Raw genomic sequence first — 167471 nt, forward strand, 5'->3', positions numbered from 1 at the left:
ATTTATCTCAGTGCTTTGTAATTTTGATTATATAATATGCCACCTGATCGGTTAACATTGTAAAACTAATTTACACAGGATTTGGGACTTGACTGCGACAAATGCCTAAATCGAGCGATGAGCGTCTGAATTCGAGCGACAAATGCCTGAATCGAGCGGCGAGCTTCTTAATTCGAGCGACAAACGCCTGAATCGAGCGGCGAGCTTCTGAATTCGAGCGACAAATGCCTGAATCGAGCGGCGAGCGTCTGAATTCGAGCGACAAACGCCCGAATCGAGCGACAAACGCCTGAATTCGAGCAGCAATACATTCTGCTTCGCACGCAGATAAAGTGCTTTTCTTTTCCAAGGAACGGAAAAGCATAATATCAGAATTTCGATGGGTTATTTTTACTGGGCTTTTTGAACAGTCTCTACAAATAAAAAACATAGAAAGAAGGAATGTAACATGTCAAATACAAACATATTAACCAAAGCACCATTCAGAGCGGATCACGTGGGGAGTCTTCTACGTCCTGACAACCTGCACCAGGCAAGAAAGGAATTCAAAGAAGGAACCATCACTGCAGCACAATTGCGTGAAGTAGAAACAAAAGAAATTAAACGAATTGTCAATAAACAAGTCGAAGTCGGGCTTGAACTGGTTACAGATGGAGAGTTTAGACGCACATGGTGGCATTTAGATTTTCTTGAGCATCTTAACGGATTTGAAGGATATGTCCCTGAACACGGTTATAAATTTGATGGGATAGAAACGGAAAAATATGAAGTTCGAAACACTGGGAAGATTTCCTTTAATCCCGATCATCCTTTCATTAAGGACTTTATCGAATTCAATGACATCGTCAACGGTCGCGCAGTTGCCAAACAAACCATTCCGAGTCCAAACCAGTTATTCAATGCCGGTATTCAAAATACGGATATTTACCCGGATATTGAGGACTACGCAGCAGACATTATTACAACCTATCAGGATGCACTACAAGCATTTTATAATGCTGGCGTCCGCTATCTGCAATTTGATGATGTGTACATTGCAGGACTTTCCGCAACTGACATTCGATTCGACGAAACCAAATATTCAAGACAGGAATACATTGATTTAGCATTACGGGTTGTTAACGGCGTTTTAGAAGGAAAGCCAGAAGATCTCGTTGTAACGACACACCTATGCCGTGGGAATTACCAATCGACTTGGGCATTTGAAGGAAGCTATGCACTGATTGCACCAACCTTATTTGCTAAAGAAAAAGTCGATGGATTCTTCCTGGAATATGATGATGACCGTTCAGGCAGCTTTAAACCATTAGAACATATTCCTGATGGTGGAGCTCGTGTGGTGCTTGGTGTCTTCACATCCAAAAACGGCGAATTAGAAGACAAAGCTGCAATCAAAGCACGCATTAAAGAAGCAACCCAATACGTACCACTTGAACAAATTTGCTTGAGTACACAATGCGGCTTCGCTTCCACCCATCATGGAAATAAGCTGACTGAACAACAACAGTGGGATAAATTGAAATTTATCGTTGAAACAGCGAAAGAAATTTGGAATGAAAAATAAGAAAAATCTTAGTACGAAAAAGACTGCACCTATTTCTATCAGGAGCAGTCTTTTTATTTACGATATTTGGAATCCAGTAAACTATTTATTTAATGCGTCTGAAATTGAGTCTGCACCAGAAACCACATTGAACGATCGGTTATAAGTATGTTCATTCGTTAAGGAGTCAAAAATGATTTTAGCAACATCCTCCCGTGGTATGGAACCACTGCTTATGTTATCAGCAAGAGAGATTTTTCCAGTCCCAGGTTCGTTTAAAAGACCTCCAGGACGAACAATCGTATAAGTAAGGTCACTTTGTTTCAGGATCCTGTCCGCATGGTGTTTAGCAACCATGTAGTAGCTTGGCGTTCCTTCTCCCCATTTCTCTCTGCTATCCGCATGAATCGCACTTACCATAATATAGCGTTTGATCCCATTTTCTTCAGCAGCTTCTATCGTTTTTGCGGCCCCATCCAGATCGATAAGCATTGTTTTATCTGCGCCTGTATGTCCACCAGATCCAGCAGTGAAAACAATTGCATCACACCCTTTTGCTGCTTTCGCAATATCTGAGACACTACCTTCGAGATCTACTAATTTGGCTTCTACCCCTGCTTTTTCAAATGCCTCCACCTGCTCTTGCTTACGAACCATCACGCTAACGGTATGTTCATCGCTTGCTTTTAACATATCAACAAGATGTTTCCCAATTTGTCCGTTCGCTCCAACAACAAAAACCTTCATCGTAATCCAGCTCCTTTTTTCATCATTCCTCTATTAAACATATCATTGCACATAAATATATCAAGTATCCTGTTTCCAAATCCTGCTCCTATGGAAGCGGGTGCATAACTCTTTCACGAAGATCAAACCGAGCATTCTAAAAGTCTAGGTCATACGCCTTATTTACATTTAATGTCATTTTCGTTATAGTTTAAAAAATGATAGTGTTCACTATCATTACATTCGATGAAGGGAGATCTACTTATGTACACACATTCATTTTCAGAAACGAAAGCGCATGTCGAAACACTTGGTGCCAAAGGCTATCACTTAGTAAAAATGTATCAGCAAAATCTACCTGTTCCCGATGGATTTATCATTTCAACAAAAGCGCTCACTGCACTTTTACAGGAAAACCAGATGAATATGGATAATAAGCGACTTTTCAATGAGGTCGTACAGGCTGACTTCCCCACAGACTTAGAGGAAGAAATACTTACTTCTTTTCACAAGTTGCTTGCAGCCTATCCATCTGTAGCTGTTCGATCTTCTTCTATCGTGGAGGATCTTGACCAAGCTTCTTTTGCTGGACAATACGAAACCTTTCTCCATATTCAATCTGATCAGGAATTTTTACAAAAGGTAAAGGAATGTTGGTGCTCTGCTTTTGCTGATCGCGTACAAACCTATCAGGGGAACATGGAAGAGGATATGAGTGACGGACACATGGCCATTGTTGTGCAAGGATTAATTAACGCCGAGATGTCCGGTGTCGCGTTTAGTGAAGATCCAATTACACATGAAAAGGATAAAGTCATTTTATCCGCAAGTTATGGATTAGGGGAAGCTATTGTCTCCGGTTCAGTGACGCCCGATACGTATGTAATCAATCATGAGAATGAGCTTATTTCAAAGCAAGTCGGTGCAAAGGAAACCATGCTTCTCCCCGACCAAGACGGGATTGTCGAAAGAAATACTACGAAGGAACAACAGCAAAACTGCTGTCTATCCGACGAACAAGCTAAATCCGTAGCCCGCTTAACAAAAGAAATTGAAGGCCATTATGGTTATCCTGTTGATGTTGAATTTGCTTTTGCAGAATCCGCATTGTTTCTCCTGCAGGCACGTCCCATTACAACAAGCAAAGAAGCGGCTGCAACACTTACAGATAAGCGCGATGAAAAAATGCATCCACATCTTATATTATCCGAAGACGATAAATCAGAATTTTGGATCAAAATGGATGCAGTAATCACGGGTCCTGTTACGCCTTTATTTGCCTCTTTCATCATTCCTGGGATTAGAGATGGGATGAAACAACTTGAAGAAGACTTTGCCACTGGGCTGTCTTTTCAAGAGATTAAAATTCATGAGGGGTATTTATTTGGTAAAGCACAAACAGCCATGGACCTAACCGCAATACAAATACCAGAAGAACAATTTCCTAGGCTTTTCGAGCGAATGATGGAAATATTAGAAAGAGACTTTTTCCCTTTTTATGAAAAGGTCGTAAGTTGGAGCGAGCAAACACTTACCTTTCAAGGAGCGATTGAGTCTGTTCAAGCTTTAAAAGACTTTTACGTGCTAGGGTACTATCAACATTTCAATATTGTGTTCCCTCAAGTACTTCTTCAGGAAAAATTGGAGCGATTGTTTGTCGAGATATATGGAGAAGAAGATCCACTCTTGTTCCACCAGTTGTTGACCGGAAAAATGAATAAGTCCTTGGAGACAGACGAAAAATTATGGAATTTTGCCAACAAGGTGAAAGATTCACCAATCCTCTATGCTGCTTTCACTGAGCAGAAAAGGGATGAATTGATAAACCATTTACAATCGTTCACAGAAGGCAAGGCACTTTTAAACGAGCTGGATGACTTTTTGGAGAACTTTGGATGGCGCTCGATCAAAAGTCATGATTTTGTAGAAGAAACCTGGGTAGAAAATCCACTCTATGCCATTAGCATCATTCAAAACTTTGTCCGAAATGACTTTGATTTTAATCAGCATTTTGAGGAGAAAAGGATAAATCGACAAGAAGCCTACGCAAAAATAAGCAAAGCAGCAGATAAAAGAAATGTCAGCCCTGAGCAGAAGGCAACATTCGATAAGTTATACCAATGGGCGTTTGATGCAAGCAGTATTCGGGACGATCATCATTTTTACATTGATGCAATGCTTGATGCAAAGGCCCGCGTGTTACTTTTGAATGTAGCAGATTTACTCGTTTCCGAAGGATTGCTTGAAACAAAGGAAATGATCTGGTTTGTTTATGATAGTGAATTGTTGGAAGCACTTCAGAGGAAGACATCACTCATTGAAATTAGCGCAAGACGTAAACAAGAGCATCTAGATCATGAACATTATCGAGCCCCTACCTACTTTGGTAAGCCAACAAAGGATGGCGAGCAATTTATTGAGATGATGGCTGGTTCAATTAATGAAGATAGCCGTAACGCTGAGAATCAGATATATGGCGTAGGAGCCTCTGGTGGTGTCTCAACCGGCCCAGCGAAAGTAGTCAATAACCCGCATGATTTTGATAAATTGGAACCAGGTGATGTGCTTGTATGTAAAATGACAACACCAGTCTGGACATCTCTATTCCAAGAGGCAGTCGCTGTTGTAACGGATACAGGCGGGATGCTCTCCCATTCAGCAATCATTGCACGGGAATATAAGCTTCCAGCGGTACTCGGAACACAAACAGCAACCGAATCTATTGCAGATGGTGAATGGCTGCGTGTCAATGGTACAACAGGATTAGTGGAAAAAATCTGAACCCTATTTCGGTCGTATGTACAGTCTACTTCTATAGTATAATAGGATGATAGTATACCATCAGTACATACTGTCGAAAGGGTGATAACAGATGAGAAAAACCGACGAACGGATATTAGAGGCCTCACTGGCATTATTTGCTGAAAAAGGATTTCGGGCAACCACGAAGGAAATTGCTAAGAAAGCAATGGTAAGTGAGGCAACTATTTTTCGTAACTTTGGCAGTAAAGAAGGTTTAATGCAAAGCGTCCTTATGCAACCTGAAGCAGACTTTACGATCGCTTTTCGTGAAACAACTGGAGATTTAAAACGTGATTTACAACATATTGGCAACAGTCTATTGCGTGATTTAGATAAACATCGTGACATACTTCAGGCTGTACTTAAGGATCCAACAGCTTTTGAGGATATGAAATCTCACGTCGTGAACAGACCGTTGGCCTTTATTAACTCTCTCGCGTCATATCTTGAGACAATGGCGCAAGACGGAAAAATCAAAGCCGGTAATCATCAAGCACAAGCACAGATTTTTATTAGCTTGATTTTCGGTTACTTCACGCATCGCATCCAGCTTGGTGAGCAATTTACATTATTGACAGATGAATGCATGATTGAAGAGAGCATCAAATTATTCTTAGACGGTGTCAGGTAGCAACCGTTATGACGAAAGAAAGGAAATAATTATGAAGCAAAAAAAGGAAAATATTATTGTTGCTTCCTTGCTTATTGGGGGTATACTCGTCCCACTCAATTCAACAATGATTGCCGTTGCATTATCATCGATGGCAAATGCACTCGATGAATCGCTTTGGATGATCACTTGGGTCGTTACGATCTACTTAATTGGCATGGCAGTTCTTCAGCCAATTGCTGGCAAGATAGGCGACCTATTTGGCTATCGGCGCTTGTATCTGATAGGCGTAGGTTTATTTATTATCGGTTCCCTTGGCTGTGGGATAGCTCCTAATTTAGAGTTACTACTCCTATTCCGTGCACTTCAAGCGATCGGCGGAGCTTTAATGACACCAAACAGCATTGCGCTTTTGCGTCTCACACTTTCAGAAGAGAAACTCTCAAAAACACTTGGGTTATTCGGATTGACAGCAGGACTTGGCGCTGCGTTAGGTCCGTTGGTAGGAGGGGCGCTGATTGGGATTTTTGACTGGCATGCCATTTTCCTAGTCAATCTCCCCTTGATGGTTCTATCATTGATATTGTCCATCGTCTTTATTCCAAAAGTCGATCAGGAAAAACAAAATATATCGCTTGATTATCTTGGGAGTATTTTACTAGCGATTTCAATTGGTAGCCTCGTCCTTTTATCAAAATCAGATACAGTGGGATCAATGATTGGATATGCAATCTTCTTAGTTATCGCAATTCCATTGTTTTTTCTAAGGGAGAAAAAGGCGAAAGACCCCATTATTAAACTGAGTTTATTTAAAAACCGTGTATTTACAGCTGCGAATTTATCTGTGACCTTTAGTAATTTTGTTATGTATGCGATTCTACTTGTAACACCATTGCTGATGGCCGCACAATTTCATGTAAGCGAAGCTGTAAGTGGATTATTTCTTTCGCTTTTCTCCATTTCGATGTCGGTCAGCAGTTTTATGGGTGGCAGGCTTCATCAGAACTTCGGGGCAAGAAAGCTTGTTTTATTTTCGTTTATTGGATTATTTATAGTCAATATTGGGTTTTCAATTGCGATCATTATATCATCGTTGCCACTCGTTCTGATCTTTCTTGTATTCGGTGGACTAGCAAGCGGCATTGCTATGCCTAGTATGCAGATGACATCTTTATCTGCCGTAGAACCCAAGATGTCTGGAAGTGCATCAGGAATCTTCTCGACATTCCGTTACTTCGGCAGTATCGCATCTTCGGTATTGATCGCAATGATCGCCGGATATCAGTACCTGTTCCTTATATTTGCCCTTGTTTCTCTGTTTGGCGTGGCGATTAGTCGTCTATATAAACCAGCTACTGCAATCGAGGGACATTAGACATATAAACAAGATCCGCTCGTCTAAATAAGACGAGCGGATCTTTCTGTATGGTGCGATTAGCTGAACATTGGTGTTGTAGCAACAATGATAAAAAGGAAAAATATCGTCAAGTAGCTTAATGAATAAACGAAAATCACCCGCGACCATTTCACATCATTTTTCACAAAGAATCCTCTAATTGCTAACGCCAACCAGCCAACATTCATCAAGGTTATTAGCACAACAAATGGCGTGCCAATTTCTGTTAAATAAAACGGCAGCGGCAGTAAACAAGCTATATACACAAAAATCTGGCGCTTCGTTGATGCGAATCCATAAACAACTGGATGCATTGGAACGCCCGCAGCCTTATATTCATCATATCTTTTCATTGCGATCGAAAAGGTATGTGGTACTTGCCAAATAAACATCAGCAGGAATAATACGATCGGTACCACATGAAAGGCGGAATCAATTGCCGCCCAGCCAATAAGCGGTGTAACAGCACCTGAAACACTGCCGATGATCGTATTCATTGCATATTTACGTTTGGTCCAAAAAGTATATAGAACAACGTATGTAAACCAACCAATGAATGCATAAACGATTGATTCTAACGTTGTAAATGACAATACAATAAAACCAAGTACTGAAAGAGAAATACCAATTGCTAAAACAGTGTTTAATGAAAAACTGCCTGTTACTGTTGGCCGGTTCTCCGTTCGTTTCATAGCTGTATCAAGATCAACCTCATACCAATTATTCAGGACAAGTGCCCCAGCCATCACAAACATACTACCAATCAATGTTACGAGCATCAAACCCCAATAATCCGCGATCGATGCGTTGGTAAAATAAAGCGCCAACCAAAAACCTGCAAAAACAGGCAACACATTGGACACGAGCACAATACCTTTAAAAAGTTCTTTCAAATCAAAAAATAAACTGGCAATCGTATGTTTATTTGCCTGGTTACTATTTACAAACTGGTGTGAAGGGGCTGTCTCCACTTTGTCCATACTTAAATCCTCCCTTTAAAAAGCGGATCATTTAAGATTATAATGATCACTCTTACATTTCAATTATAAAATAACGAATAACAATACGATAACATTATACAGTTAAGCAGGATTTTTTGCACCCCATAAAGCCCAAAATGCGACTTTTTACACCATACCGTCAATAATTCGACACAGATACATTTTATGTAAAAAAGAGGGATACGCTCCCCCCCTCTTTATTTATTCCTTTTCGCGATCATCTCGATCTCTACTTCCGCACCAAGCGGCAATCCGAGAACCGCCACACATGTTCTTGCAGGAAATGGTGCGTTAAACTGTGTCTCATACACTTCATTCATCGCTGTAAAATCGTTCATATCTGTCAAGTATACATTTACTTTTACGACATCATCTGACGTAAGATCTGCTTCTTTCATCACCTCAAACAAATTGATAAAACATTGTTTCGTTTGCGCCGCAATATCCCCTGTCATATCTTCTGCAGTTGGTGTATTCTTTGCTGTTTGTCCTGAAAAATAAATATATTCGCCTGCATCCACCGCATGAGAATATGGTCCTGATACTTCGGCAGTTTTTGCATTATAAATCTTTCTAGTCATTATTATTCTCCTCTCGTTGATCAATATACTATGATAGCTTAATTAGGTTATTTTTCAAGTTGAAGCTTGTGGTTAAATAGGTTTCCTATATTCCATTAACCAGCAATCACGGTATTCTCCTTCATGTAATTCATGATGGGGTAGCATTCGTACCTTTTTAAAGCCACACTTTTCATAACATTTAATTGCCCGTTCATTTTGTACTTGTGGATCCATAATTACTTTATCAGCATGCTTTTGTTCAAACAAAAAAGCTACCATAGATTTGATAAGCAATGTACCAATCCCCTTATTCCAGTACGCAGTTTCCCCGATAAATTGATCTATTCCATAAACATTTTCTGTTCCATCATCGCTATCTATTTTACTGGTTTTCTTATTCACATGATAATATTGTATGTATCCTATATCCAGCCCTTTATATGTAACAATACAACCAACAAGATCCTTATTACGATTATAAAGTTTTTGATGAACCTTTTGTACATCAAAAGGTTTGTCTCTTCCCTCATAAAATTCCAATACAAATGGATCAGAAAGCCATCTAGCTAATAAAATGTCATCTTTTTTCCGTAAATGCCGTACTTTTAAACTATCCTTTTCATATAGCAAACTGATTCCCTTCTCTCCAAGTTTTGATTTAGCCATTTAAAAAATATTGCTGACGTTTATCTATATCTTAACGTATTCTATAGAGTATAGATAGATACCCTCCTTCCATAAAACATTTACTAATGGCATAGATTCCTTTTTTGCTTGAAATTAAATGACGCATCATCTATTACAAAACTAATAGATGAGGTGTCATTTAATTAATAGGGGGTACCAATTTGAAAGTACATATTATGCATACAGGAAAGGTATATATAGACGGAGCATTATCCTTTAAAGAAAAAGGGCTTCATCCTGCCCCGTATAATTAATAAAGATGCCAAAGGGGTGGTTGCTATTAGCTAGTGATGTTGGCTATGCTGAAAAGTCGTGGCAAGAAATGATATTGCCTGGTTTAACAACAGACGAAAAAGCTGCTAGCTTATCACTGAAGTGGGTGAAGGACTTTGCAAACAGAGAAAATTGTCTTCGTGTTATTGCAAATCATGACCCGAACATCGTACCTGAAATCATTACATCATAACTGGGAGGAATTAATTTGGAAAATAAATTTCAAGAAGCTGAAAGGTTTAGATACCTCATCTTGGCCGCACAAAGACAAGGAAATAGAATCTTAAAGGTTTTACTAAAAGATATTGGTGTCACCCCTTCCCAGGCCGAAGTCATTAGTGTCTTAAAACATAACCAGCCAGTTACCTTAAAAGCATTGGGCAGTTTATTAATTTGTGAAGAAGGAAGTCCTTCGAGATTAGTTGAAAGAATGGTTAAAGAAAAATTTGTGGAAAGGATTCGGGAGAAAATAGATTCTCGTTATGTCCGCCTTGCCCTGACAGATTTAGGAAATGAGAAATATTTGCAGATCGTAGCTGTGGAAACAAATTTATATGAAATGCTTGCGAAATTATATACGCGGGGTGAATTGCAACAAACAAATCAAATGTTAAGTAAATTACTTGTAGATTCCCCCTTATCCTATGCGCTCAATGAAAGGGAAATCATCGACAAACCAGAAGCATAAACTTTCAATCGGTGTACCGTCAACATTCAAAACCCGCTATTCCGACTAGTTATAGGTTTCAGTAAGTAAAAAAAGAACAAGTCGCTAAAACTTGTTCTTTACATACCTTATTGCCATTCAAACAACCCATCTATTCATCCGTTTTGATTTCATAATTCGGTAAAATAAGCACCTCTACACGCCTGTTCTTCGCCCTGTTTTTTTCACTCGTATTCGGCACGATTGGCTGATATTCCCCAAAGCCTTTCGCGCTGAATTTTGTTGGATTAAGATCCCCATTTTCCAGAATGAATCCCATAAAGTTAAGTGCACGCGTAATACTTAATTCCCAGTTGGAAGCAAATTCAAAGTTATGCATTGGCCGATCATCTGCATGTCCACTGACCACAATTTGATGTGGGGGATTTGTATCTAGAAAGTTAGATACCTCTTTAGCAATTTGCTGTCCTTCATTTTTAACCACTGCACTTCCTGAGTCAAAAGAAATGTCATTTAGGATCGTTATTAATAATCCTTCATCCGTTAATTCCGTTTCAATTACTTCACCCAGATTACTTTCATCAATATAATCATCAATCATTTTTTGAATGGCTTGTAATTTGATCAGTTCTTGTTTATTATTACTTTCTTCTTCTGCCTCTTCTTCCCCATGCTCGTCTTCCTCTGATTCTATTGGAAATTCTACCAATGATTCATTATGCTCGAAGATATTCTTTCCTCCAGAGAATTCATTCTGAAACACTTCCGAAAGCTCCTTATATTTTTGCGTATCCATATCACTCATCGCAAATAAAACAATAAACAATGCCACCAACAACGTTAATAAATCGGCATAAGGGAGCAACCACGACTCATCCACACGATGTTCTTCTTTATTCCGCTTCTTTCTGCGCATCAGCTTCCTCCTGATTTATCTTCAGTAAATCCTTTGATGACATATAGGAACTCATTTTTTCCTTTACCACATTCGCTGAGTCCCCGGTAGTAATAGAAAGAATTCCTTCAATAATTATCTCTTTATGCTGTATTTCCTTTTTCGATTTTTCCTTTAACTTATTTGCAAAAGGATGCCACAATACATAGCCAGAAAAAATCCCAAGTAATGTCGCAACAAATGCAGCAGATATTGCTTGCCCTAAAACGTCCATATCCTGCATATCACCTAGCGCAGCAATTAATCCTATAACAGCCCCAAGCACGCCTAATGTTGGCGCATAAGTTCCTGCCTGGGAAAATACAGCTGCCCCTTCCTGATGTCGGCTTTCCATGGCATCCAGCTTCTCAAGCATCACATCTCGAATAAATTCTGGTGTTTGTCCATCAATCGCCAATTGCAAACCAGAAGAAAGAAATGGATCTTCTACTTCATCCACTTGCTTCTCTAATGATAAAATTCCCTCCCGGCGAGTTTGATTAGCCCAATCCGTAAACATTACAATCAATTCTTTTATATCTGATTGCTCACTTTTTTTAAATATAATCTTAAACAGCGATGGTATCTTCTTTAATGTACTTCCTGGAAAAGCAATACAAACTGATGCAGCGGTCCCCACAAAGATAATTAGTAATGCAGCAGGATTTATTATTGCTACGATACTAACCCCTTTTAATACCATACCGACTCCAACAGCAATGATGCCTAACAAAATACCTATAATTGATGTTTTATCCATTTATTAACCTCCAAAACTTTACAGCGCAATTCCCCTTCGCGTTAATCACGTATTAACATGTCTAAGTATAATGTCGGTTAGTTCGCTTAAGTTTTGAAGGGTTTTGGCGAAATCAAGAAATAATTGATTATAGTAATCATAGGTAATCTTACATTTATTGGTTTTCAACCATGATATCGGTCAAAAGTCCTATTTAATCTACATAAAATAGCAATCATTCCGATAATAGATGCATAACTATTTCTAAATAATCGAAAGAGGAAGGTGAATTTTATGGAATATAGTAATAACAATGACAATCGGACAAAGAAGCGTATATGGAATTTCTTTAATCATTCAGTGCAAAATCAAATTCTTATACCTTTTTTAGCTTTAATTATTTTGGCAGGTGTCATCATTGCCTTTACAACCTATACGCTTAGCAAAGACATCATGATCGATGAAAAGGCCAAAAGCGTTGAATCCCAAATGGAAAATTTAAATGACACTTTTGATACCTTTTTTACGAATAAAGAAAATGTATTAAACCGTTTTTCAAAGAGCGATCTCATACTTAATTACGATGGAAAGAAAGATCGTCTTGAACTGATGGATTACTTTGGTGCCACTGTAGATACGGATAACGATATTATTAATGTATACACCGTCGCAGATACCGATGGGAAGACAAACATTTATCCTGATGCCGATCTAGCCGACGACTTTGATGGTACGGAAAGAGATTGGTACCATGATGCTATAGAAGCTGACGGTGATATTATTTGGACGGAGCCTTACATAGATGAAGCTACCGGAAATATGGTTATTACCGCAGCGCAAGCTATATACAAAAACAATAAAATCATTGGTGCGAATGGGGCAGACATTCTTGTTGACACATTAATAGATATTACAAATAAGATTAAATCAAGTGAGTCTGGATATACGATGATACTCAGCAAGAACGGAGACTTTGTCACACACCCTGATGAAACACTATTAGGTCAAAGTGCAGCAGAACATGCTTTTTATGAAAAAATGCAATCAGGTAAAAATAACGGATTAGTAGCGTATACGGAAGATGGTAATAAAAAAGTTCTAGGTTATGCAGTAAACGACATCACAGGATGGACTTTAGCTGAAACTGTTTATGAAAAAGATTTTAGAAATATCGCAAATAAGACGCTTTTACCAATCGGAATTACCTTGGGGCTGATTATCTTACTAGCCATTGCCGTTTCATTTTTTATAACCAGACGGATCACTAAACCAATCAAGTCCCTACAGCAAACAATGAAGGAAGTTGAAGATGGCAATCTGTTAGCAAAAACAAATATTCAATCGAAAAATGAAATTGGAGAGCTTTCACATAGCTTCGAAAACATGTTGCGAAAAATGCAATTGATGATGCTAAAAGTAAAGGAAGTTTCCGTCAATGTATCCGAGGCTTCGCAAACATTAGTAGCTAGCGCTGAAGAAAATACAGCATCATCCAATGAAGTTGCGACAACAATGCAACAAATAGCAACAGGTGCGAGCGAACAAGCAGAACTAATGGAACAGAGTGCAGTTGCAACCGAAAATCTTTCCACATCGATCCAACAAATTGAGGCACATAATAATAGGCTCTTTGAAGAAGAAAAAGTGATGAGCGAAGCTTCAAAAAGAGGTACAAAAACGGTGGACGGTCTGAGGAAACAATCAGAGGAAACAGGTATCATGACAAATGAAGCGGTACACGCTATCCAATCTTTGGACGATAAATCAAACAACATCAATACAATCGTCACAAAAATGGCCGATATTGCCAGCCAAACAAATCTATTGGCATTAAACGCTGCAATCGAAGCGGCCCGAGCTGGCGAAAATGGACGAGGATTTGCAGTAGTAGCGGACGAGGTTAAGAAACTTGCCGAGCAAACCGAAAACGCTCTAGGTGATGTTTCTGGCTTAATTGAAGAAATGCAGGCAGAAATGAAATCTACCGTAACATTAATCGGTAAGACAAGTGAAGTTATCCAAACGCAATCACACTCGGTAAACGAGACAGAACAAGCATTTATAAGCATTCAAGAAACAATAGAAACAAATAGTAAATTAATCAATGAAGTAATGGAAGTAATGAAAACCGTGGTGGACCAGGAACAATCAATCTCCAGCAATACGCAAAACATTGCGTCCATCAGCGAGGAAACAGCAGCGGGAACGGAAGAAGTCTCCGCATCTATCGAGCAGCAAACAGCGTCGATGGAACAGTTGAATCATTTGGCAGAGGAATTGGATTCGTATTCTGCGGAAATGCAGGAGGAGTTGGGGAGATTTAGGATTGAGGAGTAGAGGGAGTGGGGGGTTTTACCCCCACTCTCCTCTTAATTATAAATTGTTATAATATTATCTTGAAAAATCAGTTTATTACTTTTATTTATGCTATAATAAGAACAGATGTTTCAAGGGGGGGGATTTATTATGGTAAATAGCCTAAGCGCGATTCAATTTAATATCCTTATTGCAAGTATAATAGGTGATGGAGAAATTACTAAGTTATACCCAAAAAGCAGAAGAAAGAATAATAGTTACCGGGAACATTATGGCATACAACAAATAGAATATAGGAAATGGAAAGAACAAATAATGGATGGTCTATTTTATCTCACACCTAAAAGTAATACACTCAGATCTAAGTCATCTCAGCTTTTTACTGAATTGTATCCATTATTTTATAATGCCAAGGGGCAAAAACAAATACCCGTATCTTTATTACCTCGTTGTATTTTGCCACATTTCTTGGCTGCACTATATATGGATGACGGTTCTTTATGCATCACATCTAGAATCAACCACAGGAAAAAAATCATCTATCTTACACCTCAAGTTTATCTTTACCTACAAAATTATTCCTTTCAAGACTTAACACAATTGAACAATCACATCAAAGTAAGTTACAACATAGAATTAAAATTTGGTCATCGTAATGATGGCCATGGTCATATTTTAAGAACTATATCTGTGGATCAAGCCCTTAAATATTTACATACAATCCAGCCTGTAGCAAAATCATGTCCATCTATGTTTTATAAAACAAGCTGGGATTTTAGATTACGAAAGGATACGAAAAAATATAACAGTTTATATCCTGACTATCAAGTGTTAAGTAGTAATTCATCAAGAAGCAAAGCATACGATGAAATAGAACTTGATAAAATGATTTCACTTAAAAAGCAGGGCATAACGGACAATGAAATTGCTGATACAATCGGTCGGACGTATTGGTCAGTAGTATACAAACTTTCGGAACTTAGAAAGCAAAAGGGAAAATTTAATTCACTGGCTTTTTCATGTTTATTATTCAGTGATTTTAATGATAACGCCGTCTGGACGATTTATCAGATGTACATTTTTTATCTTTGAGTGAAACAAAGCGATCATACCCCATAATGGTATGATCTAACAGATCAATTCGAATCATCTCTCCCGCTTCCTTCAGTCTTTTAGTTAATGAATATCCTCTTGACTGGTTTTGGCACTCCGATGGGTGATTATGTCCAATTAAAATGGAAGCAGCATTTGATAGAATAGCTGGCTTCATTACTTCCCTGAGGTGAAAAGGCTTGCATTTAAACTACCATTATGACAAATATTAATAGCTGTTTGCTGATTCTTTGTATAAACAGGCAACTATGAAATACTCCTGATCAACATCATCTAGAAATTGCTTCAACAAATCATACCCATCTTCTGGGCTAAGAACACAACGATCTTGATACAGTAAGCTAGATTCCTTCACTAACTTTAGACTAACAATATTTACACGCTTTGCAGGTGTTCATTTTTCTTTCACTTCTTTCACTTCTTTCACATGCAACAATTCCAATTGCTCTACATTTGATTCATACGTTTTCATATATATTTTCTCCCCAAATTAAAATAAGCCCCAATTCCACAATGGGAATTAGGACTTTAAATTGATTCGGGATTATAATATATATTTACTTACTCATTTGATTCAGTCAAAAAGGTGTAAACTAGTTAGATTATTACCTACTACCTATCCATTTAATTCAGTAGTTCTTGCTCTATACTTTTTTGTTTTTAATGTACCATTACAAAGGATTTTTGTTCTGCTTTCAGATATATACAGAATCCAGGCTTCAAGAGGGACTGTAAAAATCTGGAATAGACAGGCACTTTCAAATTTATTCAATTTTAATGTTTTTAATCTGTCTCCAATTTCCATGTTCTAATATAAATACAGTACCTAATTGTGGTTTTACCCTAATTCTAGTTTTAACATTTTTGCTATCAGGAGTAACATAATATAAATCATCTGTATCCTCTTTTTGAAAATCAATCCTACAAAATCCTAAATTATTTTGAAGTAATTTTTTAATACTCTCTATTTGCTTTTGTTCATACATATTATCCATCCTCCTCTATTTGATCTTAGTAATCTAGACTAGGTTCTGTGTATGTAAAAAGGCACTAGCAATGCTAGTGCCTTTTCCAAAACATTCAATATTAACGTAATAACTGTAATACACCTTGTGGTTGTTGGTTGGCTTGCTTTGCCGCTATGTCTTTCGATCATAGAATAGACTATATCTTCACCCTATAATTTCTATAGGGGCTGGGCGCTTCGAGTATTGTTTATTACCCTACGAATCTCATTGCCATGGCTTTCTGTTAAGCTGTAGACAGTTCATTCTAGTCGTTGAACCTTCGCCAGGTTTTCACCTTAGGCGCTTGGCTGCTGATTATCCATTGTAGTATTGTTTTGTTTTTCAGACCATCACGCCTACCGTTTCCAGCTGCGTTGTGGTACAAAACACTTTAGGATGTTCCAGCAATTCACCCAGTCATGCTCTAACCCGTTACCAGATTAGACGCCCGTTCACAACATTACTGAAGAAGTTGTAAAACACCTTGAGGACTCTGTTGTGCTTGAGCTAACATTGCTTGTGATGCTTGTGATAGGATGTTGTTCTTCGTGAACTCCATCATTTCTTTCGCCATCGTGCGACAATTACTTTCATAATTGACCAGACTATATCTTCACCCTCAGCTTCATCTGTTAGGGGTCGGGCGCTTCGGATTCAGAAGAATTCACATTCCCTCTTTCACCTACGAATTTCATCACCATAGCTATTGCGGTAGGTGGTCTATTCTAGTCGTTGGACCTTCACCAGATTTTCATCTTAGGCGCTTGGCTGCTGATCGCCCAATCTCTCTACTTTTTAATCCGTCACGCTTGCCGTTTCCAGCTACGTTGTGGAGCAGAAAGCTATTAGGGGTTTCCAGCAATTCACCCGATTGTACTCGCTAACCGTTACCAGTTAGGACGACTGTACTTCATGCTGCGTTAAGCAGCTTCAGTATAATCAACGTCTCTAATACGTGATTCCGCAGCTGTTAGGTTTTCAGAAGAAGCACCTAAGTTATTGATTGTGTGTTCTAGACGGTTTTGAACTGCTCCAAGTTTAGAACGTTCAGATGAAACTGAATCAATTGCAGTTTGGAATTTAGTGATTGCAGCGTCAGCAGCTTCTTGTGATGAAATGTCGATACTACCGAATGCACCGCCTTCTTCAAGTTCTTTCGCGCCATCTTTTGTTTTGAAGGTTGCTGCTGTTGTAACTTCTCCATCCTCACCAATTTCTGCTGATTCGTCAACTACGACATCAGAAACTGCATAGAATTTTGCATCTTCGCCTGTTCCAACTTGCACTGCTACAACATTATCTCCGCTTTTAAGTACCTTTCCAGTAAATTCTTCTCCATCAATTTTGAAGTCTTTTGGAGCATCACCTTCCGTTAATTTACCTTCAACACCTAAAGCTTCCGCTCCCATAGCATTGATATCAATCTTAAGGTTTTGTTCTGAGTTTGCACCAATGTGGAATGTCGCATTAAAATCACCATCAAGCAATTTTTGTGTGTTGAATTCCGTGTTATTAGAAATACGCGTTAATTCTTCTGCTAGTTGGTCTGCTTCTTTTTGAAGCTCAGCACGATCTGTCTCAGTATTCGTATCGTTTGAGCTCTGTACTGCTAGTTCTCTCATTCTTTGAAGAATTTCTTGTGTTTCATTCAATGCACCTTCAGCAGTTTGGATTAGAGAAACCAAATATGTTATCGCAGTGGCTTTTTATCCACTGCTTCTTTATGTTTCCATAAAGTTCAGATCATATCTTCATCCCATAAGGATGCTCCGCGCTCGTGGGTGGGTTATTGGTATGGTTCCTCACCACCTGATCGTTACACCTTCCTAACTACATCTAACCAATTCATTAGGCTTGGCTCGGTATTGCCCACCATCGACACTGCTAGTCTGGTTTGGGGTTTCACCGAATTCACGGAGTTATCATCTAAATATTACTACTTAGAGCGGCATTTCCAGTCTACCGTCTTGGGCGTTCTTGCTCGCCATATCTAATCCACGAATTTGTCCACGCATTTTTTCAGAGATTGCTAGACCTGCAGCGTCGTCTCCTGCTTTGTTGATCTGAAGACCTGATGATAGCTTCTCCAATGAACCTTGTACTGCGTTGTTGTTTGCACCTAATTGACGATGTGTATTAAGTGCTGAAATATTGTGATTAATAATCATTATTAATCTACCTCCATGTTTTTTATTTTTTAGCAAGCCACATCCTTGTGTCTTGCCATATATAATGACTCTATAAAATAGAGTTATTACCCTGATGTATTCCCTCAAGCATGCTGGTACTGCCATGGTGTTAACCCACAGCCGCATAAGGTTTCCTCTACGGTTACTACTTCAATCTTAATTACGCTAGCTTGCTCATCGATAACAAAAAATTTCACCTGTTCTTCCCAGATGTTCCTGCCATGGCAAATCTTTTCTTGCTGACGTCACTACTTATATCGGCTATATATCTTTTTGTTTAAGCTTTTTTTATAAAAGTTTTAGCTAGGACGATAATATTTTCAACAATATATAAATCTGACTGCCATTTTTGTGTATTTCCTCGGAAAAATGTCACTTAAATCAGGTGGAGTCCGATTTAAAACTGTATTATTATCAAAAATAGGTAATTAGTACTAATTGAAATTAAAAATGGATTAAAAAGAACTACTTCTTCTCGTATTTTATACAAAAATACTCGTTAATAGCAGTCTTTCTTATTTTAAAGATTAGGAAGGAGTTACCTATGTTGGAAACATTAAGTATAGCTAGTGATTCAGCCGTTCTGAAACAATTAGGAGCTCGTTTGAAAGTTTATCGTTTAAGCAAAGGCATTACACAAGAAGAACTTGCAGAAATAGCAGGGTTCACAAGGTCCTATTACACAGAAATTGAAACAGGGAAGCGCAACACTTCCATTTTAAATTTATATAGATTATCGCTGGCATTAGATGTTTCATTAAAGGATATCGTCAATATTGCGTTCTAAAAGAAGGGATAGGTTCAAACCTATGATAAGTAAAAATATTAAAGATGTCCTGCCAAATGAGATTTTAGGAGAGGACGTGTATCATGACCAGTTGTTACTAGTTAATAAAGGCACAAAGTTATCCAAACGAACCATTGCCCAATTAAAAAAGCGCAATATTGAAGAAGTGAAAATTACAGTGGATATATCACAAGAACAAATAGATCCTATGCAGCAAACACCTAATGAAATCAGTGAGTTACTGGAAGGAGAAGTTTCCGTAGCTGATACATGTAAAGCAGACCCAACAAGAGATACCTTTTTTCAGGCATTATCTTTTGTAGGCTATGAATACCGCTACGGCAAAATACTCAATAATGATGAAGATATACAGTTTTTACTTCAATTGTTCAAGGACATGCATCAAGATTACGAACTGATGGATACTTTATATGCCCTTAAAGACTGGAACCATGATAATTTTATACATTCATTCGATGTCTTTATCTTAGGGACATTAGTAGCAAAAAAACTTAATTTGCCACATTTAGAGCGTACTGCACTTGGTTTTCTTTTCCATGACATTGGTAAATTGAACATTCCACAAGAAATATTGCACAAAGATGGCAAACTAACTTATGACGAATTTGAGTTGTTCAAAAGACATACAATGGAAGGAGAAACGATATTAAATACCTTAGGTCAACATCATATCGCACATTTTGCTAGATCTCATCATGAAAGATTGGACGGTTCCGGATATCCAGATCAATTAACCAGAAAAGAATTATCTAAGGAATTAAACATCTTACAAATCATTGATACATATGCTTCCCTAACATTAAAACGTGCCTATAAGCATGCACTACCAGCCCAAGAAGCACTTCAAATGCTTATGCAAGACGAAAAACGGTATGATGAAAGCATTCTATATAGCTTTATCGAAGCATTATCGATTTATCCATCTCATGCATTGGTCTTGTTATCTGATCATACTGCAGCAACGATCAAACAAGTCAACAAACATGTGCCTACACTACCAGATATCAAGCGACTAGATGAGGATAAGGTTGCTTCACTTCCATTGGATTTCTCTGTTACCGTTTCTAAAATGATTCATTTTCAGGCAACAACTTTCCAAGCTCGGTATTTAGCGTTTTTCAATGCATTAATGAAAGGTGATAATGTAGCCTGCAGTGAAGCATTTTCTTACCTAATTGATGATTTAAAATTAGAAGAAATTTATACGAGAATTTTTTTACCCGCGTATTGGAAGTCCGTTAAATTATTTGAACATCGTGAAGTAACTGAAATCGAATATAACAACAGTCATGATGGATTAATCAATTTGTTAGCACAACTTGAACAAGAAATCAGTGCTTTAAATCACTACAAATTAAATGCACTTATCATTATGGAAGATCATCCAACCTATCAGGTACCATTGAAAATAGTACGCGGATTATTGCATTGCGAATATATTTCTCCTACCGTAATCCAATCTACTATTTCTAAAAGTGATTTAAAACGCTGTGTGGTAAAAAATAATATACAAGACATATGTGTCATTTATGCTGATGATACAGCCAAACAAGCATATAAACATTTACGATCTAATGAAATGAATAAAAGTTATAAATCCTATCATGAATTAAACCAACTTTTCGAGGATATTACAGCCATCGAAAATCAAAGTTTAAAATTCTATGAACGTTTATTCGATTTATCATGTACGCATGTAACATAATCAAGTAGACAACCATCAAAAAACCATACTATACGATATAGTATGGTTCCACTTCATTCACTTCTATTTAATAATTCAATTCCTCTTTTAATATTGCCTCAGCAAGCTCATAACAGTCATTTAAATAAGATTTACCAGCAAGATAGGTGATCGTATAACCACCCGCTGCAGATATGGCAATACCGATTAATGGGATATATCTCGATGCCTTCTGGGCAATTTGCTTCCCTGCCTGTTTTTGCAGCAGATTAACAATGCCATCATAGGACAACGATCGGATGATATTGTTGCCGATATTCGCTAAATTGGGATATAAATTTAGTTTTGTTACCTTCTTGATTCTTTCATCCGTTAAGTCGAAGTTTTTTCTTACTTCTTTGAACAGTTTTTGTAAAACGTTTAAATCAATCGCTAAGTTTAGCCCCGGTACCGGATTTAATCCATTCGCAGCTGCTAGTAATGATTTACTGATGACAATTTTTTCACACGCCTCCCTTTTTCTTTTGAGAAAATCCAATGAATATGCCTTCGCATTTCTTTCCCATTTTTCTTTTTTCGTATCATCTAATCGCGCGTAGATTTCATTCACTAGCTCGTCTAGGCCTTCCCTTGTCACACAGCTCGTAAATACGGTTTTTACTTCACCATATCGTTTTTTGATATCATTTTTCACTGCTTCTTTTAATTCCTGTTTACTTTTCTCACCAGTCGTGTCCACAAGACTATCCGATTTATTGCTTACAAAGAAACACGGCTTCTTCTTTTCAATGATCTTATGAAAAAGTTGATCATCTGCCTGATGAAACTTGCCTGAAAAAACACAAATAAACAGGTCATATTCATCTAAATTAAATCTATCCCAGTATTCACCTGCCGGAAATTTGCTTGTCCCATATCCTGGTAAATCGGTTAGGATATTCGAATTATCCTCGCCCCAAGGGACTTCTCCCTCACTTTTCGTTGTATCCGTTTCTGTTGAAACATCGACAACATTTTTTCCAACCAATGCATTAATCAAGGAAGATTTCCCCGCACCCGGCTGGCCAAAAAGGGCAATTTTTATTTCTATTTTACTTTCTTTTTCCAGTTCATTTATGATGTCATCTATTGAATTTGTATTCGTGTTCGTGTTACGCATAGAATACCTCCATGATTCGTTTTTACACTGATAGGGATGTATGTTTTCCCCTTTCAGGTTCGCCAATCGACGCGTTTCCTTTAAATTATCTCATTGGAACGACCTTTTTACAATAATGAGGGGAGCCGCTTACTCAATATTATAAAAGGAATAGAGGATATTCGCTCATTATATACCACGGTTATCATATTAGCTCCCTTCAAAACAAGGGTAAGTTATCTAAGTTATTCTCTTTTATCCCATCCGGTTCGCTTCGAATAATATCCCTGCCATATTTATGAAACACATCAATATGTGCTATCATCCCCGCTTTCGCTTCATCTAGTGCCGTTATATAATCCAATTCCCGTCCTGTCTCTGTTTTAAAAGCGATGATATCGCCATCTTCATTTTTTCTGACTGCTGCGATCTTTTCTTTTCCATCTAATGGTTCTAACTCCGCTTCCATACCATCTTTCTGTGCACTTTGTTCGCGATATTCATTATATATTTTTTCAAAATCCTGCTGTGTCATATTTATCAACCTGCCTTTCATTTATATTTATTATTTCCTAAAGATAACGGTTTATTAAAAAGTAAAAAGTTCCCTTCCGTTTATACGGAGTGAACCAGTGAATTTAGGAAAACCTATTGAAAAAGGAGGAGAATAAGATGGCAAGAAATAAAATATTGATTCCTGAAGCGCGTAAAGGATTAGATCAATTAAAAGGTCGTGTTATGAAGGAAAAAGGATACGATGTAAATGATGATCCCAACGACGTGAAATATGAAATCGCTGACGAACAGGATATTCCACTTCATAAAGGATATAATGGACAACTTACCTCTGAAGATGCCGGGAAAATCGGTGGACCGATTGGCGGCAATATGGTAAAAGAAATGGTGAAGATGGCGCAGGAACAAATGAAAAAATGAAAGTATCCGCTGGCTTCAGATAGCCAGCGGATACAAAGCATACTTATTTTTCCCGAGACTGCTGATTCTTCTCGCTAACAGCCTCCGTATTCGTGTCGCTATATATTTCAGTACCATGTCCTCCAGTTGTTTTAGCTAAAAATTCCTTGACTTCATTATAGGACATACCGGAGTTTTGGTTTGCCTCTTTGACAGCATTGATGTTTGTCCCTGCAACTGTAAATTTATCATCGTTATTTTCCTTCATCAATATCCCCCCTACTTTGTTTCCTTTTATTTTGTCCATGAAGGGGGTTTTAAGTCAGGGATAGAATGACAATTAACCTTTTCGAGAAGCATATGCTTCTGCTGCTATGCAAAGATAATAAGATAGACCAATCTGTTGCTCCTCCAGCATATTCCGATGAAAATCATCATTCAGGAAAAAACGATTCTGCCCAGCAAAATCATGTTCAGTTATGTTATGTCCATGATTATTCAAAAACGCAAGGTGTTGCTGAATAAGATGCTGTACTTTACCGTCATCAAACTTCAAACCACCTTTTAAAGATTGAATCATTTCATCCATAAAGCGTTTCGCTTCTAACGCCGATTCATTCATCGATTCCACATTAATCGGATCCTCTCCGATTATATCGTAGTCGTATTTTTCCTTAATATATGCCTTTTGTTTTGCGAGTGCCGCTTCCCACTCTTTTTCGCTTTCAAATCCGGTGAACAGTTTTGATTCGCTCATAACTTCTCCCTTCCTGGCGTGTCCGATGGATTCATCCAATGTCTTTATCAACTTTTCCAGTCTTTTCTTACGTGTATGGATCAACTGTCGCTGCTCAGACAAGACGGATAATCTTTCTGGCTCGCCATCCAACATCCCTTGAATTTTTTTGAGTGGGAAATCCAGTTCACGATAGAATAATATGTGCTGTAAACGTTGAAGCTCTTTCATACCGTAAAGACGGTAGCCAGCTTCACTCACCTCACATGGTAATAAAAGTCCAATTTTATGATAATGATGGAGCGTCTTCACTGTAACTTTCGCTAAAGCTGCAGTTTCTTTTACCGTGTACAACATTTCAACCACCTCAATGATTACTTTAAAGGCTCCTCCAAGGGGAGAGTCAACAACAAATTACAATTCATTTTTATTGTTAGCATGTTAAAAAATGATCCAAAGACAGCTATTCATCTTTGAATCATTTCATGCTATAAGCTTTTCTTCAGTTCCTCTATTTCCACTTTTTCCAAATTCGTTACCTCCACGATATAATCGATCGAAGAACCTTTTTTCAACATCTCTAATGCTACTTTCTTTATTCCTATTTCTTTTCCTTTCTCAATTCCCTTCTCTTCATATGAAATGGGGATTTCCATAATCTGATCCGCTTCGTCCAAGTGTTTGATTTCATCCATCAATGCTTCCTCCTCTGCTTCATTTAATTTTAAATAACTCTCAAAAAAACCATAAACCAGCCTTTGTTTCGCCGGATCTAATTCCATTTTCACTAACATGCTCAAGAATTCTTTTTTAACTTGAATCTTCTCCTCTTCGGTGTAACCCATTTTGCTTAAAAGCGCCGCAGCGGCAGGATTATTTGAATTAATATAATCTCGCCAATTCTTTTTATGCAAATGCAAGGTCAAATAATTGAATGTTAATACATGAATGAATGGAAATTCCATTGTGTATTGGTTCTTTTCCCAATTTCCTTCATAACTAAAAACTGCAATTGGAATAATTGGCTTGCGATACTTGTGATATAAGAGACTAAAATAATGGTACATCCGCTTATGAAAATAAGTTTGCTTTGTGCTTTGTGGTTCCACATGAATAATAATAATCGAGTCCGTTTCCTTTAACTTTGTTTCAGTGACAATATCAAGCAGGCGGGTTTCACCCTCAATTAGATCTGTAAATACTTCTTCAGATAATGGTTTGATCGCTTGAAAATCAACTATTTGATAAACTTCCGGAAAGAACACTTCCAGAAATTCCCCGAAGAATGTTTGAATCAGTTCCTTGAATAGTTGGTCGTGCCGGATGTAGTCTGAGGGACTTACCTTGACCACTGGTGCTAGGGGCATTTTAGCACTTCCTTTGCAGATTTGTATGGGGACTTACAGAAGGTGTTTTTCTACTTATAGTATACCAAAAAATTCGACAATGAAAAAGCGTTTACACATCGCTTTCTGTGCGCACGCTTTTAAGTAATCCTTCGTTAATTTTTTATGCTGCCATTTAGCTCAGCTAATTGACGTTTAATTTTTTCTACTTCCATCTCCAGTTGGTTCACGCGAACGGATTCTTCTGATCTAACAGGTTGCGAGAATGGACTGTTATTTCTCTTCAATAAACCAAATAACTTTTCTTGCTCCGTCAGACTGAGTTCATTGATATCGTCTAAAATCTTTGCTACTTTATCATCTGCATAAGTAAGTTCCGCGCTTATTTCCCTAACAGTAAACACAAGCTCAGACATTTCATTTGTCGTCTCATAAATAGCTTCTTTAACTAAAGACAAATGATGTATCTCCAACCAATCTCTTGCAAAATGATTTGGCGCAATAATGAACCACTTTTCTCCCTCTTTTTTCGCCTTACATCCCTTGAACCAGGTATCAAAAGTTGGCCTGCTTACCCGCTCCCTTATGTAATCCAACACATCATTCCATAAACTTTTTTCAGTTTCCAACCCAATACCTTCTTTCCGTCTCTTGTCATGAAAACCTATCTTTATTATAACAGCTTTATCGATCTATATCTGCGTTACCCATGTGAGTCTCTCTTTTTTCCGCTGCAATAATCAAAAACATTGGGCGCCGATCCTCGTCTAGCATCGCTGGGTCACTTTCCAACATGGCTTTCGTAGGACCCGGTTCTTTCACAGCCTTGATTACAAAACCAGCCTGTATCAAGTTATTCAGATAGGTCGCTACGGTACGATGATATTTGATAACATGCTCTGTTAAGAATGTGGTTTCCCGCATCCCTTCTGACTGATAATGATCCACTGGCCAGTGCAGGCGGTGTCCATGATCATCGACATACCACGTCTGTTCTTTTCGTGAAGTAAATATGGGATGTTCCACAGAAAAAATAAAATTACCCGCTGGCTTTAGACAGTCATATACTTTTGTACAAATCGCTTCAAATGAATCAACATAGTGGAAAGCCAATGAGCTAATCACAACATCAAATTGGGAATTGGAAAATTGTATGTCTTCAATTGGCATGCGTACATAGGTAATTTTAGGATCGTCTGTTTGTTCACGCGCTTCTCGCAGCATGTTTTCCGATATATCGACACCAACAACAGCATTTGCCTGCTGCTCACCGGCATACCTGCAATGCCAACCAAAACCACATCCCAAATCCAGCACACTTTTGTTTTGCAGTGCTGGCAACAATGCTTTTAATACAGGCCATTCTCCTGCGCCTTCAAGTCCTTTTACTGAACGTGGCATTTGTTTATATTGAGTGAAAAATTTCGCGTCATCATATTTGTTTTGTTTCATCAGGCATGTACCTCCAATGCTTAAAAAGACTTCGTTACCTGCAGTAAATTTCTAAGATTTGTTAACAACAGATTTAACATAATTCCTTTTCTCATATCTGTTTCCCAAATAACGAAGCAATAGGAACTGAACAACTATTCCTATAGTTAACAGAACAATACTACTTCCAATAAAAGAATAAGATAAATATAACACTGCCGCAATTCCTGCTGGTACAAGTGCATAAGGTATTTGCGTATTTACATGGGCAATATGATCCGATTCAGCAAAAATGGAGGCCATGACAGTCGTATCAGAAATAGGTGACACATGATCGCCGAAAATGGATCCCGCAAAAACGGCTCCAATCGCAATATGAACAAGGTCTGCTCCACCAATTGCATAAGCAAGTGGGATAGCTATTGGCGTCATGATTGACATTGTCCCCCAGGAAGTACCAGTTGCAAAAGAAACAAACATACAAATAATAAATATCAAAAACGGTAAAAGCGCTGGTGTCATCCAACTCTCTGTTGTTCCGACTACAAACGATGCTGTTCCAAGATCTGAAGTAACCTCGCCAATGGACCATGCAAGTACGATGATAACGAGCGCTGGAAGCATTGTTCGAACACCTCCCAGTAATGTATCTTCACACATTTTCAAACTCATGCCTTGTATCAGAGCGAGTATGAAGCCTGTCACTGTCATTGCAAATGCTCCCCAGGTTAGTGCAATAGATACATCCGTATCCGCAATGGCCTCCATGACTGATTTGCCTGTCGCGCCTCCTCCGGTATACCACAATCCCCACACGCCAACCGAAATAAGAGCTACGAGTGGAAGAATGAAGTTCCACACACTACCATCTTTTTTAAAAGGATCTCCTAAATCCTGTTCCACCGAGGACAATGGTGTTGAACCTTCAGGTATTAATTGTCCAGTGGTTTCTGCACGGTGTTCCGCCTTAGCCATTGGTCCAAAATCTTTTCCCAGAAGTATCATCGGAACCGCCAACAAACAGAGTATGGCATAGAAGTTCCATGGGATGGATTGCAAAAAGGCAAAATAGGGTTCCATGCCAACAATACTTGCGCTTGCTATGGCAGCAGCAATTAATGAAACCTGAAAGCCAATCCAATCGGAAACCGGGCCTAGCGTTGCCATTGGTGCGGCAGTAGCATCAAGAATATAGGCTAATTTTTCACGCGACATTTTATATTTTGCCGCTATATCTTTCGTTGCATTCCCTACAATAACGGAATTTACATAGTCATTGAAAAAGATAAGAATTCCTAAAAAATAAGCCAAGATCCCTACCCTCTTTTTCGATGTTAACTTTTTTGCCAGTAGTCTGATCAATCCATCAGATCCGCCCGTTTTAAACATAAATGCTGCTCCGGCTCCAAGTAAAGCGGTTAAGACGAGAAAGCGGGCATTCCACGGATCAATCATCACATCTTTCATCCATGTAAAAGTCATGCCCACAGCTGAAAATGGATTACCTCCTGCTGCAATCAAACCACCTACCCAAATACTAATAAATAGAGAAAGCAGCACACGTTTTGTAATGATCGCCAATGCAACAGCAACAATCGGTGGAATAATAGATAAAAAGTCCATCAATGAATACCTCCCATTTAATTGTATTCTTTGAATATGACGTACCTCAACCTAGTAAATAAAACGAATACATTCATTTCTGCCATACTTCACCCAGCCCAGGAGTGAAGCCACATGTCTGATAAAAATTAACGTTATGTGATTCATATGTTACTGTAACGATTCCTAGTCCAAATTGTTCAGCTTCCCGTAATAGTCCTTTTACCAAATCAACACCGATTCTTCTTTTTTGATAATCAGGATGAACCATGATGTCTTCCATATAACCATGTTCTAAACCCATTCCAGTAACATAACCGAATGCGATTAATTGACCATCCAAAATTACATCGCTCAAATAATGCCGAATAGTCTTTGTCTCGTCTTCCCCAACCAACAAGTTCTCTTAATGCTGGTACTTCATGATTTTCTATCGGCATGTTTATGATAACTTTAAACTTCATTAAGGATTCTCCTCGCCACCAAATTGCGCAATTATCTAAATACTATCACCTTTATTGTACCGGGAAACAATGCACGATTACAACATTAAATAATCTATAAAAATTTAACATTGACAATAAAGTAAAATCAGTAGAAAATAATTGAATGCGTATTTGTTTATACATCCATAAATAGATGCCACAAAAATCCAGGGGGCCTGATTGATGAAGAAAGAAGATATTTTACAAAAAATTGAAGAAGAACATGTACGATTTATCCGACTGCAGTTTACGGACATACTTGGCACAATAAAAAATGTGGAGATTCCATTAAGCCAATTGGATAAAGCATTGGATAATAAAATGATGTTTGATGGTTCTTCCATCGAAGGATTTGTTCGGATTGAAGAATCTGATATGTATTTACATCCTGATTTGAATACGTTTATTGTATTCCCTTGGACATCTGATAAAGGTAAGGTGGCACGATTTATCTGTGATATTTATAACCCAGACGGAACACCCTTTACTGGATGTCCACGGTACAATTTGAAACGAAACCTTGAAAAAATGGAAGCATTAGGTTTTTCTACTTTCAACATTGGAACGGAACCTGAGTTTTTCTTGTTTAAGCTAGACGCGAACGGCGACCCATCATTAGAATTAAATGACCGCGGTGGATATTTTGATCTTGCCCCTACCGATTTAGGTGAGAATTGTAGACGAGATATCGTTCTTGAGTTAGAAGAAATAGGATTTGAAATTGAAGCATCCCATCACGAAGGTGCCCCTGGGCAGCATGAAATTGATTTCAAGTATTCTGATGCGCTCAAGCATGCAGATGACATTCAAACATTTAAACTGGTTGTAAAAACCATAGCACGTAAGCACAACTTGCACGCAACTTTTATGCCGAAACCTTTATTTGGTGTAAATGGTTCAGGAATGCATGTGAACATGTCCCTTTTTAAAGATAACGAAAATATGTTTTTTGATAAAAAGGGTGACATGGAACTCAGTGAAATTGCCTATCAATTTACTGCTGGAATCATTAAACATGCGAAGAGTTTTACCGCAGTAACGAATCCAATTGTGAACTCCTATAAGCGCCTTGTTCCCGGCTATGAAGCACCATGTTATGTCGCGTGGTCCGGATTGAACCGCAGTCCCCTCGTTCGCATACCTTCTTCGAGAGGATTAAGTACAAGAATCGAAGTACGTAGCGTCGATCCGGCAGCGAATCCATATCTGGCTTTAGCTGTACTGCTTGCTTCAGGACTTGATGGTATCAAGCATAAGCTCATCCCGCCTGTTCCTGTCGATCTGAATATTTATGAGATGGATAAAAAAGAACGGGAAGAACATGGTATTGAGGACTTACCAGCAACACTGATGGAAGCTTTAGTTGAACTACAGAATAATGATCTGATCATCGAATCACTTGGCGATCATCTGTATGAACATTTTATCGAAGCGAAAACAATCGAATGGGACATGTTCCGTACAACAGTGCATCCATGGGAAAGAGAACAATACTTAACGTCTTACTAACTAATATGAAAGGTAATAAATAAGCGTCAACGAACACCCACCATTTTAATTTGGGGTTGGTTGACGCTTTTCATATGAATCGTCCGAGGAAGAAACATTAGCATCCCTCCTACCTATTTGTCGCAAATCGGATGGCCCTACTCATAACGGTTGGTACGACAGATGCATGATTTTCACCTGGAGCAATATAGTATTCACATGCCACTTTTGTTTGTTGATTTTCCTTTAGTCGATCAACCACTTCTTTTGCATCATCAACCATAAACCCTTCACGCTCACCTACTGTTATGAGAAGACGTCTCTGCTCCTCCACTACTGATTGATTCAGAAATTGCTCCAAATAGGTGCGTATTTCATGATCATTCCACCAAATGGATGGGCTTATAGCAAGATATGTCTGAAACAGATGTGGCTTCGTAAAGAGCGCCCATAATGTGAATAAACCACTAAGGGAATGTCCAAATAAGGTTTGCTTCTCTTTATCAATGGCGTAACGTCTTTCTATTTCAGGCTTAAGTTCTGATTCAATAAAGTTCAAAAACTGCTGTGCTCCCCCGTGTTCCTTTTCTTCCATCTTGAATTTCTTTACACGATCCGGATAAACATATGTTTCCGAAGGCGCGGTAAAATCATAAAAACGACGTTTACTAACTTCTTCTTGTTCGCCTGGGTGGCCAATGCCAACAATAATGGCATCGTTCACAAAAGTCCTCGGGGCATTCCTGGACTGCAAACGTACAACGTCGCGCACAAATTGAAAGTAGGAATTTCCATCCAATACATAAATAACTGGATAACCAGCTTCAGGCGCAGGTGATTGAGGTAAAGAAATCCTTATATCATAGGCATCAGCAATTTCATCAGTATGTAATTTCCACGCTTCTGTGTTGTCTAAAGTAACTTTACCCGTTATCTCCATATGGACCTCCCTGTTCTTGCGCTAGTAGCGTATCATAGCCAAAACACACAGGCGAACCATTTTCAGGGTCGATCATAATACGTGCATTGATATGAAACACTTCTTTTAACACATCTTTTTCCAAAATTTCATTTGGTGAACCGACCGTCACAATCTCCCCCGCTTTCATAGCGATTAATTCATGGGAAAATCGGGCAGCATGATTGATATCATGTAAAACCATAATAATGGTGCACTGATGCTCTTTATTAAGACGCTCTACAATTTGCAAAACTTCCAGTTGATGCGCAAGGTCTAAATAGGTCGTCGGTTCATCCAACAGTAAAATATTCGTTTCTTGTGCAAGTGCCATCGCAAGCCATACTTTTTGGCGTTGTCCGCCTGACAACTGCGCGATTTCACGGTCGCGAAATGCGGTTGTTCTCGTAATATCCATTGCCCATTCAATCACTTGCTTATCTTTACTTGATAATTTACCTACATTTTTTCGGTGTGGGAAACGCCCATAAGAGATGAGTTCTTCCACTTTTAATTGTAAAGGTGCTTCCGGGTTTTGCGACAGTAGCGCAAGCTGTTTAGCAATCGCCTTTGTTGAAATCGACTTCATATCTTTTTCCTGTAAAAAGACGTCGCCATTTTTCTGCTTTAAAATGCGTCCAATGGTCTTCAATAGGGTCGATTTACCACAGCCATTTGGGCCGATAATGGTTGTAATGTGTCCTTTTTTGATTGCTACATCTAAATCTGAAAAAACAGTGAGTTTTTCATAACCAGATGTTAATTGTTCTGCTCTAATCATACTTTCCACCATTTATTCGTTCTCCTTTTACGCTTTTGACTTCACCAATAAATATAGAAAATAGGGTACTCCTAGAATGGCTACAACGATACCTACAGGGATTTCTGCAGGAGCAAACACTGTTTTGGCAATATAGTCAGAAATAACGACCAAGAGCATGCCAACTGCCCCACTCGTAGGGATCACATAACGATGATGTATACCAACAAGCTGTCTCGCGATATGTGGCGCCATTAATCCAATAAAGGATATGCTACCTGATACGGAAACACAGGCACTAATTACACCAATACTACTCAAGAGCAATATCGACTTTTCCTTTTCAACTCGAATCCCGAGACTTTTAATGGATGCTTCTTCAAGCTGTAAGTAATCTAGTAAATAAGCTTTTCTATAAATCACCGGCACTAGAATCAATAGCCAAGGGAGCATCGCAACGATAAATAACCAGTTTGCATTGTAAATACTGCCAGACATCCAAACCGTCGCCATCTCAAAGTCACCCTCACGCATTTTCAACGAAATATACATGGAGAGTGCCCCAAATCCTGAGCTAATCGCAATACCCGTTAAAATCAAACGCTCTGTATCCAATTTTCCATTCCGCCAAGCAATACTGTAAATAATAATGGCGGCAACCAATCCACCTACAAAGCCAAAGACTGGCATGATTAAAATCGATAGCCAGTTCGAGGTACCTGATACAGTGACCTGCATTTGAAAAAGAAACATCAATATGACAATTGCTGCACCAGCGCCAGCATTAATTCCGAGTATCCCTGGATCAGCTAAACCATTTCGTGTAACACCTTGCACGACAGTGCCCGCTACACCTAATCCAAGTCCTACCAGCGCCGCAATGACAATTCGTGGCAGACGGAATTCAAAAATAACCAAATCAAAATCATGATTCGGGTTCATGCGCAGCAAGGTTGTAACAACATCTTTAACCGACATATCAAATGTACCATTCGTAATATGAATATAGCCAGCAAAACAAATCAGCGCGAATAATCCACTAATCGTCATAAAAAAGCGATTACGGTCCTGTTTATGCACGACGTTCTCCCCCTCTCGTATGAATTAAATAGAGGAAGAAAGGTACACCAATTAAAGATGTAACGACACCAATTGGCGTTTCGAATGGATAGTTAATAAAACGACTGCCCACATCACAAAGCGCTAAAAAAATCCCGCCGATAATCGCGGAACAAGGAATAATGAACCGATAATCAACACCTACGATAAATCTTGTAATGTGTGGGATAATTAATCCAACAAAGCCGATTTTCCCTACAAGTGCCACTGCCGTTCCTGTTAAACAGACAACGGTCAATATACTAATCACCTTAATCCACTTTGTACGCTGTCCAAGTGTAATCGAAATAGATTCTCCAAGTGATAAAATAGTGATCGATTTGGCAATAACCAAAGCAAGTATCAGTCCAACTAACCCAAACGGCAGCGCGAGAATTAGAATGTCCGGGTCTACCTTGTGAATCTTTGCGTTATACCAAAAGCTCATGTCTTGTGAAATTTGAAAGTATGTAGCAAGTGCGGCAGATATACTGCTTAAAAATGTTCCAATCACTGTCCCGATAATTGCCAACCGAACAGGGGAAAGTCCATTTCGCATGATGGAGCCAAAACCAAAGACAATTCCAGCCCCGAGTGCAGAACCAATCATTGAGAAAATAATCATACTAACATTCGACATACCTGGATAAAAAATCATACAAATTGTAATAACAAATGCTGAACCATCTGTTACACCCATAATAGAAGGGGAAGCAAGATAGTTTCTTGTCATCCCCTGCATAATAGCACCTGATATGGCTAGAAATGCCCCTACAAGTAGGGCGGCTACCACACGAGGTAAGCGGGACTGTATAATGATCGTATGATCGACATTCCCTGAATCAAATTGTGTAATAGCCTGCCAAATTGTAGCTACATCAATATCCTTTGAGCCATAGGTGATTGATAAGGCAATCGTAAAAACGATTAAAAAAGGTGCCGTGCTCATAATGAGGATTGGCTTCAATTTGGTTTTTTTCTCTATATTCACCATAGGCTAATCTGTTTACTCCGATAATTTTTCAACTGCTGCATCAAGGAATCTTTCTTTACTCCAAGCCGTACCACCTTGTGCCAATGGATCTACTTCATTCACGAATACTTTATCGTTTTTAGAAGCATCGATACTCTTGAAGATAGGGTCCTCTAATATTTTATCTAAAGCAGCAGTTTTATTATCATTTTCACTATTCTCGTATTGCAGGAAAATAACATCTGGATTGATTTCTGCCAATGTTTCAAGCGAAATTTCCTCTTGGGCCTTTGCTCCAGTAACAACTTCTGGAACCTCAAAACCTAAATCTTCATATATGACCGGATTTAAATATACGTCTGCTGGATAAACAAACAAACTACCATTGCGAACACGTATGACAAACACATCTTTATCTTGTAAATCATCGGAGATGTTCTCTTTCGCATCTTCCGCATCTTTTTCATAGTCAGTAATCAATTGTTCTGCTTCAGCATCTTTTCCTGACAATTCACCCATTAATCGCAAATTATCTTTCCAATCTGTCGCAATATGTGAATAAGGAATCATTGGCGCAATCTTGTTTAGTTGTTCAACGACGTCATCTTGATGTTTAGACGAACCTAAAATAACGTCTGGCTTTAATGAAAGCACAGATTCATAGTTTGGTTCCATTTTTTCACCGATAGATTCTGCACCCTCCAAATCATCAGCAAGATAATCTGGTAATTCACCCGCAATTGTGACAGCTCCGACTGGTTTTACGCCAAGTGCTGCCGCGTCCTCCATCGATTCTAGACTTGCAGTAATAATATTATTTACGTCCTTTGGTGTCGTATAGGATTCATCTAAGTATGTAATTGTCTGTTCTGTTGAATCACCTTCGTCCGTTCCTTTCGCCTCGCCCGCTTCCGTATTTGTCGATCCTTCATTTTCCCCACAAGCTACAAGCATTAATACGATCCCGATTATCCAAAAAAATTTCATTTTCATTAGACATGCTCCTCTTATTTACATTTCTATTTCATATAAGTAGGCCAACTTATACCTCAACTGATAATGATTATCAATTTCAATTATGCTTTCAATATAACTTTTAATTGGACAATTGTCAATAACATTAAAAAATATAAACATAAATAATGGTTGATAAAACAAAGGGACGCCAAATACCCCCAATTAATTTCTAATTGGAGGTATTTTACGCTTCAATCTTAAACGAAATCTTATTTTAAACTACCCAGAATAACCATTCACAAAAAATCCGACGGTTTCTATTTCTAGTTCGTTTAATTCTCTTTGCAATTGCTTGGACAATTCTTCAGCAATCGCTTCGTCGTTCCCTTTGTGCTTTTCCGTAAGTTCAGCGGTATTTTTTAATAGTTGAATAAAAGACTCGAATTCCGTTTTATTTAATGGTGCTTCATGATGGGAAAGAAAAACGGTTTCCGCATCATATTTTTCAATTTTTTCAACGAGTTGGCGTGCCGTTTCAATGGTATAATTCCACTTTTCCGCATAAAGATTTGCGTACAGGCAGTCCCCAAGGAAAAGTACTTTTTCCTCAGGAATATAGATGATAATCGAATCGCTTGAATGATCGCCGCCAACATGCTCCATCACACAAGTCAGTCCACCTAAATGTAGTTTCATTCCACCTTCAAATGCGATATCCGGGTCTGGCAGTAAAATAGTGCGATCATTACCCAGCTCCGCCTTGATTGCATCCGCACAGAATGGGATTTCTATGCCAGCCTCCACGCGTTGATCCAGTGCATTATCTTCCCATGATAATTGCTGTAATTGTTTAATTTCTTGATAGGTCATCGCATGGGAGATGATTGGCATTTGCATCTCACGCATACCAAATACATGATCCCAGTGCCAGTGTGTCAAGACAAGCCAATCCGCTTTAATATGACGTTCCTCCAATTGACTAAGAAACAGCTTCGCATGACTGGAAGAATTTCCGGAATCAATGAGTACTGTTTTTTTATCCCCTACAATCGCACCTAGAACGGGCCGATCTGTTTCCTGATAGGGTGGTAAATAAAAAATGCGATTTGAGATTTGTTGTAATTGCTGCATGTTTATGCTCCTTACTTGATTTAATGTATTTCATCGATATCATTTAATTCCTCATGATCAATACGTAATCGGACTGCTTCATCATTCCGTTGAAATACCCTTTCCTCCTAACGGCACCAGCTATGCTAATAATATATCATTATCTTCCTTCATGGTAACTGAGATATTGTTTTCGCTGTTTTGCTTTCTTTCGATTCATCGATTTAAAAATCAATTTCAATAAAGGTGGTACCGCGAAATAAATAAAGAAGGTCCGAAATAGCTGGTAGCCTGATACAATCGATAGATTCGCATGGATCTCATGGGCGATAATCCCCATTTGATCCATCCCTCCTGGGGCCAAACTTAACAAACCTGTTGCTCTGGATATGGGTTGGAGCTTTGTCAATAAAATGCTCAGTAAAATGCCACCAATCACAAGCATAATCCCGCTTCCGATCGCTAGACCAATCGTCCTCATTTTCCTGGATATTTGATCGGTTTTTAGCATTAATCCTACATGCGTACCAATCATTAATTGTGCCATATTGATCAGTAATGATGGTAGCTGTGGCCCTTCCATACCGAATAATTGTAGGATAACTGTTCCAATAGCTGGTCCCAATAAAAATGCTGTTGGAAAGTTTACTTTGGCTCCAACAAGCGCTAATACGATACCGATCACAGCAAAAATAATCAAATTAGGAAACAAACCAACAGATGCTGAAGCTGGGATCGTAGTTGCAGTTGAATTTTCTGCTGTGCTTGGTCCAAATATCGGCATCATTACAATCAATGGGGTAATGATAATAATGATCATAAGACGGGTAACCTGTGTAACAGTTACCACAGCAAGGTTAATTCCTTTCGTTTCCTCCGCCAACGTAATCACTTGCGTCAGCCCACCAGGAATACTCGCTAATAATGACGTACTGTAATCACTATCTGAAAGCTTCGAAACAATATAAGCAACACCAGCGCAAAAGAGTAGAAGCAGTAAAGTCATTAATAACATCGAAGGTAATTGCAGTGCCATTTCATGCAATGCGGACGAGGTCATTGATAAGCCGATCGTATAACCGATAATCATCATGCCCGAATTGCGAATAGCTCTGGGCCAAACAAAATCACGCTTCATGATATTCGTCCCAATCGCCATGCAAACCATCGGTCCGAGCAGCCAAGGAACGGGAATATGAAGTAACATGAAAAGTGCGCCGCCGATTACCGCAGAAATCAGTCTGATGATAATTTGTTTAGTCTTGCTGAAAGCACCTTGTTCCATTTGTAAAAGCCCCTTTTTAGAAAGCTGGTGTTCACCAAGCCGCCTTATACCTTAGAAAGTTTCACTCTCTCCTAATTGCTCCCCATAAGAAGAACGTTTAGTAACCCTATTTTAAGGCAATTGTAAACATATATGCAAAAAGGAGCACTTAAAGGAGGATTCGCCTTCAGTAAATCCCACATTAAACATTTGACAAATTTGTGAACAAAGTGAATAATATATATAGTGAAACTTCATTTAGTGGGAGTTTTCTTTTCTCCCACTAAATGTTAGTTAAACCAATCGGGCTTGTGCGGGCAGTTACCCCCACCTGAAATTTACGATGTCCCTACTTTTTGAGGTGGGGGGTTTACTGCCCGCCAAACTGCGATAAAGGAGATGGAAACAATGGAATCTAAAACGAAGATACTAAATGCTGTGAAGTATATTGGTAGTACCATACTTGCACTTGGGGTTGCTATTTTCTTATACGGTTTCTTTGTAAGCAATTACGGCTCAGTGACAGGTATTGGAATCGGTACGGTTATGGGAGCAGTTTTTATCTTTCTAATGGGCGTTTTCTTCGTTGCGACTGAAGAAATGCAAGAAAAAGCGAATCAAAGGGTTAGACTTGACCCATAAAAGAAAACTTAAATTAATATTGAACATGAAAAAATGAGCGCCTAAATTGGCGCTCATTTTAAATTACATATCCCAAATCATGATAAGTAGTGTACCCAAGACGGTAACTATGGCAATAGCAAATGCATAATAGATGTTGAGATAAATCGAACCTTTATCCTTCGTTTCACCCGCGTGCATAAATACAGCGAGTTGAACGGAAGCTTGCACGAATGCTGTTATCAAGAGAATTGTCATACCTATTGCAAATGACATATCCAAGAAATAAACAGTAAGCGCAACGCCCGTAAGAATCAATGAAAATACAAAACTCATTACCTGTTTACGTGGGAATAATTCACTCATTTTACATCATTCCTTTCAAATAGACAAAGCTGAAAATAAAGATCCAAACAATATCTAAGAAATGCCAGTAAAGTGAAAAGATAAATGCTTTATTCGCTGTTCCTGGAGTTAAACCGCGTTTTTTCACTTGCAGGATGATAAATAATCCCCAGAATAAACCAAGTGTAACGTGCGCTCCGTGTGTTCCTAATGTTGTTAATAGAACCGCTGTGAATGCACTTGTTTGCAGTCCTGCCCCAATATGAACATAATGCGTAAACTCATATATTTCCACACCTAGGAATCCAAGCCCAAGCAGTAACGTAATCACAAAGAATGTCAACATGGCATTCTTTTTACCAATCCGCATCGCGTGGACAGCTAAACCGATGGTAAAGCTACTTGTTAACAGTAAGAATGTTTCAATGAGCACAGGAGTGATTTCAAAAATCTCTGATCCAGCTGGCCCAGTTCCCGTACGATTCGCTAGCGTAAAATAAGTTGCGAAAAGTGTTGCGAACAACATAATTTCTGCCCCGATGAAAATCCAAAAGCCTAAAATATTAAGCTGATTTTGTTCTGTACTATATTCTAATGGAAGCGAGTGATCTGTTTTCATTTGTTACCACCTCGCAATTTATTTTCTGTTTCCTCAATTTCTTTAACGGAAATATGGTGACCGTCGTCTTTCTCAAATGAACGGTAAGCCATAAGAACAAATATAGCAATGGTTGTAATGATTGCTGGAATCCACATACTGAATACAAATGAGAATCCCCATACAAAGAAAATACAACTCATGATAAATGGTATACCACTGTTATTTGGCATATGAATTTCTTCAACTTCACCTTTAAATAACGGATAATCATTTTTCTTATGGTCCCAGAATGCTTCAATGGAATCGACCTTTGGTGATGTCGCAAAGTTATATGACGGCACAGGGCTGTGTGTAGCCCATTCCAGTGTACGTGCGTCCCACGGATCTGAACCGATGTTTCTGGAAGCATAACGCGTGCTGTAATAGACATTATATACAATTAAAGCAAACCCAGCTGCAAGTACCAGTGCTCCCCCAAAGGAAAGCAAATTAAGCGGGCCAAACCCAGATGCTTCAGAGTATGTGTACATACGGCGTGCTTGCCCGTTTAAACCAGTAAAGAACATCGGGAAGAACGTTACGTTAAAGCCTATAGCGATAAACCAGAATGCCCATTTCCCAATTCTTTCACTGAGCTTAAAGCCAAACATTTTCGGCCACCAGTAAGTAAGACCGGCGAGCATCGCAAATACCACACCAGGAATAATTGTATAGTGGAAGTGGGCAACCAAGAACATCGTATTATGATATTGATAGTCGGCACTTGCCATACCAAGCATTACCCCGGTAACACCACCGATTGTAAAGATCGGGATGAATCCTACTGCATATAGCATCGGAACCGTAAATTTAATTTTCCCTTTCCACATCGTAAACAGCCAGTTAAAGATCTTAATTCCAGTCGGAACTGCAATCGCCATCGTTGTAATAGCAAAGATACTATTTGTCAGTGGCCCTTGCCCCATTGTAAAGAAATGGTGTGTCCAAACCAGGAATGACAAAAATGAAATGATTACGATGGAAGCAACCATTGATTTATAACCATATAGGTTACGACGGGAGAATGTAGAGATTATCTCACTATAAATACCAAATGCCGGCAAAATTAGAATATATACTTCCGGATGGCCCCAAATCCAGAATAGGTTGGCCCAGAGCATATCCATACCGCCATTTGTTGTTGTAAAGAAGTTTGCGCCGAAAAGCCGGTCCATGGTACCCATTAACAGGGTAACTGTGAGTACTGGAAATGCGAATACAACAATCGCATTCGTGATAAAAGCAGTCCATGTGAACATTGGCATTTTCATTAATTTCATACCAGGCGCTCTCATTTTTAATATGGTCGTGATAAAGTTAATGCCAGATATTAAGGTACCAATACCTGCAATCTGTATCGATAGCATATAATAGTTCGTTCCTACAGATTGGCTAAAGTCATTCCCTGCGAGCGGGAAATAAGAAGTCCAACCTGCATCAGGAGAACCCCCGACTACGAAAGAAATGTTTAGTAACATTGCCCCCATAAAGAATAACCAGAAACTGAGTGCATTCAGACGTGGAAAAGCAACGTCACGAGCGCCAATTTGTAATGGAACAACAAAGTTCATTAAGGCGTAAATAAACGGCATCGCCATAAAAATGATCATAACCACCCCATGGGTAGTAAAAACTTCATTGTAATGCTGCGCATCTAGCAGCGCGTTATCAGGTATGGCGGTTTGTGCCCGCATCATAAGTGCGTCCACTCCCCCACGGAATAGCATGAGCAAAGCGGAGACCAAATACATAATACCGATTCGTTTATGGTCAACGGTGGTCAACCATTCACGCCATATATATCCCCATTTTTTAAAATATGTTAAACCAACGACAATTGCAATAACCGTTAGACCAATGGCAACCATCGCTGCGTAAATCGCAGGACTTGGATTCGGAATGGCAAATCGATCAAAGTAATTCATACTTTTTAACTCCTTTCAGGAAGAACATCTATAAGGTGAAACTTCATTCAGTGGGAGTTTTCTTTTCTCCCACTGAATCTTAGTTGAGGCCCACACGACGTGGGTTTCAAAGACGTTGCCACTGGAAGTGGTGATTTTAGTCTTTGTTCCCTGCTTGCAGGGCTTGTGCGGGCAGTTATCCCCCACCTAAAATTTTCAATTTCCCTATATTTTTGAGGTGGGGGTTTTACTGCCCGCCAAACTGCGATAAAAACTAGTTAGTAATAAATCTATTAATGATGGTCGCTATGTGTTGAATCTATTTCGTTTGACTTTTCATGAGAATCATCCATATCGTGATGGTGTTCATCATCCATATGCTTAGAATCCTCGTCGGTATCGTCAGATCCATGATCGTGTCCACCATGTTCTCCCTCTGGAGCAGGTCGGAATGATAAATGCGTACCACTAAATGTTAAATGTCCAAGATGCCCGGGTTCTAATAATTCATCAAACTTTTCTTCCGTAAGTGGCTTAGCAGTTTGCTTCACATCTGTAACCCACTCATCAAATTCTTCTTGAGGCATTGCTTTTACATCAAATATATTCTCTGCGAATCCTTTCCCACTAAAGTTTGCATTTCGTCCCATATACTCACCCGGAACATCAGCCGCGAGGTGTAATGTTGTTACCATGTCTGACATCGCGTATTTTTGTCCTCCAAGTTGCGGAATCCAGAAACTCGTAATTGGTCCGTATGAATACAGTTTGAACTCTATCGGCCGATCTGTAGGGATATACAAATAGTTAACCGTCTCAATATCTTCTTCCGGATAACTAAAGTGCCACTTCCAGTCGGATGAGGAGGCATAAATAATCATTGGTTCTTGATCCTCTAATCCTTTCGGTGTCGCCTCTACATCATAAGTAGATTTAACCGTAACAATAGAAAGGAAAACAATAATTAGTACCGGTACTGCAACAATAATTGTTTCTACCAGTGGATTCCCTTCAATATGCGGTGGTTCATAATCTTCCTTTTGTTTCGATGCACGATATTTTACTAACATAAATACCAAAAGGCCGAAAACCACAATTACAATGAACGCCATCGTAGCAATCGATATCCAAATGACATTCGCTGTTGTTTCAGCTTGAGGACCTTTAGGATTCAAAACCATTAATGACTCACAACCAGTAAGCATTGTCGTAATAGTAATAATCAAAGTTAAAAAAGTCCATTTCATCTTCATTAAGGTACCCCCTTCTATTTATCCAAAAGCTTCTTAGCAGAATATAATAGGTATTATTCTTTGTTCATATCAAAATCCAATCATTATATTAATACCATCCAAACTTAAAAACAATCGATTGTGATTTTCGTCACAAAGTGTTCAATAAACATTGTCATAAAATCTACAATAAATCGTGGTTGGTATTTATTGAATTTGTTTTAAAAATAAGTGAAAGCGGAACGACCAAAAGATTATTCCCAAATAAAAAACACCTTGAATCATTCAAAAGTGTTCAAGAGTGATTACGAGGACATCCTCAAACATTGCCCAGCATCACATATCCTTTTTAGATTCATTATCGTAGCCTTGTTAAAGTGATGAATAGTTGTCAAAAGGGCGCAGGTAAAATAGAATATATATAACAACGCAAGTTTCAAAGGCAAACGCGTTGCTTCATTTAAAAAATACAGCATATGAAACGAATTTTAAAATAGAGAATACCTTAATTTGGTTTTAGTAGTTGTGGTGTTTTTAGGAGGGTTAACCATTTTTGAAAGAAGAATTCGTCATCTTAAACGTTATCGAGAAATAGCAGTTGCTTTTACCAGAAATGGTTTTGGCTACATCGTAAAGGAATTAGGTCTTCACGAACTCATTCCGCTACCTAAACGATTGGTTGCCAAGCGTCGTCGTGACAAAACGACTGGAGAACGGATTCGGTTTTTCTTGGAAGAATTGGGTCCGACATTCGTTAAAATGGGACAATTTGCAAGTACACGGTCTGATGTCATTCCTGAAGATATCATTCAGGAGCTAGAGAAGCTTCAAGATCAGGTGCCCCCTAATCCTTATCCAGATGTGAAAGCAATTATCGAACAAGAACTTGGAACCCCAACAGAGGAACTCTTTAAGGAGTTTCATGAGGTCCCACTTGGTTCGGCCTCCATTGGACAAGTCCATTATGCCGTTTTAAAATCAGGTGAAAAAGTTGCGGTTAAGGTGCAACGTCCAAATATCGAACAAGTCATAAAAACCGATTTGGAAGTGCTGCAACAGCTAGCGGTATTAGCAGAGTTTCGTTTAAAATGGGCTGCCCGATACCAGATCAAGGGGATTGTTGAGGAATTTTCCAAAGCACTCCTTGCTGAACTGGATTATACTTTGGAAGCACGAAATGCAGATAAAATCGCGAGACAGTTTACAGATGATCCAAATATTCGTATCCCTGATGTTTATTCAGATTACTCAACGAAAAAGGTTTTAACAATGGAATATGTAGATGGGATAAAACTGAATAAAATAGAGGAGCTTCATCAAAAAGGGTACGATACGAAAGTTGTTGCTGAACGATTTACGCGCGCTGTCTTTCACCAGGTTTTTATTGAAGGATTTTTTCATGGGGACCCCCACCCCAGTAATATCTCGGCATTACCAGGAAATAAAATTCTCTTTATGGATTTCGGCATGGTTGGCCGGTTAACACCGGAAATGAAAGGCCATTTTGGTACGTTGGTTATCGCACTGATGCGTCAAAGTTCTGATGGCATTATAAAAGCGATTACTCGAATGGGCTTAGTACCTGACGATGTTGATATTCAATTGCTGAGAGAAGATGTGGATCAACTGAGGGAAAAGTATTATGACATTCCTTTAAGCAAGGTGAGTATTGGTGAACCAGTTAATGATCTGTTTTCCATCGCACATCAATATCACATTCAGCTCCCATCAGAACTGACATTATTGGGAAAAACGCTTCTTACAATGGAAGGCATCGTTGAAAAGCTAGATCCAGACCTAAGTATAGTTAAAATGGCTGAACCATTTGGCCGTCAGTTGCTCAAAGAACGTTACCAACCTAAAAAATTGGCAGAAACCTTTTTTAATCAGTGGAGTGAATTCGGCGAAATTCTGACAGATATACCACAGAATATTAAAGATGTAACGTCTATCTTGAAAAAAGGAAAGCTACCAGTGGAGATATCGATTGATAAAGCAGAAGTATTTTTAAATAAGCTGAATCGCATTAGTAATCGGTTATCTTTTAGTATCGTCTTACTCTCATTTAGTATCATTATGGTCGGCCTTATCATCGGCTCCGCTTTGAGTGGCCAATCATCTCTCCTTTGGGATATACCTGCTATTGAAATTGGCTTTGGAGTAGCTATTTTAATGTTTATTTGGCTGTTATATTCTATATTTAAGTCAGGGAGATTCTGACCGCTCAGCCTAAAACCGTATGCTTGAATGGTCAATCTACCGGTTGATTAGAGGAAACTTCAGGATATTGAGATAATTTTTGATCATACCTGTATCTCCATATCGTTATGAAGGTGGTAATTAAAAATGAAAAGCAATTACAGGGCATTTAGTCGATGGCATTTGCCGTTTATAGCAGGTGTTGTTGTTTTTATTGTTAACTTTTTGATTACAAAAGATATTGAAAGAGCCCTTCCTGTGGCAATTGGTTGTTTTGTTGGATTTTTTATAATTTACTTAGGTACTCGATATTATGAAAAGAGAAATGCTAACAAATAGTGAATATGTTTTTCCTTATTACTGCAAACTGTATTTTGGAATCGAAACTATATGATTGTAACTACAGGGGAGTTTGACTGAAGGTTATTAAAAAATATATTGAAAATCAAGGTCAAGACTGCAAAGGCTAATCCCTACTAAATCCTACGCATTTTGAAGGGGGTAGCCTTTGGCTTTTAATCTTCAATAATTACGCCCGATAATTTAATAATCTAATTGGCGCAAGTACAAGAGAATCTCGTTTTCATTCAACTTTTTTAAGCTGTATTTACGGATCTTGCTGTCAATTTTCTTTTGTTGTTTACTTCCTTTACTAGATGCATTAATTATTTGAAAATATATTTCGCTCCAAATGCCTGCCGTACCTCCGAATCCCAATTGAAATCCCATTTCTTCTGTTTCCGTTAGCGGCAGTTGTGTATTTTTCTCAAATTCTTTTTTAAAGTCATCCTGAATGATAATATAAGATTCTTTATTCTTTAAGGCGAAAAGCAATTCTTCAGCGTTATTCGCTTTATAGCAATCCTCTCTCTTTTTCGATTCCATGAAATTAACCTCCTTAAGAAATAATCATATCCTGATTCAATTTTAACACAATTCATTCAACAAAATGATCTTATTACGTAATAAGGGCGCAGGGTATTGTTTCATTATCGCGCCCGATTGCGGAACATCTTAAGATGCTGCGTCTTCTTAAACGAACGCACCATTTAGTTTAAATAAGGTTTAACAATCCGATATTTTTCATATTCAAAACGTCGAGTATTTTTAAAGCTGCTTTGCTATTATGTAGTTATGAAAAGGAGGGATGTAATGTTAAAAGAATTAAACCAAGTGATTGACTATATTGAAGATCGTTTAACTGATGACCTGTCTCTTGAAGGAATTTCTGAATATGCTGGGGTTTCCGACTATCACTTTAGAAAGATATTTTTTTATATTTCAGGATTGACGCTAAGTGAATATATAAAAAACAGGAAATTGTCGGAAGCAAATAAGGATTTATTGAATGGAAAAAAAGTAACAGATGTAGCTTTTAAATACGGTTATCAGTCAATGGACGGCTTTACTAGAGCATTTAAAAAATGGAGTGGTTTTTTACCCTCAGATGTAATAAAAACAGGGGTGAACAAATCGTCTCCTAAACTTTCATTCGTAATAACTGTAAAAGGAGGAACTGCTATGGAATTTAGAATTGAAGAAAAACCAGCATTTCATTTAGTTGGTGTGAGTAAACGTGTGTCTATGCAATTTGAGGGTGTTAATAACGAAATTGTAAAACTTGCAGAAAGCATAACGCGCGAACAAAAAGAAGAAATGCATTCTCTTCAAAATATAGAGCCTTATGAGATTGTTAATGCTTCTTATAATGCTGACTCTAATTTCTTAAAAGAAGAAGGGGATTTAACTCATTTGATAGGTGTATTAACGACTAAAAATGAAATAAGTGATCTATTAGAAAAAGTGCGAGTCGAATCCTATACTTGGGCAATATTTCCAAATAAAGGACCATTTCCATCTACGTTACAAGAAACAATGGCGAAAACATATTCAGAATGGCTACCTTCTTCCGATTATGAAGTAATTAACGCCCCTGCTTTTTCTTTTACTAAAATGGATGATCATAAAAAAGATTACGCTTATAGTGAAGTTTGGATTCCTGTTCGGAAAAAATAAAAAACAAAAATTATTGTATTCGACGCAACTTTATATTTTACTATTTCTTTTTTAGAATGACGAAGAATAGCTTGTGATAATGCCATAAAGACACAGAATCGTTAATCTATGAAGAGCAACGATGATAAATCCGAGCTGCTCTTCATGGATTATTTCCCTCGTTACATTAAGTATATTTCTTCACAAACTCTTCTAAATTTTTACCTATAAACTCAATTATTTTAAAGTTATTGCTCCATAATCTGACCCTATTTTGGCATATATTTATTAAACAATCGCGCCCGTTTGTTGAAGATCGTCATACGGAATTTATGCCTTTTTATTTTTTGACAGCTTCCCATTCGCGGCGTAATATACCAAAAAGGAGCATATCATCAGTTTGCCCATCACGTTGAAGATATTCACGATGTCCACCTTCGTGTTTAAAACCACATTTTTTATAAGCAGCAATAGCACACTTATTGCTATCAAACACAGTTAACTGAACCCGACTTAAATTCAATTCTTCAAATGCAAAACCTAATCCCAACTCAAGAATCTCCTGTCCATATCCTTTATTCCAATTTGTTTGGTCGCCGATTCCCAAGGAGATCCAGGCATTTCTATTAGCCCAATCAATAGACTCTAATTTAAAAAAACCAAATAATAACCTGATTCAAATGTCCTGACAGCAAATAAATAATCTTTATTGGGATAACGTCAGGAAAATGCGGATTTACAGCGTTAAGGAAATCCAAATATAAAAAGCCTAATTTCTCGGGGTTATAAGTGAGAAATTAGGCTTTAGTTACTTCATTAAAGCGCCCTATGGAGTAACTTAATTTGTTCTGCCAAAGAACACATCCCATTAATACTTTGATAAAATATGAGTCAATACTTCTCCATCAATATTACCACCGGATAAAACAAGAGCAACGTTTTTCCCTCCAATTCGCTCTCTGTAGTTCATAACAGCAGCTACTGTTGTGCAGCTGCCAGCTTCCACAATATACTTCTCCTTTTTTGCCATGAAACTTACTGCTTTTGCAATAGACTCTTCCGATACAGCAATAAAGTCATCGACGTAGTCTTTTGCTAATTCATAGCTGAGCTTCCCAATCCCTCCAACAAGAGCATCACATATTGATTCCTCACCTGGATATTCTTCATAAAAGGTATTGTCCTCATACGATTTTATCATGGCAGGACATGCTTCTGTTTGCACTCCTATGACTTTAATTTCTGGTTTTATAGATTTAGCTGCTACAGCTATTCCTGTAATTAACCCTCCTCCTCCAATAGGCACTACAATGGTATCAATGTCTTTATTTTGTTCGAGAATTTCAATTGCAACTGTACCCTGACCACCATAAATAAGGGGATCGTTATAGTAAGCATCAATATATATTAAATTATGTTCTTCAATATAATTCATCCCTAGCGAATGAGCTTCATCATAATTATCACCTAAAAGTATTACCTCACCACCAAAATATCGAATTTTATCTATTTTGCTTTGGGGGGTAGTTTTAGGAACAATAATATTTACATTTGTTATTCCAAGAATTGAAGCTGCATAGCTTACTGAACTCCCATGATTTCCGGAAGAAATTGCAGCAACACCATGCTTCATTTCCTCTTTAGTTAAAGTCATCATCTTGTTTAATGCTCCACGTATTTTAAAGCTTTTTGCTCTTTGAAAAGATTCAAGTTTAAAGAAGTATTTCGTACTTTCATCTCCCAGGTAAAAGGATTCTTCAAGTGGTGTTTTTCTAACGTGTTTTTCAATACGTTCATAAGCATCTTTAACATGATTATAATTAAACTTCATCGTCTACATCCACCTTTTAAATTTCTGATTTTGTACCAAGATCTTTTTCAACTGCAGCCTTTAATGCAATATTTGCTGTATAGATATCTAAGAGCGCCATTCCCGTTGAATCAAATACAGTTATTTGTTCATCGGAGGACCTTCCCTTAACCTTTCCAAGGAGTACGTCCCCTATCTCACCAGCAATATTACTTTCGGTAATTACGCCTTGCTTCAGAGGTAACTCAATTTCTCCCACTTGTATACAATGTTCCTTATCATCCACAAAAACGATCGCTTTCGACATGACTTCTGATTCTATTTCCTGTTTCCCTACCATATCAGCACCTATGCAAGATATGTGCGTTCCTCTTTGCACCCATTCATGTTTTAGTAATGGAACTTTGGAAGACGTCGCGGTGATAATGATGTCACTGTTTTTGACTGCATCCTCCAAATGTTCAACTTCTTCAAATACAATTGCTTTTGTATCTATTCCAAATTCAGCCAGCAGTCTTTGAGATATACTACCGAAAAAGCTTTTTAGTTTATTTTCATTTCGTGCCCATATCCTAACTCTTTTTAAATCGGGCAATGCAGTTAATGTAGCCGCGATTTGAAAAATTGCCTGGTTTCCTATTCCAATAACGAGGAGATGCCTAGAGTTTTTTCTAGCTAAGTATTTTGCTCCTATCGCACCTGATGCTCCGGTTCGTATCCCTGTTATGAATGAAGCATCCGTTACCCCTAGAGGTTTCCCTGTTTCAGCATTAAATACGGAAATCGTTCCCATTAAAGTTGGAATGCCCTTTTCTTCATTTTCCGAAAACCATGTTACGGTCTTATGTCCGAACAACTTTTCGCTCTTTAAGTATCCTGATTTAATGTCCATATCTGCCTTACCCGGTTCAAAGTCATAAAAAATGGTTGGCCAGGTTTCCGTTTTACACTCACTTTTAGATTTGTAAACTGTTTCAACTAAATCAATCACTTGATTCATTTTTAATACCTGTTTCACAACTTCATTACTTAGGACTCTGAATTCAAACAATGATTTTACCTCCTTTTGTTTATCTAAATAACAATGATCTTTAAAAAAACAAAAAACATTGAATCTCACCCCTCCTAAAAATAGGCCCTAACGGGAATGAGACTCAATGCTTTTTTATTGTTTTTACCCGGGGGTAAAAACAGCACCATGTTATTTTATTAGCATTAATAATATCAAATAAATGATTATCAATCAAGAGTCATAAAAAAATAAACGTTAAAAACGTTAATTTTAATTAGTATTTACAATTTAATTTAAAGCGATTGTTCAACAATCTGGCCCGTTTCTGGAAGATAGCTATTTACTAATAACTTTCTCCTTTTTTGCTATAAATTTCATAAGCAAAATATCCAAATAATAATCCTATCCCAGGTCCCCAAGCAATTGTAGATAGTAGGGGGATTGGGGATAATATGCTTAGGAGTACAGCAACAGCACAACCAATCATCATTCCAAATGGTATTAAACTATCTAATAAATTTTGAGCACCTTTTGATTTCTTCTTTCCAAGGGTACCTTTCTGATATTTATTTTTCATTCTTAAAACTACAAATACTGCAATCCCACCCACTATTACAACAGGCAGTGAAATACGCGCAATTTCCAAAGCTAAGCTCATATTATCCCCCCTTCCTTAGCTTTTAAAATTGATTCAACTTCTTTAACATAGCTTATTCCGTTAAATCCCCATTTGTATTGCTTAATACTCTCAAATCTTCTTGTTTTGCTTACCTTTTAAATACCTTCTATACTTCCTCAAAATGTCATAACTAAAAGCCAATATCCATAAAGCGATACCAATACTAATTGATACTATGTGATACGAATCTGATGGATAATGCCCTGATAGATTGAAAGTAGCATAGAATAGACGAGAATTAATAAATAGTATTCCCAAAACCACAGGCAAATTTAATTGCCACCATACGGCTTTTTCTCTTTGTTTTTCAGCGATTCTAATATCTACAAGTAATCCAATAATGCCAATAACTGCAAATAACATCCCCGTGACAGCAAGAAATACACCATCAATAAACTGAATAGGATAAAAAACTTTTAAGATAATCAAAAGAGATATACCCACGATTATTAATATACTATCGTTAACAATCTCCCATTTCTTGTTCATCTATTCGTTCCCCCCTATCCGAGTTCCATTATTTTATTCCTATGTTTTCTTGTTACTTTTTCTATCAATATAGGTCCACGAATAATAAACAATCCAAAATACAATCATTGTTATAAAAGCATAGATAAATCCATTTTCAGGGAAAAATACTATAAAAGATATTCCAATAATTATTGGAAAAGGCAATAGTATCCAATATATTTTATTCTTAAGATGTCCTATCTTGATCACTTCTCCTTCTTATCTGGATACAACCAATCTTCCTCAATATGACGCGATAATTAAATAACGTTTGTTATTCCGCAAAAGCGCCCGTTACTTAAAGACATTTATTCATTATCCGGGTTGCTTTTTTTATCACTATAAAAATTCCAAATATGGTATGCAGTCCAAAACGTGGCGACTAATATGAGTCCTAAGATTAGAACATACTTATTCGGAACAAAATTATATAATAAAAACATAGCAATCACAAAAGGAGGCAAAAGAATCCAATAGCGCTTATTTTTAAAGGTTTTAAAACTAAACATATAGTATGCCCTCCAAACAATCATACTTTTATAAATTATGCGGCAAACTGGTCCGATTGTTGCAATATTAGATAAAAGTTTACCAGTAAGTTCTTGTTCATTAGATAACCTTAAGATAAATGGATATAAGCCAAATATTAAAACACAAAACGATGCAAGAACAAAAGCTTCACCTAATGTGAATTCAAACCAAGCATTAATAGGCATTTTGGACACATGCAGGCATCTTGTTCGATTTGATGCCCAATTACTAAACTAATTAAAATTTTGCATAGAAAGGTTAAATCGTTAAGTGTAGCCATAATAAAAATGGAATGTATAATAGGTTTTCGCTTATTTCACCTCGCTATACCCTTCTGTTTCAAACTTTTTAATGGTCGATTTCAGAGAATATTTCGGTTCATAGTGACCGAAAAGTTCATCCATATTTGATAGGTCTGCCTTATTGTTATCATCGAGTCTAATATCTGAATAGCCTTTTATAGCTATAAAGTTAGTAACCTCGTCTGTAATTTCACCTTCACCATCAGCTACTTTTTCGGTTTTAGTAACGGAGTAAATGCCAACCAAATTTCCGTCACGATCACTGGCATCATTTGTACCTATACTATCACTATTGTCATCATCATCCTCGTCACTTGCTGGATCCTTGCCAAATTGACGATATACCAACTTTTCTTGTTTGATTTTATAACGTGCGAACACTCCTTCGTCGTACTGCTTTTTTGCGTCTTTTTCTATCATTTTCTTGATTTCTTTTAAATTAGCAATATCGGTTGCTTTTTCAGCAATATTATATAAACCCTCCACCTTGACTGTTGGTTGAAAATCATCAGCCAGCACATAGCCATACCTAAGCAAGTGATCCTTAACATCGTCATTTTCTAAAATAATCTTGGCATCTTCACCGTTTTTCAACTTCCCGTTATTTTCAACTTTAAAATTAATCGCACTAAGCCCAGAATCAAAACGATTGTTGATGGTGATGGCTTCCCCTCTGCCGTTTGCACCAGCAAATTCAACATCCAGTTTGTCTTCAACATCCTGTGACGTTAATTTCTTGGGTTCTTCTAAATCTTTCACGGTGAATACTTTTTCTCCGCCATTTAATTTATCCGTTGTATCTTCATCAACGGATACCGTTACCTTCACTCTATCCCCATTGGATAGATTCTTCTCTTTATCCATTTTGGTTTTATAGGCATCCGATATTTGCATCATTTCTTTCAGCGTATCCTTATCGAAAGAATCTGAATCCATATCGAATATGTCCTCAAACATTTTGTCCTCAGCCACGCTGAACTCAGCCCTACCAGCGCCATCCATTCCAGAAAAAGATACCTTTACATAATCTGTTACATCGGCCTGATGACCACAGGCTGCCAAGAATAGCATCCCTACCAACGAAATCAAAACAAACAATACTTTTTTCAATAAAAACTCCCCCTGAATGACTTATTTATTCTTATCTGTAATTGGCAAATCAAATGTAATTTGGTTTGCTTCATCTTTCTAATCTCGACATTCAAATCCAGATTGTAAGTTAATCACTTCTTCTCCATCTTCCTTTCTGTATCACACCTAAATCTACATTACCCTTGTTCCGCAAAATGGCCCGTTTCTGGAAGACACATATTTATTCGATTAACGCGCCCGATTATTGCATATCATTTCTTTTTCTCCTTGAAAATTCTAAGCAATTGATAAACTGTATATATAATTGTCATTACTGCTACTAAACTTAATAAATTCAGATTACACTAATAATACTACTCTATTTGCTATTTCTGATTTAAACATATTCCCTTCTTCTTTAGCCCATTTACGGACAAATTTTTATTTCTAATTTATTTTTTATCTTTATTCCATTCGTATGGTTTGTTTGCCCATTCAATAAAAATATAAACTATAAAGACTGCAAAAGAAGTAGCTATACTATCTAACCAGTTAATTTCTGAACTGAATAACCATCTCCAAATTATCAGTAATACAAAAAATATCAAGCCGAATTTTACGCTTTTTTTTACCATAATAACCCCCACAAGAAATCTATAAATCACATATTCAACAATTTGTCCCGATGAAGTGAAAATTCATTCAGTGGGAGTTTTCTTTTCCCTACCGAGTGTCAGTTGAACCAATCGGGCTTGCCAAGCAGTTATCCCACCTAAAATTTTCGATTTACCTATATTTTAAGGCGGGGTTTTACTGCCCGCCAAACTGCGATAAATTAATATTTCACTCGACTAAAACACCCTATTCTTGAATAATCACAAAGATTAACCGATTTACTGTTGACTTATGTGAAATAAAACATGCCTTTTTAATGGACTAACTTGCTCAACTTTCGGATGGTCGAAGGTTTTAATAAAGTTCATACCAATTTTTCTCATTACGTTTTTTGAAGGGTTATTAGTATAGACTGTAAAACTATAAACATCATTAAAATTTAATTCTGTAAATCCATATTGTAAACAGGCTGTCGCCCCCTCAGTTGCATAACCTTTTCCCCATGCCTCTTTTTTTAATCGCCATCCAATTTCTATACACGGAGTAAAATCCGCCTCAAATGCTGCCCTATGAAATCCTATAAACCCTATAAACTCCTTATTTTTCTTTTCTTCTACAGCATATAACCCAAATCCACATTCTTTAATTTCTGATATTATTGTTTTATAGAAGGCATTTGTTTCTCCAGAAGATAAGGTTTTAGGGAAATACAACATAACCTTTTCGTCCGCATTTAATTGACTAAATGGATATAAGTCTGTTTCTTTCCAGTCGCGTAAACGCAATCTCGATGTTTCCAGATATATCATTTTCCACCTCAAAAAAATATTATTGTTGGCTTATTAGACTATCTTGTCCGTTAAAATTAAGAAAATGGGCTTCCATTATAAAAGCTTTGACATGTCGTATTCATCAACAAATTCACCATCAATAAATAAAGAATGTCTTTTTGTTCCCTCAATTTCAAAACCCATTTTTTTATACAGCGATAAACCTGCTTTATTTCTAGTGACTACCGTTAATTCTAAACGATGTATATTATGGTTAAATGCCCATTGTTCTAAACCTTCAAATAAATTTGTGCCTATTCCTTTTCCCCTATAATCCTTTAAAATTCCAATAACAATATAAGCTGAATGTTTATTTCTCTTCGCATTTCCCCCAACAGCCATCAAGAACCCCACCAATTTGTTGTTATCTTTTTCAGCAACAAGTATAGTGGAATTTTCTTTTTGTTCAATACGCTTTATCATCTTTAGTTGTTGTTCGACTTGAACGTTTCTTTCCCCTGCTTCCCATAGCATATATTCAGAACTTGCCTCAACTTGTGGGGTAAGTTTGGCGAATTTCTCTGCATCTGATGCCATTATTTCTCTAATTATCACTATATCCCTCCCTTGAAACTCACTATTCAGATTAATTATACGATAATTGTTTGTACAACTAACCTCGTTACATTCGTTTTAGTACATTCCTTCACAAACTACATCTATTTAAAATGAATATCAAACTATCTTTGAAAAGGTTATTTAATAAAATGACCCGATTCTAAAAAGAGCGCACTCTCATTCCATTAGTGCGCCCGATTATTTAATCATCACTTAAAAATAAAGCTATATAAATGGAATCAGTGTTTCACCGATTTAACTATTATTTCCGTAAAATCTTCTCCATCGCTTTTCCCTTTGCTAACTCATCGATTAGCTTATCCAAATAGCGAATTTCCTGCATCGTTGGTTCTTCGATATCTTCCACTCGGACGCCGCAGACTACACCTTTGATCAAATTTCGTGAAGAATTCAATTGGGGAGCTTCCGCAAAGAAGGTCTCAAAGTCTGTCTGTTTTTCCAGTTGTACTTCTAACGCTTCCTGGCTATAGCCTGTTAACCAACGGATGATTTCATCGACTTCTGATTTTGTACGCCCTTTTTTTTCCGCTTTCGTAATATAATGGGGATAGACACTTGCGAAACTCATTGTGTAAATCTTATGTTTAGGCATGATGGATCCTCCTTTAATTGAATAAAACTTCTGTAATTATTCCTTATTCTTTAAAAAAGGCTTATCGAATTTCAATAAGCCAATTCCATCATACTGTATTATTTTGATAATGCAATTTTCATATGGGCTAAGTGGTGCTCTTCATGCCAAGCTAATTTTGCAACTTTTGTTGCTACTGTTATTTTATCGTTTTCCTGCAGCGTAAAAGCTCGATCTAATTGCTCTTCAGTTAAACTATATCCTAAAGATACGATGCGCTCATTTATACCTTCTAGTATTTTAATAGAACTTTCTATAAGAAGCTTTGTATCCGGTTGAATAGCCCACTTTTCTTGATCAAAAGCTGGTACTGTTGGATTCTCATCTGTTAAAGCCAGCTTCAAACGTTGATACATGTTCAACTGAGAATCTGCAATGTGATGAACAAGTTGATGAACTGTCCAGCTACCGTCACGATATGTTCTGCTTAATTCCTCATCATTTAATGAGTCAACAGTTTCTCTTAATCGAATCGTGTAAGTTTCGATTTCCTTTATCCATTCTTGAATATTTTCTAAGCTTACTTTTTTAGGAACTTGTAATTTACCAATTGGGTATCTTACATCCACTTTCAATCTCCCCCTATCCTTTATTTTTTTACTTATTTATTATTACATAAATAATTTGATAATCCTCTTTATATCCTAACACAAATACCTAATTCCTTTATTAAGTGTTATTCGAGAAAATGTCCCGTTCTTATTAATGGAAATAGGAACAATCTTATTCCATGATTGTGCCCTTATGGAATAAAAAAACTATATGTTATCTCACAACAGTTTTTTAAAACCCTAATGGATAAACTAAAATTTCGGGAAACTTTTACGTTGAATGGCGAAGAGATTAATCAATACTTAGGCTATCCGCATACAGTTCTCAACTATATAGAAGCTGTCACAAGGCAATTAGTGGCCTTTTTAAACAGCAAGGATGTAACGGAATAACTGTTCCACGATTTAAAAAGAAGGTATCGAATGCAGAATGCACCCGATACCTTCCCCAAATAAACTCCCATTCATTTAAACTACTTATTTAATGACTTCATTAAAGATTTGTCCATCATCATCAAAATGAATGATTTTTAAACGGTCTTTCTTTTTAACGAAAATACTTTTGTATTGCTTCTCACCACTATCATCCGCATATAAAATCACACGTTTGTTTTGATTATCTGTTTCAATTTTTGCTTCCAATGTATCGACATCAATCTCATTGACTAATGTTTCATATTCGGGAAAATCAGCTAATTCATTGGTAGAAGCTTTTTCGCCATCTTCCGAATCATCTTTTGCCTTATCCCCTGAATTATTATCTGCTTGATCTTCTGTTTCATCCTCATTGTCTATCGCATTTTCATCATCAGATGTTTCATCTTGGTTTTCCTCTGTACTGGTATTGTTATCATTATCGTCGTTGCTTGAACAAGCTCCTAAAACAAACAACATACTTGCGAATAAAACTAATGCTATTTTCTTCATGTTGAATCTCCATTTCATACTTTTATTTTATCTAACTTTTATTTTTAATAGTTTTCGTTAGTATTGTCAACAATTAAGACTTATTTTGGAATCTGTAATTCATTAAAAGCTAACTTTAATTCTTTTGGTAGTTGTTTTTTCGAGTCATTATTCGCTATCATAGTAGATGCACCTCTTTTAATTGGTAGTTTATTCTAAAAAAATAAACTATACCAAAAGTTAGGGTGTTTTTCTTTTATAAATACTTTTCTGATTGCTTATTTTTCTTTTTGCGCCATGCTTTTATCATGGCAAAAAGGGAGACGAAATAAAAGCCGATAAAGAACGTATATAAATTAAGGAAAGCAGGCCAAATTTCATTTGTATCTTTCGTTAAAACAAAGGTATCATAAACATCATTATTACGATAAAGAAGAGGGATAGCCTCTTCGATTGCATATTTGTTATATGTAGTTCCGGTTACTGCTTTTTTCGTTATGTAATCTTTTCCTTCTTCATCCTCATATAGTAGGAATAATTCATATGTCGTGTAAGAAGCGCCTCTTTGTGTACGAGTCTCATTGTAGTCTCCACCTAATACCGTAGCTTTTACCTCCGTTAGACTCCATTGATTCAATTTATGAAAAATATTTGTAGCTGTCAATGCAGTGAAAACCATTCCTGTTAGGATATAAATGGTTAAAGTTCCGTAAATACTTACTTTTAAAATTGTATGTAAGACATTCTTAAGTTTCCTGCTCTTTTTAATAAAACGGGTATTTTTCAATATGGCCGTCCCCATGAAAAAAACAGCGAAGTATAAGACAACAAAAATCGGTATTCCTAAGGCTTTTTCAAATTGAATATCTTTTTCTGTTACAAAAGTATCAGCGTTTTTCATATATCCTGAAATTTTATCACCAACAGCAATGGACTCAAATTCTTCTTTTGAAACGGTACTTGGTCTTTCGGAATTGGAGACATGGATTTCAAAACGTGGGTATAAATACAACCCTTTTTTACTGTATTTCGCTTCAATAGTCTCTTCTACAGGTTCGTCTTTAATAGTTGTACTAAAATTGATATAAAGCCATGTAAATCCAAAGGTCATTAATAGTAGCATAATGAAAACAAATACGTTTTTAAATGTTATAGGAACTTCTTTCATTCGCAAACTCCTCCTGTTTCTTAATTTCCGCACGTGCAATTGAAATTATAAACGTAACTATTTACTGATTATCCAAGATACCTCTTAATACATCTGTATCTTGGGCAGATAAATCAAAACCAGTGTTTTCGTGACCGACATACATCACTCTGCTCTTTTCTCCTGTATCCCCTAGTACAAGATTTAGTAAATGAGTCTCGCTATTCTTATAACGAACTAATATATCATAATCTGGTTTTTCTTTAACAACATCAACTTTTTGCTTTCTGCCTTCTGCCTTTTTAAAAACTTCTTCAAACTTTGATAGAATTGCATCTTCGTCAATTGTCATAAAGTAGTTTTCCTTTACTCCACCATAACCATCAGATTCAGAAATGGAAATAGATGAAATATTATCCAATAGAGTTATTTCTTCCTCTTGAGATTGACAAGCAAACAAAAGCAAAGCACAAAAAGACAAAGAAAGTGATAAAAACATTTTTCTCAAAAGTATCTCCCCTAACCAAATTTATCAACTAATTATCTTCCACAAATTGGCCCGATAAACGAATAGCTGCTAACTCAACTACTGCCCCCTTTTATAGATTATGGAGCAAAGTCCATTTGATCCGTAAGCAATAAGAAAATCACGATTATCCAAAATATAAAGAAAGACGTGGAAAGAATTAAAGATATAATAGGAATTATATTCTTCTCTGCTTTCTTCACTAGTCCCATAATAGATAATATGATACCAGCACCTGTAAGGGTAAAAGTTATATAATCTCCAACTAAATTTCCAACGTTAGCTATTCTTGTAGGTGTTACGAAAACAATAAAAAAACAAACAACACCTATGATAAGAGAAATATAGCTAATCAGACCGTGTTTTTTCGACGCACTTAGTTCTTTTTTCAAATAAACACCTCCTCTTTCAAAATAACATATTCAGCTATCTGGCCCGTGGGACACTAATCCCGTCCGCAGCACTGTCCCTCCCTACTTGTAGATACATGATTGAGGCTGGTTTATGGCACATACTTATCCAACTATCTCGCCCGTTTGTTCTTTTACTTTACTAATTATTTACTTGATATTTGTTTTTTTATTATTTCTATTTCCTCCTTGAGTTTCGCATTTTCTTTTTTAATTTTTGTTATATCAGCTATAGTAAATAATAAACTTGCCAATGTTAGATATACTACAATTGTAGTTACAGTTAGAGACATAAATAATTCCTCCTGTCCTTTTGAACTTCTTAAACAAAATGGCCCGTTTGTTCAGCATCGGAAATAATTCTTGTTCCAGAATCGCGCCCGATAAAGGAATAAATAATTCATCTGTAATCTTTAATTCCATTTTCAAACGCCTTAGGTCGTTGTTCTCAATCCCGTGCAATGCTTCTTGTAAAGCGAATATACTTTTATAAAATTTCACACGCTCGGAAATCTCATTTCCATTCTTATAATTGATTATACTGCTCTATATCCATTAATATCTTTTGTATTGATTGCTCCCAAAAATCTGGTTGTGAAAGGTCTTTGTTGAAATGTTTTTTTATTAGTTGTTCCACTGGCAACGTTCCAGTCTCACTCAGAAACCTTTGAAATTTCAGGTGAAACAGTTTATCTTTTTTTGCTAACTCTATAAGTCCAATGCTTAATAAAAAACCAAAAGAATAGGGATAGTTATAAAAAGGAATATCAGCTTGATAGAACTGTCCATATTTAATCCATACAAAAGACTCATATTCACTTAAACTACTTCCATAAGCCAGTTCCTGACATTGTTGCGAAAGTTCTTCTATTTGATTTACATCCAATTGTCCTTTTTTCCTACACTCATAAAATTTATTTTCAAATAAATATGCTCCTCTAATAGACATCAAGTAATTTAGACTACGTTCAATCTTAGAACCAAGCATTGCTTTTTTATTTGAAATATCTTTTGTATTTTCGATTAAATAATCAGTAAACACAGTTTCAAAAAATATAGAAGAGGTTTCTGCCATTGTCATTTCAAACGTGTCTTCGGAAAAACGAAGGGATGGAATATCTTCCATTTGATGAAAATGCCAAGCATGACCTAATTCATGTGCAAGTCTTCTTGCACTATCTACACTATTGTCATAGCTTAATGAGATTCTTGATTCACCCTCAGGAATAAATGGTGCGCAAAAACCACCAGGTGGTTTCGTACTGCGTTGTTCTGCATCCACCCAACCTTTTGAAATTGCATTTTTTACAAATTCAGGCATATTCCTATCAATGTTTTCAAGAGACTTAGCTATTACATCAATGGCTCGTGAGAATTTAATATGATGGGATACTTCCTGAGATGAAGTCATCAATTCGTGCCAAGAAAGACCTTTTTTCCCTGCTTCTCTTGCTTTAATTTTTAAATATCTCGAAAGCACATCTAAATTTGAATCTAATCTATCCCACATTGCATTCAATGTTTCCTTGGATATGCCATTCCGTTTTAAAGATTCATCAAGGTAATCTACCTTTTTTATCTTGTTTTCATTTAGTCTTATTCCAACCATTTGATTGTAAATGGAAGCAAAGACATTCGCTTGAGATTCTAAAGTGTCGTTTAATTCTTTAAATACAAGAAGTCTTTTATGAAGCTTTGGGTGAAACATTGCTAAATTATTTGCTTCAGCAAAAGATATTACGTTCTCCCCATTGCCAAGATCAACCCTTACTTTGAAATTTTTTCGAACTTGTGCATAGATGTCTTCAAGACCGCTTGATGTTTCACTGGCAAAGCTTGAAATAATTTTTCCTTCTCTTGACCTTTCCTCATTTTTCATTATTTCCGATATAAAACTTTTTCGACTAATATTTTTTAACCAATCATCAAACTGTTCTTCGGTCATATTACTCCATGTTTCTTGCGAATTAGATATAATTAAACGAACTTCGGTTTTTAATGTTGAGATGTTCGCATTTAATAATGTTAAAAACGAAGGATCTATATTTTCTGTAGTTAAGCAGTAATAGAAGGATTCTGCCGACTCAATTTGCTTAATTAATTTTGATAGAGTTAACAGTTCATCTTCACTCAGATTATTTGATGTTGAGCCTAATTCGATTTTAAATAACTTTTCTTGAATACTATCTAGATGTTTTTTTATTTTTTTCGAGTCAAGGCCATTCCGAAGGTTATTTAAATTCCAACGTGTTGGTGTATTAATTGTTTCCAATCCTTTACTCCCCCTTTGATTATTGGATAACTTCAACGAATATGTTGTATTTAGAAATCACCAATCCTCATTCAACTGTTTTAAGCTCCTTCCTTCACAATCCTCGTATATTTAAATTTAATCATTAGATTATATTAGAGAGAAACTTCAGCAATATGGCTCTTTTGTTGCACATATTTATTCAGCTATCGCGACCGATTGTTTAACTAATCATCCTTATTTTTTTTACTTGATTTACTTGTCCATTCCCAAAGATTATAAAATAAAAATGTAGCAACAGAAATACCAACGTTATCAGCCCATTCGACTGTGTTATTGAATATTAGTTGCTTTATCGTTAAAAATGCAAAAAGAATTAATGGTAATGGAATATTATACTTAAACAAACTAACCCCCCCTGTAAATTCGAATTCAGCTCCACTTTATTTGAGTTTAATAAAATAGCTACTTGCACCGTACACGCCTTATAAGGTGCGGTGGCTCTCGTGATTCCCAAAACCACCTACAATGAGGGCTCCTATTGATTGCCCGATTCTGGAACAATACAAGACCATACTGTTTAAACATCTAGTTCAGAAAAATATTCTCGCAGCGGCTTCTCAAATTTTTTAAAATCGGGGTTCCCTGACTCTTTCAATAAGGCAATTCCCAATTCTTTAACTGCTTTTTCGGCTTGATTAAGTTCACAAAGCGTTAAGGCAAGAAACGAGGAAACAACGGGATCATTGGGAAACTTAGCCTTGGCTTTTTCTATAGCTTTTAGAGAATTCTCATGGTCGCCTTCAATTAGATAGGAAGATGCTAAACTAACCAGACAATCCCTTAATTCTTTCTTGTCATTGAGCCCTAAATCTATAGCTTTTTCATATAATGGTATTGCTTTTTTCTCCTGACCCAAATTGTCATTAGTCATCCCTGCGAAAAGATTTATTTCAGCGGAATCAGGGTGCTTATTGACTAAGTTTTTAAAAAATCTAGTCGAACCTTCTCCATCACCGTTTTGAATCATCTTACGACCTTTTTTGATTTCATCACGGATTGTTTTAGACATTCTTCATGCCCCCTTTTAACTTGGCCAAATAACGATAATCTTTTTCTTGATCTCCAACAATATAGTCTGATTGAGGAGCGAGAAAAGACTATTCCTTATTGAAAAGTAATACAAAAATGTATTAAAAATAGTTTTAGTGATTAAATAGATGAAAGTAACAACCATCGAAATAGGTACTACTATTAAGATGATTTCGCCTAATGATAATGAGTTAAAAGCATTTTCTGCCTGCTGAAACAGAGTAGTTAAGTCTTTCATAGTAATTCCTCCCCTTAACACTAGATGCCAATCTTATTCGATAATCGCACCCATTTTGTGGAAGACTAACTTCATTGATTTTTTAGTGTCAAATCCATTGCTTTTCTTAATTCTTCTGGATTTTCAGTGCCGATTACTACTGTGTCATATTTCGACTTTAACTCTATCCCTTTCTTTCCATTTAAACTATAGACTGTTTCACCTTTTAGGTTAAAACGGATTCCCCATCCCCCAAATCGCTTTAGTGAGTTGTAAGTAATATTTTCATAATAACGTATATCTTTGAAAAGGAATTGTTTATATTTAAAATGAAAAGGTACAAAACGAATATAAAGGCCATCACTACGAACTTCTATTACCAACTTTATTACCCCAAGTATAAATACTGGAAGAACAATTCCAAAAATCATCCAAAATACAATTGTAACCGCATCTGATGCAGGATTATTTCCTACAGTCACACCAAAAATTACTTGCTTAATGAACCAATACCACATATAAACAACATTTAATAAAATCAGCGCCCACACCCAAATTTGCCGTATCCGTTGTGTTTCTCGATACAAAACTTTATTGTGTGCACCCATTTAATCCCCCCTTTTTAAAAAAATTGTATTATCCACAATCTGGTTCTTATACGTAAAAGGACACAGATTATTGTTCCATTATCGCACCCATTTGTTGAATAACTTTAAGCTATAAATTGCGTGAACCAAGCAATATACTTTGCCCCAGGGATAAAGAACAATTGTGCCAACAATGTGCCTAAAAGTCTTGATGTAACCATCATCAAGGAAATGTTTTTAAGTGATTGATAACTTCCTCTCTGATTAACAACATCATCTGCAATTACAGAGACTTTTGGATCAACAAAAATAACCAACAGTATTGTTGCCATACCATTTATTAAACCTGATGCCATAATAGCTGTTGACGAACGTTCAGGTGTTAGTAATGCTGCATATAATGCAGACAACACACCAATTGTATATATTGCAGTTATTATCATATTCACCAAAAATAATCTTATTGGAATATCTTTGATTCTAGTATCTTTTAGGTATGAAAACTTTGGTAAATTAAAATGTGTTATGCTGCGTTTTATGTACTGTAATGAAAATAATCTTTTAAATAAAGATGGAACAGAACCTTTCTCTTCGGATAAATGAATGATTGCTCTTGAAAAAAGGGCTATAAAAGTGGGAAGTAAAAGTATCCCAAGAATTGTTCCAACTGTGGATGCCCCTATGAGAAAGCGAAACTGCGCTGCCACAAACTCTTGTGCATTATTACTTGGCGCAGTATCGATTAAGCTCCCTGTAAAAGGTTGCTGCATCATATTTGCCAATCTTGAAACCATCACCATTATATTAAAAAGAGATAAAGCCGAAGCAATCATCTTTACCCTTGCACCCGATAACCTTACAGCATAAGCGAGCGTTTCAATAGAATGAATAATAAAAATAAATAAAGCTATGTATATTAATTTCTCAGTAACAATATCCAATATAGTACCTTCTTTTTAATCAATTTTATTATTATGTGAAAATATTCCCCAACAATAGGCCCGTTCGTATTATAGTGTTAACCAGTCATTTCTGGTTGACCTATTTAAAATAGATTTTATGCTTAAGGTAGCCGGGATAGGTCCTTTATTGTTTGGCCACCATTTACTAGCTATAAAAGCAGTTACATAATCATTTTGGAATATCACATCATCTTGTTTTGTTCCTTTATCGGGTACATCCAAACCCGAAGTGACTTGGCAAAATGGGCATACATATCCTTTTGGCATATGTGACATTGTTTTTATCATCTTTTCTCCATCTCCTATATATCTTTTTTAGCTGTATCAAAAAGAAATAGTCCCGCCATTTATAGAATAACTATTAAGCTATAACGCCCGATTACTTATCTGTTACTGCTCTAATTCTTAAATTAACAATTAGCCATACAACTTGAATAATTATAGGAAGTATAAACGCAATTAATAAAACTATAAATGCAACTAATTTTAGTTCGGGTGTTTGAGTAACACCAGCGCCATCAACCTCTCTTGTCCAAATAACAACTGTACCTACTGCAAAAATAATAATCCAAATAATGTTAGCGATCCACCAAGATACCCATCTTTTTTTCACATTATCATTCCTTCCATTCCCCAAACTAAAATGAATTTTATGCAACAAAATGGCCTGATTATTTACTAATTTTTATCTAAAATCAGAAGTTAACACACCCGTTTGCGGTACATTCTTTCCAAAGGTTGGTTAGTTCATATGCAACGATAAGTTACTTATCACGTTGTAAAACCTTCAGTGCGTTATAACCATCTGAAGTATAACCTGCATAGGGACCCCACCACTTTGGATAAACCATTGGAATGATTGTTACGATAAATTGAATGAGATTCATCCAAAACATACCAGTTATAAAGAAATTAATATAATCGTTAAAAGGCTGATAATAAAAAGGTAAAAATAAAATGATAGTAAAAGAAGCCGATAATAACGGCCCGCCCAGCGAAGTCATCACTCTTTGAAATGCTGTCATACCGCTGGGCTTCTCGTAATAACAAATACCAGCCATTCCCCACTTCATATGATAGTGGATTCTTCCAACTCGAAAGTTCTCTTTATTGGCGTCACTAAAATCACCTAGATGGATCTTTGCCACGCCTTCTTTAGTTAAACATACGAGTGCTAGTGCATGACCTATTTCGTGAATCAGCGTTGTCAGAGGAAGTGCAATAACATATAACAGCACAAATATTAGTGTATAAATAACATCACCCCTTAAATTTGTTCACCCTTTATTCAGTTAAATGGCCTGATTGAGGAGCGAGAAAAGACTATTCCTTATTTGAAAGGTAATACAAAAATGTATTAAAAATACTTTTAGTGATTAAATAGATAAAAGTAACACCCATCGAAACAGGTACTACTATTAAGATAATTTCGCCTAATGATAATGAGTTAAAAGTATTCTCTGCCTGCTGAAGCAGAGTAGTTAAGTCTTTCATAGTAATTCCTCCCCTTAACACTAGAAGCCAATCTTATTCGATAATCGCACCCGTTTGCGGTAATTATTATTGCATTGAATTTAAGTATTCGTAAACTTCCTCCGGCACCTTAAAATCGAGTGAAAAGTTTTTCAGGCTAAATTCAATATAAGGAACATCCTTGTATGATGTCATAGTAGCAACCCTATTTAAATCCTTGTTATTCGCTGATTCACCCTGTTTAATGGTATCCACTTGATACATTTTAAATCTTTCTCCTTTAGTTGCTTCTGAAGGGATATCAGCTGAATCCCAATCTTCAATTTTTAATGCATCAACGAAATTCCCAATATCATCGTCATCTGAAATTGTTATAATAACATCGGAACTGTCCGCTGCGATCACTTCAATCTTTTGTATTTCCCCTAAGCTATCTACAATACTGCTATCATCCTTTTCTTTCCCTAAACCACAACCCATCAGTAAAATTGCTAAGCTAACGGTCAACAAAAACATAAACGGATTCTTTTTCATAATAAATATACCCCTTTATAAAAAATAACATCTTTTCAACGTTCTTTAATCGTCTATAAGGAATTTTCCACTTAAATATTTTCACCTTTTCCCAGGAAACGATATGCTTGAAGCATTCCTAGTAAATAAACAAAAAGATAACCAGATGATCCAGCTAGAATCATACTTATGGCTAATATCATATCTTCTAAATCATTAAAAGCTTCAAAGCTAATCAACAAAGGTAGCATAAAAAAACTGACACCAAAAAGAATGATACTGACCAAAATAAAAGGATTGTACGTTTTTCTTTTTTCTATATAATTGGTTGCAAGTTCTTTTTTAACCATTTTATCAAACAATAAAGGCTCTTTCTTTAGTTGTGAATATGGATTTCCAGATAAAAGAATTGAAACAAACAGAGCAATTGAAGCAATCATAATCATCACATATAAAAGAACATCTATTTCTTGGAATAAAAATACAAAGGATGTTCCTGCTAATAACAATGCAATCGCCCAAGCCATCTTTCTGTATTTCAATGTTTGGTGTAACAGATAACCACTTGCCATCTCTTGATTAACATAAAAAGCTTCTTTATTATGATTGATTTGTTCATTAGAGGCTGTGGACTCATTTAGTAGATAATCAAGTGTCACATTGAAAATTTTACTCATTTTAATAATTTTTTCAGTTTCAGGATAACCCTTATCGTTTTCCCATTTGCTTATCGCCTGACGAGATACTTGGAGTTGGAACGCTAACTCCTCTTGGGAAATATTTGAATCCTTCCTGCTTTTACGCAACTTTATGTTGCAACGAACAATTAAGCGACTAGGATATAGGTTTTAAACCATTTTCATTTGATACAAATCGTAAAAATGCTTTTATTTATACCTTAATTGCGCCCGTTAATGTAACAAACTGGCCCGATCGTTGCACATATTGGCGCTTATTCTTATTCAAGAATAGCGCCCATTTGCATAGGATTAAAGCGAATACAGTTCTATTATTTTGTCTATGGGTAATTCACTCGGATCACTCATATCAACAAAATAAGGCAACTGCCATTTTTGAGTTTTCATTGCTTGCTTACTAGTCGGTTTATCCCAGCTAGAATAAACTCTTATTGCCATTTTCCCCTTTGTTGAAGTGGAACTAAGAATATTCTGTTTGAAAAGAATTTCTTTTGGAAAAATAAATTGTCCAAACTCACTATCATTTTTAAAAGTAGTTATAACTAATAAATCAGGTGCTTCCTCATATGTAAAGGCTTGGTTTTTATTATTTTCATCTTTTTCCCAAAATGCAACAAACCGCCCTACTTTGGTGGGGGTTATATTTGCAACTCTAAAACGAACTGTTCTCGAAGATAATCGAAATATACCAGCACCATACTTAGAATTTTGCTTTTCTTCTTTAACCGACTTTACAGTTAAGTCATTTGGCTCGTAAATCATTTTATTTACATAATTTAATGCTGCATAAAAATCATTCATTATTCCACCTCTCAAATTTTCAACAATCTTGCCCAATTGTTTAAGATCTATTTCTATTGAATCTCTTTACATGCCAAGCGTCAACCTAACCTTAAAGGAAGGTTAATTAACAATATTATCGACTCTTAAGTAGCATCCATTTTATTTTACTTCTGCACTAAATTCATCGTTGTTATCATCTTCACGATAAAATAACTTTTTATCTTCCCTTAACACTGAAATAGCAAAAATAATCGCTGATAGTAACATGAAAATTGATAATGCAACAATTGTGATCCGTAGAGAAATAAGGTCTGCCGTTACACCAATCGCTAGAATAAACACAACTTGAACAGCACTTTGAATAAGTTGGAAAATACTCGTCACTCTTCCCATGATTTCTATAGGAATACTATTTTGATAAAAAGTCATGATCCCTGCGTTCAGTGGGACATTAAAAAAACCTAAAATAATAAACCCAGCAATAATAGATGCAAACGACCAAGAAAATGCGTATATCACATATCCAATCGTCCACATAATCAGACCAATTACAATCATATAACGCAGCGATAGTTTATTGGAAAAGATCGACAAAAGAATTGCTCCTGTAACAGCTCCAATGCCCGTAATACTCATCACTAAACTGTATTCAAACTCCGAAAGACCAATCACTTGTTGCATAAAAACGACTTCCTGGGCGTCCATCGCAAAAGAAAAAATCATAATCATAATAAAACCTAGGTAAATAAAAGTCACATACTTATTGTTCTTCATGAACTTTTGAACGACCGTAAAGTCATTTATGACCTGTGAAACGGTTAATGTCGGGATAGTCTCTTTATCAATGTTATCTTTTTCGGGAAGGAATAATAACAATATGGCTGCCAGGACGAAGGATATGGCATTCATCCATAAGGTAGCTTCAACTGAGGTTGATAAGATCAGCATTCCTCCAATGGCCGGTCCGATAATAAAAGCCCCGGAATCAACAAATGATCGAATAGAGTTGAAGCGTTTTCTTTTTTCCCTCGGTATTAGAATGGCAACATAAGTCATAGATGCCGGGTTATAAAAGGCTTTACCAACACTTAAAATTACGAGAATCCCATAGATTAACAACATATTATGTGCAAATGGAATAAAACAGATGAACAATGCCCGCAGGATAAAAGTTGCTCCCATTACGCTTCTTTTACTTCGATAATCAATGAAACTTCCGGTCCAAAACTTTGTAACAATATTAGTTAATGGTCCGATGATCCAAAGCCCCGCAACTGCTGCGGCAGAACCAGTAAGTTGGTAAACCAAGATATTTATAGCTACTAAGTGGATAAAATCTCCGATATTTGATATTCCAATCGTTGTCAGCAATATTGCAGGATGTTGCCCGCCCTTTAGGTTTTTCATCATAAACATAACTCCCCTGTATATTATGTTTGATCCTATTGATATTCCTTACTCAGCTATAGTCTGTGCGACAAGAGTTATTACCAAATATTCTTGGATTTTTCTAGATTCTGCAAATTTATTAACTATCTTTGCATAGATGTAGTGCACATACATTATACTTTTTAATTAACTGACTTTATATCGTGTTTAGTTTCTGCAGCATGTATTAACAGGACTATTTCCTTTTGTAACTTCAACCAATAATAGCCATATTATGGCATATATTTATTCGGTTATCGCGCCCGATTTCTTAATTTAGTTTCGTATCCTTTTCTTTAAGTCCAATAATTACAGTTTTGATTAAAACATAAAGTATATGAAGTATCGCAATTGCTGTGATAAGTTTAAAAATTAGATTATCATATAAGACAAACCATTTCTCAAAAAACATATTTTCTGCTATGCCAGCTGCAAAATTACCCATTCTGTTTAAGTTCGGTTCCAAAAATGTCCCGTCAATAACAATAAAGATTAGCTGCATAATTAAAAACAACCCAATGGTTATCATCAATCTTCTCAATTCATTAGCAAAGCCCTTTTTCTTTTTGGAGTACTGGCTAAGATTTAACAGAAAACCTTTCAACTCACCCACATTGCCTTTTTCATTCGTCATATTATTTTATCCCTCCTACTGGTGTACTGATCTTAAACCTGTTGATATCCATACTTATCTGATTAAAATTTAACACACTATTAAACAAGCTGCCCCGATTCCGGCCTTTGATTGTTCGATTAAAGCACCCATTTGCGTAAGGAAAAAACATTCACTTTAATATAAAATCCTTATCAATAAATATGTTTTATATCATTTATCTTTCAGAGTTGCTTTAGCAAATAAGTAGTCTACCACGAAAAATAATATTAACGTTATAAGTATTAAAAATGTGCTTACACTATGAGATATCGAACTAAAATATGGCATCGTTAAAAACAAGAGTATGAGAAGCGTAGTCACTATTCTAAGAAATAAAAATTTTCCTTGAAAATATCTTCTACCCAAATTTTTCAGCCCCCTAATAAGTTATTCCGTTAATTGATCGTAAAGAATAATATTGCATTTCATTACAATATGTACACTTCATATCTCCACCTAATGTAAAAAACCTTTAAAAGTTTGTTTCCAACTCCATTTTTTATAGCAGTTCTTACAAGGAGGCATTTTAATCACTCCTTGTTCTGTAATATGGAAAAATAACGCTTATGCAATCTGATCCGATTAATGAATAACACGGGCCTTATTCTCTACAATTCTATTATCCTTATCTCGACTGGTTAAAAAAACATAGCTGGTTAAAATGATACAAATTAGCAGCACCAAATGAAACATAGTGTGGAGTGTATTCGGTACTATTCCGTTCATGATCGGTAGAAAAGAATGTGTATTCCCAAACATAATATTGAATCTTTCTACTTTTTCCTCTGTACCAGTCCCTAAAAGATATGGGATCCACCATGACATGATTGCTCCTAATAAAATGCACGTAGGATGAACAAGTAGCCAAATTCTTACCAAAAGAGGATATCTTTTACCTATAAATAAGAGCACTCCACCTAATATAAGTAATATTTGAACTGCACCAATAAGCATTGTAACTATTATTTCGTTAAACGACTCTACTGAAGCAATAGCCTCAATATCATTTAATGCACCCAAAGGAACCAAATCTTGTACAATCATAAATAGAAGTATAAAGATATATCCCAAAACTAAGAATTTTTCGGATAGACGTATATCTCTTTTCATACACTACACTCCAATCCGCTGATTTGAACTATCTTAGAGCAATTTTGTTCTTCTGCAAATGCCCCCATTTGTAGCATTATGGAGCAAAGTCCATTTGATGCGTAAGCAATAAGAAAATCACGATTATCCAAAATATTCCTTTGTAGGAGACTTCGCTAATACTGCCATAAATTCACCTGGTTTAATCTCTCTACCACAGGAATTACAATTTAACTTTTTCATACAATCACTCCTGACTTTTTTTCATAATGTACTCGATTTTATTCCGTTAAATATCCCTATTGTGGTATAGAATGACTTCACTTTATAGGATCCAACATATCCATTAGGTTCTCTCCATCATAATATCGATCAATTTTTGATCCATCTTCTGTATCTACAATAGTCATCTGCCCCTTTATTTCCACCTCGTCTACCTTTTTTCCGTCTTGATCTGTAAATATCAAAGTGGAAGAATGGTCAAAATAAAGTGATTTTCCTTTTGCTTGATCACGGTCTTCTTTTAGCGCAATATTCTGTACAAAAATCGTGTTATTAAGTCCAAATGCCACTTCCGTTGGTATTAAAAAAAGCCTTTTGCTTGATAGTTCATTAAATCCCTTTTCCGTGAAATACGTTGAAAATTCACTTTGAACCTCAATGAGCTGTTCAGTGCTCATCTCGTTTGCATTCACATTTGGATCGTCAACATTGTATAATTCCTTAATAAATTCCTCTCCAAGTTTCACCGCGTTGTCTTTTTTGCTTTCGCAAGCACTAACCAAGAATAGAAGAGCAATAGAACAACACATTAAAACAAACTCCTTTCGCATATAAACACTCCCCCCTAATTTTATTATGGCTGCACAACAATCTGAACCGATTGAACCATAACCTTTATTCCGTTAAAGCGCCCGTTAGCTTAACACTCATAATCATATAAGTTTTAAGTGATGCGTAGTATTTGGATAAAGCTTTTCTTCGATAATGCCTAGAAACGTAAAACCTGCGTAACCGCCCGAATTTTTATGTAGTAAATACTTAGTCCATAATTACGATTTACTGTTGCAAGATCTGTTACTTAATTATTTACCTTCCAATAAACAACACGCCTTTATCACCTACCCCTAAGTCAGACTATTTCCTACCTCTGGATTCAAGAAACCACGTTTAAAAGGTCGGTCTAGCATGCAGCTATTACCGAATTTCTCAACATTTTTTTGCACTCCGGGTTTATTTACAATACTCACTGCTAAATTCAACACAATAACGATGGCTCTATTATCGCTCCTGTTACTGTAATATTCCTCTTACACATAAAAATCCATATGGGGTTTTTCTTGCTTATAATAATTTAATCTATCCTGCAAAGTACCAGTATGAAATTCGAGTTTATGGCCATCAAGATCAGTGAAATAAATAGATTTTTTATCCTTTTCATCTCTAGGACGACCAGTTAAGATATTTACACCCAATTTCTCTAATTTGTTATATATACTATCAAATTCAGCTTCTTCAACTGAAAAAGCAACATGAGTGTATGATTGCCTGATTTCATTACGAGGAATGTCTCTCTCCAAATTAAGAGCTAGCCACATGCCGTTCAAATCAAAATAAGCAGTGCTTTTTCCTTTAACTAGTAATTTAGCATCAAATACATCTTGATAAAACTTTATGGATTTTTCCAAATTAGAAACAGAAAACAAAAAATGGTTTAGGCCCTTTACAAACAACTACATCACCTCAAAATAATTATTAAACAATATGTCCAGATTCCTTTAAATGGTCCCGATTGTTTCAACATCGGAAATTATTTTTATTCCGGAATCACACTCGTTTGTTTTAAGACTCCTTCTATTTTTCAAAAAGCTATTATTTTTAGTAAATCTATTTAAAGTTCGTCAAAACCGTTCTCATCTGCGCTCTGTACAAAAAGCTCACCCTTTATGGCGCCTAGGCCTATCATTATATACGGGTTATCCTCTTCATTTTTCTTTTCCATCTCATCTATAATAATTTTAGTATCTCCTGAATCTACTACCACATCATCTAGTTCCAATGATTTATCCGCATTTCCAGTTGATACAACAACCATTTTTTTACCTTCTGATATTGTAAATACTTTAAATCCTCTTGTATCAGGGTTATTCTGGAGACCCGCTACATAATCTTCAACTTCTGGTAAATCCCCGACCCTGCTCTTTTCTAAAACCCAGTTGTTTTCAGGTGAATCCCCTCCGCAAGCAGTTAGAACTAAACTGACAGAAATAACTAGAAAAAATAAAGAAAACCTTTTCAATTGTCCTTCCCCCTTTATAAATTGAGTAAATCTCGATCACTAAATAAGAAAATATTATCACATTAATAACTAAGCCAAAGTTGAGACTACTTGGCTTTAAGTTACCTATTGTATAAAAAGCACCTCCTAATTTAATCTATACAACAATCGCGCCGATCGTATTATATGGTCAACCAGTTATTTCTCGTTATGTTTTTTTCCTATTTTTTAAAATAAATACGCGCGTTAGCGAATGTAAACGGCATATATTATTCTTTTTTAGTTTTATTTGAGTCAATTGCTGTTCCAATTGTTATTTCGAAAACCAAACCTATACCAGCTCCAACCGCTAGATAAGTATCCTTTGTTGTTTTTTCATTTTTGCTCTTCATTTACAATCCCCTCTAATATTTTAATTAGCTTTTATTCTTAAACAATCTGCTCCGATTGCTGAACAATTTCTATCTAAAAAATACTCCAATCAATAAACTGATTGCAAAAAGAACATATGCAAGCTGTACAACTATGTACATTGTCAATTCAAATGGTGTAAGTTTCCTTTGTCTTTTAGTTTTATGTAAATGCCGAAAATAGAAAACTGAACTAAAAATGAGCAATACGCTTGCTATTGCATTTAAAATATCCGAAAGAATCAGCATATATACATCTTCCTTCCCCTTACTGTTACGCAATCTGGCCCTATTCTGGCACAATGCTTCTTCAACAACTGCGCCCGATTCTTGAACAAAACAAATAGATGGAAACAAATTAATTGCTAGTTCTTACTAATTGTTTTTTTATTTACTATAACAAGAGACACTACTGCAAGAACAATCAAATAGAAAGCCAAAATCCCATAGGCGGAACCTTCAAATCCCCTAATATTTACTAAACCAATATAGAACAGAATAATTGAAGCGATAACTGTAAATATTCCTGGCATTATTCGTACAAATAAAGAAAAGTTCATTTTCTTGAACCACCACGTAACCAATAATATAACAATCCCCGGTATAAGTGACATTAGCAAAGGTCCTAAAAGCATCAATAATAACTACCCCTTTTTTTGTAATACCTTGTTCTGCAAAATGACCCGATTCTTGAAGCCATATTGTGGCAAATACTTATTCAGTTCATACCCTTTTCTGGAAGATAGCTATTTACTAATAACTTTCTCCTTTTTGCTATAAATTTCATAAGCAAAATATCCAAATAATAATCCTATCCCAGGTCCCCATACAATTGTAGATAGTAGGGGAATCGGGAAAATTATGCTTAGGAGTACAGCAACAGCACAACCAATCATCATTCCGAATGGTATTAAACTATCTAATAAATTTTGAGCACCTTTTGATTTTTTCTTACCAAGGGTACCTTTCTTATATTTATTTTTCATTCTTAAAACTACAAATACCGCAATCGCACCCACTATTACAACAGGTAGTACAGTACGCACAATTTCCAAAGTTATGCTCATATTATAACCCTCTTTTTTCGCTTTTAAGTTGATTCAATTTTAACATAACTCATTCCATAAAATGGACCTATATGTAATTTGTGCATTTTTCCTTATTAAGAAAAAGCACCCACTTAAGGAATGAATTGTAAAAATTCATTACAATTCTTCTAAAAACTTTTGAATTTGTTTAGGCGTTCTTAAAATAATGATTTGTTTTTCTTTAGATAATCGCTCTAGCTTCTTCAAAGTTTCCGGTCTTTTTGTCTTCGGATAATTCCATATCCATTTTAGAAAGCCGAAGTCAAACCTTTCCTCGCAACCAGCTCCCATATCTGGTCTGGTTTTATTTCTGTATTGCAACATTCTTTTAAAAGCACGATAAACACAGATTGTTTTATTGACATCAAGGAATATTATTGTATCTGCTGCATTAAGCCTTATATCAATCGTTCCACCATAATTTCCATCAATAATCCACTTTTCTTTTTTTACTAATTCATATTGAACTTTTCTCTGTTCATCCTTTGTGACTCCAACCCAATTTGGCTTCCAAAATAATGCATCAAGGTGATATACATTTAATTTAAGCTTATTCCCTAATTGCCTGGCTAATGTCGATTTCCCTGAGCCACCTGAACCAATGAGGATAATTTTTCTCATAAGAACCTCCTTTTAAAACAACCTGGCCCTTATACGTAAAACGAGCGCAGAACTTTATTCCATTAATGCGCCCATTTTCGGATGATTTATTTATTCGCAACAGCTTCAAATGTTATTGTCTGGGTTGAATTTGTAGGATACTTTCCGTGCTTGTAGTCTGATGAGATAATTATATCTTCGAAACCAATCTGTTCGAGGATCATTTTAAACTCTTCAATTCCATACCAACGAAGTGGAAATCGTTCTAGTTCTGTCTGTGTTAATTCGCCATTATTCCATTTTTCGTACCGGTTATGAGATATTGTATATTGACTGACATAATCGACTTCAACTATCTTACTTTCCAGTGTGATCATCCTATCATTCTGGACTTCCCAAGTTCTAGTCGATACATCACCAACCGTCAAGTCAGTTTGCATAAAGATGTCTATGATGAGCTTGCCACCGTCAGAAAGATGATTATAGAAATTTCTTAAAGCATTAAGAGAATCTTCCCTTTTATGTAGCAACAAAAATGTTCCAGTTGGTACGATGATAGCTTCATATTTCGTTTCCAATGAAACTGATTCCATTTTTCCTTCAAATAGCTTTGGATTCAACCCTCTTTTTTCACAATTATTTCGGCATATTTTTAACATTTCATCGGAAACATCGAAGCCATCAACTTTCAGACCTTTTTCCAATAGCGGAATAAGAATGCGCCCCGTACCTACTCCGGGTTCGAGAATATTACCTGTACAAGATGCTAATCTGGCGCTATAAAATTCGACATCTCCAAATGATAGACCAACATACTTGTCTATATCATATACCTCCGAAGAGAGCTTACTATAATAACCCAACATATAATTATCTCCTTCTTTCGTTAAACCTGTTTTTAATCTGCTTTAACGTTATTCTGCAAAAACGCCCATTTGCGGGTTGTTTTTTATTGTTCAATTAAATGGCCCGAGTTATAAAGAGCACTCTCTAATTCCATTAGCGCGTCCGATTGCTTAACTCTGAACATTTATTTTTTCAATTAACTTTATAATTTCTTCATCATCACCCGGATCAATGTAAACCTCCTCTGTGTTTTCAATGATATCCCCTGTATATTCTTCCATAGATTCATCTATCTGTTTGTAACTAGGCCAATGTGAAGGAACATTATATAAATTAATCGTACCATCCTCGTTACCGCTATAAGTTACTACGCCAACTGCCATACTTTTACCATCTAATGCAATAACGTCTTCTGGATAATTGACGCTGTCATCATCATAGGGATTGACTTGTTCACTGACCGAAATATGTCTGACATTTAGTTCTCCTATATCTTTATTCCCTACAATTTGTAACCAAACACGAGCGTATTCGATTTCTTCAGTCGAATACTCAGATAGCCCTTCACTCTCTTCGCTTTCGGATTGGCCATTTGTATTTTCGCTATCTTCTTGTGAAGGAGATTTGCCAGAATCATCCGTATCAGATTCCTCCGACTCTGAATCGTCTTCTTTTTTATCTGTTTGCTTATTTTCTTTTATATCATTATCTTTTTCTGATTGAGCAGCAGAGAGGTTCCCAGGTGAACTGTCTGTTTTATTACTGTTTTCACCTTGATTATCATCACTACACCCCATAAGCAATAATGCTGTGGTAAATAAAACCGCGATTGATACTAGTGTTTTTTTCATAAAAAATCCCCTGTCGCATTTGAATACTGTACATACTCTTAGGCATTTCATATCGTTAACTCAAGAAGGAAATTCACTCACCATACTCTTCCAATATTTTTCATTAGATTATATATTTAAGAAAACTGGGTTATCATCGCTACAGGAGTGCACTTTCTTGTTAAAGAAAAGCGCCAATTAGTTGAACTAAAGCTATTGATTACAACCACATTCATATTTTTTAAATTTATATTCTTTGTACAATATGAACTCTCCAGGGTCACTTGCATCTGATTCATAGACCTTTACGATGGGAGCAACATCCATTTTTGCAAATTCCCTTATTTGCTTATCCATATCAATAGATAAGTCTAAATGATATTCATTCATGTATTCATATAGATTATTATGTTCGCAAACATCATATGTTACTGCAATATAATATTGTCCCATCACATCACCCCAAATTCACATAATAGCTCTATTAAGCCTTCTCCACCTTTTGCATCCGTTAATTTAAAAAGAAATATTGGCTTCATGAGAAAAGTTCGCACTTGCCCACTCACCCTCGCTCTTGAAGTCGTGTCGACCAAATCTAAGAATGCACCATCACCATTGGAGCGAATGGCTATTTCCCATGTAAGTTTATATGGTTAATAAGAACTGAGTTAAGTATCCGTTAGATTCCATTCTTCTTTTAATAAACCATAAATAACTCTATCCTGATATTCACCATTTAAGTATTCATAATTACGAATAATGCCTTCCTGTTTAAAGCCAAGTCTTTCCGGTATTGCCCTACTCTTTAAGTTTTTGCTTGCAATGTTAATTTCAACTTTTCTCAAATCTAAATCATTAAATGCGTGGTTAATAAATTGTTTTACTGCCTTTGTTGCCAGACCTTTACCTGTGAATCTATCTCCCAGCCAGTAACCAATTTCAGTTTTTTTGGCACTCCAATCAATATATAAGAATCCTATGGAACCAGTAATACTGCCATTATGCCAAATACCTGCCCAATATCCATTATTATCGGATAGTCTTTTTAAAGATTTTTCTATGAATGTTACTGAATCATCAACTTTTATTGTTTTCTTAGGAAAAGAAAGCCATTTCCCTATACTTTCACGACTGTTATCTATTACTTGATACAATTCCTTTGCGTGCCTCGGTTCTAATATAGAAAGATGATTCTCTGAATCAATATTTACTTTAAACATTTCTTCCCCCCTATAGTCAAAAATCCAGTTATCCCCACTTCGGCTTACGATTGTTCGACTAAAGCACCCGCTAATTGAGGCCTGCAATATGTAATAAGTATCTTTAACACAAGATTGTCGTGTTATTTTACGCTAGTCACCATGGAAGAATGATGATGACGATCACCTTTCTATATTGCTGTTATTACGCACTTTCAATGCCGCCCCTTTTTCTTTCAAAAACCCATCAATTTGCTGCTTATGATGATTATCATGCCATATAAACGTCGCTATATAATTAAAAATGGAATGTGGGTAGCCTGAATACTGATCCACTTCTTCCCCATTCAATGAAAATGTAGCAAAAAATTCTTCCTCATTCTTTTTCCTTAATTCAGATACAAGCAGCGTTCTTTCTTCTAGCTGTTTATGAAGTAAATGCTGCTGAGATACTCCAGATAATGCGTAATTTGCTGCTTGATTGTTCAGTGTGTCAAAATCAATACTTTCGATGACAGCATTTATTTTCATTTGCGGCAACGTTTCTTCACGTATGTATTTATCCCAAAATGATATATGACTGATAATCTCAGCAGTAGACCATTTCCCTTCAGCAATTGGCTTAAAGAAAAGAGTTTCCTCCATTATCTTTAACGAAGTTACATAGCAATTAAAGTTTTCAAAGTCATGAATTAGATCTTCTTTTTTGTACATTGATATCTCCCATTCGTTTATTATTGTTCATTACAACAGAACTAAGGTTACGCTTTCATCTCAAATTAATTTCAAATATTCAATATTTTAAAAGTTGTTACAGTCAGTTCTGATTGAATTTCACTTAAATAAGTACAACAAGTATAACATTTGTAATTTAAAATACGTATCGCTATTTAAATTAATCACCTAGATATGTAAGGGGTAAGGTGGTAATCTACCTATCATTTACTGGGTGATTCCTATCACTCAGCCGTAAAAAGCATGTCAACGTTGGCACAATTATGATGAATTTTTCTCTGCTCTTTTATGTCCCTTCTTCTAGTTGATATACTTTCACCCTACGTTTCGTACGATCAATCTCTTGGTTAACACCTTCTTCCATATCATCAGGATTCATTTCGTTTCCCCCCCCCTTTTTTCAAGTTTATCATGTTTTCATGATTCACTTAACTCCAATTTCTGAAATTAACTTTAGAGTTCATATGGAAAATGCTTGTCTTTTCTTCCGTTGATGATCATATACATGGGTCTAGGGGGAATGATGGATGAAACAGTGGACATCGATATTGCTTGTTGCAGCAACATATATAGGGACGGTTGTTGGGGCGGGTTTTGCTACTGGAAAGGAAATTGTAACATTCTTTAGCCAATTTGGAGCGGTCGGAACAATTGGCGTTGTTATTAGCTGTTATTTGTTAATCCTGTTTGGAACGAAAATAATGATTATTTCAGCACGTATTGAAGCCTATTCCTATAAAGAATTTAATGCATATTTATTTGGTCATAAGTGGGGGAAATTGGTTAATGTTATTATTTTTATCATTGTTATTTCAGTAACTTCTGTTATGCTATCCGGAGCCGGGGCAGTTTTTCAAGAGCAATTAGGGGTTCCACACCAAATAGGGATCATCTCCACACTTGTGCTTTGCTATCTTGTTGTGTTGAATGGACTAAAGGGGCTATTTGCGATTAATGCTTACATTGTTCCTTTAATCATTCTCTTCGGTTTATTTGTTTTTATTTCGGTATTTGATGATCAACCATTTCAATTGCTAGGATCTATTTTATTTGATACATTGCCCGATCATCTGTTTTGGATCACCTCGCCATTTACATATGCATCTTTTAATATTGTCACTGCAATGGTTGTCCTTGTGCCTTTAGGTAAGGAAATAAAAGATGAACATGTACTAAAATGGGGCGGGTTTCTCGGGGGACTTGGTTTATTTCTTATTTTGTTACTCAGTCATTTATCATTATCTGTACACCCAGAAAGTTTCTTATTCGAAATTCCCATGGCAGAGATTGTGAAGCAATTCGGGAGTATGATTCACATTTTATTTTTACTTGTCATTTATGGGGAGATTTTTAACACGGTTGTGGCCAATGTGTATGGGGTAACACGACAATTAAGTGGCAGTTTCCAGCTGAAATATAAACATGCAGTACTGATTATATTACTGATCGTCTTTTTCATTAGTCAGATTGGCTATGGACAATTACTCTCTGTACTATATCCACTATTTGGTTATCTTGGATTGTTCTTTTTAGGCGTATTGTTCATGAAGAGAATGCCTGATCATTCAGGGAAAAAATAAAGTAATATAGCACAGTAGTTAAAATAGGAGGCATCTGGGGCGTTGCTAGCCCCAACATTGCTACCTCTCTGCCCAGCTCTATTGATAATTGATAATAGCGGGGGCAGGATCAAGTTTTAAAACTTCTTCTGGTGAGAGAAGGGGTTCATCGTTCTTGTAAAATAGTTTGAAGCCGCCATACTGAATTGGCTGATCGCGTACTAATTTTCCATATGCGCTCATTTTGTCTGCCGAATCACCAAACCCATCATAGTTTAATGGCACTTCAACATGTTTCGTAGGTTTTATTTGATCCTTGTTTTTCACAATGCCATTTCCAAATTGATGGACAAGTACCATTTTATCAGGCAAATTATTTTCTACTACCATCTTGTCTACATATTCGACAGCTTCCTGCACGTCTGCTCCATCAACTTCTCCTAGGTCTTCACCAGGGATTTCGCCTTCTTCAACACTATATTCCGTGTCAATCGCCAAATGGACAAATGGCAATTTCAAGTAAGGCTCAATTTCTTTCAGTTCATCCATGACGTTCGCCTGTCCCAATTGAATGTCCAATAGCAATAATGCATCATTTTCTTTTGCCAGCTCCGCATATTCTTCTATTACTTCCTTCGAGGGTTTACTGACGTATAAGTTATCAGGCCCCGGCGTGCGCTGTGCAATGGTCGCTATTAATTCAATCATTGGTACAGCTGGTCGATCAGGGTCAGCTTTTGAATAGGCTGCGGTCTGCGCTTTCAACTTTTTCATCATTTCTTCAGGAGGGTCCTCTCCTAGAATACCCATATCCTCGGACTTCGGCGTGCCATAGAAAGCAACCAGTCTGTTATTTTTCAACGGACCATTTGTGTGATCCGCTTTACCTTGTTCTAAAGTTTGACCAAGTGGAACTGACCTTTTGACTTCCTCTCCAAGGGCTTCTTTCTTTGGCATCCGTTCATTTTCTTCGTCTGAATCATTCTCTCCTAAAGCTTTCGCATTTCCCGGTGGCTCAATCGCTTTAAAAGGTTTCATTGGTAATTGCTTATGCCTGCTTGTTTCTTCCTCCGTTTTATCACGATCAATAGACTTACTTGCTATTGTAGAATGCTTGCGCGCAACATGGTCACCCTGGGTTGTTGTACTACATGCTGCCACTGTCATTATCCCCATCATAAGAAAGAGGATGGCCATACGTTTAAGCATATTTTTTCACTCCCGTACAGTTTATTTAGGACTGCTTGTCTAGTAACATCAATATGTATGTATTTCATATCTCTGCTAAAAGGTATATTTCCCATGTGGCCTGTTTTTAAACTTTACGACGGGACGTAATAATAATGCTTCAGTGTATGTCCGTATTCTCTTTAGTAGCTTCTTTATCCTAAATAATAGCAACTCACGAGATTTTTGTACCATTTTCCACCGGGGCATCCGGCCCTAAAAGCACAACATCATCATCTTCTTGAACGCCGCCGATGACCAATACTTCAGATTTAAAACCTGCAATACGCATCGGCGGAAAATTTACGACTGCCACGACTTGCCGTCCGATTAGCTGTTCCGGTTCGTATCTTTTCGTGATCTGGGCTGATGAGCACTTCACCCCCATCTCTCCAAGGTCAATTTCTAATTTAATAGCAGGCTTGCGCGCCTCAGGAAAAGGTTCTGCTTTCGTTACAGTTCCGATACGTATATCCAACTTATTAAAATCATCAATCGTTATCATGATAACGCCTCCATTTCAATTGAATTAACCTTATAACATTTTTATACCGAATTCAATGAATCATGCGCATAGCAAAGCGTTATCTTAAGTAGTAAGTAGTTCACACAGGCTTCATTTGTTTAACATGTGTCCGAAATTCCACATGAAATCATTGCGTTGTGATCAGTCTATACGCATTGCTTGCTTCTTATATTCAAGTTAGCTTATGATAGAAGTGGAGGATCTGCCAAGCTTTCCCTTTTATTAGGAAAGTGTACCGATGGCAGTATAAGTGAAAGTCACTGACTTCCTCCGCCGGAAGATTGATATTAAAAAATGGAGGTATGACAAATGACAGTAACCCATTTTCAAGAAAAAGGAAAAAAGACTGCTTCATTCGTAGTAAATCAGTTAGTCGCAAATCAGGGAGTCCTTTTTATCAAACTGCATCAATACCATTGGTATGTCCAAGGACCACATTTTTTCACGCTCCATGGAAAGTTTGAGGAGCTGTACAATGAGACCAACGAATACTTTGACGCCTTCGCAGAACGATTGATTGCAAAAGGGAAGAAGCCTTTTTCCACTTTGGTTGAATATCTAGATCATGCATCGATTTCCGAAAAGAAGTATGATGAAAAAATCTCGGCGGAAGAAATGGTGCGTAATCTAATAAATGACTATCATACAATCGAAGAGCTTACCGTTAAAGGAATAAGCTTGGCCGGTGAAGAAAATGATACAGTAACAGAAGATATGCTGATAGCATACAAGGAAGACATTGATAAAACGATTTGGATGCTACAGGCCTATCTTGGTAACGATGCACGTCAGGGAGAAAACAAGTAACATTCACTCCCACTTTCCTCACCTGAAGAAAAACGGGAACGCGGACGTGGATTCCTGAGTATATCTTGCTATGATTTGAATCCCCTGCCTTAGAAAATTCCCGTGTTTCTTCAATATACAGTGAGGGAGGTTTCTCCTTAAAAATCTTAATATTATGTTTTTTGTGATTTAAAACTCACTAAATACAAATAATACCTAGAGGGGAGGAATTAGATATGACCAATCACGGCAGAGAAAAAATTCAAATTGACAAGAAAAAAGAAATGCGAACAAAGGAAATATCAAAAATGATTGGCGAAGGTGGATTAGGGGCTGATAAGTATTATGATATCAAAAAAAGCACTTCGTCCCCCCGAAAAAGAAACAGAATTCCCAAAAAACAGCGAAAATGATGAAGAAGTCCAATAGGGAACCCACTCACATTATAATTTTCATGACAGAAGAATAGCAAAAAAACAAATAACTATAAACCCTCAGCTTACTACAATAAAATTAATGCGTATACCACAAAATGGCTCTTTAAAATAGTAGCGGGCGCAGTCTCATTTCAGGTTTGCGCCCGATTGCTTAACATTTAAGATTTCATTCCTTCTGTGAAATGATCTGAAAGTGTATCGTCTAAATAATCTTGAAGCATGTTCTTTATTTGTAAATATCATCCTCTTCAAAAGCACTGATCACAGTAAATTATATGATTCTTCTTATTGCTGATACAAATTCATATACGAAATACCCTGCAAACCCGATTAAAATAATTCCCGCGATGATAGATATCCATCTTATCATCGTGTGGCTCATTACTTTTCTTGTGAATGAAATAATGGTTAGTAGGCCAATATCATGCATTAAGATACCTACCAAAATACCCGCCCCGACGATAAAAAAGTTGGATGAGTGATCCGCGTCATAAGAATCAGAAAGCACAGCGCCAAAAACAGAAATCCAAAATACAAGATTCCCTGGTGATATCGCCACAAGCAAACCATTGCGATAGGAAGTGAAACATGATTGATTGGATTTTTCACCAGCTAATGCAATGTCCTGATCCGCATTTTTGATAGAATCATAACCTAAAAATGCTAAAAATCCCGCACCAATAAGCCACATCGGTATTTGAATGTATGGTATCGCAAGTACGGAAGCCAGCCCCATATATAATGCAATAATTAATAGGAAATCAACTGTCATTCCACCTAGGCCAACAGACCACCCGTGCATAAAACCCTTTTTCAAACCTTGTTTCGTCATTTCCACTGTGATTGCTCCCACAGGCATCGCAATTGCAAGACCTGCTAAAACATATGTAAAAAACAAGCCCAATAATATACACTTCTTTCCTATTTGATCCCTTCCTACGTCCGTGTTCTATATAGTAACATAAAATTACACGAATTAGGCATAGACATACAATTATATTGATAATTATGCAAAAAATCCACCACTGAGGTCTAATTGCTATAGATCCGGATCAATGCATTTAGTGAAAAGGTAGGAAAGGTTCTCCATTAACTTCGAGAACGTTTCCCACCTTTTCTATTTACTTTTTTCCAGAGCTTTTTCTTGATGTTCAGGTAATTTTCCATTTCAAAAATTAAATAGAATAGATTCGCCCTAATTTCGAATTCTTCCCTTGTCTTTGGCAACTCTGTCTCGCGGACTGTCGCCTTCAATTCCTCTAACCTATTTAGCGAAATACTTGTTGTATTTCCAGAATGAACATTTTGGCTTAAATATGCCAGGAACGCAGCAAACATTTCTTTCTGTTTTACATCTTGTTCCGATAAAGAGACAATGGCAACGATTTTCACCATATGTTTTATCAGTTCCAGTTGATCCTTTCGCATTTCCAAATAATAATAATCATTATTTAGGTTTCTTAATAGATGATTTTCTACATCTTGTATGGCAATACCTTTGGATTGATTAATGATTTCTTCCACTTCAATAATTTCTTTCCCATCCCAGTCTCGCTTACTATCCCTTAAATATGCAGAGAACTCATAAAGAATCACACCAAATTTATGTTCAATTTTCTTCTTATGCGTTTCTATATCTCTTTGGAGATTTGGCATGAAACTATTGACGAGCAAAGCGATTCCCATGCCTATGATAATAATATAGAGCTCGTTCAAGAAGATATCCAAGCTGGCATCCTTTACGATATAAATATGTAAAACAACCACCATACTTGTGACAAAACCGGCCTGTATACGAATCAACATAAGGATTGGTATAAACAGTAAAATAAAGAAAGAAAAGACGATGGGATAATAACCAAATACTTCAAAAAACACGGCCCCAAGGATTAAGGATAAAAGGGATGCGAAGAACTTTTCTTTCATTGTAATTAATGTCTTTTTCTTCGTTTGCTCGATACACATAATGACGATAATGGCTGCAAATGTTGCAAATTCCAAGTTGAATAAGTCCGCAATCCATATTGCTAGCCCTGCTCCTACAGCTGTCTTTATCGTCCGATAGCCCATGCCAATCATTTCTAAGCACCATCCTATTGTTTACTACTAACGGGTTCCTCCCCGTTACTTTCCTTCAAGTACTACTAAAAATCAAGTATGACTCCTACATCACCAATCCGCACGCTATTTGCTTTTAAATCTTCAGAAGCATCATTTCCCAAACATATTTATCAAACAATACTTTTCAAGCATATTTTATTATACCATCACACTAACTTCCCGCAATCATCCCCTTCCCATTTCTTTCAACGTCCAATAAGAATTCAAACATTTTTTTCATTCTCTTTGAATATCTCATTCAGTTGTTTTTATTTATGTTGTAAATGCAACTAAAATAAGTTATATTTAATGTGTGTAATTTCATTGCATTTGCAACAATATATATTGAGGAGTTAATTGACATGGAGATTCTTCGTGAAATTGGAATGATAGCTAGAGCATTAGATTCTATAAGTAATATAGAATTTAGAGCGTATGATCTTACAAAAGGGCAGTATTTATACATTGTTCGAATATGTGAAAACCCAGGGATCATTCAAGAAAAATTAGCTGAGATGATAAAAGTAGATCGAACAACTGCTGCACGTGCTATAAAAAAACTTGAAACGAATGGCTTTATTGAAAAAAAAGAAGATAAACATAACAAAAAAATAAAAAAACTCTTTCCAACAGAAAAAGGGGAAAATGTTTATCCTTTTATAAAAAGAGAAAATGATTATTCCAATCTCGTTGCATTAGAGGGACTTTCCGAAAGAGAAGCAGAAATCCTTTTTAATCTTCTTCAAAGCGTAAGAACAAATATAGATAAAGACTGGGAATTTGTAAAAAAGGGAAACAAGAGAAATTATTGATGATATAAAGGAGTGACATATCTAAATGACTATAAATTTAAAAAAGTGTACCATTGAAGACTTACGCAAACTTCGAGAAATTAGTTATCAAACATTTGATGAGACATTTAAGGACCAGAATTCACCCGAAAATATGAAAACCTATCTAGAACAGGCATTTAACTTAAAACAATTAGAAAAAGAATTATCTAACGTTTCTTCCCAATTCTTTTTTGTTTACTACAACGATGAAGTTGCTGGATATTTAAAGGTCAATATCAATGATGCTCAGTCCGAAGAAATGGGTGATGAATCACTCGAAATGGAGAGGATTTATATAAAGAACAAATTTCAAAGACACGGTCTTGGTAAATATCTGCTTGATAAAGCTATGAAAATGGTAATGGACCATGATAAAAAGAAAATCTGGCTAGGCGTATGGGAAAAAAATGAAAATGCGATTGCTTTCTATAAGAAAATGGGGTTTGTTCATACTGGAAGCCATGCTTTTTATATGGGTGATGAAGAACAAATAGACCTCATCATGATAAAAACACTTAAATAATCTTTTGAAAGGTGGATTTTTATGTATACCCCTAAACATTATAAAGTCACAGACTTTGAAGAAATTAGAGAGTTTATTCAGAATAACGCTTTTGGCACAATTGTAACAACAAAACAAGGAAAGCCTATTGCCACTCATTTACCTCTAGAGTTACATAAACAAGAAGATGATTACTATATAACAGGACATTTTGCTTATGCGAATCCTCAATGGAAAACATTCGAGGATGATAATGAAAACGTCCTTGTAATGTATCAAGGTCCGCACGCCTATATTTCATCTTCTTGGTATACATCTGAGAATGTACCAACTTGGAATTATCAATCTGTCCATATATATGGAATAGCTAGTATAATGAGTGAACAAGAATTGCAAGAAGACCTTAAACAATTATTACAAAAGTATGAAAACCATCGCAAGAAACCAGCTTTATGGGAGAACCTTTCTTCTCAAACTAAAAAACAAATCAAAGGTATTGTTGGGTTTAAAATTAAAATACAAGAAGTTCAAGCTGCTTATAAATTAAGCCAAAATCGAAATGAAGCAGACTATCAAAACATCATTGATAAACTATATGAGGAAAAAGATTTAAATTCTCAACAATTAGCTGATGTGATGAAAAATAGAAAGTAATTTGGTTAATTCTCAGATAACTAGAATGTGAAGAAGTGCGCTTAAAGTAACTTGCATTTAATGGAATAAGCTAATCTAAAAAGTCGAATCCTTGGAGTACGAGAATTCGACTTTTTAGGTTAAAATTCACTTCGTGTTTCAAGAAATATTAGCGTTAACCGAAGCCCCAAATAACTCCTCCCTTCTTTCCACCTTTTTAAAATACCGATATGACCTATTCGTTAGGGCATTCACCTGCTCTAGCCGATATAATAATAGATAGATAATCTTGTACGCTTTCTCTGGTAACATTCATTTGCATAAGATATAAATCAGTCAATGTTTTCTTAAGCCGCAAAAGCTTCTTTTTATCGCCCACTTTCGCTGAAACAGGTGTATATTCTACCAAAAACACAGTTCTTGCCACATCATACAGAAAATCTCCATGACAAACATTCATGAAATCTATTACCATTGTATGTTCATTTGATATTAAAATATTGCCTGGATGAAAATCTCCATGACAAAGTGTATCACCATCCCGCAATTTTTTTATTTTTTTTAATGCTACCTCTTGCTCCTTTAAATTAGCCGATGGTACTTTCAATATATTGTGTTTTAAAAACGCTTTGTAATTTTGCACGTTAGTAATTCTGTTCTGGGCTATTGCCTTATGTAGTTTTGCCATATACACCGCGCATCCCTGTACGTCTCTTATTCTTATGACCCAATTCAACAGAGATTCACCCTCTACCCGATCGTAGACAATACCCATCCGCTTTTCGTAAGAAATTATTTCATATGTCTTTGGTACTTCAAAATTTAAGCCCTCCATTGACCTTGCATTGTAGAATTCTTTTTCTACATCTTCTATTGGATAGCCATGATAAAAAAGTTTAAGGACCTTATCTTCTTCCCATTCATATACAGTTGCAGTATTACCTGTACCAATTATTTTTCCATACCTCATTTATGTCCCGCTACCTTTCAATCCTTATCTTTACGCAATTTATCAAATTCTTGCTTTAACAAGGCGTACATATATAAGTCATCAAATTTATCACGAGTGAACTCATAGCTCTTTAATAACCCTTCCCTAAGAAAACCTTGTTTTTCCGCTAATCTTTGTGACGATATATTAAGCGGTTCAATTAAAGCTTCCATCCTTTGTATGTTCATGGATTCAAATCCATACCTTACAATAGCTTCTAATGCCTCACTAGCTATACCCTTCCCCCAGTAATTTCTATGTAACTCATAGCCAATTTCAGTTCGATAATGCCGAGAAACCATATTAAAAAAACCACAACTACCAATAACCTCATTTTTCCCTTTTAATGTAATTCCCCATCTGATGCCAGTTCTTTTATTTCTTATCGATCGATACCATGATATTTCGCTTAAAGCTTCCTTTATTGTTTTAAATGGCTCTAAACCATAATATTTCATTACTTCTTTATCAGACAAATATATCAAGATACTGCTTGCGTCGTCTTTTTCAATTTGCCTTAACACCAATCTATTCGTTTCGAGTACTGGAAATGCACCTACATCTTTCGCCAAAATAAGTTGCTCCCTTTTCGAATTTTTCAATTATTTTTCATGCCCTCATACCGATTTATTCTAGTTAGACAGCATATCTATTCTATAATATAACATTTTCATAACCGCTAAACTTCTAATCCCGCAATCCCGAATCCTCCTGGACCAGCATGGGTGGAAATCATAGCGCCAGCTTGAATCCATATTACATTCTTGAATCCATTTATTTTAGCGATTTCATCCATCCGTCGTTTGATACTTTCATCAAGTCCGATTGAGTATTGCAAATAAAGCTGTTCTCTATCTATATCGTATTGATTTAAATAATCTTGCATAAGTTTTTCTATAACGCCACTCATTTTCCCTCGATATTTTTTAGTCGAAACAAGATTTCCTTCAATCAATTCAATGCGTGGCTTTATTTTTAATAAAATTCCGCCTAGATATGCCACATTGCTTACTCGTCCACCCGCTTTTAAAAAGTCTAAACTGCCCGGAACGAAAGCCAGCCTTGATTTAGGAATGATTGCTTCTATTTTTTCCACTAAGGTAGCTGGGGCGATCGTAGGTTCTTTTTCTAACAAGTTAACAGCATACATCACAATAGCAGTTAATCCACCTGTAACGTTCAAAGCGTCAATGAGAAAAAGATCTTCAAAATTTTCTGCTGCGATTGTTGCATTGTGAAAGGATGAAGATGCCTTTGACGTATACCCAATATGAACAATGATACAATCAGGGTAATCTTCCTTTATCTTCGTAAAAAAACCTTGATACTCATGGGAATTAGTAGACGTTGTAGAGGGTATCTTTTTTGTACGCTCATAGTAGTCATATATATCCTTTACTGGTAACGAACCATCTAAATAATCCTTCCCGTCCATGATAACGTGCATCGGAACCACTTGAACATCATATTTGTCAGCTAAATCTTGCGGTATATCCGCGCCACTCTCTGTCGATAAAATAATCCTTCTCATTGTTTATCCCCTTTTAAAATGAACTAATTACCCTTTTAGCTACTGTAACTTAAAAATGGTACTCACCCGCCATACATCATGATACGAACGGATAAGTACCCTATTTACTTCGTCATTATTTTTTTATTTCATTTGTCAAACGGATAAATTCTTCCGCATCTTTTGCCATTAATTGAATGCCAGCTGTCCAAAAATCTTGTTTCGTTAAATCAACGCCTAGGTGCTTTTCAGCTAAGCTTTCCACTTTCATCGAACCTGTATCTTTGAGTAAGGCAATATATTTATCCTCGAAGCCTTCAGGATGTTTTAAGTATTCCGCATAAATACCCAAGCTAAACAAATAGCCAAACGTATACGGGTAATTATAGAACGGTACACTATCGATGAAGAAGTGTAATTTGCTGCTCCAGAAATGCGGATGATAACTGGATAAACTGTCACCATACGCTTCTTTTTGTGCTTGAACCATCAATTCATTCAATCTTTTTTCTGAAACAATCCCTTTTGCACGTTCCTCGTAGAAAGCATTTTCAAATAAAAATCGCGCATGAATATTTAAGAACATGGCCGTAGCACCTTCCAGCTTGGAGCCTAAAAGAGCGACTTTATCTTCTGTTGATTTTGCATTGTCTACTGTTGCATTACCTATAATCGTTTCCGCGAAAGTACTCGCTGTCTCCGCAACATTCATCGCATACCCGCGATTTAAATTCGGTAAATCCTTCATGACATGGCTGTGGAAAGCATGACCTAACTCATGTGCTAAGGTGCTTGTATCATTTGGCGATCCGGTAAATGTCATAAAGATCCGTGATTCTTCAAATTCCGGTAGCCCTGTACAATATCCGCCTGGTCTTTTATTCGGGCGATCCTCAGCCTCTACCCAACGATTTTCAAGGGCGTGTTTGGCAAAGCCAGATAATTTCGGACCAAAGGAGGCAAAATGATCAATCACAAAATCACATGCTTCATCATAAGTGAAACGAGTCGGTTTCACATCACCAATTGCAATAGGGGCATCCACATCTTGCCAGCCTAGTTTTTCCATACCAAATAGGTTCGCCTTTTGCTGCAGGAAATCTAGGAAAGGCTGTTTATTATTCGCAACAGCAGACCACATCGCATCAAGCGTTTCTTTGGACATACGGTTATATTCAAGTGGCTCATCCAAATGGTTATCGCGCTGATGCGCATTTTGTAACGTAATCCGGTATCCAGCCAAATGATTGATCGTATCAGCAAAGACTGGTGCATTTTTTGCCCATGCAGCTTCCCAGTTTTCAAAAATCTGCTTCCGAACCTCAGGATCTGGATCTGCATACATCCGGTTCATTGCTTGTCCGACAGATAGTTCAGTCGTTGTTCCATCCTCATCTGTAAACGGAATCGTCATGATGGAAACAACGGTATCATATAAATTACTCCATGCAGCCAAACCATCTTTATTTAGTTCTGCAATCAGTTTTTCTTCTTCCTCCGATAAAAGACGTTTCCCTTGGTCACGTATCTCATTCAATGCAAAGGAAATTTCCTTTAACCCTTGATCTGCTAACAGCTTTTGCCAATCGCTTTCGGAAATGGCAACAAGCTTTTTCGTAAAGGTATTCGATAGTTTTTGCACTTCACTATATATATCCATTACTTGACCCATCATCACGTTCGCGTGTTCGTCATCCATGTATGCGTCGTGCCACATTTGTACAAAAGTAGCCGCTTGGCCTAATCCTTTGCCGATCGTTTCTTGTGTTTGCAAAATGTTTTTAAAAGTTTTTACTGACTGATCCACTGTAAAATCCCATTCATTCAATAAATGTTGGTATGTCTTGATTTCTTCTTGAATCGCTTCCAATTTCGTTTTTAATTCCTGGGAGTTCGTACCTCCAGGAAAAATACTTTCTAAATCCCAAGTGTCTACATATTTCACTTTGCTCCACGCTCCATCAAAAGTTATTCTTTACTTTCGTTTATCTATTCATATTAGCATAAAAGATAAAATATTATTAATAGTAAACCCTATCGGATTATAGAGTTAACCAGAAATTACTGGTTGATCTTATTTCATATAGTCTTATTATAACATTGTAGCCAGCTGGGGGAGAACAGGAGCTAGTCCTGAATGTGACAGACAACCTGAAAATTGATACGATATAATCAAATTTATTATTTCTGATCACATGATAAAGGAGGGCTAAAGCATTGATTGAAGTTTACACAGATGGGGCATCGAGTGGTAATCCAGGTGTTAGTGGCGCTGGCGTTTATATAAAAGCAAATGGTAAAATAAATGAATACACTTTTCCATTAGGTATACTCTCCAATCATGAGGCTGAATTTCAAGCTATTATTAAGGCACTTGAAATTTGTAAAAAGTGTTTCCCAGATGAAATATTATCATTTCGATCTGATTCTCGCGTGGCGGTAGATGTGATCGAAAAAGGCTTTACCAAAAATCAGACCTTTCTACCCTTACTAGAGAAAATCAAAGTAGGCGCAGACTCCTTTCCATACTTTTTTATCAAATGGATACCTGAAAAAATGAATAGACATGCGGATCATTTAGCAAAAAAGGCCATTCACATGCAATAAGAATGGAAAACAGGTCAATTGTAGATTAGACGCAAAAAAATAGACTGACTTGGCTCCAATGACATATGGAGAAACGATAAGCTTTATAATCACTTCAAAGACTACTACGATATGGGGTATAAAATGAATGCAAAAACTTACATTTCAATCGGCATGGGAAAAAACAATAGCTGAACAAGATCGAGAAAAAATTAAACAAGCTTTTCTGAATGTGCGTTTATCAGTTGGCAAAGATATTCAATTCACTTCACTTTGGCAGACAAAAAATCATCGAGGAGAACTATTAGTCGCTGTCCTTATCCACAATACCAGTGAACAAGATTTTCAATTCAGTGATCAAAAAATGAGATATAAAACAAATGGTAAGACCTTAGCAGATCATACCTTCTCACCACTCATTATCGTTGAAAAACAAACCAGTATGCCATGGACATTTATTTTTCCTGTTGGTCGTTTTGACAACACTAATCATTTCGAGGATGGAGAACTATATCTGGTAGGGAAGTAGAGATGAAATCAGACCCACCATTGCCGTTGTTCAAATAATGCACCAGCTAGTTCAACGAAGTTCAATCTAACAGGGCTAACTTTCACTTTATCCCCATAGATTTCTTTGTTCAACTAGCCTGTTAACGAAAGAACCAGTTTGCTATAACGGTAAACTCATAGAAACTGTTCTTATGTTAAAGCCCATTTTTTGGTAAAGTTTAATGGCTTGATTCTCTGCAAATGCACTTAGACGGACCTCAGCGTATCCATCCTGTCTTAGATGGTCAATGGCAGTGCTCATTAAATGTTTTGAAATTCCGTTCCCCCTAAATTCTTCTAAGACAAATAGTTCATAAATAAATCCACTTATCTTATCAGTAAATTGATCTTTACTTGTTCCTATAAGAATCCAGCCCATTAATTTATCATCCTCTACTGCTATTAAATAATAGCTCCCCTTTTCCAGTAGTGGTGTAACAAGTTGGTTGATTTTTTCATTTGTAGGTTTTACCTCACCTAAAGTGCCATCAAATAAAGCCTCTGGAGAAAATAACATAATCTTTTGAAGTTCCGAATCGTTAGGTTTTCTAATATCCATTTATAAAGTCGCATCCTTTCTCTAGCCATTTATAATATTATAGTTGCTTAATTTATCTATAATTAAAGGTACTTCCTCTAAATCATCCACTATGAAATCTGCTTTAACGTTATTCCATTGATAATCTTGTTTCCATACACCTTCCATACCTACATTTTGAGCGGCCCTTACATCCTTTTCCGGATGATCGCCTACAAATATACTTTCGGACGGTAAAACATTAAGTTGTTTCAGGGCCTTTTGAAATATTTGGGGTTCAGGTTTTTTCATCCCTTCCCATTCAGATATAAGAATTGTTTTAAAATATTTTTCAATACCTAAAGCCTTAACATTATCCATTTGGAACTTCCCTTTTCCATTAGTAATCATTCCAAGAACAATATTATTATTCTTTAACGCTTCTAAAGTACTAATGAGGTTAGAGAAAGGAACACAACTATCTTTAAATTGACTGATATAGTCTTGCAGTAGTTCTTCCCACGTCAAACCTGTAATATCAAATTCATCTACTAACTGTTGATACACTTTATCCTTCCAAACATAACCCCTATTATCAAGTTCAATAAACCTTGATGTGTATTTATCTTTTTGAATATGATTCAACCATTTATTTTGTCGCTGGTATTGCTTTTCAATAAAAACTTTTACTGACGCATCTCGGTTTAGCAAAGTTCCATCTAAATCAAATAAAACAGCTTTTATAATATTCATCCACTCCCACAGAAACAGGTAATAACTTTTGATTTCTATATTTATATGACAACTACTGCGTTAATTGAACAAGTCTGCAATCCCTTATTTAAGTAAAGTACCCGGTAGTGCAACAAGCTTAACAAAAACTTTTTCCAACTGAATTACTGCTTTAGCTCAAAAAGAACTGGCTGAAATTCACAATGTCTTTTCCGCTCTGCACCAGATAGTTAACGAAAGAATTTATTTCATCGAGTTAGCTACTTCAACTAAATCATCTTTCGTAACCTTGGCTTCATTTAAGTCGGGTACAATAAAAGATAACTCTTGATGGTTTTCATTTTCATCCACCCATCTTATAGCATACTCATCTATAACTTTTGCTTTTATTCCGTTATCTAACGTAACAGTTTTACCACGCTTCTCATTTGCGAAATCTGCATCGCCATACATCGTGTTGAGAACTAAGTGATAACCCGTATTTTCCCCTTCATAAATGAAGGTAGTATTAATAATATTTCCAGTCGGGTCATTCATTGGTTCACTTGTATAACTGAAATTAATCACACTGTATGACTCAGGAAGTTTTGATGGAACTACTAAGCTTTTTCTAAAATCTTCGGGTAGTTCCTCAATCTCTTGTTTAATCGTTTCCGGATAATTTGAAATAACCTCTTGTGAAGAATTTGTATCATTAGAACAAGCAGCCAGAATTCCACTAATAATTATTACCAAAAGTGATAGCAATATTTTCTTCAAGATAAACGCTCCTTAAATGCGTAATAAGCATCTTTCGTATCCTCCAGGAATTCACCATTGGATTATAAACGAAAAAATCCAAATAATATAAGTAAGCCTGAAGCGTTAATGGTAAAAATATGACGCTTTAATTCAGTAGATATGTGTATTGGAATAAAGCTATTATGAAAAACGAACCATCATTTACATAACTAATTGACTAATTTGTTCAAATAACTGTTTGTCATTCCCATCATTAATCAGTTTTGCTTGAATCGATATATCATGATGAAACATTAACAATGAATGACGTATATCTACCTTGATAATATCTTTGTATTTATATCCTTTTGTTTCTTCACACCCAAAAGGATATCTGGTATACAGAACTAATCGTCTGTTCGTTGCAAACAGTTCACCAAATCTATATTCTATCCCTGTGCTTTCATTTATCTCAAATGTCCCCCTCACCTTTCCTTTAATGATTTCATCAGAAAAAATTATTGAACCCATATTTTCATCTCCTCACCTTGATTTCAAAGTCTTTTAGCTTGCCATAATCAAAGTTTAAATGATGAAAACAATTTCATATCAAGGTCTTTTTTCATCTTTTTAAAGGGTGGTGACTGTGTTACGTTTTATGAGTTGAAATGGGATTTTAATTTTTTCATCCAGATGATTATAAAAAAGGTGGAAGGCCTGTTCTCCAGTCTTTTTGTTATGCAGGTCTACCGTTGTTAAATCAAGTGCTTCAGATAGCGGAGAATTATCAAATCCAATAATGGATAACTCACTAGGAATGGCTATACCATGAACTTTTGCTTGCACAATCATTCCGGCAGCTACTTCGTCTCCATTTGCTAAAATGACTGTTGGGAAGTTCCCTTCACGATACAGATTTTCTAGCACTTGTTTGCCATCATCCATCGTAAAACAATCTTCAAACACCCAAGATTTTGATACACCTTGGTTAACCTTCTTAAGGGACGCTTCGAAAGCGGAAAGGCGCATTTTACTGCTAAAACTACCACTTCTTCCTGTACAATATCCTATGTTTCGATGTCCTTTAGCTATGACATAGTCTAGAACTGACATAAAGGTCTCATAATAATCCGGATAAACACATGGTAATTCTTCTACATATTCACAACTAATGATAGGGCCATAATCCGTATATGGAAGTATAGTTTCCCAATCGTTAGCATGAGAGCATATGATTAAACCATCCAATTGTTTTCTCTTGAGCATTAATAAGTATTTTAACTCTTCTTCTTTATTATAATTTGTAGCACAGCAAAGAACGGAATACTTGTTTTCAAATGCTTTTTCCATAATTCCCCCAACCACGGATTGAAAATATGGATGATCAATATATGGAATGATTACCCCCAGAGTCAATGTTTCCCCTTTAACTAAATGAACTGCTGGTAAATTTTGCTGATAATCAAGATCTTTAATAATCTTTTTCACCTTTGTTCTTTTTTCCTCGTTCACATAAGGCTGATCATTTAATACTCTTGAAACGGTCGTAATGGAAACCCCGGCTAATTTGGCTATATCTTTAATTGTTGATATTTGAATTCACTCCAATTATAGGTGATACATATTTCTTCTTAATTTCATATTTCGACATGATTTACTTTATTCCTGCCTTCCTTCACCATTACATGTTCACTTAAAATACTGGTCAACTTCTTTTTCATTTCAATGGAAGTAACAACACAGCTTATGGGAAGTCCCCTTGTCTGAATCCTCAATTCGTAACCATCATTTGCTTCTTTCGAAAACCCATAATATTTATGATTTATATCCATAGGCACAAAATGAAAAGATTTAATTTTTTTCCAAGGGATAAATCGATTTCCACTTAACAAACCGTCCTCTACCACCGCAAACAGATTTAGGAGGTTATAAGAATTCGCTATTGGTAGAAATAACAACAGGTACAATGACCAACCAAATAGTTGGAAAAATGCTCCTAACAAAAACATCACAATTACAAAAAGAAGCATGGAAGAATAAATAATGATTCCAACTTTTTGCTTAGAATATGTCGGGAAATCTACAAGTTTATCAGGGTGTTTTCTGATGACCGCAATTTCCTCATGCGTTACAGGTAAAATAACTTTTTGTTTCATCTTTATCAACACTTGAATAAACTTATAGCTGAAGTATCCGATGAAAATAAAAAATAATACATCCATAAATAATTTCAATCAAATCACCTCATTCCCTATTAATCGATGAGAACTTCAATCGATTTCCTCTATATACTGGCCTTAATAATTTATCATTGATTTCAACGCTAGCACCAGACAATTCAATAACCCTGTTCTTTTAAATAGGTTAAAAAGCCTGCTGCAATTTGAATATACCTATTCTCCACTTTTTGTTCATCTACTGTCGTCAGTTTTCTATCTTTCATTATCCACTTACCATCAACCATTACATGTTGAACTGCATCACCTTTACTATAGAACAATAAATTGTAGAGATAGCTGGAAAAGGTTGCTTTGTTTAACAATGGTCCCAAATCAGAATGTTTTTTAATAAAAACTAAGTCTGCTTTATAACCATCTTTTATTTGACCTATTTCTTCCTCTAATTTATAGGCTTTTGCCCCATTTACGGTTGCCATTTTAAAAATATCCTCGGCAGCGAATTTGTTAACAGAATTATTTATTTTTAATAAATAATACGTCAACCTCATTAACTCCCACATGTTCGTGTGCGCGTAATCCGTACCTAAACAAACATTTACACCCTTTTCCAGCATATAACTAACATCAGCAACCCCTGCTCCTGTATCTAAATTTGAAAGAGGACAATGAACGATGGAGCTCTTCTGTTTGGCTATTAACGCTATATCTTTTTTGGACATAAAAACACCGTGAAAAAGAACTGTCTGATTATCAAGTAGATCCATTTCATTGTAAAGCTCAATACTGGACTTACCAAATTTGGACTTAACGATGTCAAATCTCCACTCGTTTTCTAAACAATGCGTCATCATGATCGGATTATATTTATCCTTCATACTTTTCACTCGAAGTAATTCCTCATTAGTAAAGTCCTCTTCTTCTAATAAATGGCTCCCAAATAAAACATTATCTTTACGTTTATTATAATAATCTCCAATTTCCTCATATGTATCGATTATTCCTCGTATTCCAATCTCGTTCATGGCATCACTTAATAACGCTGGCGATTTTGGGTCTGAGTCACTTACAAAGGTTACGCCATGTTTAACCATATCAACATAGCTCTTTTGAGCAACATATGCAAAATCTCTCTCTGAGATTTCATTATCCACATAATCAAAAAACAATTGTTGTATTTTACCTTGTTCTGAATCATTACACCAATCTTGAAGTGCCATTTCTTTCATTAATCCTTTAGTTAGAGGAGAATAACTATGAAAATGGGCATTAATTAAACCTGGAATCACAAAATAATTCTCGCAATCCATTGAACTCTCTTTATCGCTATCATTAACATTAAATCTGATTTTACCCGCTTCTATTGAAAAATCTCGTGTTTCAAATTCAATATCACCATTTAAAAATGTTGCATTTTTCAGTCTCATCTAATTATCCCTTACTTTCTTATATGTTTTATAATATCAATTAATTTCTAGGTCATCTTGTTCAACCATCCTGCCACGTTAGTGCAACAATTAATTATTCTTATGGAACAAAATTCGTTTATGATCCTCTACTATACTTAATGGAAATGAGTCCCCTACCCTACCCATAACCAATTTAATCAGATTTCGGGAATGCACCTGATCATTGATTAACACTTTCTTTATCATCTGAAAAGGTTAATCTTTTCCTTTATGTTATCAATAACTGTAGTAATATCTATATTTTCAGTGTCTATGTACTCTCTAAAATTGTTTTCTTTAAAGGCATTTAAGCATTTTTCAGTTTGCTGAAAACACCAATTACCTTCTTCTTCTCCCCGTTCTCTTAGTCTTTCATAAATAGTATCCTGACTTGCTGTTAAACAGAAGTGATACGTTTGTTTATCGATATTTTTAAACCCATTTATAATGTAATGAAAGTAATTAGGGTTTCGAATAGTCATTGGAACGATTAGATGATTCTGATACTTGGTAATTAAAAGATCTGCTACCTTTACAGTTAGCTCCTTCCATAAATGCAAATCTTGAAAATCCCCTGTTTCAGTTTCAAGTCGTTTCGTATGCTCAGGGATAATATTCCTTAACATAAAACCCACCTCTTCAGGATCATATATCATACTATTTTTTATCTCTTTTAGAAGTTCATTAGCAATAGTGGTTTTTCCTACCCCAAATGCTCCATTAATCATTATTATCATTTAATTCGTTCCTCCGCTTTGAATTTCCATAAATATAATTAAAATTCAATAATAAAAGGCTGAAGATTGTCGTGTAAACAATATTCAATTCTTTGTCTGAAGTTTCCCCAAGTAATCATTTCAAAAGCGCTATTCATTGAGAAAAAGCCTACTTCCAAACTCTCAGAACTGGTTGTTGGTTCTCCGCCAATTGGTTTACCCAAAAATAATGTATTACATATAGAATTATCCACATTTTGAAACACGCCACAAAACTTTGTAATTTCAATATCTATACCCGATTCTTCCTTTGTTTCCCGAATAGCAGCATCCCTCAAAGACTCGCCCTCTTCGACCTGTCCACCGGGCATTTCCCATCCCCTTCTTGGCCCTTTAATTAATAAAATTTCTTTGCGATCATTTAAAACAATCGTTGCAGCAGAAACAATATGCTTCGGTGTTGTCATATTTTTTAACCTCCTTTTTAGTATACTGTTATTTACAGAACAAATAAGAGTTCACCTAATTTATAAGTGTAACTCTTATTTGTTTATTTTTTCAATAGCGAAACATTCCATAAATTTTAACCGATCCTAATTTAACTTTGCAAATGCTACAGTAGAGCCCTTATCGCAAGATTGGAAACCATTTTTTTCATAGAAATATCTTACATCTGGGGCTTCTTCAGTTAATAGAACTTTTTGACGAACATTTCGATGCTTCTCCAAAATTTGTTGTATTAATTGAGTAGCAATACCTTGATTTTGATATAAATTTAAAACAAGTATATCTTGAATGTAAATAATCGTTAAACCATCATCAATAACACGTATTAATCCGACTAATCGCTCTCCATCCCAAGCAGATATAACTTCTAAAGAGTGGATTAACGCTTTTTGAAGGTGCTCTAAATCTTTTGTATAAGCCGCCCATTGCACATCATTATATAAATTTTCCAATTGTTTTTTATCAATCGTTTTACAATTTTTAAATGTAATTGTCATTTTTATCCTCCTCATTTTTTTACTTTGAAGAGCTGTTGCGTAATTTAACCACTGTCTTATACCTCCCTTCAGTCAATCACTGATTAGTTTAGATACTTGTATAATAGCTTCTTCGACATTCTTTAGCCTATTCCTGCTTACTCAACAATTGATATATTTATAGGGTGGAAATTAGAATTTGATCGTTGTTCAACTAACTAACCAGCACCGTTTATGCAACTTTTGATTGCTCTTTTGAACAAAAGAACCAGTTAGCATAATAATGTTATGATCGATTTAAAATTTCCTCGTATATTTTATCTGTAATTTTAGATACCGATAGTGTCCCATCCACAATGATATCTGAATTCGGTTTAATAGATTTTAGCATTTCAAGATAGCCTCGTCTTCCTTGCGATATGTAGTTTTCCATTTCAATCAAGATATGTTTATTAGAGCTATTTTTAAAATCTCTTATTACCCGACGCGCCATTGCAATATCCAATGGAGTATCAATATAAACAGCAAGGTCAATCAAGTTACTTGTTTTAGCGTGTTTAAAAGCAAACGGAAAGTCAAGCACAATGTAGTCTAAAGGTTTAGTAAGCAACGCTTCTAAATCTCTAATTAATGGAGCTAGATCCCATTCGTCATAATCCGCTCCCTTGTCAATCCAATCAATAATGTTATCGGGGCCATCAAAATCATAGTCATCAAAAAAAAGTGCTTTGGAATTCTGTAATTTTTCGTTTAAATGTTTCGCAATGGTCGTTTTCCCTCCACCCGAGACTCCAGCAATGGCAATAACAAGTGGTGGTTTTCCTTTTTCTATAACCTTCACCCCTTTTCTCAAATATCATCTTTCACAAACCTGTTTCTTTACTTGAAGAAGAGACATAACCGTTGTTCCAATAAGGACCAGTGTATATGTAATAGGAAGTATTGGCTGTTTTAGCGGAAGAAGATGGAATAAATTATAAAACCTACTATTATTAAAAGAATAAGTATTCCAGTACCTTTCCAACCTAAACTTCCAACTAAGTCAGGAAGTCCTCCACCGTGAACGCTTCCAGAAGGGTTTCTTTTTAAATCTTCTTGTCGCAGTCTTTCTCTTCTTTCATCAGGAGTTTCTTTATCTTTACTCAATGAAAAAACCTCCAATTCAAGTTCCGTCTATTTTAATTGTTAATTCACTATCCGACCCATTAGTTGTACAAGATAAGATCAATTTTGATTTTCTTGTTCACGTAAAGCATCAGTTAAGTACAGCTTTCCACAAACCTTGATTGTTTGATAATATACCAAATGGATCATCCTTCAACAATTGCAAGGTATTTCAAGACTTCTGACTTTAATTCAACGATTAAAATATCTTCTCTTTCCTTGGCTGAAAAAACCTTTGCACCAACTGGGAGTTTATTCGCCATTTCATCTTTGAAATCTGTATTCGTGTCATTTCTTGTTTTTATTTCACCGATTTGAATGTCTTTTGTTAAATCTAATTCTTCAACCCAATCTATACTAGTTTCATATATTACTCCATCATACTGAAAAATATCAGCATCAGGGTCCAATGTTAGCACTTCCGCGGCATCAATACTATCAGTCGTTTCTTGAGTTGTTTCCCCTTCACTAGTGCATCCAGTAATCGTAAATAAAGTTAATGCGATCAAAGTATAAAATAACTTTTGGACCATCGTATTATCCCCTTTTTTATACAGATACGGTTATATTTATTCTTGCTTTATCCTGTACCTTTAATGAAAAAAGCGACTGTACAGTAATTTCCAATACGATAATCCCTTCTTCCGTTTAAGCACCAGTTCGTAATATAAGGTTAGCTAGAATTTACTGGTTGACCTTTTTCTATAAGGTCTTATTATAACGTTAGCCTGGGTAGAGCGTCGCACCAGTGGGACTTGATTTCTATACTATTGTTAATCCCCTTATCTGACATCGTGCCAAAAGTTCAAGTCTAGGTAAAGTTAAAAAAAAAATTACTTGCTATCTAATATGTATTGTACAAATGAGGTCACTTTCTCTTTTTTATGTTTATCAAATATCATATAAACATTTTGTTTTGGAATTTCTGCCTGTGAAATAAATGGTATACAAGAAAGTAGCCCTTTCTCTTCATCATTTTTTATAATACTCTCTAACATAAATCCAATGCCTTCACCTTTAAGTAGAAGCCGTAAGGCCACAGCTGAATGATCCACCCTAAACCGCATTGCCTCGTGTTCTCCAACCTCCAGCTTGAACCAATCGGAGAATTCTGTTCCCCAATTATAATGTATAAAAGGCATTTCTTTTAATTGATTCGATTTAAGTGAGTCGATTTCACTAACAATATGTGAAGCACCTACCAAATGTATAGCTTCAGTTCTAACAGTGGAGACGTTGAATTGAGAAGACCAAGGGGACTTATAAACAAATCCAACATCTATTAATCCATAGCGAATCTTCTCAATAATATCTTCTGAATGTCCGGATATTAATCGGAGTGCTGTTTTGGGATTATATGATTGATACTGATGAATTTGATCAAAAATTTGGGTATCCCAAAGAGAATTCATTCCACCTATCACCAGACTAACATCAAATCTTGATTGAATTCTTGTAGTTTTAATACCCTCGCTCATGATTTCTAATGCTTGTTGAACATAAACTAAAAATGTCTTTCCCTCTTCCGTGATTTCTACACTACGAGTTTTTCTTATAAAGAGCTTTTCCCCAATTTCTTCCTCAAGTAATTTTATCCTTGCTGTAACTGTTGATTGAACTACATTCATTTCTTCCGCAGTACGAGTAAAGTTTCTACTGCTAGCTAATGATTTAAAGGTTTTCAATTGTTCCAAATCCACTTTTATTCTCCTTTCGATTGATTCGTTTTTTTCATTAATACAATTTAAATAATTCATTTTTATAATCTATCTGATTCCTTTACTATAAATTATAGGAGGGATCACATGACGAAGCAAACATATATTCTAACATTTTTAATATTTATACTTTCCACTGGTGGATATACAGCAATGCCTTTATTTCCACTACTTACTGATATTCATAGCATATCCCTTGCTCAAGCTAGTACTTTAACAGCTATTTATATTTTCACTCAACAAACCACACCTGTTTTTCTGGGTCCTCTAGGAGATTATTATGGATATAAAAAAATATCTATTATCGGAGAAATGATTAGGGGTATAGGATTTATAGGAGTTGGAAGCGTTTCGAACTACATATCGTTATTACTCTTTGCTTCTTTAGCTGGATTGGGAGGGGGATTTGCAGGACCATCCTTACAATCACTGATGATGAAAAGTGCAAAGCTCGAAGCTAGAGCTAAGGTTTCCTCTTTGCGAGCTAGTGCTACAAATGCTGGTTTACTTTTAGGTCCTGTTATTGCTGGTATAGTAATCTGGACAGGATATTTCAATCTTATTTTTATATCTGCAGGAATTCTATATTTGTTGGGGGCCATATTACTATTTCTATTTGTGGACCCTCATGAAAGCAAATCAAGGAATAAAAAGTTAAATCGCAAAGACATAATCGAAATACTACATAATAAAGGCTTCATCCAACTTATGATTTTTATGTTAATGTACTATATTATTTTTGCACAATTATTTGTAACAATGCCGGAATATGCCAAGCAATTTACAAATCAGATTCAAGCATTGTTCCTCATTAATGGGATAACAGGTTTGATCCTACAATACCCCGTTGGATTATTAATCAGTAAATATAACAAACCAATTTTTTTTGTGACAATTGGTATTACGCTAATCACACTATCTTTTCTTACATTATCTTTATGGAATCATTTAGCTGCATTATTCCTAGCTATTCTCTTATTTACAATTGGTGGAGTCTTCATTTTGCCTATTATCGAAACAGCTATTGCAAGATATTCTGATAACTCAGGAAAAATGGGGCTATACTTTGGTGTTAGTAAATTATCAGATGGACTAGGTAGACCATTAGGAAGTTTACTTGGTGGGTGGTTATTTTATAACTTTTTCCCTTCAATGATTTGGTTTACATTTGCTATTTTTAGTGTTTTCATTCTTATATATGTTTTAATGATTTCCAAGATAAAAGGATTGAATAATAATTAGAATTTCTTATTGTTATTTAATTATCCTTCTTCCATTAACCTGCGACGTTAATTGAATAACTACACCTTCAATATTAACATAATAATTGAAAAATATTTACTAAAGGAAAAGACGATCGTTTTGATGATCGCCTTGTTTCACTATTGCACCATATATGGTGCAATAAGAGAAGGGATTATATTACTAGTTTTAATTCAACAACTAATCTGGATCCAGCCTGTTTCTTGTAGGAAATCATTTCTTGTGAGACTTTGACCAGAAATCATTTGACGATAAGAAGTAATGGTACCATCGTGTGATACTATATAAATGTTTTCTTTTTGTAATTGTTTACAATCTGCAATGAACTCTTCTGCTAATTTCGTGAATTGGTTTTCAGGCAAAGTATTTATGCCATCAGACCATATATTTAGAGGAACCTTCATATCGATTTCAAAAGTTGGATAATCATTTTTAATTATTTCTAAATCAATTATTTTATCACAAGGTAATGTACTCTTGTCTGGACGAATGGGAAACATTCTAGGAGACACTAATGGGCTTACAATTTTCCAGCAATCTATATTTTCACTCCAAATAAATGCTGTTTCCAAAGTTCTTCTAATAGGACTAATAATAATAATATCTTTATTAGTTAAAGGAATTTGGTTTATTAATAATTTCGCTTGTTCTGCCCCTTTTGTAGTTAGTGAAGGGTCTTCTATTTGTAGGCTTCTAGGTATATCTAGTGTATGCTCTCCTTGTCCGTGACGAATCAGTACTAACTTCATTTAGACTCTCCTTTATAAATTCAAATGAAGACATAACTTTTTCTTAAAAACACCTTTAAAGCAGTCTCGGGTGCAAAAGTTCCTCATCTTTATGATAATAAAATTCACTAAGTTTTTCTGAAATTTAATTATCATACTTTTTATTATCGAAGACAAACAAATCCCCCCAGATTTCTTATTTATTGGCGTCATGTTTAGATACCAACCAACTTAAACCTTAGAGTCTCTTCATCCCTTTATTTTTTCATCAAATGTATTTCATTTTTATTGTTCCATTTCCTTAAGAATAGTTGATTTGTCCAACAGCACCGTTAACGAGTATATTTTGAGGTGGCATATGACCGATATCTACATCATATATCACTGGAATTTCATCCCCAAATACCTCAATTAAAGCGTCCTCTAATGTAAAGTCTTTTGTTGGTGCATACCCACTCGCTCTTCCTAGAAGAATACCATTTGTATTTTTAAACCATCCATTAAATTTCATTTGCCATAAAGCACGATAAATTTCAGCAGCAGTCATTCCAACCGTTTCTAAATACCATACCACACCTTCTTCTTTCGTGTACTTAGAAATGAATTCATCTACTTTATCAAACGGTGTGCCTATCAAAATTTGCAACGTATTTACCACACCACCCAATAATCTTCCTGAAAACGCAACTTCCTTGTTTTTAGATAAACTTTTCCACTCGGTTTTTTTATCAAAATAAAAACCAGTCCCCGGATTTTTAAAAGTCTTTTCCCACGAAGACTGATAATAATCAGAGGAATATTGAACTATTTCTTCGTTTTCTGAGCATCCTAATACATCGGTCCATTTAGATGTAACAGCATCCCATTTTGGAGCTGATAGTTCAACGAAATTTGTTCCATGAGCGGAAGCATTACCAGTAATGGTTGTGTATACAAAGGATAGTGTACTAATATCTGAATATCCTAGTATCCATTTGGGCGGCAATTCCTTCAGTAGATTCCAATCAATTAAAGGCAACATTTCCATTGACAGTTGCCCTCCCCAAGGAGGAATAATTGCTGAAATCGAATCATCTTTCAAAAAGGAAATAAAATCCTTGGTTCTCTTCTCTTTAGATGAACTTTTTGCTTTATATTCTGTCCAAATTGTATCCCCTTCGATTACTGAAAAACCTTTTTCTTCAACATTTCCTTTAGCTTTGGATAACAATATATGTAACGATTCCTCGACACCACTGGATGGTGCTGTAACTGCTATTTGATCTCCAGTTTTTAAAGGCTTTGGATATTTAATCATTAGGCTATCCCCTTTAGTACAAATTTGTTTTCAAGAAGGATCAAATTTTGTTTATGCGTTTACTTTTTTATTATGGTCTGAAATACAAATTTAGGTATTGCCGACTGTCTTAGCCACCTTGATTTCTGTCCTTTGATAGCAGGTACAGCTATTAACCTATGAAGCCATTCCATATTAAGTTTTTTCCAAATTTCAGGAGTAGCTTTTACTTTTCCAGCTATCACATCCAAACTTCCGCCAACACCAAATACAACTTTTACTTGTGATAACTCATTTTTATACTTATGAATCCATTTATCGGAATACGGTGCCCCCATAGCAACTATCAAAATATCCGGCCTTGATTCTTTTATAGAATCAATAATGAATGGTTCTTCTTCCTTTGTAAAAAATCCATGATGGCTTCCCGCGATTGAAAGATTAGGGTAAAGATCCTCAATTTCATGGACGGCTTTTTTATTCGTTTGTACGTCGGTTCCCAAAAAGTAAAAACGCCAACCACGTTTATCACCCTTTTGTAATAATTGATGAAGTAAGTCAAACCCTGTTACTCTTTCAGGTATTGGCTCCTTTCTTCGCCAAGATGCTAATACAATTCCTATACCATCAGGCGTAATTAAGTCAGCTTCTTTAATTATCTCCTGGAATTCTATGTCAGACTGAGAGGTAATTGTAATTTCCGGATTTATAGTAATAAGATGAAAAAGTTTAGATTGTTCGTTTTCTATGTGTTTCTCTAATAAATCAGTTGTTTCATTTAATGTTATTTTTGAAAAAGGTATTCCTAAGATTTCAACTACTTGATTCATAAATTCACCTCTAATTAAAACGATATATTACCTTTCTAAACTGCCATTTAGAGACAATTGGTATGTTTAAGTCCGCATTCCTTTTTCTTCATACCAACGAATAATTTTCCAACTACCATCTGACTCTTTACGCCAAACTTCAAGTGCTAAAGCTCTGACCATAACCTGCTGTTCTTTATCTTGGTGAACTACTTCATAAGATACAGTTGCTTGGTCTGTTGACTGCGGAACAATCTTTAGTCCTGTAAAAACGAATTGAATATCTTTACCTTTATAATATTCAGATGCTAATCTATTACCTTCTTTTATACTGTCTGCATTATATTGTTCTACTTCTCCAACCCAAGGCATATAGAGCCATCCTTGAAAGTCATTAGAATATAGGCTATTCATCTCCTCAAAAAGGCCCTCTGATAATTTCTGTTGTAAATCCATTATTTTATAAACCCCATTGGATACTTCTTGTTCAATAGTCACATTTTTTGCCCCCTTTTAACGATTATCTTGTACAACTAAACTGCTATGTTAGTAATATTTTGAACAAAACACCCGTTAGTTGAAGTAGAGTTATATTCTACTGCTCGTTAGTTAAAGAATTAATATTAGCGTTTATCTCATTAATCATTCTATTTGGTTCATCTGTCCTAAATATAACAGTATCTACACACCTTTTATTCGATTGGCGCCCCTTAGTTGAACTGTAACTTAACTCCTATCGTTTAAGTCCATTTTGCTGTGTAGCTTGGACTATAAGAATCCATTTTCTCCAATAATTCTTTAGGATCAGAAGCAATAAGTATCATTTCTCGGTAATTTTTATTCATAAAGCCTTGTTCAATCGTATGGTCTAACATCGCGATTAACGGGTTAAAAAATCCATTTACGTTTAATAATCCACATGGCTTTACGTGATACCCAAGTTGCGACCAAGTAAACACTTCAAACCACTCTTCTAATGTTCCTGCACCTCCAGGCAAGGCGACAAATCCATCGGCTAACGCTGCCATTTTCGATTTGCGTTCGTGCATTGTTTCAACTACATGAAGTTCCGTTAATTGTTCATGTGCGATTTCCACGTCCTTTAGTTTTTTGGGGATTACACCCACTACACTACCGCCGTAGCGTAGGGATGTATCAGCCATTGCTCCCATACACCCAACTTGAGCTCCCCCATAAATCAGGGTCCTATTTCTATTCGCTAATTCTTCTCCAAGCTTCTCTGCATTTTCAATATAAATACTGTCGGTACCTGTACTCGATCCACAGAATACAGCAAGATTTTTGATTTCCATTGCAATCACCTTTACTCCTTATTTGATTACCTAAAGATATCTATTGGATAGTTTATTTTTATGTTCTAAAAAGATTTCTTCTAAATCGATTGGCCTTATTGCACAAAGTATTTAGATAAGTATTAAAATTTAATCCAGGTTTTAGAAATAACTCTTATAATGGTATATAACTGCTACCAAAGCTATAATTGTGTAAATTAGGGAAGTATAAAAAGCAGTATTAGGTGAGAACTCATACTTCTGCTCATTAGCTTTAAAACCTGTTGTTCCCTGAAGTGTCACATCTAAACTCCTTGAAGTGTAACCACCTTTTGAAGTGAAAAACCAAATAATAACTGTAATTAGAACACCGATAAAAAATGCAAAATCAATGAATTTTGTATGAGTGAAATAAGTTAGACCGTAATTTAATCCGATTAAAACAAGTAATGTAATTATAATAGTAATTATTCTTTTCATTATTTCCCCCCTTTTTATTTGCTTCCTCTCTCTATCTACGAACTTTATTTCATAAAGTTTCAAATTAATTTTTAAAAATTATAATATTAAATCCTGCTTCACTGCAGCATTAGCTAAAAAGAAAAGTATTACTGTTGTTCCATCTTTAATTAATATATATTTAAGTACACTAATTCACAGAGTTAGTTCAAATTCATTCCGGCCTCATTTCAATAACCTCACTCAAAAAAACCAATTTCTTGGCATTGTAACCAAGGAATTGGGAGTTTTTTTCATAAGGTTTTCCATTGTTATTACACATTTCCGTACTGTATTTTTAACTTGTTCTCAGAAAAAAATCTTCCCCTTCTAAACGCTACGGGCGCAGTCCAGTGAAAGTGGGAGATGAATTTCGGTTGGCGTTAGCCAAAAGCACTTTGTTCAAACTGCCAACTATTATTATGACTGACTCGTGCCAACTGTCTCAGACCAACTTGTTTGTAATTTTTATTCGGGATAGTAATATAATCACCATCAATCGTCTTCACGTAAGCCCCGCCTGTTCCTGTAAAGCCTGTGATATAGCCGGTTTTCCCAAATAATTTTACTCTATCATTCAGATAAAACCCTTGTAGAGATCTTGTGTTCTTCCCATTTCTTTTACTTGTGACATTTTTGTGCTTACGTCCTTTTCTTGCTGTCGCTTCATGCAGTGAACGCTTCTTCTTGCGGAACTGTTTGATTTTGAACATCCCATTAGCATGCTGATCGATCCGTGATATCCCGCTAATTGCAACCGCATCATTTGCATGTGTCTTTTCTAATCCCAATTCTTTGCGCTTTGGCGTGGTAATGGATCCATACGTGAATGTTGCAAGCGGGTATTTGCAGCATACACGCTTGCGGAATACATTCATAAATGTTCCCTCTTTATAGCGGGGAAGCTTTTTTCCTTCCATCATCCACTTGTGTAATATTTGTCCCTTTTGATGATTTTCATAGGTGTGGCAGTCCGTGCAAACGGTGATCAAATTATCGGCACGGTCTGTTCCGCCATGTGAACGATAGACGATATGATGTGTGTTCAGGATTTTTCCTTTTTTCCTGCACACCTGACAAGTGTACCCGTCTCTCGCAAAGACAAAATAGCGTACATCATGATAGCCATAGGTTTGTCCCTGCTGATAATCCACACCCTGAATTTCCGGGCTTATCATTTTCTGAGCATCAAACTTTCCGATTTCTATCGTCAACTTCGGATTAGGTACAAGAGAACAAAATTTATCAATCCAGAAGAGTGTATTGTCTATTCGGCTGCCGATGCTCGGTGGTAGCCATCCATTCGGTCGGGTACGGTTCGCAAACCGTGGTTTGCGATAACGTGTTTTTCGATGACGTCTGGAGCGTCTGTAAGTGCGCCGAGTTTCAAGTAAACCCTTCACATCCTGCCTCAATTCAATTTTCCCTTTGACAAGCACCTTTTCTTCGCTTGTCATGGCGATGCCAACATGCTTAGCACCTAAATCTACACCGACTTTCACTTCTTGTTTGTAACCGCTGCTACCATATAGCAGCTGAATAGTAAATGGATTATATGAAATAACCTTCGCTTTCTTCTCCTTCAACAACAATCTTGCTTTTCTTGGTTTGCATGGCATCAATGCTTCACCATGCTTGTTAATAACGAACACGATCATCACGTGTTCCTCCCTTCTCGGAGTAGTTACCCTTCGCCAATGTTGGTAAGGCTTTGCAGTAAAACTGCCAAACCTCAGGTTGACCGTTCCTACCCATTCAGAACTATTACAGCGCCTGCACAGAGCCCGGGACTAGGGTATCATCCGGGGGTGTGATAACCAAACCAACGTAGTCTCTCGCTATCTATAAAAAGATATTCCGGAGACGTAAGGCTAGACAACTGAAGGCTTTTTCAAGCCCCCACTTCAATCAGACCGGAAGGTTGATAAGTGGCGGGTAGTTGACATTATCTATATGAATCATGTGTTGGATGAAACAAGTTTTCCTCTGTATTTCTGACAATTGAAAAGTGTTCAACATTGTAATGACCATGAAGCGTTTCATTATGATGTTTTATAATTTGTTCTGCACTTAAAACATTTCCGTCTGTTGTTGAATGCCCATCGCCGACTAATGTGACGTCCAAACCCTTAATCGTAGATGTTCTGACTGCACTATCTATGCAGTGTTGCGTTGCACACCCCATGATAACAACATGTTCAATCTCTTGTGATCTTAAATGTTTTAGCAGTCCTGTCCCATGGAAGGAATTCGTTGCAGTTTTATCGAAAATCTTCGTATCAGTAGCCATATTAATTTCATTGTGAACTTGAAATCCCTTCCCTTTACCTTCAGCAACATCTAAATCCCTTACAAAGACAACTGGAACACCGGATTTCCTTGCTTTTTCAATCATTAAATTAATATTCCTAATCAGTTGCTCTTTGTTAAATAACGCACTTTCCTCTTGATTGCCATCAATTAATGCTTGTTGGGGCATCAATAATTAATAATGCTTGATTCAAATGACTTTCCCCTTTCAATTGTGAGGAAACGCTATATAGACACATTCCCCTTCGTATGTTTTGTGTAATTAGCCCTCATATCTACCTGCTAAGTAAAATTTTACCTACAACCAATGTTTGTAATTATTAGACAACTAAATTTTAGCACATTCCCTTTTGAAATGATACTTAATAAGGGAGTTTCGTGGTCAAATATTTTTCCACTTAACTGCCCCGTTAATAGAATAAGAAATCAATAGATTTAGTGTTGTAAAAGAAATTAGATGACCATATTAAATATTTTTTGAAAACCAAAAGGCAAAGTCGAGGCTACGAATAAACCTATTACAACAGAAAAGCTTATGAGAGTTTTATATTTTCGAAGCGAGATTTCTTCCCGCTTATAGGCGATATTTAATACTCTAATCATCGAATGAACAGTTATAAATATTATTATGACGGAACAGATACTAATTAAAATGACCTCCATATTTACCTCCCCTTTTTTACAAGCTAATTAGTAATATAACGATTGACCTTATTAAGCAATTGCACTTATTAGCTCAACAATGTACTTAATAAAAATGGTAATATGAATAGCAATATTGAACTAAAAATCAGTGTAACTGAAACAGACTTTGGAAGTTTCACGCTGCCTTTTCCTTTATACCATCCGGAGAATTGCAACTTATTTCTATACAAAACAAAGAGAAGTAGTATAATAGCAATTGCACCAATCCACGAATAATTTTCAGTTGCTTCATCAATTGTATAAATGTTTCCTATAATTGCCCAACCCAATGCACCAAGTATTCCTAAAATAAGAATAATTCGAATCAGTTCTAATAACGTCCTCATTTCTAATCTCACTACCCTATATATTTTTTTCTTCTATTTTATGATTCCTTTATTATATTACTACACAACTTTTATTTTATATGTACGCATGGATTGAAGATTACCATCATAAGCCAATTGATTAAAATGAATGAGTGAACGTATTCTATATTCAATCCAAGCGTCAGAAAATGATTGCTCTGAATTACCCAACACTTCGCCAATAACACTTGTGGCATTGATAAATGCTACATGACGGTTTTCATTCTGTAACCTTGTGGCACATGCTAATATAAACGGATCGTCTCTTGTTTCTAAATCATCAACAATTTCACCTTGCCACCAAGAACGAACAATACTTTTATCGCTAAGCAACCTTTCCCCATCTTGTACATAATTGCTTTTCATTTCCTCCGAAATTGGACAAGTGGAATGCTTATAAAAATGAGCAAGCTGCTCAGGACTGCATCCAGCTGTATGACCAATATCCACTTGGACATCCCTATGCTTCATATAATCTTGCATTGCATAAAATGTATTTATAAAACTTAGTTCAACTTCCTTATTTTTCAACAAATAGCAGCTAATTCGAAGGCCAATTTGTTCTGCTGCATTTTCACAAGTCCAAATTGTTACTTGCTCACCGTCCTCTATTTCAGACAGCTCCAGTAATGATTGATAGTAAGCTGTTTGATCCTCTTTAAAATACCCCCACCCAATGCGGTATGAAGACTTCAACCACGTAAAATAATTTTTCATCCCATTTTTTTCATGAATGTTTGTGATGGGTCCAACAGAAAAGTCGATTGGAAATCCGATAATTTTATCCTTTTGCTTACGTAAAACATGTTTTAAACTACCAGTTGCAGCCCGCTCAAATATAAGATGAATCACACAATCCACCTCCTTTAGTTAAATGTAATCTCTAATAAACAAAAAACCCTTTCAGTCTCTTATTTAAAATCCCTCATCCACTAAAGGATTTCCTTTTTGATCCACCATTACAGTAAGTCCTACACCTACACCTCCACCTCTATGATTCTGCATATACAGAACACCCGTCTCGTTATCACGAATAATTTTAAATAGCTCCAACGTTCCCTGTGTATAAATCACTTCAAACCTTTTTTTACTCATCAGCTCACACCCCTACTAGTCCTAATAACTCTGAAAAATTATTGATTTCAATCTTATAAAGACTTGAATTTGATATCCTACTTTGCTGTTCTGTCACGATATACAATTAGCGTGATTGCATTTAATAGGATAGTAATGACAAGAAGCACTGCTGCTACGAACACAACAGCACCCATTGTGTCCAAAAGTGCAGTCCAGTCCTCAATCTTTACCAGATAATAGCTATTGAAAATCTGGAAACATAGCGAAATGGCACAAGCACTGATACTCATAATGGAAAGAACCACCCAATTCTTATGGTCATGCTTTTCATCTCTCATGAGATTAACAACAGGAAGTATCCAAGCAATTAGCCCAAGCACAAGACTGCCAATATTAAGCAAACCAATCACCCCACCTATGTATTCGTTTGTTCTTTCTTGTTCAAGTAACCTGTCCCTTTAGTTCAACGATTGATTACTTTTATTGAACATTTAGCACTTCGATTAATTCTATGATTTCCCCATCATTTCCTGGATCAACATAGATTAACGAAGCATCATTAATAATACTTTGTGTATAATTGCTCCAATAATTTTCATCCAGATCTTCTTCAGGAACAGAACTTCCCCAACGCAAAGGAACCTTGTATACATTAATCGTGCCATCCCCATTACCACTATAAGTTACTGATCCATCTACTAAGCGAGAACCTGCTAATTGGATAACATCTTCTGGATAGCTAGCACTGGTGTCTTCATTAGGATTGATTGGTTTGCCAGCTGGAATCTGTCGAACATTCAATTCATCTATCCCTTGATTTGGTCCAAGTTGCAACCAAACTCGAGCGTACTCAATTTGTTCACTAGAATACTGGGATAGTGTTTTTTCTTTTTCTTCCTTATCGCTTCCATTTAAATTGCTTTTTTCAGATGAGGTACTATCCGAATCTATATTAGCAGATTCTTCTGGAGTGATGTCTTTTGCATCATCAGTGTCTGACTCCTCTAACCCACTTGTTGAAGTACTTTCATCTGTTTCGGTCTTGTCTTCTTCTGTTGATTCTAAAACAGAACTTTTTTCCAAATAATCAGTTGTGGATTCTTCGTTTGTATTGCCAAAGCACCCTACTAACATCAATAAAGCAACATTAAAACAAAGCACTTTTGTTAGCTTTTTCATTGTTTTCCCCCTCTCCATTGATTATGTATTAATCGTATATCACCTATATTCACTTTACAAGTTGTATTTTAGACGCAAAAAAGAGCAACAGGTTAATAAATCCACTGCTCAAAATCTAACTAATTTATAAGATTATCGTTCACTATTATATTCAAATGCGCTTGACCCATTAAATTGATCATCTAATTTTCCCATGATTTCGTTCATTTTTTGGTATCTTTCATCATCTTCCGTAACCGTATCTTGTAGATACAATTGGCTTGCAAAAGTTATAACACGTTGAAAATCTTCATTCTCTGGTCCATCATATTCAATCTGATCTATATCCCTTATTATTCGCTCAAAATGATTTTGATAGTCTTCTTGAGTCATTTCAATATCATCGTCTTTTTCAGCCTTAACCAATGATACTGTAGAGATACGAGTACTATTAATACCAATATTTCCATCATGAGTAGCCTGTTCATCTTCGGTTTCCGCTACTATTAAGTTTTCTGTGATCCCATATCTTTCATTTTGTTCATCAATCATTTTTTGCGCATCTTTATGAGCTTGTGGCATTTTTTCTTTTTCCAAGTGGACAGTCGTTGTGTCGGTTTTGATAACATCATAATCTTCATCCGATTTCGATTTCGATTCCGACTGCGATTCTGTTTGTGCAACATCTTCCGGTTACGAATCTGCGTGTACAACACTTTTCGACTCTGATTCTGCATGTGTATCATTATTCCCTTTTTTGTAAAAAAGCAGAACTTCCTACAACTATTGCACCTACAGCTACAACAGATAATGTTATTTAAATTGATTTTTTCATCCCTTTTACCCATCCCCTCTTAATTAACTTTTATAAATAACGCTAACATCACTATTTCTGAATGTAAGTAAATATGTAATTGAATACATTCGTAAAGGGGGACACATAGTAAAACAAGTATTCTAAATGTAAACCTTTACATTTAGAGATCATGACGTTATAATGAGTTTGAGAAAGCAATGCTATTACTAGTTTTAAAAAGAGGGGGAGGTCTTTATGGAAAATAGTATTCTTTTAGCAAACCAATTATTATCGTTATTGGGAGGTCCAGATAACATAGTATCGGTAACACATTGTGCAACTCGATTACGTCCTACACTGAAAGATCATTCACTAATCGAAAAAGATAAAATTAAAGCGTTGGATGGTGTTTCAGGGGTTGTTGATAAAGACTCCTTTCAAATAGTGATTGGTCTCAATGTTAATGAGGTTTATGATGTATTTATAAAAGTGTGGAAATCAGATACATCAACTGATATTGTTAATACTAAGGATGATGTTGCTGATACAGGTAACAAAAAAAGAAATTGGTTTAATGAATTTGTTGCCTTAGTTGTTAGTATTTTTTCACCGCTATTACCATTATTAGCTGGTGCGGGGTTGCTTCGTGGATTTACGATTTTAGCTAATGAGTTGGGTTGGTTGTCAACTGAGAGTACAACAAATTTAATTTTAACTCTTGCTGCGACTTCAGTGTTTTATTTCTTACCATTATTAGTCGCTGTCACATCAGCAAAACGATTTGATACAAGTCCGTATATTGCAATTGCCGTAATGGGTGCGCTAATTATGCCAGAATTTATCGACTTAGTACAAGGAGATGGCGGAAATACAATTACATTTTTAGGTATTTCGATTCCTGTATTCAACTATACTAGCCAAATCATTCCGGCTATTTTAACTACTTGGATACAATCAAAAATGGAACACTATATGAAAGGCAAACTATCAAATAGTTTTCATATGATTGTAATTCCTACAGTGTTATTAGTAATATTAGTCCCAATTACTGCTGGAATAATTGGTCCTATTGGAAATTATTTAAGTATCGGCATTGCTAACTTTGTGGGTTGGTTAGCAAATATTAGTCCAATTGTTACCGGGGCTGTCATTGGCGGGATTTGGAATATTTTGATTATGTTTGGTGTACATTGGGCTCCAAATACAATGGTAATTATCCCCGAAATTGCTTCAACGGGGAAATCTGCTTTGATAGCTTACGGTGCAAATGCGAATTTTGGTATGGCAGGTGCTGCCTTTGCTATTTTCCTACTTAGTCGAAATAAGGAATTAAAGAATTTTTCATTAACTGCAATAACTTCTGTTTTTCTATCAGGAATTGTGGAACCTGCAATTTATGGCTTGGGTGTAAGATTTAAAAGTCCGCTAGTAGCAGGTTGTTTAGGAGCAGCTCTTGGTGGTGCATTTATGGGCGCTTTTAATGTAGTAGGAAACGCATTTGTATTTGGAGGGTTAACAACAATTCCTGCATTTGCAGGGCCAACATTATGGGCATATATCGTTGGCATAGTCATATCATTTTTGAGTGGTATGGTATTAACAATTATTTTTGGTATTAAAGATCCAGAAGCAGAAATGTCTACATCAAAAAACAAATAAAATATCAACTATAAAGGGATGATGAAAATGAATTTAAACTCAAAAATACAAGGAACGCTTGGTTTGGCAGCGATTGGTGATGCGATGGGGGCAGCAACTGAAAACCTATCGTTTGATCAAATCCGGACACAATTTGGACAACCAGTGACTAAATTTGAAAAACCTGGAGAAACAGCATTTGCACTAGGAAATGAAAAGGGACAAGTAACAGATGATTTTTCTCAAATATATTTTCTATGTCAAGCTATTTTGGAAAATAACGGAGTTATTGATAAAGAAATTGTAATTAAAGCTATCTTAGATTGGTCAAATGTTCCTTGGTATTTTGATCGCTTTGCAGGTCCTACAACCCGAAGTGCGGTAGCAATGTATAAAGACCCTTCATTAAAAATGAAACCATTACCAGGGGCAGTAACCGTAGATTATGCATCAAAAGCAACAAATGGGGCAGCAATGAAAATTGCGCCGGCTGGTATTTTATATCCTAATGATTTAGAAGGCGCTATTGATGCTGCGATTACAATAACACAAGTAACACATGATAATTCATTGGCAATTTCCGGTGCTTGTGCGGTAGCTGCCACTACAAGTGCTTCTTTAGCACCTAATGCAAGAATTGATGATGCCTTAAGCGCAGGTTTTTATGGAGCTTTACGTGGAGAAACAAAAGCAAAATATACTTCCCGTGAAGTAGCAGGTCCGAGTGTTGTAGAACGTATACGATTAGCGTATGACATAGTAAATGGCATTGGAACAAAGGAAGAAAAATTGCGTCGGTTATCACAAGTAGTGGGAAGTGGCTTGCATATTTCTGAAGCTGTACCTTGCGCATTTGGAATTGTTGCTTTAAACAAGGACAATGCACTACAAGCAGTGATTGATGCTGTAAACATTGGATATGATACAGATACTGTTGCAACAATTGTGGGAGCTATGGTTGGTTCGTTTGTGGATTTAACCGATGAAAACTTTGTGTCTTTGTTTGAAACTGTACAAGTTGCTAATGATTTCGACTTAGTAGAGTTATCAAATTCGTTAGCAAATATGGTAAATACGAATGAATAAAATTAAATATTTAACGGTTTACGAGAAATTAAAACAACAGATCACCAATGAGTATTATCTCATTGGTGATCTGTTACCAGCAGAGCCCGAATTACAAGAAATGTATAATGTTAGTCGCATTACTTTGAGGCATGCAGTGAAATTATTGGTAGAAGAAGGATATGTTGAACGGATTCATGGTGTAGGTACAATTGTTATGAGTCAAAAAAAATCATTGCAATTGCAAACCTTATTAAGCTTTTCGGAGGAAAATAACGAGCATTCTGTACAATCATTATTGATTTCGTTTGAAAAGGGTATTCCAGCAAGTCCATTGGTATGTTCACAACTTGATTTAAGAAAAGGAACCATGGTTAGTTGTCATGAAAAATTACGTTTGATAGACGATATTCCCATTGGTTTTCAACGTGTATATTGTCCTCCATTTCTTTCTTTATCTGCTGAAGAACTCAAGTCACCAGATGTTTCCTTGTATCAGTTGTTTCGGGAAAAAGGATACGGTGTTACAAAAGCAAAAGAAACAATTGAATCTATAATTGCGAATGAGGAAATGGCTAAAGTTTTAAAAGTGGAAAAAAACAGCCCATTATTATATGTTCAACGAGTAACAAAGGATCAACAAGACCAACTCATTGAATATGCTGAGTTCTTTTACAGAGGGGATCGATATCGATATCATGTCGAATTGCAAGCCCCGTGATAAAATATCCAAAAAAATTGAGATGATTTGGTGATTACCCCAAAATGTTAGAGTTTTTATTATGCAGCTGATTGGTTGGATTGAGTTCGGTATACGACTGGACTCACTCAAGCCAATTTTTCTTTTGCTCATTCATAATTATACCGGAAGATATACTATTCAATCCGTCTTTTTAATTCTCTTTCCACTGATTTCTTTGCCAAACTGGGTACGGTTTAAATCGGAAAAATTTGAAACTACCTTATCTATTTCTAAACATATACTGTGCAATAATTCTTTCCTCACGAGCTTTTTTAGTATTATTTGTTCCATACTTACCACTTGTTTCCAGTGCATTTACGATGGGGTAACACCAGGGAGGTAACGATTTACAACGTTATGGATTTTGAAAGACAAAAAGCCTTATTCCTCCCGTATTTTTAGTGAATAAATTAAGCCTTTGATGTTAAACAAACGCGCCCGACTATTTAACAGTGTTCAATTAGTATTCTGTTTTTCAGCTAAGTAAATACCGGATATAACAAGGAAAGCCAAGATAGCTGTGCCAGCCGTATAACCAACAACTCCCCAATTTACTTCTCCATTTCGGAGCATACTCACAATTATAATTCCTATAAGTAAACCCCAAATCAGATAAAAGAATGACTTCGATATATTAACCAAATTGTCACCTCCTTAGAATATTCAACAACCTGTAACTATTATGGCAAATTTTTATTCGGTTAGCGCGCCCTATGTCGTATATCTTAATTCATAATAATTTAGATCATTCTTTTTAAACTAACGCACCAGTTAGGACAAGAAGCGACTTTTCTTGCTGTCTTTATTCCATTTATAAGGTTTCTTTGACCAATTATAAAATAGAATAATCAAGAACATCATAAAAGATACCCCTAGTTTCCTACTATTCTTTTGAAAACTATATCCTACGTCCTCTAGCAATAAAGAATAATTTCATACGCTCACCTCTTTTTATTAGTATAGTGTTTTTACCCGTTATATCGTTAATATTTATATTAGCCATTTCCCATCAAAAATACTTGCAAAAAAATAAGGACAGCGATCGCTGTCCTTATTTAATACCACGTATCCATAAATAAACAATAGCATATTTGGAGATCGCCCGTTTTATCGTTCAACAAGATGGACAAAGTTTTCTTGAATATGAAGAGCTTTATCCAGGTATAGGTTCGGTCTTCCTGTTACTTTTTGTGATCATTCTAATGAGTGTGATTATAGGTACTGTTCTTCTCTTCCTATTAAACAAACTAAAGCAAAAATTATAGTTTAGACCAGGACATTATTACACAACTTTTATACCTTATATAAAAAGCACCCCGTTTTTACTTTTCATTCAACTAAACTCTTGTTAGTTTAATATGAGCTGTCATATTTGTAACTCTTTATTTCATTCTTCACTCGTTAGTCGAAACAATAAGATTCAATCAAAAAAACAGCCTTTCAAAATATGACGCTTTATCGCTTAATCAATGCCGATAGGTCACCTTTAAATACCTTTTCTCCTTTATCATTGTAAGTAGATAACAGTACAGTAATGATTCCAGTTTCTTTTTTTACTTCTCTCTTATCAATGACCTCAACAATGGTATGCAATTCATCATCAGGATAAACTGGTTTTATAAATTTAATATTATTCATTCCTCTTCCAGCAATGATATCATCACCGTAGATACCTTGTTCCACCCAAAGTTTAAATGAAATGCTTAGCGTATGTACTCCGGAAGCAATAATGCCGTTAAAAATCCCTTGCGTTGCCTTTTCCTCATCCAAATGCATATATTGAGGATCAAATTCTCCTGCAAATCCCATTATATTCTCTTTTGTTACTTTGACAGACTTCGTTTCAAACACCTGTCCAATTGCAAACTCATCGAATTTCATAAATACACCTCTTATTGTTTTTCGTAATAAAAATGAAAGCTCTTCGTGATGCCGTTCATTTGATAAATTTGGCAGTACTCCTATTAGAACCTTTTATTTTAAAAAGGAAGACGCCACCCAAGATACATCGGATAGCGCCTTGATATTTCGAATGGTTCTCTTAAGGGTTCGTTGACCAAAGTCCAGCATGTTTTAATAAAACACGTGGATGAAGTTTTAGCTGGGCAACCATTAAGTCTGCTAAATCTTCTGCTTGCATCACTTTTTCTGGATTGCCGTCTGTTAAGTTTAACTCAACAGCCATATCTGTTGCAACCGTACTTGGTGTTAACGTTGTAACGCGAATATTTTTCTTACGCACTTCAAGCATTAATGACTCACTTAGGCCGATAACTGCAGCTTTTGAAGCCGAATATGCACTTGTTATTGGTGCACCTTTTTGACCAGCTGTTGATGAGATATTAATGATGTCGCCTGTGTTTCGCTCTATCATTTCCGGTAATACTGCACGTGTTGTATAGTACACACCTTTTACGTTGACATCGATAATATTTGTCCATTCTTCAGGTGTTAAGTCCATGAAATTACCGAATTTTGAAATGCCGGCATTGTTTACTAAAATATCGATTGCGCCAAGCTCGCCACGAATTGATTCTGTCGCTTTGGTAATAGAATCTAAATCCGCTACATTTGCCTTAGTGATCGCTACCTTCACATCATACTGTTTAAGCTCCTCTTGCACCTGTTCTAAATTTTCAAGCGTACGTCCAACAAGACCTACGTGAATACCTTCTTGCGCAAAAGCGATTGCTGTTGCACGTCCAATTCCACGCCCTGCTCCTGTAATTAACGCCACTTTTCCTGAGATTGTTTGCATGTTTTTTGCTCCTTTAGATGAGATAGCTTTATTTTAGACGAAATAAAGTGTATTAAACTAAAACATTTTAGTAATTAAGTAAGGTGACTTGGATAAAATGGTTCTAGTGATATAATTAATAACATTGTTTACTCATCAATGTTTGTCGCCTAAAATAGATAAAGATTTGTCTTTAAGACTCCATTCATTCTACTTACAATTGTCTACATTGTAAGGAATCCACTTCTGAATTTAAATCTAATGTGGCAAAATTCTCGAATAGGCAAACTGCTTCGTCAGGCAGTTTTTCCGGTAAGGGAGTCTGGGCTTCTATCTGCAAATGTGGATATACCCGCTTCAATGCCATTCTGTTTTTTGTAGACAATCCTCTATCTTTAAGCAGCTAACTCAATACGATTTCCAGACGGATCATAAGTGATACGACGCACACCTTCTTCTGTTACAGGTACTCCAATACTCTGCAAGTTATCAATCGTTTCTTTAATTGCTTCTTCATTAGGCAAAATAAGTGTGAAAGATTCCATACCAACACTATTTTCTTGGGGCTTTGGTGCCCCTACTCCATTCCATGTATTAACCCCAATGTGATGATGGTATTTACCAGTGGAAAGGAATAACGCCTGCCCCCCATAGCGATTGATCACATCAAATCCAAGCCCTTTTACATAGAACTCCTCTATCTTTTCTAATTCGGCAACATGTAAATGGATATGACCCATAACCGTGTCTTCAGGCATCCCTTTCCAGAGGTTTCTTGGTTCGATACACTTTAATAGATCTTCAAAATCTAGTGGATCGACAGTCATTGCAACCTCTTCTCCATTCCAAGTCCACTCAGACGAATCTCGGTCGATATAAATTTCAATTTCATTTCCATCTGGATCATGTAAATACAAAGCTTCACTGACGAGATGGTCAGATGATCCGAAACGTATGCCCTTTTTTGATAAGTGAACCACGATATTGGCTAAATCAGATCTTTTGGGTAATAGAAGTGCAAAGTGATACAAGCCAGTTGTTCTTCCTTGTTTTGGTATCACGTTTTCTGGTTGTTCTAGTGATAAGATGCTTGTCTTTCCATCCGTTGTGAGTTTTGCTCTGGATGGTGTTTGTTCTAAAATATCGAATCCAAGTATTTCTTGATAAAACTGTATAGACCTTTCTAAGTTCTCTACCTTAATTTTGACGTGACCGACAAATGTTGTTGGTTTACTATGAAATCCCATTTTAGTCCTCCTCGTTGTTATTTGAGTTAAATAGTTTTTGATCAATTGATACTACCGATTTACCAGCTAATATAAAGTAAATCGACATTGCTAGTAATGCAAGTTCAAGTTCGTATCCTGCCATTTGGTCATTGCCAAGAAAACCAGCTGGAAGTTTTGCAGTAAAAATAGCCCCTACCATAATCATTCCAAATAATATAGAAACAATTCTTGTTCCAATACCTAAAACTAAAGCAATACCGCCAATTAACTCTATAACAGCAACTGCATAGGCAAGAAACCCAGGGATCCCAAGACTGTCAAAATATCCTACTGTATTTGAAATGCCACCCTGGAACTTTGATAAACCATGCATGAAGAATGTAAGACCTAATACTACCCTTAAAATAACTTTCCCAATTTCGTTTTTATTCATTTTGTGCTCCCCTTTTTTCACTTAGTTACTTTATGTAATGAAGTATATTATTATATTAATGTATTGTCAAGTAACAAAGTTTTCTTTTGTTAACATGTGATCTTTTGTGATATAGTATGAATAAGAGAGGTGAAGTAAGTGACACAACCAACAATTTGCCCAAAGTTTGAGAAAGCCATTTCACTACTAAGTCAAAAATGGACCACACTGGTTATTTATCAATTGTTATTAGGTACCCAACATTTTAGTGAAATTCGGTCTGCAATTGGTATAAGTGGTAAAGTTTTATCTGATCGATTAAAAGATTTAGAAAATCAACAAATAGTTAAACGAGAGGTTATCCCAGAAACACCCGTGATTATTGAGTATTCATTAACAGAAAAAGGAAAATCCATGGAACCCATTATCCGAGACATCGAAAAATGGTCACAGTTTTGGATTGAACCAGACCTGAATGAATAACACTATTTTTTCGCCTTGTATATATAGAGGGTGTTGAAAATGCAGCCTCTATATATAAAATCGAGAAATTATTTCGTTGAGGTTTCAAATAATGAAACACCACCGATATATTTTGTATCAAAAATATAAAACATCTACTGTCAGGTGATGAGGTGATCTGATGGTGCAGAATGAAGTATTGAAAAGAGGGTTGCTTGCTTTAGAACTGGTAAAGTACCAACAAGGGATTACTTTAAAAGAAGTGATGAACGAACTTAACCTTAGTAAGTCTACAGCATTTCGATGATTAACTATGTTAGAAGGTGTTCCCTTCTAATCATTAAAGGAATTTTTATGATCAGTGGCATACTCATCAACTAAAAAAAGCTCCGTAACGTAGGCAACCAATATTGGCAACTTAATCCTTATCATCATCGAAAACAATTTCTAGTATGGCAAGCAGCAATGCGGTAATAATCTCTGTCTTCAAGGAAAGTGTAATACTTTTCATAAACTCATCCACTGTAAACAGCACTAGCCAATTCGTCGCGCCTTCAAAACTGATTCTGATAAAAAATACCTTTATTTTTCCTGTTATATTTTGGACGGACAACTTGAAAATTGGTTTGGAAAACAATTCTACAATGACGCCTAAAATAAAGAAACTGGCAACAAAAACAACCAATGACCAGATAGATTTATACTGAACGCCGAGCAATTCGAAAACCCCTACCATCCCAAAGAAATATAACCCAAATACAAAGCCTACTACCAGAATAATGAGAAGTGCAATTCCGGCAACTGCTGCCATCTTTTCTTTTATATTCATATCACGAAATGAGTCATTTTCATGTTCTGGCATAGGTCGGTCCCTCCTTCAGTTGGTATACTTCCGTCTAGTTTAAGTCCATTTGTTCATATACTGTATATCATTTTATCATGAATAACGATTAATCCAATGAAGCATTACGTGGAAATCACGTCACGCTAATAAAGCGACATACCTTCCTTTCTCTTATTATTTCTATTCACTTTCTTCTTGATTACGCCCATGGAAATGCATCAGTAAATGACAGATGATTACCACTCATATCTTCTAGATGATTAAAGTTAAAAGCCTTACGTATTTTTAATTATAAATGTTATACTAGTTGCACTAATTGATTAATTTTAAATAAGAACTGACTTCAACAAGCGGGCCATATTGTAGAGGGGGAGAAATTGTTATGCTAATTAGGGAAATAAGAATTGATGATGCAGATAACTTTATAAAACTAGTCAAAGAAGTTGAGAATCAATCCACTTTTATGCTTATGGAACCTGGAGAAAGAAAAACTACTCCCGAACAACAAAAAAATCATTTGAAACGAATAGAACAGCAAAATAATTCAACAATATTTTCAGCTGAAATAAAAGGCAAATTAGTAGGATATTTAATTGTTATGGGTGGAAGTGCCAAGAGAACAATGCATTCAGCTTATATTGTAATTGGTATCTTAGAAGATTGTAGAGGACAAGGAATAGGAACAGAGTTATTTAATAAAGCGACTAAGTGGGCGTCAAAGCATAATATATCGCGATTAGAATTAACTGTAGTAACTGAAAACAAAGCTGGTTTAGCATTATATAAGAAAACTGGATTTGAGGTAGAAGGGACAAAAAGAAACTCGCTTTTAATCGACGGTAAACCTTTTAATGAGTACTATATGTCCAAATTATTATGAGTTTTTCATACAACAAACGGGCGCGATTTCTTAATAAAATTTACGCAAGAATCAGCCCATTTTGTGTAGCAACATATAAGAAAAAAGAAAGGAATTCAACAAGATGACAATCGATATTAGGAAAATTAACGAAGATGAAAAACTTCCAATGGAGTTGTTGTTGTTGGCTGACCCTTCCAGAGAAATTGTTGAAGAGTATGCCAATAGGGGTGAATGTTTTATTGCTGAAATCGATCAGCAAACTATTGGAGTCTATGTATTACTTCCAACAAGACCTCAGACAGTGGAACTTGTGAATGTTGCTGTTATTGAAGATCAGCATGGTAGAGGTATAGGCAAACGGTTGGTGTTGAATGCAATAAGTGTGGCTAAGAAAAAAGACTACAAAACAATTGAGATTGGAACTGGAAATTCAAGTGTAGGACAACTGGCTCTTTATCAAAAGTGCGGATTTAGAATAATTGATGTGGATATTGACTTTTTCATTAGGCATTATTCTGAGAAAATCATTGAAAACGGTATTCAGTGCAGAGATATGGTTCGTCTATCACAAGATTTATAGGTTAAAAAGCTTTCAGCAAACGGGCGCAATTCTGAAGTAAGGAATAGCACCTAATCTTGTAGATTCGAGCCCATTGTGAGTACGAATTATCGTTGTCAGAGGAGAGTGTTAATATGAACAAAAAGTTGAGAATTGTTATATTGGCTGTCCTATTTATTCTGTTGATTCTTTTTGTTGTGCCGTGGCTGAGATTTGCAACATTTATAATAATTCCTTACAGTTCTTTTGGAAAACAAGATATTATGATCTCACCATTGTATCTGGGTTATTTAATCACGTTTTTAACCATATCCATAGCTTCTTTACTTAGTATTGGTAAGTCAAAAAAAGCTAAATACAAGATATGGGGGATTGCAATTATGTTACCGATTGCTTTGCCCCTAGCATATTCGATTGGTATAACTTATTCTTTAATTGTGGGAAACCCTTGGGCAACAATGCTACTGTTATATGCTTTTCCGATAATTTTCATCATAGGAATTATTATTTTATTGGTTGGTATTTTTAATAAAGATCAAGCAAAACAATCGGCGCAATTATAGAATAACGTTATTCATTTTCGAGCCAGATTGTAGAACAAATTTATTTTAAGTGGGGTTAAATATGAAATGGACAATAAAAACTGAAATGTGGGTTAGTGTTTTGATTTTTGCTGTTTTATCTGTGGTTGTTTTTTATATTAGCTTTGTCGTGAAGGAAAACACTTTATCTGTATCGTTATTTGGATTATTTTTTGTTTTAATTATGGGGGCACTAGCTACAATTTTGGACCGTCGAATTAAATTGAAAAACTATAGTTTATGGGTACGGACGGTCATAACCTTGGTTTTGGTGAATGTGCTAATGTTAGTAATTTGGTTACCTATACTTTCTAGAAGTCTACCTAATTTTCTTGTCTTTTCTATACCATATACATTGGTAACCATCATTATCACGTTTATTAAAAATAACCTAGACTCAGATTAAAACATATTATATTAACTGGAAATTTGAATGTTTTTCTACAAACGGTCGTGATTTTTGAATAAGTGTATCCTTTAGAATCGGGGCTAATTGTGATTAACTTGGGGGTGAAGATTATTAAAAGAACCTTTATATTCTTCACATGTGTCTTCGTGTTAGTAACGTTCTTGAGTATTTCAAGCATTATATTGGTAATGATATTTGATTACCAATATATGAGTGATCATGTAGAAATTGAATCCCAACAAGAAGAGCAACCAAGTGAATATTGGACAAAAGAACGTATGGAAGAGGCGGAACCACAACCAATGCCAACCGTTAGTAAAACAGATGAATTAAAGGAACTTGTTACCGACACTTTACCAATATTAATTATTTTATTTATTATTTTTACTACTGTATTTACATTAATGAATATGAGGAAAATAAAATTACTCGAGAAACAAAACAAAGCAATATTAAATGCATTATCCAATATTGCTGATAAACCGAATGATTAAATTTTTATTAAATTAACGGCGCGATAATCGAATAAGATCGCGCCCTCCAGAATCGGGTCATTTTATGGAAGAAAGAGGTAGATTTTTTTGATTGGCTTATTAGAAAACATATATCAATTATCAGGGGTAGTTTTACTCATATGTGCAATTTATTATTTTTTTCATTTTAAAAAAATCAAGAAGGAAAGAAAGCTAACACCAGTTGAACTTTCGTTTTATATCATAACTCAAATTGCAGTTTTCCTATGGGCAATTAGTAATCTACTTCTGATTTTAGATAAAAATTAGTAAATAAGCAAGCCACTTAATTGAACAATACTTTAGAGTTCAGAAGGGGTGACATTGTGAGTGATAGCAAAATATACAGAAGTGGTTTCAATGTTTAAATCTGAAAAGCACAACTTAATAGCTGACATTATTCTTGGAATTACAGCCATTATAATAGTTTATAGTGTAAGTTCCTTTGAGAAAAATTTATGGTTTAATGTTCTTTTTTTTACTAATTTTTATAAGGCCAATTGGAATCGCCTATAAAATGTACAAAAACAAACAGGGCAATAATCTCAAGAATTAAATGTTTATTAGATAGACTTTACAATTCAAACGGGCCAGATTCTCATAATAAAGAGGTGACTTTCAGTGGAAAGGTTTTTAGTAAAAACAGGAATATATTCTTTTGTTGTTTCTTTTTCGTTGTTATTTACATTTTTTCCTAGGCAAAGAAGTACAACAGATGTGAATGGAATGACTTCATTTTTGGAAATTTCTTATCCGGATTATTTTTTTAATATCACTCGTTGGTCCATAATGGTTTCACTTTTGGCAATTATAATTATGTATTTTATATTTCGATTTAAAAAAAAGAAAATAATCCACTTATTAAACAATCAGGCGCAGTTCTTGCAAAGGCTTGTTCCTGAATCGAGCCAGAGTGCTGAAGATTGAATCATTATATTCGTTCATGATTAAGTTTAAATTGCAATAGAACAAAGCACAATTTATACAAGGGGGAAAAACGATGAATCCTTCGATTTATGTTACACAAAACAGTTCCTTAATAGATACATCACTGGAAATCCTTATCACTAATCTTCCGCCATGTGAGATTGTAACGCTAAAAGCCGAAATGTGTGACAACCTAGGTACTAATTGGGAGTCCTTTGCGGAGTTTATGTCTGATAGCAAGGGGGAAATTAATTTAACAACTGCACAGCCTATATCAGGAACCTATTTTTCTCCTGATGTAACGGGACTTTTTTGGTCAATGATTCCTATATCAAATGATAAACCAAAGAGGAAAACTCCTTTAAAGCCATTGAAGACAAAACTAATTCTAGTAAGAGAGCAAGAGGTCTTGGCAGTCACTTCCGTCATTCGTCATGTGGTTTCCCCTAAAATGGATAGGTTTCCTATACGTGAACAAGGGCTGGTTGGAACATTCTTTTGCCATTCTGAGAGCGAGTCACTCCCCACCATTATTGTATTAGGGGGATCTGAAGGTGGATTGCGAGAGGGCAATGCAGCATTGTTGGCTTCATATGGATTTAATACGTTAGCTTTGGCTTATTTCGGCATTGAAAATTTACCAAAAGAGCTAGTAAATATCCCCTTAGATTATATTGAAAAAGCAATAGGTTGGTTAAGCGATAATCCAAATGTAGACTCTACTAAAATAGGCATATTCGGAACTTCTAAAGGTGGTGAACTAGCGCTTTTAAGTGCCTCAATGTTTCCTTCGATCAAGGCAGTTGTAGGTTATGTACCTAGTGGAGTTGTTTACCCAGGAATCAGCCAATCAGCACATGGAGTATCTTCATGGCAATTTAAAGGGGAATCGTTACCATTTGCTTATGGTGAGGTACCAAAAGAAGTTGTTAGGGAATTTAATGAGACAATGCATATAGGGAAACCAATATCTTGGCGGAAAACCTACCAATATTGGGCAATGGGTGAGAAACATGCTGAGATTAAAGTCGAAGATATCCATGGTCCTATTCTCTTGATTTCAGGAGGCGATGACCAGTTATGGCCAGCTGATTTGTTGTCTGAAAAAGTGATAACCCGTTTGAAAGAACACAACCATCCATATTACTATGAACATATCAATTTTCCTAAGGCAGGACACTCTTTTGTAGCTCCTGGATTACCAACCACACAATCTGTCGTGTCCCCCTTTGGGAAAGGAATGAAATTATTACTTGGAGGAAATCCGAAAGATAACTCACAGGCACAATTTGATGCGTGGCAAAGCGTGAAAGTTTTCTTTACTAAATACTTACCCACTACTCAGATTGATCCATCTAAGTTCAATTAACGGGCGAGATTATGGAAAAATTAGATATAAAAAAGCCTGAAAAAAATCAGCCCTTTTATTTCATTATATAAAGGTATTCCTCTTCTTCTTGCTTACTCAATACACGTGTTGCTTTTCCGATGGAATCATCTGATTCTTCGCCACCTCGCATTTCCCAGATAACATTATGATCTTTATCTGCAGTTGAAAAATCTCCAGCATCCCATTTTGTTAATATATCTTTATAAGTTTCCTTATCTGATAAGTTACTTGCCTCTTCTAGACCTTTCAGAAGCCACTTTATCCGTTTTTCATGTATTTCATAAAAACCCCATTTTTCTTCGGCTTCCACTTTCTGATGCGACATTGCGTGAATGTATAACCTGATATCGTCATCTGTTAAATCCTCTTTTTTAAGATTATCCCCGAATGGATTTACGCCTTCCTCTTTATACATTTGAAACCTTTTTTCTGTTGCAAGCCCATTGTTACGTTCAGCGTTTTCCCCGGCTTTATCTGGTTTATTTTCGTTATTAGCTTCATCAATATAATTATCTTTATCCTGCTCCTGCTGGTCCACCGTTTTCTGCTTCGTATTGTTTCCCTGTTCGTTAAATTGATCATTTAATATAAAAAAACCGAAAATACCGAGAATGAGAACGAACGTAAAGATAATAACTTTCTTCAATTATATCCACCTCGCCATTAATATTCGCATTATACATTATTTTATATATGATTAAAACAAATTTTGAATTGTTTTTCCAGCTGTTTTACCTGCTATCCTTCTACCAATTCGTCGCGTATCCTGTGAGAATAACAACTGGATTGGATAATGAAAAGGGAGTGATTAAACCCTTATTGAATAAGAGGTTGAAGGAATATTAAGAAAAAGCTAACTGAATCACTACTGAATCCAACCAGCATTGTATTGTTTTTAATTGGAAACCTACCGTATGATTGGTGGTGGAAGTCAATCTAATCAGCATTGGGGTATTCTTTTTTTTCTCCCCATTCTTTACCAACCATTTGACAGTTGATATCGACTTTTTAGAAATGGGTGGACTTTAAAACAGGGAGATATTGGTTTAAATATTAACTACCCTTACTTTAAGTTATACAGTATTTCTATGGTTTATTTTTGAAATCTCCTTGCTAACTTTAAGAACAAATACAAAAGTAATAGTGCGTAAATTATTACCCAAATAAATGGAAAAAAGGAAAGATCCAAAACATTGTCACCATCCCAATTAATTAGTGGTGTTTGTGTAATGGTTGCTGGGGGAATTATCCAAACGATGCCTTTAAGATATGATGGCAGGGCATCATAGATTCCTAGAGCAGCTATAGAAATGATGATAGTGAGAGCTAGTCCACCATATGAGTTAACAGCACTTTCCGTTATTATTTTGCTAAAGAAACTTGCAATACAAATTCCTAATATGGATAAAGAAACATGGTTTACAATGGCAACTAGTCCTATCGTTAGCGTTACAGATCCATTAAACATAGTAAATAAAATCGGATACACAAAAGCATAAGCAGTAAGTATAATAGAAATTAACAATACAGTAATTAATTTAGACAGATAATATCTGTTCTCCCCACCAATATGAAGAATCATAAGTTGTCTTTGAACAGGTGGGTCAAGTGATAATACACTAATACACACCCATGCAGAAATAATATATAATATTAATGACGTTACAGCATAACTATCGATAATTGGATTCGGTGTATAAGAATAATAGACGAAAATCAAAATAATGAATGTTGAGATAGGTGGAAAATACTTATGGGAACGAAGATAATCGTGTAAACTATATTTTATTACGGCCTTCATATCATTCTCTCCATATCATCATCTAATTTTACTGTTGATACAGCCTCAATACTCCCTTTTAATTGTAAAACTCTTGATAGAACAACATCACTCTCTTTTACTGGAACATAAAGTGATAGTTGTTTGTCCTTTTCTTCTACTTGAAGTATCTCTTCCCAACCTTTAACCAGTGACTTCTCTACATTTCTCACTACTAGTAATTTGATAGTTTCTTTTTTAATAGATTCTATCTCTGAAATATTTCCATGATCTAAATAAAAAGTGTTTTCTACTATTGATTCAAAAATGTTAGATTCATGATAAGTTAATAATATGGTGCTTCCTTGCTGCTTCAATTCTCCTATGATTTTCACTAACGCTTCCTGTGCTTCGGAATCAAGACCAGCTAAAGGCTCGTCCAAAATTAATAGGTTGGGATTCTGCAGGATAGCCTGTATAAGTCCAACTTTTTGAATACTACCTTTTGATAATTCCATGATTCGTTGATTCTTCAGTCCATCTAGTTGGAAGCGATGTAATAAATCATCAATTTTTTGAATTAGATACCCCTTTGAATTTCCACTCATCCTTCCCATGTAAAGTAAATATTCACTTGGGGTAAATCGAATGTTTTTAGGAAACCTTTCGGGTACATATCCAATTTTAATATTTTTGTTAGGATAATTGACCTTTCCTGAACTTGGTCGTTCGATACCCGCTATCATTCGTAATAAGGTGCTTTTTCCAGTCCCATTTCCACCTAGAATTGCTAAGATTTGTTTTTTGTTGATGGTAAGTGAAATATTGCGTAAAACATTTTTATTCGTATAGACTTTACTTATATTTTTAAGTTCAACAAGTTTGTCCATAAAACTCCCCATTCTGGTAAAACATAATTATTTATTATCTATTGGTTCGCATGTTAAATGAATTCCACACTTGATAACATTCCTGTTCCACCAACTACTAATGCATGCTTCATTTATTCTCCCCTGTTGTTTTAAAGTGAATTTAATAAGCTAACCCGCATCGTAATATGAGTACCATTGCATATTCTAATCCTTTTTCCAGTACAAGTGGAACACATCTCCCGTCCCCTTGTACTATCAACATGCTTTCATCTAAAGTTATCGAGCAATGCACGCACTTCATCTGTTGACTCTGTGCTCATCAATTGATTTCGCAATGCACTTGCTCCTTGAAACCCGCGGACATATATCTTAAAAAAGCGACGAAGCGGTTTGAATGGACGTGGCTCTAATTCTGTTGAATATTTATCAAAGAGATCCAACTGCAACCTTAAGAGATCTAAAAATTCCTTACTGCTATGGTCTCTCGGTTCTTTTTCAAAGGCAAATGGATTATTAAAAATGCCACGTCCAATCATAATTCCATCAACACCATATTTGTGAGCAAGCTCCAAACCAGTTTGACGGTCAGGAATGTCCCCATTGATTGTCAAAAGTGTATCTGGTGCCACCTGATCACGAAGTTTCTTAATCTCCGGAATCAGTTCCCAATGAGCATCTACTTTGCTCATTTCCTTTTTTGTACGAAGATGAATGGATAGATTAGCAATGTCTTGTTTCAATATGTGTGTTAGCCAGTCGTGCCATTCGTCTACATTAGTGTAACCAAGCCTTGTCTTTACACTTACTGGCAAACCTCCTGCTTTTGCTGCCTGTATGATATCTGCTGCAACTTCTGGACGACGGATAAGACCGCATCCCTTCCCTTTTGTGGCCACATTAGGTACAGGACAGCCCATATTGATATCCACACCCCGATAACCTTGTTTTGCCATACCAATACTCATTTGCCGAAAATATTCGGGCTTATCCCCCCATATATGGGCCACGATTGGTTGTTCATCCTCTGTAAAAGTCAACCGCCCGCGCACACTATAGATTCCCTCTGGGTGACAATAACTCTCTGTGTTTGTAAACTCTGTAAAAAACACATCAGGTCTTCCTGCTTCACTCACTACATGACGAAAAACAACATCCGTCACATCTTCCATTGGTGCCAGTATAAAAAACGGTCGTGGTAAATCACGCCAAAAATTATCTTTCATTTTCAAATTCGAATCCTCTCATTATGGGACATCAGGTGAAACCCCTGTCCCCAAAATAAAAAGCAAGATATCCCTGCTTCTACTATATTTATACCATGTTTAAGCACTTTTTATCAAACTGATTGGCAATGTTTATTTTGACTAGGGCGTCGTTAACTGCATATCTCCTCGCTTTAAAATAGCATTATATTCTATAAAAATTATTGTGTTTTTAAACAAAAACAAGACGACCAATTAATGATCGCCTTGTTTAACTCTATATCAGTTAGTTCAATTCAGATGCCTCTAAGAGCAAACTTATCATCCGTAATAAACACTGTCACATGTTCCAGGCGCTGGTTCATAAAAACAATGTTGTTTAAATTGACCAGTAAGCGGTTGGTCATACCATGTTGGGGGACACGGAGCATATGGATTGAAGTACCAAAGAGCATATTGCGCTGGGTGATCTCTCCAAGATTCCAAGTTCTTTCTTGCTAATCTCTTTTCAGACTCTCTTGCTCTTTGATAAAATACATTGCCTTTTTGCACGGCTTCAAAAGAGTAATTTCCTCCTTGTACTTGAAAAATAACTTGTTCAATTGTTCTCAAATCATTAAAGTCAGGGCAATCTGCTATAGCACGGTTAACAATTACATTGCCAACATATAGCATTCCTTGTTTTCCTTCGCCTTCAGCTTCCGCCCTCATCATCCTTGCCATCAAGTCAACGTCTGCTTCTCGGTAAGCTACTCTTGCCATTTTCTCACCTCCAAAATATACTATGAAAAAATGGCTGCATTTATGTCCTTGTTTATGATTACTGTCAAAACGATCATTAAAGGAGGAATTTACTTATATTTATTGCTTGTCTTCCAAAAAACGAACCAGCGTGTCCGTAAACTCTTTTGGTTTATCGTAATGGATATCATGTCCAGGGGTATCAATATCAATTCTTATTCCACATTCTAATAACTCTACTACTCGATCAGCATCCTCATCTGATAACGCAGCAACCAATAAGTTACCATCATAAGTAGTATTTGCTTTTAAGAACACTGTGGGGCTTTTAATCTTTGACAAAACTTCTGCCTGATTATAACCTTCAAACCATGTGTTATCATAAAATGTTTCTCCAAATTTGCGATCAAATGGATATGTTTCAGCTTCAAACATTCGATTGATTTGTGGAGGCAAATAAACTAAATGTACTGGCTCATTTGGATGTTTTTCATGATAGCTAATAGCATCCTTCGAAAATTTGTTCCAAAGAAAATCTCCAAACATATTTCTCCAGTAACTGTTTTTCAAGGAATATACGAAGTAATCTTTTACTTCGTCTTGATTCTTAAAGTCTTCATACATTTGAAACCCATATACCCAAACATAAGTGTTTTCCCGTCTATCTAGTTCAGTTGAGAAGAAAGGCGAATCTTCAATCACAGTACCTAGTACAAGTTCCCGATAATGTGCCGCCATCCATGCTGCAATCATGCCTCCTGATGAATGACCAGATACAACTGTTTTCTCACCAATTTCCACCTCAATAAATTCGGCGAAATCCGCTGCCATTACCTTAGCTTTATACTTCTCAGGATTCCAATCAGATTCACCATGTCCATGGCAATCCACAGCGTAAACATGATAATGCTTTGATAATCCAGGCAACACCTTTGCATAATCTTCCCAATTCATACCTTGACCATGAATTAATAGTAGTGGTATTTTTCCATTACTTGGACCTTCACCATAGTTTAATATGGTGCCATCTTTTAATTTCATCTGTTTTTCAGTAAATCCTGCCTTGTACATCTCTTTTAATGGTTTTTTTATATAAGTTATATTCGTGTAAAAATAAGAGCATACCAATAACGCTATGATCAAAGTTATAATACCGGTAATTACCACTTTCTTCATCCCCTACTCTTTTGAAAGGTATGCTGTAAAAAAAACAGAATCGAGTTAAATTGTTTGAACGCTCATTCCAAATTTGACTGGTCCACCTATTCCTCATCTAATTCGTTTATAGGCATCGAGTTTAATATCGAATCAGCAAATTAGTATGTTAAGTTATTTAATCATCACAAATGGATTATTAACCTATTACATGTCTAAAAAGAAGGACTGAATCTCTCTATTAAGCCTCCGTATCCTAGGCACTCAATACTGTCAATTCAATCCTTATCATCATCGAAAGTATAGCGTATCTTTTTTTGTAAACAATATGATGATTAAACAATAAATTGAGGAGGACTTGTATGCAAAAAGATCAACAAGCTAAAAAGAATTTGAATTCTAGTTTGAAACCAGGATTTGCTGGAACAGATGCTAAAAAGGTAAAACAAGAAATTCAGAAAGATGTCAGCGAAGGAAAAGGTGCAATGACTTCCCGAGAAGCAGGAGCAATGAAAGATTAAAAACCACTCAAAACGAGAGGATTTAATCTAGTCCTCTCTTGTGGAAGTTGAGTATCACTCTTCCAAGTTAATTTTGGGAGTGTAAACTGAACTCCCTCAGATAATAAGGATAACACAATATAAATTTACATTGCTAAAGCGCCATTTAGCTTAAGTATATGCTGGTCCGTAGTGAGTATAATGGATGCCATTAATCTATTATTCATTAACAAAAACTTTCAACCCCATTTAGGAGACTTTTTATATATTTTCATGTTCTAACTGATTCGTCTCACTATGCTTAAAAAGATTCACATTATCGATATCAGGAAGTTTACGTAAAACGGAACTACTTAACCAAAAAATACTGAAGATAATCATCGAAATACCACAGATCATAACTGGGATTTCCGGTGTAAATGTTTCACCTAAAACACCACCAACTAGAGAACCCAAAGGCATTCCTATAGCTGCTGCACTACTTATCAAGGTGATTACCCGTCCTATATATGCTGTTTCTACCTGTTTCTGTATGGATGAAAATACAAGAATGTTTAGTATCCCAATAGAGATTGCACCTGTACTGAATAAAATCATGGATGGTATTAATGGTAAAGTGGAGGTGCCCATCCACATAATACCTGTACCAATAAATGTAATGATAACTAATTTTCCGAAATTGATATGTTTTAGCTTTGGAGTAATAATCGTACCAATCATTATTCCTAGTGACATGGAAGCCAGATAAAATCCATACGTGGCTTCTATACCATTACCTTTTGCAAGTGAAAATGCAGGTAAATTCGTTGTCATGATAACCATTGCAATGTTAATAAAGACGATAGAAAAAATCATTTTAGGAACTAATGAATTTCTAATATAGTTAAAACCCGCTCGAAGATCTATAAAATAAAAATTAACAGCAGATCCAATAGACTGAGAACTTTCTCTAGATATATCTGGTTGTTGGAAATTGAAAAATGCATACGAGATGGTTACTAATACGAGACAGATAGCAGTAATTGAAATAGCCGGAACCGTACCAATGAATGTTATGATAATACCTGCTCCTGCAATAAAAGCAATATCCATCGATTCACGAATCGTTTGTAAATAGGCATTCGCTTCAACCACATGATCTTTACCTACAATGATTGGTAATATGGTTGATTCGATTGGATACGTATATTGTGTAAATAATGCGGTGATAAATAGCAAAATAATTACATACCAAACATTTAATCCAATCGTGTAGTTTAACAATGGTATTGTGAATAAAATGATCGCTTTGATAAGGTTGCTATATACCAAACCATTTCTATATTTAGCATAGTTAGCTAATGGGGCAATTAAAAAAGACAATGCACTCGCTGAAGTTATCGCAAAAAATGCAAAACCAGAATAGAGCACACTGCCACTCAAATTTAAAACAAGCAACATCCCCGCAACTGAGTAGATACCACTTCCTAGTCCATTAATAAAAACACCTGTCATTAATATTAAAAAGTTTCTTTCAACCATAAATGGCTTTACTTTTTTCGTCATTTCTCCTCCTCCTCATTGGATTCTTTTATAAGAAGTTCTATAGAATATGGTAATTGTTCCTCACTATCCTTTTCTTTATAAGATAAATGGCCATATTTAAAGAAAAGGTCCTCTAACTCTTCACTTAACTGAGCCACAAGCTTTTTAGACAAATAAACATTTGCAGTTTTACCATCAACGTATCCCGGTGGAGATACTTTCTCTGGATTCTTAAATGACGTAGCTTTAGCTCTGTAAAATTTTTCTACAATCCCCTTTTCAGTATTAACACTTTCAACTTCTAGAATATCGTGCTTTAAAAGCTGTTGAATATGGTAGTAAACAGTTCCAGGGTTTTTTCCCACTAAATCCGCTGCTTGTTTAGGTGTCATTGGTTGTTCATAAAGCAAAGCTACCAATCTTGATCGCAGAGGATTCGATAGCACTTTTTGTTGTTCCCAATTAACCTCCATAACATCATGCTTATGCTTATTTTTCTGGTCCATCATTATCACCTTTCTTTAATCACTTTGGATTTATAAATCGATTTGCAAATCCAAATCACTAATTTATTTATATTATACGATTTAGAAATCCAAATTGCAATGGTAAATATTAAATTTTTAAAAAATTAAAATCCAGAATTAAGAAATAGTTTTGGATTAGTTATAAGTTCTTTCACAGAAAAATACCGTCATCTCTTCTACTCCTAGCCTTTCCCCCTATTATTAGCCTACAGGCAAGTATCAAGGGGTCACGCCTGGACTATCATAGGGATATATGCCCGGAAACTAAAAAAGCATCAAGATTTCTGCCATAATCGGCTAAAATCTTGATGTTTTTTCATCTGCGCTGTTAAAAAAAGGCTGTCTCAATTTTCATTTGAGACAGCCCCTTTTTATGAATAGGATATGCGATTTCGGATTCACCATCGGCATTAACAAGTAACTTGTATTTACAAATAAATGCCTGTTATGCTTTTCGAGGTGTTCCTTCAGCGTTTGCTACAATTACATCGATTTGGACCAAAGCATCTTTAGGTAAAGCTGATACGCCAACCGTTCTTCTTGCAGGAACACCGCCTGGGAAGAATGTTTTGTAAGCTTCGTCTACAGCATCCATATCTGCAATGTTCTTAAGGAAGATATTTACTTTAACCACATCGTCCATCGCGTGATCGATACTTTCTACAATTGCCTTGATATTCTTCAAGCTCTGTTCGGTCTGCTCTTTTACACCACCAGCTACCAATTCACCAGTTTTTGGATCCAAAGGCAATTGAGCTGAAAGGTGATTGTAATGAGAGAACGCTACAGTTTGTGTAGATAGGGAACTCTTTGGTGCATTTTCAGTGTTGTTTGCCCATATAACGATTCCATGTCTATCTTCAACAGCTTGTGGAGGTGTACCATCACCGTGTGAAACCACTGCTTCAATTTGTACTAAAGCATCCATAGGTAAAGCTGAAGCTGCAACTGTTGTCCGTGCAGGGACATAGGCTACGGCTCTAGCGATAGCCGAGTCTGGGAAAAATGTCGTATAAACTTCATTTACGGCTTCAGTATCCGAGAGGTTTTTAAGGAAAATATTGATTTTAACAATATCATCAAAAGGAACGTCGATACTTTCTAAAATTGCCTTGATATTTTTTAAAGCCTGTGCAGTCTGCTCTTTTACACCGCCAGCAACCAATCTTCCAGTTTGTGGATCGATAGGTAATTGAGCTGAAAGATTATTGTAATGCGAGAAAGACACTGTTTGTGTAGATAAAGAACTTGTTGGTGCATTTGCCGTGTTATTTGTAAGCTTAATGAGGTCGCCTGCTTGTGGTGCGTTAGGAATTGTACCTTCACCGTGTGACACCACTGCTTCAATTTGTACCAAAGCATCCATAGGTAAAGCTGCAACTGCAACTGTTGTCCGTGAAGGAACATAGGTTGGGAAGAACGTTTTATAAACTTCGTCTACAGCGTCAACATCTTTGATATCCTTAACGAATACAGTGATTCTAACGATATCGCTCATAACATGATCGATGCTGTCTACAATTGCCTTGATATTTTTAAAGCTCTGTTCAGCTTGCTCCATTATACCACCAGCTACCAATTTACCAGTTTTTGGGTCCAAAGGTAATTGAGCTGAAAGATAATTGTAATGAGAGAAAGCTACAGTTTGTGAATATAGACCGTTACCGTTTGGAGCATTTTCCGTATTTCTTGCTGATACTGCGTTATAGTTACTCATGATAATATTCTCCTTTTAGATAATTCTTTAATAAATATGTTTATTAACTTTGGCTTCGCACCGAAAAAAACCCGGTCTAAACCATGGTTCCGTGTTCGTACAAAACCGCAACAAGCTAAGCGAATAGCTGGCTGCACTCAGTACCGTATGACCCTTTGCGCTGCTGAAATCATTCGAATAGATGGCATCCGCTGAAGCATGGAGGTTTTCTTCAAATCGGCCGTGTCGCTGCTTCTCCTTGCAAAAGAGTTCCATTGCAACAATTACGATGCGTTCGTCGCACACCTCCATTGTCTTTTCATGGTACTTGTTGATGGAGTGGAACGATGACAGAATCAGGATCGTCGGACTTTTGGCGATTTGTGCTATCAGCTTTGCGATGAAGTCAGTGATGGATTTGAAAATTGCTTTGGCTCAATCGATGGCGTTCTTCACGCAGTTGAAAAAAACAATTCTCACTAGGCACAGACTTCGTTTTGGAGCAAGTGATGTTTTAGTTTAACTGCAGCTAGTTGTATCAAGGCTTTAATACCTGATTTCTGCTGCAAAACTTAAGTTGGTAACCCCTCGAGTGGTTACCAAGTTGCAATTATAGCAGATTTTTCTCGTTTTGACTACATGAAAGTTACTTTATTCCAATATCTTTACTGAATAACAAAACTATCACTGATTTTCTTATATTATTAAGTCGTATCTTACACTAATATGCAAACCTATACCTTAACGCAAATATCTCCTGTCCTGCATAATTGCGAGAACCCCCTCCACAAAAAAACCAAACCCGCATTCCACCATCAGAGTTGGAATATTTTTTTCCATAATAGAGAAAAGATAAGCAGGACAAGGGATTGCATGAAAAAGACCCCGAATTCGCAAGTGCTTATTTTAGTTAGACAACACTATTACGCTTTAAATGATAAACCTTCTTCTTCTAATGAAGTTCTCATAATTGGTAAGGAAGCTGGTCCAATACCATGGATTTTTAAAATTTCTTTTTCGGTATACTTTGAGAGTTTTTGCAAAGTATCAATCCTTTCGTGAACTAAGGCATTTCTAGCAGGTGAACTTAGTTTAGATAGGAAGCCACTTTCAGGTTTATTCTCTTTATCACAAACAGGGCAACTTGGACAATCACTACTTTTGTAATACTTATGTCCTTTTTCACAAACCCTTAAGCTTTTTTCTGCTTTCAAAATAACCCCTCCTAATAAGTTCTGATTCAATTTTAACATGTTATTTTTCTCTACTTAGTTATACAATCCAATAAAAGCTCTTTATGTCTCTACTAAACAATTCTGCCCATTAACATAAGATACGATTACCCTTATTGAATAATCGCACCTGTTACTCTATGTAGTTAGATAAATTATTCATTGGAAAGATCGTCAATCGCTTGAACGGCTAATTCCAATGATTTAATTCTTCTTTCCAAAAGCGTTCTTTGAGGACTACCTGCTTTTGACTTAGCATAAATGTTCTCAATTGATGGGAATAAACCAGTAAGGACATGGCGAGCTTCTGCTAAATCTTCCTGTGTGTAATGATGGGGTCTGTGATTCCAAACGTTTTCTAGTATGGCTAAGCCAATGTAAAGCGCTTTGAGTCGTTTCTTTATTAAAGTGGTACTTGCACCTTTCTGAGTCATCTGAGCCAAGGCCTTTTCGGATTTTCCGATTGTCGATTGGAAGGATTTTATTGATTCTAATTTATCTATATGTGATACGTTTTCCATGTTGGTACTGTCCTCTTTTCGTCACTAAATTATTTTGCTTGATACTTGATAAAATTATTAAGAACCTGATTTTACTCGCACTGTACCCTCTAACCATAGTTAGGGTATTAGCAGAGAAATTTTAATCATAAATATCATTTTACGTTAATCAAATTTATGGAGCAAAAGTGGCTTGTCTTCTTTCACTATACTGTCCTTAGTTTAAGAAAACTACTTCACAATCTCTATAACCTATGTCAATTTTACCCTATATTCAAAGTGTTTTAATCAGACAAATTTCCGAGTCACGCATCGCCTTTCTTTCCTCCTATCTCCATACTTCATAATATGGATTAAATATTACGAACCAAATTTAATTCTTCTTTCTAACTAAGTTACCTTAAAAAACTCTTGGTTTTTTCTCCGCCCCAAACCCGCATTCCTCCGTTTTTCGCTACTTTCCACCTATTTTTTCCCTTTTTTTCGGTTTTTAAATAAAGTCTTACGATAGTGGAGAGAAGAGATAATAGATAAAAGAATTAAGAGGAAAGACGGAAGAACAGCGTATAGAAGCGGTCCTTGGATATTCAGGAAAAACGATTGGAATGGCATTGAAAAACCATTGGAAAGGCATGGGTAAAACAAGGTATATCAAAGGATCACGCCTGGTCCACCACCGGGGAAAATATTGGATTAGAAGCGGGTTTCCCTTCGGATTAGTAGCGGTTTTGGGCATAGAAAAATCCCGGGTTATATTGGATCAAATCCGGGATTATGTTGAAGCGGCTGTTGAAATAATAAGTGTTTATTTTAACGAAATCGTGCTGGAAATCGTAAGAATTTATTCTTTGTGATAAAAGTTTATTTTAGTTAGACATAGTAGATTATCCTCACTCATCGTTTATCATTCTACTAGCCCTCATCTTCAATGTCTAATTAAGTATAACCTATCTACCGTTCTTGTATGAGTATAGGGAAGCAAGGTGTCTGGAGTCTTGCCACGCAGCCATCAAGCTAACAAAGATTGTGAAACTTCATTCAGTATGGGGGCGTTCCCTCTGCACAGGAAGTGACAGACACCCTACTAACATAAAAAGAGACGGATACCTTGTGAGTGTCCGACTCTCTTTCAATTATTGTATATTAATAGTGTCATTCACATACCTGAACCCTAATATGTTGCGAACTGAGAAAGTGACAGCTACCAGTGTTTAACTCGCCCTGTCTGATACATCCGCTTCCTGCCATTTCTGCAGCACGGCCTTTACATCAGCCTGCAGTAGTTGGTAAGCGTATTCAGACATCAACTGTTCGCTATAGTAATGATCAAGCAAGACCTTGAATCCCTTCATATGTTTCACTACTTTTGCTTCTTTACCTACTTTTTCATAATCAGCGACCGCTGTCAGATGAATATTCAAGTGACGCACGACCAGCTCACCATTAAATTCCCCGTCCTGAACCAGCTGTTCAACCGTTTCCATGATTTCCAGTGCACTGGTTGCTCCCTCTGATACAACAGCAAAGTCATCTGCGGATTGCGGTTTCAACAAATACGTATCATTGAACACGGAACCAATACCCGTAATCGTTAGTTGATCGCCTTCCTGATACTTTTTGATGAAATCATTGTAGGCAAATCCTGAGCGATTATCAACACGAATTCTTGTCGTTGTGTCGCCGTTAACAGCATCAAATTCGAAGGTCCCATAAGCGTCAGAATCCCCGATATTTTGTACTTGGACATGATTAAGTTTCAATAATTGCCCCTGATTGGAATCATCAACGGTTTCAACATTCTCCGGCTCCATTATCTCACCGTCACCCTTATCCGTAAATTTCATGATATCCTCTAATTCTTTTTCATGATTAAATGTTGTCCGTTTCGCCGATATTTGTACTTGTTGCCCCTTATGAAAATCTCCATCAGATGGGAACACATAAATGCCAGCCGTCTCATCCTGAAGATAGAAGCCCTTTCCGCCCCAAATTCCAGGTGTTGTGGTAATCACACCTGCAACCGTCACTAGTTCCCCGTCTGCAACCCCACGAGCGTCGGCAATGGATACCAGATCTGGAACAGTTGTTTCAAACGGTGGCAATGCTTCTACATCCACATCGTCAATGGACACCGATATCGTCTTCTCATTGTTTCCCTTTACTTTTAACCGAAGATTAGCATCTCCTGCATAATCCGGATTCAATTTCAAGGTCAGATCCTTGTGGGCTTGCCCTGTTGCATCTGCCGTAAGATTGAACGCCTCACTATATCCGGGATCCACGTCCCAGCCGCCCTCATTTTTAAAAGTAGCGAGTTGTTGACCACCTGGTTTATAAATCCCGACTTTCAAATTAGAAATCGTTTCATCTGCTAAAAGATCATCCACCACAAGTCGAATTTGAAACTCGCTTTGATTGGGCAATACCTCTTGATGGACAAAGTCATACGTTGGATTGGATACCTTTTCATCCGATCCGTAAGACCCGGGAGCAAATGTGCTTGGATTCCACCATTCATACCCATCCTTTGGATCAGACCATGGTTCAGGTTCCGGTTCGGTTGATTTGGATGGATCCTCCTCAAAATCCTTCAATGGTGTCTTTTCACTGAGCGGGATTTCACCCTCAAATGATGTATAATCTTCTTGTTCTGCCAGCCATTCTACGGTTTGGATTAAAAATGTCGCATTATCTCCCTCTCCCAAGAAACCGTCATAGGTCGTCTTTTTCGTCCCATTTTCCTCGCGAAGATACTTTGGTGTTGCATCCTCAACAGGTGATGAATCCCCAATAAAAGCTGCTTTTCCTTTGCCTAACTTTGAGATTGCTGCGAAAGCACCTTCATCGATACCGCCACCATTATAGACACCTTCGTCAACTGCCGAACCCCATTTCGGCGGATTTTCCGGCAAATAAATCAATCCTTTTGCATGTTCCGGGTCAAGAATGGCAAGTGTTGCACCAGCATGCATCTCTACAACCCCGACATCTTTCGTCACCCCAAAGGACTCGTCCTCCGGTACAACCGTTTCTCCGGACGTAACATCCCCGATTGCATTGGAGCGAAAGCGAATTCCAAAGTTTTCTCCTAACCAGTCTGTACTTGTTACCCCCTGCATTGCTTCCGAGTTCGCTTCCGCCTCTCCCATTCCTTTCGTAGGATCTTCAAATGCCCCGCGGCGATAGCCATTGAACACTTCACCAGCATCCCAACGGTTCAAGTTCCGATCAGCATTGTAATGATCCGCGATGAAAAAGATACTTCCACCACCACGGACATATTCAAGCATAACGTCCTGTTCTGATGCTTTGAAAGGATTGTTCGACTCCCCAAGCACAAATACATCGTAATCATTCAAATCAGCCAACGTAATAGCAGAATCCTTTCGCAATTCATCCACATCATACCCTTGTTGTGCAATTCCATGGGCAAAATCGGAAAACGCCCCATCAATCACCCAATCAGCTGCACCCGCCGTTTCCCCGTGCGTATTGTCAAACAAGACCTTTCCTTTCAATTCCCCCTCATGCTCCACATGTGGAGCCGGATCATCCACCGTCTCTGCATATGCTGGGTCAATCGTCTGGTGCACAAAGACCGAAAACATCATAACAACCATCATAGCAAACAAAAATTGTATTACTTTACGAACCTTCAAAACCCCTCACCTCCGTTTTTATAATAAACTATCAATTCACACTTAATCCTATCACTACAACAAGACGCGAGCAATTGATATTTTGCCAAAATTCTAAAATGGTAGATTGTACCTGAATAGGACGACCTATTCCATCCCTTTGTCCATTGACAATATTCCTTATCCCTTTACACTTTAAAATTCATAAAAAAAGGCTACTACCATGAAATAGTAGCAACCTTTTTGCTGGTATTCATCCAGCATCATTATACATATTTCTGTTAATGATGCATCAAATTCGGATGGCTTGCTGGAAATCGTAAGAGTTTATTATTTTTAACGGATGTTTATTTTAGTTAGACACTTTCTTCTCCAACCTTGTCACGCACTCAATATGGTTCGTCTGTGGGAACATGTCTACAGGCTGTACTTCCTTCGTCTCATATCCGCCATCTTCAAGAATACGTAAGTCACGTGCTAATGTTGATGGGTTACAAGAAACGTATACGATCCGCTTCGGTTCCATCGCAATCATCGCTTCTAGGAAGTCTACTTCACAGCCTTTGCGTGGTGGGTCCACGACAATGACATCTGGATTTAATCCTTGCGCCTTCCACCATGGCATGACCTTTTCCGCTTCGCCAACGACGAATTCAGCGTTTGTAATACCATTTAGCTTCGCATTCATTTTGGCATCACTGATTGCTTCTGGAACAACTTCGACACCATAAACTTTCTTCGCCTTTTGCGCTAAAAATAGCGATATCGTACCGATGCCACAATAAGCATCAACAACAGTGTCCGTATGTTCAATTGCTGCATATTCCAGTGCTTTTTCGTATAACTTTTTCGTCTGTGGTGGATTTACTTGGTAAAATGATTTGGCAGAGATCGCAAAGCGAATATCGCCAATGGAATCATAAATATATTCCTCACCCCAGATTAGATTTGTCTTTCGGCCGAGGATAACATTCGTACGTTCTTTATTAACATTGTGCATAATTGATTTTACATGTGGGTATGTCTCTGTGAGCTCTTTAATCAATTGGTCTTTATGTGGCAATTTTTCTGTACGAGTGATGATCACAATCATGGTATCGTTGGTTTCTCTTCCCGTTCGCACCATAATATGACGAAGGACACCGCGATCTGCCTTTTCATCATAGGATTTGATGCCAAGGCGATCAGCAATCCTGCGCACCGCTTCGACCATCCGATCATTGACCTCGTCCTGAATCACACACGTTTCCATGTCCTCAATAATCCGATGACTTCTCTGCTGGTAAAAGCCTGTGATTAACGCACCATCTTTTTCACCGACAGGAATTTGGACCTTATTCCGATAGCGCCATGGATCTTCCATCCCTATCGTTGAATGGACGGGGACATGATCTAGGTGAGCAATTTTGCGCATGACGTTTTTAACCTGGTTTTGTTTCATTTCCAGTTGCATGTCATAGCTCATATGCTGGAGCTGGCAGCCACCACATTGATAATAAACGTTACATGGTGGCTCGACACGCGCTTCACTTGGCTTGTCTACTTCAAGTAATTTCCCAAATCCGAAGTTTTTATTTACCTTTACAACCTTAACCTGAGCCTTTTCACCTGGAAGGCCATAAGGAACAAAGAGTGGATAGCCATCAATTTTTCCAACGCCGCTTCCTTCATGTGTAAGGTCCTCAAACTCCAATGTGATTGTTTCATTCTTCTTTACTGGTGCTGTTTGCTTTGCCATTATAATCTTCCTTTACGCGCTTGTTTGTGTAATCCTTATCTTATCATAACCATTTTGAAAAATCATTTTGTGCTTGTGATGCAGCTAATTGGAAGGGAGATCATGCGATATCACATCTAAGTTGAGCGGTGGTATTATAAACTAAAGCAGCATCCCTACCTAGTTGAGCGCTAACACACCAAGCTTGAGCACAGCATATATAAATCAAAAAGAAGACTGCCATCTGCGTCAGTCTTCTTTTTCTATGAATGTGTCTGGAACGAAGTATTCAATATGTTTATTTAGGTTCGTAAACTCCCCTGGCAGCATGCCACCGAATTCACCATCCATATTTAACTGCATCTTTTCATCTGCGGTTACTTTAACATGTTTAGCCTTTGCATAAATGACGAGATCATCCTCTAAATGGGCTCCCCTTAATGCTAGTGTTACAATTCGGATCAAATCAGCGAGATTCGATTTACGCAAAATGATCAGGGAAAAATAACCATCATCTAGGCTTGCCTCTGGTGCTAATTTTTCAAAGCCGCCTACTGAGTTCGTATTAGCAACTAAGAAAAGCATAATTTCATCATCAATGATATTGCCATCATACTCTATCGTTGCACGTATTGGCTTAATGGAAGGCAGCATCTCAAGCCCCTTCATATAATAAGCTAATTGACCAATCATCGTTTTTAATTTACTAGGCACTTCATATGTTAGTTCTGTTAGCTTACCACCGCCGGCAATATTCATGAAATACTGATCATTTACCTTACCGATATCAAGTGCCATGGTTCTGTCATTTAAAATGACGTCAACGGCCTTGCTTATATTTCGCGGAATGCTTAAGGCTCTTGCAAAGTCATTGGTTGTGCCAACTGGAATGATGCCAAGCTTAGGTCGGTAAGGCTGTTCGGCAATACCGTTAATCACTTCATTAATCGTACCGTCTCCACCAGCTGCAACGATCACATCATACCGACGTTCGACAGCTGCTTTTGCGGCTCGTATCGCATCGCCTTCTTTTGTTGTTGCATGCGCGGAAGTTTCATAGCCGGCAATCTCAAACCGTTCTAAAACGGTTGCTAATTCTTTTTTAAATACTTCTCGACCAGATGTTGGATTATAAATGATTCGGGCTCTTTTCATCTAATCCCCTCCCCATTACCTCAAAAATGTTCGGCTATTCATGTAGTATTTACATAAACGAAATTGTTTAGTAATCTTGCGTCCAAATATTAGCATAGCCCTTTTTTCACTATTTGGAAAGGATAATGATGATACCACTGCAAAGAAACAATGCTAGGCTACCAATCATACAGTAGCCTAGCTATAACCGCTTCTTTATCTTTTATCCATTTCCTCTAGAAGTATCTTATTAACCATTGGCGGGTTTGCCTGACCTTTGGTTGCCTTCATTACTTGTCCAACCAAGAAGCCTAGTGCACGTCCTTTACCGCCTTTATAATCGGTTACGGATTGCTCATTTTCGTCCAATATTTTCGAAATGATTTCCTGTAACTGGCCTTCATCGGAAATTTGAACCAAACCTTTGTCCTTCACAATTTGTTCCGGATCGCCACCGTTTTCTACTAATTCAGCAAAAACTTTTTTGGCAATTTTAGATGAAATAGTTCCGTCAGCAATAAGGTTAATCATTTTCGCCAATGCTTCCGGCGTTATTGCCAGGTCATCCAGCTCTTTTAAGTGCTTGTTCAAGTATGCAGAGACTTCACCCATTAACCAGTTGGATACTTGCTTCAAATCCGCCCCATGATCAACTGTGCCTTCAAAAAAGTCAGCCATTTGCTTGGAATTCGTTATCACACCTGCATCATATGCCGGCAATCCTAATTCCTCTATATAACGTTTTTTACGTGCATCGGGAAGTTCAGGGATTTCGCTACGTACCCGTTCTTTCCATGCATCGTCGATATGCAACTCAACAAGGTCTGGTTCAGGGAAATAACGGTAATCCTCCGCACCTTCTTTGACACGCATTAAGATCGTTTCTTTCGTTTTCTCATCATAACGGCGTGTATCTTGAAGCACTTCTTCGCCAGCCAGTAGAACTTTTTCCTGACGCTTTTCTTCAAATTCAAGTCCTTTTTGTACGAAGGCAAATGAATTCAGGTTTTTCAATTCGGATTTTGTACCGAATTTCTCCTGACCGATTGGACGTAATGAAACGTTGGCATCACAGCGTAGTGAGCCTTCTTCCATTTTACAATCGGAAACACCTGTATATTGGATAATATTTTTCAGCTTTTCCAAATAGGCATATGCTTCCTCTGGTGAGCGCATATCCGGTTCTGAAACGATTTCGATTAATGGTGTTCCTTGACGGTTAAAGTCCACTAAAGAATGGCCTTCGTCACCATCACCATGTGTTAATTTACCTGCATCTTCTTCCATGTGTATCCGGGTAATGCCGATCCGCTTTTTCTTGCCATGTACTTCGATCTCAACCCAGCCATGTTCACCAATTGGCTTGTCATATTGTGATATTTGATATGCTGCAGGGTTGTCCGGATAGAAGTAGTTTTTACGGTCAAACTTCGTCACTGGTGCAATCTCACAGTTTAGTGCCAAGGCAGCTTTCATTGCATAGTTAACTACTTCTTCGTTCAGCACTGGCAGTGTCCCCGGAAAGCCTAAGTCTTTTGGGTTCACATTCGAGTTTGGTTCGGAACCAAATGCATTGGTACTCGAGCTGAATATTTTTGAGTTTGTTTTTAATTCAACGTGTACTTCTAGTCCAATTACTGTTTCAAAATTCATTTGCTGACACCTCCAAGTTGAGGTCGTTTTGTATGATGATCCGTTGCTTGTTCAAATGCATGTGCAGCACGATATACTGTGCTCTCATCAAAATGCTTGCCAATGATTTGTAAACCAATCGGTAAGCCTGTTTCTGAAAATCCACATGGTACAGAAATCCCTGGTGTTCCAGCAAGGTTAACTGGAATAGTTAGCAGGTCTCCTGTGTACATTGTTAACGGATCATCTATTTTTTCTCCTACTTTAAATGCTGGAGTTGGTGTTGTTGGTCCAATAACGACATCATAGTCTTCAAATATTTTATCAAAATCATTTTTAATTAATGTACGTACTTTTTGTGCTTTTTTATAATACGCATCGTAGTAACCTGTACTTAGGGCAAATGTTCCTAGCATAATTCGGCGTTTAACTTCTTTACCAAAGCCTTCGCTACGGGAGTTCTTATACATGTCCAGCATATTATCCGCATTTTCTGAGCGTACACCATAGCGTACACCGTCGAAACGAGCAAGGTTTGCTGATGCTTCGGATGATGAAATTAAGTAATAAGCTGCCACTGCATATTTAGAATGTGGCAAGGATACTTCTTCCCATGTGGCACCTAATGATTCATATACTTTTAAAGCATTCAACACAGCTTCTTTTACTTCCGGATCAACACCCTCACCAATGTATTCTTTCGGAACTGCGATTTTGAGCCCTTTAACATCTCCAGTTAAAGCTTCTGTATATGATGGAACATCAACATTTGCACTTGTAGAATCCATTTTATCCTGTCCTGCGATTACTTCTAATACACGTGCATTATCCTCTACAGTCCGTGTAATCGTTCCGACTTGATCAAGTGATGATGCAAACGCCGCAAGTCCAAAACGGGATACGCGACCATATGTAGGTTTCAATCCTACCACCCCACAGAATGCTGCTGGTTGGCGAATCGATCCACCTGTATCTGAACCGAGTGAAAACAAGACTTCACCAGCTCCAACGGCTGCTGCTGAACCACCACTTGATCCACCTGGTACATAATCTGTATTCCATGGATTGCGTGTTGCTGCATAATAGGAGGTTTCATTGGAAGAACCCATTGCAAATTCATCCATATTCATTTTGCCTATGGTAACTGCTTTTTCTTTATTCAGACCCTCTATAACTGTTGCATCATACAGTGGATCATTGAAGTTATCCAAAAATGCACTGCCACATGTTGTACGCAAGCCATTTGTCATAATGTTATCTTTGATTCCACCAGGGATACCAAATAATGCGCCTGTCTTATCCGTATCCGGTGCATCATCTAATTCTTTCGCTTTCGCATAGGCATTTTCTTCATCCAATGTAATGAATGCTTTGACGTCCTCGTCCACTTCTTTAATCCGGTTAAATGAAGTATCCACTAGATCCTTCACCGTAATTTCTTTATTATGTAGCTTTTCTTCAAGCTCTTTGATCGTATGGTCAAATAATGACATTGTTTTCCCTCCTTAATCCATAATTGCTGGTACGCGATAGTGACCATCTTTTTTATCTGGTGCATTCTTCAATGCTTCTTCTTGCGTAATCGTGGCTTTCGGCTCATCTTTACGCATCACGTTTTTCATATTTAAAACATGTGTCGTTGGTTCAACACCTTCTGTATCCAATTCATTTAACTGCTCAGCAAAGCCGATGATTGCACTTAATTCCTTGGTTAATTCCGCAGCCTCATCTTCTGTAATTGCCAGTCTTGCCAAGTGTGCCACATGCTTTACTTGATCTTTTGTAATATCTGACATATCTGCACCTCCATTATTATTATTTTATATGTTGTATTATTTTTCATTCATTTAATGACAGCCATAACTATTGTAACACTATTGATAATAGCATTACTAACCCCATCAAGGCAACTCATTGGAAAGAATATGAGGGCAAAAAAATGCCTGAAATAGGTTTCACGCTATTTCAGGGCAATCCATCATACTTATAATAGGGTATAAATTACTGACTAGTTCTTAAAAAATTAAAAATTAGCTACAGGTGTTTGAATGGAAAGTACACTCGGTTCTACTTCCATTGCGGAATCTGTTGGCTGATTACTTTGAGCGAATGAAAAACCAACTACAAGAAGAGCACCTAACGCGATAGAAACAATCGTTTTTTTCATAATATCCCCTCCTCTATAGACTAATTAATTCCTCGTATGTTAAGTTTGCAAGTTTATAGTATTTAACAGATTCTTTATACCTGCCTAATTTTTCAAAGTGACTACCCAGCATATTCGAATAGACAACCAGATTACTGTAGTCCTTATGTTTTTTTAAGTAAGGTATAAATTTATCTGTAACTAATGATTTAAATTGTTCATGTTCATCATTGATAGCATGACTGTATGTGTGAATCATATAATCATATAACTTGTAGTTAATGTTGTCTTTAGCCAAATCTATTAATTCCAATGCTCTAACAATCATTTCCTTTGTTTTTTCAATATTAGATATATTATAATATTCTTTAATCAATGAGGTTATCGCAGCCATTCTCTCATTAAGATGAACTTCTTCATCATCCACAACATCAGTATAGTACTTAATGGCCTCTTCTGTTTTTCCTGTTGTAGAATATAAGTATCCTAGATTTTGGTTTGTTAACTGGATTATTTGCTTATCTTTATTGAGTTCCCCTAAATGTTTCGCTAAATTATAATTTTTAATGGCTTTATCATGCATTCTTATGCGTCTATAGGAAATACCTAATATAATATGGCACTGCGCACAACGCATAAAATTGTATTGTTTCATGAAAACACCTAGTGCCTTATTTGCATATTCAATAGATTCCAGCGTATTTCTTAGTTTACTATGGGTTATAGCAATAACATACTGTAAATCGGCTACTTCTAATTCCCCTAGTTGCAACTGTTGCAGTTTTTCCTCTGCATGTTTATACATTGTCATCGCCTGTTTAAAATTGTCTCCGATGACTGAATTATAATTCCCTCTAAACTTAAACCAATAATAATTCTGCTCCATGTCAAACGTGCTGGAAACTTTATTTAACTCATTAATCTTTTCTAAGGCTTTTTCATATTCTCCAAGTACAAGGTGATATCTTACCTTATGAATCTCGAATAACATAAGGTCATCAAAGAGGTTTCTGTCCAACAATGCCTGTAATTCTTCGTATGTACGGACAATTTCTTCTTTATCGTTTACTTCAAACAGCATGCTGTACCATTCTTTACTTTTTTCTTTTATTTCATTTTCCATGCTATTGTCAATTTGAATGCCAAGCCGAGTACATAACATTTGAATAATCTCCGAACTTGCTTCTGTTTTAAGATTTTCAATTTTAGATAAATAGGATAAGGATACGATGCCTTGAGATAAATCTTCTAGTGTCATTCCTTGCTTAGTACGTTGTAGTTTTATAAAGGATCCTATTTCTACCAATTATACCCACCCTAACGTGATACAATTCTTTTTATCTATTTCTATTATAACATACTTTCTGATAATTCATATTGGGAAAATTATAGGCTGTAAGGGACGATTATCACCCTATTATGTTTCCTATTTTCCTGTAACAGGAAAATTTAGCCCTTTTCAGTCCGATTTATACTTAAAAAGGGCTAAATTGCTTTTATGCTTCATTATTTATTTCATAACATTTCCGATGTTGATTTCCCTTGCATATGTTGAACAAGATAATCCGGTCCTCCCGCTTTGGAATCCGTTCCTGACATGTTAAATCCGCCAAATGGATGGTAACCAACGATTGCGGCTGTACAGCCACGGTTAAAATAAAGATTTCCAACATGAAAGTCTTCGCGTGCTTGTTCCTGATGTGCACGATTATTGGTGATAACAGCGCCTGTTAAGCCATAATCCGTATTGTTGGCTATATCAATTGCTTCATCAAAATCCTTTGCCTTTGCCAAGGCTACAACAGGGCCAAATATTTCTTCCTGCATTATGCGTGCATTTGGATCAAGGTCTGCAAACACAGTAGGATTAATGAACCATCCTTTACTATTATCCCCGTCCCCACCTGCGACAAGTTGCCCTTCTTCTTTGCCGATTTCGATATAGCTCGTGATTTTATCATAGGCTGCTTGATCAATTACCGGACCCAAGAAGTGTGTATTGTCATATGGGTCCCCAGCCGATAATTCATTTGTTAGTTCGACAACCCGCTCTTTCACTTGGTCATAAACAGCTTCATGGATAATTGCCCGCGAACATGCGGAACACTTTTGCCCAGCGAAACCGAATGCAGATTGGACGATAGCATTTGCGGCTAACTCCAGGTCTGCTTCCTTATCTACAACGATTGTGTCTTTTCCACCCATTTCAATAATCGAGCGCTTAAGCCATTTTTGTCCTTTTTGTACTTTACCAGCCCGTTCAAAAATACGTGTTCCAACATCACGTGAGCCTGTAAAGCTAACGAAACGAGTGCGCGGGTGATCTACCAAATAATCGCCTACTTCACTGCCAGGTCCTGGAATGTAGTTGATCACACCGGCAGGCATACCTGCTTCCTCAAGTACTTCCATCAATTTATACGCAATTACTGGGGTTGTACTTGCTGGCTTAAGCAAGACCGTATTTCCCGTAACCATCGCCGCTACGGTGGTCCCTGTCATAATTGCGAACAGAAAGTTCCATGGCGAGATAACAACACCGACACCTAAGGGTATATAGTTAAATTGATTGTGTTCAATTGGGCGACTGTTTACGTTGACGCCATCCTTCAGTTCCAACATCTGACGGCCGTAATATTCCATGAAGTCAATGCCTTCTGCAACATCCGCGTCCGCCTCTTTCCACGGCTTGCCCCCTTCTTTGACAAGGTGTGCCGTAAATTCAGGCTTGCGGCGACGAACAATCGCTGCAGAACGGAATAAAATATCTGCACGGAATTTCGGATCCGATTTTCTCCAGGTTGCAAATGTTTCATCTGCTACCTTCATCGCTTTCTCTGCAATTTCTTTATTTGCTTTGGATACATACCCAATAACTTCTTCTTTATTTGCTGGATTAAGTGAAACAATTTTATCGTCTGTGGTAATCCGTTCGCCACCAATAATCAACGGATATTCTTTTCCTAAATCCGCTTCGATTTGTTTCAGCGCATCCAACATGACTTTCTTGTTTTCTGCTACTGAAAAATCTGTAAAAGGTTCGTGCGTGTATGGTACAACCATGATAAAACCTCCCTTTAAGTTTACATTCCAGCTCCGTTGATTGCGTTTACATTCGACAGCAAGCTTTTTCGCATAAAAAAACAATAAAGGATGGAGCATTCCCACCCTTTATTGTAACTGAATTGTCTTTATTGTTCAATCAATCTTCATTTCTACCTTTTTAATAGAAGGCTCTTTTCGTAACTTTTGTTGCTTTTTAATCCTCGCATTTGCTAGAAATCGTATCATAAAAGTATGTTTATTTCCGCTCCGAGCAGTCGCTTTCCGCGGGCAACGATCACAGATAGGAGGCCGCTTGTTATCTTTTCGGCATTATTAATGCACCCGCCTATACAGACAGGTGCATTACAACGCCAAGCTTCAAACGTGGCTAGAAAGACTTCTTTTTTATCAAGCAATTGATACCTGGTCTAACATCGCACAATGCTAGCGGCGGAAATACACGAAGACTCCTGCGGGAACAGCGAAGACGATGAGACCCCGCAGCGTTCTTTGCGAGGAGACTCAGCGCGAGCCCGCGGAAAGCGTAGTGTATTTCCGAAGCGAGGACAAAACACCAATTCTTTATATCGTAGATTATAGATTTTGTGCAAAAACTACAATCTTTGAGTAAACAACCTTAATGGAAAATATGAATGGTTGGTGCGTCTTCATTGGCTTCTCGATAAATAAGGCTTTCTTTTTCATTACTGGATGTAACGTTTATTTCCAGGTCATAGTAATTCTTAAACATCTCTTGGACAAGCCCGTAAGCATACTGGCTAAATCCAATGACCTCCCCTTTTCCATAAAACTCAATTGGAATTTCCAAGGTTAATTTCTGCAGGTCACCATCAATATAAAGGCCTTCACCGATTACACCTACATAGTTTGGAAAATAGGTTGCAATTTCATTTCCAAAGTTTTTAACAACTTCATGGTCATCGAAATATTTTTCCTTTCCTTCTTTTGATGGGAAAAGGATATGCTCTTCTTTAATATTCTCCCATTTCCCAACCGATGTGTCACCACCGGAAGCATTCGCTTTAGCTACAAAATTACCTGGAACTGGAGAAGATTGTTCTTCTTCTTGATATAGAGCAACCATGATCGGAATATCTTCAAGCCCTTCAATTTCTCGCATTTCCTTCACAATGTTATCTGCAATTTCTTGACCTTTTTTCATCATCTCATCTTTAGATATTTTCTCATAGTAATAAGGGCCACCTACTTCTGTTTGAAAACGATAGACGGATTTCATTGCAAGCCCGATGGATATACCCGCTAATTTAGTGGATCCATCTTTTTGCTTATGCAAATAGTTCTGTTCTAAAATGTGTGATAAATACCGTGGGTTATCACGGTATTCCTTCTCACCTGAGTCCTTTTTCACTTCTGGATTTAATTCATCAATCCACTCCAGCACCATATCCTCTGTAATATACTGACCTTCCTGGAAATAATAATCACTTGGATCATACTGGTCCTGAGAATGGCGTCTCAATCCTTCTTCCATTTCATCAATATCCAATCGGTTAGCAACCTGATCCACAATGATTCCTCTTGCCTGACTAGGCTTGTAAGGAAGTACTGTTTTATAGTTATCATTAGATAGCTGTTGGCTGGGAACAATGGATACTTCTTCGTTAGATTCATCTTTTTGCACAACTTCGTCTTCACTCATATCCTGTCCACAGCCTGTTATGAACAAGAGTGTGCCAATCAGCCAAATGCTTATTTTTTTCATGGGTTCCGCTCCTTAATCCTCTGTCATGTCCTTTAGCTGTTGTTCATCCCATATCGTAATTCCAAGCTCCGTTGCCTTATCATACTTTGAGCCTGCATCCTCACCAGCAACCAGTATATCCGTGTTTTTACTCACGCTGCCTGTTACGGATCCACCCAATGATTCGATTAAAGCTTTTGCCTCGTTACGTGTGAATGATTCCATTTTACCAGTTAACACGACTGTTTTCCCAGTAAAAATGCTATCGGTTTCCCCTTCGGACTGTTTTGGTCCGGTATACGTCATATTTACACCTAGTTCGCTTAATTCCTTCAGTAAATCTATTACCTTTTGTTCGGAAAAATACTTCACCATTGAATCAGCCATTTTTTCACCAATTTCATCGATCTCTACAAGCGCTTCGTATGTAGCTTGTTGCAGTTTTTCCATCGTTTCAAAATGTACCGCTACTGTTTTCGCAGCTTTAGCGCCAATGAACCTGATGCCTAAACCAAAAATGAGTTTCTCTAGTGAATTTTGTTTCGATTGTTCGATCGCTTGGAGTAAATTTGCTACTGACTTTTCACCCATGCGGTCCAATTTCAGCAGTTCTTCCCGATCTAATCGATATAGATCAGCCATTGTATGAATTAATTCTTCCTGGAAAAGTTGAATGATAACCTTTTCGCCTATCCCATCAATGTTCATCGCGTTTCGTGACACAAAATGAATAAGTCCTTCCTTCAATTGTGCAGTACAGTTTGGATTAATACATCGTAAGGCAACCTCTTCTTCCAGACGAACCAATTCACTGCCACATGCCGGACAATTTTTGGGCATGAAAAATTCCTTTTCATCACCGGTGCGCTTGTTTTCAACAACACGAACGACTTTCGGAATGATATCCCCCGCTTTTTTGATCACTACGGTGTCCCCAATCCGAATATCTTGTTCACGAATTAAATCTTCATTGTGTAATGATGCGCGTTGTACCGTTGAACCTGCAATTTTAACAGCATCGAGAACTGCTGTCGGGGTAACGACACCGGTTCTGCCGATACTTAATTCGATATTGGTCAACTTTGTGATTGCCTCTTCTGCCGGAAATTTGTAGGCAATCGCCCAGCGGGGACTTCTTGCAGTAAAGCCAAGTTCATCCTGCTGATCTAAGCTGTCTACTTTTACAACTATCCCGTCTATCTCATAATTTAAGTTTGGACGTTCATTGGTCCAGTAATCTACAAATTCAATTACCTCATCGATTGTGGCACATTTACGCCACTCCGGGTTCACTTTAAAGCCGAGTGCTTTTAATTTATTTAATCGTTCGCTATGGGACGTTATTTCTGCTGCATTCCATTCACCAACGCCATAAGAAAACATATCCAAGTTACGTTTTGCGGCAATTTTCGGGTCCAGTTGTCTGAGCGATCCAGCTGCAGCATTTCTTGGATTGGCAAAAGGTTCTTCCTCATTCGCTGCCTTCGCTTTGTTTAAGGCATGAAATGACTTTTCTGGCATAAACGCTTCGCCACGCACTTCAATTGTTTCGGTTTCTTCGATTGTCAGCGGGATACTATGAATCGTTTTTAAATTACTCGTTATATCCTCGCCTGTCACCCCGTCACCACGCGTTGCGCCACGAATAAATTCGCCATTTTCATAGGTAAGAGATATCGCCAGGCCATCTATTTTTAATTCGCAAACAAAGGATATCTCTCCGTCAATTCCCTGACTTGCCCGTCTGGCAAAATCACGTAAATCTGTTTCATTAAATGCATTACCAAGACTTAGCATGGGAATATTGTGTTGCACCTTCTGAAACGCGTCCAGTGGTGGTCCACCAACACGTTGAGAAGGGGAATCTGCAGTCACAAGGTCGGGATGTTCCTCCTCCAATTTCAGCAGTTCTTGCATTCTTTGATCATATTCCGCGTCAGGGACGCTCGGTTGATCAAGTACATGATATTCATAATTATATTGATTTAACACTTTCTTAAGTGCATTGATTTGATCTTGTGTCTGTTGCTTATCCATTACCATGCAACTCCTATTGTTTCGTAATCGGTGCGAATTTAGCCAGCACACGCTTAATACCTGTTGGTGCCGGGAAAGCAATGTCGAGTTCCATCGCGTCTTCTGTACCTTGCACCTTCACAACGGTTCCTGTACCCCATTTTTTGTGATCTGCTTTGTCTCCCGGCATCCATGTTTCACTTTCTGCGCCAGTTGTTTGCTGCATTTTCTCTGCTCTGCGCTTCCTTGGTGCCGGCTGATCTTTGGGTTTACCGAACGCTTGGCCAAACATTTTTTCTTTTGCTTCTTCCATTCCATCGACCAATTCTGCTGGTATTTCACTGATAAAACGGCTGACTGGATTCATATTTGTTCTCCCATATAAAGTACGCATTTTTGCATGGGTTAAATACAATTCCTGCTCTGCCCGTGTAATACCGACATATGCCAGTCTGCGTTCTTCTTCCATTTCTTCTTCATCAAACATGGAGCGGCTGTGTGGAAAAACATTCTCCTCCATACCGATTAAGAAGACAATTGGGAATTCCAATCCTTTTGCAGCGTGCAAGGTCATTAAAGTGATCTTTTCCTGGTTATCCGGATCCGATTCATCCACTTTGTCAATATCTGCAATTAATGCAAGATCCGTTAAAAAGGAAACGAGCGTCTTATCTTCACTTGTCTTCTCAAAATCCTGTGTAACTGTCATAAATTCTTCCAAGTTTTCCAAGCGGCTTTGTGATTCAATTGTTCGTTCATTTTTCAGCATTTGTTCATAGCCTGTTCGTTCGAGCACCGCTTCCACCATATCCGTTGCAGTCAGAAATTCCTGTTGCTGCGTTAATGATGTAATCAATTGCCCAAATTCAGCCAGTGCTATTGCTGCCCTTTTTGATACACCCGTGAAATCGACTTCCTTCACGGCTTCATAAAATGAAATATCGTGCTCGGTAGCATAAGCACGTAATCGATCAATCGATGTTTTTCCAATTCCACGTTTAGGTTCATTCACCACGCGTTCAAAGCTCAGATCATCGGTCGGGTTGGTAATTAGTCTTAGGTAAGCGACCATATCTTTAATTTCTTTACGCTCATAGAACTTCGTCCCGCCAACCATTTGATAGGATATGTTTGATTTCATCAATGTATCCTCAATCGCACGGGATTGTGCATTCGTTCGGTATAAAATGGCAACATCACCTGGCGAGTAGTTTGCTCCCCTTGTTAATTCCTGAATTTTATCCGTCACAAATAATGCCTCTTCCTGTTCCGTGGCACCTTGATAATAGTTAATATTTTTCCCATCAGGGTTTTCTGTCCAAAGGTTTTTTGGCTTTCTTCCCGTATTATTTCCGATCACCTTGTTCGCTGCTGAGAGAATTGATTTTGTTGAACGGTAGTTTTGTTCAAGAAATACAGTCCGTGATGTGGGGTAATCTTTTTCAAAGGATAGAATGTTTGCGATATCCGCCCCACGCCAGCGATAAATCGATTGATCCGAGTCACCAACAACACATAGGTTCTGATAGCGCTGGGCCAATTGTTTGACTAATGAGTATTGTGCATGGTTGGTATCCTGATACTCATCCACATGAATATATTGAAACCTTCGTTGGTAATATTCCAGTACTTCCGGAACGCGTTCAAATAAATGAATCGTCTGCATGATCAGGTCATCAAAATCTAGGGATTGGTTTTTCCGGAGCATTTTCTGATATGCTTCATAAATTTGTGCCACTTGTCGGTCATAGTAGTTCCCGACGTTTTTACTAAATTCTTCTGGTGTAATCAGCTCATTTTTTGCATTACTGATCTGACCAAGCATCGTGCGTGGTTCAAATTTCTTTGGATCGATATTGAGGTTTTTCAAAACTTGCTTGATCGCTGAAAGCTGGTCACCACTATCTAATATCGAAAAGCTGCTATTGTAGCCAATCCGGTCAATGTCACGTCTTAAAATACGTACACACATCGAGTGAAAAGTGGAAACCCACATGTACGTACTTTCATCGCCTACTAATTTTCGGACCCGTTCTTTCATTTCTCTGGCCGCTTTATTGGTAAAAGTAATCGCTAAAATATTTCTTGCTGCAACGTCCTTTTCCCTTAGCAAATAAGCAATCCGGTGTGTAAGCACCCTTGTTTTACCACTTCCGGCACCAGCCATAATAAGTAGCGGTCCTTCTGTATGTTTAACAGCCTCTTGCTGTTCTTTGTTTAATCCTTTAATGAAGTCATCTATTGTTTGACTCATGTTTACACCGCCCTGAATCAATAATCTTTGACTGCTTTCACAGTCTTTAGTGCTTGTTTTATATTCGTATAAATACTGTTTCCTACGATAATCACATCGGCATGTTCTTTCATTTCACGCGCCTGGAAGTTATTCTCAATTCCTCCACCATAAAAAAGCAGGGTATTGTCTAGCTGTTCCTTCACCTTTTTGACAAGCTCGGGATCCCCGTACTTTCCGCTATATTCCATATAAAATACGGGTAAATGAAATACGTGCTCAGCCATATGTGCATATGCAGTTACATCATCTTCATCCGGTAAATAACTGTTTGTATGTGTAAAGGCCTTCGCATCCTCATTTAAAATGCAATAGCCTTCCATGAAAATTTCATCCCAATTCATAATATCTTTAAATTCCTTGATCGCCTGATGCTGGATATCCATCATCCACTTTTTCTCAGTGGAATTCATTACCATCGGAATAAAATAATAATCAAATCCTGGTGTGATAGCATCGAGATCTGATATTTCCAAAATACATGGGACTGTGTAACGACGAATTCTTGCTAACAAATCCAATACATTGTCCAATGTTATATGATCTGTTCCCCCGACAATAACAGCATCTGTACCTGATTCACAAATCATTTCCAGATGCTCATCCGTTATTTCCTTTGCCGGGTCCAGTTTAAATATGTGTTTCCAAGCTTTCATATCATTATTCAAAGGGCTTATCCTCCAATATTATAATCCATACCTTTATTATACCAAAAATCAGGAGCAGAATTGAGGGAAATGGTGAATCTTTTATAAAAAAGGTGGATTAGATAGTTTTCAATGTAAAGGACGTGCTAGTACAGACAGAATAGGTGTCGCAATGGAGATATAGTGAAACTTCATTCAGTGGTATTTTTTTCTCCCACTGAATGTTAGTTGAACCAATCGGGCTTGTGCGGGCAGTTATCCCCCACCTAAAATTTTCGGTGCCCCTCTCCTCTGTTTTTGAGGTGGGGGTTTTACTACCCGCCAAACTGCGACAAATGGATCCCAAGTATTATATTTGGATGTGCAGAATTGTCGTTGACAAAATGTCAACACTTCTATATGCTACCTATTATAATATTACTTCTGCTTAAAACAAGGTTTTTTCGTATGCTTTGTTGCTATAGATATAATAGTGATATGTCTTGCCGCTTTGGAAATACACTTCGCGCATCCTAAGGCTCGCGCTGAGCCTCTTCGCAAAGAACGCTGTGGGGTCTCATCGTCTTCGCTGTCGAGGCCACTGAAAAAGTTAAATATAGCACTATAATATGTGGATCTACCATCGCATCTTCGAAAATACTGCGCTTTCCGCGGGCGAGTGTCGAGCCTCCTCGGACTACCGTCCTGCGGGGTCTCGCCGATCTCTTACTTCCCGCAGGAGTCTTCGTATATTCGAGATGCTAGGTTAAGGTGAAAAGACAAGATTTTTAAAATCTACCACTTTTTCAGTGGCCTCTTCGCTGTCCCGCAGGAGTTATCATGTATTTCCTACGCTGATATTGCGCTTTACTTCAGCGCGTTTATTCATTACTTGATTAAATCAAACAATTGCTATTAGCTTTTATGAGGATTGATTGGAGCGAAGGACAGTCGACTCCAGCGGGAAAAGCAACAGCTGAAAATCCCGCAGGAAGCGTTCTTTGCTTCCGAGGAAGTTGAAGCGTTCTTTGCTTCCGAGGAAGTTGAAGCGTTGCCCGCGGAAAGCGACTGTCCGCAGCGGAAATCAAGACGCTCTTTTATGTCGCAGTTTATACCTACTTTTAATATTCATACTTAGAAAAAACAACATTTTTTCGATGGGACGAACCCAGGGGACAGTCCCAATTTTTTAGAAAACAGTTTAAAACAAAATGAGAGGGGACAAGGATATATGTCTGCAGGGGAAAAAGAGAATGCCCTTGGTAGCTTGTTACTGGAGTTATTGCACACACGCGCATTGTCAATTAGAAAATGCAGTGAACGAACCGGTATCGACAAAGCTACCATTTCGCGAATTATCAACGGAAAACGTAAAGCAAACCTACAACACTTAGAGAAGTTTGCTGACTGTCTTGATGTTCCGATTATGAAATTAATGCGTGTAGCTGGTTATCCCACCCAGCAGAGCCAGGAAAAGTATGATTCTGATCTACTATCGTCCGTTGATAACATTCAAAACATACTGAAGTCCTCTGAATTATACGATGACAATTTTAGTCTGGAGCTTATCCAGGAACAACTCGCAACATATGAGCAACGTGCCCAAACCAATGAAGGCAAACAAACGATTTATGCGCGTTTTGAGGAGAAACTGGAAAAAGCAGGTGGAATTGGGCCATTCATTAATCAACTGAAGGATTTATATCATCGATTTGTTAAAAGTAAAGGTACGGCAAGTGAGCTTGCTATCGTTGGTGGTGTCCTCCTTTACTTCATTATTCCGATAGACGTGATCCCAGATTATATTTTCCCTATCGGATATGTGGATGATGCAATTGCTGTCCAAATCGCCGTAAAATCACTATCAAATTAACAGGAAAAGGATAGGATTTATAGATTTCGTTATACTATTTATTAAAGTACCGGGAGATGTTTTTTATGAAAAGACGTACTAGAAAATCGTCCAAAAGAAAATGGTTACGCAACCTGATATTCTTTACCATGATATGCGTTATAGCTGTGGGAGCCTATGCTATTATTCAATATAATCAGGGTCTGTCAGAAGGAAAAGAAGGTCAATATAAAGATGATGGAGCAACATTTGATCTATTTCAAGGTTCAGAGCCGCAGTTTGGAGAAATTAATGTTTTATTAATAGGCAGTGACACAAGAGGGGATGAGCGTGGCCTGTCGGATACCATCATGATTGCTCATTATAATCAGGATTCACATGCCATGAAGGTTGCGTCAATTATGCGCGATACATACGTTGATATTCCTGAACATGGCATGCAAAAGATTAACGCTGCTTTTGCATTCGGTGGCCCCGAGTTACTAAGAAAAACGATTAAGCAAAATTTTGACGTGGACCTAAACTATTATGCAGTAGTTGACTTTGATGGTTTTTCAAAAATTGCCGATATTGTAGCTCCTAACGGAATTGAAGTGGATATTGAACACGAAATGTCGAAAGGGATTGACATGACTTTACATCCGGGGAAACAAACACTAAACGGAAAAGAACTACTCGGTTATGTGCGCTTCCGGCAAGACAAGGACAGTGACTATGGACGTGTAAAACGTCAGCAAGAAATTATATCCAAATTGAAGGATGAAGCAGTAAGTCTCCATAGTCTCGTGAAATTGCCTAAACTACTGGGTATTGCAGATCCTTATATCGATACAAATGTGGATAACAAAACAATTCTGTCCATTGGAAAAGGACTGATTGCGGGGAGTTCTAAGGATATGGAATCGTTGAGGATCCCTGTACCAGATTCCTATCAAAATTTACATGCTGACGTGGGTGCCGTGCTTCAAATCGATTTAGATAAAAACAGACAAGCACTAAAAGACTTTCTATCCTCCTCACTAGATGATGAAGAAGTTAGCGCTGAAAATTCTGCATTACCTACCGAATGAAACGGTTTGAATAATTCCCACATCGTCCTTTTTTTAAAATAGAAGAACAAAAAATCCGCTGCAAGGCTGTTGGCTTTGTAGCGGCTCTTTTTTAGCGGATAAGAAAGCATCATTGCTTTCTTACTGCATACGTACAACGAAGGCATTCACCTGAAGGCCTGGATATAATCCCAATTTTTCTAGAAAATGCTATTCTTCCGACATTCGGTCCAGCACCATCTGGTATCCATCATTGCCGTAATTGATACATCTACGCACACGGGAAATTGTTGCGGTTGATGCTTTTGTCTCCTTTTCAATTACTTGATATGTCTGTCCCTCTGTCAGCATCTTCGCAACCTGCAATCGTTGTGAAATAGAATGCACTTCTGACATGGTTGCAATATCATCGAAAAAGCGGTAGCATTCTTCCCGGTCTTTTAACAATAGAATTGCATCAAACAATTGATCTAATTGTTCACCGCGTAATTTATCAATTTGCATCTTGAATCCCCCTCTATTCCCTTACTCATCTGATATAATAACAGCTTGTTCGATTCCCGGATCGGTTGGAATCACATTAACCCATGTCTTACCTGGTACAAATCCAACGGCTTTTCCATCCTCTACGGGGATAATGCGGCCTTCTTTATTTTCCCATTGGATTTGTTTTACTTTCCCTTGTTGGATTAAGTAGGCATTACCACCAGATGTCAGATCTATTTTCCGACGACCTTCATCATCAAAGACTTCATGTGTCGCTTCTACGATGAAAACATTTTCTACCTGAATCGGGTCTTCTGAATCGAGCTCTACTGTCTTTTCTCCATCACTGGATCGATTATATTTACCACTGTTCTTATCGTAATCAAACTCAACGACAGTCCCAGATCCACCTTTTGTATAATCGATTTTAACATGTTCTGCAGCTTCTCCCTGTACATCTGCACCCTCATCAAGGAATGGAAGCGGTTCGTCGGTTGCTGTAGTTGTATAACCCTGTTGCGCTGCTTCATCATGTACGGCGTCGAACTGTAAATAGGAATTATGCGGCGCTTTGCGGAATGACTCCCGTTTAAATAGTACACCATCATCATCATATAGCGCGCCGTTTAAATGTTCAATGTTCTGATCCTCGATCATGTCGTTAACAAAGTTTGCTGCTCCGTGATAAACATAGATCGCATCATACCCTGCTGCAAGATCAAAATAATATTCCCTTGCACTGCGGACGGGTCCAACGACATCCGGTGTTTCACTTTGAAATAAAGCGAGGAATCGTGTGATTTGTCCTTCCGCTAAAATTTCAAACACGATGTCTGCCTGTGATAATCCGGATTGCGGGCGTGCTTTTGGATGATTATTCACCATTACGCCGATTGTTCGGTCATCAGTACCTTCATCTGATTGGACACCAGTCAATGGATAAACAGATTCAGATGCCTTTCCTGAAATATCGTCATTATCTGTTTGTTCTTTATCCTTTGAACAGGACGTAAGCAGGATGAGTACCACCAGCATGAAAAAGATTGTTTTCTTCACGTTTCCAACACCTTTATTAAAAATTTTTATTCTATTCATTCTATGTGATGCATTATCGCATGATCGCAGGGAAAAGGACTTCTCTTTTCTTAATATCTATTATACCCTGTTGCGTTATCCGGATAAAAGGTAAATGTGTTGACGATAAAAATAATATACTGTAAACCGGATCATGGAAGGCGTAACCGAATTTCTTTAACAACTGTTTCAATTCTTTTTCCTTTGCGATTAACTCAGTCATATTCCCATTATACATTATACCTCCAAGTGTTAACGGAATTTCCAGTAGTACTTCTCCCTCATGTACAAGTACAATGCCCCCACCGATTTTCTTTAATTGCTTCCAAGCAAGCAGCATATCCGCTTTATTTTTGCCTATCAATACGGGGTCCCCCGTCGTTGTATAGGAGCTTGCTAACGCCCCAAGACTTTTCGTAAAGCCACGTAACGTTGTATTCACGCGCCACTGTCCCTTTTGGTCAATTAATAATAAAAATGCATCTGACTTGTTTACCGGTAATCTTTCCACTGTTACATCCATATCAATGGCATAAGGTTTGATGATTACATCGTTGGCCATATCCAAACCAATCGGCACGGAAAATTGCAGATCTCCTTCTTCCAGATCCCAGTCATATGCAACTGGGCGAATACCAAAACGTTCCCAGTCGATAGCGGAATGGATCGGTTGCACTGTATCATCTTTTACAATCCACTTTCCTTTTGCCAACACACTGATTGGGTTCGGATTATCTTTCGCCTGCAGGAAGTTAATATGTGCAATTCGTCCAGGCGCAATGCTACCATATTTTGCCTCCATCCCAAAGTGTTTCGCGGCATTATAGCTGCCCATTCGATACGCTTCAACAAGCGGAATTCCCTTCTTAATGGCAATATCAATGCAAACATTAATTAATCCTTTTTCATAAAATCCCGGCGTACTACCATCTGTTGTAAATGTAAGATTATCATAGGCTTGTAGATTCTCCGCCACCAATTCTTCTAGTATCTTCGGCAAATCGGGTCTAATAGAAGAATGGCGTAAGCCCACCTGATACCCTAGCCGCAAACGTCTTATCACTTCTTCGCCTGTCATTGATTCATGATCTGCGCTGGCGCCCAGTAGTTTTAGCTTTGTTAATGTCTTTTCTGAAGCGCCGGGGAAATGACCTTCTATCGGTTTACCTAGTCTTCTTGCTTCCTGAATCCAATATAGCAAACGATCATCACCAGCCAGCAAGCTTGGCCATGAAGTTAGTTCTCCTCCCTGTAAAACATCCGAACGATTCAGCCAAGATAGGACTTCCTCTGTATTAAAGTATGCTTCTTCATCCTGCAGTGCAGTTTGTGAGTCCAAGCGCCCCCACCAATACATTGAAATAGGCAACTGTTTGAAATTGTCTAATAAAGTAAACGCTTTCTTTTTATCTAATAAAAAATGCCACATCAGACTGTCATTAATTAAAGTCGTAGTACCAAACTTTGCTGCGTGGTTTGCTAGGCTTTCAGGATTATATAAGTGAAATGGGTGGGCATGTGGTTCAATATAACCCGGTACAAGATAGTTACCTTCGCAGTCTACTATCTCTGCAGATCCTGGTTTTTCTGGCATTTTATCGCCAACATATACAATCCTGTCCCCTGCAATCCAAATATTTGCCTGTAACCATTGCTTTGTATACACATTTAAATAGGTGCTATTTTTTAATATAAGGGTGGGTGATGCTGTTCCATCGACCACTTTAACATGTTCTCGAAGTTCTCGATTTCTCCAATTAAATTTATCTTCCAACATAAAACTCAACTCTCCAATATATAATTTCTTCTATCGTAACATATTTTTCGCTTTAATACTGTGAAGTTTTTGTTAACTAAAGTTTTTCCGCGGTAAAGAGCGGTTGTATGTGCGTTGTTTTGTGTAGGTGTTCGGCGATTGGGGGCGGAGGTTCAGCGATCGGGGCAGGTGGTTCGGCGCTCAGGACAGAAGGTTCGGCGCTTGGGACGAGAGGTTCAGCGCCCGGGACGAGTAGTTCGGCGTTCGAGACAGATGGTTCAGCGATCGGGGCGGGGTTCGGCGCTTGGGACGGGTAGTTCGGCGTTCGAGACAGATGGTTCAGATTAAGTCCGTATAATTGTGTAAATAGAAAAGGGTCAATCATCAAACCCTATATACAATGTTTTTAACCACAAAAATATCGTATATAGAAAG

179 protein-coding genes and 6 pseudogenes are annotated in these 167471 nt (G+C 36.7%); 40 read left to right on the forward strand and 145 right to left on the reverse strand.

Features of this window, described 5'->3' with window-relative positions; all coding sequences use genetic code 11:
- Positions 1 to 448 precede the first annotated feature (448 nt).
- Positions 449 to 1564 (forward strand): 5-methyltetrahydropteroyltriglutamate--homocysteine S-methyltransferase, encoded by a 1116-nt coding sequence (locus JOC34_RS16280; RefSeq protein WP_205137844.1) that lies wholly within the window; start codon positions 449 to 451, stop codon positions 1562 to 1564.
- An 81-nt stretch (positions 1565 to 1645) separates the two neighbouring features.
- On the opposite strand, the gene JOC34_RS16285 is transcribed toward JOC34_RS16280, so the two are convergent.
- Positions 1646 to 2290, reverse strand: a complete 645-nt coding sequence (locus JOC34_RS16285) for an SDR family oxidoreductase (protein WP_205137845.1) — start codon at positions 2288 to 2290, stop codon at positions 1646 to 1648.
- A gap of 243 nt (positions 2291 to 2533) precedes the next feature.
- On the opposite strand from JOC34_RS16285, the gene JOC34_RS16290 reads away from it, so the two are divergent.
- The 3 genes from JOC34_RS16290 (at position 2534) to JOC34_RS16300 (ending at position 7056) form a co-directional block, all read left to right on the forward strand.
- Complete coding sequence (locus tag JOC34_RS16290) at positions 2534 to 5050, forward strand: PEP/pyruvate-binding domain-containing protein (protein ID WP_205137846.1); 2517 nt, start codon at positions 2534 to 2536, stop codon at positions 5048 to 5050.
- A gap of 91 nt (positions 5051 to 5141) precedes the next feature.
- Entirely contained in the window at positions 5142 to 5702 is a 561-nt protein-coding gene (locus JOC34_RS16295) for a TetR/AcrR family transcriptional regulator (protein ID WP_205137847.1), read from the forward strand.
- Positions 5703 to 5733: 31 nt separating this feature from the next.
- On the forward strand, positions 5734 to 7056 hold the full coding sequence (locus JOC34_RS16300; protein ID WP_205137848.1) for an MFS transporter: 1323 nt from the start codon (positions 5734 to 5736) through the stop codon (positions 7054 to 7056).
- Positions 7057 to 7115: 59 nt separating this feature from the next.
- On the opposite strand, the gene cyoE is transcribed toward JOC34_RS16300, so the two are convergent.
- The 3 genes from cyoE to JOC34_RS16315 form a co-directional block, all read right to left on the reverse strand.
- Positions 7116 to 8057: a heme o synthase gene (cyoE, locus tag JOC34_RS16305; protein WP_205137849.1), complete on the reverse strand. Its 942-nt coding sequence runs from the start codon at positions 8055 to 8057 to the stop codon at positions 7116 to 7118.
- A 218-nt stretch (positions 8058 to 8275) separates the two neighbouring features.
- Positions 8276 to 8659 (reverse strand): RidA family protein, encoded by a 384-nt coding sequence (locus JOC34_RS16310; RefSeq protein ID WP_205137850.1) that lies wholly within the window; start codon positions 8657 to 8659, stop codon positions 8276 to 8278.
- 72 nt (positions 8660 to 8731) lie between these two features.
- Positions 8732 to 9307 carry a GNAT family N-acetyltransferase gene (locus tag JOC34_RS16315; RefSeq protein WP_205137851.1) on the reverse strand — a complete coding sequence of 192 codons (576 nt, stop codon included), beginning with the start codon at positions 9305 to 9307 and terminating at the stop codon, positions 8732 to 8734.
- Between the two features lie 295 nt (positions 9308 to 9602).
- Between JOC34_RS16315 and JOC34_RS16320 the strand changes: the two genes are divergently transcribed.
- Both JOC34_RS16320 and JOC34_RS16325 read left to right on the forward strand, forming a co-directional pair.
- Positions 9603 to 9794: a hypothetical protein gene (locus tag JOC34_RS16320; RefSeq protein WP_205137852.1), complete on the forward strand. Its 192-nt coding sequence runs from the start codon at positions 9603 to 9605 to the stop codon at positions 9792 to 9794.
- A 15-nt stretch (positions 9795 to 9809) separates the two neighbouring features.
- Positions 9810 to 10289, forward strand: coding sequence for a MarR family winged helix-turn-helix transcriptional regulator (locus JOC34_RS16325; protein ID WP_205137853.1), 480 nt, complete (start codon positions 9810 to 9812; stop codon positions 10287 to 10289).
- Between the two features lie 130 nt (positions 10290 to 10419).
- Here the strand turns inward: JOC34_RS16325 and motB are convergent, their stop codons facing one another.
- Entirely contained in the window at positions 10420 to 11184 is a 765-nt protein-coding gene (gene motB / locus JOC34_RS16330) for a flagellar motor protein MotB (RefSeq protein WP_205137854.1), read from the reverse strand.
- Complete coding sequence (gene motA / locus JOC34_RS16335) at positions 11162 to 11962, reverse strand: flagellar motor stator protein MotA (protein ID WP_205137855.1); 801 nt, start codon at positions 11960 to 11962, stop codon at positions 11162 to 11164. The genes motB and motA overlap by 23 nt, the downstream gene beginning before the upstream one ends.
- 273 nt (positions 11963 to 12235) lie before the next feature.
- On the opposite strand from motA, the gene JOC34_RS16340 reads away from it, so the two are divergent.
- Both JOC34_RS16340 and JOC34_RS16345 read left to right on the forward strand, forming a co-directional pair.
- Positions 12236 to 14278 (forward strand): methyl-accepting chemotaxis protein, encoded by a 2043-nt coding sequence (locus tag JOC34_RS16340; protein ID WP_205137856.1) that lies wholly within the window; start codon positions 12236 to 12238, stop codon positions 14276 to 14278.
- 129 nt (positions 14279 to 14407) lie between these two features.
- Positions 14408 to 15349 (forward strand): DNA endonuclease, encoded by a 942-nt coding sequence (locus JOC34_RS16345; protein WP_205137857.1) that lies wholly within the window; start codon positions 14408 to 14410, stop codon positions 15347 to 15349.
- Here the strand turns inward: JOC34_RS16345 and JOC34_RS16350 are convergent.
- The 5 genes and pseudogenes from JOC34_RS16350 to JOC34_RS16375 form a co-directional block, all read right to left on the reverse strand.
- A pseudogene (locus JOC34_RS16350) lies at positions 15297 to 15743 on the reverse strand (JAB domain-containing protein). The gene JOC34_RS16345 and the pseudogene JOC34_RS16350 sit on opposite strands and share 53 nt — an antisense overlap.
- Positions 15744 to 16134: 391 nt before the next feature.
- The gene (locus JOC34_RS16355; RefSeq protein ID WP_205137858.1) at positions 16135 to 16356 is read right to left on the reverse strand and encodes a hypothetical protein; all 222 of its coding nucleotides are present in this window, start codon (positions 16354 to 16356) and stop codon (positions 16135 to 16137) included.
- 481 nt (positions 16357 to 16837) lie between these two features.
- Positions 16838 to 16951, reverse strand: a pseudogene (locus tag JOC34_RS16360) (flagellin); the annotation flags it as partial.
- Between the two features lie 364 nt (positions 16952 to 17315).
- Positions 17316 to 18071: pseudogene (locus tag JOC34_RS21845) on the reverse strand (flagellin N-terminal helical domain-containing protein); the annotation flags it as partial.
- A gap of 267 nt (positions 18072 to 18338) precedes the next feature.
- Positions 18339 to 18545, reverse strand: a pseudogene (locus tag JOC34_RS16375) (flagellin N-terminal helical domain-containing protein); the annotation flags it as partial.
- A gap of 565 nt (positions 18546 to 19110) precedes the next feature.
- Here JOC34_RS16375 and JOC34_RS16380 point away from each other — a divergent pair.
- Both JOC34_RS16380 and JOC34_RS16385 read left to right on the forward strand, forming a co-directional pair.
- Positions 19111 to 19353, forward strand: a complete 243-nt coding sequence (locus JOC34_RS16380; protein WP_205137859.1) for a helix-turn-helix domain-containing protein — start codon at positions 19111 to 19113, stop codon at positions 19351 to 19353.
- Positions 19354 to 19375: 22 nt separating this feature from the next.
- On the forward strand, positions 19376 to 21079 hold the full coding sequence (locus tag JOC34_RS16385) for an HD-GYP domain-containing protein (RefSeq protein WP_205137860.1): 1704 nt from the start codon (positions 19376 to 19378) through the stop codon (positions 21077 to 21079).
- Positions 21080 to 21146: 67 nt separating this feature from the next.
- On the opposite strand, the gene JOC34_RS16390 is transcribed toward JOC34_RS16385, so the two are convergent.
- Together JOC34_RS16390 and JOC34_RS16395 are read right to left on the reverse strand one after the other, a co-directional pair.
- The gene (locus tag JOC34_RS16390; RefSeq protein WP_205137861.1) at positions 21147 to 22217 is read right to left on the reverse strand and encodes a GTPase domain-containing protein; all 1071 of its coding nucleotides are present in this window, start codon (positions 22215 to 22217) and stop codon (positions 21147 to 21149) included.
- A 199-nt stretch (positions 22218 to 22416) separates the two neighbouring features.
- On the reverse strand, positions 22417 to 22731 hold the full coding sequence (locus tag JOC34_RS16395) for a DUF3892 domain-containing protein (protein WP_205137862.1): 315 nt from the start codon (positions 22729 to 22731) through the stop codon (positions 22417 to 22419).
- 137 nt (positions 22732 to 22868) lie between these two features.
- On the opposite strand from JOC34_RS16395, the gene JOC34_RS16400 reads away from it, so the two are divergent.
- Positions 22869 to 23132, forward strand: a complete 264-nt coding sequence (locus JOC34_RS16400) for an alpha/beta-type small acid-soluble spore protein (protein WP_205137863.1) — start codon at positions 22869 to 22871, stop codon at positions 23130 to 23132.
- A 43-nt stretch (positions 23133 to 23175) separates the two neighbouring features.
- Here the strand turns inward: JOC34_RS16400 and JOC34_RS16405 are convergent, their stop codons facing one another.
- The 7 genes from JOC34_RS16405 to JOC34_RS16435 all read right to left on the reverse strand — a co-directional run bounded on the left by JOC34_RS16405 (position 23176) and on the right by JOC34_RS16435 (position 28623).
- On the reverse strand, positions 23176 to 23379 hold the full coding sequence (locus JOC34_RS16405) for a gamma-type small acid-soluble spore protein (protein ID WP_205137864.1): 204 nt from the start codon (positions 23377 to 23379) through the stop codon (positions 23176 to 23178).
- A gap of 72 nt (positions 23380 to 23451) precedes the next feature.
- Entirely contained in the window at positions 23452 to 24204 is a 753-nt protein-coding gene (locus tag JOC34_RS16410; protein WP_205137865.1) for a MerR family transcriptional regulator, read from the reverse strand.
- A 131-nt stretch (positions 24205 to 24335) separates the two neighbouring features.
- On the reverse strand, positions 24336 to 25214 hold the full coding sequence (locus JOC34_RS16415; RefSeq protein WP_205137866.1) for an RpnC/YadD family protein: 879 nt from the start codon (positions 25212 to 25214) through the stop codon (positions 24336 to 24338).
- 134 nt (positions 25215 to 25348) lie between these two features.
- On the reverse strand, positions 25349 to 25822 hold the full coding sequence (locus JOC34_RS16420; protein WP_205137867.1) for a DnaA N-terminal domain-containing protein: 474 nt from the start codon (positions 25820 to 25822) through the stop codon (positions 25349 to 25351).
- A gap of 55 nt (positions 25823 to 25877) precedes the next feature.
- On the reverse strand, positions 25878 to 26645 hold the full coding sequence (locus JOC34_RS16425; RefSeq protein WP_205137868.1) for a class I SAM-dependent methyltransferase: 768 nt from the start codon (positions 26643 to 26645) through the stop codon (positions 25878 to 25880).
- 51 nt (positions 26646 to 26696) lie between these two features.
- Positions 26697 to 28247, reverse strand: coding sequence for a Na+/H+ antiporter NhaC family protein (locus JOC34_RS16430; protein WP_205137869.1), 1551 nt, complete (start codon positions 28245 to 28247; stop codon positions 26697 to 26699).
- Between the two features lie 73 nt (positions 28248 to 28320).
- Positions 28321 to 28623, reverse strand: a complete 303-nt coding sequence (locus JOC34_RS16435) for a GNAT family N-acetyltransferase (RefSeq protein ID WP_338062692.1) — start codon at positions 28621 to 28623, stop codon at positions 28321 to 28323.
- 271 nt (positions 28624 to 28894) lie between these two features.
- Between JOC34_RS16435 and glnA the strand changes: the two genes are divergently transcribed.
- Positions 28895 to 30220: a type I glutamate--ammonia ligase gene (gene glnA, locus JOC34_RS16440; protein WP_205137870.1), complete on the forward strand. Its 1326-nt coding sequence runs from the start codon at positions 28895 to 28897 to the stop codon at positions 30218 to 30220.
- 109 nt (positions 30221 to 30329) lie between these two features.
- On the opposite strand, the gene JOC34_RS16445 is transcribed toward glnA, so the two are convergent.
- The 7 genes from JOC34_RS16445 to JOC34_RS16475 form a co-directional block, all read right to left on the reverse strand.
- Positions 30330 to 31139, reverse strand: coding sequence for an alpha/beta hydrolase (locus JOC34_RS16445; RefSeq protein WP_205137871.1), 810 nt, complete (start codon positions 31137 to 31139; stop codon positions 30330 to 30332).
- The gene (locus JOC34_RS16450) at positions 31123 to 31938 is read right to left on the reverse strand and encodes an ABC transporter ATP-binding protein (RefSeq protein ID WP_205138005.1); all 816 of its coding nucleotides are present in this window, start codon (positions 31936 to 31938) and stop codon (positions 31123 to 31125) included. Before JOC34_RS16450 ends, JOC34_RS16445 begins: the two co-directional genes overlap by 17 nt.
- Before the next feature lie 27 nt (positions 31939 to 31965).
- Complete coding sequence (locus tag JOC34_RS16455) at positions 31966 to 32997, reverse strand: FecCD family ABC transporter permease (RefSeq protein WP_420856159.1); 1032 nt, start codon at positions 32995 to 32997, stop codon at positions 31966 to 31968.
- Complete coding sequence (locus tag JOC34_RS16460) at positions 32990 to 33964, reverse strand: FecCD family ABC transporter permease (protein ID WP_420856162.1); 975 nt, start codon at positions 33962 to 33964, stop codon at positions 32990 to 32992. The genes JOC34_RS16455 and JOC34_RS16460 overlap by 8 nt, the downstream gene beginning before the upstream one ends.
- A gap of 57 nt (positions 33965 to 34021) precedes the next feature.
- Positions 34022 to 34981 carry an ABC transporter substrate-binding protein gene (locus tag JOC34_RS16465; protein WP_205137873.1) on the reverse strand — a complete coding sequence of 320 codons (960 nt, stop codon included), beginning with the start codon at positions 34979 to 34981 and terminating at the stop codon, positions 34022 to 34024.
- Between the two features lie 243 nt (positions 34982 to 35224).
- On the reverse strand, positions 35225 to 36076 hold the full coding sequence (locus tag JOC34_RS16470; protein ID WP_205137874.1) for an MBL fold metallo-hydrolase: 852 nt from the start codon (positions 36074 to 36076) through the stop codon (positions 35225 to 35227).
- A 139-nt stretch (positions 36077 to 36215) separates the two neighbouring features.
- Positions 36216 to 37340: an AbrB family transcriptional regulator gene (locus JOC34_RS16475; RefSeq protein ID WP_205137875.1), complete on the reverse strand. Its 1125-nt coding sequence runs from the start codon at positions 37338 to 37340 to the stop codon at positions 36216 to 36218.
- Between the two features lie 387 nt (positions 37341 to 37727).
- On the opposite strand from JOC34_RS16475, the gene JOC34_RS16480 reads away from it, so the two are divergent.
- Positions 37728 to 37961: a hypothetical protein gene (locus tag JOC34_RS16480; RefSeq protein ID WP_205137876.1), complete on the forward strand. Its 234-nt coding sequence runs from the start codon at positions 37728 to 37730 to the stop codon at positions 37959 to 37961.
- A 63-nt stretch (positions 37962 to 38024) separates the two neighbouring features.
- Here JOC34_RS16480 and qoxD read toward each other — a convergent pair whose 3' ends face one another.
- From qoxD to qoxA, 4 genes are all read right to left on the reverse strand, one after another.
- Positions 38025 to 38306 carry a cytochrome aa3 quinol oxidase subunit IV gene (qoxD, locus tag JOC34_RS16485; RefSeq protein ID WP_205137877.1) on the reverse strand — a complete coding sequence of 94 codons (282 nt, stop codon included), beginning with the start codon at positions 38304 to 38306 and terminating at the stop codon, positions 38025 to 38027.
- Between the two features lies 1 nt (position 38307).
- Positions 38308 to 38904: a cytochrome aa3 quinol oxidase subunit III gene (gene qoxC / locus JOC34_RS16490; RefSeq protein ID WP_205137878.1), complete on the reverse strand. Its 597-nt coding sequence runs from the start codon at positions 38902 to 38904 to the stop codon at positions 38308 to 38310.
- Positions 38901 to 40850 (reverse strand): cytochrome aa3 quinol oxidase subunit I, encoded by a 1950-nt coding sequence (gene qoxB, locus JOC34_RS16495; RefSeq protein WP_205137879.1) that lies wholly within the window; start codon positions 40848 to 40850, stop codon positions 38901 to 38903. Before qoxB ends, qoxC begins: the two co-directional genes overlap by 4 nt.
- A 272-nt stretch (positions 40851 to 41122) precedes the next feature.
- Positions 41123 to 42082: a cytochrome aa3 quinol oxidase subunit II gene (gene qoxA, locus JOC34_RS16500; RefSeq protein ID WP_205137880.1), complete on the reverse strand. Its 960-nt coding sequence runs from the start codon at positions 42080 to 42082 to the stop codon at positions 41123 to 41125.
- Positions 42083 to 42610: 528 nt separating this feature from the next.
- Between qoxA and JOC34_RS16505 the strand changes: the two genes are divergently transcribed.
- Together JOC34_RS16505 and JOC34_RS16510 are read left to right on the forward strand one after the other, a co-directional pair.
- Positions 42611 to 44281, forward strand: coding sequence for an AarF/UbiB family protein (locus JOC34_RS16505; protein ID WP_205138007.1), 1671 nt, complete (start codon positions 42611 to 42613; stop codon positions 44279 to 44281).
- 126 nt (positions 44282 to 44407) lie between these two features.
- Positions 44408 to 44599, forward strand: a complete 192-nt coding sequence (locus tag JOC34_RS16510) for a hypothetical protein (RefSeq protein WP_205137881.1) — start codon at positions 44408 to 44410, stop codon at positions 44597 to 44599.
- A 204-nt stretch (positions 44600 to 44803) separates the two neighbouring features.
- Here the strand turns inward: JOC34_RS16510 and JOC34_RS16515 are convergent, their stop codons facing one another.
- Positions 44804 to 45145: a hypothetical protein gene (locus JOC34_RS16515; RefSeq protein WP_205137882.1), complete on the reverse strand. Its 342-nt coding sequence runs from the start codon at positions 45143 to 45145 to the stop codon at positions 44804 to 44806.
- A gap of 267 nt (positions 45146 to 45412) precedes the next feature.
- Between JOC34_RS16515 and JOC34_RS16520 the strand changes: the two genes are divergently transcribed.
- Entirely contained in the window at positions 45413 to 46276 is an 864-nt protein-coding gene (locus JOC34_RS16520) for an AraC family transcriptional regulator (protein WP_205137883.1), read from the forward strand.
- Positions 46277 to 46595: 319 nt separating this feature from the next.
- Here the strand turns inward: JOC34_RS16520 and JOC34_RS16525 are convergent, their stop codons facing one another.
- From JOC34_RS16525 to JOC34_RS16730, 44 genes and pseudogenes are all read right to left on the reverse strand, one after another.
- Complete coding sequence (locus JOC34_RS16525) at positions 46596 to 46931, reverse strand: GNAT family N-acetyltransferase (RefSeq protein WP_205138008.1); 336 nt, start codon at positions 46929 to 46931, stop codon at positions 46596 to 46598.
- A gap of 192 nt (positions 46932 to 47123) precedes the next feature.
- On the reverse strand, positions 47124 to 48086 hold the full coding sequence (locus JOC34_RS16530; RefSeq protein WP_205137884.1) for a threonine ammonia-lyase: 963 nt from the start codon (positions 48084 to 48086) through the stop codon (positions 47124 to 47126).
- A 16-nt stretch (positions 48087 to 48102) separates the two neighbouring features.
- The gene (locus JOC34_RS16535) at positions 48103 to 49116 is read right to left on the reverse strand and encodes an ornithine cyclodeaminase family protein (RefSeq protein WP_205137885.1); all 1014 of its coding nucleotides are present in this window, start codon (positions 49114 to 49116) and stop codon (positions 48103 to 48105) included.
- 304 nt (positions 49117 to 49420) lie between these two features.
- The gene (locus tag JOC34_RS16540) at positions 49421 to 49735 is read right to left on the reverse strand and encodes a hypothetical protein (protein ID WP_205137886.1); all 315 of its coding nucleotides are present in this window, start codon (positions 49733 to 49735) and stop codon (positions 49421 to 49423) included.
- Positions 49736 to 49825: 90 nt separating this feature from the next.
- Positions 49826 to 50245, reverse strand: coding sequence for a hypothetical protein (locus tag JOC34_RS16545; protein ID WP_205137887.1), 420 nt, complete (start codon positions 50243 to 50245; stop codon positions 49826 to 49828).
- A 329-nt stretch (positions 50246 to 50574) separates the two neighbouring features.
- Positions 50575 to 50991, reverse strand: coding sequence for a hypothetical protein (locus JOC34_RS21850; RefSeq protein ID WP_239544522.1), 417 nt, complete (start codon positions 50989 to 50991; stop codon positions 50575 to 50577).
- Between the two features lie 117 nt (positions 50992 to 51108).
- Positions 51109 to 52209: a hypothetical protein gene (locus tag JOC34_RS16555; protein WP_205137888.1), complete on the reverse strand. Its 1101-nt coding sequence runs from the start codon at positions 52207 to 52209 to the stop codon at positions 51109 to 51111.
- 854 nt (positions 52210 to 53063) lie between these two features.
- On the reverse strand, positions 53064 to 53594 hold the full coding sequence (locus JOC34_RS16560; RefSeq protein ID WP_205137889.1) for a GNAT family N-acetyltransferase: 531 nt from the start codon (positions 53592 to 53594) through the stop codon (positions 53064 to 53066).
- 75 nt (positions 53595 to 53669) lie between these two features.
- A complete protein-coding gene (locus JOC34_RS16565; RefSeq protein WP_205137890.1) occupies positions 53670 to 54170 on the reverse strand; it encodes a GNAT family N-acetyltransferase in 501 nt (166 codons plus the stop codon).
- 265 nt (positions 54171 to 54435) lie between these two features.
- A complete protein-coding gene (locus JOC34_RS16570) occupies positions 54436 to 54786 on the reverse strand; it encodes a DUF2200 domain-containing protein (protein ID WP_205137891.1) in 351 nt (116 codons plus the stop codon).
- Positions 54787 to 54884: 98 nt separating this feature from the next.
- Positions 54885 to 55394 (reverse strand): YfiT family bacillithiol transferase, encoded by a 510-nt coding sequence (locus JOC34_RS16575; RefSeq protein WP_205137892.1) that lies wholly within the window; start codon positions 55392 to 55394, stop codon positions 54885 to 54887.
- A gap of 459 nt (positions 55395 to 55853) precedes the next feature.
- Positions 55854 to 56303: a hypothetical protein gene (locus JOC34_RS16580; RefSeq protein WP_205137893.1), complete on the reverse strand. Its 450-nt coding sequence runs from the start codon at positions 56301 to 56303 to the stop codon at positions 55854 to 55856.
- A gap of 235 nt (positions 56304 to 56538) precedes the next feature.
- Entirely contained in the window at positions 56539 to 57450 is a 912-nt protein-coding gene (locus JOC34_RS16585; protein WP_205137894.1) for a hypothetical protein, read from the reverse strand.
- Between the two features lie 61 nt (positions 57451 to 57511).
- Positions 57512 to 57928, reverse strand: coding sequence for a YhfM domain-containing protein (locus JOC34_RS16590; RefSeq protein WP_476756231.1), 417 nt, complete (start codon positions 57926 to 57928; stop codon positions 57512 to 57514).
- A 107-nt stretch (positions 57929 to 58035) separates the two neighbouring features.
- Positions 58036 to 58347 carry a hypothetical protein gene (locus tag JOC34_RS16595; protein ID WP_205137896.1) on the reverse strand — a complete coding sequence of 104 codons (312 nt, stop codon included), beginning with the start codon at positions 58345 to 58347 and terminating at the stop codon, positions 58036 to 58038.
- A 164-nt stretch (positions 58348 to 58511) separates the two neighbouring features.
- Positions 58512 to 58658 carry a hypothetical protein gene (locus JOC34_RS16600; protein WP_205137897.1) on the reverse strand — a complete coding sequence of 49 codons (147 nt, stop codon included), beginning with the start codon at positions 58656 to 58658 and terminating at the stop codon, positions 58512 to 58514.
- Between the two features lie 107 nt (positions 58659 to 58765).
- Positions 58766 to 58872 (reverse strand): annotated as a pseudogene (locus JOC34_RS21855) (phosphotransferase family protein); the annotation flags it as partial.
- Between the two features lie 19 nt (positions 58873 to 58891).
- On the reverse strand, positions 58892 to 60637 hold the full coding sequence (locus tag JOC34_RS16605) for a M3 family metallopeptidase (RefSeq protein WP_205137898.1): 1746 nt from the start codon (positions 60635 to 60637) through the stop codon (positions 58892 to 58894).
- A gap of 206 nt (positions 60638 to 60843) precedes the next feature.
- On the reverse strand, positions 60844 to 61023 hold the full coding sequence (locus tag JOC34_RS16610; protein ID WP_205137899.1) for a hypothetical protein: 180 nt from the start codon (positions 61021 to 61023) through the stop codon (positions 60844 to 60846).
- Positions 61024 to 61196: 173 nt separating this feature from the next.
- Positions 61197 to 61688 carry a tetratricopeptide repeat protein gene (locus tag JOC34_RS16615; protein WP_205137900.1) on the reverse strand — a complete coding sequence of 164 codons (492 nt, stop codon included), beginning with the start codon at positions 61686 to 61688 and terminating at the stop codon, positions 61197 to 61199.
- Between the two features lie 329 nt (positions 61689 to 62017).
- Positions 62018 to 62533: a DUF6141 family protein gene (locus JOC34_RS16620; RefSeq protein WP_205137901.1), complete on the reverse strand. Its 516-nt coding sequence runs from the start codon at positions 62531 to 62533 to the stop codon at positions 62018 to 62020.
- 104 nt (positions 62534 to 62637) lie between these two features.
- Positions 62638 to 63453 carry a lipid II flippase Amj family protein gene (locus tag JOC34_RS16625; RefSeq protein ID WP_205137902.1) on the reverse strand — a complete coding sequence of 272 codons (816 nt, stop codon included), beginning with the start codon at positions 63451 to 63453 and terminating at the stop codon, positions 62638 to 62640.
- Between the two features lie 69 nt (positions 63454 to 63522).
- The gene (locus tag JOC34_RS16630) at positions 63523 to 63762 is read right to left on the reverse strand and encodes a hypothetical protein (RefSeq protein ID WP_205137903.1); all 240 of its coding nucleotides are present in this window, start codon (positions 63760 to 63762) and stop codon (positions 63523 to 63525) included.
- A 91-nt stretch (positions 63763 to 63853) separates the two neighbouring features.
- Positions 63854 to 64087: a DUF3923 family protein gene (locus JOC34_RS16635; protein ID WP_205137904.1), complete on the reverse strand. Its 234-nt coding sequence runs from the start codon at positions 64085 to 64087 to the stop codon at positions 63854 to 63856.
- A gap of 151 nt (positions 64088 to 64238) precedes the next feature.
- Positions 64239 to 64622, reverse strand: coding sequence for a hypothetical protein (locus tag JOC34_RS16640; protein ID WP_205137905.1), 384 nt, complete (start codon positions 64620 to 64622; stop codon positions 64239 to 64241).
- Positions 64623 to 64797: 175 nt separating this feature from the next.
- Positions 64798 to 64968: a hypothetical protein gene (locus JOC34_RS16645; protein WP_205137906.1), complete on the reverse strand. Its 171-nt coding sequence runs from the start codon at positions 64966 to 64968 to the stop codon at positions 64798 to 64800.
- Positions 64969 to 65034: 66 nt separating this feature from the next.
- Positions 65035 to 65481: a hypothetical protein gene (locus tag JOC34_RS16650; protein ID WP_205137907.1), complete on the reverse strand. Its 447-nt coding sequence runs from the start codon at positions 65479 to 65481 to the stop codon at positions 65035 to 65037.
- A gap of 71 nt (positions 65482 to 65552) precedes the next feature.
- Positions 65553 to 66266 carry a helix-turn-helix domain-containing protein gene (locus JOC34_RS16655; protein ID WP_205137908.1) on the reverse strand — a complete coding sequence of 238 codons (714 nt, stop codon included), beginning with the start codon at positions 66264 to 66266 and terminating at the stop codon, positions 65553 to 65555.
- Between the two features lie 183 nt (positions 66267 to 66449).
- A complete protein-coding gene (locus JOC34_RS16660; protein WP_205137909.1) occupies positions 66450 to 66959 on the reverse strand; it encodes a MepB family protein in 510 nt (169 codons plus the stop codon).
- A 141-nt stretch (positions 66960 to 67100) separates the two neighbouring features.
- On the reverse strand, positions 67101 to 68351 hold the full coding sequence (locus tag JOC34_RS16665; RefSeq protein ID WP_205137910.1) for an MFS transporter: 1251 nt from the start codon (positions 68349 to 68351) through the stop codon (positions 67101 to 67103).
- Between the two features lie 289 nt (positions 68352 to 68640).
- On the reverse strand, positions 68641 to 69003 hold the full coding sequence (locus JOC34_RS16670) for a YfzA family protein (RefSeq protein ID WP_205137911.1): 363 nt from the start codon (positions 69001 to 69003) through the stop codon (positions 68641 to 68643).
- Between the two features lie 603 nt (positions 69004 to 69606).
- Entirely contained in the window at positions 69607 to 70134 is a 528-nt protein-coding gene (locus tag JOC34_RS16675; protein WP_205137912.1) for a hypothetical protein, read from the reverse strand.
- Positions 70135 to 70433: 299 nt separating this feature from the next.
- Positions 70434 to 70946, reverse strand: a complete 513-nt coding sequence (locus JOC34_RS16680; protein ID WP_205137913.1) for a hypothetical protein — start codon at positions 70944 to 70946, stop codon at positions 70434 to 70436.
- A 477-nt stretch (positions 70947 to 71423) separates the two neighbouring features.
- Complete coding sequence (gene fosM, locus JOC34_RS16685) at positions 71424 to 71846, reverse strand: FosM family fosfomycin resistance protein (protein WP_205137914.1); 423 nt, start codon at positions 71844 to 71846, stop codon at positions 71424 to 71426.
- Between the two features lie 158 nt (positions 71847 to 72004).
- Complete coding sequence (locus tag JOC34_RS16690) at positions 72005 to 72412, reverse strand: hypothetical protein (protein WP_205137915.1); 408 nt, start codon at positions 72410 to 72412, stop codon at positions 72005 to 72007.
- Between the two features lie 248 nt (positions 72413 to 72660).
- Positions 72661 to 72783 (reverse strand): hypothetical protein, encoded by a 123-nt coding sequence (locus JOC34_RS22020; protein ID WP_275577710.1) that lies wholly within the window; start codon positions 72781 to 72783, stop codon positions 72661 to 72663.
- A gap of 383 nt (positions 72784 to 73166) precedes the next feature.
- The gene (locus JOC34_RS16695; protein ID WP_205138010.1) at positions 73167 to 73436 is read right to left on the reverse strand and encodes a YesK family protein; all 270 of its coding nucleotides are present in this window, start codon (positions 73434 to 73436) and stop codon (positions 73167 to 73169) included.
- Positions 73437 to 73547: 111 nt separating this feature from the next.
- Positions 73548 to 73868 (reverse strand): hypothetical protein, encoded by a 321-nt coding sequence (locus JOC34_RS16700; RefSeq protein ID WP_205137916.1) that lies wholly within the window; start codon positions 73866 to 73868, stop codon positions 73548 to 73550.
- A 138-nt stretch (positions 73869 to 74006) separates the two neighbouring features.
- Positions 74007 to 74510: a DNA topology modulation protein gene (locus JOC34_RS16705; protein ID WP_205137917.1), complete on the reverse strand. Its 504-nt coding sequence runs from the start codon at positions 74508 to 74510 to the stop codon at positions 74007 to 74009.
- A gap of 86 nt (positions 74511 to 74596) precedes the next feature.
- A complete protein-coding gene (locus JOC34_RS16710) occupies positions 74597 to 75355 on the reverse strand; it encodes a class I SAM-dependent methyltransferase (RefSeq protein ID WP_205137918.1) in 759 nt (252 codons plus the stop codon).
- A 150-nt stretch (positions 75356 to 75505) separates the two neighbouring features.
- Positions 75506 to 76186 (reverse strand): hypothetical protein, encoded by a 681-nt coding sequence (locus tag JOC34_RS16715; RefSeq protein WP_239544525.1) that lies wholly within the window; start codon positions 76184 to 76186, stop codon positions 75506 to 75508.
- 192 nt (positions 76187 to 76378) lie between these two features.
- Positions 76379 to 76618: a hypothetical protein gene (locus tag JOC34_RS16720; RefSeq protein ID WP_205137920.1), complete on the reverse strand. Its 240-nt coding sequence runs from the start codon at positions 76616 to 76618 to the stop codon at positions 76379 to 76381.
- Positions 76619 to 76833: 215 nt separating this feature from the next.
- A complete protein-coding gene (locus tag JOC34_RS16725) occupies positions 76834 to 77385 on the reverse strand; it encodes a GNAT family N-acetyltransferase (protein ID WP_205137921.1) in 552 nt (183 codons plus the stop codon).
- A gap of 162 nt (positions 77386 to 77547) precedes the next feature.
- Positions 77548 to 78078: a DinB family protein gene (locus JOC34_RS16730; protein ID WP_205137922.1), complete on the reverse strand. Its 531-nt coding sequence runs from the start codon at positions 78076 to 78078 to the stop codon at positions 77548 to 77550.
- Between the two features lie 548 nt (positions 78079 to 78626).
- Between JOC34_RS16730 and JOC34_RS16735 the strand changes: the two genes are divergently transcribed.
- Positions 78627 to 79679, forward strand: a complete 1053-nt coding sequence (locus tag JOC34_RS16735) for a YkvI family membrane protein (protein ID WP_205137923.1) — start codon at positions 78627 to 78629, stop codon at positions 79677 to 79679.
- 78 nt (positions 79680 to 79757) lie between these two features.
- On the opposite strand, the gene JOC34_RS16740 is transcribed toward JOC34_RS16735, so the two are convergent.
- Entirely contained in the window at positions 79758 to 80867 is a 1110-nt protein-coding gene (locus JOC34_RS16740) for a hypothetical protein (RefSeq protein WP_205137924.1), read from the reverse strand.
- A 193-nt stretch (positions 80868 to 81060) separates the two neighbouring features.
- Entirely contained in the window at positions 81061 to 81390 is a 330-nt protein-coding gene (csaA, locus tag JOC34_RS16745) for a chaperone CsaA (protein WP_205137925.1), read from the reverse strand.
- A 330-nt stretch (positions 81391 to 81720) separates the two neighbouring features.
- Here csaA and JOC34_RS16750 point away from each other — a divergent pair, with 330 nt between their 5' ends.
- Positions 81721 to 82218, forward strand: a complete 498-nt coding sequence (locus tag JOC34_RS16750; RefSeq protein ID WP_205137926.1) for a Dps family protein — start codon at positions 81721 to 81723, stop codon at positions 82216 to 82218.
- A 215-nt stretch (positions 82219 to 82433) separates the two neighbouring features.
- On the forward strand, positions 82434 to 82610 hold the full coding sequence (locus tag JOC34_RS16755) for a hypothetical protein (protein ID WP_205137927.1): 177 nt from the start codon (positions 82434 to 82436) through the stop codon (positions 82608 to 82610).
- Positions 82611 to 82905: 295 nt separating this feature from the next.
- Here JOC34_RS16755 and JOC34_RS16760 read toward each other — a convergent pair whose 3' ends face one another.
- The gene (locus JOC34_RS16760; RefSeq protein ID WP_205137928.1) at positions 82906 to 83538 is read right to left on the reverse strand and encodes a LysE family transporter; all 633 of its coding nucleotides are present in this window, start codon (positions 83536 to 83538) and stop codon (positions 82906 to 82908) included.
- Positions 83539 to 83723: 185 nt separating this feature from the next.
- Positions 83724 to 84713: an aromatic acid exporter family protein gene (locus JOC34_RS16765; RefSeq protein WP_205137929.1), complete on the reverse strand. Its 990-nt coding sequence runs from the start codon at positions 84711 to 84713 to the stop codon at positions 83724 to 83726.
- A gap of 383 nt (positions 84714 to 85096) precedes the next feature.
- Here JOC34_RS16765 and JOC34_RS16770 point away from each other — a divergent pair, with 383 nt between their 5' ends.
- From JOC34_RS16770 to JOC34_RS16780, 3 genes are read left to right on the forward strand one after another with little or no spacing between them, the layout of a single operon-like run.
- On the forward strand, positions 85097 to 85546 hold the full coding sequence (locus JOC34_RS16770; RefSeq protein WP_205137930.1) for a MarR family winged helix-turn-helix transcriptional regulator: 450 nt from the start codon (positions 85097 to 85099) through the stop codon (positions 85544 to 85546).
- A 25-nt stretch (positions 85547 to 85571) separates the two neighbouring features.
- Positions 85572 to 86090 carry a spermidine/spermine N(1)-acetyltransferase gene (paiA, locus tag JOC34_RS16775; RefSeq protein WP_205137931.1) on the forward strand — a complete coding sequence of 173 codons (519 nt, stop codon included), beginning with the start codon at positions 85572 to 85574 and terminating at the stop codon, positions 86088 to 86090.
- 21 nt (positions 86091 to 86111) lie between these two features.
- The gene (locus tag JOC34_RS16780; RefSeq protein WP_205137932.1) at positions 86112 to 86723 is read left to right on the forward strand and encodes an FMN-binding negative transcriptional regulator; all 612 of its coding nucleotides are present in this window, start codon (positions 86112 to 86114) and stop codon (positions 86721 to 86723) included.
- Between the two features lie 214 nt (positions 86724 to 86937).
- On the opposite strand, the gene JOC34_RS16785 is transcribed toward JOC34_RS16780, so the two are convergent.
- The 4 genes from JOC34_RS16785 to JOC34_RS16800 form a co-directional block, all read right to left on the reverse strand.
- Positions 86938 to 87672: an aminoglycoside phosphotransferase family protein gene (locus JOC34_RS16785; protein WP_205137933.1), complete on the reverse strand. Its 735-nt coding sequence runs from the start codon at positions 87670 to 87672 to the stop codon at positions 86938 to 86940.
- A gap of 17 nt (positions 87673 to 87689) precedes the next feature.
- The gene (locus JOC34_RS16790) at positions 87690 to 88265 is read right to left on the reverse strand and encodes a GNAT family N-acetyltransferase (protein WP_205137934.1); all 576 of its coding nucleotides are present in this window, start codon (positions 88263 to 88265) and stop codon (positions 87690 to 87692) included.
- Positions 88266 to 88372: 107 nt separating this feature from the next.
- Positions 88373 to 89224, reverse strand: a complete 852-nt coding sequence (locus JOC34_RS16795) for a DegV family protein (protein WP_205137935.1) — start codon at positions 89222 to 89224, stop codon at positions 88373 to 88375.
- A 115-nt stretch (positions 89225 to 89339) separates the two neighbouring features.
- Positions 89340 to 91148, reverse strand: a complete 1809-nt coding sequence (locus JOC34_RS16800; RefSeq protein ID WP_205137936.1) for a M3 family oligoendopeptidase — start codon at positions 91146 to 91148, stop codon at positions 89340 to 89342.
- Positions 91149 to 91420: 272 nt separating this feature from the next.
- Between JOC34_RS16800 and JOC34_RS16805 the strand changes: the two genes are divergently transcribed.
- Complete coding sequence (locus tag JOC34_RS16805; RefSeq protein WP_205137937.1) at positions 91421 to 91810, forward strand: reverse transcriptase-like protein; 390 nt, start codon at positions 91421 to 91423, stop codon at positions 91808 to 91810.
- 127 nt (positions 91811 to 91937) lie between these two features.
- Positions 91938 to 92318: an SLAP domain-containing protein gene (locus tag JOC34_RS16810; RefSeq protein WP_205137938.1), complete on the forward strand. Its 381-nt coding sequence runs from the start codon at positions 91938 to 91940 to the stop codon at positions 92316 to 92318.
- Positions 92319 to 92459: 141 nt separating this feature from the next.
- Here JOC34_RS16810 and JOC34_RS16815 read toward each other — a convergent pair whose 3' ends face one another.
- From JOC34_RS16815 to JOC34_RS16880, 14 genes are all read right to left on the reverse strand, one after another.
- A complete protein-coding gene (locus JOC34_RS16815) occupies positions 92460 to 92897 on the reverse strand; it encodes a GNAT family N-acetyltransferase (protein WP_205137939.1) in 438 nt (145 codons plus the stop codon).
- Positions 92898 to 92918: 21 nt separating this feature from the next.
- A complete protein-coding gene (locus tag JOC34_RS16820; RefSeq protein ID WP_205138011.1) occupies positions 92919 to 93602 on the reverse strand; it encodes an HAD-IA family hydrolase in 684 nt (227 codons plus the stop codon).
- A gap of 228 nt (positions 93603 to 93830) precedes the next feature.
- Positions 93831 to 94346, reverse strand: coding sequence for a hypothetical protein (locus JOC34_RS16825; RefSeq protein ID WP_205137940.1), 516 nt, complete (start codon positions 94344 to 94346; stop codon positions 93831 to 93833).
- A 183-nt stretch (positions 94347 to 94529) separates the two neighbouring features.
- Complete coding sequence (locus JOC34_RS16830) at positions 94530 to 94838, reverse strand: PH domain-containing protein (RefSeq protein WP_205137941.1); 309 nt, start codon at positions 94836 to 94838, stop codon at positions 94530 to 94532.
- A 99-nt stretch (positions 94839 to 94937) separates the two neighbouring features.
- Positions 94938 to 95906: a LacI family DNA-binding transcriptional regulator gene (locus JOC34_RS16835; RefSeq protein ID WP_338062693.1), complete on the reverse strand. Its 969-nt coding sequence runs from the start codon at positions 95904 to 95906 to the stop codon at positions 94938 to 94940.
- A 38-nt stretch (positions 95907 to 95944) separates the two neighbouring features.
- Positions 95945 to 96541, reverse strand: coding sequence for a hypothetical protein (locus JOC34_RS16840; RefSeq protein WP_205137942.1), 597 nt, complete (start codon positions 96539 to 96541; stop codon positions 95945 to 95947).
- Between the two features lie 104 nt (positions 96542 to 96645).
- Positions 96646 to 97911, reverse strand: coding sequence for an amidohydrolase family protein (locus tag JOC34_RS16845; RefSeq protein WP_205137943.1), 1266 nt, complete (start codon positions 97909 to 97911; stop codon positions 96646 to 96648).
- 224 nt (positions 97912 to 98135) lie between these two features.
- Entirely contained in the window at positions 98136 to 98669 is a 534-nt protein-coding gene (locus JOC34_RS16850) for an AAA family ATPase (protein WP_205137944.1), read from the reverse strand.
- Positions 98670 to 98707: 38 nt separating this feature from the next.
- On the reverse strand, positions 98708 to 99115 hold the full coding sequence (locus tag JOC34_RS16855; protein ID WP_205137945.1) for an NUDIX hydrolase: 408 nt from the start codon (positions 99113 to 99115) through the stop codon (positions 98708 to 98710).
- A gap of 126 nt (positions 99116 to 99241) precedes the next feature.
- Positions 99242 to 99652: a GNAT family N-acetyltransferase gene (locus JOC34_RS16860; protein ID WP_205137946.1), complete on the reverse strand. Its 411-nt coding sequence runs from the start codon at positions 99650 to 99652 to the stop codon at positions 99242 to 99244.
- A gap of 265 nt (positions 99653 to 99917) precedes the next feature.
- A complete protein-coding gene (locus JOC34_RS16865; protein ID WP_205138013.1) occupies positions 99918 to 100463 on the reverse strand; it encodes an AAA family ATPase in 546 nt (181 codons plus the stop codon).
- 119 nt (positions 100464 to 100582) lie between these two features.
- Entirely contained in the window at positions 100583 to 100777 is a 195-nt protein-coding gene (locus JOC34_RS16870) for a DUF6366 family protein (protein ID WP_205137947.1), read from the reverse strand.
- Between the two features lie 164 nt (positions 100778 to 100941).
- Positions 100942 to 101328: a hypothetical protein gene (locus JOC34_RS16875; protein ID WP_205137948.1), complete on the reverse strand. Its 387-nt coding sequence runs from the start codon at positions 101326 to 101328 to the stop codon at positions 100942 to 100944.
- A gap of 300 nt (positions 101329 to 101628) precedes the next feature.
- The gene (locus JOC34_RS16880; protein ID WP_205137949.1) at positions 101629 to 102495 is read right to left on the reverse strand and encodes a LysR family transcriptional regulator; all 867 of its coding nucleotides are present in this window, start codon (positions 102493 to 102495) and stop codon (positions 101629 to 101631) included.
- Between the two features lie 105 nt (positions 102496 to 102600).
- On the opposite strand from JOC34_RS16880, the gene JOC34_RS16885 reads away from it, so the two are divergent.
- The gene (locus tag JOC34_RS16885; protein WP_205137950.1) at positions 102601 to 103755 is read left to right on the forward strand and encodes an MFS transporter; all 1155 of its coding nucleotides are present in this window, start codon (positions 102601 to 102603) and stop codon (positions 103753 to 103755) included.
- A 194-nt stretch (positions 103756 to 103949) separates the two neighbouring features.
- On the opposite strand, the gene JOC34_RS16890 is transcribed toward JOC34_RS16885, so the two are convergent.
- The 14 genes and pseudogenes from JOC34_RS16890 to JOC34_RS16955 form a co-directional block, all read right to left on the reverse strand.
- Positions 103950 to 104525, reverse strand: a complete 576-nt coding sequence (locus tag JOC34_RS16890; protein ID WP_205137951.1) for a histidine phosphatase family protein — start codon at positions 104523 to 104525, stop codon at positions 103950 to 103952.
- Positions 104526 to 104805: 280 nt separating this feature from the next.
- Positions 104806 to 105801, reverse strand: a complete 996-nt coding sequence (locus JOC34_RS16895; RefSeq protein WP_205137952.1) for a S66 family peptidase — start codon at positions 105799 to 105801, stop codon at positions 104806 to 104808.
- A 59-nt stretch (positions 105802 to 105860) separates the two neighbouring features.
- Positions 105861 to 106610, reverse strand: coding sequence for a WecB/TagA/CpsF family glycosyltransferase (locus JOC34_RS16900; protein ID WP_205137953.1), 750 nt, complete (start codon positions 106608 to 106610; stop codon positions 105861 to 105863).
- A gap of 66 nt (positions 106611 to 106676) precedes the next feature.
- Positions 106677 to 107087, reverse strand: coding sequence for a hypothetical protein (locus JOC34_RS16905; RefSeq protein WP_205137954.1), 411 nt, complete (start codon positions 107085 to 107087; stop codon positions 106677 to 106679).
- Positions 107088 to 107329: 242 nt separating this feature from the next.
- Positions 107330 to 107902 carry an LOG family protein gene (locus JOC34_RS16910; protein ID WP_205137955.1) on the reverse strand — a complete coding sequence of 191 codons (573 nt, stop codon included), beginning with the start codon at positions 107900 to 107902 and terminating at the stop codon, positions 107330 to 107332.
- 141 nt (positions 107903 to 108043) lie between these two features.
- A complete protein-coding gene (locus tag JOC34_RS16915) occupies positions 108044 to 108361 on the reverse strand; it encodes a hypothetical protein (RefSeq protein WP_205137956.1) in 318 nt (105 codons plus the stop codon).
- A 401-nt stretch (positions 108362 to 108762) separates the two neighbouring features.
- Complete coding sequence (iscB, locus tag JOC34_RS16920; protein ID WP_205137957.1) at positions 108763 to 110037, reverse strand: RNA-guided endonuclease IscB; 1275 nt, start codon at positions 110035 to 110037, stop codon at positions 108763 to 108765.
- A gap of 287 nt (positions 110038 to 110324) precedes the next feature.
- Positions 110325 to 110883: pseudogene (locus JOC34_RS16925) on the reverse strand (cysteine hydrolase family protein).
- A gap of 537 nt (positions 110884 to 111420) precedes the next feature.
- Positions 111421 to 111720, reverse strand: a complete 300-nt coding sequence (locus tag JOC34_RS16930) for a hypothetical protein (RefSeq protein ID WP_205137958.1) — start codon at positions 111718 to 111720, stop codon at positions 111421 to 111423.
- 60 nt (positions 111721 to 111780) lie between these two features.
- Positions 111781 to 112593 carry a DUF1835 domain-containing protein gene (locus JOC34_RS22130; protein WP_205137959.1) on the reverse strand — a complete coding sequence of 271 codons (813 nt, stop codon included), beginning with the start codon at positions 112591 to 112593 and terminating at the stop codon, positions 111781 to 111783.
- Between the two features lie 63 nt (positions 112594 to 112656).
- Positions 112657 to 112836 (reverse strand): DUF6440 family protein, encoded by a 180-nt coding sequence (locus JOC34_RS16940; RefSeq protein ID WP_205137960.1) that lies wholly within the window; start codon positions 112834 to 112836, stop codon positions 112657 to 112659.
- A 77-nt stretch (positions 112837 to 112913) separates the two neighbouring features.
- Complete coding sequence (locus tag JOC34_RS16945) at positions 112914 to 113228, reverse strand: hypothetical protein (protein WP_205137961.1); 315 nt, start codon at positions 113226 to 113228, stop codon at positions 112914 to 112916.
- A 70-nt stretch (positions 113229 to 113298) separates the two neighbouring features.
- Positions 113299 to 113997, reverse strand: coding sequence for a hypothetical protein (locus JOC34_RS16950; protein WP_205137962.1), 699 nt, complete (start codon positions 113995 to 113997; stop codon positions 113299 to 113301).
- A gap of 132 nt (positions 113998 to 114129) precedes the next feature.
- Complete coding sequence (locus JOC34_RS16955) at positions 114130 to 114573, reverse strand: hypothetical protein (protein ID WP_205137963.1); 444 nt, start codon at positions 114571 to 114573, stop codon at positions 114130 to 114132.
- Between the two features lie 454 nt (positions 114574 to 115027).
- Here JOC34_RS16955 and JOC34_RS16960 point away from each other — a divergent pair, with 454 nt between their 5' ends.
- The 3 genes from JOC34_RS16960 to JOC34_RS16970 are packed head-to-tail and all read left to right on the forward strand — an operon-like array spanning position 115028 to position 118196.
- Complete coding sequence (locus JOC34_RS16960) at positions 115028 to 116431, forward strand: PTS transporter subunit EIIC (protein WP_205137964.1); 1404 nt, start codon at positions 115028 to 115030, stop codon at positions 116429 to 116431.
- Between the two features lie 27 nt (positions 116432 to 116458).
- Positions 116459 to 117496: an ADP-ribosylglycohydrolase family protein gene (locus JOC34_RS16965; protein ID WP_239544528.1), complete on the forward strand. Its 1038-nt coding sequence runs from the start codon at positions 116459 to 116461 to the stop codon at positions 117494 to 117496.
- A complete protein-coding gene (locus JOC34_RS16970) occupies positions 117489 to 118196 on the forward strand; it encodes a GntR family transcriptional regulator (protein ID WP_239544530.1) in 708 nt (235 codons plus the stop codon). The genes JOC34_RS16965 and JOC34_RS16970 overlap by 8 nt, the downstream gene beginning before the upstream one ends.
- Positions 118197 to 118673: 477 nt before the next feature.
- Here JOC34_RS16970 and JOC34_RS16975 read toward each other — a convergent pair whose 3' ends face one another.
- From JOC34_RS16975 to JOC34_RS16995, 5 genes are all read right to left on the reverse strand, one after another.
- Positions 118674 to 118859, reverse strand: coding sequence for a hypothetical protein (locus JOC34_RS16975; RefSeq protein WP_205137965.1), 186 nt, complete (start codon positions 118857 to 118859; stop codon positions 118674 to 118676).
- Between the two features lie 813 nt (positions 118860 to 119672).
- Positions 119673 to 120098: a MaoC family dehydratase gene (locus JOC34_RS16980; protein WP_205137966.1), complete on the reverse strand. Its 426-nt coding sequence runs from the start codon at positions 120096 to 120098 to the stop codon at positions 119673 to 119675.
- A 160-nt stretch (positions 120099 to 120258) separates the two neighbouring features.
- The gene (locus tag JOC34_RS16985; RefSeq protein WP_205137967.1) at positions 120259 to 120975 is read right to left on the reverse strand and encodes a 3-ketoacyl-ACP reductase; all 717 of its coding nucleotides are present in this window, start codon (positions 120973 to 120975) and stop codon (positions 120259 to 120261) included.
- Positions 120976 to 121349: 374 nt separating this feature from the next.
- Positions 121350 to 122201, reverse strand: a complete 852-nt coding sequence (locus JOC34_RS16990; protein WP_205137968.1) for a VOC family protein — start codon at positions 122199 to 122201, stop codon at positions 121350 to 121352.
- 1 nt (position 122202) lies between these two features.
- Positions 122203 to 122616: a DoxX family protein gene (locus JOC34_RS16995; RefSeq protein ID WP_205137969.1), complete on the reverse strand. Its 414-nt coding sequence runs from the start codon at positions 122614 to 122616 to the stop codon at positions 122203 to 122205.
- 138 nt (positions 122617 to 122754) lie between these two features.
- Here JOC34_RS16995 and JOC34_RS17000 point away from each other — a divergent pair, with 138 nt between their 5' ends.
- Positions 122755 to 123078 carry a winged helix-turn-helix transcriptional regulator gene (locus tag JOC34_RS17000; protein WP_205137970.1) on the forward strand — a complete coding sequence of 108 codons (324 nt, stop codon included), beginning with the start codon at positions 122755 to 122757 and terminating at the stop codon, positions 123076 to 123078.
- A gap of 160 nt (positions 123079 to 123238) precedes the next feature.
- Complete coding sequence (locus JOC34_RS22030) at positions 123239 to 123364, forward strand: helix-turn-helix domain-containing protein (RefSeq protein ID WP_275577711.1); 126 nt, start codon at positions 123239 to 123241, stop codon at positions 123362 to 123364.
- A 111-nt stretch (positions 123365 to 123475) separates the two neighbouring features.
- Here JOC34_RS22030 and JOC34_RS17005 read toward each other — a convergent pair whose 3' ends face one another.
- A complete protein-coding gene (locus JOC34_RS17005) occupies positions 123476 to 123919 on the reverse strand; it encodes a regulatory YrvL family protein (RefSeq protein WP_205137971.1) in 444 nt (147 codons plus the stop codon).
- 364 nt (positions 123920 to 124283) lie between these two features.
- Between JOC34_RS17005 and JOC34_RS17010 the strand changes: the two genes are divergently transcribed.
- From JOC34_RS17010 to JOC34_RS17035, 6 genes are all read left to right on the forward strand, one after another.
- A complete protein-coding gene (locus tag JOC34_RS17010) occupies positions 124284 to 124781 on the forward strand; it encodes a GNAT family N-acetyltransferase (RefSeq protein ID WP_205137972.1) in 498 nt (165 codons plus the stop codon).
- A gap of 103 nt (positions 124782 to 124884) precedes the next feature.
- Positions 124885 to 125343 carry a GNAT family N-acetyltransferase gene (locus JOC34_RS17015; RefSeq protein ID WP_239544531.1) on the forward strand — a complete coding sequence of 153 codons (459 nt, stop codon included), beginning with the start codon at positions 124885 to 124887 and terminating at the stop codon, positions 125341 to 125343.
- A gap of 113 nt (positions 125344 to 125456) precedes the next feature.
- The gene (locus JOC34_RS17020) at positions 125457 to 125885 is read left to right on the forward strand and encodes a hypothetical protein (RefSeq protein ID WP_239544533.1); all 429 of its coding nucleotides are present in this window, start codon (positions 125457 to 125459) and stop codon (positions 125883 to 125885) included.
- 61 nt (positions 125886 to 125946) lie between these two features.
- Positions 125947 to 126309 (forward strand): hypothetical protein, encoded by a 363-nt coding sequence (locus tag JOC34_RS17025; RefSeq protein ID WP_205137973.1) that lies wholly within the window; start codon positions 125947 to 125949, stop codon positions 126307 to 126309.
- 191 nt (positions 126310 to 126500) lie between these two features.
- A complete protein-coding gene (locus tag JOC34_RS17030) occupies positions 126501 to 126806 on the forward strand; it encodes a hypothetical protein (RefSeq protein ID WP_205137974.1) in 306 nt (101 codons plus the stop codon).
- 1018 nt (positions 126807 to 127824) lie between these two features.
- Positions 127825 to 129120: an acyl-CoA thioesterase/bile acid-CoA:amino acid N-acyltransferase family protein gene (locus JOC34_RS17035; protein WP_205137975.1), complete on the forward strand. Its 1296-nt coding sequence runs from the start codon at positions 127825 to 127827 to the stop codon at positions 129118 to 129120.
- Between the two features lie 55 nt (positions 129121 to 129175).
- Here JOC34_RS17035 and JOC34_RS17040 read toward each other — a convergent pair whose 3' ends face one another.
- From JOC34_RS17040 to JOC34_RS17065, 6 genes are all read right to left on the reverse strand, one after another.
- Positions 129176 to 129787 carry a DUF6241 domain-containing protein gene (locus JOC34_RS17040; protein ID WP_205137976.1) on the reverse strand — a complete coding sequence of 204 codons (612 nt, stop codon included), beginning with the start codon at positions 129785 to 129787 and terminating at the stop codon, positions 129176 to 129178.
- A 447-nt stretch (positions 129788 to 130234) separates the two neighbouring features.
- Positions 130235 to 130942: a hypothetical protein gene (locus JOC34_RS17045; RefSeq protein WP_205137977.1), complete on the reverse strand. Its 708-nt coding sequence runs from the start codon at positions 130940 to 130942 to the stop codon at positions 130235 to 130237.
- Positions 130939 to 131790, reverse strand: a complete 852-nt coding sequence (locus JOC34_RS17050; RefSeq protein ID WP_205137978.1) for an ABC transporter ATP-binding protein — start codon at positions 131788 to 131790, stop codon at positions 130939 to 130941. Before JOC34_RS17050 ends, JOC34_RS17045 begins: the two co-directional genes overlap by 4 nt.
- A 248-nt stretch (positions 131791 to 132038) precedes the next feature.
- Complete coding sequence (locus JOC34_RS17055) at positions 132039 to 132995, reverse strand: tRNA dihydrouridine synthase (RefSeq protein ID WP_205138018.1); 957 nt, start codon at positions 132993 to 132995, stop codon at positions 132039 to 132041.
- A 300-nt stretch (positions 132996 to 133295) separates the two neighbouring features.
- A complete protein-coding gene (locus JOC34_RS17060) occupies positions 133296 to 133736 on the reverse strand; it encodes a cell wall hydrolase (protein WP_205137979.1) in 441 nt (146 codons plus the stop codon).
- Positions 133737 to 133835: 99 nt separating this feature from the next.
- Positions 133836 to 134891 (reverse strand): alpha/beta fold hydrolase, encoded by a 1056-nt coding sequence (locus tag JOC34_RS17065; protein ID WP_205137980.1) that lies wholly within the window; start codon positions 134889 to 134891, stop codon positions 133836 to 133838.
- A 341-nt stretch (positions 134892 to 135232) separates the two neighbouring features.
- On the opposite strand from JOC34_RS17065, the gene JOC34_RS17070 reads away from it, so the two are divergent.
- Positions 135233 to 135391: a hypothetical protein gene (locus tag JOC34_RS17070; protein ID WP_205137981.1), complete on the forward strand. Its 159-nt coding sequence runs from the start codon at positions 135233 to 135235 to the stop codon at positions 135389 to 135391.
- A gap of 240 nt (positions 135392 to 135631) precedes the next feature.
- Here JOC34_RS17070 and JOC34_RS17075 read toward each other — a convergent pair whose 3' ends face one another.
- From JOC34_RS17075 to JOC34_RS17095, 5 genes are all read right to left on the reverse strand, one after another.
- Complete coding sequence (locus JOC34_RS17075) at positions 135632 to 136915, reverse strand: MFS transporter (RefSeq protein ID WP_205137982.1); 1284 nt, start codon at positions 136913 to 136915, stop codon at positions 135632 to 135634.
- Positions 136912 to 137400, reverse strand: coding sequence for an ArsR/SmtB family transcription factor (locus JOC34_RS17080; RefSeq protein WP_205137983.1), 489 nt, complete (start codon positions 137398 to 137400; stop codon positions 136912 to 136914). Before JOC34_RS17080 ends, JOC34_RS17075 begins: the two co-directional genes overlap by 4 nt.
- Before the next feature lie 466 nt (positions 137401 to 137866).
- Positions 137867 to 139138 (reverse strand): RidA family protein, encoded by a 1272-nt coding sequence (locus JOC34_RS17085; RefSeq protein WP_205137984.1) that lies wholly within the window; start codon positions 139136 to 139138, stop codon positions 137867 to 137869.
- 902 nt (positions 139139 to 140040) lie between these two features.
- Positions 140041 to 140331 carry an RNA polymerase alpha subunit C-terminal domain-containing protein gene (locus JOC34_RS17090; RefSeq protein ID WP_205137985.1) on the reverse strand — a complete coding sequence of 97 codons (291 nt, stop codon included), beginning with the start codon at positions 140329 to 140331 and terminating at the stop codon, positions 140041 to 140043.
- 173 nt (positions 140332 to 140504) lie between these two features.
- Complete coding sequence (locus JOC34_RS17095) at positions 140505 to 140870, reverse strand: hypothetical protein (RefSeq protein ID WP_205137986.1); 366 nt, start codon at positions 140868 to 140870, stop codon at positions 140505 to 140507.
- A gap of 584 nt (positions 140871 to 141454) precedes the next feature.
- Here JOC34_RS17095 and JOC34_RS17100 point away from each other — a divergent pair.
- On the forward strand, positions 141455 to 141703 hold the full coding sequence (locus tag JOC34_RS17100) for a hypothetical protein (protein ID WP_205137987.1): 249 nt from the start codon (positions 141455 to 141457) through the stop codon (positions 141701 to 141703).
- A 357-nt stretch (positions 141704 to 142060) separates the two neighbouring features.
- Here the strand turns inward: JOC34_RS17100 and JOC34_RS17105 are convergent, their stop codons facing one another.
- From JOC34_RS17105 to pcrB, 13 genes are all read right to left on the reverse strand, one after another.
- Positions 142061 to 144508, reverse strand: a complete 2448-nt coding sequence (locus tag JOC34_RS17105; protein ID WP_205137988.1) for an FIMAH domain-containing protein — start codon at positions 144506 to 144508, stop codon at positions 142061 to 142063.
- A gap of 331 nt (positions 144509 to 144839) precedes the next feature.
- Positions 144840 to 146225, reverse strand: a complete 1386-nt coding sequence (gene rlmD, locus JOC34_RS17110; protein WP_205137989.1) for a 23S rRNA (uracil(1939)-C(5))-methyltransferase RlmD — start codon at positions 146223 to 146225, stop codon at positions 144840 to 144842.
- A 228-nt stretch (positions 146226 to 146453) separates the two neighbouring features.
- Positions 146454 to 147359 carry a diacylglycerol kinase gene (locus JOC34_RS17115; RefSeq protein ID WP_205137990.1) on the reverse strand — a complete coding sequence of 302 codons (906 nt, stop codon included), beginning with the start codon at positions 147357 to 147359 and terminating at the stop codon, positions 146454 to 146456.
- Positions 147360 to 147554: 195 nt separating this feature from the next.
- Positions 147555 to 148991 carry an Asp-tRNA(Asn)/Glu-tRNA(Gln) amidotransferase subunit GatB gene (gene gatB / locus JOC34_RS17120; protein WP_205137991.1) on the reverse strand — a complete coding sequence of 479 codons (1437 nt, stop codon included), beginning with the start codon at positions 148989 to 148991 and terminating at the stop codon, positions 147555 to 147557.
- The gene (gene gatA / locus JOC34_RS17125; RefSeq protein ID WP_205137992.1) at positions 148988 to 150463 is read right to left on the reverse strand and encodes an Asp-tRNA(Asn)/Glu-tRNA(Gln) amidotransferase subunit GatA; all 1476 of its coding nucleotides are present in this window, start codon (positions 150461 to 150463) and stop codon (positions 148988 to 148990) included. Before gatA ends, gatB begins: the two co-directional genes overlap by 4 nt.
- A gap of 12 nt (positions 150464 to 150475) precedes the next feature.
- Positions 150476 to 150766 (reverse strand): Asp-tRNA(Asn)/Glu-tRNA(Gln) amidotransferase subunit GatC, encoded by a 291-nt coding sequence (gene gatC / locus JOC34_RS17130; protein ID WP_205137993.1) that lies wholly within the window; start codon positions 150764 to 150766, stop codon positions 150476 to 150478.
- 227 nt (positions 150767 to 150993) lie between these two features.
- Complete coding sequence (locus JOC34_RS17135; RefSeq protein ID WP_205137994.1) at positions 150994 to 151137, reverse strand: hypothetical protein; 144 nt, start codon at positions 151135 to 151137, stop codon at positions 150994 to 150996.
- 13 nt (positions 151138 to 151150) lie between these two features.
- Complete coding sequence (locus JOC34_RS17140) at positions 151151 to 152422, reverse strand: helix-turn-helix domain-containing protein (RefSeq protein ID WP_205137995.1); 1272 nt, start codon at positions 152420 to 152422, stop codon at positions 151151 to 151153.
- A gap of 209 nt (positions 152423 to 152631) precedes the next feature.
- Positions 152632 to 154179: an L-glutamate gamma-semialdehyde dehydrogenase gene (gene pruA / locus JOC34_RS17145; RefSeq protein ID WP_205137996.1), complete on the reverse strand. Its 1548-nt coding sequence runs from the start codon at positions 154177 to 154179 to the stop codon at positions 152632 to 152634.
- A gap of 619 nt (positions 154180 to 154798) precedes the next feature.
- A complete protein-coding gene (locus JOC34_RS17150) occupies positions 154799 to 155905 on the reverse strand; it encodes a CamS family sex pheromone protein (protein WP_205137997.1) in 1107 nt (368 codons plus the stop codon).
- A gap of 12 nt (positions 155906 to 155917) precedes the next feature.
- Complete coding sequence (gene ligA, locus JOC34_RS17155) at positions 155918 to 157921, reverse strand: NAD-dependent DNA ligase LigA (RefSeq protein WP_205137998.1); 2004 nt, start codon at positions 157919 to 157921, stop codon at positions 155918 to 155920.
- 13 nt (positions 157922 to 157934) lie between these two features.
- A complete protein-coding gene (gene pcrA / locus JOC34_RS17160; RefSeq protein ID WP_205137999.1) occupies positions 157935 to 160154 on the reverse strand; it encodes a DNA helicase PcrA in 2220 nt (739 codons plus the stop codon).
- Positions 160155 to 160171: 17 nt separating this feature from the next.
- Positions 160172 to 160849, reverse strand: a complete 678-nt coding sequence (gene pcrB / locus JOC34_RS17165; protein ID WP_205138019.1) for a heptaprenylglyceryl phosphate synthase — start codon at positions 160847 to 160849, stop codon at positions 160172 to 160174.
- Between the two features lie 1201 nt (positions 160850 to 162050).
- Here pcrB and JOC34_RS17170 point away from each other — a divergent pair.
- Complete coding sequence (locus tag JOC34_RS17170; protein ID WP_205138000.1) at positions 162051 to 162692, forward strand: DUF1232 domain-containing protein; 642 nt, start codon at positions 162051 to 162053, stop codon at positions 162690 to 162692.
- A 65-nt stretch (positions 162693 to 162757) separates the two neighbouring features.
- Complete coding sequence (locus tag JOC34_RS17175) at positions 162758 to 163741, forward strand: LCP family protein (protein ID WP_205138001.1); 984 nt, start codon at positions 162758 to 162760, stop codon at positions 163739 to 163741.
- A 189-nt stretch (positions 163742 to 163930) separates the two neighbouring features.
- On the opposite strand, the gene JOC34_RS17180 is transcribed toward JOC34_RS17175, so the two are convergent.
- The 3 genes from JOC34_RS17180 to JOC34_RS17190 are packed head-to-tail and all read right to left on the reverse strand — an operon-like array spanning position 163931 to position 167057.
- Positions 163931 to 164224, reverse strand: a complete 294-nt coding sequence (locus JOC34_RS17180) for a YerC/YecD family TrpR-related protein (RefSeq protein WP_205138002.1) — start codon at positions 164222 to 164224, stop codon at positions 163931 to 163933.
- A gap of 21 nt (positions 164225 to 164245) precedes the next feature.
- A complete protein-coding gene (locus JOC34_RS17185; protein ID WP_205138003.1) occupies positions 164246 to 165262 on the reverse strand; it encodes a DUF3048 domain-containing protein in 1017 nt (338 codons plus the stop codon).
- Positions 165263 to 165314: 52 nt separating this feature from the next.
- Positions 165315 to 167057 carry an adenine deaminase C-terminal domain-containing protein gene (locus JOC34_RS17190; RefSeq protein WP_205138004.1) on the reverse strand — a complete coding sequence of 581 codons (1743 nt, stop codon included), beginning with the start codon at positions 167055 to 167057 and terminating at the stop codon, positions 165315 to 165317.
- Between the last annotated feature and the right edge of the window lie 414 nt (positions 167058 to 167471).

It is taken from the genome of Virgibacillus halotolerans (genome assembly GCF_016908515.1).
Taxonomy (GTDB): domain Bacteria; phylum Bacillota; class Bacilli; order Bacillales; family Amphibacillaceae; genus Virgibacillus_M; species Virgibacillus_M halotolerans.

Bases quoted from the DNA above. Each gene is read 5' to 3' on its own strand.
- JOC34_RS16280 (WP_205137844.1), top strand. From the start codon at position 449: ATGTCAAATACAAACATATTAACCAAAGCACCATTCAGAGCGGATCAC.
- JOC34_RS16285 (WP_205137845.1), bottom strand. From the start codon at position 2,290: ATGAAGGTTTTTGTTGTTGGAGCGAACGGACAAATTGGGAAACATCTT.
- JOC34_RS16290 (WP_205137846.1), top strand. From the start codon at position 2,534: ATGTACACACATTCATTTTCAGAAACGAAAGCGCATGTCGAAACACTT.
- JOC34_RS16295 (WP_205137847.1), top strand. From the start codon at position 5,142: ATGAGAAAAACCGACGAACGGATATTAGAGGCCTCACTGGCATTATTT.
- JOC34_RS16300 (WP_205137848.1), top strand. From the start codon at position 5,734: ATGAAGCAAAAAAAGGAAAATATTATTGTTGCTTCCTTGCTTATTGGG.
- cyoE (WP_205137849.1), bottom strand. From the start codon at position 8,057: ATGGACAAAGTGGAGACAGCCCCTTCACACCAGTTTGTAAATAGTAAC.
- JOC34_RS16310 (WP_205137850.1), bottom strand. From the start codon at position 8,659: ATGACTAGAAAGATTTATAATGCAAAAACTGCCGAAGTATCAGGACCA.
- JOC34_RS16315 (WP_205137851.1), bottom strand. From the start codon at position 9,307: ATGGCTAAATCAAAACTTGGAGAGAAGGGAATCAGTTTGCTATATGAA.
- motB (WP_205137854.1), bottom strand. From the start codon at position 11,184: ATGCGCAGAAAGAAGCGGAATAAAGAAGAACATCGTGTGGATGAGTCG.
- motA (WP_205137855.1), bottom strand. From the start codon at position 11,962: ATGGATAAAACATCAATTATAGGTATTTTGTTAGGCATCATTGCTGTT.
- JOC34_RS16340 (WP_205137856.1), top strand. From the start codon at position 12,236: ATGGAATATAGTAATAACAATGACAATCGGACAAAGAAGCGTATATGG.
- JOC34_RS16345 (WP_205137857.1), top strand. From the start codon at position 14,408: ATGGTAAATAGCCTAAGCGCGATTCAATTTAATATCCTTATTGCAAGT.
- JOC34_RS16355 (WP_205137858.1), bottom strand. From the start codon at position 16,356: ATGTATGAACAAAAGCAAATAGAGAGTATTAAAAAATTACTTCAAAAT.
- JOC34_RS16380 (WP_205137859.1), top strand. From the start codon at position 19,111: ATGTTGGAAACATTAAGTATAGCTAGTGATTCAGCCGTTCTGAAACAA.
- JOC34_RS16385 (WP_205137860.1), top strand. From the start codon at position 19,376: ATGATAAGTAAAAATATTAAAGATGTCCTGCCAAATGAGATTTTAGGA.
- JOC34_RS16390 (WP_205137861.1), bottom strand. From the start codon at position 22,217: ATGCGTAACACGAACACGAATACAAATTCAATAGATGACATCATAAAT.
- JOC34_RS16395 (WP_205137862.1), bottom strand. From the start codon at position 22,731: ATGACACAGCAGGATTTTGAAAAAATATATAATGAATATCGCGAACAA.
- JOC34_RS16400 (WP_205137863.1), top strand. From the start codon at position 22,869: ATGGCAAGAAATAAAATATTGATTCCTGAAGCGCGTAAAGGATTAGAT.
- JOC34_RS16405 (WP_205137864.1), bottom strand. From the start codon at position 23,379: ATGAAGGAAAATAACGATGATAAATTTACAGTTGCAGGGACAAACATC.
- JOC34_RS16410 (WP_205137865.1), bottom strand. From the start codon at position 24,204: ATGTTGTACACGGTAAAAGAAACTGCAGCTTTAGCGAAAGTTACAGTG.
- JOC34_RS16415 (WP_205137866.1), bottom strand. From the start codon at position 25,214: ATGCCCCTAGCACCAGTGGTCAAGGTAAGTCCCTCAGACTACATCCGG.
- JOC34_RS16425 (WP_205137868.1), bottom strand. From the start codon at position 26,645: ATGAAACAAAACAAATATGATGACGCGAAATTTTTCACTCAATATAAA.
- JOC34_RS16430 (WP_205137869.1), bottom strand. From the start codon at position 28,247: ATGGACTTTTTATCTATTATTCCACCGATTGTTGCTGTTGCATTGGCG.
- glnA (WP_205137870.1), top strand. From the start codon at position 28,895: ATGAAGAAAGAAGATATTTTACAAAAAATTGAAGAAGAACATGTACGA.
- JOC34_RS16445 (WP_205137871.1), bottom strand. From the start codon at position 31,139: ATGGAGATAACGGGTAAAGTTACTTTAGACAACACAGAAGCGTGGAAA.
- JOC34_RS16450 (WP_205138005.1), bottom strand. From the start codon at position 31,938: ATGATTAGAGCAGAACAATTAACATCTGGTTATGAAAAACTCACTGTT.
- JOC34_RS16460 (WP_420856162.1), bottom strand. From the start codon at position 33,964: ATGAGCACGGCACCTTTTTTAATCGTTTTTACGATTGCCTTATCAATC.
- JOC34_RS16465 (WP_205137873.1), bottom strand. From the start codon at position 34,981: ATGAAAATGAAATTTTTTTGGATAATCGGGATCGTATTAATGCTTGTA.
- JOC34_RS16470 (WP_205137874.1), bottom strand. From the start codon at position 36,076: ATGCAGCAATTACAACAAATCTCAAATCGCATTTTTTATTTACCACCC.
- JOC34_RS16475 (WP_205137875.1), bottom strand. From the start codon at position 37,340: ATGGAACAAGGTGCTTTCAGCAAGACTAAACAAATTATCATCAGACTG.
- JOC34_RS16480 (WP_205137876.1), top strand. From the start codon at position 37,728: ATGGAATCTAAAACGAAGATACTAAATGCTGTGAAGTATATTGGTAGT.
- qoxD (WP_205137877.1), bottom strand. From the start codon at position 38,306: ATGAGTGAATTATTCCCACGTAAACAGGTAATGAGTTTTGTATTTTCA.
- qoxC (WP_205137878.1), bottom strand. From the start codon at position 38,904: ATGAAAACAGATCACTCGCTTCCATTAGAATATAGTACAGAACAAAAT.
- qoxB (WP_205137879.1), bottom strand. From the start codon at position 40,850: ATGAATTACTTTGATCGATTTGCCATTCCGAATCCAAGTCCTGCGATT.
- qoxA (WP_205137880.1), bottom strand. From the start codon at position 42,082: ATGAAGATGAAATGGACTTTTTTAACTTTGATTATTACTATTACGACA.
- JOC34_RS16510 (WP_205137881.1), top strand. From the start codon at position 44,408: ATGAAAAGCAATTACAGGGCATTTAGTCGATGGCATTTGCCGTTTATA.
- JOC34_RS16515 (WP_205137882.1), bottom strand. From the start codon at position 45,145: ATGGAATCGAAAAAGAGAGAGGATTGCTATAAAGCGAATAACGCTGAA.
- JOC34_RS16520 (WP_205137883.1), top strand. From the start codon at position 45,413: ATGTTAAAAGAATTAAACCAAGTGATTGACTATATTGAAGATCGTTTA.
- JOC34_RS16530 (WP_205137884.1), bottom strand. From the start codon at position 48,086: ATGAAGTTTAATTATAATCATGTTAAAGATGCTTATGAACGTATTGAA.
- JOC34_RS16540 (WP_205137886.1), bottom strand. From the start codon at position 49,735: ATGAGCTTAGCTTTGGAAATTGCGCGTATTTCACTGCCTGTTGTAATA.
- JOC34_RS16545 (WP_205137887.1), bottom strand. From the start codon at position 50,245: ATGAACAAGAAATGGGAGATTGTTAACGATAGTATATTAATAATCGTG.
- JOC34_RS16560 (WP_205137889.1), bottom strand. From the start codon at position 53,594: ATGATATATCTGGAAACATCGAGATTGCGTTTACGCGACTGGAAAGAA.
- JOC34_RS16570 (WP_205137891.1), bottom strand. From the start codon at position 54,786: ATGCCTAAACATAAGATTTACACAATGAGTTTCGCAAGTGTCTATCCC.
- JOC34_RS16580 (WP_205137893.1), bottom strand. From the start codon at position 56,303: ATGAAGAAAATAGCATTAGTTTTATTCGCAAGTATGTTGTTTGTTTTA.
- JOC34_RS16585 (WP_205137894.1), bottom strand. From the start codon at position 57,450: ATGAAAGAAGTTCCTATAACATTTAAAAACGTATTTGTTTTCATTATG.
- JOC34_RS16590 (WP_476756231.1), bottom strand. From the start codon at position 57,928: ATGTTTTTATCACTTTCTTTGTCTTTTTGTGCTTTGCTTTTGTTTGCT.
- JOC34_RS16600 (WP_205137897.1), bottom strand. From the start codon at position 58,658: ATGTCTCTAACTGTAACTACAATTGTAGTATATCTAACATTGGCAAGT.
- JOC34_RS16615 (WP_205137900.1), bottom strand. From the start codon at position 61,688: ATGTCTAAAACAATCCGTGATGAAATCAAAAAAGGTCGTAAGATGATT.
- JOC34_RS16620 (WP_205137901.1), bottom strand. From the start codon at position 62,533: ATGGGTGCACACAATAAAGTTTTGTATCGAGAAACACAACGGATACGG.
- JOC34_RS16630 (WP_205137903.1), bottom strand. From the start codon at position 63,762: ATGATAAAAACAATGTCACATATGCCAAAAGGATATGTATGCCCATTT.
- JOC34_RS16645 (WP_205137906.1), bottom strand. From the start codon at position 64,968: ATGAAAGACTTAACTACTCTGCTTCAGCAGGCAGAGAATACTTTTAAC.
- JOC34_RS16650 (WP_205137907.1), bottom strand. From the start codon at position 65,481: ATGAAAAAGAATCCGTTTATGTTTTTGTTGACCGTTAGCTTAGCAATT.
- JOC34_RS16660 (WP_205137909.1), bottom strand. From the start codon at position 66,959: ATGAATGATTTTTATGCAGCATTAAATTATGTAAATAAAATGATTTAC.
- JOC34_RS16665 (WP_205137910.1), bottom strand. From the start codon at position 68,351: ATGATGAAAAACCTAAAGGGCGGGCAACATCCTGCAATATTGCTGACA.
- JOC34_RS16670 (WP_205137911.1), bottom strand. From the start codon at position 69,003: ATGACGAATGAAAAAGGCAATGTGGGTGAGTTGAAAGGTTTTCTGTTA.
- JOC34_RS16675 (WP_205137912.1), bottom strand. From the start codon at position 70,134: ATGAAAAGAGATATACGTCTATCCGAAAAATTCTTAGTTTTGGGATAT.
- JOC34_RS16680 (WP_205137913.1), bottom strand. From the start codon at position 70,946: ATGCGAAAGGAGTTTGTTTTAATGTGTTGTTCTATTGCTCTTCTATTC.
- JOC34_RS22020 (WP_275577710.1), bottom strand. From the start codon at position 72,783: ATGAAGAGCAAAAATGAAAAAACAACAAAGGATACTTATCTAGCGGTT.
- JOC34_RS16695 (WP_205138010.1), bottom strand. From the start codon at position 73,436: ATGCTTTTAGGACCTTTGCTAATGTCACTTATACCGGGGATTGTTATA.
- JOC34_RS16700 (WP_205137916.1), bottom strand. From the start codon at position 73,868: ATGAGCATAACTTTGGAAATTGTGCGTACTGTACTACCTGTTGTAATA.
- JOC34_RS16705 (WP_205137917.1), bottom strand. From the start codon at position 74,510: ATGAGAAAAATTATCCTCATTGGTTCAGGTGGCTCAGGGAAATCGACA.
- JOC34_RS16710 (WP_205137918.1), bottom strand. From the start codon at position 75,355: ATGTTGGGTTATTATAGTAAGCTCTCTTCGGAGGTATATGATATAGAC.
- JOC34_RS16715 (WP_239544525.1), bottom strand. From the start codon at position 76,186: ATGAAAAAAACACTAGTATCAATCGCGGTTTTATTTACCACAGCATTA.
- JOC34_RS16720 (WP_205137920.1), bottom strand. From the start codon at position 76,618: ATGGGACAATATTATATTGCAGTAACATATGATGTTTGCGAACATAAT.
- JOC34_RS16725 (WP_205137921.1), bottom strand. From the start codon at position 77,385: ATGTTTAAAGTAAATATTGATTCAGAGAATCATCTTTCTATATTAGAA.
- JOC34_RS16730 (WP_205137922.1), bottom strand. From the start codon at position 78,078: ATGTACAAAAAAGAAGATCTAATTCATGACTTTGAAAACTTTAATTGC.
- JOC34_RS16735 (WP_205137923.1), top strand. From the start codon at position 78,627: ATGAAACAGTGGACATCGATATTGCTTGTTGCAGCAACATATATAGGG.
- JOC34_RS16740 (WP_205137924.1), bottom strand. From the start codon at position 80,867: ATGCTTAAACGTATGGCCATCCTCTTTCTTATGATGGGGATAATGACA.
- csaA (WP_205137925.1), bottom strand. From the start codon at position 81,390: ATGATAACGATTGATGATTTTAATAAGTTGGATATACGTATCGGAACT.
- JOC34_RS16750 (WP_205137926.1), top strand. From the start codon at position 81,721: ATGACAGTAACCCATTTTCAAGAAAAAGGAAAAAAGACTGCTTCATTC.
- JOC34_RS16755 (WP_205137927.1), top strand. From the start codon at position 82,434: ATGACCAATCACGGCAGAGAAAAAATTCAAATTGACAAGAAAAAAGAA.
- JOC34_RS16765 (WP_205137929.1), bottom strand. From the start codon at position 84,713: ATGATTGGCATGGGCTATCGGACGATAAAGACAGCTGTAGGAGCAGGG.
- JOC34_RS16770 (WP_205137930.1), top strand. From the start codon at position 85,097: ATGGAGATTCTTCGTGAAATTGGAATGATAGCTAGAGCATTAGATTCT.
- paiA (WP_205137931.1), top strand. From the start codon at position 85,572: ATGACTATAAATTTAAAAAAGTGTACCATTGAAGACTTACGCAAACTT.
- JOC34_RS16780 (WP_205137932.1), top strand. From the start codon at position 86,112: ATGTATACCCCTAAACATTATAAAGTCACAGACTTTGAAGAAATTAGA.
- JOC34_RS16785 (WP_205137933.1), bottom strand. From the start codon at position 87,672: ATGAGGTATGGAAAAATAATTGGTACAGGTAATACTGCAACTGTATAT.
- JOC34_RS16795 (WP_205137935.1), bottom strand. From the start codon at position 89,224: ATGAGAAGGATTATTTTATCGACAGAGAGTGGCGCGGATATACCGCAA.
- JOC34_RS16810 (WP_205137938.1), top strand. From the start codon at position 91,938: ATGCAAAAACTTACATTTCAATCGGCATGGGAAAAAACAATAGCTGAA.
- JOC34_RS16815 (WP_205137939.1), bottom strand. From the start codon at position 92,897: ATGGATATTAGAAAACCTAACGATTCGGAACTTCAAAAGATTATGTTA.
- JOC34_RS16830 (WP_205137941.1), bottom strand. From the start codon at position 94,838: ATGGGTTCAATAATTTTTTCTGATGAAATCATTAAAGGAAAGGTGAGG.
- JOC34_RS16845 (WP_205137943.1), bottom strand. From the start codon at position 97,911: ATGAGACTGAAAAATGCAACATTTTTAAATGGTGATATTGAATTTGAA.
- JOC34_RS16850 (WP_205137944.1), bottom strand. From the start codon at position 98,669: ATGATAATAATGATTAATGGAGCATTTGGGGTAGGAAAAACCACTATT.
- JOC34_RS16855 (WP_205137945.1), bottom strand. From the start codon at position 99,115: ATGACAACACCGAAGCATATTGTTTCTGCTGCAACGATTGTTTTAAAT.
- JOC34_RS16860 (WP_205137946.1), bottom strand. From the start codon at position 99,652: ATGACAATTACATTTAAAAATTGTAAAACGATTGATAAAAAACAATTG.
- JOC34_RS16875 (WP_205137948.1), bottom strand. From the start codon at position 101,328: ATGGTCCAAAAGTTATTTTATACTTTGATCGCATTAACTTTATTTACG.
- JOC34_RS16885 (WP_205137950.1), top strand. From the start codon at position 102,601: ATGACGAAGCAAACATATATTCTAACATTTTTAATATTTATACTTTCC.
- JOC34_RS16890 (WP_205137951.1), bottom strand. From the start codon at position 104,525: ATGAAGTTAGTACTGATTCGTCACGGACAAGGAGAGCATACACTAGAT.
- JOC34_RS16895 (WP_205137952.1), bottom strand. From the start codon at position 105,801: ATGATTAAATATCCAAAGCCTTTAAAAACTGGAGATCAAATAGCAGTT.
- JOC34_RS16900 (WP_205137953.1), bottom strand. From the start codon at position 106,610: ATGAATCAAGTAGTTGAAATCTTAGGAATACCTTTTTCAAAAATAACA.
- JOC34_RS16910 (WP_205137955.1), bottom strand. From the start codon at position 107,902: ATGGAAATCAAAAATCTTGCTGTATTCTGTGGATCGAGTACAGGTACC.
- JOC34_RS16915 (WP_205137956.1), bottom strand. From the start codon at position 108,361: ATGAAAAGAATAATTACTATTATAATTACATTACTTGTTTTAATCGGA.
- iscB (WP_205137957.1), bottom strand. From the start codon at position 110,037: ATGATCGTGTTCGTTATTAACAAGCATGGTGAAGCATTGATGCCATGC.
- JOC34_RS16930 (WP_205137958.1), bottom strand. From the start codon at position 111,720: ATGAGGACGTTATTAGAACTGATTCGAATTATTCTTATTTTAGGAATA.
- JOC34_RS16940 (WP_205137960.1), bottom strand. From the start codon at position 112,836: ATGAGTAAAAAAAGGTTTGAAGTGATTTATACACAGGGAACGTTGGAG.
- JOC34_RS16950 (WP_205137962.1), bottom strand. From the start codon at position 113,997: ATGAAAAAGCTAACAAAAGTGCTTTGTTTTAATGTTGCTTTATTGATG.
- JOC34_RS16960 (WP_205137964.1), top strand. From the start codon at position 115,028: ATGGAAAATAGTATTCTTTTAGCAAACCAATTATTATCGTTATTGGGA.
- JOC34_RS16965 (WP_239544528.1), top strand. From the start codon at position 116,459: ATGAATTTAAACTCAAAAATACAAGGAACGCTTGGTTTGGCAGCGATT.
- JOC34_RS16970 (WP_239544530.1), top strand. From the start codon at position 117,489: ATGAATAAAATTAAATATTTAACGGTTTACGAGAAATTAAAACAACAG.
- JOC34_RS16980 (WP_205137966.1), bottom strand. From the start codon at position 120,098: ATGAAATTCGATGAGTTTGCAATTGGACAGGTGTTTGAAACGAAGTCT.
- JOC34_RS16985 (WP_205137967.1), bottom strand. From the start codon at position 120,975: ATGCAAACAATCTCAGGAAAAGTGGCGTTAATTACAGGAGCAGGGCGT.
- JOC34_RS16990 (WP_205137968.1), bottom strand. From the start codon at position 122,201: ATGGGATTTCATAGTAAACCAACAACATTTGTCGGTCACGTCAAAATT.
- JOC34_RS16995 (WP_205137969.1), bottom strand. From the start codon at position 122,616: ATGAATAAAAACGAAATTGGGAAAGTTATTTTAAGGGTAGTATTAGGT.
- JOC34_RS22030 (WP_275577711.1), top strand. From the start codon at position 123,239: ATGGTGCAGAATGAAGTATTGAAAAGAGGGTTGCTTGCTTTAGAACTG.
- JOC34_RS17005 (WP_205137971.1), bottom strand. From the start codon at position 123,919: ATGCCAGAACATGAAAATGACTCATTTCGTGATATGAATATAAAAGAA.
- JOC34_RS17010 (WP_205137972.1), top strand. From the start codon at position 124,284: ATGCTAATTAGGGAAATAAGAATTGATGATGCAGATAACTTTATAAAA.
- JOC34_RS17015 (WP_239544531.1), top strand. From the start codon at position 124,885: ATGACAATCGATATTAGGAAAATTAACGAAGATGAAAAACTTCCAATG.
- JOC34_RS17020 (WP_239544533.1), top strand. From the start codon at position 125,457: ATGAACAAAAAGTTGAGAATTGTTATATTGGCTGTCCTATTTATTCTG.
- JOC34_RS17025 (WP_205137973.1), top strand. From the start codon at position 125,947: ATGAAATGGACAATAAAAACTGAAATGTGGGTTAGTGTTTTGATTTTT.
- JOC34_RS17030 (WP_205137974.1), top strand. From the start codon at position 126,501: ATGATATTTGATTACCAATATATGAGTGATCATGTAGAAATTGAATCC.
- JOC34_RS17035 (WP_205137975.1), top strand. From the start codon at position 127,825: ATGAATCCTTCGATTTATGTTACACAAAACAGTTCCTTAATAGATACA.
- JOC34_RS17045 (WP_205137977.1), bottom strand. From the start codon at position 130,942: ATGAAGGCCGTAATAAAATATAGTTTACACGATTATCTTCGTTCCCAT.
- JOC34_RS17050 (WP_205137978.1), bottom strand. From the start codon at position 131,790: ATGGACAAACTTGTTGAACTTAAAAATATAAGTAAAGTCTATACGAAT.
- JOC34_RS17055 (WP_205138018.1), bottom strand. From the start codon at position 132,995: ATGAAAGATAATTTTTGGCGTGATTTACCACGACCGTTTTTTATACTG.
- JOC34_RS17060 (WP_205137979.1), bottom strand. From the start codon at position 133,736: ATGGCAAGAGTAGCTTACCGAGAAGCAGACGTTGACTTGATGGCAAGG.
- JOC34_RS17065 (WP_205137980.1), bottom strand. From the start codon at position 134,891: ATGAAGAAAGTGGTAATTACCGGTATTATAACTTTGATCATAGCGTTA.
- JOC34_RS17070 (WP_205137981.1), top strand. From the start codon at position 135,233: ATGCAAAAAGATCAACAAGCTAAAAAGAATTTGAATTCTAGTTTGAAA.
- JOC34_RS17075 (WP_205137982.1), bottom strand. From the start codon at position 136,915: ATGACGAAAAAAGTAAAGCCATTTATGGTTGAAAGAAACTTTTTAATA.
- JOC34_RS17080 (WP_205137983.1), bottom strand. From the start codon at position 137,400: ATGGACCAGAAAAATAAGCATAAGCATGATGTTATGGAGGTTAATTGG.
- JOC34_RS17085 (WP_205137984.1), bottom strand. From the start codon at position 139,138: ATGAGTAACTATAACGCAGTATCAGCAAGAAATACGGAAAATGCTCCA.
- JOC34_RS17095 (WP_205137986.1), bottom strand. From the start codon at position 140,870: ATGGAAAACGTATCACATATAGATAAATTAGAATCAATAAAATCCTTC.
- JOC34_RS17100 (WP_205137987.1), top strand. From the start codon at position 141,455: ATGGCATTGAAAAACCATTGGAAAGGCATGGGTAAAACAAGGTATATC.
- rlmD (WP_205137989.1), bottom strand. From the start codon at position 146,225: ATGGCAAAGCAAACAGCACCAGTAAAGAAGAATGAAACAATCACATTG.
- JOC34_RS17115 (WP_205137990.1), bottom strand. From the start codon at position 147,359: ATGAAAAGAGCCCGAATCATTTATAATCCAACATCTGGTCGAGAAGTA.
- gatB (WP_205137991.1), bottom strand. From the start codon at position 148,991: ATGAATTTTGAAACAGTAATTGGACTAGAAGTACACGTTGAATTAAAA.
- gatA (WP_205137992.1), bottom strand. From the start codon at position 150,463: ATGTCATTATTTGACCATACGATCAAAGAGCTTGAAGAAAAGCTACAT.
- gatC (WP_205137993.1), bottom strand. From the start codon at position 150,766: ATGTCAGATATTACAAAAGATCAAGTAAAGCATGTGGCACACTTGGCA.
- JOC34_RS17135 (WP_205137994.1), bottom strand. From the start codon at position 151,137: ATGAAAAAAACGATTGTTTCTATCGCGTTAGGTGCTCTTCTTGTAGTT.
- pruA (WP_205137996.1), bottom strand. From the start codon at position 154,179: ATGGTTGTACCATACACGCACGAACCTTTTACAGATTTTTCAGTAGCA.
- JOC34_RS17150 (WP_205137997.1), bottom strand. From the start codon at position 155,905: ATGAAAAAAATAAGCATTTGGCTGATTGGCACACTCTTGTTCATAACA.
- ligA (WP_205137998.1), bottom strand. From the start codon at position 157,921: ATGGATAAGCAACAGACACAAGATCAAATCAATGCACTTAAGAAAGTG.
- pcrA (WP_205137999.1), bottom strand. From the start codon at position 160,154: ATGAGTCAAACAATAGATGACTTCATTAAAGGATTAAACAAAGAACAG.
- pcrB (WP_205138019.1), bottom strand. From the start codon at position 160,849: ATGAAAGCTTGGAAACACATATTTAAACTGGACCCGGCAAAGGAAATA.
- JOC34_RS17170 (WP_205138000.1), top strand. From the start codon at position 162,051: ATGTCTGCAGGGGAAAAAGAGAATGCCCTTGGTAGCTTGTTACTGGAG.
- JOC34_RS17175 (WP_205138001.1), top strand. From the start codon at position 162,758: ATGAAAAGACGTACTAGAAAATCGTCCAAAAGAAAATGGTTACGCAAC.
- JOC34_RS17180 (WP_205138002.1), bottom strand. From the start codon at position 164,224: ATGCAAATTGATAAATTACGCGGTGAACAATTAGATCAATTGTTTGAT.
- JOC34_RS17190 (WP_205138004.1), bottom strand. From the start codon at position 167,057: ATGTTGGAAGATAAATTTAATTGGAGAAATCGAGAACTTCGAGAACAT.